The sequence below is a fragment of the Acidovorax sp. 106 genome, assembly GCF_003663825.1.
GTDB lineage: Bacteria > Pseudomonadota > Gammaproteobacteria > Burkholderiales > Burkholderiaceae_C > Acidovorax.
In genome coordinates this window covers 3010867-3238748 of the sequence record NZ_RCCC01000001.1, presented here as the reverse complement: position 1 = coordinate 3238748, position 227882 = coordinate 3010867, and the positions used below count along the sequence as shown (strand labels likewise).

Sequence of the window (227882 nt, the reverse complement as noted above, 5' to 3'; positions counted from 1 at the left end):
GCCGTGGTGCTCAACGGCAAGATCACGGGACTCGGCCTGAACTCCTCCGACCCGGCATCTGGCAGCTTCAGCAACAACCGGCCCCTGCCCGGTGCGCAGCTGGAGGTGTATGCCACCGACCCCGCCACCGGTGCACGCACTGGTACCGCTCTGCTGAAGAAGGCCGTGGGTGCGGATGGCATTTGGGGTCCGCTGACCACCCAGCCCGGCGTGCCGCACGAGTTCGTGATCTCGGCCCTGGGCTACGCCACGACCCACATCTACCGAAGCAGCTTGCCCCGCAGCAGTGACCTGATCCACCTGCGCCCCGAACGCATCGCCGATGCCGACAAGACCGCAGACTCCATCGTCACGCTGACCCGCCCCCGCGGCTACCTGGACCCTGCTCGCGACAAGATGCTGCTGGACGGCGCAGCGCCTGTGGGCGTGCCAGCTGGTGCCGGCGTAGCGTCTGCCAAGATCAAACCATCTGGCGGACAGCGTCCCATCGCGGCCGAGTTCAATGGCGAGCGCGTGGTGGGACAGACTTGGCCTGCGGCCCAGGGACACGTAGTGCTGCTGGAGATCAGCCAGTAAAGCAAACGCTGCTGCGGTAACAGTGCTATCGCAGTAGCTTCAGCAAGGCAGCAACGGCGCTGACCCACCCATAAAAAAACCCCGTCGGTTACCCGGCGGGGTTTTTTGTTGGAGCTGTATCGCCCAGTGCAGCGCAACCCACCTCAGTGCCGATGCCCTTCGTGACTTTCATGCTGTTTGAGGCTGTCGACGATGTTGACCGTGACCCCATTGGGCAGCACCATATCCGATGGCTTCATCCCCGGCTTGCAGTCGCCCAGACGGCGTCCGGTGAACTGGGTCACACCAGGGCTGCTGGTGGTCACAGGTTTGGAGTAAGCCACCTCGAAATCGCCCTGGTAAAACTGTTGAAAGTCGCCTTTCAAGCGGATGCGCGCCTTGACCTGGTTGTCGTGCACAAAGCACACCGTCTGCACCGTGAACTGACCGGCGTCCTTCACTACCGTCGTTTGGTGGCAGTGCTCCTGGCCCGGCACTACCGCGAGCATGGTCAAGGCATCCACTTCGTTCGTAGTGCACTGCAACACCTTTTGCTGGCGCATGACGGACTGGCCTGGACCAACGATCGAGACCTCCCACAAGCCGGGCTTGCGCACAGGCAGGACATCAGCGTGGGCAAGCGGTAGCAGAACGCCGAACGCATGGGACAAAACGGCAAAGACAAGTGGGGAAGTTTTCATGGATAAAAAGATAGAGTGCCAGAGCCCCCTGAGGGGCACTGGCAAGGGCTCTAGGGCAAAGCGCAGTGCTTAGAGGGCGGCAGCAATCGCCTCAGCGGCCAAAACGACGCCGGTGCACCCAAGCCATCAGCGCCAGCAGGGCCGACAGCATGATCATGCCCCACTCGGACAACGTGGGGATGGAGGCAGGGCCCGTAGCCATGGCTGGGGCGAAACTGAACACCGCTGAACAGTCAGCCGCCACAGCAGGCACGGTGTAGGTGGTAAAGCCCGCGTTGAAACTTCCGCCCATGCAGGTGCTGGAGGCATCCAGCGCTGCACGCATCCCCGCACCAGGAACGAGCGTGAACACAACGCTAGCGCCAGGCATCACGGACTGGGAAGCAGGGGACACCGTACCGGTACCTGACAGCACAGACCCAGTCACCACGGGGTTGGGCACGAACGCGAACACGGCGGAGCAAGCGCTAGCCACACCAGGGATGGTGTACACCGTGGTGTCCGCATTGAAGCTACCGCCCGTGCAGGTGCTGCTGGCCGCCAGGGTGGCGCGCTGCCCAGCACCGGGTGTGAGCGTGATCACCGCCGTGCTACCCACCGCCACCGACTGCGAGGCGGGGGTGACCGCACCACTGCCTGAGGCCACGGACGCAGTGACCGCCACAGGGCCGATGAACACGAAGTTCACCGAACAGTCGGCCGCCACCGGGGCGATGGTGTATGTGGTGCCGGACCAGGTGCCTGCAGGACAGGTGCCGGTGGGCGTTCCACGGCTGTAGCCGGTGGTGGGCGTGACCACGTAGGAGGCAGAACCACCGATCACCACCGTCTTGGGCGCGTTGGGCGTGATGGCGCCCCCTGTGCCCACAGCAGGCGTGACCGTGGCGACGCCCGCATTCACAAAGCTGAAGTTGACCGTGCAGTTTTGCGCAATGGCGTTGGTCGTGTAAGTGCTACCCACCAGGGCGCCACCGGCCTGCGTGCCGCCAGCTGCGCAGTTGTCGGTGATGACGGGTGCGTAGCCTGCGTTAGGCGTAACAGTGAACGACGTGGTGCCACCCGGTGCCACTGGCTGCGTGACGGCGGGGCTGACCGATCCGTTGGCGCCGACCACGGGCGTCACGTCCAGGGGCACAGTGAAGTTGGCAGTCACCGCCTTGGACGCATCCATGGACACGGTGCAACTGGTGGCGGTCCCAGAACACCCACCGCCGCTCCAGCCCGAAAAGATCGATCCCGAAGGTGCAGTGGCGTACAAGATGACTTGGGAGCCGCCAGGCGCGTCAGCGGCACAGGTCGCGCCGCAAGTGATGCCCGATGGCACCGAGGTCACGGTCCCCGTGCCAATTTTATTGACCGAGAGGTTGAACAACCCCAGGCCCACCGGGTCGGAGTCCGTGGCGGTGTTGTTGGAGCTCTCGCGGTCCTTCACGCTCACCGGCGCGGTCACGGTGGCCGTGTGCAGGATGGTGCTGGCGCCGCTGCCTGCAGGGTCGGCCTGCGCGGAGATCGTGTATGTGATGATGCCGCCCACCGGAACGGGGTCCGGCAGGATCTGGCTCACCGCGCCGGAGCCCGAAGGCACCGGACAGACGGCGCCTCCGCTGGCGACACAGGTCCAGGTGATGTTGGTCAACGAGGTGGGCGCAGACTCCTGGATGGTCGTGCCGGCCGGCACCGCCGTGGGGCCGAGGTTGGTCACGGACATGGTGTACGTGAGGGCCTGGCCCCAGATCACGGCGCTTTGCCCGTCAGACAGGCTCACGCTCAGATCGACCAGGGGGTCCGTCGTGATCTGGCTTTGCACCAGCGGCCCCAACAGGGGCGAAATGGCATCGCCCACGATGGAATAGTTGCCGTGGTTGATGGGGCCCGTGGTGGTACCCGGCGTGAGGAACGACAGCGGGATGGTGCCGCTGCTGCCTGGGTTGAGAGTTCCGACAGGGCACGATACGGTGTCGATCTCGTTGCCCACGGCCCCAGACGTGCTGACCGTGCAGGAGCCCGGCACGGTGGCCGGGTCCACACGCAGGTTCTTCGGGGTTCCGGCCGTGTTGTCTTGCGGAGATACGATGGTCACCACCGTGCTCGTCAGCGGCACGTCACCCTGGTTGGAATAAGAGTACGTGTAGGCCACGCTGCTGCCGGCGGCAGCGTACTCCGGCGCATCGGCCTTGATGCCCGGTCCGGGTAGGTTGGTGAGCCCCGCTCCAGAGTCTATGTAGATGTGGCCGGAGTGCCCGCTCTGGCTGCAACCTGCAGCGATCACGGTGACCTTGATCTGGTCGCCCACGTCGAGCACACCCGCACCTGGCGCGATGTCGATGGTCTGCCAGTTGGTGTACTGAAAGCCGCCCACCGTCTGCCATGGCACACCCGACTGGCCAGAGAAGTTGAAGGTGTAGAACAGCTGCTTGTTCTTCGTGATGTTGTAGACCTCCACGAAGAAGTACGGCTGCTCTGCCCCGGCATGCCCGGGGTTCTGCAGCACCGGGGCGATGGCGAAGCGCACGTGCGCCTTGCCATCCGCCGGGTCGACGTCGCTCAGCGTCATCATGGCCGTCTGGTCAATGGATGCAGCGCGATTTTGGGCGCCCAAGTAATTGACGCGCGCGCTCTTGGAGCCATACAGCGGAAAACGCACCTGACCGCTGACGTTAGTGTCAGAGCCGTTGCCCACGGCATCGGTGGGGGCAGGTGTGGAAGTGGTATTAAGCGTGAGCCCGAGATCACCTTCGGTGTCCGGCGGGAAGTTAGCCAATGGAATGCCGGCGCTGGGCACGCGCAAATGCCGGATGTTCCAGCTGGCCAGATCGTTCTCGAAGCCCCCGTTCAAGAAAGCCGCACGAGAAGAGCCTGCGGTGGTCACAAAGACCAGCAACCCCAACAGCAACAAACACCAGTGGCGCAGGAACCTGGAAGGTCCCTCGCGCGTTCCAGCAGAAATATTCTCTGTGATCAATTTGCCATCTCCTCTTTGAAGCAGTCTCTGTTGTCAAAACCTGCGAGCCGAATTCGGCCCAGGCTGCGCCCTGCCTTGCGGCATGCACAGCAAAATAAATGGGGTGAATTTCGACCGTTTGCGGCGAGCCAAGGCTCGTCAACCGGTTTGCGGAAGGTGGGTCAACTCATGCAGCGAACACCAGCCCTTTTCCAAAGACCGCACGCACCGGTAGCGCCATGCCTGTGTCACCGAGCGTTTTGCGCCGCAAGCGTGTCAGGGCGGACTCGATGCGATGGAAGTCGTCTTCCAAGTCGCGGGCACCGACCGACTCCGACAAAACCTGCTTACTAATGACTGCTCCGGGGGTTTGCATGAGGCACGAGAGAATCTCCAGCTCACGGGTGGTCAACAACACATTTTTGTGATTCGGGGCCTCCAGCTTGGCTCCCAGTTTGTCCAGGCGCCAAGCGGGTACCACAGTGGTAACGCCCATTTGCAAACGCTTGCTGCGAAGCTGTGACCGGATACCCGCCACCAGCTCCTGCATATCCACAGGTTTGACAAAGTACTGAAGCGCTCCGGCATCCAACCCTTCAATTCGACTGTCCAGATCAGCCCGCGCTGTCATGAGCACAGTGGGGACGCCTTGCGCAGCCAGACGGCGCACCAGGCTGAGTCCATCCTCGCCTGGCAATCCAATATCGATGACCGCGAGGTCCACTCGATCACGCAAAAGCCTGATGTAAAAATCTTCAGCGGATTCAGCGCCCCATGCGTCAAAGCCCACGCGCGCGAGGTACCGACAGACATTGGTCCGAATGTCTTCATCGTCCTCTACGACGGCAATGGTGGCTTTGAAATCCAGGGCAGAGAACACTTTGAAAATGGAAACAGTTTGATACGTACCATTGTCTCAGCGACGTATCAGCCCTGCCATGCACAAAAACTCACGAGAACTCACAACCACACCAGCGCTTATCGCATGCAGACGCCTCATGTCCGGTTTATGGATCTGCCTTGTGTTGGCCCTGTCCATCGCCCGCGCTGCGGCCATGGACCTAGCGACGGAGACGCAATTGCGGTTGGGCTGGGATATTCCCATGGAGCGCATTGACGATGTCGAGGGCGTACTGACCCCTGAGGATGTTGGCAACCCGCAACGCCCACAGCGCGTGACCACCACACTGCATCAATCACTGAATGCGGGGTACTTGAGGCATGTGGTGTGGCTCAGGCTGCATGCGCCAGAGCTGATGGAGCAAACGAACGATCACGTCCTATGGCTGTTGGCGCAACCCACCTATCTCGACCACGTCACGCTGTACCAGCGGAGTGCAGACACTGGCGCGTGGGCACCTCAGCACAGCGGAGACTTGGTTCCTGCCGAGCAAAAATCCCCTGTCCGACAACACTTGTTTCGCCTGTCGCCGGGCCAGCTCACGCTGATACGGATCGAGACCACCAGCGCCATGCAATTCCAAGGCAAGGTGCTTTCCAGTCAGGCATTGGGGCGTGAGCTCACAGCGATAGAACGCTATCAAGGCCTGTATTTCGGAGCAGCCTGCGCGTTGCTGCTGGGCATGGCTGCCGCGGCATTGATCTTCAAAACGTCCGCGCTGCGCGCAATGCTCGGTCTGGGGCTAGTCAGTGCACTGCACCTCGTCAATGTCCGTGGGTACACCAGCCTATGGGCCCCCACGGCCTGGACGGAGTGGGCCAGTCACGCGGTTGGGATAGGTGCCTTCGCCATCGCGGCAGCGGTGGCCTGGCAGATCAAGGTGCAGCTCACTGCACACACGCGCTACAGACAAACGGACCGCCTGCTGGCCGCACTCACCGCCCTCAATTTGCTGGGCACGTTCAGCGTCCCGCTGCATTTCTATGGATCTGTTGCCTGGATCAACTTGGTCTCGCTGCTGGTTTGCAATGTGATTGCCGTCGCACTGTGCTTGGTGGCATTGCGCCAAGGCAGACGCACCGCCCAGCACGCAGTCTTACTATTCGCCTACGGCATGCACGCCCTCAGCGGGGCCCCTCTCACGCTCATCATGGTGGGGCAATCCAGATGGGATATGGATATCACCAACCTGTGGCAGTTGGAATCTCTGGCGTTCATGGTGCTTCTGGGGATGGCCATTTTTATCGGCATGGTGGTGCGCTACCGCAAAGCTATCCAAGCCAAAGACCACGCGATTGATCGTTTGGCGGAATCTGAGCATCGGCTGGAGGACAAGGTGGCGGTGAGAACCGTTGAACTCTCCATCGCGCAGAGTGCGCTGAGCGAAGCGCTGCAAAGCGAACGCACCTTGCGCCATGAGCAGCGCCAGTTTTTCCACATGATCAGCCATGAGTTCCGCACCCCGTTGGCGGTCATCGACAGCGCTGCGGCAGAACAACAGGCATTTCCCTCAACGGCGATGGAAGATCAGACCGAGCGGGCAGCACAGATCCGGCGGGCCTGCAGGCGGCTGACTTCATTGGTCGACAGCTGCCTGATCAATGAACGCATGGACACGGCAGGTTTCACGCTGCACCCCTCGCCCGTACACATCACAGACCTCATGGAGCACGCGGCCCAACTGGTGCGCTGGTCTTCCAAACACCATCTGAGGCTGTTCACCCATGCAGCTCCCCTGGAGTGGATTTGCGACGGCACACTGGTACGCATCGCCCTGTCCAATCTGGTGGACAACGCCGTCAAGTTCGCCAAGGCTGGAGAAATTTTTATTGCCGCCAGGAAGAACGAAGCGGGGCTGTTGGAGTTTTCCGTGGCCGACGAAGGCTCGGGCATGTCACTGGAAGTCATGAACAAGATATTTGCCCAGTTTGAGCGCGGAGACCGCACAGACCAAAGCCGTGGATTTGGCCTGGGGTTGTGGGTGGCACGCCGCGTGGCACTTCTGCACGGAGGAGAGATTGATGTGGAATCGCGGCTGGGCCACGGCACCTGCTTTCGGCTGACGATTGCCGCACAGCGCCTTGCGAAGTGACGGCATGATGAATCCTGGATAATCAGGGTTTCACAGCCAATCCACAGGCGCAGCAAAGCCTGGCAGGCCGCTATCGGTCTGTTTGCAGCGATCCATGCACCCATGAGCGTTAACGCGACCGACCCCAATCTCAAGCACCTGCAAAAAGCCCGCGAGCAAATCGCCAAGGGCGATCTCAAGAATGCGGCACTGACCCTGAACAAGGCCAACAAGCAATGGCCCCAAGACCCACGCGTCTTCATGCTGGGCGGCCTGATGGCAGAGAAATCCGGCAACATCAAGGGAGCATTCGAGGCCCTGCGCAAATCCGTTTCGCTCTCGCCAGAATGGGCACCGGGCCTGTTGGAACTGGCTCTGCTGCATGCCCGCCAGAACCAGTTCAAGGATGCCGTGGAAACGGCAGAAAAAGTGGTGGCCCTGGAGCCTAAGAACCTGACGGTGCTGGCCGGTGTGGTGGACATCGCCCACCGCGCGGGCCACACCGACATGGCCATTCGCCACCTGCGTCGTGGCCTGGAGCTGGTGCCCAACGATGTGATGCTGCGCCGCCTGCTCGCGCGCGATTTGACCGAGCAGAGCCAGTTTGAAGAGGCGCTGGCCCTGTGGGCGGGACTGATTGCCGAAAACCCCAGCGACCATGAATCCCTGGTGGGCCGCGTGCAAACGCTGCTGGTCTGCGGCAAGGCGGCAGACGCGCTGTCGGACACCCAAGCCCTGCTGGCGCTGGCACCGCAAGACGAGGTCTACCAGTATTACGCCCAACTGGCCCAGGGCCAGGTGCCCAGCCAGCAACCTCCTGCACTGATGCGCCACCTGTTTGATGGCATGGCAGATGTGTACGACGGGCACATGGTGCGTGGCCTCAAGTACCAACTGCCCAAGCAAGTGGCAGAAAAGATCGTGGCGCGCTACCCCGACAAGCACCTGAATTTGCTGGACCTGGGCTGCGGCACCGGGCTGCTGGGTGTCTGCCTGGGCCCATTGAATGGCGGCTACATGATCGGGGTGGACCTGTCCACCAAAATGGTGGAACAAGCGGCGCGCCACAAGGTGTACGACCGCTTCCACACCGTGAACCTGCACGATGCACTGCGCGATACCCCCGATGGTTTGTACCAAGTCATCACGGCGCTGGATGTGTTCATCTACGCGGGCGATCTGACCACGGCCATCCCGAACGCGCTGCGGGTGCTGGCAGCCGATGGCCAACTGATCTTCTCGTGCGAAGCAGCCGATGAAAACGGTCCCGATTTGGTGCTGCAGGCCAATGGCCGCTACACCCACAAGCGCAGCCATGTAGAGGCGCTGTGCCGTGCGGCGGGCTTTGACGAGGTGGGCGTGGAAGACACCACCCTGCGCACCGAAGGCGGCACGCCAGTGCAAGGTTTTGTCGTGACGGCGCACAAACCTGCGGCAGCCTGATGCCCTGACCCTGCGCTCCAGCAGGCCCAACAAAAAAGCCCCGGTCTTGCGAACGGGGCTTTTTGCTTTCGCACGGCAACGGGCGAAGGCATGCAGATGCGGGACCCATTCAAGTCAGCAGGTAATCCACCGGCAGCAAAGGCGCGGGCAAGTCGCGCTCGCCCAGCGCTTCGCGCAGGTTGATTTCAATGGCCCGACACAGCGTGTCCAGAGGCAAGTCGTTGCTCTCCAGGCCAAAGGGCTCTTCGATCTCATCGCCCAGTGCATCCAGCCCAAAGAAGGTGTAAGCCACGATGGCCACCACAAACGGCGTCATGAAGCCAGTGGTGTCCACCAAGCCGAAGGGCAGCAAGAAGCAATACAGGTAAGCCGTGCGGTGCAGCAGCAACGTGTACGAGAAAGGGACCGGGGTGTTGCGAATGCGTTCGCAAGAGGCTGCCGATGCCGTCATGGCCGACAGGGTGGCGTCAATGCCCGCGGCAAGGCAGGGGTCGATGCGCCGCTCACGCAGGCACAGCGCCAAGTCCTGCCCCATGCCCTGCATGATGGCATCGGGGCGCTGCGATGACTGCGCCACACGCGGCCAGTCTTCGGCAGGCAACCAACGCTGCAGCAGCGCGTCATCGCTTTGCGCACGCAAATGCAGACGCAACGCATGCACAAAGGCAATGGCGCGGTGCACCATGCGTACGCGCACATCGCCCGCGCGGTCCGACGGGTCCACCGGCTGATTCAGTTCAATCAGGCTCAGGCACTGCCGGGACAGGTTACGCGTGCGCAGCACCAGGTCCCCCCACAGCTTGCGCCCTTCCCAATAGCGATCGTAGGCCGTGGTGTTTCTGAAGCCCAAAAAGATGGCCAGCGGCAAACCCATCAGCGTGAAGGGGATCGGGGTTAGGGTGATCTTGAACGTGAACAGGCTGCCATGGGCCAAGGTGACCACGGTGGCCAACAGGGTGTTGAACAGCAGCGTCCAGCGAATGCGCTGAAGGATCGAGCCCCGCAGCAGCAGAAACAACCGCAGCCCGGAAGGCCGATCGCGAACAATCATGGGATCAAATCAAGGGGAAACCCTTATTTTTTCACAAACCTATTACCCGACCAGACTGCAACCCTGCCCAGGCGCTGTGCCGAACGCGCTAAGCCGACAACCGCGACGACTTGGGCACATGCGCCATCAAAAACTCCATCTGGTCCACCAAGATACGGCGGTTACGCAGGATGAAATCCTCCCACAGGCTGGGCACGTAGGGGGTGTAAAGCAAAGGCATGTGGGCCTGCTCGGGAGTGCGTGGGCCTTTGCGGTGGTTGCAGGCGCGGCAGGCGGTGACCACATTCATCCAGTGGTCCTGCCCATGGTGGGCAAAGGGCACGATGTGCTCACGGGTGAGTTCTTCCTCATGAAAATGCCCGCCGCAGTAGGCACAGACATTCCGATCGCGCGCAAACAGCTTGCTGTTGGTCAGGCCTGGTTTGAGGTCAAACGGATTGATGCGTGGCACGCCCTTGGTACCGATGATGCTGTTCACCGCAATCACCGACTGTTCGCCCGTTACAGCGTTGTGCCCACCTCGAAAACGCGCGATCTGCGCGCCGGACTCCCAGCGCACCTCACCCGCAGCGTAATGAATGACCGCTTGCTCCAGCGTAATCCACGATTGGGGCAGCCCTTGGGCTGACAGCTTCAAGACCTTCAAAACACGCCTCCTGGAACTCTGGGTACACAAGGATTCGGAACTCGGATGTCTCGGGATGGCCCTGGGTCGGCGCCATTCAGGCCCTCTTGCACGCCAGCCCCGCCCAGTTACGCTCGTGCGTGGGGCAAAGTGTCACAAGAAGAAGCCTCGGTCACAATATACTCCGTTTTCATGACAAATTGGCGTCTTGCGCTTGATCTGTGAGCGCTAGCTGCTATCAAAAAGATAACATACCGATGAAGATTTTTCGCGGATTTCACCACCCCGGCATCGCCCGCGCGTGCGCGTTGACCATCGGTAATTTCGACGGCGTGCACCGTGGCCACCAGGCCATGCTGGCGCTGTTGAACAACGAAGCCGCCCACCGAGGGGTGGAGAGTTGCGTGCTGACCTTTGAGCCGCACCCCCGCGACTACTTTGCCGGTGCGCTGCACAAGCCCGAGCTGGCCCCGGCCCGCATCGGCACCCTGCGCGACAAGTTGACCGAGCTGGAGCGCTGTGGCGTGCAGCAGGTGGTGGTGCTGCCGTTCAGCGCACGCCTGGCCGCGCAAACTCCACAGGCGTTCATCGACGAGGTGCTGGTGCAAGGCCTGGGGGTGCGCTATGCGCTGGTGGGCGACGATTTTCGCTTTGGCGCCCAGCGCGCGGGCGACTACGCCATGCTGGATGCGGCAGGCCAGGCCCAGGGCTTTGACGTGGCCCGCATGAACAGCTACGAGGTGCGCGGCCTGCGCGTTTCCAGCTCTGCCGTACGCCATGCCCTGGCGCAGGGCGACATGGAGGCAGCAGCCACCCTGCTGGGGCGCCCCTACACCATCTCAGGCCATGTGGTGCACGGCCGCAAGCTCGGCCGTGAGCTGGGCGCCAGCGCGCAGGGTGCACAGGACGGGTTTCGCACCCTGAACCTGCGCTTTGCCCATTGGAAGCCTGCCGCCAGCGGCATCTTTGCCGTGCTGGTGCACGGCCTGGGCGCAGCGCCCTTGCCCGGCGTGGCCAACCTGGGGGTGCGCCCCTCACTGGACCCGAGCGACGTCAACGGCGGCCGGGTGCTGCTGGAAACCCATTGCCTGGACTGGCCCTCCACCCTGGGGCCCGAGGGGGCGTACGGTAAAATCATCCGGGTGGAACTTCTGCACAAACTGCACGACGAGCTCAAGTACGACGGTCTCGATGCCTTGACGAAGGGCATTGCGAAAGACTGCGCCGATGCGCGAGCGTACTTTGCCTCGGCCCAAGCCCCCTCGCACACCGAAACCCGTCGCCAGACCACGCGCGACCGAATTTAGAGGGCTGCCTGCGCGCAGCGCCTGCGGATTGCAGGCCCACCTCTGTCTTTGCATCCCTCGTTTTTCGCGCCGGGTCTGCCCCGGATTGCACCGTTTTAAGGCTTCTTCATGTCCGATAACGCCAGCCCCACCCCGTCCAGCGGCACTACTGCAGTGGACTACCGCGCCACGCTGAACCTGCCCGACACCAGTTTCCCCATGCGCGGCGACCTGCCCAAGCGCGAGCCAGGCTGGGTCAAGGAGTGGGAAGACCAGGGCATGTACAAGCGCCTGCGCGATGCCCGCCATGGCGCGCCCAAGTTCATCCTGCACGACGGCCCTCCCTACGCCAATGGCCAGATCCACATGGGCCATGCGGTCAACAAGATCCTGAAGGACATGATCACCAAGGCGCGCCAACTCGAAGGCTTTGACGCGCTGTACGTGCCCGGCTGGGACTGCCACGGTCTGCCCATCGAAAACGCCATCGAAAAGCTGCACGGCCGCAACCTGCCGCGTGACGAAATGCAGGCCAAGAGCCGCGCCTTCGCCACCGAGCAGATCGCGCAGCAAATGACCGACTTCAAGCGCCTGGGCGTTTTGGGCGAATGGGACAACCCCTACAAGACCATGAACTTCGCCAACGAAGCGGGCGAAATCCGTGCGTTCAAGCGCGTGATGGAGCGTGGCTTTGTGTACCGTGGCCTCAAGCCCGTGTACTGGTGCTTTGACTGCGGCTCGTCACTGGCCGAGTTCGAGATCGAGTACCAGGACAAGAAGAGCACCACGCTGGATGTGGCCTTCAAGTCACACGACCCGGCCCAGCTGGCCGCAGCCTTCGGCCTGCCCGCGCTAACCAAAGACGCGTTTGTGGTCATCTGGACCACCACCGCCTGGACCATCCCCGCCAACCAGGCACTGAACCTGAACCCCGAAATCACCTACGCGCTGGTCGATGCGGGCGAACGCCTGCTGCTGGTGGCCGAGCCCCTGGTGGCGTCGTGCCTGGAGCGCTATGGCCTCACGGGCAGCGTGCTGGCCACCACCCTGGGCAAGAACCTGGGCGGCCTGGAGTTTGAGCACCCGCTGTACGACGTCGATGCAGGCTACCGCCGCCTCGCCCCGGTGTACCTGGCCGACTACGCCACGGCCGACGACGGCACGGGTATCGTGCACTCGTCGCCCGCCTACGGTCTGGAAGACTTTAACTCCTGCCGCGCGCATGGTATGGCCTTGGACGACATCCTGAACCCCGTGCAAGGCAACGGCACCTACGCGGCTGACTTCCCGCTGTTCGGCGGCCTGCACATCTGGAAGGCCGTGCCCGTCATCATCGAAGCCCTGCGCAACGCGGGCCGCCTGATGACCACCAAGGACATCACGCACAGCTATCCACACTGCTGGCGCCACAAGACGCCGGTGATCTACCGCGCCGCCGCCCAGTGGTTCATCCGCATGGACGAAGGCGAAGGCGTATTCACCAAGGCTGGAGAAAAGCCCGCCAAGACGCTGCGCCAGATTGCCCTGGACGCCGTCGAGCACACCAGCTTCTACCCCGAGAACGGCAAGGCCCGCCTGCACGACATGATCGCCGGGCGGCCCGACTGGTGCATCTCGCGCCAGCGCAGCTGGGGCGTGCCCATCCCGTTCTTTCTGCACAAGGATTCGGGCGAGCTGCACCCGCGCACCATGGAAATCATGGACCAGGCAGCAGCCATCGTCGAAAAGGGCGGCATCGAGGCCTGGAGCCGCGTGACGACCGAAGAAATCCTGGGCGCTGAAGACGCCCCCCACTACACCAAGAGCACCGACATCCTGGAAGTGTGGTTTGACTCCGGATCCACCTTCAGCCACGTGCTGCGTGGCACGCACCCCAACGTGCACCACGACACCGGCCCCGAGGCCGACCTTTACCTGGAAGGCCACGACCAGCACCGGGGCTGGTTCCACAGCTCACTGCTGCTGGCCAGCGCGCTGGAAGGCCGTGCGCCCTACCGTGGCCTGCTCACGCACGGCTTCACCGTGGATGCCAAGGGCATCAAGATGAGCAAATCGCTCAAGAACGGCATCGATCCTCAGGAGATCAGCAACAAGCTGGGCTCAGAAATCATCCGCCTGTGGGTGGCCGCCAGCGACTACTCCGGCGACATCGCGGGCGACGAGAAGATCCTCGCCCGGGTGGTGGACGCGTATCGCCGCATCCGCAACACCCTGCGCTTCTTGCTGGCCAACGTGAGCGACTTTGATCCCACGAAGGACGCCGTGCCATTTGGTGACATGCTGGAGATCGACCGCTACGCCCTCACCCGCGCAGCCGAATTCCAGGCCACGGTGCTGGCCCACTACAAGGTGTATGAATTCCACCCCGTGGTGGCCAAGCTGCAGCTGTACTGCTCGGAAGACTTGGGCGGCTTCTACCTGGACGTGCTCAAGGACCGCCTGTACACCACAGCACCCAAGAGCCTGGCCCGCCGCAGCGCCCAGACCGCGCTGTACCAGATCACCCACGCCATGCTGCGCTGGATGGCGCCATTCCTCTCCTTCACGGCCGAAGAGGCATGGAAGGTGTTTGGCAGCTCCAACTCCATCTTCCTGGAGACCTATGGCTCCATCGCCAGCGCCGACGAAGGCCTGCTGGCCAAGTGGACACGCATCCGCGAGATCCGCGACGTGGTGAACAAGGAGATCGAGACGCTGCGCGCCGCAGGCCAGGTGGGCTCGCCCCTGCAAGCCAACGTGACGCTCACGGCAGCTCCCGAGGACTACGCCTTGCTGAGCAGCCTGGGCGACGACCTGAAGTTCGTGTTCATCATTTCCGCTATCGAATTGGTAGCTGGTAGCGCTTTGCAGATCAGCGTTACGAGCAGTTCCAGCGCCAAGTGCGAACGCTGCTGGCACTACCGCGACGATGTAGGCCAAGACGCAGCCCACCCCACCATTTGCAGCCGTTGCACCAGCAACCTCCATGGCGCCGGTGAAAACCGGGTGTGCGCTTAAATGGCGGGCGCGCAAACCTTCGGCGGGCAGTCTGTGGCCCGCAGCATGGGCTGGTGGCTGCTGTGGGCCGTGGCCATTGTGGTGGCCGACCAATGGACCAAGGACCTGATCCTGCGCAACTACCAATGGGGTGAAGCCACACACATCACAGGCTTCTTCAACATCGTGCGCGCCCACAACACCGGTGCGGCGTTCTCCTTCCTGTCGAATGCGGGGGGATGGCAGCGCTGGCTGTTCACGGGCATTGGGGCCGTGGCCAGTATTTTCATTGTGTGGCAGTTGTACAAGCACCCCACCCAAAAGCTGTTTTGCTTTGCGCTGGCCAGCGTCATGGGTGGCGCCATCGGCAATGTGGTGGACCGCCTCATGCACGGCTACGTGGTGGATTTTCTGGACTTCCACGCCATGGGCACGCACTTCCCCGCATTCAATGTGGCGGACTCCGCCATCACCGTGGGGGCTGTTTGCCTGATTCTGGATGAACTGCTGAGAGCACGGCGCGAGCGCTGAACCGATGCAGCCACACTGTGGCGTCCATCCCCACCCAACGGCCCGCCTTGTGCGGGCCGTTGGCGTTATGGCATGTGCCATATGCGTCATGCACGATGCCTCGCCAGCCTCATGGGCTTCTGCGCGGACGCTATCGATTCAGGAGTATGCTTGTGTGTCAATTTGATGAAAAACAAGGGTGAGCGCGTTTTTTGCATAACCCGTTATGCGATCGCTCAACGGCCCGGCCAGCACCTGCGGTGTTTCGGCCAAAGGTCGGCAAGAGCCACGCGACATGCTGCGGGTGGGTGCTGAACAAGCCCGCCGCAAGCACCACAACAAGAACAACGACGGTATTTCATGAAGCATCTGTTGAACCTACTGGCCGCTGTGGCCCTGCTCATCTGGGGCACCCATCTGGTGCGCACCGGCATCCTGCGTGTGTTTGGCGCCAACCTGCGCCAGCTCATCGCCCGCAGCGTCAGCACGCGGTTCACGGCGGTGCTGTCCGGCATGGGGGTCACGGCGCTGGTGCAGTCCAGCACAGCCACGGCGCTCATCGTGTCATCGTTCGTAGGCCAGGGGCTGGTGGGGCTGCCTGCGGCGCTGGCCGTGATGCTGGGGGCCGACGTGGGCACCAGCGTGATGGCGGTGGTGTTTGCCATGGACCTGTCCTGGCTGTCGCCCCTCTTCATCTTTGTGGGGGTGGTGCTGTTCATCTCGCGCAAAGACACGGCCGTGGGCCGCGTGGGGCGAGTGCTCATTGGCCTGGGCCTGATGCTGCTGGCGCTGCGGCTGATCACCGAATCCACCACCGTCCTCACCCAGTCACCCACCGTGCGCACCCTGCTGGGCGCACTCACCAGCGATTTGCTGCTGGAGATTTTCACGGGCTCGGTGCTGGCCGTGCTGTCTTACTCCAGCCTGGCCACTGTGCTGCTCACGGCCACGCTGGCGGGCTCTGGCGGTATTCCGGTGGACGTGGCCCTGGGCCTGGTGGTGGGGGCCAACCTGGGCAGTGGCCTGCTGGCCGTGCTCACCACACTCAAGGCCAATGTGCAGACCCGGCAGGTGCCAATGGGCAACCTGATGTTCAAAGTCATCGGCGTGGTCATCATGACCCCGCTGATTGGCCTGTGGCTGCGCCACGCACGCCCCTATGTGCCCGACACCGCGAGCCTGGTGGTGCTGTTCCACCTCGCGTTCAACCTGGTGGTGGGCCTGGTGTGCATCGGGCTCACCCGCCCCGTGTCCAGGCTGGTTCAGCGCATTCTGCCCACGGCCGATGCGCAAGCCCCGTCCGCAGGCAGCCGCCCGCAGCACCTGGACCCTTCTGCACTCGCCACCCCCTCACTGGCCATCTCCTGCGCCGCCCGCGAGGCGCTGCACCAGGCCGACGTGGTCGAGTCCATGCTGCTGGGCCTGCACCAGGTGATTCGCAGCGATGACCAGAAGCTGGCAGAAGACCTGCGCAAGCTCGACGACCAAGTCGATGGCCTGTACTCGGCCATCAAGTACTACATGACCAAGATCTCTCGCGAGGCACTGGACGAGCGCGAGGGGCGGCGCTGGGCCGACATCATCAGCTTCACCATCAACATGGAGCAGATTGGCGACATCATCGAGCGCGTGCTGATCGACATCGAGGACAAGAAGATCAAGAAGGGCCGTCAATTCTCTGAGGCAGGCATGGAAGAAATCAATGAGCTGCACACCCGCCTGGTGGCCAACCTGCGCCTGGCCATGAGCGTGTTTCTGAACGGCAACGTGCGCGATGCACAAAAGCTGCTGGAAGAAAAAGCACGCTTTCGCGATCTGGAGCGAGCCTACTCGGCCACCCACCTGGCGCGCCTGTCCGACAACACCGTGCAGAGCATCGAGACCAGCTCCCTGCACATTGACCTGATCAGCGAACTCAAGCGCATCAACTCGCTGCTGTGCTCCATTGCCTACCCCATCCTGGAGTCCGCTGGCGCGCTGGCCCCCAGCCGCCTCAAGCCCACGCCCGATCAGGTGTGACGTTGCGACAACGTCGACTGCATCGGGTAGCAGTCAGCGGGCATTCGGTCAGGCCACGCTGGTGCAGGGGTAGCGCAGGGGCTGGGTGATCTCGGCCGCCAGCGCAGGTGGGTAGATCAGTTCACGCACAAAGTTCGCGTCCTCGCGCACCATCTGCGCAGCCTCTGGCAGGCCAAAGTAGTCCAGGTAAAACGGCATCTGCTGGATGAGCATCTCAAACCCCGGCTGCGCATGCAGCCCACGCGAGCGGGCGGCGCGCACCAGCGGGGTGGGCTGGTTGCGCAGCAAGATGTCAAACAGCGCGGCATGCGGCTCCATACGGCCCACATCGCAGGGCAGCGGGTCGTCCTTGCCCAGCCCCACAGCCGATGCGTTAACCACCAAGTCGTAGCCTGCGGGGTCACTGCTGTCCACCGCGACCACATTGGCGTCAAAAAATCCATCCAGCTCCGTGGCCAGCCCAATCGCTTTACCGGGCACAGGGTCGTAGAAGGCGATGAACTCGGCGCCCTGGGTGGTGCCGCCTTGCGCCAGAGACACCCCAATGGCCGCAGCACTCACCCCTGCACCCAAAATCAGCACACGCTTGCCCCTGTAGGGAATGTTGAACCAATCGAGGGCACCCAAAATACCTTCGCCGTCAAACAAATCACCTTCGAGCTGGCCTTCGCTGGTGCGTCGCACGATGTTGACCGAGCGCGCCACCCGCGCCACCAGCCCGCAGCTGTCCAGCAAATGCACCACCTGCGGCTTGTGGGGCGGCGCAATGATCACACCCTTCACGTTGCGCGCCAAAAACGTCGCCTTGAGCCACACGGCAAAGTCCCGTTCACGCACCTGCACCGGCAACATCACCGCGTCCAGGCCGCAGCGCTCAAACACCTTGTTGAACATGCGCGGTGCCCGCACGTTGGTGATGGGGTCCCCCGGGATCAGATAGATGTCGGTGCCGCCAGAAATCTTGGCCATAGAGGTCTCGCTCAAAAAAGCAGGCCCGGGCTTTGCAGGCCAGGCGGGTGTCATCGGAAGCCAACAACTTTAATCCCAAATGGCCACCGCCCTGCCCTGCATCTCATTCGCCTGCAGGTGCCTGTCCGTCGCGCCGCGCATAGCGCTGCGCCAGCACCGCGCACACCATCAGCTGCATCTGGTGGAACACCATGAGCGGCAGCACGATGGCGCCCACCGCATGCGATGCAAACAGCACCTTGGCCATGGGCACGCCGCTGGCCAGGCTCTTTTTGGAGCCACAGAACACGATGGTGATTTCGTCCTCTTTGGAGAACCCCATGCGCCGCGAGGCCCAGGTGGTGGTGGCCAAGGCCAGGGCTAGCAACACGGCGCACACCACCAACAGGCCCAACAGGGCTGGCAACGGCAGTTGCTGCCACAGCCCTTCCACCACCGCCGCGCTGAACGCCGTGTACACCACCAGCAAGATAGAGCCCTGGTCCACAAACTTGAGCACGGCGGCCCGGCGCTTGACGAAGCCACCGATCCAGGGGCGCAGCAAGTGGCCCGCCACAAAAGGCACCAACAGCTGCAGCATGATGCGGCCGATGTTGGCCAGTGCACCGGGCTGTGCAGAGCCTGCCGTGTGCTGTGCCTCGGGCAACAGCAGGCCCACCAGCACCGGGGTGATCACAATGCCCAGCAGCGTGGAGGCCGATGCACTGCAAATGGCCGCAGGCATGTTGCCGCGCGCCATGGCGGTGAAGGCAATGGCCGATTGCACCGTGGCAGGCAACACGCACAGGTACAGGATGCCGGTGTAAAGCCCCGGAGTGACCAGGCCCTGCAGCACAGGGCGCAGCGCCCAGCCCAGCAGCGGGAACAGCACAAACGTGGCGCCTACCACCACGAGGTGCAGCCGCCAGTGCGACAGCCCCGCCACGATGGCATCGCGCGAGAGCTTGGCCCCGTGCAGGAAGAACAGCAGCGCCACAGCGGCCACCGTCAGCCCCTCCAGCGCCTGGGCAGCAACGCCCGATGCAGGCAGCACGCTGGCCACCGCCACGGTGCCCAGCAAGGCGAGTGTGAAATTGTCAGGAAGAAAGCGGGAACGGGCCATGGGTCAAAACACACGCAAAGTCATGAACAGGGAGCACTGGCAAACCAGGGCCAAGGAGTTGCATTGGACTCCAGCACTATTCCAAAGAGAAATGGATTTCTCTGATGGATTTATGATTTGAGCGCATGAACATCACCCTGCGCCAATTGCACGTGTTCCAGTCGGTCGCTGGTACCCGCAACTTCAGCCGCACCGGCGATGCCGTGGGGCTGACCCAACCGGCCGTGAGCCGCTGCATCACCGAGTTGGAGGCCCAGATGGGCCTGAAGCTGCTCAACCGCACCACGCGGGAGGTGACACTGACCGACGCAGGCCAGCGCCTGGCGGCACGCTTGCCCCGCGTGCTGGAGGAGCTGGAAACCACCCTGCTGGATGTGCGCGAGCTGGCGACTGAGCGGCGTGGCCGCGTGCGCGTGGCCAGCAGCCCCACGCTGTCGGCCAACCTGATGCCCGATTGCATTGCCCAGGCCCACAGCGCCCTGCCAGGGCTGGAGCTGGTGCTGCTGGACCGCATTCAAACCGCCGTGCTGGCCAGCGTGCTCTCGGGCGAAGTCGATTTCGGCGTGGTGATTGACCCCGGCGAACGCGAGGCCCTGGCCTGCGAGACCATCCTGACCGAGCCCTTTTGCCTGGCCTGCCCACCCGGCCACCGGCTGGCCCGCAAGCGCCAAGTGCGCTGGGCTGACCTACAGGGCGAGGCCCTGGTGCTGCTGGACCACGAATCGGGCAGCCGCCGCCTGATCGACCGCGCCCTGGCCGAGCACAGCGTGCAATGCACGGTGGCGCAAGAGGTGGGCCACCCCACCACCATCTTTCGCATGCTCGATGCGGGGCTGGGCATCTCCGTCATTCCCACACTGGCCATACCGCCCGAAGGGTTGCCGCAACTGGCCGTGCGTCCCCTGCTGCCCCGCATCAACCGCGAGATCATGCTGGTGCACCGGCGCAACCGCGCACTGTCGCCAGTGGCGCAGGCGGCATGGGATTTGGTGCGGGATGTGGCGGCGCAACAGGCCAGTTCACCGCCCAGCCCGCGAGCTTAGAACCTGTGGATGATCCAGAAGGAGGGCCGCTACCAGCCGTAAAAGCCAGCCAGCACCAGCGCGGCCTCTGAGGTAAAGGCACCCTGCGCCATGCGCTCATGCACCTGTGCTGGGGCCAGCAGCTCAAACCGCTCCACCTCTCCGTCCTGGTTGTTGGGCTCCAGCGCGTGCGGCACCTGGGCGTGGAACCAGTCGATGCGCTCGACCATGAAGCCCACGCCACCGCCTTCGCGGCTGGGGCGGCTGAAGTCGATATGGCCACCGTGGGTGACGGTCTCCAGCTGGGCGACCTCCAGCCCCGCCTCTTCCCAGGTTTCGCGGGCCAAGGCCTGGGGTAGAGAATCGGCGGCAGACACCATGCCGCCCATCAGCGTGTCCCACATGCCGGGGTTGTTGGGCTTGGTGAGCGAGCGCTTTTGCACCCACATGCGGCCATCGGGCGCCAGGCCCACCAGGTGCACGGCGCGCGTGGTGATGCCCAGCACGCGCACGGCGCCCCGCTCCACCGTGCCGACCACCTCGCCCCGAGGGTTGGTCACGGCCAGTTGCTCATTGCGCCACGGACCGCAGCGGCCTGCGGCATGCAGGACGGCAGCCACCGCATTGAGCGCCAAGCTGATCTCATCGGGCGCCACCTGCAAGTGCCATACGGCCCCTGCACTTCGCTCCTCAATTGATAGCTGGTAGCGCTTATCCATCAGGCGCTGCAGGCCAATTTCATTCAAAAAACCCTTCGCCACCGAACCCACCACCTGCCCCGCTGCCACCAAAGGCATGCGGGGCTGGGCTGCAGGCTGGCGCGCCGCCTCACGGGCGGTGGCCAGCCACTGGGCCAGGGCCGCATGGGGTGGCACGAGTCTGGGTTTCAACGCATTCAACACAGGCACACGCACCATCACAGCGTGAGGATGGTGCAGCCGGTGGTCTTGCGCGCTTCCAGGTCGCGGTGGGCTTGCTGCACGTCGGCCAGTGGGTAGCGCTGGTCGATGTGGATCTTGACCTGGCCGCTGGCGACCACCGCAAACAGATCGTCGGCCATGGCCTGCGTGGCTTCGCGCGTGGCGATGTGGGTGAACAGCGTTTGGCGCGTGACGTACAGCGAGCCCTTGGGGCCCAGCATGCCGGGGGCAAAAGCAGGCGCGGGGCCGGATGCGTTGCCAAAGCTGGCCATCAGGCCAAAGGGGCGCAGGCAATCGAGGGATTTGTCCCAGGTGTCTTTGCCGACCGAGTCGTACACCACCTTGACGCCCTTGCCCCCGGTGATGTCCTTCACGCGGGCGCCAAAATCTTCAGTGCTGTAGTTGATGGCATGGGCGGCGCCGTTGGCCAATGCCAGCTGGCATTTGGCGTCTGACCCAGCCGTGCCGATCAGCTGCAGGCCCAGGGCCTTGGCCCACTGGCAGGCGATGAGCCCCACCCCGCCCGCAGCGGCATGGAACAGCACAAAGTCACCAGGCTGCAGGCCTTCCACCGGCAGTGTTTTCTTGAGCAGGTACTGCGCCGTCAGGCCCTTGAGCATCATGGCAGCGCCGGTCTCAAAGTCGATGGCATCGGGCAGCTTGCACACCGTCTTGGCGGGCATGACGCGCGCCTCGCAGTAACTGCCGGGGGGCGCGCTGGCATACGCTGCGCGGTCGCCGGGTTGCAAGTGCGTGACGCCTTCGCCCACGGCCTCGACCACCCCAGCGCCCTCCATGCCAATGGTGGCGGGCATGCCCAAGGGGTACATGCCTGTGCGGTGGTACACGTCGATGAAATTCAAGCCCACGGCGCGGTGGCGAATACGGATCTCGCCGGGTCCGGGCTCGCCCACCGGCACATCAACAATCTGGAGTTCTTCGGGACCGCCGTGCTGGCGGATCTGGACGGCAAGGCTCATGGCAACAGGCTCCTGTGAAAGATGGAACGCGCCCATGGCGCGTGCAGGACAAACGGCCGCCATCCTGCCATGAATCCGCCGGACTTGCCTGGTAAGACTTCTGTGGAGCCAAGGCGGGATGGTGGGCAGCGGACAGTACCCCTTCCCTGCAGCGCGTACGCCAGGGCCGTTACATTTCTGGGCATGACCCAAAGACTCACGCCCGGCACCGCGGCGCTGCTGGTGACGGCGCCGCTGCTGTGGGCCGGCAACGCCGTAGTAGGCCGGCTGGTGCACACCATGATTGCACCCATCGCCCTGAACTTCATTCGCTGGCTGCTGGCTTTCGCCATCTTGCTGCCCCTGGCGCACGCGGTGCTGCGCAAGGACAGCCCGCTGTGGCCGCACTGGCGGCGTTATGCCGCGCTGGGGCTGCTGGGCATCGGGTTGTACAACGCGCTGCAGTACATGGCGTTGCAAACCTCCACGCCCATCAATGTGACGCTGGTGGGCTCCAGCATGCCGGTGTGGATGCTGGCGGTGGGCACGCTGTTTTTTGGCGCCAAGGTCACGCGCCAGCAGCTGGCCGGTGCGGTGCTGTCCATCGCTGGGGTGCTCATCGTCTTGAGCCGGGGCGAGTGGGGCCAGTTGCTGGCGCTGCGCCTGGTGCCGGGTGACCTCTTCATGCTGCTGGCCACGGGGTCTTGGTCGTTTTACAGCTGGCTGCTGGTGCGCACCAGCGAGCCCGCCAGCCTGCGCGGCGACTGGGCGGCGTTTTTGATGGCGCAGATGGTGTTCGGCCTGGGCTGGTCGGGCGCGTTTGCGGGCGTGGAATGGGGCCTGGGCCGCACACACATTGACTGGAGCTGGCCCCTGGCGGCGGCGCTGGCCTTTATTGCCGTGGGGCCCGCCGTGCTGGCCTACCGCTGCTGGGGCGTGGGCGTGCAGCGGGCGGGGCCCGCCGTGGCGGGTTTCTTCATCAACTTGACGCCGCTGTTTGCCGCGCTGCTGTCGGCCGCGTTTCTGGGCGAGACGCCCCACCTGTTCCACGGCGTGGCGTTCGCGCTGATCGTGGGCGGGATTGTGGTGTCGTCCAGGCGCTGAGGGTCTATCGGCGTCAAAGGGGGTCAAAGGGGTCAACAGACGCGGCTGGAGGCGTTCAGGCCTCCAGGCCTGCGGCAGTCGGATCACGCGCCAGCAGGGCTTCGAGCTCATGCACGGGCATGGGGCGACCCAGCAAATAGCCCTGGAAGTAGTGACAGCCATAGCGTGCCAGGGTGTTGCGCTGCTCAGCGGTTTCCACCCCCTCGGCAATCACATCCAGCTCCAGGTTGCGCGCCATGCCAATGATGGTCTGCACGATCACATCGTCGGTCTGCCTGGCGCCCAGGTTGCGCACAAAGGACTGGTCGATCTTGAGCTGGTCCAGCGGCAGGCGCGTGAGGTAGGCCAGGGATGAATAACCTGTGCCAAAGTCGTCCACCGAAAACCGCACGCCCTTGGTCTTGAGCTGCACCATCTTGGCAATGGTGTCGTCCACATCGTCCAGCACCAGCGATTCCGTCAACTCCAGCTTGAGCAGGTGGGCATGGGCCCCGGTCTCGCGCAGCACCTCGACCACCCTGGCCACAAAGTCGCGCTGGCGAAACTGCCGCGCACTGACGTTGACCGACACCTGCACATGCTGGTAGCGGGCATCGCCCTTCCAGGCGGCGAGTTGCTCGCAAGCGGTGCGCAGCACCCAATGGCCAATGGGCACGATCAACTCGCTCTCTTCAGCCACGGCAATGAACTGCCCTGGCGCCACCAGACCGCGCTCAGGATGGCGCCAGCGGATGAGCCCCTCCACCCCCACGATGCGCCCATCCAGGCGCTGCTGGGGTTGGTAATGCAGCTCAAACTGGCTGCCTGTGATGGCCAGTTGCAAGTCGTTTTCCAGTTGCACCCGCTGGTTGATAGCGATCTGCATCTGCGGGTCGAAAAAGCACAGCGAATTGCGCCCCTGCGACTTCACCTGGTACATGGCAATGTCGGCCTGCTTGAGCAGGTCGGTGGGGGGCTGCATGTCTGGCCCGATGAGGGTGGCGCCAATGCTGGGGGTGCTGTGGTAGGTGTGTGCGCCCAAGGCGTAGGGCATGTTCAGACGGCGCAAGATCTTCTCGCCCACCCGGCGGGCCAGCGACGCGGCCTCTTCGCTGCTGGTGGCGAGGTTCTTGAGCATGATCACAAACTCGTCCCCCCCCAGCCGAGCCACGGTGTCTTCGGTGCGCACACAGGCCTTCAGGCGCTGGGCCACTTGGCGCAGCAGCACGTCACCCACCTCGTGTCCCAAGGTGTCGTTGAGGGTTTTGAAATGGTCCAGATCCAGAAACAGCAAGGCGCCATGCAGGCCGCTGCGGGCGCTGGCGGCCACCGTCTGCTGGATGCGGTCCATCAACAAACGGCGGTTGGGCAAGCCAGTGAGTGGGTCGTAGAAGGCCAGGTTTTCGATCTCGGCGCTCGCGCGGCGCAACTCGGTCACGTCGTGGTACGTGATCACCAGGCCTGCATCGGGGGTGGCGCGCTCGGTGACCTGGATCACGCGCCCATCGGGCAGGCCCTGCTCGTGCGGGCCCTGGGGGTTGCGCTGCACTGCCACGCGGTGCTCCACCCAGCGCAATTGCTCATCGGCACTGGCGTTGTCCAGGTGGTGGCGGGCCTTTTCCATCAGCAGGTCCCGAAAGGGCACCTGCGCTGCCAATTGGCCCTTGAGCCACGGGTATATCTCTTCAAAGCGCCGGTTCCACTGCACCAGGCGCATCTGGCTGTCGAGCAAGACAAAGCCGCTGACCATGGACTCCAGGGCTTCGTCCAGCGTGGCCTTGGAGTGGGCAATGGCCAGGCGCGCCTGCGTCATGCGGTCCAGGTAGCGCATGGACACTGCGCCCACCAGCACCATCATCACCACAAAGCCCAAGGTCGTGAGCATGATGCCGTCGCGGGTAGAACGCCATGCCGCCAACGCATCGTCACGCGGCACGCTCGCGGCTATGCGCAAGTCCTGGTACATCAAAGGCCGATATACCACCAGGGCCAACTCCCCACTCAAGCGCGCACGCGCTTGCCATGCCGGGCCCAGCACATCCAGATCGGCCAGTGGCGGCGCCAGGGAGCGGGCCAGCGCGTCCTCTTGCCGGGGCATGGTAAGCAGCGCCTGGCCCGCAGCGCGTTCCAGCGTCACTTGCAGCCCTGCGATGTCCATGCCCTGGGTGAGCACACCCGCCAGCGCGGTGACCGGCACTTCGGCCACGGCCAACATCTGGGTGCCATCGACCAGCCGCATCTGCCGGGCCAGGTACAGCACACGCTCGGCGCTGACAAAGCTCACGGCCGGTGCGCTGACCATCAGCATCGAGACCGGTTGCTCAAACACCGATGCCGCAAAGCCCGCAGGCAGTGACACCGATAGCGAGGCCCCGGCCGCATCGGACGAAGCGAACACGCGCCCCTGCGTGTCCAGCAGCGCCACATAGCGCACCATCAGGTTCTGGCGGGCAGAGCTGCGCAGGCGTTGGCTGGCCACCTCAGGGTCCAGCCACTCGGGGCGCGCGCCTGACAGCTCCAGCATCTCGTCCATGCTGGCCAACAACACGTCCACCGCCAGCAAGGAGCGGTTGAGCGCCGACTCCGCGCTGGACACAAATCGATTGGCACCGCTGGCACTATCGGCCAGCGCCACCTGCCTGGCGTTCAGGATGAGGGTGACGGCCACGGCCACCACGGCCAGCACGAACGACGCGACACCGCCCCACACGAAAAGTTTGATGCGCCGGGGTACCGCCACGTTCATGGGACTTTGGGGGCCATGATGCCGCGCACCGGCCCGATGGTGGTGTTCCAGACCTGGGCACAGCGGGCGCCACAGCGCTGCAGCCAACGTGGGAGCACGGTCGAGGCGAGGATCTCACTGCGGCGGCGCTCATCCTGCACAGACACAGGCACCACCACCAGGCGCCCCTTGCGTCCGCCGACGCACTCTGCAGCCCCCCGGTTGCAGGCCATGCCATCGGCCGTCTCCCGTTCGGACTCCGCCCAGATAGAGGACTCCAGCTTGGGCAACTCGCGCCGCAGCAACTCGCGCAGGTCTGCAGGCAATGCCGCCCAGGCGGTGCGATTGGCCCCAAACACCGCCAACCCCCAGGTCACAGGCAGGGCGTGCACATGGGTCATCAGGGTGTGCAAGCCCAACGTGTTGCCCGACATGGTGCCGGTGATGGCACAGTCGGTGTTGCCCGCCGTGAAGCTGGGCACGATCTGCGCAAACCCTGTCAGCACGGGCTCTGCGCCCAGGGCACTCATAAAATCGGCCTGGGTAGAGGAAGACACGCGCACCCGCCGCCCCGACAAGTCTGACAGCCCACGCAATGGCTTGCCGCAAAACACCACCTGGGCTGGATATACGTAAATGGCAAGAGGCTCCACCCCATGCTGCTCGCGCAGCGTTTTTTCCAGGTAGGGGCGAAACGCCGCCAACGTGCTGCGCAGGGTGGCAATGTCGGGGTTCAATCCCGCCAGATCGGGGGCGGTGTACTCGGGGTACTGCGCCGTGAAGGAGCTCATCAGCGCCGTGCCAAACGGCACTACCCCCAGCTGCAGCAAGCGCAGCATCTCTGTGCCAGGCACGCCAGCACGGTCAAAAGGAACGATCTCTGCGATGTAGCGCCCGCCACTTAGGCGTGGCAGTTCACGGGTCCAAAAAGGCTCTTCGCGGCGCGTGTACTGGCTCAGGTCCGCCAACCCCCCCACCACACGCAGGTGGTAAGACGCCGCCTGCTGCTTGGCCTGGGGCCATGCCGCCGTAGCCACCAGACCGCCCGCGCAGCAGCACACCAAAGCAGCGCAGTGGAGAAACAATCGCAGCGGACGTGATAGGCGAAACATGGCAGCCGGACAACCCTGGTTCGTGAAGAGTCTCACTTTTCAAGCGGAAAAGCCAAGAAGCACCACCCTGCGGGCCACAGGCGTAGCGGCAACCATTGTGCCTACGCTACGCCCACCCCATCCTCAAAACAACCACGTTTGGACACATTTAATTGACACTGATCAAGAGCAGGTGCCCACCTCGCGCACCGCTCGCCAGCGGTGCGTCGCTTGACCGCGCTCAAGCCCCTGGGTAAGCACCACCGTCGGCCAGCACATTCTGGCCCGTCATGTAGGCAGCGTGCACGCTGCACAAAAACGCGCAAATGGCCCCGAACTCCTCAGGCGTGCCATACCGCCCGGCAGGAATCTGCGCCTGCTGCGATGCTCGGATTTCATCCAGCGCCTTGCCCATCTTGGCCGCAGCCGCGCCAATGGTGGCGGCGAGCCGGTCGGTATCGAACTTGCCGGGCAATAAATTGTTGATGGTGACTCCCTGCGCAGCCAGCTTGCTGCGGGCCACGCCTGCGACAAAACCCGTGAGGCCGCTGCGTGCTCCGTTGGACAAACCCAACACGTCAATCGGCGCCTTCACTGCGCTGGAGGTGATGTTGATCACCCGGCCAAAGCCGCGTGATGCCATGCCATCCACCGTGGCCTTGATCAGCTCAATGGGCGTGAGCATGTTGGCATCCACCGCTTTGATCCAGGCATCCCGATCCCAATCGCGGAAGTCCCCAGGGGGTGGCCCACCCGCATTGGTGACCACGATGTCAAAGTCGCGCCCCGGCCCGCCTGCTGCGGCAAACACCGCCTCGCGGCCCTGCGCCGTGGTGATATCGGCCGCTACGGCGAGCACCACGGGTTGTGGGTGCTTCAGCCCTCCAGCGCTTATCTGAATGGCGCTGTCAGCTATCAATTTTGCAGCAGACTGAGCCAACACATCGGCGTTGCGAGCGTTGATCACCACGTTCACCCCCTCGCTCACCAGCGCTTGCGCGCACCCCAACCCCAAGCCTTTGCTCGCGCCACACACCAGCGCCCATTTGCCCGCAATTCCCAAATCCATAACAATCTCCGGTTTGCATGTTGATGCTCGATTCCAAAGCATCATAAATTGAGGCACCCACCATGAACTGGCTGAACCATCTAGCCCTTGCCAGCGGCTTGGCTTTGACTGTTGCACTCCCCTTTGGCACGGCGCATGCGCAGACTGCCGTGGTCAAACGCTCGACGGAGCTGCGCGAATCCCCCGCAGACAACGCCCCCAGCCTGGGCGCCATCCCCGCCAACACTCAGGTGACGCGAACCTCCGAGCGCAATGGCCCTTGGGTCAAGGTACAAACCCCTGAGGGCGCCAGCGGCTGGGTGCACAACTTGGACATGGGCGCCGCCAACTCAGCGGTCCCATCGGGCAACAACAACGCCAGCACCGGCAGCATGCGCACCCTGGGCGGCGTACTGGGCCGGGGCGGCACCAGCACCACCACACCCACCAGCACTGCCGGCACCCGGGGCTGGGGGAACGGCAAAGGCGCACAGGCCCCCGCAGGAGCCCAGCAGTCGCAGGATGGGGACGATGACGACATGGGCGAAGAGACCCCCGCCCCCACCAAGGGACAGCAAGGCGCACGCAACGCCAATACCGGCAATGGCAACAAGGCATCGGCCTACCAGCGCCCTCCCAGCAACAACCCACAAGCCCCTACGGCCCCGGGTCTGTCGACCTATTCGTCGGGCAACAATAACAACTGGGGCATGGGCAACGGCAACAACAACGGTGGTGCCAACAGCTGGGGCAACAACAAGTAAGGCCGCCACCCCCCAAAAAAAGCAGGGGCCCGCGCTGCGGGCTCATGGCTAGCCTACTGCCGCCTTGCGCGCCAGGCGGGTGAACACAAAAATGCCTGCCACCACTAGGCAGGTGCCTACCGCCAGCCACAGCGTAAAGGGCTCCCCCAAGATCCAGATGCCCATGAAGATGGTGGACAAAGGCCCCACCATGCCCGCCTGCGCTGCCATACCGGCCCCAATGCGCTCAATGGCCATCATCACCATGAGTACTGGCGCGGCCGTGCACAGCGTGGCGTTGAGCACCGACAACCACAACACCTGCGGGGCCACGATGGCGGCACTGAGCGGCCGCAGCACCACAAACTGAACCAGGCAGCAAATGCACGCGACGGTGGTGGCGAGCCCAACCAGGCGCAATGCGCCGATGCGCTGGACCATCTCTCCGCTGTACACAAGGTAAACGGCATAACTCACAGCGCTGAGAAACACCAGCAACGCCCCCCACGCCGCCTGCCCGCCTTGCGACTGGGCTTCCAGTCCGAAGACCAGCACCACCCCGCAGTAGCTGATGAGCATGCCCACCGCCTGCCCCCAATGGATGCGCTTGCCGTACAGCGCCCAGCCCAGCAGCACCACCAAGGTGGGGTTGAGATAAAGAATCAGCCGCTCGAGGCTGGCCGTGATGTAGGCCAGCCCGGCAAAGTCCAGAAAACTGGCCAGGTAGTACCCCGTCACGCCCAGCCCCAACACACCCCACACATCCTTGCGCGACAACGGCGGCTTGCCCCGGCTGGCCCACCAGGCCATGGCGGCAAAGATGGGCAGCGCAAACAGCATGCGGTACATGATGAGCGTGACCGCATCCACCCCATGCCGGTAGGCCAACTTGACGATGATGGCCTTGGCACTGAAGGCGATGGAGCCCAGCAACGCCAGCGCAAGGCCTACCGCCAGGCCAGAGGCGGGAGATGCGGCAGGCACTGCAGGGGAGGACTTAGACACAGGCATTCTTCCGGACAAGGCGACGAGCGACGAGCTGTGGCCCAGCAGGCGCCGAGCGCATCACAGGCCAAAACGACGCACCAGTGTGGCACGGCTTGACCACCCGCAGCCATCGACACTGAGGGAGGCGGGCCACGCCGCCAACGATGCCCACGGCCCCAGCCTCCAACCACTGCCGCGCACACGGCGGTGCCAGGACTGGCCACCCAGCAGAGCGCCTGCCAGCGTTTCAGTGCTTGCGAAACAGCCGGTGGTGCAGGCGCCGCAGCGACCACCACACCCCCAGCGCCACGATCGGAATGGCGATGGCGGCGGTGGACTCAGGCGACAAAGGCCAGCCCAGCGCTTTGCCCCCTTTGGCCAGGTAAGACACCAAGCCCACGATGTAGTACGTGATGGCAGCCACCGACAGGCCCTCCACCGTGGACTGCAGCTTGAGCTGCAAATCCTGCCGCTGGTTCATGGTGGCCAGCAAGGCCTGGCTGCTTTGCTGCTGCTCGATCTCGACCCGGGTGCGCAGCAGATTGCTCATGCGCGAAACCCGCTGCGACAGCGCATCCTGGCGGCGCGCGGCCCACTCACAGGTGCTGCGCGCAGGGGTCAGGCGCCGGTCCATGAACTCACCGATGGTCTGCATGCCGGCCAGGCGCGACTCGGCAATGTCCTGAATGCGCTTGTCCACCAGTTCAAAGTAGGCGCTGCTGGCCGAGAAGCGGGAATGTGTGGCCGCGTACTGGCTCTCCACCTGCCCGGCCAGCCGGGTCAGGCGGTCCAGCAGCGCGGGCTCGTCGTCGCGGTTGGCGGTGCGGATGGCGTTGGCCAACTCGGCCAGCTCGCGCTCGGCAAAGGCCAGTACAGAAGAAGCCTCGCGCGCAGCAGGCAGCCCCAGCAGCGCGGCCATGCGGTAGGTTTCAATTTCCAGCAGGCGCTGCACCAGGCGGCCCAGGCGGCGGGGTGTCATGCCACCGGCCAGCAGCACCATGCGCGAAAAACCATCGGCATGGATGGCAAAGTCGGTGTACACCTCACCGTGCCCATCGGCCACGGTCGATGCCACCAGCGTGTCTTCGTGCAGCACATGCTTGACGAGCGTGCCTGAACCGAACTGGTGCGTGGGCAACGCCCACAGGTTCAGGCTGCAAAGGCACTGCCCTGGCAAAGCAGCCAGCCACTCGCGCGGCACCGCCGTCGTCGCACTCACGGGTTCGCGCTCTCCAAACGCATCCATGGCCGTGGGCACCATGAAGGTCCAGGAGACAAACTCCGTGTGCAGTTCCCAGCGGATGCGAAAGGCGCCCAGGTCCATGCGCAGGTGGGTGGTGTCCGCATCGGGCAGGGCCAGGTGGTGGTCTCTGAGCATCGCGGCCACATGCGCGCGGCTGGCCTCGCGTTCTGCGGCGTCGGCCAGCATCACCACATGGGCGATGGCCAGGGGCGCAGACATGGCCTCGGGCGGGCGGGCGTGGATTTCGTTGTGCAGCAACACCCGGTGCGGGTGCTGCGAGGGGCTGATCGTGGCTGGCATGCAAATCCCTGAAGGCTGGCCACCATTGTGTACCGAGCCCCTCGCACGACCTGGGACCGAACGACAAAAAACAACGGCACCCGAAGGTGCCGTTGTTTTGGTAGTGCGCAAATCCCAAGGTGCGGGGCATGGAGCCCCGCAACCTGAACTCAGTCTTCGACGAAGGCTTCTTCGCGCTTGTTCTTCACAGCAGGCAGCAGCACGATGATCAGCAGCAGCAAAGCTGCCGCCAGCAGACCGGCCGACAGCGGACGCGTGACAAACACGCTCCAGTCGCCACGCGACAGCAGCAGGGCACGGCGCAGGTTTTCTTCCATCATCGGGCCCAGGATGAAGCCCAGCAGCAAAGGCGCAGGTTCTGTGCCCAGCTTGTGGAAGATGTACCCGATCAGGCCGAACGCGCCGACCATCCAGATATCAAAAGTGTTGTTGTTGGTGGAGTACACACCCACCGCGCAGAACAGCACGATCGATGGGAACAACCAGCGATAAGGCACGGTGAGCAGCTTGATCCAGATGCCGATGAGTGGCAGGTTCAAGATCACCAGCATGGCGTTGCCGATCCACATCGAAGCGATCAGGCCCCAGAACAGCTCTGGGTTGCTGGTCATCACCTGGGGGCCAGGCTGGATGTTGTGGATGGTCATCGCGCCCACCATCAGCGCCATCACGGCGTTGGGGGGGATACCCAGGGTCAGCAGCGGGATGAACGAAGTTTGCGAACCCGCGTTATTGGCCGACTCAGGAGCAGCCACACCGCGGATATTGCCTTGGCCGAAAGGCACTTCGCCAGGACGCAGCTTGGTCTTTTTCTCCACCGTGTAAGCGGCAAACGCCGCCAGCAACGCACCGCCACCGGGCAGGATGCCCAGCGCCGAGCCCAGTGCCGTGCCACGCAGCACCGCAGGGATCATGTTCTTGAAGTCTTCCTTGGTGGGGAACAGGCCTTCCACCTTGGCTGTGAACACTTCCCGGTCATCGTCTGGGCGGGCCAGGTTGGCGATGATTTCACCGTAACCGAACACACCCATGGCGATGGTCACGAAGCCAATGCCGTCGGTCAGTTCAGGGATGTCGAAGCTGAAACGGGCCACACCCGAGTTCACGTCGGTACCCACCAAGCCCATCAGCAGACCCAGCACGATCATGGCCACGGCCTTGAGCAGCGAGCCCGAGGCCAGCACCACGGCGCCAATCAGGCCCAACACCATCAGCGAGAAGTATTCGGCAGGGCCGAACTTGAAGGCCACTTCGGTCAGCGGAGGAGCGAAGGCCGCCAGGATCAGCGTGCCCACGCAACCGGCAAAGAACGAGCCCAAGCCCGCAGCCGCCAAGGCAGGACCGGCTCGGCCCTTGCGCGCCATCTGGTAGCCATCGATCACCGTCACCACCGACGAAGACTCGCCAGGCAGGTTCACCAAAATGGCGGTGGTCGAGCCACCGTATTGCGCGCCGTAGTAAATACCGGCCAGCATGATCAGCGCAGCCACTGGAGGCAGCGCGTAAGTGGCGGGCAGCAGCATCGCGATGGTGGCCACGGGGCCAATGCCAGGCAACACGCCGATCAACGTACCCAACAGGCAGCCGACAAAGCAGTAAATGAGGTTTTGAAACGTGAAAGCGACGCCAAAACCCAGAGACAAGTTGTTAATTAAATCCATGGTGGGGTACCTGCATTAACCGGAGATGAAACTGGGCCACACCGGGAACTGCAACTTCAGCGCCCACACGAAAGCCACATAGCTGCCAGCGGCCAAGATGGTGGCCAGCACAAACACGGACTTGGCTTTGAACTCACTGCCCGCCAGACTGGCAATGAACGTCAAGGCGTAAATGCCAACGATCAGGCCCATGGCTGGGACACCGATGCTGGGCAGGCCGCCCAGCAAAATGCCGAAGGTGAAGTTGGCCGCCAGGATGAAGAACAGCGGCTTCCAAGCCCACTTGCCGATCTTGTCACCATCGGCCGTCTGTACGGTCGTTGCCTTGAAGGTGATCACCAAGCCGATGACGGCCAGCAAGATCCCCAGAATCAGCGGAAAGTAACCGGGGCCCATGCGAGCACCTGTGCCAATGTTGTACGTGGTTGCTCCCCACGCAAATGCAGTCCCGATGCCCATAAACATGAGGCCGGAAAAAAAGTCTTTCTGACTCTTGATATTCACGAGTGTGTCCCCTTCAGGAAATTCGGATCGGCCGATTGTGGTGGCCCAGGTCCAGCGACTCGATGTGGATTCCACCTACATTCGGTAACGCCCCTATGAGAGAGGAGACGCACCCCGGGAAAACCCCGATCCTTGCAACGCTCTATTCGAGCGGCGGCGTGGCCGCGATCACCTCGTCCAGCGAAGTCACGCCCTCGGCCACGCGCAGTGCCCCTGCCAGGCGCAGCGGGCGCATGCCGTCTTGCACCGCCTGGCGGCGCAGCGCTTCAATGGACGGCGCCTGGTTGATCTTGTCCTTGAGCGTCTCCGTCACCGTGAGCAGCTCATACAGCCCCATGCGGCCCTGAAAGCCCGTCATGCGGCAGTCCACGCAGCCCACGGCTTTGTAGGGCTGATAGGCACCATTGAGCTTCCAGGGTTTGACCACCTCAGCCAGCGTCTCGCGCTGGGCCGCCTCGTCAGGCTGCTTGCAGTGCTTGCAAAAGGTGCGCACCAACCGCTGGGCCAGCACGCCCAGCAGCGTGGCATTGATGAGGTAGGAGGGCACACCCAGCTCCATCATCCGCGTGATGGCACTCGGAGCGTCGTTGGTGTGCAGGGTCGAGAACACCAAGTGCCCCGTCAGCGCGGCCTGGATCGCCATCTCGGCAGTCTCCAGATCGCGGATTTCGCCCACCATGATGATGTCGGGGTCCTGCCGCATCAGGGCGCGCAGCCCCTCGGCAAAATTGAAGTCGAGCTGGGGCTGTACCTGCGTCTGGTTGAAGCTGGGCTCGATCATTTCGATCGGGTCTTCCACCGTGCTCACATTGACTTCTTCGGTGGCCACGCGCTTGAGCGTGGAGTACAGCGTGGTCGTCTTGCCCGAGCCCGTCGGCCCCGTCACCAAAATGATGCCGTGCGGGCGCTTGACGAGCTGCTCCCAGCGCTGCGCATCGTGCAGCGAAAAGCCCAGCGCATCCAGGTCTTTCACGGCGTTGTCGGGGTCAAAAATCCGCATCACCATCTTCTCGCCAAACGCCGTAGGTAGCGTGGACAAGCGCATTTCCACCTCTTCACCGCGCGGGTTGCGGGTCTTGATGCGGCCGTCCTGTGGGCGGCGCTTTTCCACCACGTCAATACGGCCCAGCAGCTTGATGCGCGAGACCATGGCGTTGTGAACGCCCATGGGCATCTGGTAGACAGGGTGCAGCACGCCGTCAATGCGAAACCGGATCACGCCCTGCTCGCGCCGAGGTTCCAGGTGGATGTCGCTGGCGCGCTGGTCAAAGGCGTACTGCCACAGCCAGTCCACCACCTTGACCACGCCCTGGTCATTGGCATCGAGCTGCTTGTTGGTCTTGCCCAGCTCCACCAACTGCTCAAAGCTGCTGCCCGCATTGGCGCCGCCTGCCTTTTGGGCAGAACGCACGGACTTGGCGAGCGCAAAAAACTCGGCCGTGAAGCGGTGGATGTCTTGCGGGTTGGCCACCACGCGGCGCACCGTGCGGCGCGACTGGCGCTCCACCTCACTCACCCAATCGGTGATGAAGGGCTCGGCAGTGGCCACCACCACCTCCTTGGGGGTCACCTGCACGGGCAGCACCTTGTGGCGCTCGGCGTAAGAGGCACTCATGGTGTCGGCCACGCGGCCCACATCCACCTTCAGCGGGTCAATGCGCAGGTAAGGCAGGCCCGCGCGCTTGGCCAGGTATTCGGTCAGTGCCTCAATATCGAGAGGCCTTCCGTCACTGGCACGGGCCATCGCCACGTTGGCCAGGCGAACCAGCGGGTTTTGCGCACTCTCGGCCTGCGAGCAGCGTGCAATGGTGCGCTGCGCTTCTTCGGCAGAGATCACTCCATCCGCACTCAGCCAGTCCACCACCTTGCGCCAGACCAGCGGGCCTGAAAAAGAAGGGGCAGAGGTACGTGCAGCGGTCGCTGTGTGAGGGGACATGGCAAAAACCTAGAAAAGACCGAAAGGGACCAGAAGAGACCGAAAGAAAATCTGAAAAATCAAAAAGGCCCAGGGACCACCAGCCCCATCCAGCCCGCTATGCCGAAACGGGCTTGAACACCCGCACCCACTTGGTGGCGGGCAGGCCCCAGCGCTCTTGCACCACCTCAGCACGGGCCATGAGATCTGCGCGCTTGGGGCGCGAGGGGGTGCGCTGCGCCAGCACCACGGTGTTGCCCTCTCGGGTGGGCTTGAAGGCCCACAGCGCGTCTTCGCCAAACGCGCTGGCCATGCTTTTAAGGCTGCGCTCATAGCTCGACGAGCGGCCAAACAGGTTCACCGTCATGCAGCCATCGTCGGACAGCAGCGCTCGGCAGTCGGCGTAAAAGTCGGGGCTGTCGAGCACCGGGGCTGCGGCCTCGTGGTCGTACAGGTCCACCGCCAGCGCATCCACCGTGCCCAGCCACATGGGGTTCTTGATTTCCTCGGCCGCATCGGCCAGCACCACGCGCAGCTTGGCGCCATCGGGCGGCAGCTTGAACCACTGGCGGCACACAGCCAGCACCTGCGGGTTCAGCTCGATGGCAGTGGCGCACAGGCGCAACTTTTTGTGGCAGAACTTGGTGATGGCCCCGGCCCCCAGCCCCAGCTGCATAGCGTGGCGCTTGGTGACGGAGGTGGGCTCGACAAACAGCAGCCAGGCCATCATGCGCTGCACGTATTCCAGCTCCAGCACAAAGGGGTCGTCCACGCGCATAGAGCCCTGGATCCAGGGCGTACCCAGGTGCAGGTGGCGCACTTCGCCATCGTCGGAGACGCTGACTTCCGGCAGCTCAGGGAGGGTATTTTTTTTGCGGGTCATGGGTTCAAAGCAATCCGTGCGCGGCCATCAACTGGGCCCACGCGGTCTGTTTACGTTCAAAGCTCCAAGAGGCGTTGGCAGGGCTGGTAGAGGGCAGAAGGGCCGACTGCACCTGGGCATCGGCATGCACACCTGCCCACTGCTGGCGCACCGCCGCACTGTGCTTGAAGCTTTCCCCGCCATTGTGGGCGATGGCGCGCAGCGCGGGGCATTCGCGCAGCAACTGCACAAAATCATTGACCACCGCGCGGCGGATGCTGGTGTCTAGGCTGCCCTCGCGCTCGCAGCTCGCGTACACATCCCACACGCCCAGGCGGCGCTCCAGCAGCCAGGCACAGCGCTGGGCATAGTGCTGCGGCCCTGCAGGCGGCAGCGGGTACTGGGGCCACAGGCTTTGCAAAATGCGCCAAAAGTGGTTTTGCGGGTGGCCGTAATACTGCTGCGCCTTGAGCGACGCCGCCCCCGGAAAACTGCCCAGCACCAGCACCACCGTGCGGGCCGACACCACCGGCGGCAAGCCCACCAGCCGGGTGGGCGCGCCAGGGGCTGCCAACGGTGGGGCGGCGGTGTGGGCGGTCAGGGAATTGGGGGCTGTCACGGGCGCACCGCCCTCCATCGTTTTCATGCTCGGCATTGTGATGCGCTCACGTATCTGGAATGTATCTCGCTGACACCACCCCAAAACGCTATTAAATTCATAGCTTCCAGCGCTTATAGATAAAGCGCTACATCCCATTTTTATTCAAAAGTGGAGAAATGCCCGGCAAAGCCGCACAGGCGTTGGCGGTGGTGGCCTGCGCCAGCTCTGGCAGCGCCATGCCACGCAGCTGGGCCACCACCTGCGCAATGCGGGGCAGCTCGGCGGGGGTGTTGCGCCCTTGGGCCTGGCCCTGCGCGCGCTGCGCAGCGGTGGTGTACAGCCAGTGGGGCGGGATGTCGGGGGCGTCGGTCTCCATCACCAAGCTGTCCAGGGGCAATTCGGCCGCCAAGCGGCGCAGTTGCAGTGCCCGGTCGTACGTCACGGCGCCGCCAAACCCCAGCTTGAAGCCCAGGGCAATGAAAGCCTGCGCCTGCTGCAGACTGCCATTGAAGGCGTGTGCGATGCCGCCGCGCACATTCACCTCGCGCAGCGCCTTGAGCAGCAGGTCTGCCGAGCGGCGCACATGCAAAATCACCGGCAGATCCAGCTGCCGCGCAAGCACCAGCTGCGCGCGGTAAAAGCGCTGCTGGCGCGCGTTGTCCAGCCCCGGCACAAAAAAGTCGAGCCCGATCTCGCCCACCGCCACCAGGCGCGGGTCGCTGCGGTGCTGCTGCAGGGCGTCGGCCAGGTGCTGCAGGTCTTCATCCTGCGCGCGGCCGGTGTACAGGGGGTGGATGCCCAGGGCGTAGCTGTCACCATGCCGGTGGGCCAGCAGGCGCACGGTGTCCCAGTTGCTGCGCTCCACGGAGGGCAGCACGCAGTGCGCCACCCCGGCTTGCGCGGCGTGTTGGCGCACGGCGTCTACATCGTTCGCCAGTTCGGGGGCGTCCAAGTGGGCGTGGGTGTCTATCCAGAAAGTCATGGCGGCATGATGCCCCAAGGGCGCTCATGCCTCCCCAGGCGGCCCCTGGAACCGCCCGCGCCCGTTGCGCTTGGCCAGGTAGAGCTTGGCGTCGGCACGGGCGATCAGGTCTATGGCGCCTTGGGCAGGGTCCACGCCAAAAGCCAGCCCCACACTGGCGCCCACCAAGATGGTGGCGGCCTGCAGCTCGAAAGGCGCCTGGGCCGCTTCCACGATCTTGGCGGCCACGGTGCGGGCGTGGTCCAGCTCGCGCACCTGCTCCAGCACCACGGCAAACTCATCGCCGCCCAGGCGGGCCACCGCATCGCGCGGGCGCACCAGCGAGCGCAGGCGCTGGGCAAACAGCTTGAGCAGCTCATCCCCCACGGGGTGGCCATAGGTGTCGTTCACGGGCTTGAAATGGTCCAGGTCGATGTACAGCAGCGCCATGTTGGCACCGCCCCCATGCGCCAGACTGCGCTGCAGGTAGGCGTCCAGCCCCGCACGGTTGAGCAGCCCCGTAAGGGGGTCGCGCTGCGACAGGGCCAGCAGCCGCCCGGCTTCTTGGCGGTGCTCGGTGATGTCCTGGGCCATCGCCACAAAGCCATCGACCTCGCCCGACTCGGTGCGCAAGGGCATGTAGTGGATGGACAGGTGGCTGGCTGGCGTGCGATGCACATAGTCTTTTTCAAAGGTGACTGTCTCTCCCGCCAGCACGCGCTGCACCATGGGCAGGCTGCGCTGGTGCTCGACCTCACCCAGCACCTCTCGCAGCAAATGGCCCACCACCTCGTCGCGCCGCTTGCCATGCCAGCGCTCAAAGGCGCTGTTGATGAAGCGGTAGCGCAAGTCGGCCCCCACCACGGCCACTTGTGCAGGCACCACCTCGGTCACCGAGCGCAGCGTGTTGGTCTGGCGCAGCAGTTCCTGGCGGGCCTGCTCGGCGTGCGAGATGTCGCGCATCACCCCGGACAAGTGCTCCAGCTTGCCCTGCATATCCCGGTGCCCAATCACCATGTGGCTCACCGGCAGCAAGCGCCCGCCTGCGCCGCACACCATGATCTCGCCCGTCCACAGGCTGTTGCGCTGCACCTCGGGCACCACCACCTCGGCATGCAGTTGCAGCATGTCAGGCGGCAGCAGTTGGGAGAGCTGCACGCTGGACGCTGGTACCTCAGGCGCCAGCCCCAGCAGAGCCCTTGCAGCGGAGTTGAGGTAGGTGATTTCACCCTGCACCGAGGCCTGTACCACAAAGTCGGAGGTGCTCTCGATGATGTCGGACAGCATGCGCCGCGCACGCTCGGCCTGCACCCGCTGGGTGATGTCTTGCACCGCGCCCACCAAGCGCACGGTCACGCCGTCACGCCGCTCAGCCTCGCCAAACGAGCGCAACCACAGGCGCTTGCCCTTGGCCGTGACGGCGGGCAGCTCCAGATCCCACGGCTCGCCGGTCTGGATGGCCCGCTCCACCGCCCTGCGGATCACCGGGCGGGCATGGGGCTCGTAAAAATCCAGGGCATCCCGCAGGGCGGGCACCACGCCCGGCTCGGTTTCGTGGATGCGCTGCATCTGCACCGTCCAGGCCGAATGGCCGGTGACCAAATCGCGCTCCCACCCGCCCACACCCGCCACGTTGCCGATGCGTTCGAGCAGCTGCTCGCTGGCACGCAAAGCACGCGCAGCCTCTTTTTGGGCAGAAATGTCCCGCCCCACCGAGTGCAGATAGGGCCGCCCCTGGGGGTCGTGCAGCAGGCTGTTGATCCAGGAGACCCAGCGCTCCCCACCGTCTTTAGGGGTGTGGGCCATGCGGTCTTCGCCTTCACAGCGCTGGCCGGTACGAAACACATCAACCAAGCTCTGGCGCAAACCCTCGCGGTCTTCGGGCTTCACAAAGTCGTACAGGTTGCGCCCCACCATGCTCTGCCCCTCCATGCCCGCGAGCCTGGCATAGGCCGGGTTGGCATAAAAAATTTCGCCATCGGCCCACGACAGCGCGACCATCTCGCCCTGCCCCTCCACCATGGCGCGGTAACGGGCTTCGCTGTCGGCCAGCGCTTTTTCGTAATCGTCACGCACGCTGAAGGCACGCGTCAACAAGTCACGGCGCATGGCCAGGGCCTGTGCAGCCAGGTGTGAGAGCGATTGCAGTGCCGCACGCTGCTGCGCGCTCAACTGCCGCGCCTGGCGGTCAATCACACACAACGTGCCCACCCGTTCACCGCCAGGCGCATGCAGCGGCGCTCCGGCGTAAAAACGGACATGGGGCTCCGCCGTGACCAGGGGGTTGTTTACAAAGCGGGTGTCCAGGGTGGCATCACCCACCTCCATGACGTCGGGCGTGAGGATGGCGTGCGCACAAAACGCCACATCGCGCGCGGTCTCTGTCACCCCCGGCAACCCCACGTTGGACTTGAACCATTGCCGGTGCTCGTCCAGCAGACTGATCAGCGCAATGGGGGCGCCGCACACCTCGGCGGCCATGCGGGTGATGGAATCAAACAGAGGCTCGGGGGAAGTGTCCAGCACCAGCAGGTCGCGCAAAGCGGCCAGCCGCCGGGCCTCTTCCTGGTCCTGGATCTGGTTTGGCAAGGAACCCTCCATCGATAGCCCTTCCCTCCTGACGGCCCTGGTCGGCGACTGCACTGCGCTGACGGCAGCGCACGGAGAATGCCCCATTCTGCACACGTTCTGTAACAAGACAACCGAAATACGGCCGGGTTGTCTGGTGCAAGCCCAAAATGAGAGACACCCGTGGGCACAAAGCCACGGGCACCTAAACACGAGCGCCTATGGCCAGGAGCCTATTGACGATCTCGCAGAGGATCGTCAACAGCTTTTAGAACCTGTTCAAAGTCTTTTTGGAGTTGCACAAGTGTCTGGCCGGGATGGGTTGCTAGGCGCAGCGCGCAGCCAATAGCCCGTGCTATTGGCAAGCGGTGCAACGACGCAGACCGCCCGGCAAGCCACTTGCCCGAAGGGTTGGAGTGAAATCGGGCGATTGGACGCCCCGGCTGCTTGCATGGGCACGAGCCCATGCGGCGCACCCGAGGCATCCACTCATCCCGATTGCACTCCAATGCAATCTCCAAAAAGACTTTGAACAGGTTCTTAGGCCGAGGGCTCGGACAGCCGCCCTTGCACCAACCGCACCACCCGGTGGCAGCGCGCCGCCAGCGATTCATCGTGCGTCACCATCACAAACGCCGTGCCTTGGTCGCGGGCGAGTTGCAGCATCAGGTCAAATACGCCATCGGCGGTGTTGCGGTCCAGGTTGCCGGTGGGCTCATCGGCCAGCACGCAGGCGGGCCGGGTGACCAAGGCGCGGGCGATGGCCACGCGCTGGCGCTCGCCGCCGGACAGCTCGGCTGGGCGGTGTTGCAGGCGATCCTTCAAGCCCACGGCGGTGAGCACGCGCGCGGCCTCGGCATGGCACTGCGCCAGCGGCAGACGGCGAATGCGCAGCGGCATGGCCACGTTGTCGAGCGCACTGAACTCGGGCAGCAGGTGGTGGAACTGGTAGATAAAACCCAGGTGCTGGTTGCGCAACTGGCCCTGCCGCTCGGGCGAGAGGGTAGACATCTCTGCCCCCTTCAGCCGCACCGTGCCTGCCGTGGGCGCATCCAGCCCGCCCAGCAGGTGCAGCAGCGTGCTTTTGCCCGAGCCAGAGGCGCCGACAATAGCCAGCGTCTCGCCCGCATGGATCTGCAGGTCCACGCCGTGCAGCACCGTGACATCCAGGCGGCCTTCGGTGAAGCGCTTGGTCAGGCCCTTGGCTTCGAGCACCACGTCGTTTTTCAAGGCATTCATCTCAGTGATCCATGGCATGAAACTGGCGCTCACAAGGCCAGGGCAGCCGCGCAAGGGCCGCCCCGCCGCGCTGGCTGCGTCCTCCTCCGGCATCGCGCAGCGAGGCCAGAGAGGGGGAAGGCGTGAAGCGCCTCAGGGGGTGTTTCTCATTCATAGCGAAGAGCCTCTGCGGGATTGACGCGACTGGCGCGCCAGCTGGGGTACAGCGTGGCCACAAAAGCCAGCACCAAAGAAATGACGCCGATGGGCACGATGTCGCTGGCCTGTGGCTCGCTAGGCATCTTGCTAATGAGGTAAATGTCCTTGGGCAAGAAGCTGGCGTTCAGCGCCCGCTCGATGGCCGGGACGATCACATCGATGTTGGCGGCAATCCCCAGGCCCAGCAGCAGGCCCACGCAGGTGCCGATCACGCCCACCATGGCGCCCTGCACCACAAAGATGCCCATGATGCTTTTGGGGCTGGCGCCCAGCGTGCGCAGGATGGCGATGTCCGCGCGCTTGTCCGTCACCGTCATCACCAGCGTGCTCACCAAGTTGAACGCGGCCACCGCCACGATCAGCGTGAGGATGATGAACATCATGCGTTTTTCGAGCTGCACGGCGGCAAACCAGGTGCGGTTTTGCTGCGTCCAGTCGCGGATCAGCAGGTCGCCACTCAGGCTGCCCACCAGCTGCTGCGCCACCTCGCGGGCCTGGTGCAGGTCCTTGAGCTTCAGGCGCACGCCCGTGGGGCCTTCCAGGCGGAAGATGCGCTGGGCATCCTCGTAGTGCAGCATGACCAAGGCCGAGTCGTACTCGTAGTGGCCCGAGTCAAACGTACCCGCCACCGTCATCTGCTTGAGGCGCGGCACCACGCCCGCAGGCGTGACCTGCCCGGCCGGGGCGATCAGCGTGACGGCATCGCCCACGCGCGCGCCCAGCGAACGGGCCAGCTCGCGCCCCAGCACCACGCGAAACTCGCCCGGCACCAGTTGCTTGAGCACATCGGCGTTGGTGGCGGCCAGGTCGGTCACCGCGCCCTCCTTGGCCGGGTCAATGCCACGCACCAGCGTGCCCTTCATGTCCTCGCCCCGCGCCAGCAGGGCCTGGGCGGCCACAAAGGGGGCTGCACCGATGACGGCAGGGTTTTGCTGCGCCTCGGCCAGTGTGCGGGCCGGGTCGGGCAGCGCCGCGCCGTGGGGCGCAAAAATCTCGATGTGCGAGACCACGCTGAGCATGCGGTCGCGCACCTCTTTTTGAAAGCCGTTCATCACGCTCAGCACGATGATGAGCGCCGCCACTCCCAGCGCAATGCCCAGCATGGACACCCCCGAGATGAACGAGATAAAGCCGTTGCGCCGCGTGGCGCGCCCAGCGCGCGTGTAACGCCAGCCCAAGGCCAGTTCGTAAGGAATTTGCATAGATACCCGAATATGACCTGCGCAAAATAAGGTTCAGGCCAGTGGCCCGACGCCGGGCAAATGCCTGTGTTGCACCCTGATTGACGCAAGTTCTACCGAAGAAGCCCAGGCAGCTTGTCCACCCGGGGCGGGGCCGATTGTGGCATCCCGGACAATAGGCGCATGTCAGACATGCACCATTTGCTCATCCCCTACGCCGCCAGCGCCTCCGAGGGAGCCCAGCAAACCCTGGACGGCCTGGCGCTGCCCCACCTGGCCGCCCTGCTCGCCCGCCTCACCCCCGACACATCCCGCGCTCACTGGGGCGACGAAAACAGCTACTCCAGCCCCGCCGAGGTGGCCCTGGCCCACAGCCTGGGCTTGCCCACCCAAGACGGCCGCATCCCCTGGGCCGCCTGGCACCGGGCGCAGCAGGGCCTGAGTGCCGACGGCTCCGCCTGGGCCTTCATCACCCCCTGCCAGTGGCAGGTCAGCACCAACCACGTCACCCTGGGCGACCCCGCCCAGCTGGCGCTGGACGAAGTCGCCTCGCGCGCGCTGCTGGACATCGTCGCGCCCTGGTTTGCCGAAGACGGCATCGCCCTCACCTACGACCAGCCCACCCGCTGGCTGGCGCAGGGCGCGCCCCTGCAGGACCTGGCCACCGCATCGCTGGAGCGCGTTCTGTGCCGCGACGTGCGCACCTGGATGCCCCAGGGCACCGACAAACAAGCCACCCGCACCCTGCAGCGCCTGTTCAGCGAGATGCAGATGCTGCTCTACACCCACGCCTTCAACGACGAGCGCGGCAGCCAGGGCCTGCCCACCGTCAACGCCTTCTGGGTGCACGGCGCGGGCCAGCTGCCCAGCCCCCCCGCCGCGACCACGGGCGTGCCACACATCGAGCCCTCCCTGCAAACCCTGGCCCTGGGCGAAGACTGGCGCGCCTGGGCCGCCGCCTGGCAAGCGCTGGACGCGGGCCCGCTGGCCCAACTGCGCCAGCAGGCAGAGCAAGGCCGCCCTGTGCGCCTGACCCTGTGCGGCGACCGAGGTGTGCAGAGCTTCCACACCGTACCCCGCAGCCTGCTGCAAAAAGTTCAAAGCCTTTTCAGCCCTCAGCGCTTGAAAGACGTGCGCAACAAGCTATGAAAATAATAGCAAGAGACATCCCCCCCCGTGCCGCCTGGGCGCTGGAGCAAGCGGGCGTGCACCCGCTGCTGGCCCGGCTGTACGCGGCACGCGGCGTGCGCACCAAAGACGAGCTGGACGACGGCCTAGCCCGCCTGCTCCCCCCCTCGGGCCTGAAGGGCATTGACGCCGCCGCCCGCCTGCTGGCCGACGCCATGGCGCAAAACCTGCGCCTGGTCATCGTGGCCGACTATGACTGCGACGGCGCCACCGCCTGCGCCGTGGGCGTGCGCGGCCTGCGCCTGCTGGGCGCACAAAACGTGGACTACCTGGTGCCCGACCGCGTGACCGACGGCTACGGCCTCACCGCGTCCATCGCCCGCCGCGTGGCCGAGCGCGGGGCCGACGTGCTCATCACCGTAGACAACGGCATCGCCAGCGTAGAAGGCGTGGCCGAAGCCAAGGCCCTGGGCCTGCAGGTGCTCGTCACCGACCACCACCTGCCCGGCCCCACGCTGCCCGCAGCCGACGCCATCGTCAACCCCAACCAGCCCGGCTGCACCTTCGAGAGCAAGTCCATGGCCGGAGTGGGCGTGATGTTCTACGTGCTGCTGGCCCTGCGCGCCGAGCTGCGTGCGCGCGGCGTGTTCGATGCGGCCAGCCAGCCGAAACTCGACCCGTTGCTCACCCTGGTGGCACTGGGCACCGTGGCCGACGTGGTCAAGCTCGACGCCAACAACCGCCGCCTGGTGGCCCAGGGCCTGCGGCGCATCCGCGCAGGCCAAATGCCCGCCGGGGTGGCGGCGCTGTTCACCGCCGCAGGGCGCAAGGCCCCCGTGGCCACCACGTTCGACTTTGGCTTTGCCCTGGGCCCGCGCATCAACGCCGCAGGCCGCCTGGCCGACATGACGCTGGGCATTGAATGCCTGCTGACCGACGACACCGCCCGCGCCGCCGAGCTGGCCGCCACGCTGGACGGCATCAACCGCGAGCGCCGCGAGATTGAGGGCGGCATGCGCGACCAAGCCATGCTGATGGCCGAGAGTCTGTTCCAGGAAGACGAAGAACCGCCCCCGGCCATCAGCGTGTTCGACCCCGACTTTCACGAAGGCGTGGTCGGCATCGTGGCCAGCCGCATCAAGGACAAGCTGCACCGCCCGACCTTTGTCTTTGCGGCCAGCAGCGCGCCGGGCAAAGAGCATGAACTCAAGGGCTCAGGCCGCTCCATCCCCGGCTTTCACTTGCGCGATGCGCTGGACCTCGTGGCCAAGCGCCACCCTGGCGTGCTCCTCAAATTCGGCGGTCACGCCATGGCGGCGGGCTGCACTGTGGCCGAGGAGCACTTCGAGGTGTTTGAGCAAGGCCTGGCCCAGGTGGCACAAGAATGGCTGGACGCCGCCACCCTCACCCGCAAGATCGAAACCGACGGCCCCCTGGCGCCGGAATACTGCCGCGCCGACGTGGTGGACACCCTGCACCGCGAGGTGTGGGGCCAAGGCTTTTTGCCCCCCACCTTCAGCGAAGAAGTGCAGGTGCTGAGCCAGCGCCTGGTGGGCGAGGGCAAGAACCACCTCTCGCTCAAGCTCATCCACCAGGGCAACCCGGTAGACGCCATCTGGTTCGGCCACACCGAGCAGTTGCCCGCGCGGGTGCTGCTGGCCTTCCGCCTCGACGTGAACGAGTGGAAGGGGGAGCGCAAAGTGCAGTTTCTGGTGGAGGGAGCGCAGCTCTGAGCGGGCGCAGGTTGCCGCTGATGACCGGCTGTGCTCCTCAAAGCAAAAACCCTGGAAAGGCAGCGTTGCCCTTCCAGGGTTTTTTCATTGGCATGCAGAGCGTGGAATGTGATTCAAATCACCCGCCAGCGCTTTATAAATAAGCGCTAGAAGCTATAAATTACATAGCACAAAGCACCCTGGTGACCTAGCACCCTGGCCCTGCCTCAGAAGCTCTCCCACTCATCGTCATTGCCCTTGGCCGCAGGCGCCGGGGCCTTGGCCGGGGCCGGCGCCTTGGCGCTGCTGGTGAGCTTGGGGGCGGGTGCTGGCGCTGCCTTCTTGCCTGCCTGCCCGATCGTTGCCCGGGCCGGGGCCGGGGCAAAGCGCTGGGCCGGGGTCTGGCGCGGGGCGGCGATAGGGGCTGCCGTGCGGGCGGTAGTCTGCGCTGCCGGGGCGCGCGCTGCCGCAGCGCCCACATTGAATACGCTCACTACTTCGGCCAGCCGCTGGGCTTGGTCGCGCATGGAGGCGGCGGCCGCTGTCGACTCTTCCACCAGCGCGGCGTTTTGCTGGGTCATCTGGTCCAGGTTGGCCACGGCCTGGTTGACTTGGCCGATGCCGTCGCGTTGCTCTGTGGAGGAGGCCGTGATCTCTCCAATAAGGTCGCTCACGCGGCGCACGCTCGCGACAATTTCGTCCATGGTCTTGCCGGCCTGGGCGACTTGTTCAGAGCCGCTTTCGACGTTTTCGACCGATTTGCCGATGAGGGTTTTGATTTCCTTGGCAGCTTCGGCGCTGCGCCCGGCCAGGTTGCGCACTTCGCTGGCCACCACGGCAAAGCCCCGGCCTTGCTCACCTGCGCGGGCGGCTTCGACGGCGGCGTTCAGGGCCAGGATGTTGGTTTGGAAGGCGATGGAGTCGATCACGCCGATGATGTCGCTGATCTTGCGGCTGCTTTCGGTGATCTGCTGCATGCTGGCGACCACCTGGCCCACCACTTCACCGCCGCGCGCTGCGGCCTGGGCGGCGGTGCCTGCAAGCTGGTTGGCCTGGCGGGCGGTGTCGGCCGATTGGGTGACGGTGGCGGTCAGCTCTTCCATGCTCGAGGCGGTTTCTTCGAGGTTGGCGGCGGTTTGTTCGGTGCGGGCCGAGAGGTCGTGGTTGCCGTTGGCAATCTGGATAGAGGCGCTGGAGACGGAGTCCACGCCCTGGCGCACTTCGCTCACCACACCGCGCAGGCGGGTGGACATGTCCGAGAGGGCCCGCAGCATTTGGCCCAGTTCATCTTTGCGGGTGGTTTGCAGCTCACGCGTGAGGTCGCCTGCGGCAATCGCGTTGGCGGTTTCCACGGCGCGGTCCAGCGGTTCGGTGATAGAGCGCACCAGCACAGCAGCCAGCACCATTCCAAGCAGGAAGAGTGCAACCGCCACACTCCCCCCTATCCACACGAGGCGCACGCCCGCATCAGCAGCGGCCTTCACGGCATCGTCGCGCTGGCGTTCCTGCAAAGCCACAAACTTGTCAATGGACTCCAGGTACAGCGTGACCTTGGGCCGGTACGCAGTCTCCAGAAACTGCTGCTTCTCACTCGCTTCTGCATCCATCAAGGGGCGAATTTTTTCGGTCAGGCTGCGCACGTCCGCGCGGGCTGCCGCCACGGCAGCGAGTGCCGCTTTGTCGGCCTCAGAGGTGGCTGTCTCGTTGATCTTTTCTTGCACTGGCGTGATGCGTGCGGTCAGGGCCACCACGCGCTTGTCAAAGTCGCCTCGCAACGTGATGTCAGTAGTCACGAAACGGGCCATGGACATGGTAAGCGCCAGTTCAGCTTGACCACGCCAGTTGACGGCTGTGGTGATGGCGTTCTCGCGCTTTTGCACCAGGGCCTCGGTTTGCTCCGTCATGCGCTGGCTGTATAGCTGTGTTCCGATGGCTGCGGCCAGCATCAGCACCAGCAGCCCCAGGATCACACCCCACATTTGATGGGCTACGCGCAGGTCTTTGAATCTCATGGTTTTGCTCGAAGGATGAAGTCAGAAGTAAGAAATGGAAAAAGGCTTGTTGGGCTTTCGCCGCAAATCATATGCACCATATGTGTCATATCTAATATTGAATCGAGGCCGCTTTGTCCGGAGGGTTGTAGGTGTGCCCGTAGAATGGATTCGTGAATACCTACTTCAATGCTGATTTGCACTGCCACTCCGTGGTATCAGACGGGACGCTAACTCCCGAGGAATTGGCCGCACGCGCCAAATCCAACGGAGTAGAGCTTTGGGCCCTGACCGACCACGACGAAATAAGCGGCCAGCACCGCGCAGCCGCTGCTGCGCGCAGTTTAGGGCTAGCCTATCTCACAGGCACAGAAATCTCTGTCACATTTGTTAACAATACAGTACATATTGTGGGGCTGGGTTTTGACCCAGACCACCCGGCCCTGACACAGGGGCTGGCTGCCACGCGCGGCGGGCGCGGCCAGCGCGCGCGCGAAATGGCCGCACAACTGGAACAAGTGGGCATACCCGGCGCCTACGAAGGCGCGCTGCAGTTTGTAGGCAATCCCGAACTCATCTCGCGCACCCACTTTGCGCGCTTTCTGGTCGAAACCAAAGTCTGCCGCGACACGTCCGAGGTGTTTCGCAAGTACCTCGTCGAAGGCAAGCCTGGCTACGTGCCCCACCGCTGGGCCGCCTTGGGCGATGCGGTGCGCTGGATCACCGAGGCCGATGGCGTGGCGGTGATTGCGCACCCCGCGCGCTACAAATTCACAGCCACCGAGGAATACGCGCTGTTTTCCGAATTCAAAGCCCATGGCGGCACCGGGGTGGAAGTGGTCACGGGCAGCCACAGCGCCGCCGAATACGTGACCTACGCCGCCATGGCGCAAGAGTTTGGGCTGGCCGCCTCGCGCGGCAGCGACTTCCACAGCCCCGACGAATCCCACACCGACCTGGGCGCCCTGCCCTTGCTGCCAGGCCACCTCACGCCCATCTGGGAAACGCTGGCCCATCGCGTGCAGCCCGCCGCCTGAACTTTCCACGTCCCTGCCATGGCCCAGTACTTCGAAGTCCACCCCGACAACCCGCAGCCTCGGCTGCTCAAGCAGGCCGCTGCGCTGCTGCAAAAGGGCGGCATTGTGGCCGTGCCCACCGACTCCAGCTACGCCCTGGTCTGCCACCTGGACGACAAGGACGCCGTAGACCGCCTGCGCCGCATTCGGCAAGTGGACGACAAGCACCACCTGACGCTGCTGTGCCGCGATCTGTCCGAACTGGCCAACTATGCGCGGGTAGACAACCGCCAGTACCGGCTGCTCAAACTGGGTACGCCTGGGCCTTACACCTTCATCCTGGAAGCCACCAAGGAAGTGCCCCGCCGGGTGAGCCACCCTTCACGCAAGACGATTGGCTTGCGCGTGCCCGACCGCAAGGGCCTGCAGTTGCTGCTGGAGCTGCATGGCGCGCCGCTGCTGGCCACCACCTTCATCCCAGCGGGCGAGAGCGAGCCCCTCAACGACCCCGAGCAGATCCGCGAGCGCTACGAAAAGGTGCTGGACGCCATCGTGGACGCAGGTGCCTGCCCGCTGGAGCCCACCACCGTGATCGACCTGACGCCCATGGGCGCCGGCGGCGACCCAGAAGTGGTGCGCGAAGGCCGGGGCAGCCTGCAAGCGTTAGGGCTTTAACAGCGCGAGCAACGGCAGGCATCGCACCTGCCGTCCACCCCAACGGATTACAGTTTGAACGCGCCCACCGCGCGCTGCAACGCCTGGGCCCGCCCGGCCAGGCCCGAGGCGGCGCTGGCCGCCTGCTCCACCAAGGCCGCGTTTTGCTGGGTGGCACCATCCATGTGGGCCACGGCCTGGTTCACATGCTCAATGCCCGCCGTCTGCGCATGCAGCGCCCCCGAGATATCGCCCAGCAGCGTGGTGACCTGGCCCACGGCCTGCACGATCTCTTGCATGGTGTCGCCCGCCTTGCCCACCAAGCCTGCGCCGCTTTCCACCTGATCCACCGACTGGCTGATCAGCGTCTTGATCTCGCGCGCGGCCACGGCGCTGCGCTGGGCCAGGCTGCGTACTTCGCTGGCCACCACGGCAAAGCCGCGCCCCTGCTCGCCTGCCCGCGCAGCCTCCACCGCCGCATTCAGCGCCAGGATGTTGGTCTGAAACGCGATGCCCTCGATCACCTGGATGATGTCCACGATCTTGCGCGAGCTGCTGCTGATGGCGTCCATGGTCTGCACCACATCCCCCACCACGGCACCGCCGCGCTCGGCAATGTGCGATGCGTTCACGGCCAGTGTGCTGGCAGAGCGGGCACGGTCTGCGTTTTCGCGCACCGTCACCGTCAGCTGCGACATGCTGGCCGCCGTGTCGGCCAAAGAGGCCACCTGGTCTTGGGTGCGCCGGGCCAGATCGCTATTGCCCGAGTCAATTTCGCCGGTGGCGTCTGAGATGGAATCGGAAGACTGCTTGATGCCCGTGACCAGCTCGGTCAGCGTGTCTTCCATGGTCCCCAAGGCTGTCAGCAAGCGCCCAAAGTCGCCGTGCAGGTCGGACGAAAACTCCTGGCTCAAATCCCCCGCCGCCACGGTCTCGGCAATCAACAGGGCCTGCTGGAGCGGGGACACGATGGCGCTGCGCAGCACGCCAAACGCCACCACAGCGACTGCGCACGCAGCCAAGCCCAGCACCACCAGCCACACCCGCACGTTCTGCAGCACGCTCTGCGCCTGTTCAGCTGCGCGCAGCAGGGGCAGCTTTTGCGCCTGCTCCAGCCCCGACACCGATGCCACTGCCGTGCGGTAGGCGTCCTGCGCCTGCCCCATGCCCAGCCACACCACGCCCACCAACACCGCCACCAGCAAAGCCACTGTGCCAAAACCCAGCAGCAGCAGCGTTCCAATCCGCAGTCGATCCAATCCCATGTCTTTGTCTCCGTCCTTTGGTTTTTTGCGGTGCGCGCGGCTGGCAACCGCCAGCGGTGGCACCGCAGTGTGTTGCGGCATCGTATCCATGAACGCGGTCTGGCGCTGGAGAGCACCGACCGTCGTCGCACATCCGAGACAATCTGCAGCGTGCCACAGCGGCGAGCAAAGCCCCGTGCCCACACAAGCCCGCAGGCCAGGGCACGCCAAAGGCGCGGGCACCTTCTGAGACAATCTTCTCGTGGACACCTCCAATCTCATCCAAACCATCCTGATCTACGCCCTGCCCGTGCTGCTTGCCATCACGGTGCACGAGGCGGCCCACGGCTACGCAGCGCGCCACTTTGGCGACAACACGGCGTATGTGCTGGGGCGTATCACCCTCAACCCCGTCAAGCACATCGACCCGGTCGGCACCATCCTGATGCCGCTGCTGCTGCTCTTCGCAACCTCGGGGGCCTTTGTGTTTGGCTACGCCAAGCCCGTGCCCGTGAATGTGGGCGCCTTGCGCAACCCCAAGCGGGACATGATCTGGGTGGCCCTGGCGGGCCCTGCGTCCAACTTTGTGCAGGCCGTCGCCTGGGCCGCCTTGTGGGCGGTGCTGGCCGGTGTGGGCGTTGAAGAAGAATTTTTCATTGGCATGGCCCGAGCAGGCGTGCTGGTCAACTTGTCGATGTGGGCCTTCAACCTGTTTCCGCTGCCGCCTCTGGATGGCGGGCGCATCCTGGTTGGCCTGCTGCCCTGGAAGGCCGCGCAAGCGGTATCGCGGGTGGAGCCCTACGGCTTTTTCATCGTCATGGCCCTGGTCTATTTCCAGATCGTCTCGCAGTTCTGGATGACCCCCCTCATGACCATGGGCCTGAACCTGATCAAAGCCCTGGTGCTGTCGCCGCTCAACGCGTTGCTGCGCTGAGCGCGCAGACCGCACCGGGCCCCACCGCCAGACCCCATTGTCCTTTTGACCCCGTTTTTCCCTCCATGAGCACTACCCGTTTTCTGACCGGCATCACTACTACAGGCACGCCCCACCTGGGCAACTTTGTGGGCTCCATCCGCCCCTCGGTGCAAGCCAGCCTGCGTCCTGGCGTACAGAGCTTTTACTTTCTGGCCGACTACCACGCGCTCATCAAATGCGAAGACCCCGTGCGCATCCAGCGCTCTACGCTGGAGATTGCAGCCAGCTGGCTGGCCGCAGGCCTGAACCCCGAACACGTCACCTTCTACCGCCAGTCCGACATCCCTGAAATCCCCGAGTTGAACTGGATGCTCAGCTGCGTCACCGGCAAGGGCCTGCTCAACCGGGCGCATGCCTACAAGGCCTCGCAAGACAAGAACACCGAAGCCGGCCGCGAAGCCGACGACGGCGTGACCGCCGGGCTGTTCATGTACCCCGTGCTCATGGGTGCGGACATCCTCATGTTCAAGGCCCACAAGGTGCCCGTGGGGCGCGACCAGGTGCAGCACATCGAGATGGCGCGCGACATGGCCAGCAGCTTCAACCACCTGTATGGCGAGCACTTTGTGCTGCCCGAAGCCGTCATCGACGACAACGTGGCCACCCTGCCCGGGCTAGATGGCCGCAAGATGAGCAAGAGCTACAACAACACCATCCCGCTGTTCTCGTCGCGTGACCAGCTCAAGAAGCTCATCGGCAGCCTGCTGACCGACTCGCGCGCGCCCGGCGAGCCCAAGGACACCGAGGGCTCCGCCCTGTTCCAGATCTACCAGGCCTTTGCCAGCGCCGAAGAAACCGAGGCCCTGCGCCGCGCCTACGCCGACGGCATTGCCTGGGGCGACGCCAAGCAATTGCTGCTGGAGCAGGTAGACCAGGTGATTGCCCCCATGCGCGAGCAGTACGACGCGCTGATCAACGACCCCGCGCGCATCGAGCAAACCCTGCTGGCCGGCGCCGAGCGCGCCCGCGCACTGGCTACGCCGTTCATCAAGGAACTGCGCTCGGCTGTGGGCCTGCGCAGCCTGTCGCAAGCCAGCACGGCCAAAGCCACCAAGGCCGCTAAATTGGCCCTGCCCTCGTTCAAGCAATACCGCGAGGCCGATGGCAAGTTCTACTTCAAGCTGCTGGCCGCCGACGGGCGCCTTCTGCTTCAAAGCACGGGCTTTGATGCCCCCAAGGAAGCAGGCCAGGCGATTGCACAGCTGCAAAGCCAGCCTGACGCGCTGAGCACCCTGGCTGCCAAGCTGCCAGCGGTGGCCGGTGTGGACCCGGCCGACGTGCGCGCCGCGCTGCAAGCCCTGGCAGAGGCCAACGCCGCCTGATGCGCGGCGGTGACAGCACCGCCCATCCAAAATGCTATCAAATCAATAGCTTCTAGCGCTTACCAATCAAGCGCTAGAAGCTATTTTTCATCTAACCCCAACACATCTGCCAGCGCAACCAACGCGCATCGCGCAGCTACACGCCCCAGGGCCAGGTACGCCGCAGACGCCTTGCCTTACACTGGCCTTCACGTCTTGAGGCCCACCATGCAAGCACCCTTTCATGTTGCACCGCTGATTGCCGCACTGGCCCTGCTGGTGGGCTGCAGCACAGCGCCCAGCCGCTCTTCAGGCCCGCCTCCGGCTCCTGACCAGACCTTCACCGTGCCCGTGTACGCCAACGAACCCGGCCGGGCAGACGCCACCGCCAAAGCCGAGTGCCGCAGACAAGGCCTGCACCACAAGCTGCTGCGCAACGACGGCGCCCGCATGACCTACCAGTGCGTGAACGAGGCGCCAACGCGCTGACCATTCCACCCACCCCAGCACACACCATGACCACCCCTCACGCCCTCTGGCAACGCCTCATCGCATGGGGGTTTTACGGTGGGCTGGCCTGGGCCTGTGCCGCCTGCACCACCAGCATCACCACTGACCACAGGCCTGCTGCGACCAGCCTGCCAACGGCCACCGCACTGACCAACTCGCTCGGCATGGAGTTTGTGCCCGTGCCAGCAGGCAGCTTCTGGATGGGCAGCGACGAGGCCCCGGGCGAGCTGGCCCAGGCATTTCCGCTACTGGACGGCGCCCGCTTCACAGCCCTGGCCGACGAGGCCCCGGTGCACCAGGTGCACATCAGCCAGCCGTTTTACCTGGGGCGGCACGAAGTCACGGTGGGGCAGTTCCGCCGGTTTCTGGAGTTGTCGGGCTACCAGCCTGAATCAGTGGCCGACGGCACGGGAGGCTATGGCTACAACGCCCATTACGACCCCGCCAGCACGGCGCGTGGCGATGCCTTTGAGGGGCGCAACCCACGCTACAGCTGGGCCCAGCCCGGCTTTGCGCAAAGCGACGAACACCCCGTGGTCAACGTCACCTGGAACGACGCCCAGGCCCTGGCCCGCTGGCTGACCGAGCGCGAAGGCGTGCGCTACCGCCTGCCCACCGAGGCCGAGTGGGAATACGCCTGCCGCGCCAACACCCGCACCCGCTACCCCCACGGCAACGACCCGGCCCAGCTCACCCAGCACGCCAACGTGTTCGACCAGACGGCCGCCCCCCAGTGGCCGCGCTGGCAGCAGCACGCCCTGCCCGGCAGCGATGGCCATGCATTCACCGCACCGGCGGGCAGCTACCCGCCCAACGCCTTTGGCCTGCATGACATGCTGGGCAACGTGTGGGAATGGGTGGCCGACTGGCACGACGAGGGCTACTACGCCCAATCCCCCGCCACCGACCCGCAGGGCCCGGCCACGGGCTCGGTGCGGGTGCGCCGGGGTGGCTCGTGGCACACCTGGGCGTTTTATGCGCGCTGCAGCTACCGCAACTGGAACAGCCCGGAGACCCGCTACACCCTGGTGGGCATGCGGTTGCTGCGCGAGTCGGCCAAACCCAGCGGCGCAGCCACCAGCCGTTGACCTTGCCCAAGCAGCCACCAAACGTAAACAACCGTCAAACCGCCCTGACTGTTACATAACCTAGGCACCGAAACAACACGGCCCTCGGGAATAATGGGCTATGACATATCCGACAGGCAACCCATGCGCATAGCGGCGCTGGACGACGACGCGCTTCAGCTCGATCTCTTCAAACAAGCCCTGGAAGCGATGGGCCACATCTGTCACACCCACCTGACCGGAGCCGATCTGCTGCGCGAATTGCGCCGAGAGACGTTTGACCTGCTCATCGTGGACTGGCACCTGCCCGACACCACCGGCCCCGAGGTGGTGCGCTGGGTACGCGAGCATGTGGCCGCTAAGCTGCCCATCCTGATGGTGACCCACCGCCAAGAAGAGCGTGACATTGTGGAAGGGCTGGGAAGCGGCGCCGACGACTTCATGACCAAGCCCGTGCGCATTGGCGAGCTGCGGGCGCGCGTAGATGCGCTGCTGCGCCGCGCCTACCCGGTTGCGCGGGACGAAGTGCTGGAGTTTGGCCCCTACCGCTTCTTTCCCGAATCGCGCTCGATTGAAATCAGCGGCAAGCCAGTCGAGCTGAAAAACCGCGAGTACGATCTGGCCCTGTTCCTGTTTCAAAACATGGGGCGGCTGCTCTCGCGCGATCACCTCAAGGAAATCCTCTGGGGCCAGGTGCCCGATGTGATGTCCCGCTCGCTGGACACCCACATCTCCCGCCTGCGCACGCAACTGGATTTGCGCCCCGCCAATGGGTTCATGGTGACGGCGGTGTACGGTGTGGGCTATCGGTTTGAAGCGGTGGAGAAAGAGCGCAGGGGCTGAAAAGCGGGTTTCACAACCTGCGAAGGGCCTGGTCCACAGGGTGTGCCGTCCATGCGCTGCACGCCCGCCTCTCCCGCTATTTGCACCGCAGTCCAGAAGCCCTTGCCGCCAGCCCCCACCAAGGAGTCTCTTTTGCACCCCAGTGCCCCCCTCCAACGCCTGCCCTCTGCCTTGCTGGCGGCCGGCCTTGTTCTCAGCGCCTTTGCCTCGACCCTGACCTTTGCAGCCGACCGGGGCGACGAAATCCCCCACACCGTTCAACCCGGCGACACGCTGGAAGGGCTGGCCCAAAGCTATCTGGCAGCCCCCCAACTGTGGCCGCGCCTGCAGGCACGCAACAAGGTCAAAGACCCCAAGCACCTGCAGCCGGGCTCGGTGGTGTGGATTCCGGTGGACCTGCAGCCGGCCGAATCGGCCAGCGTGGAGTTTGTCCACGGCGACGTCAAAGCGCTGCCCCCCACACCCCACGGAAAGCCTGGCAACGCGGCAACGACCAACGCCCCCCTGGCCGCAGGCAGCACGCTGGCCGAGGGCACCAAGCTGGAAGTCGGCCCCGATGCCTTTATCGCCGTGCGCCTGGCCGATGGCTCCATCGTGCGGGTGAATGCCCAGTCGGACGTGCAACTGCGCCAGTTGCGCCGCCGGGGCCGTGCAGGGTCTGTGCAGTCGGTGCTGGAGGTCCAACGCGGCAGCGTTGAATCCACCGTCACGCCCAGCAGCGACAGGCTGCGACGCTTTGAGGTGCGCACACCGCGCGCCGTCACCAGCGTGCGGGGCACCCGTTTTGGCGTGGCCCTGAGCGAGGAGGGCAAAACCACGGCCGCAGTGCTGCAAGGTGCCGTGGCCGTGCAATCGCGCACTGGCGGAATCCCGGTGCCGGGCAATACACCCGCCGCCCTGCTGCAGCCCGGCCAAGGCCTGGCGGTGCAGGCCGATGGCACCGTGGGCAGCCCCCGCCCCCTGCTTCCCGCCCCCGACCTGCAAACCCTGCCCAAAGCCGTGCACGAACCCGGCCTGCTGGCGCTGGACGTGCCACCCCAGCCCGAATCCGTGGCCTACCAAGCCGTGGTGGCACGCGATGCAGACCTGACCCAGGTGCTGCGCTCAGGCACCTTTGCCAACGGCCGGTTGCGCTGGCCGGGGCTGGAAGATGGGCCGTACTACCTCTCCGTGCGCTCGGTCGATGCGGCAGGCATTGCGGGCCTGCCCGCCACCCAGCCGCTCACCATCAAGACCCAGCCGGTGCCGCCGCTGTACCAGCAACCCGCCGCAGCGGGCGTGGTGTCCAATGCCGGTGGCCAGCTGCTGTGCACCCAGGTGCCCGGCGTGCGCTGGTACCGCATCCAGGTGGCGGCAGACGCGGCCTTCACCCAGCCAGCGCTGGACGAAGCCCGCCTGGACAGCTGCAGGCTCTCGGTCGCATCGCTGCCCGTGGGCAACTACTTCTGGCGTGCAGCCAGCGTGCGTGAGCTGGCCCAGGGCCAGGCCGACCAAGGTCCTTTTGCCGCCGCCCAGAGCTTCGTGCTGGCGCAGCAGCCCCCCACCCTCTCGGCCCAATCCATGCAGGCCAGCGATGGGGATACCACCGTTAACCTGCGCTGGCAAGCCCAGGCCGGGCAACGCTTTCGCCTGCAACTGGCGCGCGACATAGGCTTTGAAAAGCCCACCCTCGACACCACGCTGGACGAGCCCCAATGGACCGCAGCCGACCTGGCGGCGGGCACCTACTTTGTGCGTATCCAGGTGCTGGACCCCTCCGGCCTGCAAAGCGACTTCTCGCCACCACGCTCCATCCGGGTGGGCACGGGCTTCAGCACCAGCTCCGGCCTGCCGGTGTCGGACTCCAGCGGCGAGGCCGTGCGGCGCCCCTGAGGCGCCAGCACCGGCACCGCACCGCCCAAACCGCCCGCACCGACATGCCCAAAGCCGCACGCACGCGCGCCCACCAGCGGCGCTTTGAATGGACCCTGCTGGCGCTGGCGCTGCTGGCCTTGGTGGCCTGGCTGAGCCCTCCGGGGCAGTTGCCAGGCCCCAACCACCTGATCCAGGACCTGGGGCTGCGCGCGCTGGCGCGGCCACCCCACCCCGACATCGTGCTCGTGGCAGTGGACGACCGCAGCATCGCCACCATCGGCCGCTGGCCCTGGCGGCGGGCGCTGCATGCGCAGTTGCTGGAGACCATCAGCGCACAACAACCCCAGGCCATCGGGCTGGACATTTTGTTCAGCGAGGCGGACACCGACTACCCGCTGGACGACGCCCTGCTGGCCCAGGCCATTGCGGCGAGCCAACGGGTGGCACTGCCCGTGCTGCAACGCAACTATGCGGGGCTGCCTGCAGGGGGATCTGAAGGGGTGTCTGAGCTGCCCCTGGACATCTTCACCCAGGCCGCAGCCGCCCTGGGCCATGTGCACGTGGCCCCCGATGGCGACGGCGTGGTGCGCGGCCTGTACCTGCAGGAAGGCCCGGCGGATGCGCCCTGGAGCCACCTGAGCCAGGCGCTGCAATGCATTGCACAGCCCCCCACCCAAGGCTGCAAACCACAGGCTCTGTCAGAACCCAACAACGCCTTGGGCAACAGCCCCCCCGCCCCCTGGGCCGTGCGCCAGCATGAGCTGATTGCCTACGCGGGCGGGCCCGCGCACTACCCCTCCTACTCCTATATCGATGTGCTGCGCGGGCAGGTGCCCAGCAGCGCCTTTCGCGGCAAATATGTGTTGGTGGGCGCGGCGGCATCGGGCCTGGGCGACATGTTCGCCACCCCGGTCAGCAGCGGTGCCCGGCTGATGCCCGGCGTGGAAGTCCTCGCCCATGTGCTCGACAGCCACCTGGCCCAGGTGCGGTTGCAGACCGCCCCCACCGCCGCCAACATCGCCTTCAATTTGGTGCCCGTAGCGGCAGCCCTGCTGGCCCTGCTGGTGGCGGGCCCCTTGGCTGCCTTGCTCACCAGCGCCGGGCTGGCGCTGGCCACGCTGCTGCTGTCCATGTTGTTGCCTGCCTGGACAGGATGGCAGTTTGCCCCCGCCGCCGCGCTGCTGGGCCTGGTGCTGGCCTACCCGCTGTGGAGCTGGCGGCGGCTCAGCGCTGCCACCCAGTTTTTGCGAGCTGAAATCGAACACCTGCAGCGCGAAGGCATGCTGGTGCTGAAGGCCCCCACGGCACGCACCGGAGATTTTCTGGAGCGGCGCATCAACGCGGTGGAGAGCGCATCGCGCCAGCTGCGCGACCTGCACCAGTTTGTGAACACCAGCCTGCAGCAACTGCCCTCACCCAACTTTGTCTGCGATGCGCAAGGGCGCATCCTGCTGGCCAATCTGGCGGCGCAGCGCCACACCGGCCTGGGGCCTTTCGAGCCGCCCTCAGCACTGCAGGGCAAACCCATCACCCAGGTGCTGCACGACCTGCAAGACCCGCGCACCCAAGAGCCCCTGATCACACTGGACAAATTGCGCAGCGGCCAATTGCCCGCGCAAAGCGAGGGGCAAGACGGGCAAAGCCGCAGCCTGCTCATGCTGTGCAAACCGTTCACCGACTTTGCCAACGTGGGCTGGCTCATCACGCTGGTGGACATGACCGACATCCGCCGGGCCTTGCAGCAGCGCGATCAGGCGCTGCACTTCATCTCGCACGACATCCGTGCGCCCAACGCCTCCATCCTGACGCTGCTAGAGATGCAGCGCGCCTACCCCGGCCGCATGCCCGCAGACACGCTGATGCAGCGCATCGAGCGGTACGCGCAGGCATCCCTCGGCATGGCAGAAAACTTTGTGCGCCTGGCCAGTGCGCAAACGCAGGAGTACCGCATGGCCCCCTTGGACCTGGTGGCCGTGCTGAACGAAACCGTGGACGACGCCTGGGCCTTGGCCAGCGAGCGCGATGTGCAAGTCACCCTGGAGTCACTGCCCGACACCGCCCCCTGCCTGGGCGACCGCGCCTTGCTGTGCCGCGCCGTGGCCAACGTGCTGAACAACGCCATCAAATACAGCCCAGAAAACGGCGTGGTGCAGTGCAGCCTGCAAGCACGCGGCACGCACTGGGTGATCGCGGTGCGCGATGAAGGCCCCGGCATTGCCCCAAGCCAGCAAGACCGCCTGTTTGCCCCCTTTGCCCGCCTGCACGACCAAAGCCACCCCCACATCTCTGGCATTGGCCTGGGGTTGGCGCTGGTTCACACCGTGGTGCAACGGCACGGCGGCAGCCTGGAGGTGGAGAGCGAGGAAGGCCGGGGCGCCGAATTCAGGCTGGTGCTCCCGCAGGAGAGCCATAGGGCGTGAACCGGCTCTGGTTCTCATCCACCTGCAGCGCGCGGCCCACGTACGGGAAGGCGCGCTGCGTGCAGTGCACGCGTTCACACACCTTGCACCCCATGCCGATCGGTACCGCCGCCTCAGGGTCTTGCAGGTCCAAACCTTTGGCGTACACCAGGCGCGCGGCATGGCGCACATCGCAGCCCAGGCCGATGGAGAAGGTCTTTTGCGGCGATCCGTACCCGCCCGCGCAGGTCGACACGGTGCGCGCAATCCACAGGTAGCGCCGCCCATCGGGCATGCTGGCCAGCTGGGCCTGCACACGGTCAGGGCGTGCAAAGGCTTCGTACACGTTCCACAGCGGGCAGGTGCCCCCGGCGCGGCTGAAGTGGAAATGCGTGGCCGACTGGCGCTTGGAGATGTTGCCCGCGCGGTCCACCCGGATGAAGAAAAACGGCACCCCCGGCGCGCCCGGGCGCTGCAAGGTGCTCAGCCGGTGGCACACGGTCTCAAAGCCCACGCCAAATTTCTGGTCGAGCAAATCGATGTCGTAGCGCAGCGCCTCTGCGGCGCTGAGAAAGTCCTGGTAAGGCAGCAACAGCGCCCCGGCAAAGTAGTTGGCCAGGCCCACGCGGGCCAGCTTGCGTGAGGCCGGGTCGGCGGTGAATGGCGCCACCTGGATGAGGGCGTTGATGGCCTGCTCGCACTCCAGCAAGGCCAATTGCGTGCCCAGCTGAAAGGCCCGCTGCGAGGCATCGAGCGTGTGCGACAGCCGCAGCAGCCGCGTGTCGGGGTCAAACTGCCGCTTGCCTGCCGCTGGGTCTTGCATCAGCGCCACCCGCACGCCATGGAGCTGCTGCAGCCGCACGGTCAGCCAATCGGCCAGGGGGCCGGGGTGGGCTTGTGCCTGCACGGCCAAGGCTTCTGCCGCACGGTCCAGCCCATCGAAGTAGTTCTGGTGCGCAAAGAAAAAATCGCGCACCACCTCAAACGCCATGGCACGGGGCGCCGATGCGGCCGAGCGGTCGTCCCCCAGCTGCAGCGACAGCGCCTCCAGCCGCTCCATCGCCTCCAGGTTGCGGCGGTGCAAGGCGATGACGGCGCGCCCCACCCCGGGCATCTGCGCGGCGATCTCCTGCAGCTCGGGCAGCCCAATGGGCTCGGCGCTGCCCGCCAGGGCCTCTTTGAGCCCGGCCATCAGCCGCGCCTCTTCGTCTTCAGAAAACTGCTGGATGTCCACGCCCAAAGTGCGGTGCAGCTTGAGCAGCACCGACACCGTCAAGGGCCGCTGGTTTTGCTCCAGCTGGTTGAGGTAGCTGGGGGACAGCCCCAGCGCCTGCGCCAACGCAATTTGGGACAGCCCCTGCTCAGCCCGCAGCTTGCGCAGCTTGACGCCCATGAATGTTTTTTTCAAACCCTGCCCCTTTTTGCGCGCATGGATTGCGCCTTGATCGCGTATTTGCAGCTCACTTTTCGCTTATCGAAATTCGCAAAATTTGCAATTTGAAGATTTATTTTCGCAAAAATTCGCCCTTTTAGCCCTTCTTCGAGGCGTGTATTTTGCGTAAATTGCGAATCATGACAACACCTTTTGGAACGATGGAACTGCACGAACTGGTGCTACCCATGCACAGCAACCACCATGGCCAGCTGTTTGCGGGGCAAGGGCTTCAGTGGCTGGCCAAGGCTGCGTTTCTGACGGCCCGTGGCCTGGCGCAGCGCGAGGTCGTCATGGCGGGTGTGACCCGCGTGGACTTCCTCGCGCCAGTGCCCGTGGGCTGCCAGCTCACGCTGCGCGGCTGGGTGAGCCGAATCGGTCGCAGTTCGATGACCGTGTGCATCCACGGCCTGGCGGTGCGGCCCCACATGCCGGGCGAAGACGTTCTCAAAGGGGTGTTCGAGATGGTGGCGGTGGATGCCACCGGCCGCCCCGTCGCCCTCCCAACTTCCCACCTGAACCAGGAGACAACACCATGAACACCACCCTCGCAGGCACGGCCACCTCCGCCCCTTCGGCCACCCTCCCCAAGCCCAAAAAGTCCGTCGCCCTCTCGGGCGTGACGGCGGGCAACACCGCCCTGTGCACCGTGGGCCGCACCGGCAACGACCTGCATTACCGGGGCTACGACATCCTGGACATTGCCGAGGTGTGCGAGTTTGAAGAGATTGCCCACCTGCTGGTGCATGGCAAGCTACCCACGCGTGCCGAGCTGAAGGCCTACAAGGCCAAGCTGCGCGCCCTGCGTGGCCTGCCGGGCAGCGTAAAGGCCGCGCTGGAGCAACTGCCCGCCGCCAGCCACCCCATGGACGTGATGCGCACCGGCGTCTCGGCCCTGGGCTGTGCCCTGCCCGAGAAGGACGACCACAACCTGCCAGGCAGCAGAGACATTGCCGACCGCCTGATGGCATCGCTGGGCAGCATGCTGCTGTACTGGTACCACTTCAGCAACTCGGGCCGCCGTATCGCGGTGGAGACGGATGACGACTCGATTGGCGGCCACTTTTTGCACCTGCTGCACGGCACCCCGCCGCCCGAGGGCTGGGTGCGCGCCATGCACACCTCGCTCAACCTGTATGCCGAGCACGAGTTCAACGCCAGCACCTTCACCGCCCGGGTGATTGCGGGCACGGGCAGCGACATGTATTCGAGCATTGCCGGCGCGATTGGCGCGCTGCGCGGCCCCAAGCACGGCGGCGCCAACGAGGTGGCGTTCGAGATCCAGAAGCGCTACGACAACCCCACCGAAGCCGAGGCCGACATCCGCCGCCGCGTGGAGGCCAAGGAGGTGGTGATCGGCTTTGGCCACCCGGTCTATACCGTGAGCGACCCACGCAACGTCGTCATCAAGGGCGTGGCACGGCGCCTGTCGCAAGAGGCCGGTTCGACCAAGATGTTTGACATTGCCGAGCGGCTGGAGGCCGTGATGTGGGAGGTGAAGAAGATGTTCCCCAACCTCGACTGGTTCAGCGCCGTGAGCTACCACATGATGCAGGTGCCCACCGCCATGTTCACGCCGCTGTTCGTCATCGCCCGCACCAGCGGCTGGGCGGCGCATGTGATCGAGCAGCGCGTGGACAACAAGATCATCCGCCCCAGCGCCCACTACACCGGGCCGGAGGACCAGGTGTTCGTTCCGATTGAAGAACGCTGCTGACGCAAAACGATAGCAGCCAGCGCTGGCTGGACAATGCTTTCAAGCCATTAATGAAAGAAAATGACGCCAATACAGCGCAGGCAGCTATCAAAAACATAGTGACTATTCCGCCCCATGACGAACACCGCCTACCGCAAGCCTCTCCCCGGCACCCCGCTGCAGTACTTCGACGCCCGCGAGGCGGTCGAACAGCTCCAGCCTGGAGCCTGGGCCGCCCTGCCCTACACCGCCCGCGTGCACGCCGAAAACCTGGTGCGCCGCGCCGACCCTGCCCAGCTCGCCACCTACCTGCGCCAGCTCATCGAGCGCCAGCGCACCATCGACTTCCCTTGGTACCCCGTGCGCGTGGTGTGCCACGACATCCTGGGCCAGACGGCGCTGGTGGACCTGGCGGGCCTGCGCGATGCGATTGCGAAAGAAGGGGGCGACCCGGCAGCGGTGAACCCGGTGGTGCCGGTGCAGCTCATCGTGGACCACTCGCTGGCCGTGGAGTGCGGTGGCTTTGACCCCGATGCCTTTGCCAAGAACCGCGCCATTGAAGACCGCCGCAACGAGGACCGCTTTCACTTCATCGAGTGGACGAAGAAAGCCTTTGCCAACGTGGAGGTGATCCCGGCGGGCAACGGGATCATGCACCAGATCAACCTCGAAAAAATGTCGCCTGTCGTGTACGTGCAAGAGGGCGTTGCGTTCCCCGACACCTGCGTGGGCACCGACAGCCACACGCCCCATGTGGATGCGCTGGGCGTGATCGCCGTGGGCGTGGGCGGGCTCGAAGCCGAGAACGTGATGCTGGGCCGCGCCAGCTGGATGCGCCTGCCCGATATCGTGGGCGTGGAGCTGACGGGCCAGCGCCCAAGCGGCATCACCGCCACCGACATCGTGCTGGCGCTCACCGAATTTTTGCGCCACGAGAAGGTGGTGGGCGCCTACGTGGAGTTCTACGGCGCAGGCGCCGAGAGCCTGTCGATTGGCGACCGCGCCACCATCAGCAACATGTGCCCCGAGTACGGCGCCACCGCAGCGCTCTTTGCCATCGATGCGCAGACGCTGCAGTACCTGCGCCTGACAGGCCGCGAGGAATCCCAGGTGCAGCTGGTGGAGACCTATGCCAAGGCTGCGGGCCTGTGGGCCGACACGCTGCACGAGGTGCAGTACGAGCGCGTGCTGCGCTTTGACCTCAGCAGCGTGGTGCGCAACATGGCGGGCCCCAGCAACCCGCACCGCCGCCTGCCCACCAGCGCGTTGGCCGAGCGCGGCATTGCCGCCCCCTGGGTGCAAGAGCCCGGCCGCATGCCCGATGGCGCCGTGGTCATCGCGGCCATCACCAGCTGCACCAACACCAGCAACCCGCGCAACGTCATCGCCGCCGCCCTGCTGGCGCGCAACGCCCGCCGCCTGGGCCTGGCGCGCAAGCCGTGGGTCAAGACCTCGCTCGCGCCCGGCTCCAAAGCGGTAGAGCTGTATTTGAAAGAGGCCGGTCTGCTGGCCGACCTGGAGGCGCTGGGCTTTGGCATCGTGGCCTTTGCCTGCACCACCTGCAACGGCATGAGCGGCGCGCTCGACCCCGCCATCCAGCAAGAGATCATTGACCGCGACCTGTACGCCACGGCCGTGCTATCGGGCAACCGCAACTTCGATGGGCGCATCCACCCCTACGCCAAGCAGGCCTTCCTGGCCAGCCCGCCGCTGGTGGTGGCCTACGCCCTTGCGGGCACGGTGCGCTTTGACATTGAGAACGATGCGTTCGCCGTGGTGGATGGCCAACCCGTGCGCCTGAAGGACCTGTGGCCCAGCGATGCAGAGATCGACACCATCGTGGCCCAGGCGGTGAAGCCCGCGCAGTTCCGCGCCGTGTACGAGCCCATGTTCGCGATACGGCAGGACGATGGCGAGGCTGTGAGCCCGCAGTACGACTGGCGAGCGCAGTCCACCTACATCCGCCGCCCACCGTACTGGGACACCGAAGGCGTGGGCGCGCTGGCGGCCAGCCCGCGCAGCTTGAAGGGCATGCGCGCACTGGCGCTGCTGGGCGACAACATCACCACCGACCACCTCTCGCCGTCCAACGCCATCTTGGCCGACAGCGCGGCGGGCGAATACTTGGCGAAGATGGGCGTGCCCGAGGAGGACTTCAACTCCTACGCCACGCACCGGGGCGACCACCTGACCGCCATGCGCGCCACGTTTGCCAACCCGCAGCTCGTCAACGAGATGGCGGTGGTGGATGGGCAGGTGAAGAAGGGGTCGCTCGCCCGCATCGAGCCCGAGGGCCGGGTGGTGCGCATGTGGGAGGCCATGGAGACGTACCTGCACCGCCGCCAGCCCCTGCTAATCATCGCGGGGGCCGACTACGGCCAGGGGTCGAGTCGCGACTGGGCCGCCAAGGGCGTGCGACTGGCTGGGGTGGAGACGGTGGTAGCCGAAGGCTTTGAACGCATCCACCGCACCAACCTGATCGGCATGGGCGTGCTGCCGCTGGAGTTCACGCCCGGCGTGACCCGCCTGACGCTGGGGCTGGATGGCACAGAGACCTACGATGTGCTGGGCGAGCGCACGCCGCGCGCCACCCTCACGCTGGTGGTGCACCGGCGCAATCACGAAGTGCTGCGGGTGCCGGTGATCTGCCGCCTCGATACGGCAGAGGAAGTCTCGGTGTACGAAGCGGGCGGCGTGCTGCAGCGCTTTGCGCAGGATTTTCTGGAAGCGAAGGCTGCTGCCCCCTCTCCCCAACCCCTCTCCCACGAGGGGAGAGGGGCTAACGCGCGATGACTAGCGCTGCTGTCCGTCTGGTACCCCTCGCTCATCTCGGCCAAGGGGGGCGCGCGTGATGACAATCGCTACGCTCCGTATTGCCCCCTCGCCCCTTGCGGGAAAGGGGCTGGGGGAGAGGGGGCCCCAGCCATGGACCAACGCCAGTTCACCAAAACCTGCGCTAAAGCACAGGAGCGCGTGCGTGATGACAATCGCTACGTTCCGTCTTGCTCCCCTCGCCCCTTGCGGGAGAGGGGCTGGGGGAGAGGGGGCCCCAGCCATGGACCAACGCCAGTTCACCAAAAACCTGCGCCAAAACATGACCGACGCGGAACAGCTGCTCTGGAAGCACCTGCGCGCTCACCGCATGGACGGTCAAAAATTTCGCAGACAGCAACCCCTCGGCCCCTACATCGTGGACTTCGTGCATTTCGCGCAACGCCTGATCGTCGAGGCCGATGGCGGACAGCACGCTGGCGCAGCGCATGACGCTGCCCGCGATGCCTGGCTGCAAAGCCAGGGTTTTAGCGTACTGCGTTTCTGGAACAACGACATCCTGCTGCGCACGGACGCTGTGCTCGAAGCCATATGGGCGGCCTTGCATGCGCAGTCAGCGACTTCCCCTCTGACTCCCACGCAAGTGGTAACCAAAGATTGAAAACACCCGCCACCTCTTTCTTCCCCCTCGCCCCTTGCGGGAGAGGGGCCGGGGGAGAGGGGGTTTGCAACACCACCCCATGATCCACTCCCCCCAAATCAAAATCCCCGCCACCTACCTGCGCGGCGGCACCAGCAAGGGCGTTTTCTTTCGCCTGCAAGACTTGCCCGAGGCCGCGCGACTGCCAGGCCCCGCGCGCGACGCGTTGCTGCTGCGCGTGGTGGGCAGCCCCGATCCGTATGGCAAGCAGACCGATGGCATGGGCGGCGCCACCTCGTCCACGTCCAAGGTGGTGATCCTCTCGCCCGCCACGCAGCCGGGGCACGATGTGGACTACCTGTTTGGCCAGGTGTCCATCGACCAGCCCTTTGTGGACTGGAGCGGCAACTGCGGCAACCTCTCGGCCGCCGTGGGGCCCTGCGCCATCCACATGGGGCTGATCGACGCGGCGCGCGTCCCGCACAGCGGCGTGTGCATCGTGCGCATCTGGCAGGCCAACATCGGCAAGACCATCGTGGCGCATGTGCCCATCACCGAGGGACAGGTGCAAGAGACGGGCGACTTTGAGCTGGACGGCGTGACCTTCCCGGCCGCCGAGGTGGCGCTGGAGTTTCTCGACCCTGCCGACGAAGGCGAGGGCGATGGTGGTGGCGCGATGTTCCCCACGGGCAACGTGGTCGATGCGCTGGAGGTGCCCGGCGTGGGCCAGTTCCAGGCCACGCTGATCAACGCGGGCATTCCCACCATCTTCCTCAACGCGCGCGACCTAGGCTACACCGGCACCGAGCTGCAGGGCGACATCAACGAAGACAAGGCAGCCCTCGCCCGCCTGGAAACCATTCGCGCCTGGGGCGCCGTAAAGATGGGCTTGATCCAGGACGTGGCCGAAGCCGCCACGCGCCAGCACACACCCAAGATCGCTTTCGTCGCGCCGCCTGCGGCCTACACGGCATCCAGCGGCAAGGCCGTGCAGGCAAGCGATGTGGACCTGCTGGTGCGGGCCCTGTCGATGGGCAAACTGCACCACGCCATGATGGGCACGGCGGCTGTGGCCATTGGCACCGCCGCTGCAGTGCCCGGCACGCTGGTCCACCTGGCAGCGGGCGGCGGCATGCGCAACGCCGTGCCGGGGTCGGTGCGTTTCGGCCATCCCTCCGGCACGCTGCGCGTGGGGGCCGAGGCGGCGCTGGTCAACGGCCAGTGGAAGGTGACCAAGGCCCTGATGAGCCGCAGCGCACGCATCCTGATGGAAGGCTGGGTGAGGGTGCCGGGCGATCTGGCTTAGAGCAGCGCCCCCCTTGGCGTCGTTGTCTCGTCTGGTCGTACCCCTAATGCCTGCGACGCAACGCCTGGCCAGGGCCACTTCGCCGGGAGGTGTGAGCGGTGCCCAAAGCCCCGCAGCACTTACTCCTGATTTGATAGCTGCCTGCGCTTTATTTATAAGTGCTAGCGGCATTTTTCATTCAAAACCACCATGTCTACACGCAAACAACTCAAGCAACTCGTCGAAGCCCGCAACGGCCTGATCGTGCCCGGCGCCTTCAACGCCCTCTCCGCCAAGGTGATTGCCGACCTGGGCTTCCAGGCGATTTACATCACCGGCGCGGGCGTGACCAATATGTGGTTTGGCATGCCCGACCAGGGCTTCATGGGCCTGCACGAGATTGCCGACCACACGGCCCGCATCCGCGATGCCGTCGATGTGCCACTGATCGTGGACGCCGACACCGGCTTTGGCAACGCACTGAACGTGGTGCACACGGTGCGCACGCTGGAGCGCGCTGGGGCCGACTGCATCCAGCTCGAAGACCAGGTCGCGCCCAAACGCTGCGGGCACTTCAGCGGCAAGGAGGTCATCAGCACCGAAGAGGCCGTCAGCAAGATCAAGGCGGCAGTGGACGCGCGGCGCGACCCGGACTTCCTCATCATGGCGCGCACCGACGCGGCAGCAACCCACGGCTTTGAAGCAGCGGTGGAGCGTGCGCAAAAGTTTGCCGAGGCGGGGGCCGACATCTTGTTTGTAGAGGCCGTGACGCAGGCCGAAGAGGTGCGCGCCCTGCCCCAGCGGCTCGCTAAGCCCCAGCTCATGAACATGGTGATTGGCGGCAAGACACCCCTCTTCAACGCCGACCAGTTGGGCGCGCTGGGCTACGGCATCGTGCTGTACGCCAACGCCGCGCTGCAAGGCGCGGTGATGGGCATGCAAAACGCGCTGACCACGCTGCGCGACGCCAAGGAGGTGCGCGAAGACAGCGGCCTCGTCACCCCGTTTGCAGAGCGCCAGCGCCTGGTCGGCAAGCCTGCGTGGGACGCGCTGGAAAAGCGCTACACCTGAGAGCCCGTGGGGTTGGCGTGCCCCCAAAACACCTCACCATCCAACGCTTGCTGGCGCCGTCTCTCACACGCTTTTTGAGCGTCGGCCAGCCACACCGCAGCGCAGCGGTGTAAGCCCACCCCGCAGAGTCCTGTCACACCCAGGTCACACGAGCGCGGCCCAATGTAATCGATTACATCAGGCCAAGGAGCTGCGTGAATATCCAGGATGTTGCCCAAGCTGCGGGCGTCTCAGTCGCCACCGTCTCGCGGGTTTTCAACCTGCCGGACAAGGTCACCCCCGCCACGCGTGCGCATGTGACGCAGGTGGCTCGCACCCTGGGCTACCAGCCCAATGCCAGCGCCCGCACCCTGCGCACGCAGCGCAGCCGCGTGGTGGGCGTGGTGCTGCCCACCCTCACCAACCCGGTCTTTGCCGAATGCCTTGAAGGCATTGCCCGCGCTGCGGCTGCGGCGGGCTACGCCATCTTGCCCTTCACCACCGACTACCGGCTAGACCAGGAAGAGCGGGCAGCGTCCCTGCTCATCGCGGGCAACGTGGACGGGATGATCCTGACCGTGTCCAACCCCGGCACCTCCCTGGCGCTGCGCCGCCTGGCAGACACGGGCCTGCCCTACGTGCTGGCCTACAACCGGCATGCCGAGCACCCTTGCGTGTCGGTGGATGGCGAGCAGGCCGTGGCCGAACTGGTGGCGCGCCTTGCAAGCCTGGGCCACCGGCGCATCGCCATGGTCACAGGCCAGCTCCACGCCTCAGACCGCGCGCAGCAACGCTGCCGGGGCTTTCAGCGCGGTATGGCGCAAGCAGGGCTGGGCGACGGCACCAGTGCCCCGGTGCTGGAGGTGCCCTTTGTGGAAACGGCCATCCAGTCCATCTGCGGCCTGCTGCAAGCCCGCGAGCGCCCCACCGCACTGGTGTGCTCCAACGACCTGCTGGCCATCCGCGCGCTGCGCAGCGCCCACTTGGCGGGCCTGTCGGTGCCGCGCGATGTGAGCGTGGTGGGCTTTGACGGCATTGCGCTGGGCGAAGACCTGGCGCCGCAGCTGAGCACCGTGGCCCAGCCCAATGCCGACCTGGGCCATGCCAGTGTGGAGCTGCTGGTGCAGGCCATGGCCCGCCAGGCACTGCTGCCTGCCCAAGCCAGCCTGACGCTGCCGCATGCCTGGCGTGCAGGCGAATCGTGCGGCCAAGCGCCCAGCGGTTCTTCCTGACACCCGCTATTTCTCCTTCACCTTTTTTCCCTCAACCCACGGAGCTTCTCCCATGCGTTCCATGCTGCCCTCCCTCTTGCGCACCACAGCGCTGGCCATTGGCCTCACCGCCTCCACCCTGGCCATGGCCCAGACGGCCATTTGCTACAACTGCCCGCCCGAATGGGCCGACTGGGGCAGCCAGATCAAGGCCATCAAGGCCAAGACGGGCGTCACCGTGCCGCCTGACAACAAGAACTCGGGCCAGTCGCTGGCGCAGCTGGTGGCCGAGAAGGCCCGCCCCGTGGCCGACGTGACCTACCTCGGCGTCACCTTTGCCATCCAGGCGCAAAAAGACGGCGTGGTGGGCAGCTACAAGCCCGCCGCCTGGGCCGACATCCCTGACGGTCTCAAGGACCCCAACGGCCAGTGGTTCACCATCCACTCGGGCACCCTCGGTTTCATGGTCAATGTCGATGCCCTCAAGGGTAAGCCTGTGCCCAAGTCGTGGGCCGATTTGCTCAAGCCCGACTACAAGGGCCTGATCGGCTACCTCGACCCCGCCTCTGCCTTTGTCGGCTATGTGGGTGCGGTGGCCGTGAACCAGGCACGCGGCGGCACGCTGGACAACTTTGCCCCGGGCATCGACTACTTCAAGGCGCTGCAAAAGAACGAGCCCATCGTGCCCAAGCAGACCTCGTATGCCCGCGTGCTGTCGGGCGAAATCGCCATCTTGCTGGACTACGACTTCAACGCCTACCGCGCCAAGTACAAGGACCAGGCCAACGTGCAGTTTGTGATCCCTGCCGAAGGCACAGTGGTGGTGCCCTACGTGATGAGCCTGGTGGCCAACGCCCCGCACGAAGCCGATGGCAAGAAGGTGCTGGACTTTGTGCTGTCGGACGAAGGCCAGGCCATCTGGGCCAACGCCTACCTGCGCCCGGTGCGTGCGGCGGCCATGCCCAAAGAGGTGCAGGCCCGCTTCCTGCCCGCCAGCGAATACGCCCGCGCCAAGACGGTGGACTACCAAAAAATGGCCACCGTGCAAAAGGCGTTCTCTGAGCGCTACCTGAAGGACGTGCAGTAAGCCGCTGCGGCCACTGCCTCCAGCGACCTCCTCTTGCAATCTGCCACCGCCATGCGCTCCGGCTTTGCTCCTTCCCGCACGCTGCTGCTGGCCTGCGCCGCACCGGCGGCGGCCTTCTTTGCCGCGTTCTGGCTGCTGCCGGTGGCGCGGCTGATTGCGCTGCCCGCCCACCAAGGCTGGGCGACTTACTTTGCCGTGCTCAGCCACGGCCGCTACCTGCAAAGCCTGCTGCAAACGCTGGGGCTGTCCATCGTCGTCACCCTGGCCACGCTGGTGCTGGGGGCCCTGGTGGGCATCACGCTGGCGCGCCAGCGGTTTGCGGGGCGCAGGCTGCTCTTGTCACTGCTCACGCTGCCGCTGTCGTTTCCGGGGGTGATCGTCGGGTTCTTCATGATCTTGCTGGGCGGGCGCCAGGGGTTGGTGGCGGACCTGTCTGCACACCTGGGCGGCGAGCGCATCACCTTTGCCTATGGGCTCACGGGCTTGTTCCTGGCGTACCTGTACTTCTCGCTGCCCCGCGCCATCACCACCTACACCGCCGCCGCCGAGGCCATGGACGCGCAGCTGGAAGAGGCCGCACGCTCGCTGGGCGCATCACGCTGGCGCGTGGCACGCGATGTGTGGATGCCCGAGCTGGCCCCCACCACGCTGGCCTGCGGCGCCATCGTGTTCGCCACGGCCATGGGGGCGTTTGGCACGGCCTTCACGCTGGCCAGCAAATTTGAGGTGCTGCCCATCACCATCTACAACGAGTTCACCAACTACGCCAACTTTTCCTTGGCGGCCAGCCTGTCGATTGCGCTGGGGCTCATCACCTGGCTGGTGCTGTGGCTGGCGCGCCGCGTAGGCGGCAAGGAGGCGTTTTGATGTCCACCCCACGCAACGCGCGCCAGGCCCCCTGGCTGCTCATCGCGCTCACCACGCTGGTGGCTTTTTTCATGCTGGCCCCCATCGCCTTGTCGGTGATGACGGGGCTGGTGGTCAACTACAGCAAGGGCTTGGCCAGCGGGCTCACCACACGCTGGCTCGCCGAGGTCTGGCAGCTTTACGGCGGCACGGTGGCCTCGTCGCTGTGGATTGCACTGCTGTGCGTGGTGGGCAATTTGCTGCTGGGCGTGCCCTGCGCCTACGCACTGGCGCGCAGCCCGTCGCGCGCGGCGCGGTGGTTTGAAGAGCTGCTCACCCTGCCCGTGGCGGTGCCCGGCCTGGCCAGCGCGCTGGCGCTTATCTTGGCCTACGGCACGCTTTCGGGCTTTCGCCAGAGCTTCGCCTTCATCCTCGTGGGCCACATGGTGTTCACGCTGCCCTTCATGGTGCGCACCGTGGGTGCGGCCTTTCGCAAGGGTGAGCTGCGCGCGCTCGAAGAGGCTGCGCGCTCGCTGGGCGCCAGCTTTGCCCAGCGCTTTTTGGGCGTGCTGGTGCCCGCCGTGCTGCCCGCCATCGTGGCCGGCAGCCTGATGGTGTTCACGCTGTCGGTGGGCGAATTCAACCTCACCTGGATGCTGCACACGCCGCTCACCCGCACGCTGCCCGTGGGCCTGGCCGACAGCTATGCCTCCATGCGCATCGAAATCGGATCGGCCTACACGCTGGTCTTCCTCATCGTCATCCTGCCCGTGCTCTGGGGCCTTCAGGCCATCGGCGCCCTCATCGAAAAACACCATGGAACTTGAACGCACGCGCGTGGACATCGTCCAGTGCGCCAAAACCTATGCCGACGGCACACGCGGCCTACAGCCCACCGACTTGGTGGTGGAGCCCGGCGAAGTGCTCGCGCTGCTCGGTCCCTCGGGCTGCGGCAAGACCACGCTGCTGCGCCTGATTGCGGGGCTGGAGGCCCCCGATGCAGGCAGCCGTATCGCCTTTGGTGGCACCGATGTGACGCAGTTGCCCATTGAGCGGCGCGGCGTGGGCATGGTGTTCCAGCACTACGCGCTGTTTCCGCAGATGAGCGTGGAGGCCAACATTGGCTACGGCCTCAAGATTCGCGGAGTGGCCGAAGACGAGCGCCGCCGCACGGTGGGCGAGCTGGTCGACCTGGTGCGCCTGAACGGCCTGGAGAAAAAACGCCCCGCCGAGCTATCGGGCGGCCAACGCCAGCGCGTGGCCCTGGCCCGCGCCGTGGCCGTGCGCCCGCGCGTGCTGCTGCTGGACGAGCCACTCACGGCGCTGGATGCCAAGCTCAAAGAATCGCTGCGCGACGAGCTGGCCGAGCTGCTGCGCCGCCTGCACATCACCGCCATCCACGTCACGCACGACCAGCAAGAAGCCCTGGCCATTGCCGACCGGCTGGCCGTGATGCGTGCGGGCCACATCGTGCAAGTGGGCGATGGCGAGACGCTGTACCGCACCCCGGCGCACCCGTTTGTGGCGGCCTTTCTGGGCAAAGTCAATCGCCTTGAACGCGACGCCGCTGCCCGCGACCGCCAGGTGCTGCCCCTGGGCGGCATCGACCTGCCCTGCCCCGTATCCTGCCAAGGGCTGGACACCTTGCTGGCACGCCCTGAAGACCTGGAAGTGGCCCTGGACACCACAGGCGACGCATTCACCATGGCCTGGGGCCGTGCAGAGGTTATTCAGCGCAGCTTTCTGGGCGACCGCGTGCAGCTCAGCCTGCGCGTGGTCGACCAAAGCAGCCTGCTGCGCGCCGATGTGGCCCGCGACCACCCTGCACGCACGGGCGACACCGTCGGCATCCGCATCCACCCCGAACGCCTGATGCCCTTGGCCGAGGAGACCACGCCATGACCACCACCTTGCTGCTGCAACTGTCTGACCTGCACATCCGCGAGCCAGGCCGCCTGGCCTATGGCCGCATCAACACGGCACCGTACCTGCAGCAGGCGGTGCACAGCATCACCCGCCTGCCCCAGCGCCCCGATGCCGTGGTCATCACCGGCGACCTGACCGACTTTGGCCGCGCAGCCGAGTACGACCACCTGCGCGCCCTGCTGGCCCCGCTGGGGTCCATGCCCATCTACCTGCTGCCGGGCAACCACGACGATCGCAGCCAACTGCGCGCCAGCTTTCCAGAACACGCCCATTACCTGGGCCACGACGGGTTTGTGCAATACAGCGTACCCGTGGGCGAAATGCAGTTGATTGCGCTGGACACCGTGGTGCCCGGGGCCAGCGCAGGCAGCCTGTGCACCCAGCGCCTTGCGTGGCTGGAGGCCGAGCTAGAGCGCCAGAGCCACCGCCCCGTGGTCATCGCCATGCACCACCCGCCGTTTCAAACACTGATCGGCCACATGGACAAGATTGGTCTGCTCGAAGGCGCCCAGGCGCTAGAGGCCATCGTGGCCCGCCACCCCAACGTCGAGCGCGTCATTTGCGGCCACCTGCACCGCAGCATCCAGGTGCGCTTTGGCGGCAGCATCGCCTCCACCGTCCCCGCCCCCGCGCACCAGGTCAGCCTGGACCTGTCGCCGCAAGCGCCATCCACCTGGATGCTGGAGCCCCCAGGCTTCGCCATCCACGCCCTGCCACGCGGGGCGCGCATGGTGTCTCATTTGGCAGCCAGTGGGTCATTTGAAGGGCCGTTCCCATTCCATGAGCCGGATGGGCAACTCATCGATTGATGGGACGGGGGTTTTGATTCACCACCCCAGAGCAGGGTGGAAATGTGGGCAGAAACAAAAAAGCACCCCGAGGGGTGCTTGTCTGTTTGCCTAATGGCGGAGAGGGTGGGATTCGAACCCACGGTAGTGTTGCCACTACGCCTGATTTCGAGTCAGGTACATTCGACCACTCTGCCACCTCTCCAATGTGTCGAAGCCTGCGATTATAGCAAGCTTTTTTGAACAGCACGCACCTGCTCTCGCTTAACGAGCGCGGGTGCACGCTCGGCACTGGGCGCAGTGTTCGCTCAGACCTTGCCCATGTAGTCGCGCTTGCCCACTTCCACCCCGTTGTGGCGTGCCAGCGCATAGGCGGTGGTGGCGTGGAAGAAGAATTGCGGCAAACCGTAGTGCAACAAGTAGGCCTGGCCCACAAACTGCTTTTCACGCGGGGTGCCGGGCTGCAGGGTGATCTGGCGGGTGGCGGCTTCGGCAAAGTTCTCGGCGGGCAGGCCTTCGATGAACGCCAGCACGGTGTCAATGCGTTCATTCAGCTCTGCAAAGCCCGGGCGCTCGCCATCAGGATAAGAGGGCACCTCAACACCAGCCAGACGGGCGCAGACGCCCTTCGCGAAGTCGCAAGCGATCAGCACCTGGCGGGCCATGGGGAACATGTCGGGGTAGAGCCGGGCTTGCAGCAGGGCGTCGGGCTCGATCTTGCGGGCGGTGGCGTGGGCCTCGGTCTTGGCAAGCACGTCCTTCAAAGCGCCCAACATCTGGCGAAACACGGGGACGCTGGAGGTGTGCATGGGATAGGTCATGGAAATCGGTCCTGGTAGGTGGGGGGGTTCGTGACGCTGCGGCACGGCGCCCGCTGCGGCAACGGATTGCACCACAACGCACAGGAAGCTGCTGGCGGCGTCACCCTAATACCTACCGGGCATGAAAAACGGGCCCGAAGGCCCGTTGTGCAAGAAGCTCAGCAGAGGTTTGTGCTCAAGCCTGCGGAGCAAGCTCCGACACTCCACCCATGTAGGGACGGAGAACGGCCGGAACCTCGACGGTTCCATCCGCACGCTGATAGTTTTCCAGCACGGCCACCAGGGTGCGGCCTACGGCCAGGCCCGAGCCGTTCAAGGTGTGCAGCAGCTCGTTCTTGCCCTGGGCGTTCTTGAAGCGGGCTTGCAGGCGGCGGGCCTGGAAGGCTTCGCAGTTGCTCACCGAGCTGATCTCGCGGTAGGTGTTTTGCGCGGGCAGCCACACCTCCAAGTCGTAGGTCTTGGCAGCGCCAAAGCCCATGTCGCCGGTGCACAGGCTCATCACGCGGTAAGGCAAGCCCAGCTTTTGCAGCACGGCTTCGGCGTGCCGGGTCATTTCTTCCAGCGCTTCGTAGCTCTTTTCAGGGTGCACGATCTGCACCATCTCGACCTTGTCGAACTGGTGCTGGCGGATCATGCCACGCGTGTCACGGCCATAGCTGCCCGCTTCAGAGCGAAAGCACGGTGTGTGGGCCGTGAGCTTGATGGGCAGCTGGTCTTCGGCCACCACCACATCGCGCACAAAGTTGGTCAGCGGCACTTCGCTGGTGGGGATGAGGTACAGCGCCGCGTTGTCGGGCACGGGCTCGCCGTCTTGTCCGCCCTTTTTGGCGGCGAACAGGTCGCCTTCAAACTTGGGCAACTGGCCCGTGCCTTTGAGCGAATCGGCATTCACAGCGTAGGGCACATAGCACTCGGTATAGCCGTGCTCTTGCGTCTGCACGTCCAGCATGAACTGGCTGAGCGCGCGGTGCAGGCGGGCGATGGTGCCCTTCATGACAGTGAACCGCGAGCCCGAGAGCTTGACGCCCATGTCAAAGTCCAGGCCCAGTGGGGTGCCCACATCCACGTGGTCCTTCACTTCAAAGTCGAAGCTGGCAGGCGTGCCCCAGCGGCGCACTTCCACGTTGCCATGCTCGTCGCTACCCAAGGGCACGGATTCGTGCGGCAAGTTGGGCACGGCCACCAGCATGGCCAGCAGCTCGGCCTGAATCTGTTCCAGGCGGGCGGCGGACTGCTCCAGCTCCACCTTGCCTGCGGCGACCTGGGCCTTGACGGCCTCGGCACCGTCCTTGTCGCCACGGCTCATCAGCATGCCCACCTGCTTGGACAGCTGATTACGCTGGGCTTGCAGCTCTTCGGTGCGGGTCTGCAGCGTCTTGCGTTCGGATTCCAGTGCCTGGAACGCTTCCACGTTCAGGAAGGCCTGGGGCTTTTTGCGGGTTTCCAGACGCGCGATCGCGGTGTCGAGGTCTTTGCGGAGGAGGAGGATGTCAAGCATGTGAGGATTTTAAAGGGGCGCTCGGCGCTGGGCTCAGGCCAGCGTTGTCGGATCAAAATTCGCACCGCACAGGATCAACGCCACGGTCTCCTGCGGCTGGCTCTTGTAGGCGCCGGTTTGCAGCGCGGCCAGGCCCAGCGCGGCAGCGGGTTCCACGGCCAGTTTCAGCTCTTTCCACAGCCACAACTGGGCGGCGCGGATGGCTTCGTCGGGCAGCAGCAAGGCATCGTGCACGTGGCGCTGGCTCACCTCCCAGCCGATGGCACCGATGCGTTTGGCCCCCAGGGAATCTGCGGCCACGCCACCCACCGCCACGTCCACGGGCTGGCCCGCAGCGCGCGCGGCATGCAGCGTAGGCGCTCCCTCGGGCTCGAGGGCCACCACATGGGCGCGGCTCTCGACCCACGCGGCCACGCCGCCGATCAGGCCACCGCCGCCCACGCTGACCAGTACCGTGTCGGGCAGGCGGCCGGCTTGTTCTTCCAGCTCCAGCGCCAGGGTGCCTGCTCCGGCCACCACCTCGGGCTGGTCGTAGGCATGGGCTTGCAATGCGCCGGTGGCTTGCTGGCGCGCCACGCAGGCCTCAAACGCTTCGGAGTAAGCCGCACCGGTGACCACCACTTCGGCACCCAGCGCACGCAGGCGGGCGCGCTTGGCCTCGGGCGAGACCTCGGGCACAAAGACTTCACAGCGCACACCCAGGGCCTGCGCTGCGGCCGCCACGGCAATGCCTGCGTTGCCGCCTGAGGCAATGATCACGCCGCTGTCGGGCACCGGGTTGGCCAGCAGGCGGTACAGCATGCCGCGGGCCTTGAAGCTGCCGCCCACTTGCAGGTGCTCCAGCTTGAGCCAGACCTCTGCACAGTCCACGCCCAACGCCTGCCCGGGCAGGCGCAACAGGGGCGTGGTGCGCAAAAAATGGGGGTGAAGCGCCAGGCGCTGGCGGGCGGCAGAGATGGCAGCACGGTCAATCATCAAAGAAGGCTCCGGTCATGAAAGGTGGGCAGAGTGTAGAACCCCTCCTTCACACCAAGACCGAGCCCCAAGCCTGCGCCTGAGCGGCGCCGAACCCGCCTTAACGGGCCGCACCCGCATGCCGATACCATGTGTGCAGGGTTGGGCGCGTGCACAGCCCACAGGAGGTGGTGATGTTTTTTGTGTTCGGCCCTTCGGGCCAGATCTACCGGGGCGGCCCTGAAAACCTGAGCCAGATCGCAGCGGTGCGGCCCGTGGGCCGACCGCAGGCGCTGCGTACTCGCAGTATGGACGCCGAGGCCAACGCAGCCCCTGCGCCAGCCCCCTTGGCGCGCGAACACGCGCCCGTGGTGAACCTGCGGCTGCACGACGCCGTGGCCGCTTACATCCAGACCGGGCAGGGGCCCCAGCGGCGGCGCGAGCCGCTGACGCTGGTGAGCGATGTGATGAGCCACGGGGCGTTGAGCGTGGCGCCGTCCATGCGCGTGAACGACGCCTGGCAAACGCTGGCCGAACACCGCGTGGCGCAGGCCCCCGTGGTCGACGAGCTGGGCCGCGTGGTGGGCCTGCTGTTGCGGGCCGACATGGCGCCGCTGGACTTGCTGCCCGAGCCGGGGGCCGTGAAGGAGGCGATTGAGCTGGCGCGCCGCCCGGTCTCCGAAGTCATGCTCACCCCCGTGCCTGCCGTAGCGGCAGACACCGCCTTGCGCCGGGTGGCGGGTGTGTTGCTGTCTACCGGCCTGCCGGGTTTGCCTGTGACCGACGAGGCGGGCGTGCTGGCCGGGTTCATCTCGCGCACCGACATCCTGCGCGCCGTGGCGGCAGACCCGCCGCTGGATTTGTGGAGCGGGCCTGCGCCTGACCACTCCTAAGTCAAAAATGACTCTAGCGCCCTACCAGAAAGCGCTAGCAGCTATTAAATAAATAGCAAACACCTCAATGCGCTGCCGGGCCCGTCTCTGGCATGCGCTGAGTGATCTCCAGCCCCGTGGCCGCGTCGATCTTCAGGCCCTTGGGCAGCGGGAACTTGATGGTTTCTTCAATGCCCGACATGCTGCGCACCGACACCGCGCCCAGCGCCTTGATGCGGTCGATGACCTGTTGCACCAGGATTTCTGGTGCCGACGCCCCTGCCGTCAGGCCCACGCGGGCCGCGCCCGCAAACCACTCGGTGCGCAGTTCTTCGGCGCTGTCGACCATGTAAGCCTGGGTGCCCAGGCGCGCCGCCAGCTCACGCAGGCGGTTGCTGTTGGAGCTGGTGGGGCTGCCCACCACAATCACCACATCCACCTGCGGACTCAGCACCTTCACCGCGTCCTGGCGGTTTTGCGTGGCGTAGCAGATGTCTTGCTGCTTGGGCTCGCGCACGCTCGGAAAGCGCGCGCGCACCGCTGCCGTGATCTCGGCGGCATCGTCCACGCTCAATGTGGTCTGGGTCACCACGGCCAGCTTGGCCGTCTGCGCGGGCTGCACGCGGGCAACGTCTTCCACGTCTTCCACCAAGTGAATGCCGTGGTCCAGCTGGCCCATGGTGCCTTCGACCTCGGGGTGCCCCTTGTGGCCGATCATGATGAACTCGTAGCCCTCTTTGGCGAGCTTGGCCACCTCGACGTGCACCTTGGTCACCAGGGGGCAGGTGGCGTCAAAAATGCTGAAGCCGCGCTGCTCGGCTTCCAATTGCACCGCACGGCTCACACCGTGGGCGCTGAAGACCAGCGTGGCGCCGGGCGGCACGTCCGACAACTCTTCGATGAAGATGGCGCCCTTGGCCTTGAGGTCGTTCACCACATAGGTGTTGTGCACGATTTCGTGGCGCACATAGATGGGCGCGCCAAATTTCTGGATGGCACGCTCAACGATCTCGATGGCGCGGTCCACGCCCGCGCAAAAGCCGCGCGGCTCGGCCAGCAAAATCTCCTGGGGGCTGATCATTACAAAATCCCGATCAATTGCACTTCAAACGTGACCGGCTGGCCTGCCAGCGGGTGGTTGAAGTCAAACAGCACGGCGCCGTCTTCTCGCACTTGCTGCACGGCGCCGGCATAGCTGCCCAGGCCGTCGGGGGTGGGGAACTGCACCACATCGCCCACGTTGTACTTCTCATCCGGGTCGCCCAGCTCGCTCAGCAGCTTGCGCGCCACCCATTGCTGCATGTCGGCATTGCGCTCACCAAAGGCCTCGCCCGCAGGCAGCTCAAACGTGGTGCGCGTGCCTTCGGGCAGGCCCAGCAGGCGCTGCTCCATGGCGGGCGACAGCTCGCCTGTGCCCAGCGACAGCGTGGCGGGCTTGTCGGTGAAGGTGTTGATCACATCACCGGCAGGGCCTGCCAGGCGGTAATGCAAGGTGAGAAAGGAACCGGGCTGAACGGTTGGAACGGCGGGAAGTGGGGCGGCTGTAGTGGTCATGAAAGTCCCGATAAACTGCCCCGATTGTAGAAAACCGGGCAAACCCCTACTGATCTCCGACTGGGCTGTGCGCCCAGCCACCCGACCAGCCCGCCCTCCCCCACCTCAGCAACAGACCCGCGCCATGGCCATCAAAGACCTGCCCACCGACGCCCAGCCGCGCGAAAAACTGCTGGCCCGTGGCCCCGCCGCTCTGGCCGATGCCGAGCTGCTGGCCATCTTGCTGCGCACCGGCATCGTGGGCAAAGGCGTGCTGCAAATGGCGCAGGAGCTGCTGGATCCGCCTGCCCTAGACCCGGATACGGGCCACCTCACCGGCGGCTTTGGCGGTATTGCCGGGCTGCTGAACACCAGCGCGGCCGACCTGGAACGCATCAAGGGCCTGGGCCCTGCCAAGCGCGCCGAGCTGGTCGCCGTGCTCGAACTCGCCCGCCGGGCCCTGGCCCAGCAACTGCGCGAGCGCGAGGTGTTCGACTCGCCCAACGCCGTCAAGCACTACCTGCAACTGCATCTGGCCGCCAAGGGGCACGAGGTGTTTGCGGTGCTGTTTCTGGACGCGCAAAACCGCCTGCTGGCGCTGGAGGAGCTGTTTCGCGGCACGCTCACGCAAACCAGCGTCTACCCCCGCGAAGTGGTGCTGCGCGCCCTGCACCACCAGGCCGCCGCCGTGGTGCTGGCCCACAACCACCCCAGCGGCAGCGTGCAGCCCAGCCGGGCCGACGAGGCGCTGACGCAGACCCTCAAAACCACGCTGGCGCTGGTGGATGTGCGTGTGCTGGACCACGTCATCGTGGCGCCGGGCCAGGCCTTGTCGATGGCAGAACAGGGGCTGGTGTGACGCAGCCCACCCCGCCACGGCAGCCGCCCGCAGCCCCCACGGCGCCAGAGCTGGGTGGCGCCCTGGCCGCCGCTTTGACACGCGCGGCGCAGCCCGCCGGACCTGCCAAAGAACCCACAAAACAAGCCGCGAAGACGCCAGCATCCCCCTCTCGCGCAGCGCGCCGGTCGGCCGCCGCAGCCCGCACGGCGGCGCTGCAAGCCTGGCGCCAAACACCGCCGCGCGCACCGTTGCCTAACACCCCAGGCGCGCAAGGCACAACACAGCCCACCAAGGCCCGGCGCACGCCCGCCGCCCCGCGCCGCCCCAGCGTGCGCCTGCACGATTTGCACGACCTGGCCACCGTGGCCCGACAACTGCGCGAAGAGCAACAGCGCGCTGAAGCCGAGGCGCAGGCCCGCCGCGAAGCTGCGGCCCGACAAGCGGCCGAACGCACCCTGTTCAGCCGCGCCGTAGGGCCCATCACGCCCCTGCCCCAGCCCAACCTGGCGCAACTGGAGCCGCAGCTGCCCCCGCCCCTGCCGGTGCAGCACTGGCTGGACGAAGAACGGGTGCTGATGGAATCCATCAGCGATGACTTTGACGTGAGCACCTTGCTCGACACCGATGACCAGCTGAGCTTTCGCCGCACGGGCATCGGGGTGGAGATCACGCGCCGCCTGCGGTCAGGCCACTGGAGCATTCAGCGCCAGCTGGACCTGCACGGCCTGCGCGTGGATGAGGCCCGCGAGGCCCTGGGCGACTTCATTCGCCATGCCCACAAGCTGGGCGTGCGCTGCGTGCGCGTGGTGCACGGCAAGGGCCTGGGCTCGCCCGGCAAAAGCCCAGTGCTCAAAGGGCGCGTGCAGGGCTGGCTGGTGCAAAAGAAGGAAGTGCTGGCCTTTGTGCAGGCCCGCCCCATGGATGGCGGCGCCGGGGCGCTGCTGGTGCTGCTGCAGCCTGCGGGCGGGCGCAACACCTGAGGCCCTGAATTTTTATTGAAACAGGCTATAGCGCTTTAACCACAAGCGCTAGCAGCTATATATTTAATAGCAAAAGCAAAGCCACCCCATAGATGCCTACGGGGTGGCTCCCATCCGATACCTCAGCAGCCGCCCGCCCATCAGGCGGACGGCCGACCGGCTTACTTGGACAAATCCACGGCGTACTTGGAAGTGCCCTTGCCACTGCCATCGTCCGCCGCCACCAGGCTCACATTGGCCAGGCCTGCAGCCTGCGCCACGGCCAGCCCGTTAGCGCCCGAGCTGAACACCACCGGCCCGGCCACGCTCACCTTGGCAAAGCGCCAGCTCTTGGCGGCGCCGTTGGCGGTGCGCGTCACGGCGGGGTTCTTGCGGATGTACTCGATCACCACGTCGCGGTTGGCATCGGGCGAGGCCCAGATCGTGCCCGAGCCGTCGAGCTTGTCGATGAAGCTCTTGCCGCTGGTGGCGCGGTAGTTGTTGGTGGCGATCACGAACTCCTGCGCGGGGTCCATGGCCTTGCCCAGGTAGGTCAGGTTCTTGATGCGGCTGCCCTTGGCCTGCGTCACGTCAATGGCGTACTGCACATCGGCCGTGGTGAACATGTCGAAGTTGTAGCCGGGGAAGGTGCTGATGAGCGCCTGCTCGGTGGTCTTGGCCGGGTCGATCTGGTTGAAGCGCTGGGCAGCGGCTTCCAGCCAGTTCTTGATGTCGGCGCCGTTCACCTTCACCGCGTACACGGTGTTGGGGTACAGGTACAAGTCGGCCGCGTTGTTGATGGCCAGTGGGCCCACCGCCACGTCGGTGTAGTCCGCCCCGCCCTGGAAGCCGCTCTTGAACGGCGCACTGACCGACAGCACCGGCAATGCGGCGTACTGCGGCAGATTGGCCTTGATGTAGGTGGCCACGTAAGTCTGCTGGGCCTGGTTGACGATCTGGATCGCGCCTGGGTCACCCACATCGGCAAACAGCGTGCTCATGCGGAAGTCGGTCTGACCGATGGGTGTCTTCACATACTTGATCGCAGCCTGGTGCTGCGTCTCGATCAGTGGGGCAATGGTGGCGTCCGCATCCACATAGACCGTGGCGCCTGCGGCGTTCTTGCTCTGGATGTTGCGCAGCTCGCTCTTGCTGGCGGTCTTGTTGACCACCCACTTGCTGCCATCCCATTGCAGCGCCAGTTGCACCACGCCCAGGGCCTTGCCCCACGAGCTGGCCATCACAGCGGGCACGCCATTGATGGTGCCCGCCTTGTGGTCCACGCCTGGCAGGTTGAAGCTGGGGGTGGCTGCCGTGTCAGGGAACACACCGTGCTGGTGGCCCATCACCATCGCATCGATACCCGCAACCTTCGACAGGTGCAGGCCGGGGTTCTCCATGGTGGGCGAGTAGGCCGCGCTATCGAGCCCGCCGTGCAGCAGCGCCACGACGATGTCAGCGCCCTTGGCGCGCAGCTCGGGCACGTACTTGGTGGCCGACTCGACCGCGCCTTCGGTGTAGACCTTGCCTTCGAGGTAGCGCTTGTCCCAGTTCATGATGCCAGGGGTCGTGAAGCCGATCACGCCGATCTTGATGGGCAGCTTCACCTCATTGCCGTCAGTGCCTTTGGCCACCACCGTGCGCTCCAGCAGCGTGTAGGGCTGCACCAGCGGCTTCTTGGTCTTGCTGCTATACACGTTGGCCAGAACAGCGGGGTAGCCCGCGCCTGCGCATTTCTTGGTGGCGTCCACACCGTCCACATCCAGCCCACCGCCCAGCACCTGGTTCAAAAAGGGCAGGCCGTAGTTGAACTCGTGGTTGCCCAGCGTACCCGCGTCAAAGCCCAGGGCGCCCATGGCCTTGTACATCGACAGTTGTTGCGTGCAGGGGATGGGGCTGATGGTGGCCTCGTAGTCGGCCAGCGCGGTGCCCTGGATGGTGTCGCCGTTGTCCACCAGCAAGGTGTTGGCAAACTCTTTGCGCGCGGCACGCACCAGCGTCGCGGTGCGCTCAAAGCCATAGCTCTTGTCCTCGGCCAGCTTGAAGTAGTCGTAGCTGCGCACGTTGAAGTGCAGGTCGGTCGTCTCCAGCACTGCCAGGGTGGCCGTGGCACCGGCGTTGGACGGGCCACCATCGCTGCCACCGCAGGCAGTGAGCAGGGCCGCAGATGTGGCGATGGCCACCACGCCCAGCGCGGCGGTGCGGCGCGACAAGTGCCCAGGGTGCCCGTGCTGGGCGGGGTGAGCAGAGCGGAACACAAAGGTCTTTATCGACATGGGGAACCCAGGAAGAAACAAAACCACGAGTGTGTAAAGACAGTTTGACAGCGCTGTGACGCTGCTGGCACCCAAGCCAGCCAGCGCACAGCCCGTTACGCGCCGACACCGCAGCCCAGTCCAACTGCGCTATGGTGTGGTTCATTTTTCGGCACTAGGAGTATTGGTATGAGACACACCCTCTGGATGGTGGCCTGCAGCACCGTGGCCGCTGGTTTGATGGCAGGCTGCGCAGGCCACGGCGCAGGCGCCAACCCCACCCCGACCGCACCCGGCGCCCCGCCCGTGGGCGGGCAGTGCAATGCAGCGCCCGCGCAGTCGTTTGTGGGCAAGGACAGCACCGCCAGCGTGGTCGAAGCGGCACGCGTGCAATCCGGCGCCCACATGGCGCGGGTGCTGCGGCCCGGCCAGCTGATCACCAAGGAATACAACGAGCAGCGCCTGAACCTGCTGGTGGACGACAGCGGCCGCATCACCGCCGTGCGCTGCGGCTGAGCGGGGTTGCTGCGGGGCAAGGGCTGGCGGGTCAGTGACGGACCTGCGTCGCGCAGATCGCCAGGCCCTGCTCAGTCCGCCAAAAACAATTCCTGCAGGTCGCTCAAAAAGTCAAAGCCCCGCTCGGTGGGGCGTACCTGCACGCCCTCGCGCACGATCAAGCCCTTGCGCTCTGCGGCCTCCAGCCCCTTGGCAATGGCGCTGATCGGCAAGCCAGTGCGTTCGGTGAACTCGGGCAGCGCAAACCCACCACGCAGGCGCAGCGCGTTGAGCATGTATTCAAACGGCAAATCTGCCCGGCGCACATCGTCGTCCTGCGCCACGGCGTGGCCGGCCAGGGCGTTGTCCATGTAGCGGGCCGGGTCACGAAAACGCACCTGCCGCACCACCCGGTGCGCAAAGCTGAGCTTGCTGTGCGCGCCCGCACCAATGCCCAGGTAGTCGCCAAACTGCCAGTAGTTGGTGTTGTGAAAGCACGGGTGGCCCTCACGGGCATAGGCCGAAATCTCGTACCGCGACAGCCCTGCAGCGCCCGTCATCTCGGTGATGCGGTCGAGCATGGCGTAGGCCAGGTCGTCCTCAGGGATGGCGGGCGGGAACTTGGCGAAGTAGGTGTTGGGCTCGATGGTCAGGTGGTAGATGGAGATGTGCGGCGGCGCCAGTTGCAGCGCCTGCTGCATGTCCTGCTCCATCTGCGCCAGAGTCTGGCCCGGCAGCGCGTACATGATGTCGAGATTGAAGGTGTCGAACGCGCTGGCAGCCTCTTGCACCGCCGCCAGGGCTTGCGAGCGGTCGTGCACACGGCCCAGGGCCTTCAGGTGCGCGTCGTTGAAGCTCTGCACCCCGATGGACAGGCGCGTGACGCCCGCGCTGCGGTAGGCACGAAACCGGTCCTTCTCAAACGTGCCGGGGTTGGCCTCCATGGTGATCTCGCAGTCAGCCTCCAGCCGCAAGCGGGCGCGGATGTCGCTGAGCAGGCGATCTATCGCCTGCGGTGCGAAAAGGCTGGGCGTGCCGCCCCCGATAAAGATGCTGTGCACCGAGCGGCCCCAGATCAGCGGCAGCGCGGCCTCCAGGTCGGCCATGAGCGCGTCGATGTAGCGCTGCTCTGGCACCTCACCCGCCGCATGACCACCGCGCGCTTCGTGCGAATTGAAGTCGCAATAAGGGCACTTCTTCAGGCACCAGGGCAGATGCACGTACAGCGACAGCGGCGGCAGGCTGGTCAGCTGCAGCAGGCCGGGGCGCATGTAGTGCTGGATGTCGCGCACCACGGCGGGGGCGTCGTCGGTGTGCGGGGCAATAGGGATATGGGTCACAGGCAGGCTCTTCTCACCACTCAATGTTCAAAACCAGCGCTCACGCATCAAGCTCAGCATCTGCACGGCGGAGCGGCCACGGTGGCTGTTAGCGTTCTTCACCTCCACGGGCAGCTCAGCAAAGGTCTTGCCAAATTCAGGGATGAACATGATCGGGTCGAACCCAAAGCCATTGCTGCCACGCGGTTCGGTGGTGATCTCGCCCACCACGCGGCCCACGGCAATCAGCGGCTCGGGGTCTTGCGGGCTGCGTACGGCCACCAGGGTGCTGACCATGGCGGCGCGGCGGTTGGCCACGCCCTGCAGTTGCTCCAGCAATGCGCGCACGTTGTTGGCATCGCTTTTTTCGTAGCCGAACTGGGTGCAGTAGTAGGCCGTATCGACGCCCGGCAGGCCGCCAAAGGCGTCCACACACATGCCTGCATCGTCGGCCAGCGCGGGCAGGCCTGTGTGCTGCGAGGCGAAGCGCGCCTTGGTCAGCGCGTTCTCGACAAAGGTGCGAAAGGGTTCTTCGGCCTCGCCCACACCCAGGTCGCCCTGGCGCACCAGTTCCACGCCCAGCGGGGCGAACATGGCCTGCAGCTCGGCGAGCTTGCCCTGGTTGTTGGATGCCAATACGAGTTTCATAGTCAAATCAGGCCTTAGCGCTTATTTACCAAGCGCTAGAAGCTATCAAATAAATAGCAAATAAATTAAACGGCCAGTGCTTGCTGCTGCCGTTGGATCAGCTCGGCAATGCCCTTTTCGGCCAGCGCCAGCAGTTGGTCCATTTCCTTGCGGGTAAAGGCCACGCCTTCGGCCGTGCCCTGCACTTCCACGTAGTGGCCCGCACCGGTCATCACCACGTTCATGTCGGTGTCGCAGCCCACGTCTTCCACATACTCCAGATCGAGCAGCGGCGTGCCTTGCACGATGCCCACCGAGATGGCGGCCACGGGCTCGCGCAGGGGTGACTGGGTGATCTTGCCCGCTGCGATCAGCGTGTTCACCGCGTCTTGCGCAGCCACCCACGCGCCGGTGATGGCGGCGGTGCGGGTGCCGCCATCGGCCTGGATCACATCGCAGTCGAGCTGGATGGTGCGCTCGCCCAGCAGCTTCAAGTCAAACACCGCGCGCAGCGAGCGGCCGATGAGGCGCTGGATCTCTTGCGTGCGGCCGTTTTGCTTGCCGCGTGCGGCCTCGCGGTCGCTGCGGGTGTGGGTGGCGCGGGGCAGCATGCCGTATTCGGCCGTCACCCAGCCCTCACCACTGCCGCGCTTGTGCGGGGGCACGCGCTCTTCCACCGAGGCAGTGCACAGCACCTTGGTGTTGCCAAACTCGATGAGCACCGAGCCCTCGGCGTGCATGGTGTAGTGGCGGGTGATGCGCACGGGGCGCAGCTGGTCGGCGGCGCGTTGGCCGGAGCGTTGGAAGGTGGTCATGGCACAAGCGATGGCATCGCAAAAGAAAAGACAGGAAAAGACAGGAGCAGGCAAGGCTGCAATGGAGCGCCAAGGGCGGACCAGGGCCGCCAATAGACACCAGTAGCCACCAATAGCCCCGGTGCAAAAGGGTCAGCGCCCCTCAACCCCTGCGGGCAGCAGAGCGGCGGATGGCTTCGTTGATTTCAGCGATCGAGCGCTCGATGGCGGCGTCGTCCAGGTCATCGACCAAGCCATCCAGCGGCCCTGCCTGGATGGTGGAGGCGAACACATCGTCGCTGATGCTGTCGGTGGACACGCCCTGGGTCGATTCAAACGCATCGGGCGTTTCCCATTCCAGCGCCACCACCGTCACGTTGTCGCTGCTTTCGCCTGCCTTGCGCAGCGCTTCTTCGACCAGGTCGGGCACGGCATGCGACACCGCCTGGCGGGCCATTTGCTTGGCGATTTCTTCGTCGCTCAAGGTTCCCCACAGGCCATCCGAGCACAGCAGAATGCGGTCGCCCTGCTCCAGGTACACCGGGCCGGTGATGTCGTAGATGGGCTTGGTCGGCGAGCCCAGGCAGGTGAACAACACGTTGCGGTTGATGCGGTCCAGCCCAGGGGGCGGCGCGTTGCGCAGCTCCAGGTACGAGTGGTCGCGCGTGCGGGTCAGCAGCTCACCATCGCGCACCATGTACAGGCGCGAGTCGCCGCAATGGATCCACGAGGCAGAGCCGCCCTGCAGCACCGCAGCCACCAGCGTGGTGCGCGGCGTGTCGATCATGCCCTTCTCGGAGGCGTACCGCAGAATCTGGTGGTGGGCCGCCAGCAGTGCGCCCGACAGGAATTCCTGCACATCCTGAATCTGGGGCTTGGCTTGGCGCTGGAACAGGGCCGACACGGTTTGCAGCGCGATTTGCGCAGCCACTTCCCCCTCGGGGTGGCCGCCCATGCCGTCGGCCAAAACAAACAGGCCCGATTCGCGCGTGTAGCAATAGCCCATGCGGTCTTCGTTCTTTTCGCGGCCACCACGGCGGCTGATCTGGAAAACCGAAAATTTCATAGCGACTCACGCAAACAGGGATGCACGCAGGCATCGTCAATGAAGATGTGCCTTGCCCCAACCCGCTTTGCGTGGGTCGCCTTCATTTGGGCTTGGCTCCGATGCCGGTGGCTTCACCCACCTTTTGCACGTTCTTTTTGGTGTCAGACACCAGGGTGTCCAGCTGCAGGCGCATTTTTTCCGCCACCGTGAGCTTGGTGTAACGGCGCTCGCCCTCGCGGCTCAGTTCCTTTTGCAAGGCAAACACAGACTGCGGGCGCGACAAGGGGTCCAGCGCCATGCACCACTCCACCACCTCGATCAGGTTGTCAGAGTACACGCCACGCAGCTTGGTCAATGCCAGAGACAGGCGGTCTTTTTCGATGCGCTGCGGCGCCTCGTTGGGCGGAAAACCTTGCATGCAGGCGTAGATGCAGGCGCCAATGGCGTAGATGTCCGTCCATGGCCCCATGGAGGAGTCACGCCGGTACATCTCGGGGGCCGCAAAGCCGGGGGTGTACATCGGGCGGATGAAGTTGCCCTCTTTGCTCAGCACTTCGCGTGCCGCGCCAAAGTCAATCAACACGGCCTTGTTGTCGTCGGTGATGAAGATATTGGCGGGCTTGATATCGAGGTGCAGCATCTTGTGCTGGTGCACGATGCGCAAGCCGCGCAGCACCTCGTCAAACAGCGAGCGGATGGTGGACTCGCGAAAGACCTTCTGCGTCTTCAAATCGCGTGCGGTGATGATGAAATCCTGCAGGGTCGCGCCCTCCAGATAATTCATCACCATGTAGACGGTTTCGTTTTCTCGAAAGAAGTTGAGCACGCTGACCACCGAGGCGTGCGAGATCTGAGCCAGCGAGCGCCCTTCTTCAAAGAAGCTTTTGAGCCCCAGTCGGTACAGCGAGAGCTTTTCGGAGGGTACCTTGGGCAGCAACTCGCCCGGGCCGCGCGTGGCCAGAGACGATGGCAGGTATTCCTTGATAGCGACCTGTTGGCCCTCAGGGTCCATGGCGAGGTACACCACACCAAAGCCCCCCGAGGAGACCCTGCGAACCACGCGGTACCCACCAAGAACGGTGTCTGGCGGCAATGGAGCCGGCTTGATTTTTGACATATTTTGCGAAGATGACTCGGGGGTAAGGCGGAACCCGGATAATCGCCGGATCGCAAGCAACCATCAAAAAGTCCAATGCCAGTTTACAGCATGACCGGATACGCCAGTGCACAGCAAGGCGCGTCTGCCGCTGGCGCTGAAACCGAGGGCCGCGCCCCCCAAAATCGCAGGCTGGGCCTGGAGATCCGTTCGGTCAACAGCCGCTTTCTGGACCTGTCCTTTCGCCTGCCCGACGACCTGCGCGCGCTGGAGCCCACACTGCGCAGCCTGCTCACAGCCCGCCTCAAGCGCGGCAAGGTCGAAGTGCGCGCGGCCATCGAAAACGAAGACAGCAACACCCTGCAAGACCCGCCAGCGCGCCTGCTGCAGCGCCTCAACACCTTGCAAGATTCCGTCAAGGCCTGGCTGCCAGGCGCCGCGCCGCTGAGCGTGGCAGATGCCCTGCGCCTGTGCGCCAACGCCAACACCGGATCGGAAGACTGGAGCGAAGCCGTGCCAGCGCTGGCCGAAGAAGCCCTCACCGCCCTGTTGTCTGCCCGCGAGCGCGAAGGCAAGCGCCTGGCCGCCATGGTGCTGGACCGCGCCAAACAGCTGCGCGCGCTGGCCCAGCAAGCCGTGCCGCTGGTGCCCCAACTGGTGGAGCAGCAACGCCAGCGCTTCATGGAGCGCTGGAAAGAAGCCATGGCTTTGACCGACGGCTCCACCCTGCCCGAAGCAGCCCGCGACCGTGCGTTGACCGAAGCCACCGCCTTTGCCATCCGCATTGATGTGGCAGAAGAAATCACGCGACTGGAATCGCACCTGGACGAGATCGAGCGCCTCTTGAAAAAGGGCGGAGAAGTCGGCAAGCGCCTGGACTTTCTCATCCAGGAATTGCACCGCGAAGCCAACACCATGGGCTCCAAATCTGCAGCACTGGACCTGACCCGCATCAGCGTGGACATGAAGGTGCTGATCGAGCAGATGCGCGAACAAGTGCAAAATATCGAGTAACACTCATTTTTTGATAGCGCTTAGCGCTTACCAGCTATGGACTATCCCGGAAATTTATTCGTTGTTGCAGCCCCCAGCGGGGCGGGCAAATCCAGCCTTGTCAAAGCCCTTCTGGAGCTAGACTCCCACGTTCACCTATCGATCTCTCATACCACCCGCGCGCCCCGCGGACAGGAAAAGCATGGTCGCAACTACTACTTTGCATCTCAGTCCGAATTTGACGCCATGGTGCAGGGCAACGCTTTCGTAGAGTGGGCGCATGTGCACGGTAACCGCTACGGCACGTCCAAAAAAGCCATCGAAGATCGGATTGCCCAAGGAGCTGACGTGATCCTGGAAATCGACTTTCAAGGCGCACTCCAAGTCAAACAGGCCTTTGCCAATGCGGTACTGGTGTTCATCCTGCCCCCGAGCTGGGAAGAATTGCGCTCCCGCCTGGAACGACGCGGCGAAGACTCGCCAGAAACCATCGAGTTGCGACTGAAAAATGCAGCCACCGAGATGGAACAGGTCAACAAATTCGACTTCGTTATAATCAACGAGTTGTTTGAGCGCGCGCTTTTCGACCTGAAAGCCGTAGTTCACGCCCAGCGACTCAAGTACGCCGCACAGCGCCGCGCCCGTGCTGACACCTTCAAGTCGCTCAATATCACCTGAATCCCCGGAGTAAAACGATGGCACGCATCACCGTAGAAGACTGTCTGGAAAAGATCCCCAACCGCTTCCAGCTTGTGTTGGCCGCCACGTACCGCGCACGCATGCTGAGCCAAGGCCACGCCCCTCGCATCGAAAGCCGCAACAAGCCTGCCGTGACAGCCCTGCGCGAAATCGCCGAAGGCAAAGTCGGCCTGGAAATGCTCAAGAAGGTTCCCGGTTGAGCTTGGTCAGGCAATGCCCTCCGAAAAGCACCGCTCTGCGGTGCTTTTTTTTGCGTCCCCGTCGGCCCTCGCGCTCCCACGCTACATTTAAGGCATGAACGCGGTGCTCAATTCAACTTCTGCAACGCAGACCCGACCTGGCGACAGCCAAACCCCTGCCAGCCAAACCGCTGCAGCCGCTAACGCAGCTGCAGCCAGCTTTGCTGCGCTGACAGAAAACCTGGACTACCTGGATGCCAGCAGCATTGAGCAGGTACGCCAGGCTTATCGCTTTGCAGATGAGGCCCACCTGGGCCAGTTACGCAACAGCGGCGAGCCCTACATCACCCACCCCATCGCAGTGGCCGCCCAATGCGCCACCTGGAAGCTGGATGCCCAAGCCCTGATGGCGGCACTGCTCCACGACGCCATGGAAGATTGCGGCGTGACCAAGGCCGACCTGATCGACCGCTTTGGCGCGCCAGTGGCCGAACTGGTGGACGGGCTGACCAAGCTGGACAAGCTGCAGTTCAACACCCGCGAAGAAAACCAGGCCGAGTCTTTTCGCAAAATGCTGCTGGCCATGGCACGCGACGTACGTGTCATCCTCATCAAGCTGGCCGACCGCACGCACAACATGCGCACGCTATCGGATATGCCGCGCAGCAAATGGGGGCGCATTTCCTCCGAGACCCTCGAAATCTATGCCCCCATCGCGCACCGCCTGGGGCTGAACCAGACTTATCGGGAGTTGCAAGACCTGTCTTTCAGGCACCTGCACCCTTGGCGCTACGCCACGCTGTCCAAAGCCGTGAACAAATCACGCAACCGGCGACGCGATCTGGTGCAAAAAGTGCAAACAGAAGTCGATGCCGCCTTCAATCGCATCGGCATGAAGGTCCGTCTCGCGGGCCGCGAGAAAACGCTGTACGCCATCTACCAAAAGATGGACCTCAAGCACCTGAGCTTTGCGCAGGTCACAGACATCTACGGCTTTCGCGTGATCGTGCCCACGGTGACTGACTGTTATACCGCCCTGGGGGTTTTGCACCAGATGTACAAGCCGGTGCCAGGTAAGTTCAAGGACCACATTGCGATTGCCAAGCTCAATGGCTACCAGTCCTTGCACACCACCCTGGTAGGCCCATCCGGGGTGAACATTGAGTTCCAGATGCGAACCGACGAAATGCATGTGATTGCAGAGGCTGGTGTGGCTGCGCATTGGCTGTACAAGGCACAAGACGCAGAGGGCACATCGGCCGAGCGCCTGGGCACCAAGTGGCTGCAATCGCTGCTGGATATTCAGAATGAAACCCGGGACGCGGCCGAATTCTGGGACCACGTCAAAGTGGATCTGTTCCCAGACGCCGTGTACGTCTTCACCCCCAAGAGCCAAATCATGGCCCTACCCCGTGGCGCGACCTTGGTGGATTTTGCTTACGCCATCCACAGCAACGTGGGCGACCGCACGACAGCAGCCAAGATCAACAATGAGCAGGTTCCCCTGCGCACCGAGCTCAAGAACGGCGACGTGGTGGAAATCATCACAGCCCCCGTGTCCACACCAAACCCCGCTTGGCTGGGGTTTGTGCGCACGGGGCGTGCACGCTCCAAGATTCGCCACTACCTCAAAACCCTGGCCCAAACCGAGTCCGAGGGCCTGGGCGAAAAGCTGCTCACCCAGGCTATTCGGGCAGAGGGCCTGGAGCAACTGCCGCCGGATGAAGGCGACACACATGTCCTATGGGAGAGACTGCTGCGATTCACGGGCAACCGCAATCGCAGTGAGCTGATGACAGACCTGGGACTGGGCAAGCGCATCGCAGGCATCGTGGCCAAACGGCTGGTGGTGCTGCTGAGCGAAACCGGGCATCGCCCTGACGCACTGCTGCTCACCCGAGAACGCTACACCTCGCACGAGACGCTGTCACAGGGGGCCGTCACACTGGATGGCAGTGAAAATGCGTCCGTGCAGTACGCGCCTTGCTGCCGCCCTGTGCCCGGGGATCGCATCGTGGGCTACCTAGGACGCGGCGAAGGGCTGGTTGTACACAACGCCCACTGCAGTGTGGCCAAGCGGCTGCAACACAAAGACAGTGAACGCTTTATCGCAGTGGACTGGGCCGATGAACCAACACGGATGTTTGAAACCGGCGTGGTGGTCACCGTTGCCAATGGCAAGGGCGTGCTGGCTCGCATAGCGCAGGAACTCGCCAACTCCGAAGCGGACATCACCCATGTGGACATGGACGATGAAGTCGCCCTGGACACCACGGACCTGCGCTTCATCGTCGCCGTCAGAGACCAGGCCCACCTGGAAGCCGCCTTGCGCAACCTCCGCCGCACCCAGGCCGTCCTCCGTGCTTCGCGGATCACTCCGCAAGCCACCTGACAACCACAAGCACCTCAAGCCATCCACCAATCCAGGATGGCTTGGGTCTCAACTGGGCAATGCAGGCTTTGGATAAATCACGGACAAAACCTCCAACGACCTCACCCCGCCCGGCGTAGGCAAAGGCACCTCATCGCCCACACGCGCCTTGAGCAGCGCACGCGCTACTGGAGAAATCCAACTGACTTGGCCTGCATGGCTGTCGGCCTCGTCAATCCCCATGATAGTGATGGTGCGATCGATGCCCTCATCGTCGCCATAGGTGACCGTTGCGCCAAAGAAGACTTGGTCACTGCCAGCATGCAAACTGGGATCGACCACCTCGGCAATCTCCAGTCGCTTGGTCAAAAATCGAATGCGCCGGTCTATCTCGCGTAGGCGCTTTTTGCCATACAGGTAGTCCCCATTCTCCGAGCGGTCGCCATTGCTGGCCGCCCAGTGCACCGTCTCAACCATCTTGGGCCGCTCGCTGTCGATGAGGTCCAGTAGCTCAGAACGCAAACGGGCATATCCCGCGGGGGTGATGTAGTTTTTTCCACCGGCTGGGATGGGCGGCAGAGCGACTTCATCACCCTCATCTCCATCAGACTCTTTGGTAAAGGCTTTACTCATAGCGCGCTCATCCCCAAAAAGAATCAAGCGATCAGACAAATGAAAAAGCCTGCAACTTTTCAGTTGCAGGCTTTAAACATTGGTGCGGCTGGCAGGAATCGAACCCACGACCCCTTGGTTCGTAGCCAAGTACTCTATCCAGCTGAGCTACAGCCGCTAAGCTTTGAATTATAGCATAAATTTTTATAACTCTAAAAATTTATGCAACTTGTTTTTGCCAACTTAACGAAGACATCAACTTCATCGCATGCCTCAGATTGTAATGCACTCTGATGGGTATTTTCCCCAAAACCTCAACTTTTCATAAAAAAGTAAGAGAACAAACAACCGCTGGCTTTGGTAGGGCGTGACAGACTTGAACTGTCGACCAAAGGATTATGAGTCCTCTGCTCTAACCAACTGAGCTAACGCCCCGGTACCAACCCGCTCTCGCGGAAGCCCCGGATTGTAAGGTGTTTATTTGCGGTAGCTGAGCGCGTTGGAAACCAACTTGGAGGTGATGTCCACGATCTGAATCATCTTGTCATACGGCATGCGCGTAGGCCCGATCACCCCCAGAGTGCCAACCACTTTGCCATCGACTTCGTAGGGCGCACTTACAACAGACAGCTCTTCAAATGGTACCACTTGGCTCTCACCGCCAATATAGATACGCACACCCTCCGCCTGGCTGGAGATGTCGAGCAACCGCAGTATCTGCGTCTTTTGCTCAAAAAGGTCGAAGGCCCTGCGCAGGTTGCCCATGTCGCTAGAGAAGTCACTGACGGACAGCAGGTTGCGCTCACCAGAAATCACGACTTCATCTTGCGCTTGTGAAAGCACCTCAGAGCTGACAGTCACCGCCGCTTGCATCAATGCGGCGATTTCCCCCCGCAGCAAATCCACCTCTGACTTGAGGCGCTCGCGCACCTGCTCCATTGCAAGCCCCGCATAGTGGGCATTGAGAAAATTGGCGGCCTCTATCAACTGTGACTGGGAATAGTCGGCGTCCGTAAAGATCACGCGGTTCTGAACATCACCTTCAGGGGAGACAATGATGACCAGAAAGCGTCGCTCAGAGAGCCGCAAGAACTCAATGTGCCGAAACACCGAGGTACGGCGCGGAGCCATGACCACGCCTACAAACTGAGACAAGTTTGAGAGCAGATGGGCTGCATTGGCAATGACCTTTTGCGGCTGCTCTGGCCTCAGTTGTGGCGTATCCAGTCCATCGCGCTGAACCGTGAGCATCGTGTCCACAAAAAGCCGATAGCCCCGAGCGGTCGGAATACGCCCGGCGGAGGTGTGCGGGCTGGCGATCAGTCCCAGCTCTTCCAGATCCGACATCACATTGCGGATCGTGGCTGGCGAAAGATCCAGCCCAGACGCACGTGAAAGGGTGCGCGAGCCTACGGGCTGCCCATCAGCGATATAGCGCTCGACAAGCGCTTTGAGCAACAACTTGGCACGGTCATCGAGCATTGTTTGATTTTAATGATGTAATTTCCAAATGACCCCGAAACTCCGTCGCGTCGCCTTGATTGGCAAATACCAAGCCTCTGCAGCGTCCGGCATGACTGACAGCAGCTTGCAGGCTCTGGAAGAAATTGCCAGCTTCATGACCCATATGGGCTGTGAAGTCATGCTGGAGGCTGAGACCGCTGCGAACACAGGTCTGCGGCAATATGCGTCCATAGAGGTTGATGCGATTGCCAACTGTGATGTCGGGCTGGTCGTTGGAGGTGACGGCACCATGCTTGGGATTGCCAGAAGGCTTGCTCGGCACGGTACGCCGCTGATTGGGATTAACCAAGGTCGATTGGGTTTTATCACCGATATCCCTTTCGATGCCTATCAAACCACACTGGGGCCCATGTTGCGAGGTGAATATGAAGAAGATTCCCGGCCATTGATGCACGCCAGAGTCATGCGCAACGATGAAATGGTTTTCGAAGCCTTTGCCATGAACGATGTGGTGGTAAACCGAGGCGGAACCTCTGGCATGGTGGAGTTGCGCGTGGAAGTGGGAGGCAGATTCGTATCCAATCAGCGTGCTGACGGCTTGATCATTGCATCACCTACGGGGTCCACAGCGTACTCTTTGTCTGCTGGCGGCCCCATGCTTCACCCCTCCATTCCGGGCTGGGTGCTGGTTCCTATTGCCCCCCACACATTGTCCAATCGCCCCATTGTTCTATCTGACGCGACCGAGGTGGCGGTGGAAGTGGTGAGCGGACGCGATGTCAGCGCCAATTTTGATATGCAATCGCTGGCCTCGCTTCAGCACGGAGATCGCATCCTTGTGCGCAGGTCGGAACATTGCGTGCGCTTTTTGCATCCGGTCGGCTGGAACTACTTTGCGACATTGAGGAAAAAGCTCCGCTGGAATGAGGGAGGGTCCTGACCATGTCACTCAAGCGGATGGTGCTGCGCGATTTTGTCATCGTGGAATCGCTTGAACTGGAGTTGCAAGAGGGATTTACCGTTCTGACAGGGGAGACCGGTGCAGGCAAATCTATCTTGGTGGATGCTTTGCAAATCGCCCTAGGCTCGCGGGCAGATGCCAGCGTAGTACGAGAGCGCGCTACCAAGGCGGACATCTGTGCTGAGTTTGACGTACCAGACCATTTGCGGCCGTGGCTGGAGCATTTAGGCATTGATGCCGACAGCACCGTTTTATTGCGGCGCACGGTGGATACCCACGGTCGAAGTCGCGCCTGGATGAACGGCACACCCGTCACAGCCACCCAATTGCGGGCTTTGGGGGAGCAGTTGCTGGACATCCACGGGCAGCACGCGTGGCAGAGTTTGACCCGCCCCGAGTCTGTCCGTGGACTGCTGGACGCCTATGCCAACACAGATCCCAGTTTGACGGCAGCGCTCTGGGCACAGTGGCGGCAAGATCAAAAAGCTGCACAACAAGCGCACGAAGCGCAGGCTACGCTGCAACAGGAACGCGACCGCCTTCAGTGGCAAATTTCAGAACTGGACAAGCTCGCCCCGCAGCCCGATGAATGGGATGAGCTGGAGTCAACGCACAAACGCCTGTCCAACGCCCATGCATTGATCGAAGCCGCGCAGTCGGCTATTGACCTCTTGGAAGACGAAGATTCCGGTGTGCTGGCAGCGCTTTCCAGGTCTCATCTTCTGCTACAAAATCAAGAGCATATCGAGGCCGATTTCAGCAGCATGGCCGACATACTGGCATCCAGCTTGGCCCAAGCTAGCGATGTTGCACACTCATTGCAAAGCTATTTACGGCGCACTGAGATTGATCCCACACGATTGGCAGAGCTGGATGCACGGATTTCGCAATGGCTCCAACTGGCCCGCAGGCACAAGCGCCCCCCGCGCGACCTACCGGCTCTGCTCAAGGACTGGAAAACTTCGCTTGCACAGCTGGACGCCTCCAGTGATCTCGCCGCTCTTATGGCCAAAGCGGATGCCAGCAGCAAGGCCTTTCACGCTGCGGCCAGGGCCTTGTCAGGGCAAAGAACCAAGGCGGCACCACGGCTGTCGTTGGCGATCACCAAGGCCATGCAAGGGCTGGGCATGCAAGGCGGCAAATTTGAGGTGGAGTTGCGCAAATTGCACGAGCCGGCATCGCATGGCTTGGACGAAGTGTCCTTTCTCGTCGCAGGTCATCCTGGCATGGCACCCAAACCCATTGGAAAGGTCGCGTCTGGCGGGGAGCTATCGCGCATCTCACTGGCTATTGCCGTGACCACCAGCCAGTTGGGTAAAGCCCCCACTTTGATCTTCGATGAAGTGGATTCCGGAGTGGGCGGCGCCGTCGCCGAGACTGTGGGTCGCCTGATGCAAAAGCTGGGCGCGGATAGGCAGGTCTTGGCAGTCACCCATCTGCCACAAGTGGCCGCATACGCCCACCAGCATTTGCAGGTCTCCAAGCTGCGATCCAGCACAGGCACCACCAGCACGGTGAGGCACGTTACCAAAGCAGCGCGAACTGCTGAGATTGCGCGCATGCTCGGGGGCGAGCGCTCCACGGCAACCAGCTTGGCCCATGCCGCGGAAATGCTGCAAGCGGCCAACAGCGAATGTGGGGAAACCCATGGCGCTTGAAATCGTCTTGATCACCGGAATGTCGGGTTCTGGAAAGTCGGTGGCACTCCATGCCATGGAAGATGCAGGCTACTACTGCGTCGACAATTTGCCTCCCGAACTGCTGACCGCATTTGTTGCTCTGGAGCATCAGCACCACGGCAACAGAGTGGCGATTGCAATGGATGTGCGCAGCGCCACCTCGTTGCCCCAGGTCCCCAAAGAACTCAACCGACTAAAGTCCCAAGGGGTCGTCGTTCAGTCCCTGTTCTTGGATGCAACCACAGGCACTTTGGTACGCCGGTTTTCAGAGACAAGGCGACGGCACCCTCTCTCCCACGACGAAACCCAACAGGGACGCCAAGCACTGGTGCAAATCATTGAGTTGGAGCGGGAGCTGCTGGCCGACCTGCGCGAACAAGCCCATGTCATCGACACCAGCAACATCCGCGCCTCCCAATTGCAAAGCTATGTCAAGGGGCTGTTGTCCGTAGCGCCGGGGGGCATGACGCTGGTGTTCCAGTCATTTGCCTTCAAACGGGGCATTCCGGTGGACGCTGACTATGTGTTTGACGTGCGCATGCTGCCGAACCCCCACTACGAGAATGCATTGCGAGACCTCACCGGGTTGGACGCGCCTGTAGCTGATTTTTTGCAGCAGCAGCCGGACGTATCCACCATGCGCCAACACATCGAGCAATTTTTGACCCACTGGCTGGACGTTTTGGAACAAAACCACAGGAGCTATGTCACTGTGGCCATTGGATGCACCGGAGGCCAACACCGTTCGGTGTACCTGGTAGAGCAACTGGCGCAGATCTTCGAAACACGCTGGAAGGTTCTGCGGCGGCACCGAGAGCTGGATGGACGCTGAAGTGCCGCACGCCGAGAGCAGTTAGACCAAAGCGTCCAACATCTTGCGAATCGGCGCAGGCAAACCGGACTTGGACCACTGCGCCTTCGTCAACCACTGCCCGTCTCCATTGGGGCAGGAGCCTATCGGTACCTGAGCCACAACGGGGTGCAAGTGCAGATCCCTATGCGTCAAAACGTGCAGAAATGCATCCACTTCCCGAGTCCGATCTACAGAGCTCAGTGACGAAGCCAACGCCCACAAAGCATCACAGTCCGAAAATGCAGGCACACATTGCAGGCCTGCCCAGATGCCTTTGGGAGGGCGTGTTTCCAACCAGACGGCACCATCATCCCGTAGCACAACCAAAAGCCACCAAGACTCAGAACGGCGCGAGAGCTTGCGTGTCTTGACAGGGTACTTCTCTGGCTCGCCCGATTTTTGTGCGGCGCACAGGTCCATCAAGGGGCAGATCAGGCACTGAGGATTCTTAGGCACACAGAGGGTGGCACCCAAGTCCATCATTCCCTGCGTGTAGCGCGGCATGCTCACCGAAAGCTCATCCACCGGCAGCAAAGATTCTGCGTGGTCCCATAGAGCCCGCTCGTTTTTGGCAACGGACAAATCCGCATCAAATCCCAGCAGCCGCGTGAGAACCCTGCGGACATTGGCATCCAGAATGGGGGCGCGCTGTGAAAAACAAAAAGCCGCGATGGCACCGGCCGTAGACCGACCAATCCCAGGGAGATCGGCCAGCAATGCAACCGTACCGGGGAAGAGACCGCCGTACTCAGCGACCACCCGTTGGGCACAGCGATGCAGATTGCGTGCGCGGCTGTAGTATCCCAGGCCACTCCACAGGCCCAGAACTTCATCCAGAGAAGCCGACGCCAACGCTCTCACATCTGGAAAACGCGCCAAAAATCGGGCGTAATAGTCGAGGACTGTCACCACCTGGGTTTGCTGCAGCATGATCTCTGAGAGCCAAACCCGGTAAGGATCTCTGGTTTGCTGCCAAGGCAAATGACTGCGCCCGTGCTCAACCTGCCACTGCACAACACGCGTGGCCACTGAATCAGCAACCACGGTCATGCGATCAAGAAGTCCAGTGAAGCGTCTTGATGCTCTTCTTGTGGCAACGAAATCAATTGAGCAGTGAGTTCCTGCAGCCGGTGCTCAAGCTGAATCAACTCATCCTCGCCCGCCTCAATTTCGGCAATGCGCTCAACCAGTCCGCTGGCAGCTTGCTGAATGCGGTCCACCGCCTCAATGCGGCGGGAGAAACTGCGCCGACGCTCCCTTAATTGAGCGTCGAGCTGTGCTGTCGCGGACTTGCTCCACAACTCCAGATCGTTGGCTGCCGATTCGTACACGGTACGCAAACGCGTTCCAAGTGCGCGCACCAAGCGCTCGGAAAACTCTGGTTGGGCCAGCTTCAGCGCATTGCTCACACCAAGGTACTGCAAATGGCTTTGCTCAATTTGGGCCAAGTCGTGCAAAAAGTGCTCAAGCTGAGGTGGCGGTGGCACTTGCAAAGAGAACCCGAACTCCGCATTCAATTGCCTAAATGTGCCGCCCAGCATCGCCTGGATCTCGGTACCGGAAGCCTGGGCTTTGTCCAAGGTGCCGCGCAATCTGTCAAAGGTTTCCAGATAGATCTTGCGCACCCCGAGCTTCAAGCCCTTTTGCTGGAGCAACTGCGACAACTCCGTCAACTCGGTCTTCAGCGCCTTGGATCCGAGCTGATGAAACACCTCACGCAACAGCTTGAGGTGCACGGCACGCACAGCCTGGATCTTCGCAGTGCTGAGATCAAACTCCTGCTGCTCCTGCTCGATGCGATGCCGCATGCTCTCAATGACCGAGATATTCTTGCCGCGCAAGCTACGCAGCTCCGCCATCTGGTCATCCAGATCACGGCGCCGGATGTTGATGACACGCGATGTTTCAGAGCGGAGATTGGCAACGCCCGTGGCCACAGCGGCACGCAAAATGGCTTGCCGTCGCCCCATCACGCCTTGCGCAAGTGCCTCTTCCAATGCAGGAAGTCCACTGGACTCCAGCAACAGGTCGTCACAGGCAATTTTTGCGACCAATCCTTTTTGGGCTGAGACGGGCACCACCTGATCCAACGGAATGCCCAGCATCTCTGCAGAAGTCCGGCATTGGCGATCCAGTTGTGCCTGCACCTGCTCTGGCGAATTCAAGGCATCCCACAAGGTGTCGATCTTGTTCAGAACAACAAGCCGCGCATCCATGCTGTCAGTGGATGTGGCCAGATGCTCTCGCCAAATAGAGAGGTCCGAGCGGGTCACCCCAGTATCCGCACTAAGGATGAACACCACCGCATGCGCCTGCGGAATCAGGTTCACCGTCAGCTCTGGCTCTGCCCCAACCGCATTAAGTCCGGGCGTATCCAGGATAACCAGCCCTTGTTTAAGCAACGGATGCGGAATGTTGATCAACGCATGGCGCCACATGGGCACTTCCACCATGCCTTCAGCGTCTGGCACAGGGTTTTCTTCGGCAAGATCGTCGTGCCAAAAGCCCAAGGCCCTGGCATTGTCGAGACTCACCCGCCGAATTTCCGCGACTTTTTCGAGGGCTTTCGCAATCTGATCCGCGTCATTCACATCCAGCGGAATCTCAACCCAACGATCATGCTTAAGACGCCACTCTGCCAAGCCTTGCATCTGCAGACGCGTCTCAATAGGAAGTAGTCGCAAACTTGGAGCGAATGCGGGGTCGTAACCCAACTCGGTGGGGCACATCGTCGTGCGCCCAGCGCTGGCAGGCATGATGCGCCGACCATAGTCGGCAAAGAAAATGGAGTTGATCAACTCCGACTTGCCACGCGAAAACTCGGCTACGAAGGCCACCATGACTTTGTCAGTCCGGACCTGATTTTCCAAGCGCTGAAGCCGCTCCTGCACAGCAGCATCCATAAGATCATGGCCAGACATCCACTCAGCGAGCTGCTTGAGCTGCTGCGCAAATGCACGTCGCCATGCACCATGCTGGTCGAACTGTTCGTTGAATGAGGGTCCCACTTTGCTCCCGGAATGCGATAGTCGGTCTGCAAGCAGACATGAACAAAATATAGCACCGACCGCTCTGCCTACATAACGCGGCCGATGATCAGCCCATCAAGCTGTTACAACTATCGTTGGCAAACAGGACAATAAAAGCTGCTGCGTTGCCCCTGGCGCACCATTTTAATGGGCGTGGCGCACACATGGCAGGGCGCTTGGGCACGTCCATACACCTGAGCCGCCGTCTGAAAATGGCCACTGGCGCCATCTGCGCTAGAAAAGTCCTTCAGGCTACTTCCTCCCATTTGCACAGCCCTCTCCAGCACATCGCAAATACTCTGGTGCAAGCGCTTGACCCGGGCAATCGTTAACGCAGAAGACCGTACTGTTGGGCGTATGCCTGCCAAAAAAAGGGCTTCTGACGCATAAATATTGCCTACCCCCACCACCAAGCGCCCTGCAAGCAGCAGTTGCTTGATTGGCAAACGGCTCGACCGCACGCCTTGCACAAACGCATCAATGACAAAGGCGCCTCCCAGAGGCTCCATGCCCAAACCTCCGAGCAACTTGACCGCGACAGGATCACCCTCGTCCACTGCGTAAACCACAGCGCCAAAACGCCGTGGGTCATGCAAGCGCAGCGTTCCGCGGGAAGTCACCAAATCCCAGTGGTCATGCTTGCCCGCTTCGGGCAAATACGACGCAAAGCGCAAACTCCCCGACATTCCCAAGTGAACCAGCAGCATCCCCCGATCTAGGTCCAGCAACAGGTACTTGCCACGGCGCCGAACCCCCACCACGAATCGACCAATCACCGCGTGCGGCTCACACCCCAAGGGCCAACGCAAGGGTTTCCCCATTCGCATGGAGAGTACCTGAGCACCCGCAATGGCGTCCGCAAAGCTGCGTCGAGTGACCTCAACCTCTGGCAACTCAGGCATATGCAGTCTCTTCGAGCAAGGGGGCGTACATGTGGATTATTATGATTCGATGGAGCATATTCATCGCTTTCGCTTGATCCCCCTGACCACTGTTTTGGCGCTTGCCGCGACTTGCAGTTGGGCTCAACCAGTACAAACAGCCAAACAAAAAACAGCCACGACCGACGTCGCAGAGGAAGGTATGCCGGCAGACGGTAACCTTTTCTACGAAGTTTTGCTTGGAGAAGTCACCACACGCACGGGCGACCCAGGTGCAGGCTATGCCTTGATGCTGGACGCCGCCCGGCGCAGCCACAGCAGCCAGCTGTATCAACGGGCCGCTGACATTGCCTTGCAATCACGCTCTGGCGAATATGCGTTGGCAGCAGCCAAGGCATGGCAAGAAGACCATCCCCAATCCCGGGAGGCCAATCGCTATGTGCTCCAGATTCTGATTGCCCTCAACAGAGTCAGCGAAACTGCGGCGCCATTGCAGCAACTCATCCAGCACGCGCCTGCACCCAGCAAAGTCGGCATTTTGAGCGCCATCCCACAGATGTATGGGCGCGTGAGCGATAAAGCCGCGGCAGCCAGAGCAGTGCAAGAAGCACTCAAAGCCGAAATAGCCAACCCGTCCACTGGGGCTGCGGCCTGGATTACCGTGGGGCGCATGCGCTTGGCAGCTGGCGACCAAGCCGGATCACTGGAGAGCATCGCGAAGGCGCAGGCCATCGACCCCGCTTATGAGGGTTTGGCCAGACTCGCGTTGGAGCTTCTGGATGAAGGTCGTAACGAAGCAAAGCCTTTTGTTACACACTTTCTACAACAGCAGCCAGCCCCTGAAATCCGGATGCTCTATGCACGGGTTCTGCTTGCCCAATCCCAATTTACAGAAGCATCGGACCAACTGCATCGGGTCACACAGGACAAGCCCGATATGGCCGAGGCATGGCTTGTGCTCGCCAGCCTGCAGGTGCAGGATCAAAAGCTGGCGCTGGCAGCCGAATCCTTGCGCAAGTTCATGGACATCGCCCAAGCTGCGGGTGATACCGAGATCAACCAGCGGATCATGACCCAAGCCTATGTGCTGGCAGCGCAAATTGCAGAAAAGCAAGGCGACCTGAAGGCGGCACAGGGCTGGTTGGATCGCATCGAAAGTCCCAACGATTCTTTCAGCGTGCAACGCCAACGCGCGTCCATTCTGGCCAAGCAAGGGCGCATGAATGAAGCAAGGGCCTTGCTGAAAGAGCTGCCAGGCAGCAACGCAGAAGAGCAACGGATGAAACTGTTGGCCGAAGTGCAATTGCTCAAAGAGCACAACCAAAACGAAGAAGCTTTTCAACTGCAGGGCAAAGCACTGAACGAGTCACCAGAAGACAACGACTTGGCCTATGACCAAGCCATGCTGGCAGAAAAGACGGGGCGACTGGATGTCATGGAAAAGCTGCTGCGCCAAGTCATCGCACGGCAGCCCGACTACCACCATGCCTACAACGCTCTGGGCTATTCGCTTGCAGACCGAGGGGTGCGGTTGAACGAAGCCAAGCAGCTCATTCAAAAAGCCCTTGACCTCGCCCCCGGTGACCCATTCATCACAGACAGCTTGGCGTGGGCGGAATTCCGCTTGGGCAACAAGGCCCAGGCACAGCAACTGCTGCAATCTGCCTTTTCCAAAAAGCCCGATGCTGAAATAGCAGCCCACCTGGGAGAAGTGCTCTGGAGCCAGGGCAATACAGAGAAAGCCAAAGCCATCTGGAAAGAGGGCTTGCGACTGAACCCCGACAACCAGACGCTCAAAGAAACGCTCAAGCGCCTCGGGGTTTCATTTTGATGCGTGGTGCGCGCTATTTGACATGTGATGCACCGCAATCCTCCCTGCGCAGAGGGATGCTTCTGAGTATCTCAAGCACCCTGCTGGGAGGGCTTATGGGCTGCGCACTCCCCCCTCGCCCCAGCAATGCAGAGGCTCCATACTGGTCGGGGCGCATTGCGCTACAGGTAGAAGGCGACACACCCCAATCGTTTGCCGCCTTGTTTGAACTGGAAGGCGAAGAAAGCCAAGGCCAGCTCACGCTGCTCAGCCCCCTGGGCACTACGCTGGGGCAATTGCGCTGGGATGCAGGCACCGCAACCTTGCAAACCGGTCAACAAATTCAGCGCTCCGACTCGCTGGACGCCCTGGTGGTCCAACTGACTGGTGCAGCATTGCCAGTCAAAGCCATTTTTCATTGGCTGAAGGGCTCCCAAGCAGAGGCAGCCGGCTGGACTTCTGACTTGAGTGCGGCCCACCAAGGTCGCATCACGGCGCAGCGGGTCCTCCCCGAGCCCAAGGCGACGCTGCGCATCTCGCTGTCCCACTAAGCCAGACTCATCACCAACGTATGCAAGCGCTTTACGACGTTCCCGCCCCTGCAAAGCTGAATCTGTTTTTGCATATCACCGGCCGCAGAGAGGACGGATATCACCTCCTTCAGTCAGTCTTCATGCTGCTGGACTGGTGCGACACGCTCCACTTTGAACTGCGGCCCGACGGGAGACTCAGCCGCGAGGATCTCGACACCGAGCTGCCTGCCATGGACCTGACCCTGCGAGCAGCCCACGCACTGCAAGAGGCCACGGGCTGCCGCGCAGGCGCGCACATTGGAGTGCAAAAAAGCATTCCAGCGCAAGCAGGCATGGGCGGCGGCTCGTCAGATGCAGCAACCACCCTGATCGCCCTCAACCGCCTCTGGAAGCTGAACCTTCCCCGCCCAGCCCTGGAGCGCATCGGCCTGACATTAGGCGCAGACGTTCCATTTTTTTTGCGCGGGCATAACGCCTGGGTGGAAGGAATTGGTGAGACAATCCAGCCCCTTGAGCTAGGACAACAACCACCACCAACGCAGTTTGTGGTGGTCAAACCTCAGGCTGGATTGGAGACAAAAGCAATTTTTTCTTCACCCTTTCTGAAGCGTGATTCAAGTCATGCTATAATCTTAGGCTTTGCTGCAGCACACTACGATTTTGGTCGTAACGACTTGCAGCCAGTCGCAGAAAGTTTGTGCCCCGATGTGAAAAAAGCCATAAATTGGCTGAAGTCCAAAGGAATGCATGCTAGAATGACGGGCTCGGGTAGTGCAGTGTTTGCACAAATGCCGCGCGATGTCAATTTTCAGGACGCTCCCAGCGAATGGAAAATTAAAACATGCGGCAATCTGATGATTCATCCTCTGGCAGGGTGGGTTTCAGAGTGAAATTAAGGTTGATTGCCTTCGGCAGTTGACCCGTGTAGGGGAGTCGCCAAGCTGGTTAAGGCACCGGATTTTGATTCCGGCATGCGAAGGTTCGAATCCTTCTTCCCCTGCCAAATTCTCGTTTACGCATACAGGCTTTTTTTCAGACTGCTGGGATGCTCATGCAAGCCAACCAACCCGACTTCATGGTTTTCACCGGCAATGCCAATCCTGGCATGGCAGCTGAAATTGCAAAACACCTTGGCACCCAATTGGGCGCAGCCGATGTGGGCCGATTCTCTGACGGTGAAGTCACCGTCGAAATCAAGCAAAACGTTCGTGCACGCGATGTGTTCGTGGTTCAGTCCACTTGCGCGCCAACGAACGACAACCTCATGGAATTGCTGATCATGGTGGATGCGCTCAAGCGCGCATCGGCCGAACGCATCAGTGCCGTGATTCCCTATTTTGGCTACGCCCGCCAAGACCGCCGTCCCCGCTCCACACGCGTGCCCATCACCGCCAAGGTGGTGGCCAACATGTTGCAGGCCGTCGGTGTGGCCCGTGTGCTGACGATGGATCTGCACGCGGACCAGATTCAAGGGTTCTTCGATATTCCCGTAGACAACATCTACGCATCGCCTGTGCTGCTGGGTGACCTGCGCCAAAAGAACTACGAAGACCTGATTGTGGTCTCCCCCGACGTGGGCGGTGTGGTGCGTGCTCGCGCATTGGCCAAGCAACTGGGTTGCGATCTGGCCATCATCGACAAGCGTCGCCCCAAGGCCAACGTTTCGGAAGTGATGCACGTGATCGGTGAGATCGAAGGCCGCAACTGCGTCATCATGGACGACATGATCGACACGGCTGGCACGCTGGTCAAAGCCGCCGAAGTGCTCAAGGAGCGCGGCGCCAAGAAGGTGTACGCCTACTGTACCCACCCCATTTTCTCGGGTCCTGCCATCGAACGCATTTCCAAGGGCTCGGCCCTGGATGAGATCGTGGTGACCAACACCATCCCATTGAGCGAAACCGCCAAGGGATGTTCCAAGATTCGCCAATTGTCCGTGGCACCGCTGATTGCAGAGACGATCCAGCGCATTGCCAAGGGCGAGTCGGTGATGAGCCTGTTCTCGGACCAAGACAACGCCTGATGACCAGCGGGCTTCCCTCAAGGGAAGCCGCTTTTTCATCGACGCTGCAACAAGCCTCCTTCGGGAGGCTTGTCCGTTCGGGAACAACCCAGTAGATCTGCCATACGCAATACGCAGGCAGATCTTTTTTAACAGGGAACGACTGGTCGCGGTCGACCCTTTCCAGGAGCTAACTATGAACTTCGTCGCTTTTGAGCGCGCCAAGCAAGGTACGGGTGCGAGCCGCCGTCTGCGCAATTCGGGCAAGACGCCTGGCATCGTGTACGGCGGTGCTGCGGAACCCCAACTGATCGAGATCGACCACAACGCTCTGTGGCACGCCCTCAAGAAGGAAGCCTTCCACTCCAGCGTGCTGGACATGGAAGTGGCTGGCAAGACTGCCAAGGTGGTGCTGCGCGACGTGCAATACCACCCTTACAAGCAACTGGTTCTGCACATCGACTTCCAGCGCGTGGACGACAAGACCAAGCTGCACCTGAAGGTGCCACTGCACTTCAGCGGTGCAGAAGAGTCCCCTGCCGTCAAGGTGGACAAGTGCATGGTCAACCCCATCGTGAACGAACTCGATGTGACCTGCATGCCTTCGGACCTGCCAGAGTTCATCGCTGTCGATCTGTCCAAGCTGGAAAAGGGCGTGTCCCTGAACCTCAAGGACATCAAGCTGCCCAAGGGCGTGAGCGCTGTGATCCGTGGCAACAAGCAAAACCCTGTGCTCGTGTCGGTAGTGCCTCCAGTGGTGGTGGAAGACACCCCAGCGGAAGCCGCTCCTGCTGCTGACGCCAAGGGCAAGGGCAAGGGCAAGAAGTAAGCTCAGGCTTACATTGACTCCCCTGCCGCCGCCCTCTTATAGAGGATTGGCAGCCCAAACGGCCCACCCATGTGGGCCGTTTTTTTTTTCTGCTCCACAGATAATCGCCGACATGATCAAGCTGTTTGTAGGCCTGGGCAATCCCGGGCCAGACTATGAGGCCACGCGCCACAACGCCGGGTTCTGGTGGATTGATGCACTGGCACGCGAGTTGAAAGTGCACTTGGTGCCTGAGCGCAGCTACTACGGGCTGGCGGGCCGCGCCACGGTGCACGGGCAAAGCGTCTGGCTACTGCAACCGCAGACCTTCATGAACCTCTCCGGCAAATCGGTCGCATCGCTGGCGCGCTTCTTCAAGATCCAGCCGGATGAGATTTTGGTGGTGCACGACGAGCTGGACCTCCCACCAGGCCAGGTCAAGCTCAAGCGCGGCGGCAGCCACGCAGGCCACAACGGATTGAGAGACATCCATGCCCAACTGGGCTCGCCCGACTACTGGCGCTTGCGTATCGGCATCGGCCACCCGGGCGACAAAGCCGAAGTCCCCCATTGGGTGCTCAAAAAACCAGCCCCCGACCAGCGCACGCTGATTGAAGACAGCATTGCTCACTCGCTCAAGGCCCACCCCGCCCTGCTGGCAGGCGACATGGACAAAGCCACCTTGCTGGTGCACACCACCAAGCCCCCGCGCCCCAAACCGCCTCGGCCTGCCGAAACGCTCTGACTCTTCAAAAAACTGCTATGTTTTATATAGCTGCTAGCGCTTGATTGATAAGCGCTAGAGGCCAAATTGGGTCATAAATTCTCCAACAAACGGTGGCATATCCCCAGCCGCCCCGCTGGGATGACGAGCCCAAGCGCACTATCGCCCCAAGCATTGCGGGGCCATGCAGACCCCACCGCCTCAGGATGCAGCAGCCTGCAGGCGCTGAAATTTCTGCCACAAGGTCTCACGGCTTTCCACATGCTGCGGGTTCACCGGGATGCAGGCCACCGGGCAAATCTGCACGCACTGCGGCTCGTCAAAATGCCCCACGCACTCGGTGCATTTGCTGGGCTCGATCTCATAGATCTCCTGGCCCAGGTAAATCGCATCGTTGGGGCATTCGGGCTCACACACATCGCAGTTGATGCATTCGTCGGTGATCATCAGCGCCATGCGAGGCTCCCGCAGGCGCCGAGGGCCGCCTGAATACGAAGGGACAGGGCCATGGATAGGGCCACCGAAGAGGGCAAGGCAAACGTCATGGCCGTGATTATCCCGCGACCATGGCACAAAGCTTGCACGCCTGGGCACAACCCACTGCCCGCAGAAGGGGCGCTTTGCCGCTATGCTTTGTCCGCACATGCATTGATACATCCCCTCTTGCCCCGCCACTGACACCTCCCCATGGGACTGTTTCTCCTCAAACGATTGACCACGTTGCTCGCCACCTTGCTCGGCGCATCTGCGGTGGTGTTCCTGGTGCTGGAAATCCTGCCGGGCAACGCCGCGCAAATGCTGATGGGACCGGATGCGTCACCCGAGGCCGTGGCCACCTTGGCCAGCAAATTGGGGCTGGACCAACCCGCACTGCAGCGCTATGGGCAATGGATTGGCGGCCTGGTGGGGGGCAACATGGGCGAAAGCTATGCCTACAGCTCGCCGGTGCTGGACCTGGTGCTGGAGCGGCTGGCCCTCACCGTGCCGCTCGCCCTCATGGCCATGGTGATCACCACCGTGCTCGCTTTGCTGGCAGGTGTCTATGCCGCCTCGCGCCACAACCGCTGGGGCGATGTAGGCGTGATGGCACTGGCCCAGGTGGGCATCGCCATCCCCAACTTCTGGTTTGCCATCCTGCTGATCCTGCTGTTCTCGGTCAAGCTGCAGTGGTTTGCGGCCGGCGGTTTTCCGGGCTGGACCGAGGACAGCGGCGGCGGTCCGCTGCAGGCGCTTCAGGCGTTGCTGCTGCCAGCCATTGCCCTGGCCGTGGTGCAAGCGGCCATCCTGGCCCGCATCACCCGCTCAGCCGTGCTGGAGGTGCTGCGCGAAGACTTTGTGCGCACCGCCCGCGCCAAGGGCCTGTCGCAACGGGCCGCACTGTGGGGCCATGTGCTGCGCAACGCCATGATCCCGGTGGTCACCGTCATGGGGCTGCAATTTGCCTCGTTGCTGGCGGGCACCATCGTGGTGGAAAACGTGTTCTACCTGCCGGGGCTGGGGCGGTTGATTTTCCAGTCCATCGCCAACCGCGACCTCATCGTGGTGCGCAACTGCGTCATGCTGCTGGCGGCCATGGTGATCGTGGTGAACTTCGTGGTGGACATCCTTTACGCGGTGATCGACCCCCGCGTGAAGGCCAGCGACATCTAAGAGGCTGAGAGTCTTTTGCCTATGCCCGCCTTGCACGTCAAAACACCGCTGCTCGTCGTTGCAAATGCGCGCCATAGCCCGCGCTATGGCTGTGCTTTGCGCCTCGATCAGCGGCGTTTTGACGCACCTTTCGGGCACTGGCAAAAAACTCTCAGCCTCTGAACCTGCCCCATGGCCAAAGACACCTCCACACTCGCTTCGCCGCAGGCCGCAGGCCCACAGCCCGCGCCCGCTGCCTTGCGCCCGCCCACCTGGGCGCAGCGCGCACTGCGCCACCGCAGCTTTGTGCTGGGTGCCGTGCTCACGCTGTTCATGCTCGGCACCGCCGCGCTGTCCCTGGTCTGGACACCCTGGTCGCCCTATGAGGTGGACATGGCCAGCAAGCTGCAGGCCCCTTCGGGCGCGCACTGGCTGGGCACCGATGCATTTGGGCGCGACATCGTCTCGCTCATCATGGTGGGCGCGCGCAACTCCATCCTGGTCGGCGTGATTGCGGTGGGCATCGGCATGGGCATCGGCACCGCGCTGGGCCTGCTGGCCGCTGCACGGCGCGGCTGGGTAGAAGAAGCCATCATGCGCATGGCCGACTTCACCTTCGCCTTCCCTGCCTTGCTCCTGGCCATCATGCTCACAGCCGTGTTTGGCGCGGGCATCGTCAACTCCATCATTGCCATCGGCATCTTCTACATCCCGACCTTCGCGCGGGTCACCCGGGCGTCGGCCAATGCCGTGTGGTCGCGCGAGTACATCCTGGCAGCCCGTGCCTGCGGCAAGGGGCCCTGGCGCATCACGCTCGAGCATGTGCTGCCCAACATCCTGTCGGCACTGATTGTTCAGGCCACCATCCAGTTTGCGCTGGCCATCCTGGCCGAGGCCGCTTTGTCGTACCTGGGCTTGGGCACGCAGCCACCCGAGCCCTCGTGGGGCCGCATGCTGAGCGAGGCCCAGACCCTCATGTTCCAGGCCCCCATGCTGGCCGTCTGGCCCGGCGTGGCCATTGCCTTGGCCGTGCTGGGGCTGAACCTGCTGGGCGACGGCCTGCGCGATCTGATGGACCCACGCCTGGCCAGAAAAAGATGACACCCCCTGAGTCGCTTCGCGCCTTCCCCCTCTCTCTACGCGCTGCGCGCTACGGGTGGGGGACGCAGCCAGCGCACACAAGCCATACGCCGCCTGCGCGGGTTGGCGGCCCTTGCGCGGTTGCCCTGTCTTGGGCCGCGCCAGTTTCATGTATCGGGGTTACTGACATGAAAGCACCGCAACCGATGAAAACCCGCAGCCATGCCTTTGCTTGAAGTCTCCAACCTCCGCGTCCGCCTGCAGACCCACCGGGGTCCGGCCGATGCCGTGCGCGGCGTGAACTTTGCGCTGGGGCGTGGCGAGACGCTGGGGCTGATTGGCGAGTCGGGTTGCGGCAAATCGCTCACCGCCATGGCGCTCATGGGTTTGCTGCCTGACAGCGCAGAAGTCTCGGGCAGCATCCAGTTTGACGGGCAGGAACTGGTGGGCCGCAGCGATGCGCAGATGTGCCAGTTGCGCGGCCACCGCATCGGCATGGTGTTCCAGGAGCCCATGACCGCGCTCAACCCTGTGCACACCATAGGCCGCCAGGTGGCTGAGCCCTTGCGCAGGCACCTGGGCCTGGATGCCAGCACAGCGCGGCAGCAAGCCATTGCCCTGCTCGACCGCGTAGGCATCCCCAGCGCGGCGCAGCGCTTTGACGCCTACCCACACCAGTTCTCTGGCGGCCAGCGCCAGCGCATCACCATCGCCATGGCACTGGCCTGCGGGCCAGACCTGCTGATTGCCGACGAGCCCACCACCGCGCTGGATGTGACCATCCAGCAGCAGATTCTGGACCTCATCAGCGACCTGGTGGCCGAGCGCCACATGGCGCTCATCCTCATCTCGCACGACCTGGGCGTGATCTCGCAGAACGTGGACCGCATGCTGGTGATGTACGGCGGCAGCGTGGTCGAGAGCGGCCCCACCGCCTCGGTGTTTGCGGCCATGGCCCACCCCTACACGCGCGGCCTGCTGGCCGCACGCCCGCAGATGGGCGCGCAGCGGGCACCCATGGCGCGGCTCGCCACCATCGCAGGCACAGTGCCTGAGCTGGTGGATTTGCCTACGGGCTGCACCTTTGCAGGCCGCTGTGCCTTCACTGCGCAGGCCTGCCACAGCACCCGCCCTCAAGCCACCGTGGTCGCCCACGATGCAGAGGGCGTGCACGAGGTGCGCTGCCTGCGCCCCGAAGCCATGCAGGCCCCCACTGCAGCCCAAGCCACCGCCACCTCAGCCGCCGCATGACCACGCCTCAGACCTCCTCGGCCTCACCAGCCCCCGACGCGCCTCTGTTGGAAGTGACCGACCTGGTGCGTGAATACACCCTGCCCCGCGAGCACCTGCTGCGCCCACCGGGCAAGGTACAGGCCCTCAAAGGCGTGAGCTTCTCCATGCCCAGCGGCCGCAGCCTGGGCATCGTGGGCGAGTCAGGGTCGGGCAAATCCACGCTGGCCCGCACGGTGATGGCGCTGGACGCCCCTACCTCCGGCAGCGTGCACCTGCTGGGCCGCAACCTGCACCAGTTGGCCCCGGCAGCGCTGCGCCAGGCCAGGCGGGATTTTCAGATGGTGTTCCAAGACCCCTACGGCTCGCTGGACCCGCGCCAGACGGTAGAGCGCATCGTGAGCGAACCCCTGCAAGCCCAAGGCGAAACCACCCGTGCCATGCAGCGCGAGCAAGCCGCCGAGGTGCTGGCCCAAGTGGGCCTGCGCACCAACGACCTGGACAAGTACCCGCATGAATTCTCAGGCGGGCAGCGCCAGCGCATTGCCATTGCGCGGGCCCTTATCACCCGGCCCCGACTCATCGTGGCAGACGAGCCGGTCAGCGCCCTGGATGTGTCGGTGCAAGCCCAGGTGCTCAACCTGCTGCAGGATTTGCAGCAAACCTTTGGCGTGAGCTACCTGCTCATCAGCCACGACCTGGCCGTGGTCAACCACCTGTGCGATGAGGTCGTGGTGCTCTACCAGGGGCAGATTGTGGAACGCGGTGCACCGGCGCAACTGTTCCACCACGCGCAGCACCCCTACACCCAGGCCCTGGTGGCCGCTGTGCCCCAGGTGCAGCCGGGGCGGGCGCGTGCAAGGCGGCTGGCAGCAGCGGCGGCGCGCGCCAACAGTGCTGTCCCCACGCCTGCGGCGTGATTCGCTCAGACGGTCCCCGCAGGGCAGTCGATGGTGTACAAAGCGCTCTGTCTCCCGCCCCGCTGCCACGCACCGGTGCGCGGGCGGCTGCAGGTTTTTGTCTGGTCTTAGTCTGGAGTTTGCGAACATGCTGAACCGCCGATCCGTTCTCGCCACTGGCGCCTTGGCCGCCATCCCCCTCGCCACCCCCGTGGGTGCACTGGCCCAGGGCCGCAAAGATGCCGTGGTGCTGGCCATGACCCTGGAGCCCCCGGGCTTGGACCCCACGGCCGGTGCAGCGTCCGCCATTGCAGAGATCGTGCAATACAACGTGTTCGAGACGCTCACCAAGATCAACGCTGACGGCACGGTGGCGCCCCTGCTGGCCGAAAGCTGGGAGGTCTCGCCCGACCTCAAGACCTATACCTTCAAGCTGCGCCGTGGCGTGAAGTTCCAAAACGGCGAGCCCTTCAACGCCGCTGCAGTGAAGTTTTCGTACGACCGCGCAGGCGGCGACAAGAGCACCAACAAAGACAAGCGCACCTTTGCCAACCTGACCACCCAAGTGGTGGACGAGCACACCCTGGTCGTACTGAACAAGGACATCGACCCCGACCTGCTGTTTGCGCTGGGCCAGGCCACCTCCATCATCGTGGAGCCCAAAAGCGCCGACACCAACGCCACCAAGCCCGTGGGCACCGGCCCCTACCAGCTGGGGGCCTGGAACAAGGGCTCGTCTGTGGTGCTGACGGCGTGGGATGGCTTTCGCGCCCCGGCCACCATCAAGATCCGCCGCGCCACCTTTCGCTTCATCTCGGACCCCGCCGCCCAGGTGGCCGCACTGCTGGCGGGCGATGTGGACCTGTTCCCCCGCGTCACACCGCGCAGCGTGGCGCAGTTCAAAGCCAACCCGCGCTTTCAGTTGCTGGTCTGTGGCTCGCGGGCCAAGACCATTTTGGCCATCAACAACGCCAAGACGCCGCTTCAGGATGTGCGCGTGCGCCGCGCCATCGCTGCGGCCATTGACCGCAAGGCCGTGATCGAAGGCGCGGGCGATGGCTACGGCGCCCCCATCGGCAGCCACTATGTGCCCGGTGCGTTTGGCTATGTGGACACCACGGGCGTCAACCCGTTCGACATTGAAAAGTCCAAGAAGCTGCTGGCCGAGGCAGGCGTCAAGACCCCGCTGGAGCTGACCCTCACCTTGCCCCCCACGCCCTATGCACGCCAGGGCGGTGAGGTCATCGTGGCCCAGTTGGCCAAAGTGGGCATCGTGGCCAAGACGCAAAACGTGGAATGGGCGCAGTGGCTCAGCGGCACTTACGGCAACAAGAACTACGACCTGACCATCATTTCGCATGTCGAGCCGTTCGACCTGGTCAACTTCACCAAGCCCGACTACTACTGGGGCTACCAGTCGCCCAAGTTCAACGAGCTGTTCAACCAGATCAAAAACGCCGCCCGCCCGCAAGACCGGGCCCGCCTGCTAGGCGACGCGCAAAAGCTGCTGGCCGAGGACGCGGTGCACGCCTTTCTGTACCAGCCGCAGTGGATCACCGTGGCGAACAAAAACCTCAAGGGGTTGTGGAAGGACATGCCGGTGTTTGTGAACGACCTCTCCGCCCTCTCTTGGTCATGATGCCCATGCTGCCTCTGCGGCAGCGGATTACTCCTTAAATGATAGCTTCCAGCGCTTTATTCATAGGCGCTAGCAGCCATTTTCATTGATAGAACCCCACCCCCCGCCATGACCGCACTGCACGACCTGCCCGCCCACGACCTGCTTGCCGCCTACCGCCAGCGCACGCTGTCCCCCGTGGAGGTCACGCAGGCCGTGCTGGCGCACATGGAGCGCTGGGAGCCCCATATCCGCGCCACCTACCTGCTGCGGCCTGAGCACGCGCTGGCGCAGGCCCGCCAAAGCGAAGCCCGGTGGCAGCACGGCGAGCCCCAGGGCCTGCTCGACGGCGTGCCCGTCACCATCAAAGAAAACATCGCAACCCAGGGCGACCCCACGCCGCTGGGCACCGCCGCTGTGCCGCTGGTGCCTGCGCTGGCCGATGCGCCCCCGGCAGCCCGCCTGCGCGAGGCCGGCGCCGTGATGGTGGCCAAGACCACCATGCCCGACTACGGCATGCTGTCCTCAGGGTTGTCCAGCTTTCACCCCCTCTCGCGCAACCCTTGGGACGTGAGCAAGGGCCCCGGCGGCTCCAGCGCCGGGGGCGGCGCTGCCGCAGCGGCGGGCTACGGACCGCTGCACATCGGCACCGACATCGGTGGCTCGCTGCGCTTGCCTGCCAGCTGGTGCGGCATCTTCAGCCTCAAGCCCAGCTTAGGGCGCATTCCCATCGACCCGCCCTACACCGGCCGCGCAGCAGGCCCCATGACCCGCACCGTGCAAGACGCCGCACTGATGATGCGGGTGCTGAGCCAGCCGGATGCACGCGACAGCATGAGCCTGCCTGCGCAGACCATTGCCTGGGACGACTTCGACCAGGGCGTGCAGCGCCTGCGGGGCCTGCACCTGGGCCTGCTGCTGGATGCGGGATGTGGCCTGCCGGTAGAGGACGAAGTGCGCGCCGCGGTGGAGCACGCTGCTCGCCTGTTCGAGCAAGCCGGTGCCCGCGTGACGCTGATGCAACCCTTCATGACCCAGACCATGCTCGACGGCATGGACCACTTCTGGCGCATGCGCTCGCACATGGACCTGCAAGCCCTGCCCGATGCGCAGCGCGCCAAGGTGCTGCCCTACATCCGCGCCTGGGCCGAGAGTGCGGCGGGCATGACGGGCACGCAGGTGTTCCAGGCCAGCCAGCAGTTCCACCAAACGCGCGTAGTCACCGTCAGGGCGTGCAGCGCGTTCGACTATGTCCTCTCACCCGTGGCCCCCATGCCTGCCTTTGCGGCCGAACTGCCCTCGCCCACCAACGACCCGCTGCGCCCGCTGGAGCACATTGGCTTCACGGTGCCGTTCAACATGTCCGAGCAGCCTGCAGCGTCGGTCAACTGCGGCTACACCGCCAGCGGCCTTCCCATCGGGCTGCAAATTGCGGGGGCACGCTTTGACGACCTGGGCGTACTGCAGGTGGCACGGGCCTTTGAGCTGATCCGCGACCGGCAGAGGCCTTGGCCGCAACCCTCACTTCTTGATTGACCGCGCCTCAAACCGCTCACACTGAGCCTGTCGAAGCGCCGCGCACGGTTTCGACAAGCTCAACCCGAACGGATATTTCAAGTTCAAAGCGGCCACAAAAGCCTGCCCACAAAAAAAGCCCCGGCCACCACACAGGTGACCGGGGCTTTTTTATGCCGTGGCGCGGCCCCTGCGGGCACGCTTGGCAGGGTGAGCGCTGCTCTTACTGCATGAAGTTAGGCAAATCCATGACCTTGCCATTGAGCTTGGCCTGACCACCTTCCATCTTCAGCGAGCTGGTCAGGTTGTCGCCCTCTTGGCGCACGTAGCCTGCCGCCTGGGCCATGCCGATCAAGCCGTCCATGTCTTCAGCCTTGAACTCTTCCTGGCCTGCAGCCTTGGCCAACTGGGGCAGCCATGCCTTGGGCAGGCGCACATCGGCGTGCAAGGTCGAGTTCTTGAGCAGCACAGGGCCCCAACCGGCCTGGGTCACTTCATCTGCGCTCGGGGCGCGGGTCACCTCGCCGCCGTACGACAGCTCGCCTTGTTGCCCGCCCAGCGTGGCAAAGAACTTCATCGAATACGCAGGCAACGCGGCCGTGAGGCGCTGGGCGTTGTCGGTCAGCAGCTTCACCAGCTTGCCGCCCTGCTCCTCATTGGCCATGGTCATGGCCTTGAACCCGTCCTTGCTGTAACTCTCGACCATCAGCATCTGCAGGCTCTTGACCACGTCGGCATCGATGCGCTGGAGCTTCTCTTCAAAGCCAATCGACTCAAAGTCCACCGGGCCAATCAGGCCCTTGCCCTTGATCGACGTGCTCACGCTCATCAGTTTGTCAGCACGGTCAATGGTGGTGGTGCCCGTCAGGTCTTTCAGAGACATCAGCGGCTTGGCAGCGCCGTCCTTGGGGGTGCTGGTCGCATCAATTTGCGCAAAGCGCATGTTGCCCTTGCCAGGGGCCAGCATCCACAGGCCATCGATGATCTGGTTCTCGAAGTCGCCCGTCATGCCCTTGATCGACATGGCAAAGCGCTCGCCCGACCCACCCAGGTCTTCGTCCGCAGACTTGTTGATCCCCGAGAACGCCATCTCAGGCCACTGGAGGTTGCCCTTGACGCGGGTGCGGTCGCCATTGATCGAGAACTCGGTCTTCATTTCTTGCCAGCGCAGCGTCACCTCTTCGTCCCCCACCTCGCCCGCAGGCACCAGCAGCGTGGCATCGTGGCCGCCCATCAGGCCGTGCACGGTGGTGAGCGTGGGGGCAGTCACCTTGGCAAAGTCCTTGGTGGCTTTTTCGTCCAGGCCTTCCAGGGCAAAGCGCATGTCCACAACGGCGGCGGCCAGGCGGGCACCGGCCAGCGGGCCATGGCGCACAGCGCTGCTCACGACCACGCGCACAGGCTCGGCGGGCTTGCTGGCGTCTGCATCGGCGGGCGGTGTCCATTGCAGTACCAGCTTGGCCTGCGACGAGAAAAAGCCCTTTTGGTAGTCCTGCGACACCACGGCCTCAGCGCCCAGCACCTTGCGCACTTCCTCCAGCGCCTCGTTGTAGCTGGCCTGTGCACGTTGGCCCATGTACCAAGTGGCGCCACCATAGGCCACCACGGCCAGCGCCACGGCGGCGCCCAAAGCTGTTTTTTTGCTCATTTTGAATCTGTGAATTGGGTTACCCACCCCCTCGGATGGTGCGCGGGAGAATAACAGCGCCCCTGCACTCCCAAGCCAAGCCCCTACGCCCCATATGCAAGCAGATGTGCATTTGTAGGCACACCCGCCTAAAAATTGAGCTGGCACAGCCGCCACAAGGCCCACGCCCGCCACACACCGGCCAGCGCAGCCTTTTTGCGCTGCCGCGTTGACTCTGCGGGAATATCCGCTATCTTTGGGCGAGACCTCCCCGGTGGCCAACCCCCTCCTTTTTCACGTCTTCACTGAACCACTTCATGGACCTTCTCCTCATGGCGATCCTCATCGCCTCCGGCACCTACATGCTCAACGCCAAAGAGCAACGCAAGCGCATCGCCATTTTGGGCATGCACCTGAGCCACTACCAGATTGAAAAGCTCATGGAAGCCCTGACCGAAGGCTACATGCGCGCCCTGGGCGAGAGCAGCGCCGAGCGGCGCGACCAAGTCTGGTCGCTGCTGAGCACCACCGAGCGCCAGCTCAGCGAGCAGTTCAGCCAGTTTGCCGCCGATTTCGCCAAGGTCAGCGAAGAGGATGCACGCGTGAGCCGCTTGCCCATCGCCCTGCCCTTTGCCGACAAGCTGCTGCCTGCCGTCACCTTTGACATGCGCCAGGCCCTGGCCATCCATGCCAAAGGCATCGCCCATGTGGTGCAAGACACCGCGCACCTGGCCACCAAAGACCGCGCCTTCATGATGACGGCCGAGCTGTTTTTGATGCAGCACACCTGCCACTGGTACTGCAAGTCCAAAACCATCGCCTCGGCCCGCATGATGGCGCGCCACCAAACGCCGCACACGCAACTGGTGGACTCGGTCTCTGACACCACCCGGCGCGCCTACCTGGCGCTGATCCAGGGCGCATAACCACACCGCCCAGGCACACCGCCAGGCCCCAACGGATGCAAGCCCCCTCTGCGCCATTGACCGACAGCCTGGGCAACCCACTCACGCTGCAGCGTGCAGACCGCGTGGATGCGGTGAACGACTTTGTCGAAGGCTTCATCGCCTGCGAAGCGCGGGCCGTGAACGTGCTGCAGGCCGCAGACGACCCCAGCGCCATGGTGCAGGCCTGCTGCGCCGCACTGCACATGTTTGCCGAATCGGCCGACGCACCGCGCAACGCCCGCCCCTTCATCACCCAGGCGCTGGCCAGTGCGCCCCAGGCCAGCGAGCGCGAGCAACGCTTTGTGGCCGCAGTCGCAGCCTGGGTAGACGGCGATATGCCCCGCGCCATTGCACTGCACCAAGAGCAAGCCCGCCTGCACCCGCGCGACCTGGCCTCCATCAAGCTAGGCCAGTACCACTTGTTCAACCGGGGCGACTCGCCCGGCGTGCTGCGCCTGGCGCTGCAAGCCCTACCCGCTGCGGCGGAAGTGCCCTACCTGCACGGCATGCTGGCCTTTGGCTGGGAGCAATGCCACCGCCTGCCTGAAGCCGAGGCCGCCGCCCGCCACGCCATCGCCCTGTGCCGCAAAGAGCCCTGGGCTCACCACGCCCTGGCCCATGTGATGCTGACCCAGGGCCGCATCCGCGAAGGTATCGACTTCATGGCCAGCGTGAGCGACACCTGGACGGGGCTGAACTCCTTCATGGTCACGCACAACTGGTGGCACCAGGCGCTGTTTCTGCTGGAGCAAGACCGGCACGCCGAAGTGCTGGCGCTGTACGACAGCCAAGTCTGGGGCGTGGTCAAGGAATACACGCAAGACCAGATTGGCGCCGTGTCACTACTAGCGCGGCTGGAGCTGGCAGGCGTGGACGTGGGCGCCCGCTGGGTCGACGTGGCCGATCACCTCGCACAACGCGTGGCCGACCATGTGCTGCCCTTTCTGGACCTGCAATACCTCTACGGTCTGGCCCGCGCAGGCCGCACCGAGGCCGCACGCACGCTGCAAAACAACATCGCCGCCCACGCCGCCACCCGCACCGAGGCGCACGAACGCACCGTGTGGCAACAGGCTTGTGTGCCCGCCGCGCAGGGCCTGCTGGCCCATGCGCAAGGCGACTGGGCGACGGCGGCACAGCAGCTGGGCGTGGCCCTGCCCCGGCTGGTGGAGATTGGCGGCAGCCATGCGCAGCGGGATTTGTTTCACCAGATTTGGCTGGATGCGCTGCAGCGCAACGGGCAGTGGGCGGCGGTGCAGAACGTGTTGCAGCCGGTGGTGAATGGGCAGCCGGAGTCTGTGAGGCTGGCGCGGCAGGTGGGGGTGGTGAATAGGGTGTTGGGGTTGCCCGAACGCACGCAGTTCAAGAGTGAGAGCAAGTATTCTGTTAGAGGCATGTTTTAGTGATGCAGGTGTCTACGACTTACGATCCAGACTTTGACCCAGATCCCAGCACATGGAGATCTATCGACGCCCACGACCGAGTCCGGCTGGTCATCAGTCACCACGCGCAAAACAGGATCAGTGTTTCCGACAACCGCATGCATGCACTTCTTCATGTGAACATCGAAAACATGCTGCTACAGGGAAAAGGCCCCGTAACGAGGGCGCTTGAAAAGCTTCGGGCAGAAGGCCATCCGAGACACAAAGTAATCCATATCCTTGCAACCGTCTGGCTCGCGTATCCAGTGGGGTCAATTGGTGGATCTGCAAACTTGACTCATCAAGAGCAGCAATTGGCGTTCAACGCAGCCATGGAAACCATCACTGGAGAAGGATGGCTACAACTGCACAAGCATCTACGAAGCAAGCTTAAAAAAGACCTTCAATGAGCGGCGCGGTGCCAGCGGTCCAACATCCCCGACGTCACTGCACAGCTCACCGCACCACCAACTTCCTCTGGTCATACACCGGCTGCTCCGGCAAGTCCGTCAGGTGCCGCACATCCGCCCAGTCCAGCACTTCCACGGCATCACCACTCACCCGCACGCGGTTGAGCCCGGCGTTGGGAATATCGCTCTGGCGCGGGCCGTTCAGACCCGTGCCGCGCGCGGTGCGCCAGATCATGTCCAGCACCCCGCCATGGGTGACCACCATGACCTTTTGGCCCTGGTATTGCTGGGCGATACGGTAGACGGCGCCCATCACGCGGGTGTGGAACTGGCGGGTGGTCTCGCCGCCGGGCATGCCGTAGTCGGCTTCAAAGCGCAGCCACTGGTTCCATGCGTCGGCATGCTCGATCTTGACGTCGTCTACGCGCTTGCCGTCCACCACACCAAAGGCTTGCTCGCGCAAGGCGCTGTCGATCAGGGTGTCGATGCGGGCCTGCGGGAAGAGCACCTGCAGGCTGGGCGTGGCGGTCTGCTGGGTGCGGATGAGGTCGCTGCAGACCAGCCGATCCACCACCAGCTTTTCGGCCGCCAAGCGCTCTGCTAGGCGGCGGGCCTGCGCGTGGCCGGTGGCGTTAAGGGGTACATCCACATGCCCCTGAAAGCGCAGCTCCCGGTTCCAGTCGGTTTCGCCATGGCGGATGAGGATGAGTTCGGTCATGGGGTCATTTTTGAAGATACGGCCCCAAATGACAAGCAAAAACAGGGCCTAGCGCTTTATCAATCAGCGCAAGCAGCTATTCAATTGATAGCAAACCTGCGGTCTCATTCCATTTCTAAATCACCCCTGACGTTGTTGCTTCGCCTTGCCGTGCTTCAGCATTGTCTGCGGCTTCGCGCCTAGTCAGGAATGATTTGGAAATGGAATCAGGCTGCGAGGTGTTCAGCGCTGCGATCTGTTCAACGCTGCGCGGTGGCCAGGCGCACCGCCAGGCCCAAAAACACGATGCCTGCAATGCGGTTGAGCCACTGCTGCGCACGGGGCGAGCGCAGCAGCAGCGCACCAAACACGCCCGAGAAACAGGCGATGGCACCAAACACCAGCAACGCCGCCACGATGAACACCAGACCCAGCACCATGAGCTGGCCGCCCATGGGGCCAAGGGCAGGGTCGGCAAACTGCGGCAAAAAGGCCAAAAAGAACACCAGCACCTTGGGGTTGCTGAGGTTCATGACCACGCCGCGCCCGACCATGCGCCACAGGCTGGGGGCGGCCGCGCTGGCAGATGCCGCCGCAGCACCACCCGAATCACCCGCGTCGCCCGAAGGCGCCGGGGCCCGCAGCGCTTGCCAGGCCAGCCACGCCAGGTAGGCGGCCCCCAGCAGCTTGAGCACCGTGAACGCCATGGCCGACGCGGCAAACACCGCCGCCAGCCCCAGCGCCACAGCCGCCGTGTGCACCACCAGGCCTATGCACAGCCCCACGACCACAGCCATGCCCGCACGCCAGCCACGCTGGGCCGATTGCAGGAGCACAAAGAGGTTGTCTGGCCCAGGGGTCAGGCCCAGAAGAATGGAGACGCCGAAAAAGGCCAGCAAGGTATCGGTAGAAGGCATGAATCCATCGCCACGCAAATGGCGCAAAGGTGCAAAAAAGCCAAGGGCGAAAGTGGCGGGCAACCGAAACAAGTCGGCCGACGTGCCACGCCGGGCAGCAACCCGCCATTGTGCCGCTGCAGCCCCGACACAGCGCCGCAACAAGCGCTATCGCACGGGCACCACGATGACCTTGCGGCGGGGCTGGCAACCGGGGCCGTCGTAGGGCGGGCTGTCGCGCTCCCAGCCGGGGCCGGGCGAGGTCTGGGCGCACACCCGCGCGCCATCGACCTTGCTGCGCCAGTAGTACCAGGGTGCGGGGGCCGCCTGCAACGCGGTGGCGGCCAGGCCCGCGCACAGGGCCAGGGCAAACAGGCGAATGCACCAGTGCAGGGGTTTGGGGTGGTTCATGGTGAGCACAGACTCGAGGCACTAGGGAACAGGAGCGGTCACGATCCAGCCTTCCAGCGCATCAAGCCCCGGTGGCAGGCCATACAGCGGGTCGCCCTGCGCGTGCCGGTGCTGCGCCCAGGCGGCTTGCAGCAGGCACAGCGTGGCGTCCAGGCTGTCGCCGCTGGCGTCTGCCACCAGCGCATCGCGTTGGGCGTGGGTGAGCTTGAGGCGCAGGCCCAGGCGGGTCTGCTCCATCTCCAGCGCGTTGACCAAGTCCTTGCGGGCGATAAGGCGGTCGGGCGTTTGCTTGGCACGGTCGTCGCTCTTGTAGCTGCGCCGCTGCAGCACCTCGCGCGCCAGCAGGCCGGGGTAGGCCTCCAACGCTACGCGTCGGGCATCGCCCGTGCTCTCGGCGCCGGGTGGCATCAGGCCGGGCACCCACACCCCGGCATCGAGCAGCAGCGGCAGGCCCGCATGCAGCATGTACGCCACGGGCGGGTTCACCCATTTCATCGAGGGGCTGGAGCCCGCAGGGCCGTCGGTGGCGCGGTGGGCAAACTTGCCACCCACGGGCCGGGCATTGCAAAAGCCCGCAAAGGCCTCGCGAATCTGCGCGCGCGTGAGGCTGCGGTAGTGCTGCATGCAGGAGCGCCAATCGGTGGGCCAGTGCAGCGTCTCGACCAGCTCGCGCGGCAAGCCAAAGGGCAGATCGAAGCCGCCCACCCAAGGCCTGGGCTGGCCCAGCCACTGGGCAAAGGCGGGCAAGGTCTCGATGCGCTCCAGCGCCAGCAATTGCACACGCACACCATCACTGCGGCCCAAGGCCAGCACGATGGGTTTGCGGCGGCTGGGGCTGCTGGAGAAATCGCAGCCGACTAACATGCCTATTCCTTTCAGACTCTGAACTACCCACGGGACGCAACCTATGCTACTGGCACGACAAACGCCAGCGCCCCCGCGGAAGGGCCGCCCCGCTGGGGGCGTCCCCCACCCAACTCGCGCAGCGAGGCGAGAGAGGGGGAAGGCGCGCAGCGCCTCAGGGGGTGCATCTTGTCATCCTAAAGCCAGCGCCGTGACGCCGGCCGCAATGCACACGGCCCCGCACACCCTCGCCAGCCGGTCGCCCTCGCCCAGCAAATGCCCGCCAATGAGCGCAGCAAACAGCATGGACACCTCGCGCGCCGGGGCCACGTGCGACAGGGGTGCCTGCTGCATGGCATACAGCACCAGCACGTAGGCCACAGGGCTCACCACGGCCACCAGCAGGGCAAAGCGCCATTGCGCAAGCCACAGCGTGCGGGCCGTGGGCAAATCGCGCAGCACCACGGGGGCCAGCAGGCCCACGCGCACAAAGTTGCCCATGTAGTCGATGAGGATGGGCGACATCAGCAGCACCTTGACCGCGTAGCCGTCCACCACCGTGTAGCTGGCGATAAAGGCCCCGGTGAGCAGGCCATAGCGCAGCCCCGTATGCACGCGCTCACGCGCAGCGGGGTCGTGCGCCGCGCGCAGCAGGCCGGGGCCACCGGCAATCAAAAACACCCCGCCCACCACACCGGCAATGCCCAAAGCCCCCAGGGCCGAGATCTGCTCGCCCAGCAGCGTGATGGCCACCAGCGAAGACAAGAGCGGCCCCGAGCCCCGCGCCAGTGGGTACACCACCGTGAGATCGGCCACGCGGTAGCCGCGCAGCAAGATGACGTAATACAGCACATGCAGCACGCCACTGACCACCACAAAGCCCCACTCCACCACACCCCACAGCGGCACAGCATCACGCCCCAGCCACCAGCCCAGCGGCGCCCAGAACAGCATCATCAGCACCGAGGTGAAGAACGCAAACCGCGAATCGCCCCCCGCTTTCTTGGCGGCAATGTTCCAGCAGGCATGGATGAGCCCTGCCAGGATGATGAGGGCGAAGGCGTTGAGGGTCACGGGTGAAAAAAGGACAGGCTTGAATGCAAAAAGCCGCAGCGCCTGGGGGCTGCGGCTGGAGTTGTGTCGGTTAAGCAGTGACGAAAAGTGGGGCGATTTGCGTAGCGAGCGACCTCAGCCCGGGTTGAGGAACGCAGCCGCACTCCCGTGCGGCGAGTACCGCAGGCCCGGGATCAGGCCGCGCAGTAGCAAAGCGCCCCGCTTTTCAGGCCCTTCCGATGATGGAGGCCGTGGCCATCAGCTCTTCGAGCAGCGCAAAAGAGACCTTGCCCGACACCGCATACGGGTCCAGCTCGGGCTTTTCGGAGTACTTGAGCAAGATGGAATGGTTGATCTTGTTCAAATTGACCTGCCCCATGGTCCAGCCACCAAAGCGGCGCTCGGCAATTTCTTCGTAGTGCAGCAGCTCCACGTCTTTGTGGCGCGGGTCGCGCTGGATGTGGCCGTAAAGCTCGCTGACGGCCGAGCGGCCGCCTTCGATGGCTTGCAGGAACACACCACCGCCGTAGCACAGCACGCCGGTGATACCGCTGCCAGGGTTGTGCTGGCGCGACTGGGTGAGGATGGCCTCGATGGCGGCGGGCGATGTATCGACCGCGCGGCTGGCGTAAAGCAGACGTACCAACATGGTCAGTTCTTTCCGGGGATGAGAGAGAGGAATTCACGGCGCAGGGCGCTGTCCTTGAGGAACACGCCGCGCATGACGGAGTTGATCATCTTGCTGTCCATGTCACGCACGCCGCGCCAGGACATGCAGAAATGGCTGGCTTCCATAACGATAGCCAGGCCGTCGGGCTGGGTCTTTTCCATGATGAGGTCTGCCAGTTGCACGACGGCCTCTTCCTGGATTTGGGGGCGGCCCATGATCCAGTCGACCAAGCGCGCGTACTTGGACAGGCCGATCACGTTGGTGTGCTCGTTGGGCATGACGCCGATCCAGATCTTGCCGATGACGGGGCAGAAGTGGTGGCTGCAGGCGCTGCGCACGGTGAGCGGGCCGACGATCATCAGCTCGTTGAGGTGCTCTGCGTTCGGAAACTCGGTGATGGGCGGCTGCGCCACATAGCGGCCCTTGAAGACCTCGTTGAGGTACATCTTGGCTACGCGGCGTGCGGTGTTGTTGGTGTTGTGGTCGCCCACGGTGTCAATCACCATGCTGTCGAGCACGCCCTGCATCTTGACCTCCACCTCGTCCAGCAGCTTTTCCAGCTCGCCGGGTTCGATGAATTCAGCAATGTTGTCGTTGGCATTGAAGCGTTTGCGAGAGGCGTTGATCCGCTCGCGGATCTTCACGGAAACGGGGGTGCCTTCTTCATCCGGCAGGTGGGTCGTCATAGCAGCGGCGGGTTGACTGGACATGGACACATCCTACCAGCGATCCCACGCCCCGCACCATCAAGGGTTTTAACGCCCTAGCGCTTATCAGACAAGCGCCACAAGCTATAAAAATAATAGCAAACCCAATTACCTCTACGGCGTCTGACCGAAGACTGCGTCAGTAGCGATTGCCGGTGATCCACAGCGCCAGCCGCATCAGGCCAAAGGCCACGCGGTCCAACACGCGCTGGCGCAGGGGGCGACCAGCGTAGCGGGCCGGGTCCATGCGCCGCCCGGCGTGCTGCATGGCGTGCACCAATCGCTGGCGCAAGTCGGTGGCAAAGGCGGCGTCTTCCACCACCACGTTGGCCTCGCGGGCCAGCAGCAGGCTCAGGGGGTCGAGGTTGGACGAGCCCACCGTGGCCCAGGGCTTGTCGCCCTGCGCATCGACCACGGCCACCTTGGCGTGCAAGAAGCTGGGTTCGTACTCGTGGATTTCCACGCCCGCCTCCAGCAGCGTGCCGTACACGGGGCGCGCCGCGTGGTACTGCATGAAGTATTCGTAGCGCCCCTGCAGCAGCAGGCGCACACGCACGCCCCGGCGGGCGGCCATCAGCAGGGCCTTGCGCAGCTTGCGCCCCGGCATGAAGTAGGCGTTGGCGATGATGACCTCGTGCCGGGCTGCGCCAATGGCGCGCAGGTAGGCTTTTTCAATGCGGCTGCGGTTGCGCACGTTGTCGCGCAGCACCAGGGCTGCGCGCACGGGGGGCGAGCCCTGCCCTGGCCCGGCAGTTTGCTGCGCATGATGCTGGGCACTGGCCGTGCGCAGCGCCAGCAGGGCTTCGGGCAGGCGGCGTTTGCGCACGTCGCGCACGGCCTGCATGCGCCACCACAGCTGCTCCATGGCGTCGCTGGCCTGCGCCACCAGGCTGCCCGTGGCGCGCACGGCAAAGTCAAAGCGCGGGGCGTCGAGCGTGCCGTGGTTGGGGTCGTGAAAATCGTCCAGCACATTGATGCCGCCACAAAACAGCACCCGCCCATCGACCACACACAGCTTGCGGTGCAGGCGCCGCCAGCGGTGGGGCAGCAGCAGGCCCAAGGTGCCCAGGGGTGAGTACACGCGCCACTGCACCCCGGCGGCGCTCAGGCGCGCCGCCCAGGGCTCGGGCAGGCGCCCAGTGCCCACGCCATCTACCACCAGTTGGGTGCGCACGCCCCGCTGCGCTGCGCGGATCAATGCTTCGCCCACACTGGCGCCTGCGCCGGTGAAGTCGAAGATGTAGGTTTCAAACTGGATGTCGCTGAGCGCGGCGTCCATGGCCTGCTCCAGCGCAGGAAACAACTCCTGCGCCCCCTGGTACAGCTGCACGTCGTGGTCGCGTGCGAACTCTGGCGTCTGGGTCATAGCCTGGGCGGAGATAAAGACAGGGCCACGTGGTCAGAGCTTGAATTCAGCAATCAACGGCAGGTGGTCTGACATGCGCCACCAGATGCGGCCACGCGGCACATGCAGGCCCAGGGGCGTGAGCCCCCGCACATAGACGTGGTCCAGCTGCGCCAGCGGCAACCGCGCCGGATAGGTGTAGGCCCGGGGGGCATCGAACTCGTGCAGCCCGTACCCGGCCAGGATGCGCTTGAGCTGGGGCCCCCAGTCGTTGAAGTCGCCCGCCACCACCACGGGTTCGCTGCGGGGAACCTCGCGCTCGATGAACTGCTGCAGCCGCTCGACCTGCCGCACGCGGCTGCCGGGAATCAGCCCCAGGTGCACCACGATGGCATGCAGCGGCCGACCCTGCACCTGCACCTGCACATGCAGCAGCCCGCGCTGCTCAAAGCGGTGGTCGGAGATGTCTTCATGCTGGTGGCCCACCACGGGCCAGCGCGTCAGCAGCGCGTTGCCGTGCTCGCCATGCTTGGTCACGGCATTGGTGCGGTACACGGCCTCATAGCCCTCAGGGGCGAGAAAGTCGGCCTGCGGCAACTCGGGCCAGTGGTGAAAGTAGGCCTGCTCGCGCCGGTGCAGCTTGCGCACTTCCTGCAGGCAGACCAGGTCGGCGTCCAGTTGCTCCACGGCCAGGCCGAGGTTGTGGATTTCCAGCCTGCGCGCGGGCCCCAGGCCTTGCACGCCTTTGTGAATGTTGTACGTGGCTACGCGCAAGATATCGGTGTGATCCATGGCGCTGATTGTGTCGCAACGGCGCCGCACAGAGCGCATCAACGGGCTTTCCCCCATCCGCAAAGCCTCCAAAGTGGGCATACACTAGCCGCAATTCACCCACAGGCCGTGTGCTTAAACACAACCCAGTGGCTGCGCCATGAGAGAGCGGGGGAAACAAAGCCTTTGGCTCGTGCCCTTCGCAGTCGCAGAGGTGAACGCGCGATTTCAGCGGACCGTTATTTGCGAGACAGCACCCCCGATGGCCACAGGCAAAGATCAGGACCCTCAGGACAGCCAAGCACTGGTGATCGACAGCAATGCCACGTCACGCAGCATCTTGGTAGCCCAGCTGCGCGAGTATGGGGTGACCAAGATCGTGCAATGCAGCCGCGTGCGAGATGCCCGCAACCGACTCGAGCACACCATCTTTGACTACGTGCTGTGCGAGCAATATTTCACTGAATCCAACCATTCGGGCCAGACCCTGCTGGATGACCTGCGCCGTGCGCAGCTACTGCCCTTTTCCACCGTGTTTTTCATGGTGACTGCGGAGGCGTCCTACGCAGCCGTGGCCGAGGCGGCCGAGTCGGCGCTGGACGGCTACCTGCTCAAGCCCTTCACCCCCAGCGCCCTGTTTGAGCGACTGAGCCTGGCGCGGCTGCGCAAAGTTCACCTCAAACCCATCTTCGACGCCATTGAGCAAGACGACTTCAAGCTGGCCGCCAGCCTGTGCGCAGAGCGCTTTGAGGCGCGCCAGCCGTATTGGCTGTATGCCGCGCGCATTGGCACCGAGCTGCTGCTGCGACTGGGCCGCCACGCCGAAGCCCGCACCCTGTTCGAGGCCGTGATAGCAGCGCGTGCCCTGCCCTGGGCCAAGTTGGGGGTGGCGCGTGCACAGATTGAGTCGGGCCAGGCCCAGCGGGCCATCACCACCCTGCAAGGGCTGATTGGCGAAGACGCATCGTTTGCCGATGCCTACGACGTGCTGGGCCGCGCGCAAGTGGAGCTCGGGCACTTCAGCGAGGCCATCGAAACCTACCGCACAGCGAGCGAACTGACCCCAGACTCGGTGGTGCGCCTGCAAAAGTTGGGAATGATGTCGTACTACATGGGCGAGCGGGCCACCGCCACCCGGGTGCTGTCGCGGGCGGCCATTCTGGGGCTGGACTCCAAGCTGTTTGACTGCCAGTCACTGGTGCTGCTCACGTTCGCCTACTTCGCCGACAACGACCGCAAGGGCATTGAGCGCTGCATGGCGGACTTCGCGCGCCTGCTCGAGCGCCACGAAAACACCAACAGCCCGCGCATCCTGCGGTTTGTCGAAATTTCCCGCACCCTGCAGCTCATCCAGCAGCGCCAGTTCTCCCAGGCCGTGGCCTCGGTCAAGCAGATGGCGCTGGAAATCATGGAGAGCAGTTTCGACTTTGAAGCGGCCTGCAACCTGGGCAGCCTGCTGGCCGTGCTGGCCACCACGTCGATTGAGCTGGACGAGGGGCCGATGTGGGTGAATGCCATTGGCATGCGCTACGCCAACACGCGCGGCCTCTGCGAGTTGATGGCCAATGCCTGCAACCTGTATACCCCCTATGCAGACAGCGTGCGCGAGTGTCTGCAGCACATCAACAAAAGGGCCGAAATGGCCATGGCCCGCGCCCTGTCCGGCGATGCAGCAGGAGCGGTTCGCAGCCTGATCCGGCACGGGGGCGAGACGCTGAACTCCAAACTGGTGGACATGTCGCAGCAGGTGTTGCTGCGACACCGCGAGCGCATTGAAGAAAGCGACGCCCTGCAAGCTGACATCGACGCACTGCGAACACGTTGCGGTACCGCACCGACCCGCGCTGCGCTGGGGCAAGACAGCGAACGGCACCCAGGCGGCGTGGTCATCCGCACGCGCTCATCGTCTGGCGATGCCGAAGGCGCGGCGCGGCCACGCACGGACAGCGCGCCCCCCACCCCGGCCCCAGCGGAAGATCCCGCAGCGCAGTGGAGCGAGGCGGACCCGCTGGACAAGCTCAGGCTGCGCCCCGGTTGAAGCGGGGGCCAGGCCGTGTCACCGCACCTGGGCTGCAAAGCGCGGCAGCCACAGGCAAGCCTCTGCGTTGGAGGCTGAAAAACACAAGTCGGCAGCCTCCCGCCAGGGCAGCCACTGCCAACGCACATGTTCACGCGGATTGAGTCGCACCGGCGTTCCGTCCGGCACACACAGGCCAAACACCCGCTCGCGGTTGCGCTGCACTCCAGGCGCATAGCGGTGCAACCACTGGGGCCAGATGTCGTAGTGGTTCTCCAGCTGCCAGTCGGTCAATCTGCAGCCGGGGGCCCCAACCTCCATGCCCGTTTCTTCCAGTACCTCGCGCGCCGCCGTCTCGTGCCAAGGCTCGTCCCAACGGTCTTTGCTGCCGGTGACCGACTGCCAGTGCTCCACACCCACCTCAGTGCCCGTGCGTTGAACCATCAATACGTCCAGCATGGGGGTGTAGATCACCACCAAGACCGATTCAGGGATCTTGAACGAATCCTGGGCGGGCGCAGCGGGCGTGGCGGCCATGGGGGCAGGCAGTTCTCTACAAACCATTGAGGCTACAGCATCAGCGCTGGCTCTTCACCGCCACGGGCGGGGGCAGCTCCTTGGCCTGCAGCATGCGCACCTGGGCCACCAGCTTGTTGTGCGAGTCCAGGAAGGCTGCCGCAATCACCTTGCCTTCGTTGGTGTTGCTCCAGCCCGCGCCAGCCCCACCACCCAGGCGGCCAAACAGAACACCGGCTGCGCCGAGGTCCGTGGTGCGGGCAGAGCCCGTGGCAGCGGCCACTTGTTCGGTGGTCTCGTTGTCGGTCAGCAGCAGCGCCGTCTGCGCCTCCTTGAGCTTGACCTGCTCTGCCAGCCCGATCAGCCCGGCAATGTCGCGCAGCACCGGAATCATGGCGATCACCCCCGCAATGCTGCGACCCGCATCCTGCTCACTGAACGTCAGGCTGGGGATGAGGGTGTACTGGGCCTCGTAACCGCGCCCTTTGGCCACGGTGGACTTTTGCCGCAGGATGCCCGCGTCTTTCAGCTCTTGCTCCTGCACCGTGGCGCGCAGGCCCGCCGAGCGGTCTACCACGCGAAAGCAGCCGCTTTGCTGGGCGATCAGCCGAATCAGCGGAACGGGCGACGCAGGCAGGTGGTAGCTGCTGGAGACGGTGTAGCCGTTAGGGTTCTCTGCCAGGGCCAGCGTCGCCACTGGGGCGTCGCACTGCGTGAGCGACTTGTCTGCCCCCTTGGCGCCGGCAGGGCCTGCAGACCCAGAAACCACCGAGCCGCCCTCGCCCAGCTCGGTTTTTTTCTCGCCACAGCCGCCCAGAGCCAGGGCTGCGGCCAACACCACCAGACTGACACCCACAGGGCGGCGCAGTACGTTTTTTTTCATCTCTTACTCCCTGAATCGAAAAGGTAGGCTCCAACGAAAAAGCGGCCCAGACCAACGCCTGTGCCGCTTGGGTTCCTGCTACTGCATGCAACAGGCCTTGGTTTGTGTCCTATCAGCTGGCTTTGGCAGCGTCCAGGTTACGCAAGCGAATGTGCAGCTCGCGCAACTGCTTTTCATCCACGGGCGAAGGGGCCTGGGTCAGCAAGTCCTGAGCGCGTTGGGTCTTGGGGAAGGCAATCACGTCACGGATCGACTCAGCACCAGTCATCAACGTGATCAGACGGTCCAGGCCAAATGCCAAGCCACCGTGGGGAGGCGCGCCGTACTGCAGCGCATCCAGCAGGTAGCCAAACTTGGCGCGTTGGTCTTCCGGACCGATGTTGAGCGCAGCAAACACCTTGGCCTGCACGTCGGCACGGTGGATACGCACCGAGCCACCGCCGAGCTCCCAGCCGTTGAGCACCATGTCGTACGCCTTGGCAATGCACTTGCCTGGATCGGTGTCCATCAGGTCCTCGTGGCCATCCTTGGGGCTGGTGAAGGGGTGGTGCACGGCTGTCCAGCGGTTTTCTTCCTCGTCATGTTCAAACATCGGGAAGTCCACCACCCACAGCGGCGCCCAGCGGTTTTCGAACAGGCCATTCTTCTTGCCGAATTCGCTGTGGCCGATCTTGATGCGCAGCGCGCCAATGGCGTCGTTGACGATCTTTTCCTTGTCGGCACCGAAGAACAGCAAATCACCGTCTTGTGCGCCCGAGCGCTTGAGCACTTCGGCCAGCGCAGCGTCGTGGATATTTTTGACGATGGGCGACTGCAGGCCATCGCGACCCTTGGCCAGCTCGTTGACGCGGATATAGGCCAAGCCCTTGGCACCGTAGATCTTGACGAATTCGGTGTAGGCATCGATCTCACCACGGCTGATGCCGCCGCCTTCGACCGAGCCACCTGGCACGCGCAGGGCCACCACACGGCCGCCCTTCATGTTGGCGGCCCCCGAGAACACCTTGAAGTCCACGTCCTTCATCACGTCGGTCAGCTCGGTGAATTCGAGCTTCACGCGCAGGTCGGGCTTGTCCGAGCCAAAGCGGTAGGCCGCGTCCTGGTACGTCATGATCGGGAACTCGCCCAGGTCCACGCCCAACTGGGTCTGGAACACCTCGGTGATCATGCGCTGGAAGATGGCGCGGATTTCTTCTTCGTTCAGGAACGAGGTCTCGCAGTCGATCTGGGTGAACTCGGGCTGGCGGTCAGCGCGCAGGTCTTCGTCGCGGAAGCACTTGGTGATCTGGTAGTAGCGGTCATAGCCAGCCACCATCAGCATCTGCTTGTACAGCTGGGGCGACTGGGGCAGCGCAAAGAACTGGCCATCGTGCACGCGGCTGGGCACCAGATAGTCGCGCGCGCCTTCGGGCGTGCTCTTGCCCAGCATGGGCGTTTCGATATCGATGAAACCTTCCTTGTCCAGGAAGTTGCGCACCTGGATCGCGGTCTTGTAGCGCAGCATCATGTTGCGCTGCATGTGCGGGCGGCGCAGGTCCATCACGCGGTGCGTGAGGCGGGTGGTCTCCGACAGGTTCTCGTCATCCATCTGGAACGGAGGCGTGACCGAAGGGTTCAACACATTCAGTTCATGGCACAGCACTTCGATCTTGCCGCTCTTGAGGCTGTCGTTGGTCGTACCTTCTGGGCGGGCGCGCACCAGGCCCTTGACCTGCACGCAAAACTCATTGCGCACGCCTTCGGCGGTCTTGAACATCTCGGCACGGTCAGGGTCGCACACCACCTGCACATAGCCTTCGCGGTCGCGCAGGTCAATGAAGATCACACCACCGTGGTCGCGGCGGCGGTTCACCCAACCCGACAGGGTCACGGTTTCGCCCATCAGGGCTTCGGTCACAAGACCGCAATAGTGGGAGCGCATGGCCATGGCATTACTTCCGGCGCCGCTGTGGCGCAATGAATGAAAAGAAAATTATTTGAGAGGCAACTGATTGGGATCGGCTGGCGCAACGACCCCCATCGAGACGATGTACTTGAGCGCGGCATCCACGCTCATGTCGAGTTCCACACAATCGCTCTTGCGCAGCATGACGAAGTAACCGCCCGTGGGATTGGGGGTGGTGGGCACATACACGCTCACAAACTCGTCGCGCAAATAGGCCGCGACTTCACCATTGGGCGCCCCTGTGATGAACGCAATCGTCCAGACCCCTTCGCGCGGCCACTGCACGAGCACGGCGGTGCGAAAGGCGTTGCCGCTTTCTGAAAACAGGGTGTCAGAAACCTGCTTGACGCTGGAGTAGATGGAGCGCACCACCGGAATGCGGTGCACCAGGGCATCGCCCCATTGCACCAGTTTGCGTCCTGCAAAGTTGCTGGCAACAGCCCCCACCACCAACAGGATCAACAGCGTCAGCAGCACGCCAAACCCAGGGATGTGAATCCCCAGAAGCTTGTCTGGCTGCCACGCACCGGGCAGGATTTGCAGCGTCTGGTCCAGCGTGCTGACGATCCAGTTCAGCACCCACGCGGTGATGACGCCGGGCACGATGACCAGCAATCCGGTGAACAGCCATTTACGCAAGGCGGACATGGTGGCCTGTCAGGTCGAAGAAGAGGAGCCACCGCCGCCCGCCGAAGGGGCAGGAGCAGATGCGGGGGCAGACGCTGGGGCGCTGGCAGCAGGAGCTGCGGCATCGGACTTGGATTCGGTCGCAGGGGCGGGGGCGGAATTGCCACCGCTGCCGCCACGAAAATCCGTCACATACCAGCCTGATCCCTTGAGCTGAAAGCCCGCGGCAGTGACTTGCTTGGAGAAGGCTTCTGCTCCGCAAGCGGGGCAAGTGGTCAACGGCGCATCGGAGATTTTTTGCAGCACATCCTTGGCATGGCCGCAGGAGCCGCATTTGTAGGCGTAGATAGGCATGTCAGAGCGTTGAGGGAAAGTGCAAAACCTTCAATTATAGGCGGCACCTACATGACGCCTATTGCAAGTTTGCCAGCATTCATTCGCCCGGGACGCTGGTGGTGGATGGGAGCGCTGCTCACCCTGCAATGGACTCCATCAGGCGGCGGTGCCTTCGTAGTGGTGCACGTGGCCTTTGTGATCTTTCATCCACTGCGGGGCCAGGGAACCTGCGAACATGCCCAGCAGTGCTGCGAGCAAGCCCGCCAACTGCTGAGGGAACTCGGCCGCGAGTGCAGGGCTTGCCACAAACAATAACCACACACCCAATCCCAGCACCACAGCAGCCAAAGCCCCCTGAGTGGTGGCGCGCTTCCAGTACAGGCCGAACACCAAAGGCACAAACGCCCCCACCAAAGGCACCTGATAGGCGCCAGACACCATTTCATAGATCGAGGTGCCCTGCATGGTGATGGCATAGGCCAGCACGCAAGCTGTAAACACCAGAACAGAGATGCGCATGGCCTTGAGGGTGGCAGCATCGCTCATGCCTGGGCGTATGTTGCGCAGGATGTTTTCCACAAAAGTGGTGGAAGGCGCCAGCAGCGTAGCCGAAGCCGTGGACATGATGGCGGACAGCAGGGCACCGAAAAACGCCACCTGCAAGATCACGGGCATGCGCTCCATCACCAAGGTGGGCAACACCTTTTGAGGATCATCCTTGAGCAACGCAGGCGCCGCGTCGGGCATGATGAGGATGGCTGCCGTCACCACAAACATGGGAATGAAAGCGAACAGCAGGTAAAGCACGCCGCCAATGACCGGGCCTTTGCGAGCGGTGCTGGCGCTGTTGGACGACATCACCCGTTGAAAAACGTCTTGTTGAGGAATGGAGCCCAGCATCATGGTGATCGCTGCAGCGATAAAGAACGTCCACTCTTTCGCCCCTCCGGTGGGAAAGAACTGGAACTTGCCTTCTCGCGCGGCGAAATCGATCACCTTGCCTGCGCCGCCCGCCAGATCGGCCGCATACCACGCAATGGCAATCAAGCCCACAGCAATGACAATCATCTGAACAAAGTCGGTGAGCGCCACAGACCACATGCCGCCATACAGTGTGTAGATGAGCACCACCACGGTGCCAATCACCATGCCCAACGTCAATGACACGGCCCCTTGCGTCAGCAGGTTGAACACCAGCCCCAAAGCCGTGATCTGTGCGGCCACCCAGCCCAGGTAGCTGAACAAAATGATGCCCGAGCACACCACTTCAATCACTCGGCCGTACCGCTGACGGTAGTAGTCACCCAGCGTAATCAGGTTCTTCTGGTACAGCTTGTACGCAAAAAAGAGCCCCACCAGCACCAGGCACATCGACGCGCCAAAGGGGTCTTCGACCACGGCACCCAAACCGCCATCGACAAACCGGGCAGAGACCCCTAGCACCGTCTCGGAGCCAAACCAGGTGGCAAACGTGGTGGCAATCACCACGGCCAGCGGCAAACTTCGCCCGGCCACCGCGTAATCGGCCGTGTTGTGCACACGCGTAGCGGCATACAAACCGATGGCAATCGAGACCAGCAGGTACAGAACAATGAACGTCATCAGCATGGCGCCGCTCCGAAACTCCGAGATGAATAAAAAATGGCGCCATTGCACTGGCGCCGTGCCCAACATGGGCCCCGCAGCGTGTCAGGGCGGGGGACTCAAAAACCCCTAAGGCGCAGCAAAGGCATCAATTGCATGACCAGCAAACCCAAAGCAAAACCCAAGCCTACGCACAGCACGCCCTGCAACAGCCGGTTGGTCTGCCGCTGCGCCTGCAGCAGCTCCCTCAATGCCTCGCCGTCGCCATCGCCACCTTTTCGCAAATACTGGGCCACCAGCCGTGGCAGCTCAGGCAACAGCTTGGCGTAATGCGGGGCCTCGGCACGCACATCGCGCCACAACCTTTGTGGCCCCATTTGCTCCAGCATCCACTTTTCCAGGAAGGGCTTGGCCGTGCTCCACAGGTCTAGTTCAGGGTCCAGCTGGCGCCCCAAGCCTTCGATGTTGAGCAGGGTTTTTTGCAGCAGCACCAGTTGGGGCTGAATTTCAACATGGAACCGGCGTGAAGTCTGGAACAGGCGCATCAGCACCATCCCCAGCGAAATCTCTTTGAGCGGACGATCAAAGTACGGCTCACACACCGCCCGGATGGCGGATTCGAGGTCATTGGCCCGCGTCTCGGGCGGCACCCAGCCGCTTTCAATGTGCAGCTCGGCCACGCGCTTGTAGTCGCGGCGGAAAAACGCCACGAAGTTCTGTGCCAGGTATTCCTTGTCCACCTCAGTGAGCGTGCCAACGATGCCGAAGTCCAGCGAGATGTAGCGCCCGAAGGTTTCAGGCTCCAGGCTGACCTGGATGTTGCCCGGGTGCATGTCGGCGTGGAAGAACCCATCGCGGAACACCTGGGTGAAGAAGATGGTGACGCCATCGCGCGCCAGCTTGGGAATGTCCACCCCTGCATCGCGCAGACGTTCAATCTGGCTGATGGGCACGCCCTTCATGCGCTGCATGACCATCACTTCAGGGTGGCAGAAGTCCCAGAAAATCTCGGGAATCAGCACCAAGTCCAGCCCCTGCATGTTGCGCCGCAGCTGCGCAGCGTTGGCCGCCTCGCGCACCAGGTCCAACTCATCGTGCAGGTAATTGTCAAACTCAGCCACCACCTCACGTGGCTTGAGGCGCTTGCCATCGGCCGACAGGCTTTCGACCCAACCCGCCATCATCCGCATGAGGCTCAGGTCTTTCTCGATCACAGGCAGCATGCCAGGGCGCAGCACCTTGACGGCCACCTCGCGCTGCACGCCATCGCGGTCGATCAGCGTGGCAAAGTGCACCTGCGCAATCGATGCACTGGCCACGGGCACGCGCTCGAACGAGGTAAACACGGTATCGACCGGCTTGCGAAAAGCCCGCTCGATGGTGGCAATGGCCACGTTAGGGTCAAACGGCGGCACCCGGTCTTGCAGCAAGGCCAGTTCGTCGGCGATGTCGGGCGGCAACAGGTCTCGCCGGGTCGAGAGCACCTGGCCAAACTTGACGAAGATGGGGCCTAGCTGCTCCAGCGCCTCACGCAGGCGCTGGCCGCGCGGCGCGTCCAGCTTGCGCCCGAACGACAGCATGCGCGACAACCAGCGCAAGCCGGGCTTTTGAAAGCTGTCCAGAACCAAACCGTCCAGACCGTACCGGAACACCACCCACAAGATGGTGCAGCCGCGCAAAAACCGCTTCATACCGCGGCCCGGTCCACGCCGTCTGGTGCAGATGCGGGCACCACGGCACCCTGGGACACGCGGGCACCTACAAACTGGCGCAGAGCCTGAGCGGCGCGCCGGGCCACATTGCACAGCTGGTGGGCGGGTGCATCGCCCATCAATCGGGCCAGGTCTTCCTCCAGATCCCAGCGCACATGGTCGGCCAGCCAGTTGATCTCAGCCGCCAGTTGCACATCGCCCTCGATGCGAATGGCTGGCTTGTCGCCCCGCAGGGCACCTTGGGCCAAGGCCAGGGGCGACAGCTCGGTCATCTCCAGCCGCAAATCAGGGGTATCGCCCTCGCCTGCCAGGTTGAACAACCCGGCAGGCGTGACCAGCAACGCCATGGAATAGTGGCGCCACTGCACGCGCGCCACGCGGCCCTTTTGGCGGCGCAGGCGCTCCATGGCCTCGGGCTCTTGCATCAGAACGTGGTTGATGAACAGCACGGCGCGCTGATGCACTTCGTGGACCAGCCATTGCGGAGGCTGCGGCCCAGAAGTGACGCGGTCAAAAATGCCATCCAGAAATGAAAAAGGGGACTGTGTTGCCATAGTCCCCGATTATTCCCTGAACTGGGAAGACCCTGCGCGTTTACTGCAGAGCTTGTACGCCAGCCACCAGCCAGCCGCTGTTGCCAGTCTTGCCCTTGGTCATGTTCCAGACTTCACGGAAGGGACTAGGGCCTGCCGACAGTTCTTCACGGATCATGCCGGAGAACTCGACGCTGGCCATGTAGCGGTCGTCCATTTCCTCGATGCCCAGCAACTGCGCTTCGATCATGACCACATCGGTGTGGTTTGGCTCTGCACCGCGCTGCGACTCGCGCTCGGACAGCTGGGTGCGGATTTCTTCGAGCATGCTGTCGGTCATCATCGAGCGCAGCGTAGAAATGTCAGAGCGGTCCCAAGCGGCTTGCAGCGTCACGAAGTTGCGCTTGGCGGCCGACAGAAAACCGTCGGTGTCAAAGCCTTCTGGAACGCCCCAGTTTTGCGTGCCTGCCAGGCCAGAGCCGATCACCACGCCAGCGCCTTGGGCCTGGCGCGAGGCATCAAAGGCCATGCTGCTGCGCTCCCAGGGGCGGGCCGATGCGTCGTTGCCCACATTCTCGGGGCGGTAGGTATTGGGAACCTGGGCCGCTGCCGGTGTGGCAGCCCCAGCGCCCGCGCCTTGGAAGGCGAACGGTGCACCACCTGCTGGGCTGGCAGCACCCGCGCGACGGGAGCGCATGATCATGCCAATCACCGCAAACGCCGCCAAGGCCAGCAGTGCAATCATCAAGAACTGGCCGAACCCGGCACCCAGGCCCAAAGAGCTGGCCAGCCACGCAAGGCCCAAGCCTGCGGCCAAGCCACCCAGCATGGCGCCCCAAGGCTTCTTGGGCGCGGCAGCAGCAGGTGCGGCACCAGCAGGCGCCGCAGGCTTGGCGGCAGCTGCGTTGTTTGTGGCGTTCTGGGCAGGCGCCGCGCCGCCAGACGATTCGCGTTGGGTCACGTTGTTCGATTGCTGTCCAACGGACTTACCGCCCCCCATACGCTTGGCTTCGGCGTCCACATGGACCACCGCCATCAGCGCCACCAAAACCACAGACCACAGTTTCATCATGTCATCTCCGTTGAGTCATTCATCAGCATTAAGCGCACACATTGCGCTCAGCACTTGATTCCAACATGCAAAGCCACTACTCCGCCAGTCATGTTGTGATAGTCCACATGCCCAAAACCGCTTTGCTGCATGAGGGATTTGAGATCTTCCTGGCTTGGGTGCATGCGAATGGACTCGGCCAGGTAGCGGTAGCTGGCGTCGTCGCCCGCCACCAGCTTGCCCAGTTGCGGCAGCACCTTGAAGGAATACCAGTCGTACACCTTCTCCAGCGGCTTGGCGACCTTGGAAAACTCCAGCACCAGCAGCCTGCCGCCGGGCTTGAGCACCCGGCACATTTCCGCCAAGGCACGGTCTTTGTGGGTCATGTTGCGCAGGCCAAAGGCCACGCTCACCACGTCGAAATGCGCATCAGGAAACGGCAGTTGTTCGGCGTCGCACACCAGTGTGGGCAGCACCACGCCTGCATCAATCAGGCGGTTGCGCCCTGTGCGCAGCATGGCCTCGTTGATGTCGGTATGCACCACGCGCCCGGTGCTACCCACCTTTTTGGCAAACGCCAGCGACAGATCGCCCGTGCCCCCGGCAATGTCCAGCACCTGGCTGCCTTCGCGCAGGTTGGCCACCATCACGGTGTAGGCCTTCCAGGCGCGGTGCAGCCCGCCCGACATGAGGTCGTTCATCACGTCGTACTTTGACGCAACCGAATCAAACACACCGCGCACGCGCTGTGCTTTTTCCGTTTCGTCAACCGACTCAAATCCAAAGTGGGTGTTGCTCATGGCGTTCATGCTAGGCGCCTGCGCGCCTGCCGTACAGCGACAACCCCGCACTGATATGGGGCATCTGTCGCAGAGTTAATATCAAAAAGGGGGCTAACGCTTTCAGAATAAGCGCTAGCAGCTACGATTTTTATAGCATTTTGCACGACCGCGTGGGCCCATCCATGAGCGGACGGGCCGCACTTCAGTGGCTACCGCAGGCGTGGCCGTCCCCTTTGGCGGCCATGGGCGCGTCACGCTCCACCCCAGCAGCGGCCAGGCGCTCGGCATATTGGTGCCACAGGGCGTCCTGCTGCTGGCCCAGCTCATAGAGATAGTCCCAGCTGAAAATGCCGCTGTCGTGGCCGTCCGAGAACGTGGGCTTGACGGCGTAGTTGCCCACGGGCTCCAGGTTCACCAGCGTTACCTCGCGCTTGCCGGTTTGCAGCACTTCCTGGCCGGGTCCGTGGCCCTGCACTTCGGCCGAGGGGGAGTAAACACGCATCAGCTCAAACGGAATACGGAACGCGGCACCGTCCGAAAAAGCCACCTCCAGCACGCGAGAGGCCTCGTGGACCGTGAGCGCGGTGGGCGCCGGGGCGCCTGCTTTCAAACCTGCCATGCAATCACCTGTCAAAAAATGGAAGCAGGCCTGCGCCCGCCAAAAACTGTGGGTACCAACATTCAAGCGACGGACAGTGCGGCATCCAGGCGCGCACGCAGTGCAGATTCCAGCGCGGGCAGCAGCGCCCGCACAGCCGCCTCCTGCTGCGCAGGGCCTGGGCGCTGGGCTGCCGCCCAGACCGGCGCAGGGAAATGGCTATCCCAGTCAAAGCGCGCAATCACGTGCCAGTGCAGGTGCGGCACCGTGTTGCCCAAGGCCGCCAGGTTGATTTTGGAGGGCGCCAGATGCTGGCGCAGGCACTGCTCCACCACCGTCACCGCCTCCATGCAGTGGCTGCGATCGGCGGCCGACAGATCAGAAAACTCGGCCACATGCGCCGTCCACACCACGCGGTAGAAGGCCGGAAAACCCGCCTCCTGCGCACGGATCACGCGCAGCTTCTCGCCACGCCAGACCAGCGCACCGCCATCGGCATCGCACAGGGGGCACGGCCGGCCTTCGCTCATACCAGCACCCGCTCAATACCGCCCGCATTGGCACGCTGCACGTACTCGGGCATCCAGTTCTCGCCCAGCATCTCGCGCGCCATTTCAACCACGATGTAGTCGGCTTCGAGCAAACCGTTTTGCAGGTCGTCCTGGTAGCGGTTCAGGCCCTGCAGGCAGCTGGGGCAGCTGGTCAGGATTTTGACGTTGTCCTGCGCGCCCACAGCCCCGCTGGCGCGCAGCTGGGCTTCGCCCTTTTTGATTTCTTCTTCCTTGCGAAAGCGCACCTGGGTCGAAATGTCGGGCCGGGTGACCCCCAACGTGCCCGATTCACCGCAGCAGCGCTCGCTCTTGAGCACCTGCTCGCCCACCAGCGCCTTGACGGTTTTCATGGCGTCTTGCTGCTTCATGGGGTTGTGGCAGGGCTCGTGGTACAGGTAGGCACCCTTGCCCTGCAGGGTGATGCCCTTTTCCAGCAGGTATTCGTGGATGTCGATGATGCGGCTGCCCGGGAAGATCTTGTCAAACTCGTAGCCCTGCAGCTGGTCATAGCAGGTGCCGCAGCTCACCACCACGGTTTTGATGTCCAGGTAGTTCAGCGTGTTGGCCACGCGGTGGAAGAGCACCCGGTTGTCGGTGATCATCTTCTCGGCCTTGTCGAACTGGCCGCTGCCGCGCTGCGGGTAGCCGCAGCACAGATACCCGGGCGGCAGCACCGTCTGCACACCGGCGTGCCACAGCATGGCCTGCGTGGCCAACCCCACCTGGCTGAACAGGCGCTCTGACCCACAGCCCGGGAAGTAAAACACCGCCTCCGTCTCGGCCGTGGTGGCCTGCGGGTTGCGGATGATGGGCACGTAGTCCTTGTCCTCAATGTCGAGCAGCGCGCGCGCCGTCTTCTTGGGCAGACCGCCGGGCAGCTTCTTGTTGATGAAGTGGATGACCTGCTCCTTGATCGGAGCCGTGCCCACGCTGGCGGGCGGCTTGGCCGTTTGCTTGCGGCCCACCTTGCGCAGAATGTCCACCGCCATGCGCTGGGCCTTGAAGCCCACGCCCACCATGGCCGAGCGCATCAGCTTGATGGTGTCGGGGTTGGTGGCGTTGAGCATGGTCATGGCCAGTGCGTTGCCAGGGCGGAAGGTCTTCTTGCCCATCTTGCGCAGCAGGTTGCGCATGTTCATGGTCACATCGCCAAAGTCGATCTTGACCGGGCACGGCGTGTAGCACTTGTGGCACACCGTGCAGTGGTCGGCCACGTCTTCAAACTCTTGCCAGTGCTTGATGGACACACCACGGCGCGTCTGCTCTTCGTACAAGAAGGCTTCGACCAGCAGCGAGGTGGCCAAAATCTTGTTGCGAGGGCTGTACAGCAGGCTGGCGCGCGGCACGTGCGTGGCGCACACGGGCTTGCACTTGCCGCAGCGCAGGCAGTCCTTCACGCTATCGGCAATGGCGCCAATGTCGCTTTGCTGCATGATCAGCGACTCGTGCCCCATCAACCCAAAGCTAGGTGTGTACGCATTGGTCAAATCAGCGTGCATGAGCGGAGCATTTGAGGCGTTTTTGGCCTCCAAGGCTTTTCCCTCTAGCGCAGGCAGCTCCTGATTTCGTAGCAGCTTACCTTTATTAAAGCGGCCCTCTGGGTCCACCTTGCGCTTGTATTCGGCAAACGGACGCAATTCGTCGTCGGTCAAAAACTCCAGCTTGGTGATACCAATGCCATGCTCGCCCGAAATCACGCCGTCCAGGCTGCGCGCCAGCACCATGATGCGCGCCACGGCTTCGTGCGCGGTCTGCAGCATCTCGTAGTCGTCGCTGTTGACTGGCAAGTTGGTGTGCACATTGCCGTCACCCGCGTGCATATGCAGCGCCACCCACACGCGGCCCTTGAGCACGCGCTTGTGAATCGCCACGGCCTCGTCCAGGATGGGCTTGAACGCGGCGCCGGTGAAGATGCCTTGCAGCGGCGTGCGCAGCTGGGTCTTCCAGCTGGCCCGCAGGGTGTGGTCTTGCAACTGCGGGAACAGCGTTTCGACGTTGTTCAGCCAGCCTTGCCACAGGGCGCGCACCTCGGCCACCTGGGCAATGGCTTGGCCCACGCGGTCTTCCAGCAGCTCGGCCGCTGGCACGTCCTCGGCAGCGTCTTGCTTGCCCAGCGGCAGGTTGCCCCGCTCGAAAAAGTCGGTCAGCGCATCGCACAGCTTGAGCTTGTTGCGCAGGCTCAGCTCGATGTTGATGCGCTCGATGCCGTCGGTGTACTCGGCCATGCGCGGCAGCGGGATCACCACGTCTTCGTTGATCTTGAAGGCGTTGGTGTGGCGGCTGATGGCAGCTGTCTTCTTGCGGTCGGCCCAGAACTTCTTGCGCGCATCGGCGCTGATGGCAATGAAGCCCTCGCCACTGCGGGTGTTGGCCAGGCGCACCACCTCGCTGGTCACGCGGGCCACTTCGTCGGCGTCGTCACCGGCAATGTCGCCGATCAGCACCATCTTGGGCAGGCCGCCGTTGCCCTTCTTGCTCTTGGTGGCGTAGCCCACCGCCTTGAGGTAGCGGTCGTCCAGATGCTCCAGCCCGGCCAGCAGCACGCCACTGCGCTTTTGCTCGGCGAACATGAAGTCCTTGATCTCGACGATGCTGGGCACGGCGTCTTTGGCATTGCCAAAGAACTCCAGGCACACAGTGCGCGTGTGCTCGGGCATGCGGTGCACCACCCAGCGAGAGCTGGTGATGAGGCCATCGCAGCCTTCTTTTTGAATGCCAGGCAGGCCCGCCAGGAACTTGTCGGTCACGTCCTTGCCCAGGCCTTCCTTGCGGAAGGTGCGGCCCGGAATGCTCAGGCGCTCGGTGCGCACCGGCGTCTTGCCGTCGGCCTCGAAATACTGCAGCTCAAACGTGGCCACTTCCACGTCATGGATCTTGCCCATGTTGTGGTCCAGGCGCGTCACCTCCAGCCACTGGGCGTCGGGCGTCACCATGCGCCAGCTGGCCAGGTTATCGAGCGCCGTACCCCACAGAACGGCCTTTTTGCCGCCTGCGTTCATGGCAATGTTGCCGCCAATGCACGACGCCTCGGCACTGGTCGGGTCTACCGCAAACACAAAGCCCGCGCGCTCGGCCGCATCGGCCACGCGCTGGGTCACCACACCGGCTTCGGTCCACACCGTGCCCACCTCGCGGTCCATGCCCGGCAGGCGGCGCATCTCCACCTCGGTCATGGCTTCGAGCTTTTCGGTGTTGATGACCACGCTCTTCCACGTCAGCGGAATGGCGCCGCCGGTGTAGCCGGTGCCGCCCCCACGCGGAATGATGGTCAGCCCCAGCTCGATACATCCCTTGACCAGCCCGGCCATCTCGACCTCAGAGTCGGGGGTCAGCACCACGAACGGGTACTCCACGCGCCAGTCGGTGGCGTCGGTCACGTGGCTCACGCGCGAGAGGCCGTCGAACTTGATGTTGTCTTTGGCCGTCAGGCGGCCCAGCGTCTTTTGCACCTGGCGGCGCAACTGCGCAGCGTTCTCAAAGGTGGCGTTGAACTCTTGCACCGCACGGCGCGCGGCCACCACCAGCTCGCCTACCAAGCGGTCGCGCTCGGCGTCGTCAGCGGGGGTACGGCGTTTTTCGACTTCGCCCAGGCGGTGGTTCAGTGCATCGACCAGCAGCTTGCGGCGGTCGGGGTTGTCCAGCAAGTCGTCTTGCAGGTAGGGGTTGCGCTGCACCACCCAGATGTCGCCCAGCACTTCGTACAGCATGCGGGCGGATCGACCGGTGCGGCGCTCTTTGCGCAGTTGGTCCAGCAAGTCCCAGGCAGAAGAGCCCAGTAAGCGGATCACGATCTCCCGGTCAGAGAACGAGGTGTAGTTGTACGGGATTTCACGCAAACGGACAGGCTCGGCAGCCTGCGCCTGCAAGGCGGCCAACGCAATCGGAACATTCATGGGGATCAACCTGGGGTGGGCGCCGCGCGCCCATGAGCCTCGGGGGCGTGATTTTATGTCAGCGGCCCCAGGGGCGCGCAAAGCAGCAGGCAGAGCCCCTTTTCTGCAGAAAGAGAGCCCCCAACCTCAATCAAAACAATAGTTAGCCCCAAACCGCTGCCCCACGCGCAGCACCACACCCGCACCGCCCACCACCACCGCGTTCATGCCAAAGGTGATGGCACCTTGCAGGCGCTTATCGCTGCGGTAGGCACTCAGGGCGTCGCCTACCGCCGGACTGCTTTCCGCCGTAATGGGGTCGATATTGGGGATCGGGCAGCGGGTGCAGGGTTTGACGTGGCGCAGGTGCACCGCCCTGTGCGCTCCTGCGTCAATGCGCAGGTCCTCGATGCGGTCTTCGTCGTGCGCATCCACCCCGCCCAACACCAGGTTGGGGCGAAACCGCTCCACCCCCACCGCGCTATGGCCAGCGGCCGCCAGCCGTTCGTTGAGCCCATCCATGGACCCCTCACTCGTCACCAACAGCGAGAAACCATCGGCAAACTGGGTATGCGCCTCCAAATCGCCCGTCCATTGCTTGCTGGACCAGCGCCGGTGATCGGGGTCAAACCGCACCAAGCGGCAAGGCTGGCCCAAAAAATCACTGAACCACTGCGCCGCCACAGCCCCCATGTCCCAGGCGGGCACGGTGTCGTCCCATACCGTGACGGTGGCGGGCGCCTCCACCACGTCCAGCGCCACATGCAGGGCCAGCATGCCGGGGGCCCGCAGCACCAACTCGTCCGATTTGAGCTGCGGGCGAATGAGCGCCATGCGTGGCAGGCTGCGCTGGGTCACAAACTGGCCTTGGGCATCGACCACCATCCAGGCACGATCCAGGTCCAGGCCGGTTTCGGTCAGCAGGGCTTCTTGCACCTCAATACCTGCACAGGACTTCACGGGGTAGACAAACAACCGGGCAATGGTTCCAGTCACATCGGATTCGGTTTCAAATGACGACACGCTGCAGCGCTCCTGAAAAATGGGAACAAAAGGGGCGCACCAGCTCGGTTGCTTCGGTGGCACAGCCAAAAGCACAACCACGGGCGCCCACGGGGCGATTCTGCACTGCACCTGCGGGCTGCCTGCCCCCTCCTACAATGCCGCCCATGGCGCACACCTTTGATATCTGTATCCGTGGGGCTGGCATTGTCGGCCGCACCCTGGCTTTGCTGCTGGCCCGCGAACGCTTGCGCGTGGCCCTGGTCGCGCCCCCTGCCATCCAGCCCCCAGCCAACGACGTGCGGGCCTATGCCCTCAACACCGCTTCGCGCACGCTGCTGGAGTCGCTGCGCAGCTGGCCCGACCCTGAGCACGCCACGGCCGTCACACGCATGCAGGTGCAGGGAGACCAGGGCAGCGCTGTGCACTTCGACGCCGCCACCCAGGGCGCCGATGCCCTGGCCTGGATTGTGGACGTGCCCGCACTGGAGCAGCGTCTGGCCGAAGCCGTGCGCTACCAACCCCAGGTGGAGGTGGTGCCCGCGCCGGTGGACGCCGCCCTGACCATCGTCTGCGAAGGCCGCGCCAGCAGCACGCGGGCCGAGTTTGGCGTGGAATTTGACGTCACCCCCTACACGCAGCACGCCATTGCCACCCGCCTGGCGTGCGAACACCCCCACGGCCAAATCGCAAGACAGTGGTTTTTGCCGCAGGGCATCCTGGCCTTTTTGCCCCTGGATGGGGCCGATGGGCACACCGTGGCCGTGGTGTGGTCGGTCGAGCGCGAGCAAGTGGCCCCACTGCTGGACATGGCACCCGAGGCCTTTGCCGAAGCACTGCAAGCCGCCAGCCAAGGCGCGCTGGGGCAGCTGGAGCTGGCAGCCCCCCGCGCTGCTTGGCCTTTGCAACAAGCCCAGGCGGCACGTTGGTGCGGGCCCATGGCCGAGTCGGGCAAAACCACACGCAGTTGGGTATTGGCGGGCGATGCAGCCCACAACATCCACCCCCTGGCAGGCCAGGGCCTGAACCTGGGCCTGGCCGATGCCCAGGCGCTGGCCACCGTGCTGCATGGGCGCGACTACTGGCGCAGCGTGGCCGACATGCGCCTGCTGCGCCGGTACGAGCGCGAGCGCAAAGCCGCCATGCTACCCATGAGTCTGGCCACCGACGGCCTGCAGCAGCTGTTCTCGCGCCCCGAAAACCCGCTGCAAGCCCTGCGCAACTGGGGCCTTCGTGGCGTGGAGCGCAGTGGCCCGATCAAAAACTGGATTGCCCGCCAAGCCATGGGAACCCACGGGCTTTGAGCACACTCCCACCGAACTGAGCCCCCCAGACACCCCCCCTTTTTTGATTGATCTGCCCATGAAACTCATCTCCCTCTTGCTGGCTGCTGCGGCCCTCACCCTGGGCCTGTCGGCCCAGGCCCAAGAATCAGCCCTTCGCAAAACACTGGCCGAGCGCATTCCGCAAATGGGCAAAATCGATGAGGTGCGCCCCACAGCCATGCAAGGCCTGTACGAAGTGCGCATTGGCACCGACGTGTTCTATTCAGACGCCAAGGGCAACTACCTCATCCAGGGAGAGCTAATCGACACCAAGGCCCGGCGCAACCTGACCGAAGACCGCATCAACAAGCTCACGGCGGTCGAATTCTCGGAGCTGCCCCTGAAAGATGCCTTCACCATCGTGCGCGGCGACGGCAAGCGCAAGGTGGCCGTGTTTGAAGACCCCAACTGCGGTTACTGCAAGCGCTTTGAGCGGGATTTGCAGAACGTGGACAACGTCACTATCTACCTGTTCCTCTACCCTATCCTGAGCCCGGATTCGGCTGAAAAGTCGCGCAACGTCTGGTGCGCCAAAGACCGCGTGGTGGCCTGGCAGGACATGATGGTGCGCGACAAGAACCCCAGCAACGCCAGCTGCGACACGGCCGCCATCCAGCGCAATCTGGCCTTTGGCCGCAAGCACAAGATCACCGGTACCCCCACCCTGATTTTTGCCAACGGCACCCGCGTCCCCGGTGCCGTGGATGCACAAGAGGTCGAAAAGCGCCTGGCCGAAGCCGCCAGCGACACCACCAGCAAGAACTGACACGACTGACGCAAAACGGGAAGTGGCACCTGCCCCGCCGCAGGGCGAACCACTTGCCTGAGCCCTGTTTTGCGCCAACCCTGACCGAGCAGTGCCCGCCCGGAGGGCTCGAATAGAGCCACCGCCGGCATCCCACACGCCCAGCGCCCATCGCAGCAACGCCATGCCAAAAACCACCGCCCCCCACGCACCGGTTCACTACGAGGTGGCTGCAGCCAACCCGCAAGCCCACCTGTATCAGGTAACACTGACCATTGCGCAGCCCCAGGCGCGGCAGACGGTGTCGCTGCCGGTGTGGATTCCGGGCAGCTACCTGGTGCGCGAGTTTGCAAAAAACCTGCAGAACCTGCGAGCCCGCCAGGGCAAGCGTGCGGTGCCGCTGCACCAGGGCGACAAGCACTCCTGGGTGGCGGAATGCCGCGAAGACGCGCCGCTGGTGCTGACCTACGAGGTCTGCGCCTACGACAACTCGGTGCGCACCGCCTGGCTGGACACCGCACGGGGCTTCTTCAATGGCACCAGCCTGTGCCTGCGCGTGCACGGGCAAGAAGCGGCCCACCACAGCCTGTACGTCGCGCCCACACCTGCCACATCAGCGTGGTCGGTGGCCACGGGCCTTGCGCCGCTGAAAACCGACAAAAAGGGCTTTGGCCTGTATGGCGCAGCCCACTACGACGAACTGGTGGACTGCCCCGTGGAGATGGGGGACTTTTGGCAGGGCCACTTCACAGCCTGCGGCGTGGCCCACCGGTTTGTGGTGGCCGGGGCTGCCCCATCGTTTGACGGCGAGCGCCTGCTGGCCGACACGCAAAAAATCTGCGAAACCGCCATTCGGTTCTGGCACGGCAAAGGCAAGGCGCCATTTGGCAGCTACCTGTTCATGCTCAATGCGGTGCACGATGGCTACGGTGGGCTGGAGCACCGCAACTCCACTGCGCTGATCTGCGGGCGGCGTGACCTGCCCCGCCTGGGCGACAAGCGCCAAAGCGATGGCTACACCACCCTGCTCGGGCTCATCAGCCACGAGTACTTTCACACCTGGAACGTCAAGCGCCTGCGGCCTGCCGAGTTTGCGACGTACGACTACGACCAGGAAAACTACACCCAGCTGCTGTGGTTCTTTGAGGGCTTCACCAGCTACTACGACGACCTGCTGCTGCGCCGCGCTGGACTGATCGACGACGCCACCTACCTCAAGCTCATCACCAAGACCATCAACCAAGTGCTGCAAACCCCGGGGCGCAAGGTGCAAACAGTGGCGCAGGCCAGCTTTGACGCCTGGGTGAAGTACTACCGCCAGGACGAAAACACCCCCAACGCCACCGTGAGCTACTACACCAAAGGCTCGCTGGTGGCCCTGTGCCTGGATTTGAAACTGCGCCAAGAAGGCAAGACCACACTGGACGATGTGATGCGCGGGCTGTGGAGCCGCTGCAAGGCAGGCCCCATGGCCGAAGCCGACTTGCTGGCCGTTTTGGAGAAGTTGGCGGGGCGCTCCTACGCCCGCGACCTCCAGCAATGGGTGCACAGCACCGACGAGCTGCCCCTGGCCGAGCTACTGGCCGCCCATGGCGTAGCAGTGAAAAGCGAACCCGCCCAGCTGGCGCAGCGCCTGGGCCTGCGCGTGGCCGAAAACCACAGCGTGCAGATCAAAACTGTGCTGCGCGGCGGCGCCGCCGAAAAGGCAGGCCTGGCCCCCGGCGATGAATGGCTGGGTGTGCAGGTCAAAGGCCAGGGCTGGCGCATCAGCAAGCTCGACGATGTGGGCTTTTACGCCGGCAGCCAGAAGCAGCTGATCGCCGTGGTGGCCCGCGACGGGCGCCTGCTGGAGTTGCCCTTGCAAATGCCAGGCACCTCACCAGCGCCCGCCAAGGGACGCAGCCGCCCGGCAACACCCGACAACGTGGGCCTGACCTGCACCGACGCCACTGCCACTAGCCGCTGGCTGGCAGGCTCCGCCTGACGGCGGCTTGACGATGGCGCGACAGCCCCGTGCAAGCCGCATGGGTATAGTCATTGGCTACCGTTTTGAACAGGCTTTGGCCACAGGTTCTGAGAATCGGTTTTGACACACCAAACCAGGAGACAACATGGCTTACGAAACCATTGAAGTGCGCACCGAAGGCGAGAAGGTCGGCATCATCACACTCAACCGCCCCAAGCAACTCAACGCGCTCAACGATCAGCTCATGAACGAGCTGGGCGAGGCCCTCAAGGCGTTCGATGCCGATGAAAAAATCGGCTGCATGATCGTGACGGGCAGCGAAAAAGCCTTTGCCGCCGGTGCCGACATTGGCGCCATGGCCAAGTACAGCTTTGCCGATGCCTACAAGGGCGACTACATCACCCGCAACTGGGAGGCCATCCGCAGCATCCGCAAGCCCGTGATCGCCGCCGTGAGCGGCTTTGCCCTGGGTGGCGGCTGCGAGCTGGCCATGATGTGCGACTTCATCATCGCCGCTGACAACGCCAAGTTTGGCCAGCCCGAAATCAAGCTGGGCGTGATTCCCGGCGCGGGCGGCACCCAGCGCCTGCCACGCGCCGTGGGCAAATCCAAGGCCATGGACATGGCGCTGACCGGCCGCATGATGGACGCCACCGAGGCCGAGCGCGCTGGCCTGGTCAGCCGCGTGGTGCCGTTTGACAAGCTGATGGACGAAGCGCTGGGCGCCGCTCTGATCATTGCTGACTTCTCGCGCATCGCCGTGATGGCGGCCAAGGAATCGGTCAACCGCTCGTTTGAAGGCACGCTGGCCGACGGGGTCATGTTTGAGCGCCGCCTGTTCCATGCGCTGTTTGCCACCCAAGACCAAAAAGAAGGCATGGACGCCTTCGTGGCAAAACGCAAAGCCAACTTTACCCACCAATGATTTTTTGGTCTATAATTTGAGGCTTCGGTGGTATAGCTCAGTTGGTTAGAGCGCAGCATTCATAATGCTGATGTCCCAGGTTCAAGTCCCGGTACCACCACCAAATCGAAAACCCTGCCTGGCTTGCCTGGCAGGGTTTTTTGTTGCCTGAGCGAGGATGGTGCGCGCCCCGGCACGCACACCGGGCACCGCAACGCTGCCCAACGCTCCTGCCATCAGCAGCCCATTTTTTGGATGTTTTAGGCCTCCAAGGCAATATCCAAAAGCGCAAGCAGCTATAAATTCAATAGCAATTAAGGCACCCCAACCAAGGCTGCCAGCGCCGCAACACCCACCGGCGGCTGGGCCAGCCAGGGCAACACATAAGTGCGCTGCGCCAGGCCCTGGGCGATGCGCTCACACTGGCGCCGCTCGCCCGCCAGGCGCGCCTGCAGCAAAGGGTCGCTGGTGCCCGTGGCGGCCACGCTTTTGTTGATGACCCAGGCCCAGGGCTCGATGTGGGCGCGGCGAAGGTCGTCCTGAAGCGCGGCGGCCTGGCTGACGGGGGTGACCTCGGGCAGCGTGACGATGACCACATGGGTCATGTCCGCATCTTGCAGGCGCATGAGCGGGGTGATGATGTGCTTCGAGTTCGCACTACCTTCGTAGTGCTGCGTCATCTGCCGGTGGTAGGCACCGGTGGCGTCCATCAGCAGCAGGCTGTGGCCTGTGGGTGCCGTGTCCAGCACCACAAAGGCGCTGCGCGCCTCGTTCACCACGCGGCTGAAGGCGTGGAACACGGCCACCTCTTCGGTGCAAGGTGATTGCAGGTCTTCCAGCAGCAGGGCGCGGCCCGCGTCGTCCAAGGCCTTGCCGCGCGTGGCCATGATCTTGTCGATGTAGGCCTGGGTTTCCGCCTGCGGGTCGATGCGCCCCACTTTCAGCCCCGGCAGGCTGCCGTCCAGCTGGCTTTGCACATGGGCTGCCGGGTCGGTGGTGGTGAGGTGCACGCTGTGCCCGCGCTGCACCAGGCCCACCGCCAGCGCGGCGGCGATGGTGTTCTTGCCCACGCCGCCTTTGCCCATCACCATGATGAGGCCGTGCCCTTTGGCGGCCAAGGCGTCGGCCATAGCCGACAGCGGCTCGGCCTGCAGCGAAACACCCGCAACAGCGGCGGGTGCACCCAATGGCACATCGCCCCCACCCAGCAGGCCCCGCAGCGCCGCCAGGCCCACGGTGTCAAAAGCGCGCAGCGGCACCTCGTCGCACGGCAACTGCGCCAGCGCATCGGGCATCTGGTCCATGGCTTGACGGCCCAGTGCCTCGATGGCATCGGCCACGGCGTCCTGCCCCGGCTGGCTGGCATGGAACACGCCGTTGACGGCCAGGCGCTGGTTGGCAAGACCCAGGGCGCGCAGCTCCAGCGCCGTGCGCGCGGCCTCTTGCATGGGGCGGGGGTCGGGGCGGGTGACCAGCACCACGGTAGTCAGCGCCGGGTCGCTCAGCGCGGTCAGGGCTGCGTTGAATCGCGCCTCCTGCATCTTCAGCCCCGAGTGCGGGCCCAGGCACGAGGCGCCCCGGTCGTTGCCCGCCAGAAACCCGGTCCAGGCCTTGGGCAGGCTCAGCAGACGCAGCGTGTGGCCGGTGGGCGCCGTGTCGAACACCACATGGTCGAACACATGGCCGATGTCACTGCCCTCGCTGGCCAGCAGCGCGGCAAATTCGTCGAACGCAGCGATCTCGGTGGTGCAGGCGCCCGAGAGTTGCTCGCGCACCGTCGCGCGTTCGTCGCTGGTGGCCGTGGCCTCCAGCTGCGCCAGCACCCGCTGGCGGTAGGCCTCGGCAGCGGTGTCGGGGTCGATGTTGAGCATGTGCAGCCCCGGCACTCCGGGCACCGCCACTGGCTGGTTGGACAGCGGGACACCCAGCATCTCGTCCAGGTTGGAGGCCGCGTCGGTGCTGACCAGCAGCACTTGCCTGCCCGCATCTGCCAGGGCAATGGCCGCCGCGGTGGACAGCGAAGTCTTGCCCACCCCGCCCTTACCGGTAAAAAACAGAAACCGCGTGGGTTGCGCCAGCAGGCCCAGACGAACCACGGCGGAAGGGGGCGAGGCAGTTGCAGCAGTGTTCATGCAATCAGCATGGCACATGCACCCACCTTTTGTCTGGTGGCCATCACACCCAGGGCTCCCACACCCACCAGCCCATTGACCTGCATCAAGAACCGGGGTGCACTGCGCCGCACACAAGCGGCCCCCCGCTGGCAAGTCATTCCTTGATATTCGCCGCCTTCACGATGGCTGCATACCGGGCGCTTTCGGCCTGCACAAATCGCCCAAACTCGGCAGCAGAGCCCTTGCCCGCCACAGCGCCTCCATCGGCCAGCTTGGCGCGCACGTCATCCAGGCGCAGCACTTCGCCCAGCTCGCGGTTCAGGCGCTCCACCACGGCGGGAGGCGTCTGCACGGGGGCAAACAGGCCCGTCCACGAGACCATGTCAAACCCTTTGAAGCCAGCGGTCTCGGCCACGGTCGGCACGTCGGGCAGAGAAGGCAGGCGATGGTCGTCCGTCAGGGCAATGGCCTTGAGCTTCTTGCTGTGGATGTGCGGCGCCGCCGTCACGCTGATGAGCACGGCCAGGTCCACCTGGTTGCCGATCACATCGGTCACGATCTGGGCGCCGCCCCGGTACGGCACATGCACCATGAAGGTCTTGCTCTGGTCCTTGACGAGTTCCATGGCCAGGTGCAGCACCGTGCCCACACCCGACGTGGCGTAGCTCAGCTGCCCAGGCTTTTCGCGCGCCAGACGAATCACGTCGGCCAGGTTGTTGGCAGGCAGGCCCGGGCGGGCCACGATCACCATGGGGGCCGTGGTGACCAGGCCCACCGGGGCCAGGTCCTTGAGCGTGTCGTAGCGCACCGCCACCGGGTTCACCAGCCGCGCAATGGCGGCGGGGCTGTCGGCCCCCAATACGATGGTGTAGCCGTCCGGCGCGGCCTTGGCGGCCTTCTCCATGCCGATCACTCCCCCAGCCCCCGCCACGTTCTCAATCACCACGCTTTGCTTGAGGCGCTCGCCCAGCTTTTGGGCAATCAGGCGCGCCGTCACATCCACACTGCCCCCAGCGCTGAACGGCACGATGAGCGTGATGGGCTTGGCGGCAGGCCAGGCGGGCTGCGCCTGCGCGGCCACGCCGCAGCCGCCCGCCAGCAAGGCTGCGGCGAGGTGCACCGCCAGGCGCCGGGTGCGGGAAGGCACGGCAGATTGCGACGAAGACAGTGCCGATGGGGGCGACAAACGGGAAGACATCAAGAAACTCCTTCAGAGCGGTGCGGCAGAAAAAGCAGAGGTCTGCGCCAGTTGCTGGTCAAACGCCGCCAGCCACTGCGCATGCCACGCACGGCGCGTGCCATCGTCGATCCAGGCGGCATCCAGGCCGTTGGCGAGAAAGCTGCGCAGGTCGGCCGCGCCAAAACCAAAGTCGCGCACCATCATGGCCCAGGCCTGTGTGGGGTTCACGTGGTGCAGCGTGGGGTCGTCTGTGTTGGGGTGGATACGCAGGCCCGCCGCAGGCATGTGGCGAATGGGGTGGTCCAGCGCCCAGCGCTCGGGGGCCAGGGTGCGCAGGTAATACGAGTTGGTGGGCACCACGGTAAAGACGATGCCCCGGTCAGCGCATTCACGCACCAGGGCCGGGTTGTCGAGCACTGTGTAGCCGTGATCAATGCGGTCCACCTGCAACACATCGATGGCCGTGCGCACGTTGTTCCAGGGCATGCCGAACTCACCTGCATGGGCCGTGGTCTTGAGCCCGCCCCGGCGCGCCAGTGCATAGGCCGGGGCAAACCACTCTGGCGGGTGGTCTACCTCGCGGTAGTCGATGCCAATGCCAATCACCTCTTCGCGCCGATGGACCAGCACCCATTCAACCATCTCGGTGGCGGCCTCGGGCGGGGCCTCGCGGTCGATGGCCGCGATCAAGCGCCCGGTGATGCCGAAGTCGGTCTGGGCATCGGCAATGGCGCGCACGATGCCGCCCAGCGCCTGCGGATAGGCCAACCCCGACTGCTGGGCGGTGCCCGTGGGGTTCCAGAAGAACTCGGCATAGCGCACATGGTGCGCAGCGGCATCCTGAAGGTATTCGTAGGTCAGGCGGTGCAGGTCGTCGGGGCTGCGGATCAGTTCAGCGTCCAGCGCACGCAGCACCCGCAGCACGCCCACGGGCTTTTCGCCCCGGGTGTAGAAGGCCTCGATCTCGGCATCGCTGATGGCCGCGCCCGCCCGGCGGACCAGGTGGGTGAACGTTTCGCGCCGCACGGTGCCCAGCAAATGGCAGTGCAGCTCGACCTTGGGCAGGGCGTGGAGAAAGGTGTACAGCGGGTCTGCGGGCGCGACAAAGGTGGGCATGGCCGCATGCTATGCAGCGCGGGGTGATAACGGAAGTGATTTAATTTGATGGCGCAATAAAAGCAATTGATGAGCAAGCACCCTTCAACCCCCACCGCAGCCGAGCCCCCACCCGCGCACCGCGCCCCCACGCTGCGCCAGTTGCGCAGCTTTCAGGCGGTGGCGCGGGCCATGAGCTTTCGGCAGGCGGCCGAGGCGCTGTCGCTCACACAACCCGCGCTGTCGGCCTCCATCCGCGAGCTGGAGACCGTGCTGGGCACCCCGGTGCTGGAGCGCAGCACGCACCATGTGCGTCTTACCCCGCAAGGCGCGCTGCTGTTGCCGCAGGTCGAGCGGCTCCTCAATGGCTATGAGCAAGGGGTGGATGGGCTGTTTCGCACGCTGCACGATGGCAAGCGCGTCCTGCGCGTGGCCGCCCTGCCCTCGGCCATGCACCTGCTGGCCGAGCCTCTGCGTCAATGGCTGGCGCAGCACCCAGTTGTGGACCTGCGCCTGTACGACCCGCTCAACGACGACCTTCTGGCCGCGCTGCAGCGCGGTGAAGTGGACCTGGCGCTGGGTGTGGCCCTGGACTTGCCGCCGCAGATCGACGCCATCGCCGTGGCGCAAGACGACCTGGTGGCGGTGCTGCCCGTGGGCCACCGGCTGGCACACCGCGCACGCCTGACTTGGCAAGACCTGGCAGGCGAGCGGCTGGCACTGTTTGCGCGCGGCAGCACCTACGAGCTGGCCATGGCCACCTTGCGCCAGAATGGGGCCGATCTGGCGCGTGCCGACCAACTGCTGTACAGCGAGTCGCTCTACAGCCTGGTGCGTTGCGGGCTGGCGGTGGGCGTGATTTCGCGGCTGTACACCCACAACCTGCACGATGGCGCTGTGAAGGTGTGCCCGCTGCAAGCCCCGGTGATCTCACGCAAAGTGGCGCTCATGGTGCATGCCGCCCAGGACGCGCGAGCACCCCTGGTACAAAGCTGCCTGGAGTTCCTCACCCAGGCTCTGCGCAAAGCTTGAACTGGGTGCTTGAACTGGGTGCCTGCCCAACCCATTCAACAGCCTCAGTGGCTGTGCGCCGCCCCGCTCACCAGCGTGACCACCACCATGCCTGCGATCAGCCAGGCAATCTGCGCAATGGTTTCGCGCGCCGTCAGGCGCTTTTGCAGCTGGGGGATCAAATCAGCCAGCGCCACGTACACAAAGCTGCTCGACGCCACGGCCAGGAAGTACGGCAAAAAGTCTTGCAACTGTCCCACCAGAAAATAGCCCACCACCCCACCCAGCGCCGTCACGGCGCCTGCCAGCGACACCTTGACCAGCGCCATGCGGCGGTTGGGGCTGCTTTGGCGCAGCACGACCAGGTCGCCCATGTGGTGCGGCACCTCGTGCGCCAGCACCGACACGGCGGCGATAGCACCCAGGCGGATGTCGGCCATGAAGGCCGAGGCGATCAGGATGCCGTCGCCAAAGCAGTGCACGCTGTCGCCCGTCAGCACCGCCCAGCCACCTGCGCGCGGCGCATGGTGGTGGGCGTGGCCTTGGTGGTGCCCCTCATGGTTTTCATGGGCATGCGCATGGCCATCACCGTGACCGTGGTGGCTGTGCTCATGCCCGTGGTGCCACAGTTCGGCCTTGTCGAGCAGGAAGAAAAACACCACGCCGACCAGCAGCGTGGCAAACAAGTCGTGGGCCCCAGCCTGGCTTTCAAAAGCCTCGGGCAACAAATGCATGAAGGCCGTGGCCAGCAGGGCCCCGGCCGCCAGGCTCAACAAATGTTGCGGGCCCACACTGTCCTGGCTGCCGCCCAGGCCCAACCGCATCAGCAGTGCAGCCGCCCACACGCTGCCAATACCGGCAGCCAGGGTGGCGATCAAGATTGCTATCAAAGTCATAGCTATTAGCGCTTATTTCATTTGCCTTAGAGGCATTTTTTATCAAACGCTTGTGCTGCACCCGAAAAAAAGCCGCCCCGAAAACTTCAGGGCGGCTTCTGGCGGAACACCGGAGAAGCTCAAACCACTCCGTGGGTCTTGAACCAGGCCAGGGCACGCTTGTAGCCGTCTTCCGCCGCTTCCTTGCGGTAGCTGGGGCGGTAGTCGGCATGGAAGGCGTGCGGGGCTTCGGGGTACACCACAAACTCGGAAACCTTGGCTGCAGCAGAACCGCTGGCTAGGGCTGATTTCATCTTATCAACCGTGTCAAGAGGGATGCCGGTATCTTTTTCACCATACAGGCCCAACACCGGCGCCTTGAGGATAGGCGTCAAATCGACCGGGTGCTTGGGCGTCAGGTCACTGGGCTGCCCCACCAGGCGTCCGTACCAAGCCACACCGGCCTTCACAGGGCCATGGGCGGCATACAACCAGGTGATGCGGCCACCCCAACAAAAGCCCGTCACGCCCACACGGGCTGCATCGCCACCGTTGGCGGCGGCCCACTTCACCGCACCATCCAGGTCTCCCATCACTTGCCCGTCGGGCACCTTCGAGACCACCTCGGCCATGAGCTTGGACACTTCGGTGTAGCTGGCCGGATCGCCCTGGCGGGCGTACAGCTGCGGCGCAATGGCCAGGTAGCCGGCCTTGGCAAAGCGGCGGCACACATCGGCAATGTATTCGTGCACGCCAAAAATCTCCTGGATCACCAGGACCACGGGCAACCCCGTTTTGCCCGCCGGTGCAGCGCGGTAGGCGGGCACCTTGAAGCCGTCCACCTCATAAGTCACCTGGCCCGCCACCAGCCCCTCGGCAGACGTGGCAATGGCGGTTTGCGCCATCAAAGGCGCGGCAGCGGCGGCATACCCCAAGCCCAGCGCGGCCTGCAAGGCGGTGCGCCGGGTGGCGCCCGCTTCGGTCGAGCGCCCGGGCAGCAGGGCTTCGGTGTCCAGTTGGTGGTCACGGTTGAGCATCAGATACCTCCAGAGTGCAATCAGAACAAAGGAAACAAAGGCGCAAGCCCTTGCGGGGAAAACCAACACAGCGGCTGGGCCAACCCAGGGCCCATGGGGATGGGCGCGGACACCACCGCACCAACAAGCAGCTCAGCCCCGGCCTGCGCAGCGTGATGGCGCGCAGGTCGGGCTGCCAGCGTCGGCGGCCCATATTAGCCATTTGTGCTTCAGCGCGCTGGCTGCGCCCCCGTATCTATGAGGAACACGCCGAGGTTTGAACGGTAGCCTTCACATTCTTTTATTTCTCTCTTGACAGAAATTACAGAAGCCATGAGACTGCCCACCATGCAACTCACACCCATCGCCCAACAATTCGTCGTCCACTGGGGAGAAATGGGCAGCGCCTGGGGCGTGAACCGCACGGTGGCCCAGTTGCATGCCCTGCTGTTCTTCCATGGCCGCCCGCTCAACGCCGAAGAGATTGCCGACACCCTGGTGGTGGCGCGCTCCAACGTCAGCAACAGCCTCAAAGAGCTGCTGAACTGGCAGCTGATCCGCGTGACCCATGTGCTGGGCGACCGGCGCGACTATTACGAGACCAGCAGCGATGTGTGGGAGCTGTTTCGCACCGTGGTGCGCGAGCGCAAGACACGCGAGTTTGACCCCACCACCCGCATGCTGCGCGAGCTGGTGCGCAAGCCCGAATTTGCCCAGGAGAGCCCCGACGCCCAAGACCGCGTGCGCGAGACCCTGCACCTGATGGAATCGCTGGGCACCTGGGCGGACGAGATGCTGCGCCTGTCGCCTAGCACGCTGGAGAAGGTGCTGCGCATGGGCGCCACCGTGCAAAAGTTTGTGCGCGGCGGCGATGCGCCTGCAGCCCCTGCGCCATCCAACGCCACTGACCGCACGCCCCCCGCCCCTTAGTCACTTCCTGCAAAATTTTTTGACCTTTAATTTCTCTTTTGACAGAAATTTCAGAAAGGATCGAGACCATGACCGCAGCCACCTATCCCGCCACCCTGTACTACGACAGCGCCTGCCCGCTGTGCGACACCGAGATGCACAACCTCATGCTGCGCAACCAGGCCGGGCAGTTGCACTTTGAAGACGTGCAGGCACCCGGCTTCACCTGCCCCGAGGGCGTGACGCGCGAAGCGCTGCTGACCCTGATGCACGCCCGCACCGCCAGCGGGCAATGGCTCAGCGGCGTGGCCGCGTTTGAGGTGGCCTACGCTGCCGTGGGCCTGGGCTGGGTGATGGCCCCCGCCCGCATTCCGCTGCTGCGCGCGGGCATGGACGCGCTGTACCCCGTGATCGCCCGCAACCGCTACCGCGCACCGGCCTGGGTGATACGCATGTTCTTTGGCAAGGCCCTGCGCCGCGCGGCAGAGCGGGCAGCGGCCCAGCAATGCACGGACCAGTGCATGCTGGACAGACTGCAAGAAGGGCACGAAGGGCAACACGGGCGCGACGGCGGAGGCAGCACAGCCCCTGCCACCCCCGTTCGGGCTGAGCCTGTCGAAGCCTCGCGCCGCGCTTCGACAGGCTCAGCGTGAACGGCTCTGTGAGGTCACCATCACTCCCCATCGGAGCCCCGCCATGCATACGCCCTCCACGACATCGCCCGCCACATCCCTCTCCTTTGACCCCCTGCAGGTGCTGCTGACCGGGGCCACCGGCTTCATCGGCCGGGCCATTGCCGCCGCGCTGCGCCGGGCCGGGCACACCGTGCACATGGGCCATTCGCCCAACTCACCACGGCAGCAACACGCTGGCGGCGTGGCCATGGACTTTGCCCGCGACACCGATGCAGCCACCTGGCTGCCGCACCTGCAAGGCATCGACGCCGTGGTCAACGCCGTGGGTGTGCTGCGCAACACCGCCGCCCGCCCCATCGATGCCGTGCACCACCACACCCCCGTGGCGCTGTTTGAGGCCTGCCGACAAGCGGGTGTGCGGCATGTGGTGCAAATATCGGCCCTGGGCGTGCAAACCGGCAGCACCCGCTACGCCCGCACCAAGCGCGCTGCCGACGAGCACCTGCTGGGCCTGGCAGCGGCCACCAACGATTCCACCAGCCCCCTGCGCGGCGTGGTGCTGCGCCCCAGCGTGGTGTTTGGCCACGGTGGCGCCAGTGCCACCCTGTTCATGCGGCTGGCCCGCCTGCCCGTGCTGGCACTGCCTGGGCCGGTGCTCACCGCACGCGTCCAACCCGTGGCCGTGCACGACCTGGCCGACGCCGTGGTGGCGCTGCTGGGCAGCCACAGCCAAGTGCGCGGCGTGGTGCCCTGCGTGGGGCCAGAAGCGCTGCCCATGGCGGCATTGATTGCCAACCTGCGTGCGCAGTGCGGCCACCCGCCCGCCCATGCGCTGCAGCTGCCTACACCGCTCACCCGCCTGTCGGCCCGGCTGGGCGACTGGGTGCCAGTGTCCCCCTGGTGCAGCGAGACCCTGACCATGCTGGCCACCGACAACGTGGCCGACCCCGCGCCGCTGCAAGCCCTGCTGGGCTACCCCGCCACGCACTACAGCCAACTGGTAGAGCGCGCCTGGGCCCCATCCCCCACCGCCGCAGCGCCTGACGCACTCCATCCCGGAGCCCCCTCATGACCCCATCCGTACACCCCCAAGCCCCACTGCCCACCCCCACAGTCCCCGCTGTCCGGCTGCTGCGTGCCAGCCTGGTGACCGTGTGGCTGGGCACCGCCGTGGTCAGCGCCATCACCCACCGCACGCAAGGCGATGCCCTGCTGCGCCAGGCCGGGCTGAGCGATGACCTGTGGATTCAAGCCCTGATCTGGGGCGGTGCAGCGGCCGACCTGCTGATGGGCCTGGCCCTGTGGCGCTGGCCTGGCCGCTACAGCGCATGGGCAGCCCTCGCGTTGATGGGAGTGATGACCCTCACCGCCACCGTGCTGCTGCCCCACCTGTGGCTCGACCCGCTCGGGTCTCTACTCAAGAACCTGCCGATTGCCGCCATCTTGGTGGTGCTGGCGACACAGCATGAACCCACTCAAACCACTTCAACCGCTTGAACCACTTCAACCGTTCACGCTGAGCTTGTCGAAGCGCAGCGCAGGGCTTCGACAAGCTCAGCCCGAACGGATGTTGTCAATGTCACAGAGACCGATTCAATCAAGCCTTCCCGCACATCGAGAAGAAACCGAACCATGAACACCTACCTCGTTCTCAAGACCCTTCACATCATCTCCAGCGTGTTTCTGGTGGGCACCGGCCTGGGCTCGGCGTTCTACCTGTTCTTTGCCAACCGCAGCGGCAGCGTGGCCGCGCAGGCCGTGGTGGGCCGACTGGTGGTGCGGGCCGACTGGTGGTTTACCACCCCCGCCGTGATCGTGCAGCCGCTCACCGGCATCGCCATGGCCCACATGGCAGGCTGGCCCATCACCACCCCGTGGCTGGCCTTGTCGATTGCGCTGTACCTGCTGGCCGGAGCCTGCTGGCTGCCGGTGGTGGCCCTGCAGATCCGCATGGCCCGCATGGCGCAGGCCGCCCACGCCGCAGGCACCCCGCTGCCCCCGCAATACGTGCGCCTGCAGCGCTGGTGGGAAGGCCTGGGCTACCCCGCCTTCATCGCCATGGCCGTGGTCTTTGCGCTGATGGTGAACAAGCCCGCACTGTGGGGTGGGTGAACGGGATGCCGCTTACCCCAGACACAAGGCACTGAGAGTGGCTAACAAAACCCAGCGAAGCGGTTCTGGCTAGGCGCTGCGTCGCAGGCAGTACGAGCAGTACGACAAGACGCGGCAACAACGCCAGAAGAGTTTTGTTAGCCGCTCTGAATCGGCGTCAACCCACCTGCCACCGTTCACGCTGAGCGTGTCGAAGCGCAGCGCAAGGCTTCGACAAGCTCAGCCCGAACGGATATTGCAGGTTCATACAAGCGACACCGCACCACACATCCAGGGAGGAACCATGTCTGACAGCCCAACCAAGCCCACCGCAAAGCCCATAGCGCCAGCAGAGCCCGACGAGCCTTCGCCGTGGGACTCTGCCGAAGACCCATCGCGCCTGCCATTTGGCAAATTCGGCAAGCTCACTCCCATCGTCTGCGGCATGGTGTTTGGCCTGCTGCTGCGCTTGGCGTTCAGCGGCGCGCCCAGCAGCCGCTGGTCGGCCATGGTGGGGGCCTTCATCTGGCTGGTACCGCTGGCCACCGGGGCCATCACCGTGTACTTGGCAGAACGGCAGCAACGGCGCAGCTGGTCTTACTACGCCTGGGCGCCGGCGCTGGCCACGGCACTGGTCGTGATTGGCTCGTTGCTGATATTGATCGAAGGGCTGATCTGCGCCGTCGTCATCGTGCCGCTGTTCACCTTCATGGGCATGGCGGGCGGGCTGTGCATGGGGCTGGTGTGCCGCCTCACCCGCTGGCCGCGCCACGCGGCTTATGGCTTTGCTGTGCTGCCCCTGGCCGCCGCGCTGGTGCTGCCGCAAGGCGCACCCGCACAGATGGGGCAGGTAGAGCGCAGCCTGTGGATCAACGCCCCCGCCTCGGTGGTGTGGGAGGGCATTACGAACATCCGCAACATCCAGCCGCACGAAGTGAATACCGCCTGGACCTACCGCATCGGCGTGCCCCCACCCGTGGAGGCCGTGACGGTGCAAGAAGGCAGCCAGCGCGTGCGCAAAAGCCGCTGGGCCAAGGGCGTGCACTTTGACGAAATCATCCAGGAATGGGAACCCGGCCGCCACCTGCGCTGGACCTACCGCTTCGGGCCCGACTCCATCCCCGCAGGCGCGCTGGACGACCACGTCGCCATTGGCGGCGCCTACTTTGACCTGAACGACACCGCCTACACCCTGACGCCCGAGGCAGGCGGCACGCGGCTGCACCTGCGCATCAGCTACCGCCTGTCCACCGACTTCAACACCTACGCCAACTGGTGGGCCCAGGCCCTGCTGGACAACTTTGCGCAGACCGTGCTGCAGCTTTACAAGACGCGGCTGGAGGGGTCGGCATAAACGACAAAGCACCTTGGGTTACGGAACACCTTGAGCGGATTTCACTATAAAAAAGATAGCTGCTTGCGCTTATCTTTCAAGCGCTAGCAGCTTTTTCTCCTTCAGCAGCATCAAACCTTGGGGGGCCGCAGTCAACTACTGCTTTTCCTACTGCGGCACGTAGTCCGAAGGGTATTTGAGGGAATCCGCCAGCAGATGCGGCATGCGCATACCCAGATTGATGCCGTGGGGCGGAATCGGCTGGGTGAACCACTTGTCATACAGACGGTGCAGCTCGCGGGTCTGTATCAAGCGGCGCAGTTCGGCATCCACCACCGCCTTGAGTTCGGGGTTATTGCGCTCAAACGCCACCGCGTAAGGTTCGATGTTCATGGGCTTGCCGATGACCTTCAGGTCCTGCGGCTGGGTGTGGCTGGCGCGCAGGCCGTACAGCAACACGTCGTCCATGGCGAAGCCCTCCACCTTGCCGCTCACCACCCAGCCAAAGCCCTCGGCATGGTCCTTGGCGGCCTCAATACGCACACGCACCACTTTCGAGGCCGCCTCACGTGCCAGCGAATCGATGTTGGTGGTGCCCGCCGTGGACGCGACGGTCTTGCCGTCCAGGTCTTCAATGCGCGAATATGGCCTGTCGCTTTGCACCAGGATGCGTGACGAGGCGATGAAATGCGCGATGGTGAATGCAACGCGCTCACGGCGCGCTGCCGTATTGGTGGTCGAGCCACATTCCAGGTCCACCTCGCCCTTTTCAATGGCGTCAAAGCGGCTGCTGGACGTGACCAGACGGTAGGCCACCTTGGTCTCACGCAGCTTGAGATGCCGCCCCAGCGTCTGCGCAATCTGCAAACAAACATCCACGCTGTAACCCATGGGTGTTCCGTTGGCCACATAGGACATCGGTATGGACGATTCCCGGTGGCCGATGACCACCACACCGCTGAGCTGAATGCGTTGAAGCGTTTTACCCGGAAACGATGATGACGCTACCTGTGGTGCCGCTTTTGGTGCGGCCTGTGACAATGCCGCCGACTGGGCAAGCACCTTATCGCAGCCCACTGTGCCGAACGTGAACGCGAGCACGGCCCACCCCACGGTACTGCCCCACTTTTTTCCCAACATCGCAACGGTCATGGTGTTCACCTTCATTCAACACGCTGCACCCCATGCTGGCGAGCAACATGGCAGGAAAGGGAGTCGACCGCCCACCATGCCGACGACAGTGTGGTGGGCTCAGCCCGCAGATTGGAGTTGTCCATACGCATGTCGGGCCAGGGCCGAGGCCAGCACCTCAGAGGGGTTCACCAGCGACACACCTTCCAGCCCTGAGTGCTCAGACAGCGCCAGCGGTATCTCGGTGCATCCCATGATCAGCGTGGATACGCCATGGCGCTCCTGCAGCGCCATCGACACGGCCTCAAAGCGCTGGCGTGCCAAGGGGTAGTTGCCCGCCTTCACCCCGTCGTAGATGCCTTGCATCAGCAGTTCGCGTTCAGCGTCTTCGGGCACAAAGCAGACGATGCGTGCGCGCTCCAGCTCACGCTGGTACAGCCCAGCTTCATAGGCACCGCGTGTCGCCAGCAGCCCCACGCCCTGCACCTGGCGCGCTGCAAGCTCGGCCACCACCTCCTGCACCCCATGCAGTACCACCATCTGCGGAAACCGCTGCTGAAGAATGCCGTGCCACGCATGGGCTGTGTTGCACGCAATCGCCACCACCCGTGCGCCCAGCGCCGCCAACCGGCCCGTGGCCTGCAGCATGGGGTCTGCGGGCTGGTGCGCACCAGGGCGCGTATCGGTGAGCGCAGCCGTGCGGTCGGGGATGGGGACCTGCGCCAGCCAGTGCTCGGGGTAGGCCTGGTCGCGTACCGGAATGCCCAGCGCCTCCATGCGGTCGGTACAGGCCTGCACGAACAGGCGCACAAAGTCAGCCCCGGCGGCAGGTCCCATCCCTCCCAGAATGCCCACCACCTGCGGGGCATGGGAAGGGAGGCTGGGCTGGGGGTGGTTTGCAAACACAAAAGACATGCGCGCTCCGGCTTACTGTGCGGGCTTGTCGCTTTGCGCTACCAGGTTCTCGCGCAACTCCTTGCTCATGGGCAGGTTCAGGTTCTGGCCGCGTGGCGGCACGGGCGACATGAACCACTTGGTGTAGAGCTTTTCAAATTCGCCGGACTTCATCATCCCGCCAATCACGCCGTTGACCAGAGCCTGGAACTGCGGGTCGTCCTTGCGCAGCATGCAGGTGTAAGGCTCGACCTGCAGCGAATCCCCTACCACCGCCCAATCGGCCGGGTTGCGCTGGTTGCCCATCAGGCCAAACAGCAGGATGTCATCCATCGCAAACGCCTCCGCCCGCCCGGTTTCGACCAGCAAAACAGCGTCGTCATGGTCTTTGCCCATCACAAGGTCCATGTCGAGGTTGTTGTCGCGGTTGTATTTGCGGATGACCTGCGCGTTGGTGGTGCCCGAGGTGCTGGCCACCTTCTTCTTAGCCAGGTCGGCGTAGTTCTTGATGCCCGATGCCTTCTTCGTCAGCAGACGCGTACCGGTGTAGAAGTAGTTGATGGCAAATTGCACATCCTTGCCCCGCACCGTGTTGTTGGTGGTCGATCCGCACTCCAGGTCAATGGTGCCGTTGGTGAGCAGCGGAATGCGGTTCTGCGAGGTCACGGCCTGCAACTCCACCTTGATGTTCGGGTTGTTCAGGCGCTTCTTCACCGCGTCCACCACGGCATTGGAGATGTCTACCGCAAAGCCGATGGGTACCCCCGGACCGGACAGGTAGCTGAAGGGCACCGATGACTCACGGTAGGCCAGCGTGATCTTGCCCGAGTCGGCAATCTTCTTGAGGGTGTCGGCATGGGTTGCGGTGCAGGACAGCAGGCCAACCCACACCAGGGCAGCAGACGTGATGGCAGAGAGCTTCATGGGAATCCCTTTGTAAAAATGCAGGCAAACGGGTTGAAGAAAAACAGAACGCAGGGGCACTGTAAAAATTCGCGGTGCCTTTGAACAATTCATTCGCAGGGGTTCGTCATGATCAAAAGTTATGGCACTTTTGCAGTGCACTCCCCGCACCACCGCACACCCACTGCGCACCAATTTGCATCACCACGCACCAACAACGGCACGCCTCCATGCAAGGGGTAGGCCTAGGGCGGCACTGACTTGCGCACATAACTTATTGGCATAGGCGGGTATGGCTTTGGCATTGTTCAAAGCGCGGCCCGCGCCCTACATTGATCCGCAGTCAGTTAACCCCCCACTCCCCCACAAGATGCAGGTATGTGTATTGGGTGCAGGCATCGTCGGCCTGGCCACAGCGTATGAACTCCACCAGCGCGGTTTGCAGGTCACCGTCATCGACCAAGCCCAGCCCGGCACGGGCGCCAGCGGTGGCAATGGCGCGCAGCTGAGCTACAGCTATGTGCAGCCGCTGGCAGACGCCAGCATCTGGCGGCAGTTGCCCCGGCTGCTACTATTGCCCAGTTCTCCGCTCAAGCTGCGCATGCAGTGGGACACCCACCAGTGGCGTTGGGGGCTGGAGTTTCTGCGCGCATGCAACCGGCCAACCTCTGAACGCAGCACTGCGCAGCTACTGGCCTTGGCCGCCCTGAGCCGCCACCATTTCGAGGCCATGATGCGGGCAGAGGCCCTGGACTGCGACTTCTCCCGCACCGGTAAGCTGGTGCTGTACGACACCGCCACCGGCCTGGCCGCTGCGCAACGCCAGATGGACCTGCAGCGCCAGTGGGGCTGCGAACAACAGGCGGTGTCAGCCCAGCGCTGCACAGAGATCGAGCCCGCGCTGCAGCAATACCAGCCGCGCATTGCCGGAGCCATCTACACCCCCAGCGAATGCGCGGCCGACTGCCTTATGGTCTGCCAAGGCTTGCAGGCCGTGCTGGCCGCACGGGGGGTGCGCTTTGTACTGGGTGCCACGGTCCAGGGCTTTGTGCGCCAGGGCACCCGCATTGCTGCGGTGCAGACCAGTGCAGGCGCCATCGAGGCGCAGCAGTTTGTGCTGGCCCTGGGCAGCCGCAGCCACCAGGTGGCGCAGACGCTAGGCTTTCGCCTGCCCGTGTACCCACTCAAGGGCTACAGCATCACACTCGATACCAGCGCTGCACCATCGGCAGTGCCTCGCGTCAATGTGACCGACGCCGCACGCAAGGTGGTATTTGCGCGCATCGGCCAGCGCCTGCGGGTGGCGGGCATGGCCGAACTGGTGGGGCACGATGCGCGCATACCTGCCGCACGCATCCAGAGCCTGCGCGATGCCACACGCGCCGTTTTTCCGGGCTGCCACCAAGGCGGCGACCTGCACGCCTGGACCGGCATGCGCCCCGCCACACCCACCGGGCTGCCGGTGGTGGGCCGTTGGGCGCGGGCGCCCGACAACCTGCTTCTCAACACAGGCCACGGTTCCTTGGGGTTCACGCTGGCGTTTGGCACGGCAGCGCAGGTGGCCGAACTACTGGTGCCCGCCTAAGCCACCCTTCATCACACTCCCGCCCGCTTCAGCTACTACAAGCCCCCACCTCGGCAGGTGGCCCGTTCACTGGTCACTCCACCTCAGGTAGCAGGCCCACCGCTCCCAGCGTCTCGGCCACCGCCTGGCGCATGCACTGCGTCATGGCACTGGCCAGCAGCGAGCTGGGCCGGTTCACGGTGCGCAGCGACTTGATGGGCACGGCAATGTGCGGCGCAAGCGCCAGCACATCCACCTTGCTGCGGTCGGCCGATGCCGCTGTGCACGTGTCGACCACAGCCACCGCATGGCCGTGATGCGCCAATGCCAGCGCTGCGTGATAGGTCTGCACCGTGATCGCCGTCTGCAAGCCCACCCCGGCCTCGCGGCAGGCATGGCTGACCACTGTGCCGATGGGGTCACGCACATCCAGCCGCACCACGGGTGTGTCGGCCAGGTCGGCCAGATGCGCCACCCCGGCCGCCACCAGCGCAGCCCCCAGCATTCCCTTGGGTGCCACACACACCATGCGCCCATCGGCCAGATGCTCTTGCGTCAACGCGGGGTGAGCGATGGCGCTGAACACAAAGCCCACATCCGCCTCCTGCAGCACCAGGGCCGAGACGATCTGGGGCGAGTGCAGCGCGTCGATGGTTACCTGCACATCCGGGTGCTTCTGCCTGAAGAACCGCAATGCACGCGGCAGCACCTCGTAGCTCAGTGCCAGCACGCTCAGAATATGCAGCTCCCCCTCGCGCCGGTCGCTTTTGAGGCTGTTGGCAAGGCGCTGCACATCATCGAGCTGGGTGAACAGGCGCTCAATGTGCGGGTACAGCGTCTGCGCCTCGGTGGTGGGCACCAGCTTGCCCTTGAGCCGGTGGAACAGCGGAAAGCCCAACTGCAGTTCAGCATGCGCCAAGATGCGGCTGACCGCAGGCTGCGTAACGTTGATGAGGCGGGCCGCCGCGCTCACGCTGCCGGTAAGCATCACGGCATTGAAAACTTCTATGTGGCGAAGGCGCATGGGTTGAGAACCAGTTGACTGTCTTTTGGGGGGCGGACAAAGCCCCTTTGGCATGGGATACCAAGCAGAACTTAGAACCAACGATGCAAGGAACAGGCCGGACGTGCAATCCTTGCATCCACCCATTGCGAGACCGCGTAGCTTAGAACCTGTTCAAAGCCGCGCCCGCAACCACCGCAGCAGCAAAAGCCACGCCGCCATGTCCGCACGCCTGCCTGGCAAGCATGCAGGCATCCGGTAGTGCGCTTCGGTACGCGCGGTGATCGCCGCGTTCAAAAATGCTCAGCGTGCGGGTGACGACGATGGGCTGGAGGCTGCCGCTGCGATCTTGTCCTGCGTCTTCGTCTCAAAGTCGCTGGCATCGTGCCGCTCATGCAACTGGCTGGCCAGGTCACCGCGCACCCGGTTCACCATGCGGCCGCGCTGCACGGCGCGGCGCTGGCCCACCTGCTCGGCCCAGCGCAGCACATGGGTGTATTCATGCACCTGCAAAAACTCGCCCGCGTCGTAGGCCTCGCCCTTCACCATCAGCCCATACCAGGGCCAGATCGCCATGTCGGCCACGGTGTACTCATTGCCCGCCACATACTCCGTCACAGCCAGGCGCTGGTTCAGCACATCGAGCTGGCGCTTGGTTTCCATCGCATAGCGGTCAATCGCGTACTCGATCTTGACCGGCGCATAGGCATAAAAATGCCCAAACCCTCCCCCCACAAACGGCGCACTGCCCATCTGCCAGAACAGCCACGACAGGCACTCGGCCCGCGCCGCGCCGTCCTTGGGCAAAAAGGCACCAAACTTCTCAGCCAGATGCATCAGGATGGCCCCGGACTCAAACACCCGCACGGGGTTGGCAGGGTCGGTGCGGTCTTGCAACGCGGGGATCTTGGAGTTGGGGTTGATGCCCACAAACCCGCTGCCAAACTGGTCGCCATCGCCAATGCGGATCAACCACGCGTCGTACTCCGCCCCGCTGTGGCCCAGCGCCAGCAGCTCTTCCAACATGATCGTGACCTTCACGCCATTGGGCGTACCCATCGAATAGAGCTGCAGCGGGTGCTTGCCCACAGGCAGCTCTTTATCGTGCGTAGCCCCGGCAATAGGTCGGTTGATGCTGGCGAACTGACCGCCGTTTTCTTTGTTCCATTGCCAGATGGCTGGGGGGGTGTAGGGGGTGGGGTTGGACATGCAAGGGCTCCGGGCTGAAAGTTGGAGGTTAGCGGGGTAGCGAACAGTTAGCCGGATGAGTCTAGCGACACGTTTGATTTGCTGCTGGGCTGGGGCAAATGATCGACGTTAGCTAGATCTTCAGGAAAGGAATTGCAACGCCCAACTAATTGCAGACTTGGCTTGCCACAGCGTCGTCGATCACCAGCTTTAGCGGGAAGCGGCGAGGGGCATCCACCTACCCAGACAGAAGATGGAGAGCACTATCAAGTACGAATTGCGCCATAAAAAGCAAGGTGCGCAAAGTGCTTGAGAACAGCAAGAAGGGTATCGCTCCGCCAATGCAAGCTGGGCAAAACGAAATGTTAGGCCCCCTTGCGTTGCCGCAGCTTTTCGGCAAATGAAACTCGCGAGAGAGGCATAGTTGGGGGCTGGGGCAATCGCAGCCACCAAACAGGGCCAGTGACTTTTTCAAGGCGCAGTTCCGCTCTGATCGTATCTCGCAGATCTTCGAGCAATTGATCCCAGTTAACCTTGAAATCAGGCTTGAGAAAACTCTCTACCGCCTCATTCATGAGCTTTACTTGGTACGGGGTGCCATACAGCTGGATTTCAGCAACGAAAGTCTCTATCCGCTCTATCGTTTCAATCGTCAAAGGACGATTGCTGGATGAAGAAATACGCATGTATGCAGCTTCAAGGGCACGCAGACGGTCAACACGCCTTTTAGAAAAAAGTTCGCGTCTTGCCGTGAGCCAATGGGCAAAGAACCAACCAGCTACAACCAACACACCTGGTATTCCAAGCGTCACTACCTGACTCCAATTGATCGCATCCATAGGCACGCTCCTTACCAAATCATGATGCCGAAGTTCAGGTGCCAAATCTGGCGCCCTAAGCACTACGAAAACTCCGCATTCCTTCATCATCCAATGCCTGAACGTCCACAGCACTTCAAAGGCGGGACAACAAACCCTAAAACTCAGAATACAGGCTCGGTAGGCTTATGGAACAGGTTACTGCTTCTAATTTCATAGCTGCCAGCGCTTAGTAGACAGGCACTACAGGCCAAAAACACTTAAACATGTTGACCTGCCTCGCTTATCACTGGGCTTCAATGCGCCTTATCCCAATTAGCCCCCACCCCGACCTCTGCCAATAACGGCACCTTCAGCGCCGCCACGTCCGCCATCAGGCGCGGGATATGGGTCTTGAGCCAGTCCACTTCGCTCTCGGGCAGCTCAAACACCAGTTCGTCGTGCACCTGCATGATCATCTTGATATCTGGCTTGTGGGCGTCCAGCTCTTTTTGCACGGCCACCATGGCCAGCTTGATGAGGTCAGCGGCCGTGCCCTGCATGGGCGCATTGATAGCGGCGCGCTCGGCCCCGGCGCGGCGCGGGCCGTTGGGGGAATTGATTTCGGGCAGGTACAGGCGGCGGCCAAACACGGTTTCGACATAGCCCATGGATTTGGCGGCGGCCTTGGTCTCGTCCATGTACTGCTTCACGCCGGGGTAGCGCTGGAAGTATTTGTCGATGTAGGCAGCAGCGGCCTTGGTCTCAATGCCTAAGTTCTTGGCCAGGCCAAAGCTGCTCATGCCGTAGATGAGGCCGAAGTTGATGACCTTGGCGTAGCGGCGTTGCTCGCTGGTGACCTGATCGACCTCCACCCCAAACACCTCGGCGGCGGTGGCGCGGTGCACGTCCAGCCCGGCGTGGAAGGCGTGCAGCAGCGAGTGGTCGCCGCTCAGGTGGGCCATGATGCGCAGCTCGATCTGGGAGTAGTCGGCACTCGCAATCACGCGGCCTGCGGGCGCTACGAAGGCTTCGCGCACGCGGCGGCCTTCGGGGGTGCGGATGGGGATGTTTTGCAGGTTGGGGTCGTTGCTGGACAAACGGCCGGTCACAGCCACAGCCTGCGCGTAGTGCGTGTGCACGCGGCCTGTGCGCGGCAGGGCCAGTTGGGCGAGCTTGTCGGTGTAGGTGCCTTTGAGCTTGACGAGGCTGCGGTGCTCCAGCAGCTTGGCGGGCAGGGGGTAGTCCTCGGCCAACTTTTCCAGCACTTCTTCGTCGGTGCTGCGGGCGCCGGTGGCGGTCTTCTTCACAACCGGCATGCCCAGCTTGTCGAAGAAGATTTCGCCCAGTTGCTTGGGGCTGCTCAGGTTGAAGGGCTGGCCTGCAATCTCGTACGCCTCGGTTTCGAGCTGCAAGATGCGCTGGCCCAGCTCGTGGCTTTGGGCGGCCAGCGTGGGGGCGTCAATGAGCACGCCGTTGCGTTCGATGCGGTACAGGGCCTCGCTGCTGGCAATCTCCAGCTCGTAGATGAAGCGCAGTTTGTCATCCGCCTGCAGCAGGGGCCACAGGGCGTTGTGCACGTCCAGGGTCTGGTCAGAGTCTTCGCACGAATAGGCAGCGGCCTTGTCCACGGGCACTTGCGCAAACGGGATCTGGTGCGCGCCTTTGCCGCACAGGTCTTCGTAGCTGATGCCTTTGCGGCCCGTGTGGCGCTCGGCCAGGCTGGTCAGGTTGTGGGGCTTGTGCACTTCGAGCACGTAGCTTTGCAGCAAGGTGTCGTGCGCGTAGCCCTGCACTTCGATGCCGTGGTTGGCGAACACATGGCGGTCGTATTTGATGTGCTGGCCGAGCTTGTGGTGTTTGGCGTCTTCCAGCCAGGGCTTGAGGCGGGCGAGCACTTCATCCAAAGGCAGTTGCGCGGGCGCGTCGGGGCCTTCGTGGCGCAGGGGGATGTAGGCGGCTTCGCCGGGCTGCACGCTAAAAGAGATGCCGACGATTTGCGCACGCATTTCGTCGAGGGAGTCGGTTTCGGTGTCGATGGCCGTGAGCGGGGCTTTGTGCAGGCGCTCCAGCCACTGGTCAAAGTCGGCCCAGTTGAGGATGGTGTCGTACACCACGGTGCGGTGCTGGGCTTCTTCGGCCACGGTGCTGGCGGAGTGATCGGCAAACAGATCGCCGCTTTGGCCGGGCATGGCGACGGTGGGGGCTACAGCGGCAGAGGCAGCCGCGCCCTTGATGGCGGCAGCCAGGCCCTTGAAGCCGTACTTTTCGTAAAACGGCAGCAGGCCAGCGTTGTCGGGCGCGTCCAGCGTGATGTCGTCAAACGCGGGCAGGCCGGGGATGTAGTCGGCCAGCGCGCAGTCGGTTTTCATGGTGACGAGCTGGCGGCTCAGGGCCAGTTGGCCGCTGGCAATGGCCTCACGCAGGTTGTTGCCCGCCACGCCTTTGATGGCGTCGGCGTTGGCAATCAGGTTGTCGAGCGAGCCGTATTCTTCCAGCCACTTGGCGGCGGTCTTGGGGCCGACCTTGGTCACGCCGGGCACGTTGTCCACGGTGTCGCCCACCAGGGCCTGGTAGTCCACCATCAGCGCGGGGGGCACGCCAAACTCGGCCGTCACGCCCGCCACATCGCGGCGCTTGCCGCTCATGGTGTCGATGATGGTGATGTGCTCGTTGACCAGCTGGCTCAAGTCTTTGTCGCCGCTGGACACGATGACCTCAATGCCCTGTGCGGCTGCTGCGTTGGCCAAGGTGGCGATCACGTCGTCGGCCTCCACGCCGGGCACGGCCACCACCTTCCAGCCCAGCAGGTCCACCACCTCGTGGATGGGCTCGATCTGGCTGCGCAGGTCGTCGGGCATGGGCGAGCGCGTGGCCTTGTATTCGGTGTACAGGGCATCGCGGAAGGTGGGGCCCGAGGCGTCGAACACGCACACGGCGTAGTCGGCCACCACCTCTTTGCGCAGGGCCTGCATCATGTTGATCATGCCGCGAATGGCGCCCGTGGCGGCGCTGCTGGGGTCACCCGGCACGGCCCGCAGGTCGGGCATGGCGTGAAAGGCACGGTAGAGGTAGCTGGAGCCGTCCACCAGCACCAGGGTCTTTTTGTCAGTCATGCACGGATTGTGCACGGGCAAGCGGCCTCTGGACGGCGCTCTACAATCGGCCCCATGCGCGCATTCCACCTCTTTCTTTTGCTGGGCCTGGCGTCCAGCCCCCTGCTGGCCCAAAATACGAACCAAAATGCCCCTCAGGGCACAACGGAAAAGCGCGAGCAGCTATCAAATCCAGAGCAAATGGAAGGCCGCACCAACCAGCGCACCGAGCGCATTCGCGTGGAAGATGGCGGCAGCCGCGTCGATGAGGTGCGCGTGGGTGGCCAGACGCAAAGCATCAACGTGCAGCCCAAGGGCAGCGACATGCCCGCCTATGAAGTGAAATCGCCTGACGGTGCCCGCAGCCGCGCTGGCAGCAACAGCGGTGCGGAGACCAACACCGCCCCGCGTGTGTGGAACGTGATGAAGTTCTGAACCCCTGCGCGGGCCTGCCTTGAGGGCCCGCCGCACTGCACGCCCTGCCCCCGCACCCGCATGGGGGCCATGGCCCCGGCACGGGCTGGGCCCGTGATTCCGCCCCCCTTACTTTCTCCCCTGCTGAGCTGAACGATGGCTGTTTTTACCGAAGTCTCCAAAAAAGATGCACGCGAAGTGCTGCGCCGACTGCAAATTGGCGAGCTGGTGGAACTGCGCGGCATTGAGGGCGGCATTGAAAACACCAACTACTTCCTGACCAGCTCGCAGGGCGAGTTCGTCCTGACGCTGTTCGAGCGCCTGACGGCCGAGCAACTGCCGTTTTACCTGCACCTGATGAAGCACCTGGCGCACGGCGGCATCCCCGTGCCCGAGCCGCGTGGCGACAAGTACGGCGAAATCCTGCACACCGTGGCGGGCAAGCCTGCGGCGGTGGTGAGCAAGCTGCGCGGCAAAAGCCAGCTGGCCCCCGAGCCCGTGCACTGCGCCGCCGTGGGTGCCATGCTGGCGCGCATGCACCTGGTGGGGCGCGACTTTGACCGCCACCAGCCCAACCTGCGCGGCCTGCCCTGGTGGAACGAGACCGTGCCCGTGGTGCTGCCGCACCTGGACGCCGCCCAGGCCGCGCTGCTGCAATCGGAGCTGGCCTACCAGAACCACGTGGCCGCGTCGTCCACCTACGCCGCCCTGCCCCGTGGCCCGGTGCATGCCGACCTGTTCCGCGACAACGTGATGTTTGCCGAAGACACCCTGACGGGCTTCTTCGACTTTTACTTTGCGGGCGTGGACACTTGGCTGTTTGACTTGGCGGTGTGCCTGAACGACTGGTGCATTGACCTGCCCACCGGCACACACCACACCGAGCGCGCCACGGCCATGCTCACCGCCTACCAGGCCGTGCGCCCCCTGACAGCGGCAGAGCGCGAACTGCTGCCCGCCATGCTGCGCGCCGGGGCGCTGCGCTTTTGGATCTCGCGCCTGTGGGACTTTTACCTGCCGCGCGAGGCGTCCATGCTCAAGCCGCACGACCCGACCCACTTCGAGCGCGTGCTGCAGGACCGCATTGCGCACCCAGTGCAAGCCTGACGTCCCGTAGTTCCATCTTGCGGCCCGCCCCTGCAACGCCAGAGCGACAGAGCACTGCCAGGGGCCATCTGCACCGGCGCACGCGGTGGGTTGGCAGGGCCACCCGTGCCACCCAAGCTCTGGCCACACGCCAGCACAACCCCATGCGATAGCCCTTTGCCCAGACCGGCTGCAGCGCGCTGGGGTAAATTCCCCCCTGGCGCGCGATGGGCTAGCAGGCACACACACCGCCCGCCACGGACCACACCACCACCCACCTCATGAAACTCCACATCGTTCCCGCCAAGACTGGCTTCACCTGGGTCAAACTGGGCGTGCAAGCGTTCCGGCGCCAGCCCATGGCGCTGGCAGCGCTGTTTTTCATATCGTATGTTGCAATGAAGCTGCTGACCAGCGTGCCCGTGCTGGGCAGCATTGCCTCGCTGGTGCTGCTGCCGTCCGTCACGCTGGCCATGATGGTGGCCACGGGCGAATCCATCCAGGGCCACCGGCCCACGCCTGCGCTGCTGCTGGTCACCTTCCGCAAAGGCCGCCAGCACCTGCGCCACATGCTGCTGCTGGGCGTGCTGTACGCGCTGGGCTTTCTGGGCATCATGGGTCTGTCGGCACTGGTCGACGGCGGGCGCTTTGTGCAGGTCTACATGGACGGCATGCCGGTCACTGCGCAAATGGCGTCGGACCCCAGCTTTCAGAAAGCCATGTGGCTGGCCACCCTGCTGTCCCTGCCCTTGTCACTGCTGTTCTGGCATGCGCCAGGCTTGGTGCACTGGCATGGCATTCCGCCCATCAAAGCCTTGTTCTTCAGCATGATGGCCTGCGTGCGCAACGCCGGGGCCTGTCTGGTGTTCCTATTCACCTGGCTGGGCATTGGGGTGCTGGGCGCGCTGTTGATCAGCATCATCTCACTTCTGCTAGGCCTGGGACTAGGTGATGAAAGCATTGGCAGCATGCTGCTCATATCGGCTGGCATGATGATGGCCACCATGATCCTGACCTGTGTGGTGTTTATCTTCAGGGACTGCTTTGAGCCGCCCGAGAGCCTGCTGCACGAGGCACCCCATGACACACCACCCTCCGACGCCCCAACTGCTGGGCCGAACTGAAGACGAGCTGCGCTGGCACCGGCGTCGCAGCCTGCTGCAAGCTGCCGCTGCATGGGCCACCACGGGTGGCTGGATGGCAGCGCAGGCGCAGTCCCGCAGCAACATCGTTGAGCTGCGCGGGGACGTGCTGCGCAATGGCCGGGCGCTGACGGCACACGACAGCATTGCCACGGGCGACCGCATTGAGACGGGCCCGGGCTCCACCGCCGTGTTTGCCGTGGGCAGCAGCGCCTTCATGCTGCGGCAAAACACGCGTGTCGCGCTCGAGGGCGACGGCAAGGGCGATGAGTCCACCACCGTCAAGGTGCTGCGTTTGCTGACCGGCGCAGCGGCCAGCGTGTGGGGCAAGGGCACAGACCGGCAAGTGGCCCTGCCCACCCTCACCGCAGGCATCCGGGGCACGGGGGTGTATGCCGAGGTGTTCCCCGAGCAGGCCCTGCGGGGCTATTTCTGCAATTGCTATGGCACGGTGGACCTGGCCGCTGGCAGCGAAAGCCTGCTCAGCCAGTCGGTGTACCACCAGTCGTTCTGGGCCGAGACCGCGCCGCGCAATGGCCGGCTGCTCACGCCTGCAGGCGCCATCAACCACACCGATGAAGAGATGGAGTTTCTGGCCAGCCTGATTGGCCAGCGCACGGCGTGGCAGATTGCCGGGCGCAAAGGCACCAAGGATGGCAGCGGGCAAATGCCCTACTCTGCGCCCGCTGGTGCGGCCAAACCGGGGCGCGCTGCGCCTGCGTACGGCGAAAACAGTCCCTACTGAGCGGATTCCTGAGCGAGCTACTGAGGGTTTCACTGCTCTGCAACGTAGGCCCCCCGCGCTCCCTGCTGATCCAGCATGACCCTACTCAAACCGTTCACGCGGAGCCTGTCGAAGCGCCGCGCAGGGCTTCGACAAGCTCAGCCTGAACGGATTTTTCAAGTTCAGTCCTGCTGAATCCAGCATCTCAGTCCCAAAAGCAAAAAGCCCGCAGGCCAGAGGATTGCCCAGTGAAGGCAACACCCTGGCCTGCGGGCCAGATGGGTCGATACGGTGATCGACCTCAGCGATCGCGTCCCGATCAGGTACCGATCATGCCGCCGTCGTTCTTGGTGATGACGATGGTGGCCGAGCGGGGGCGCTTGCCCGCGCCATAGCCTGCGTTGGCAGGCCACTGGCTTTGGTACTTGGTGGCATCTGCCACGTCGGCCATTTTGGTGGCTTCGCCGGGGTGCTGGATGTTCACAAAGATGGTCTTGCCATCAGGCGTTTCCGTCAAGCCGGTGATTTCACAGCCCTTGGGTCCGACCAGGAAGCGCTTGAGCGTATCGACCGTGGCAGCCTTGCCCACGGGGGTCACGATGTCCAGCTTGGAGCCATCGGCCTTGGTGTAGCTCAGGGTCTTCTTGCTGCCATCGCCCACCGAGCCGGGTACGGCGGCCATCATCATGCAGTTGCTCACGTCGGTGTAAGCGCCGTCATCGGTCTGGATCCAGCAGATGCCGCTGGACTTGCTGAAGGCCAGGCCATCGGGGCTGGAGAAGTCTTGGTCGGCCGTCAGGGCAGACAGGTTCACAAGAGTGGCGTCGGCAGTGGACTCGGCGCCAAACAGGTAGACGTCCCATGCAAAGGCGGTCACGGAGGCGCCTTCCTTCATGCGCACCAGGTGGCCGTTGGGGTTGCCAGTCTGGGCCGTGGTGCCCTTCATGTCTGTGTAGGCGCGTGGGTTGGCCGCATCAGGCAGGTATTGGCTGCTGGAGGGGTTGACGCTGCGGTTGCTGTTGTTGGTCAGCGTGAAATAGATCTCGCCGTTGGCGGGGTTCACAGCGTTCCACTCGGGGCGGTCCATCTTGGTGGCGCCCACGGCGTCGGCGGCCAGGCGGGTGTTGATGGCGATGTCTGCCGCGTCAGCAAACTTGTAGGTTGCGTAGGCGGCGATAGCGGTGTTCGACATCGCCAGCTCTACCCAGGTGCCCGTGCCATCGGCATTGAACTTGGCCACGTACAGCTTGCCGCTGTCCAGGAACTTGTCGCCCACGGCCATGGGGTCGGTGGGGTTGGCATCCGCAGCGGTCCACAGCGCGGTGGATACGAACTTGTAGATGTACTCACCACGCGAGTCGTCGCCCATGTACACCGACACGGGCTGGCCCACCACCACCTTGCCGAAGGCCGCGCTCTCGTGCGCAAAGCGGCCCAGGGCGGTGCGCTTTTTGGCGCTCACGGACTTGTTGTAGGGGTTGATCTCAACGATGTAGCCCATGCCGTTCATCTCGTTGCGATAGTCGTCGCTGCCGTTGGTGGAAGCACCGGTCTTGCTGTTGTTCCAGCGCACATACTTGTCGTCGGTGCCGCCGGTTTCCCAGCCGTGGCGCGATGCAGCGCCCTGGGCACGGCCATAGCGCTTGAGCGATGTCACGCTCTTGTCGTTGCCGCGTGCGGCATCGTCTGCAGCCGCGCGGGTGAAGTAGTTGGCCCAGTTTTCTTCGCCCGTGAGGAACGTGCCCCAAGGCGTCTTACCCGTGCCGCAGTTGTTCAGCGTGCCGCGGGTCATGATGCCTGTGGGGGAGTACTTGGTGATCAGCTGCGCGCTGCCGCGTGCGGGGCCCGACAACTCAATGGGGCTGTGGGGCGTGAGGCGGAAGTTGAACGCAGAGTTTTGCGCATAGGCCCACTTGCCTGCGGTCTTGGCCACTTCGATGACGGCGATGCCGTGCACTGCGGTTTCCTTGTCCACTTCTTCAGCGGGGCGTGGCAGCTTGGAGGTGCCGCCGTTGGCGTGCAGGAAGAAGGAAGACAGAACTTCGTCGGTGGTGGCTTCGTGGTTCAGGGCCAGCAGGCCGCGCTCGGTGGCGCTGTCGCTGCGCTTGCCGCTGGCGTCCAGGCCAAACCACTCCATGCCGTCGTGGTGATCACCAGCACGTTGCTCAAAGTTGGCATCCGTACCATCGTTCTTGTAGGCGGCAACGCCTGCCGCAATGGGGTCGCCCAGTGCAAACAGCACGCTGGCGGTGTAACCCGCTGGAATGCTCACCACATCGGCCAAGCTCTTGGACACGGCATTGAAGCCCAGCAGTTTGGGCGATGCCGCGGCACCGTCATCGTCGCCACCACCGCAGGCAGTCACGCCAAAGCCGGTCAGCAAAGCGGTGCCGACCGAGCCCACACCACCACGCAGCAAACCACGACGGGACAGGCGTGCGCCCAGCACCGATTCAAACGTGGGGTTGGCCGAGGTGTTGGAGTCTTCGTTGTTGAAATCGACGGCCTGTGCGGGCGCGTCCATGCGTTGTGTCATGGGGGTTTCCTTGCGGTAATGGTTTGTTTCACAAAACCTCTGGAGCGTAGAAATCCTTTGTGACACGGCAGTGACTGGTTCGTGACAGTTGGGGGCAGGGTTTGCCAATGCTTCCATGGCCAGGAAAGCATGCAAAACAACGGGCGGTGCCTTATCGAGGTGAAAGACCAACACCCGCTTGCGCCCCTGAATTACCTGAACCCCATGCATCTTTTGCAACAAACAAATACGAATCACTTTCATTTGTATAATCAAAATTCGCTCAGCCACAGGGCGCAACGCCCCCGTTTGCCTTTCAAGCAAAGGCGCTGCAAACCTGTGGCGACCACCCACCCGCCAAGGCCCTACAGCCCCACTGGCGGGCATTCACCTTGTCCGCGCCTGCCTGGGCTTGTGCCAGGCCACGGCCACTCCACCCTCAGGAAATATGCGCATGACTTCTTCCTTTGTGCCCTCTGCCCTTGCTGCTGCCATGATCGCAACGGCCTGCCTCTCATTGACGGCCCATGCACAAACCCCTGCGGCGGCAGTGGCCCCGGTGCAGGCTGCGGCCACCACGGCCCCGCAAGTCGTGGCGCACTACGCACACTTGGTGCACACCAGCTACAGCGACACCCTCACCGCTGCCAAGGCCATGCAAACGGCGGTGACAGCCTTCACCGCACAGCCCTCGGCCGCCACGCTGGCCGAGGCGCGCAAGACCTGGCTGGCGGCGCGTGAGTTTTATGGACAGACCGAAGCCTTCCGCTTTTACGGCGGACCCATCGACAACGACAACGGCCCTGAAGGCCGCATCAATGCCTGGCCCATGGACGAATCGTTTGTGGACAGCGTGCAGGGCAAGCCCAATGCGGGGTTGGTGAACAACCGCAAGTTCGTCATCAACAAAAAGAATCTGTCTGCCCAGAACGAGCGGGGCGGCGAGGAAAACATCGCCACCGGCTGGCACGCCATCGAGTTCTTCTTGTGGGGCCAAGACCTGTCCGAAACCGGCCCTGGCAATCGCAACTTTGAAGACTTTGTGGATGGCAAGGCCCCCAACGCCGACCGCCGCCGCCAGTACCTGAACGTGGTGACTGAGCTGCTCATTGATGACCTGACCACGCTGGTGAAGGCCTGGGCCCCGGACGCCAAGAACAACTACCGCGCGCGCTTCGTCAAAGGCAACCGCGAGTCGGTGCGCAAGATGTTGGTGGGCCTGGGCTCGCTGTCGCGCGGCGAGCTGGCCGGTGAACGGCTGGAGGTGGCCCTCAACAGCCAGGACCAAGAGGACGAGCACTCGTGCTTCTCGGACAACACCCACCGCGACGCGGTGACCAACGCCAAGGGCATTCAAAACGTATGGATCGGCCAGTACCAGCAGGCCGACGGCACGGTGCTCATGGGCCCATCGCTGCGCGACCTGGTGGCCGCCAAGGACGCGGCCCTGGCCGAAAAGACCACCCAACAAATCGCAGCATCGGTCGCTGCGGCCGAGGGTATTCAGGCGCCGTTTGACCGCGAAATCATCGGCGGCAAGGAAGCGCCGGGCCGCCAGCGCATCCAGAAAGCCATCGACAGCCTGACGCAGCAAAGCAAGGACCTGGTTGCTGCAGCCAACGCCATTGGCATCACCAAACTGACGCTGGTTCAGCCTTGAGCATGCAGATTCCGCAAGCCATTCGCCGCCAACGCGCCGTGCGCCTGGCCGCAGCCAGCACCGGGATCGCCGCCCTCGCCTGCCTGAGCGTGGGCCTTTTGACGGCCGCGCCCCAGCCCGACCCCTTGGGTGAAAAAACGGGCGGCGACACCACGGTGTTTGCCACGGGGCGCAATGCGTTCTCGTTCCCCGCCGCCAACTTGAGCGATGAGGAGCGCACACGCTTTGTCATTGGCAACTCGTTCTTTCGCCGCAATTGGGTCGAGGCCCCTGCCTCCACCAAAGCCCGCGACGGGCTGGGCCCGCACTTCATTGCGCGGTCATGCGGTGGCTGCCATGTGCAGGACGGCCGGGGTGCACCACCCGAAATATTCAACCGCCTGGGCGAGACCAAAGACCCGACGGTGGCGCTGCTGATTCGCCTGTCCATCCCCGGTGCGGATGCCCACGGCGGGCCCAAACACGAGCCCACCTACGGCGACCAATTCAACAACGCCGCCATCCAAGGCGTGAAGCCTGAGGGCCGCGTGACGCTGCGCTACGACACCGTCAAAGGCAAGTTTGCGGACGGCACGCCCTACGCGCTGCAAAAGCCCGTGTATGGCTTTGCCGACCTGGGCTACGGCCCCATGCACCCCGACGCGATGCTGAGCCCGCGCATTGCGCCGCAGATCATCGGCGTGGGCTTGCTTGAAGCCATTGCCGAGACAGACATCCTGGCCAACGCAGCCGACCAGGCTGCTGCCGCAGGCCCCATCAAGGGCACACCCAACCAGGTGTGGGACGCACCCTCAGGCCGCATGATGCTGGGCCGCTTTGGCTGGAAGGCCAACGTGGCCACCATTGCGCACCAGACGGGCGGCGCCTTTGTGGGCGACATGGGCATCACCTCGCGCCACTTTGCCACCGAGGCCTGCACCCCCGCGCAAAAAGACTGCCTGGCTGCGCCCAGCGGCCAAAGCGCTGCGGTGCAAGGGCAGCCCGGCGTAGAGATTGACGACAAGACGCTGGCCGACGTGATCTTCTACCAGGCCACGCTGGCACCGCCTGCACGCCGCAGCGTCAACGATGCCCAGGTGCTGCGCGGCCAGGCCTTGTTTGCGCAAGCCCAGTGCGCCACCTGCCACCGGCCGAGTTACGTCACGCAAAGCGGCCCCTTCCCGCACCTGACGAGCAAGGCCCTGAGCGGCCAGCGCATCTGGCCCTACACCGACTTGCTGCTGCACGACATGGGCGAGCGCCTGGCCGATGGCCGCCCCGACTTTGGCGCCAATGGCCGCCAGTGGAAGACCCCGCCGCTGTGGGGCACCGGTCTCATCAAGGACGTGAACGGCCACACCCGCCTGCTGCACGACGGCCGCGCCCGGGGCGTGCTGGAGGCCGTGCTGTGGCACGGTGGCGAGGCCGAGGCAGCCAAGGACCAGGTGCTCAAGATGAAGAAGGCTGACCGCGAAGCGCTCGTGAAATTTGTGGAATCGCTATGACGGATAACCCCCACGCTCCGCCGCTGCGCGGGTCGCTACCCCCCGAGGGGGATGCGTTTTCATCTTGGGGCGGCCCGGCGATGGCAACCCACCCCCACGCTCCACCGCTGCGCGGGTCGCTGCCCCCCGAGGGGGATGCGTTTTCATCTTGGGGCGGCCCGGCGATGAAAACATCCCTCTTTGCAATCGCCCTGCTGGTGGCCGCCGTGTCGCCCTTGGTGGCGCAGGCACAGTCTGGTACACGCACCGCGCCCCCCGCTCCCACATGGCAGCGCGAGGCCGTGCCGTTTTACGACACGGTGCACGCGCTGCAAGGCATCTACGGCCACTGGGCCCTGCCCCGAGCCCAGGCGTTTGACCGCAGCGCGCAGGCACTCACCAACGCGATGGCGGCAATGTGCAGTGGCAACGCGGACAACAACGCATCCAAGGCCGCACTGCAGTCGGCCCGCAACGCGTGGCTGGGCACCACCCGCGCTTGGGAAGAACTCTCGGCCATCGCCATCGGCCCGGTGATTGCGCGCCGCACCCAGCGCGCCATCGACTTCGCCCCCACGCGCCCGGCCCTGATTGAAAAAGCCATCCAGGCGCAACCCCAGGGAGCCACGGCGTTTGAACGCATAGGCACCCCCGCCAAAGGCCTGCCAGCGCTGGAGTGGCTGCTGTGGACGCGCCCTGCCCAGCCCAACACCCCTGCCTGCGGCTATGCGCATGAAGTGGCCTTGGATGTGGCCCGCGAAGCCACCGCTGTGGCTGCCGACTTTGCCCGCACTGCGGCCAGTGACTGGGGTGCCGAGGAACAGCAAGAGCAGTCCACCCAGGCCATGAGCGAATTCGTGAACCAGTGGGTGGGTGGCATTGAGCGCCTGCGCTGGGCGCACATGGAAAAGCCCCTGCGCGCAGCCCAGGGCAGCAAGCCGCCGGAGTACCCACGCAGCGCCAGCCAAGACACGCTGGCCGCCTGGGCCGCCACCTGGAAGGGGCTGAGCACCGTGACGCAGCAAAGCGCCCAGGCGCCCACACCTGCCCCCGGCGAAGCGCTGGTACCGCTGGAGACCTACCTGCGCGGCAAGGGGCTGAACCCGCTGGCCGACAAGCTCCACCAGGCGGCGCAGAAGGTGGATGCCTCGATGGCGCAGGTGCAAAAGGCCGGGGTCAAAGGCAAGCCCGCCATCCAGCAGGCTGCGCGCGATCTGGCGGCGCTCAAGTTCCTGGCCGAGTCGGAAGTGGCGCCTGCGCTGCAGGTGAGCATTGGCTTTTCAGATGCCGATGGGGATTGAGCCCACAGCAACTACGGGCCAGACTGCGCCAGCGGCCCTGCGGCGCCGCACCGCTCTGGCCCTGCTGGCAGGCATTGGGGGGTGGAGCCCCTGGGCGCTGCTGCCCGGCGCAGCGCAGGCTGCAACAGCCAGCACCCGCCCCAACAACGCCACCCACACCAACAGCGCCACCTTGGCCGCGGCGTGGGAGGCGCAGGGCAGTTTTCACATCGGGCTGCTGTCGGTGGCGGGCCTGCAACTGCGCGTGCAAGCGGCGTTGGAAGTGCCCTCGCGCCCCCACGGGGTGGTCGCCTTGCCCGATGGATCGGTGCTGGCCGTGGCCCGCCGCCCTGGTGACTGGATGGTGCGCTGGCACCCGGGCCGCCACACGGCGCCGCTGTGGCGGTGGCAGACCACCGAGGCTGCGTTTCCAGACCGTACCTTCAACGGCCATGTGCTGGCGGGCCCAGACGGCCAAACGCTCTACACCACCGAGACCGACGTGGAAACCGGCGCCAGCCTGGTGGGCGTGCGCGATGCGCGCACGCTGGAGAAAGTGGCCGAATGGCCAACCCATGGCATGGATGCGCACGAGCTGATCTGGGACCGCCACAGCGCCAGCAGCAAAACCGGCGCCCCCACCCTCATCGTGGCCAACGGTGGCGTACCCACCGCCCCCGAAACCGGCCGTGCCAAGCGCGACATGCACCGCATGGATTCATCGCTGGTGCGGCTGGATGGCACCACCGGCGAGTTGCTGGGCCAGTGGCGCCTGGACGACCCGCGCCTGAGCCTGCGCCACCTGGCCTGGAACCCGGCGGGCACGCTGCTGGGCATTGCGCTGCAGGCTGAGCACGATGACCCGGCCCTGCGCCACGCCGCCCCCGTGCACGCCCGCTTTGATGGGCAGGCACTGCATGCACAGCCCCAGGTGGGCCATGCAGCACAGGCTGGAGTCAGTGCGCTGGTGGAGGCGCCCGTGCCCCCTGTGCAAGCGCCGACCAACTTGCAGGGCTATGGCGGCAGCATTGTGGCCACGCCCGAGGGCTGGGCCGTGAGCTGCCCCAAGGCAGGCTGCGCAGTGCTGTTCAATGCCGAAGGGCTGCGCACTGGGCAGATTGCGCTAACGGAAGTGTGCGCGCTGGCATCCGACGGGGCCCGGCTGTGGGCCGGTGGCCTGGGCCAGAGCCTGTTGCACCAGCGGGTGCCTGGCGCATCTGGGGCACGTGAAAGCACGCAGACATACACCCACCCAGGCGCGTTGCACCAGGCCAGGCTGGACAACCATTGGGGACTGGTCCGAGCCGTCTGAAGTCACGCGCCACCTCTCACCCATAACAAAATGGCCTGATTGGCGACCTGCCTCAGACGCCTTCTCGTCCCCACCCGTTCGGGCTGAGCCTGTCGAAGCCTTGCACGCACGCGGCAAGCCCTGGCTTCGACGGGCTCAGCCCGAACGGATGGAGTGGTATCTGAGGCAAGTATCTAATCAGGCAAAATAGGCCTCTAGCGCTTTATCAATAAGCGCTAGCAGCTATTTTTTTAATAGCAAATTCACTGCATGTCGCTGCGACGGGTGCCAGCCGCACAGACTGCACAAGCTCGTGCACAAACCGGAGCTTGCCCATGGCCCCGGCCGATAAGGCAAACGGGTAGGCATCGCTTTGCCCCAGGCTGCGGTTCAGGCTGTTGAGCAGCAGGGTCAGCGGCACCCATTGGCGCACCATGTCGTCAAACCCCGGCGGCGGGGTGCCAAAGGGGTCTTGCATGCTGTGCAGCCAAGAGGCGTGCGGCTCGGGCACCATCACCGTGGTTTGGTAGCTGGCAGCGGTTTCCAGCAAGTCCACCAGGTGCAGGTAGTGCGCCCAGGTCTCGGCCCAATCTTCCCAGGGGTGCGCTGACGCATAAGCGCTCACATGGCGCTGCGCCCAGTCGCCCAGGTCGTTGCCCTTGGCGTAGTGCGCGCTCAGGGCCTGGGCGTAGTCTTGCCGCTCGTCGCCAAACACGCTGCGAAAGGCATCGAGCCTGCCGCCATCGCGTACCAGTTGGTCCCAGTAAAAATGCCCTGATTCGTGCCGCAAGTGGCCAATCAGCGTGCGGTAGGGCTCACCCAATGCAATGCGCCGACGGGCGCGCTCGTCGTCATCGGCCTCGGCCACATTCAGGGTGATGGTGCCACCCAGATGGCCTGTCAGCACCTCTGGGCCGCCGGGCCAGTCGGCCAGAAACTCAAACACGGGGCCCGATCGGCCTGGCACGGGCTCCAGCCCCAGGCGCGCCAGGGTGTAAAAAAGCTGCCTTTTGGCGGCCTCGACCTGCTGCCAACGCCCCAGGTTGGCGGGCTCGGAGAGGTCTGGCAGCACGCGCGTCTGGCGGCACGAGACGCACAGCGGCGAATAGTCATTGGCCGGCACGGCAAAGTTGCAGGCACCGTGGGCCGTGCGGTTGTGGCACATGCGGTAGAGCTTGCCGCTGTGGGCCGAGCCGCCACGCTCGCCCATGCGCCGCCACAGGTCAGGGCCGTCCTGAGGAGCAGGGGTCAGCGCCGCCATGCTGAGCTGGTCGGGCACAAAAGCCAACGTGCTGCCGCAGTGCAGGCATTGCACGCTGTCAAAAAAAACCAGGTGACCGCAGTGGTCGCAATTGAATACGCGCATGGTGCCGAAGCTTACCCCTTGAGCAGGTTCGTCCGCACAACCCCCTGTAGCAAGCATGGGCCCATGCGGCAGGACTCTGGAAAAAACAAGCCCACCCGCTGCATGGCAACGGGTGGGCTTGCGATGAGCGACGGAGACTGCGTGGGCGCATGCGCCCGGTCGCTGATGGCACTGTGTGCCTTCGCAGCCCCTCGATCCGTCAAGGCATTACAACATCAAGGACGCACCACGATGCTGTTGCGCACTTCGCGCACATGCTTGGTGTTGCGGGCGATGTTTTCAGCCTGGTTCTTCTCGGCTTGCGACTTGGCAAAGCCAGACAGCTGGACGGTGCCGTTCAAAGTCTCCACGCTGATGGAGGTGGCGGACACGGTTTTGTCTTCCGCCATCTTGGCCTTCACGGCGGTGGTGATGCCTGCGTCATCGACGTAGGCACCCATGGTCTGCTGGTCTCGGGCCACGGAGCAACCCGTAGCGGCCAGAACGGTGATGCCGGTCACGGCAGCAAAAGCAAGGGCACGTGCGTATTTCATGGAGATTCCTTCGTTTGAGATTGGAGAACGCGGGTGCTGACAACACAATCAACCCACTGGCCTGTTGCACCCTCCGCGGCCAAGGGATTGAGGCTGGCGCAAAGGTACGTGCCATGCATGGCACCCGCCCCTGCGCCCGCAGAGAAAACCGATTCAATGCGCGCTGCTGCGGCGCGACAACCAAAGGGCCAGAGCCCCCAACGCCGCACCAGACGCCACGGCGATGGCCACCGATTTGCCTGGCTGCTGCGACACATAGCGCGAGGTGGCTTCAGAGGCGTGGCGCAGTTGGCGGCGCGCCTGGTCGCTGGTGTGGGCGCAGTAGTCAATGCTGCGCGCCGCCAAGTCCTGGGCACGCGAGGCCAGGTCCTGAATCGCGGGGCTGGCCTCCTCACGCAACTGACGCACCCGCTCTTGCGCCACATCCAAAGACCCATCGGCCAACGTGCGGGTGGCCTTCACGGCCTCTTCGGCGCTTTGCAGCACATCATCGGCCAGGTTGCGGGCGGCGTGGTTCATTTTGTCGGTAGTGGTTTGAAAGCTCATTGAAAACTCCTGAAGAGTGAAAGTGAAATGCGAGCCCCGCCAGGGGCACTAAGAATAGGGGCGCCTGTGCGCCTGAGGCTGTACCCGAATCAGCCCCGCTTGAGCAGGCCGAACACGAACGTCACCACGGCCATGATCACAAACACAAAGAACAAAATCTTTGCGATGCCCACGGCACCCGCGGCAATGCCGCCAAAGCCAAAAATTGCGGCCACCAGCGCGATCACCAGAAAAACAACTGCGTAATGCAACATCACCATCTCCCAAAAAGTGCCAGAGCGTTGCTGGCGGGTTAGGAACCTGACTAAAAGGCGCCTCCAACGCAGCGCCTGGCATGAAGGTCCGCAAGTCATTGCACACGTCCCACCAGCACATTGCGCATGTCTGCAAGCCCGGTTTGGTGTGCATGGAGTTGTGAAACAACACACTGGAGTCCACTGTAGGTCGCGCAGCCAGCGGCCGATGCCGGTAGCCAGCGCAGGCGCTTGTCAGCACGCAGACGGCCGGCTTGTAGGACAGGACCAGCCCAACACCCGCACAGAGCGGAATGGGATGGAGGAATCGCACCGAGAAAGATGCACGCCACAGCAGGCATGCCAGCAAACGCAGAGGGTGGCGCTGCTTGGGAGCGTCAGCAGGGGCTATGTTGGGGTGTGGGATGGACAGGAGGCACGGCCCCAGCGCGCGCTCCATAGCGCCAAGGAAGACGCTCTGCCGCCATCCCCCTCAGAGCACCAAGAACCTGTTCAAAGGTGCAATGCGAGCGCGAGCAAGCTCTGCCCCACCTGCCTCGGGCCAGAAAGAGTTCCGCAGTTCAGCGATGCAACGGCAGCACGGCCGACAGCAGCGTGCCGTTACCAGGGCTGGAATGCACGCTCAAGCGGCCGCCCGCCGCTTCTACCCGGTGGCGCATGCCTGCGAGACCGTGCGAAGAGACGCGCACGCTGGCAGGGTCAAAACCCGTGCCGTTGTCATGCACCTGCACCGCCACATGCTTGGGGTGGGCGTGCACCGACACCAGCACCTTGCTGGCCTGGGCGTACTTTCCAATGTTGGTCAGCGCCTCTTGCACCATGCGATAGACGGTCAACTGCGCGGTCCCTGGCAGCTCCACCTGCTCCAGGTTGGTTTCCACTTCAATGCCAGCGCGCTGCGCGTACTCACGGGTCAAAATTTCCAGCGCTGCCGTCAGCCCCAAGTGCGACAGGGACGACGGGCGGAGGTCTTCAATGATGCGGCGCTTGAGGGCGATGCCGCTGTTGAGCGTTTCGGTCAGATGCTTCAAGCGCTCTGCCACATCAGGCACGGTGGCGTCTATCTTGGACTTCAATCGCGCTACATCGAGCTTGGCAGCCGTAAGCAGTGCACCCAGTTCATCATGCAACTCGCGGGCCAGGTGGCCGCGCTCGTCCTCGCGCACCTGCTGCAAGTGGTTGGCCAGCTCTGACAGCGTGGCCGTGCGTTCGCGCACCAGGCCTTCGAGCCGGTCGCGCTCATGCTCCAGCAGCGCCTGCTCTCGCTGGCTAACCACCAGCAACGCATGGGCTTGGCGCAGGTACATGAAAAACGCCAGCAGGCCAATCGCCGTCACTGTTGCAATACCAATGCGCGAAAGCATCAGCGATTGCAGAATCTGCTCCTGCCCCAGCTTAACCTTGGCGGAACTGCGCTCAATCAGCGCATGGGCGTGTTTGCGGATTTCGTCCATGTTCTCGCGCCCCATGTCGGTATGCAAGACGAACTTCCACGCGTCCTCGTTACCTTGCCTTCGCAGCCGCAGGCTCAGCTCCATCTCGGCCAGCTTGCGCGACACCTGGCGCGACAGGTGGGCTACCTCTTGCAAATCTTCTTTCGAGTCTACAAACTGGTTGCGCAGCGTATCCAGGTGACTTTGCACCGCCGTCATGGCCCTGTCGTAGGGCTGCAGGTAGGTGTCATTGCCGGTGAGCAAATAGCCCCGCTGGCCCGTTTCCGCGTCCAGCATGCTTTGCAGCAAGCTGTTGACGGCAGCGCGCGTCACCTGCCACTGGCTCATTTGGCGCACAGCGTCCTGCGATCGCATGTGCCCCGTTTCATTGATACCCACCAATACCGCTGCGGCGAGCAGGGCCATCGGCAGGCTCAGCGCCATGCGCCGCACCTTGGGAAGCCAGCGCTGAAAGGTTGCTTGCAGTGTCATAGATTGGAATCAGGATAGAGTTTCATGGTCTGCGTGCTGCGCGCTATCGGCCAAGCAGCACCCGCCACAGGGTTTCAACATCTCACCGCAAGCGGCTTGTCCGCCCTTTTGAAAGAACGTTCAATGATCAAAATTGGCATTGTGGATGACCACGCAATTGTTCGCACCGGCTTGCGCCAGTTCCTGTCGGAGCATGTCGATCTGCGGGTGGAAGGCGAGGCATCCAATGGCCGCGAAGCCATCGACCTGGTGCGCAACCACGAGATCGACGTACTGCTGATGGACCTGTCGATGCCCGGCCAGAGTGGGTTGGATGCACTGGCCATGTTGCGCGCCAAGGCGCCAGACATGGGCATCTTGATCCTGAGCGGCTACCCCGAAGAGCACTACGCCATCAACCTCATCCGCCAGGGTGCCAGCGGCTATCTGAACAAGGAATGCGAGCCCTCCGAGATCGTGGAGGCCATTCGCGTCATCTCGCTGGGCAAGCGCTACCTCACGCCCACGGTGGCAGAACTGCTGGCGCAGCAACTCAACCGCAAAGACGATGCGCCACCGCACGAGCAGTTGTCCGAGCGCGAATTCCAAGTGTTTCTGAAGCTTGCCAAAGGCGAAACTGCTGGCGACATTGCCAAGGACCTGTCGCTGAGCGTCAAAACCGTGAGCACCTACCGCACGCGGCTGATGGAGAAAATGGCACTCTCGTCCAACAGCGACCTGACGTACTACGCGCTCAAGAACCAACTGATTGATTGAGAGGGAGGGCAGGATTTGCCTGCCCGATGGGCCATTGCCACTGGGGTCGCGCCGCGCCCAAGGCTTTGCCACAGACACGCAAGCCGCCATACAAGAGTCTCCAGCGCGTGAGGAAAGTAGCCCCCAACGATGGGCCACAGCGCTTGGGCGACAGTGCAAAAACGCAGTCAGCGCCACCGCAAGATCACTGCACAGCGCACCTCAAGAGCGGCTGCGTTCCACACAGTAATCCACCAGCGCGTCGATTTCGTTGGACTTGTCAAACACCGCATCCACGCCCAGTTGGGCGCAGCGCATACGGATGTCGGGGGTGGCGTAGTTGCTCAGCACCACCATTTTTTGATCGGGGTTGCGTGCACGGCAAGCCTCCAGCACCCCCAGGCCGCTGCCCTGGCGTAAGAAAAGATCCACAATTGCCAAGTCCCATTGGGCTGCGCGCTCTGTGAGCCAAGTCTTGCCTTCATCCTCGGTTTCGGCGAAACCTACTGGATCTATCGACGCAAGCTCTTCCAGAGTGCCAATGAGATTCTCTCGGATGGTGGCGTTGTCTTCAACAATGTAGGTACGGAGTTTCACAGGCTGGCCCAATGCTCTGGCCTACCACAAACGAGGTGCGGCCGAGCCCTTACTGTACGTGCATCTTTTTCACAATTTTGCCAGCCAGCACTGGCGCAGACTGTAGGAATATTCCTACTCCCTGGCCAATCGGCAGGCCTGTCGTTACTGGCCGCGATGGCCGCAAACCTTGCAGCTGCTGTCGCGGGGCACTTTCATCGTGCTCCATTCCATGCTGCGTCCTTCCAACATCAAAAGCCGCCCCGTCAACGCTGGCGCAGCCCCCGACACCAGCTTGAGCGCCTCGGCCGCCTGCATGGCACCTATCACCCCCACCAGCGGCGCAAATACGCCCATGGTGGAGCATTGCACCTCTTCAAAATCTGCGTCCGGCGCAAACATGCACGCATAGCAGGGCGACGCCGCATCGCGTGGGTCGAACACCATGATCTGGCCATCAAACCGGATCACCGCCCCCGCCACCAAAGGCACACCATGGCGAATGCAGGCTGCATTGACGGCATGGCGTGTGGTGTAGTTGTCGCTGCAGTCCAGTACCACGCTGGCCTGCGGCACCCAGGTGTCGAGCAGCGCTTCGTCGGCCTTCTGCTGCAGGGTCGTGATGTGCACATAGGGGTTGATGGCGTGCACCGCCTGCGCGGCCGACGCTACCTTGGGCTGCCCCACCCGGTCGGTGGTATGGGCAATCTGCCGCTGCAGGTTGGTCAGGTCGACCACATCGTGGTCTACCAGCGTGATGCGCCCTACCCCAGCAGAGCCCAAGTACAGGGCGGCTGGCGAGCCCAACCCACCGGCACCAATGACCAATGCATGCGCAGCCAGCACCCGCTCCTGTCCTTCAATACCTACCTCGTCGAGCAGGATGTGGCGCGAGTAGCGCAGCAGCTGTTCATCGGTCATTGTTTTCGTCCACCACGTTAAAAAGGCCGGGCTCCTTGCGGGAGCCCGGCCTTGTTCACACAGAAAACCAAGCAGGGCTTAGTTTTCCTTCTTTTCTTCCTTGCGCTCGGTCAGCGTCTTGCTCACCAGCACTTCGCGGCCCTTGAGCTTGTTGAGCGCCTGGGTGAGCTGGAAGTCCTTGTCGGTACCAAACTCGGGCAGCTTGCGCTCCGCCGCTGGCTTTTTGGCTTCTTCTTCCAGACGCTTGCGCGCTTCCTCGCGGGCCTTTTCGCGGGCTTCGTCCTTTTGCTCTTCGCCTTGGCCGCTGCCCAGGTGCTTGTCCAGGTCGGCTTCGCGCATGCGCAGGGCGGCAAACACATTGCCCTCTTCCGACTCATCGATCATGACGTCAGGCACGATGCCCTTGGCCTGAATGGACTTGCCGCTAGGGGTGTAGTAGCGGGCGGTGGTGAGCTTGATGCCCGTGTCCGGCCCCAAAGGCCGCACCGTTTGCACCGAGCCCTTACCGAAGGTCTGGCTGCCCATGATGGTGGCGCGCTTGTGGTCTTGCAACGCACCGGCCACAATTTCGCTGGCAGAGGCGGACCCCTCATTAACCAGCACCACCAGGGGCACCGTCTTGATGCCAGCAGGCAGGCGGCGCAGAGGGTCGCTACCGCTGCGGCGTTGGTAAAACTCGGGCGACGCCTTGTAAGTCGCTTTGCTCTCAGCCAACTGGCCGTTGGTGCTAACCACGGTCACGTTCTCAGGCAAGAAAGCGGCCGAGATCGCCACCGCCGCATCCAGCAAACCGCCGGGGTCGTTGCGCAAGTCCAGCACCAAGCCCTTCAGGTTAGGGTCTTGCTTGTAGACGTCTTCGACCTTGCGCACAAAGTCGTCCACCGTACGTTCCTGGAACTGAGACAAGCGGATCCAGGCGTAACCTGGCTCCATCACCTTGCCTTTGACGGACTGGGTCTTGATTTCTTCACGGATGATGGTCACCGGGAAGGAGCGGTTTTCGTCCTTGCGGAAGATGGTGAGCGTGACCTTGGTGTTGGGCTCGCCCCGCATGCGCTTGACCGAATCGCTGAGCGACAGGCCCTTGACGGCGGTGTCGTCGATCTTGGTGATCAGGTCGTTGGTCTTGAGCCCGGCGCGGAAGGCAGGTGAGCCTTCGATGGGGGACACCACCTTGATGAGGCCCTCTTCCTGCGTGATCTCGATGCCCACGCCCACAAAGCGGCCTGTAGTGCCTTCGCGGAATTCCTTGAACGACTTCTTATCGAAATACTGCGAGTGCGGGTCCAGGCTCGAGACCATGCCCGAGATGGCATCGGTCATGAGCTTTTTGTCATCCACAGGCTCGACATAGTCGGTCCTGACGAGGCCAAACACGGCAGACAGCTGCTGCATTTCTTCCAGCGGAAGCGGCACCATGGCGCCGCGTGCCACGGTCTGCAATGACACGGTGGTCAGCGCACCGGCCACCACACCTACCGACACCCATCCTGCAATTTTGAGTTTCTGGCCCATACAACACCTTTTACCGCTTCAATATACACCTTGGAAGGGCCGCGCCCGTCGCAGTTCCGCGCGGGCGCTCACTTTGGCAGGATCTGGAGGGATTTTCCCGCAGATTTACAGCGTCTTTACGCTTTGCCTTGCGAAGCCACGGCTGCAGCAGCCTTGGCCGCAGCTTCTGCGTCGCCCAGATAGTAGTGGCGGATAGGCTTGAGGTTGTCGTCCAGCTCGTAAACCAGTGGGATACCGTTGGGAATATTCAGGCCCACGATGTCACCATCAGAGATGTTGTCCAGGTACTTGACCAGGGCGCGGATGGAATTGCCGTGCGCAGCCACCACCACACGCTGGCCTGCGCGAATGGCGGGCGCCATGGTGTCGTTCCAAAACGGCAGCACGCGGGCCACGGTGTCCTTGAGGCACTCGGTCAGCGGGATTTGCTCGGGGCTGAGCTGGCTGTAGCGGATGTCGCTGCGCTCGCTGCGGGGGTCGGTGGCTTCCAGCGCTGGCGGGGGAGTGTCGTAGCTGCGGCGCCACACCAGCACCTGCTCGTCGCCATATTGCTTGGCCATGTCGGCCTTGTTCAGGCCCTGCAGGGCGCCATAGTGGCGCTCGTTCAGGCGCCAGCTGTGCACCACGGGCAGCCAGGTGCGGTCCATCTCGTCCAGGGTATGCCACAGGGTGCGTGTGGCGCGCTTGAGCACGCTGGTGTAGGCCACATCAAACTCGTACCCCTCGGCCTTGAGCAGGCGGCCGGCGTTCTTGGCCTGGTCCACGCCCGTGGGGGTCAGGTCCACGTCGGTCCAGCCGGTGAAGCGGTTTTCAAGGTTCCAGGTGGATTCGCCGTGGCGGATCAGAACGAGTTTGTGCATGGTTTCCCTAGAAAGAGCGGGTCAAAACCTTACATTCTAAAATTGCTCTGTTTGCCAACCCAAGGAATCTCCGTGAAATTCTTCATCGACAACTGGTATTTGCTCGTCGTAGCCCTCGCATCGGGCAGCATGCTGCTGTGGCCCACACTGCGCAGCGCAGGCGTCGGCTCGCTTTCCCCGGCCCAGGCCGTGCAACTCATCAACCGGGAAAAAGCCGTCGTGATCGACGTGTGTGAAGCCGAGGAATTTGCTGCAGGCCACGTGGGTGGTGCCAAAAACGTGCCCCTGGGCCAGCTCGAAGAGCGCCTGCCCAGCCTCGTCAAAAACAAAAGCCTGCCCGTGGTGCTGGTGTGCGCCTCTGGCGCCCGCGCCAACCGCGCCGTGGCTGTGGCCAAGAAGTTGGGCTACGAAAAAGCCGAAGCACTGGCTGGCGGCCTGAAAGCCTGGCGCGATGCCAGCATGCCCGTCGAAAAAGCCTGAACGCCCCCTTTACTGCAGGAGAGCCCCATGCAACCCGTCAAGATGTACACCACCGCCGTTTGCCCTTACTGCATTCGCGCCAAGCAGATTCTCAAGTCCAAAGGCGTGGAGCAGATTGAGGAAATCCGCATCGACATGGACCCCGAAGCCCGCAACCACATGATGGAAATCACTGGCCGACGCACCGTGCCTCAAATCTTCATTGGCACCACCCATGTGGGCGGCCACGACGATCTGGTGGCACTGGACGGACGTGGGGGCTTGATGCCGCTGCTGGGCGCTGCCTGATTCTGGCAACCCCACCTACGGGCGCTGCATAATGCAGCCCCATGTGCCCGCTGCGGGAGCTGATCCCCGGCGGGTTTTGTTTTGCAAGCAACTCTGTGTTTAAGCAAACGTAAATCGTAAGTAGAGAGACTTTGACCATGGCCGATCAAGACACCCCCGTTTTCCAGATCCAGCGCGTTTACCTGAAGGACCTGTCGCTCGAGCAGCCCAATTCCCCCGCCATCCTGCTCGAACAAGAGCAACCCAGCGTGGACATCCAACTGGGCGTGGAAGCCGCTCCTGTGGCCGATGGCATCTACGAAATCTGCGTCACGGCCACCGTGCAGACCAAGATCAAGGACAAGACCGTGTTCCTGGTCGAAGCCAAGCAAGCGGGCATCTTTGAAGTGCGCAACATCCCTGAAGACCAAATGGGCGCCATCATGGGCATCGCTTGCCCCCAGATCGTGTACCCCTACCTGCGCGGCAACGTGGCCGACCTGATCAACCGCGCTGGCTTCCCGCCCGTGCACCTGGCCGAAATCAACTTCCAGGCCATGTACGAGCAGCAACAGCAAGCCGCAGCGGCCGACACCGCCGTGGCCCAGTAAGCCACTGCCATCGCTGCATTGGCACCCCATTTGCGATTCGTTTTGCAAATTGGATTTGCAGACCAACAAGGGGCCTTCGGGCCCCTTTTGCTTGATACAAGGGCGTAAGCAGCTATGAAAATCGTAGTACTCGGCGCAGGTGCCTGGGGCACTGCCGTGGCACTGAGCGCAGCGCAGCACCCTGCGGGCCACCAGGTCACGCTGTGGGCCCGCAGCGGGCCGCAGGCCGCCAGCATGCAGGCACTGCATGAAAACCGCCACTACCTGCCCGGCATTGCCTTGCCCCCCTCTTTGCAACTGATCAGTGGCGACGCCCTGGCCGCCTGCACGCAGGCGGACCTCATCATCGTAGCCACCCCCATGGCCGCCCTGCGCGGCATGCTCACGCAATTGCAAGGCTGTGCCGCCCCCGTGGCGTGGCTGTGCAAAGGGTTTGAAGCGGCCCACGGCACGCCCTTGGCCGCAGGCCTGCTGGCGCACGAGGTATGCGCCCAGGTGGCACCTGCACTGCGCGCTGGCGTGCTCAGCGGCCCCAGCTTTGCGCTGGAGGTGGCCCGCAACCAGCCCACCGCGCTGGTCGCCGCCAGCGAGCACGCTGCCGTGCGCGACACGCTGGTGGCCGCCTTCCACAGCCCCAGTGTGCGGGTGTATGCCAACGAAGACATCGTGGGCGTGGAGGTCGGCGGTGCGGTGAAGAACGTGCTGGCCATCGCCACTGGCCTGTGCGATGGGCTGCAACTGGGCCTGAACGCCCGCGCCGCCCTCATCACACGGGGCCTGGCCGAGATGACCCGGCTGGGCGTGGCCCTGGGCGCGCGGCCCGAGACCTTCATGGGCCTGTCTGGCATGGGCGACCTGGTGCTCACGGCCACCGGCGACCTTTCGCGCAACCGGCGCGTGGGCCTGCTGCTGGCCGAGGGCCAAACGCTGCAGCAGGCCGTCGAATCCCTGGGCCATGTGGCCGAGGGTGTCTATTGCGCCCGCACCGTAGCGCAGCGTGCCGCAGGCTTGGGGGTGGACATGCCCATCACGCAGGCCGTGGTGGCGCTGCTGGACGGGGGCATGACCCCAGCCCAGGCCGTGGCACGGCTGATGGGGCGCGGCCCGGCCTCAGAGCAGGTCTAAAAAAACCGCGCCCAGTCACGAAAACAAAAAAAGGGGGCTGCCAAGGCCCCCTTTTTTCTGCCGAGGCAGTTACAGCCCCAACTCCAGCGCCAGCAGCTCGTCCACCGTCTGGCGGCGGCGGATCAGGCGGTGCTCAGCGCCGTCCACCAGCACCTCGGCAATCAGCGGACGGGTGTTGTAGTTGGAGGACATAGACGCGCCATAAGCCCCCGTGTCGTGCAACACCACCAAGTCGCCCACCTGCGCGGCAGGCAGGTCGCGCGGCAGCACCACGCCACCGTCGCCTTGGGTGAACACATCGCCCGACTCGCACAGCGGGCCCGCCACTACGGTGGGCTGGCTGGCGCCCTGGCTGCCATCGCGGCGCAGCACGCTCATGGCGTGGAAGCTGCCGTACATGGAGGGGCGCATCAACTCGTTGAAGCCGGTATCGACCAGCACAAAGTGGTTGTTGCCCGCATTCTTGGTGGCGCGCACCTCGCCCAGCAGCACGCCCGATTCGGCCACCAGGAAGCGACCGGGTTCAATCTCCAGCCCCAGCGGGTGGCCCATGATGGCCTCGGCCTGCTGGCGTGCGGTGTTCCACAGGCCGTAGTAGTGCTGGGTGTCGATGACCGGCTCGCCCGCGCGGTAGGGGATGGACAGGCCGCCACCGGCGGAGATAGCGTGCAGGTCATGCCCGGCTGCGTGCGCGGTGCGCACCAGCTCCACCATGGCACCGCACACCTCGGCCAGGTGGCCATAGTCCACGCCCGAGCCAATGTGCATGTGCAGGCCCGCCAGCGTCAGGCCCTGCTCGCGAATGGTCTGCAGCGCCAGCGGCAAATCGGTGTGCCAAATGCCGTGCTTGCTGTGCTCGCCGCCCGTGTTGGTCTTGTTGCTGTGGCCGTGGCCAAAGCCGGGGTTGATGCGCAGCCACACCGCGTGGCCCTTGGAGCGGGGCCCCAGCTGGCGCAGCATGTCGATGGAGCCTGCATTGACGGGCACGCCATGCTCGACCACGCAGTCGAGCGTGGTGGCGTCGAACAGATCGGCGGTGAACACGATCTCAGAGGGCCCTTCCACGCCTTTACCGGCCTTGAAGCCCGCCGCCAGCGCCCGCAAGATTTCGCCGCGCGAAACGGCGTCCACCTTCACGCCCTGCTCACGCATGAGCTGAAGGATGTGGATGTTGGAACAGGCCTTTTGCGCAAAGCGCACCGTGTCGAAGTTGGACACCTGCGCAATGCGCTGGCGGATGGTGGCCGCGTCATACACCCACAGCGGGGTGCCAAACTGGTCGGCCAGGGACCACAACTGGGCGGGGGTAAAGGGGTTGGACATGCAGGGCTCCAGGAATGCCGATCCACGGCAAGGAAAACGAACAACAAAAGACACCATGGCCCGCCGATAAGGTGAGCAGCCTGCGCATCATGCCGTGGCGCACCCATCCAGTCCAATGGCAATTTATTCACAGTCAATCCATTTTGGATATGCTTTGAACATGGCCACCCACCCCGCCCTAGACACCAGCCCTGCCCGCAGCGCCCTCATCACCCACCGGCACATCGAAGTGTTTCGCGCCGTGATGACGGCCAGCAGCGTGACCCATGCCGCCGCCCTGCTCAGCAGCTCGCAGCCCACCGTCAGCCGCGAGCTGGCACGGCTGGAGCAGTTGCTGGGCTACCCGCTGTTTGAGCGACTGCAGGGCCGCCTGCGGCCCAACGCCCGCGCACTGGCGCTGTGGGACGAGGTGCAACGCTCGTGGCAGGGGCTGGAGCGCGTGGTGGAGCGGGGTGTGGCCCTGGGCCAGTCGCACGAGGCGCAACTGTCGGTGCTGTGCCTGCCCGCCCTCGCCCACGCCCTGCTGCCCGGTGCCATTGCCCGGCTGCTGCAGGCGCAGCCCCAGCTGCGCGTGTCGATCACCCCGCAAGAATCGCCGCTGCTGGAGGAATGGATAAGCGCCCAGCGCTTTGACCTGGGCCTGAGCGAGCAAGCCGCCACGCCCCCCGGCGTGCAGGCCGTGCCGCTTATGACGCTGGACGAAGTGGCCGTGCTGCCCGCCGGGCACGCCCTGGCAAACCAAGCCGTGCTGGGCTTGCAGGACTTTGCAGGCCAGCCGTTTGTGAGCCTGTCTACCGACGACCCTTACCGCCGCCAAATCGACGAACGCTTTGCCCAAGCGGGCGTAGCGCGCCAGTTGCACTTGCAAACCCACAGCGCCGTGGCTGTGTGCGCCATGGTGCAGCAGGGCCTGGGGCTGGCCATCGTCAACCCGCTCACAGCCTTGGCCATGGCGGGGCCCGGGCTGGCGGTGCGCAGGTTGGCGTTTTCGGTGCCGTTCAGCGTCAATGCCTTGCTGCCGCTGTACCGCACTGCGTTGCCCGAAACCCAGCCACTGGTGCAGTCCTTGCAGGCGCAGGCCCAGGAGGCCACCCATCGGCTGCACAGCTTGCTGGACAGCCCTGCTACCTGAAGGCTCTGAAATCCCAAACAAAAAGTAGCTCTATCGCTTATAAATAAAGCGCGAACAGCTATATTTTCAATAGCAAATCCACCCCATTTCGCATGCCTGTGCACAGTGCGGTTCACCCCCCAGCGAAGCTGCCCTGGACAGGCGGGCTTGGCGGGCACTGCAACTAATAAGAACGAAAAAAAACCGGCCCCAGGGCCGGTTTTTTGCTGAAAGCGCAGGCGCGGGCCTAGGCTATCAATAGCGACCGCCGCCGTAGCCGCCGTTGCCATAGCCCACATCCGAGCGCTTGTTCGCGCCGTATTCGGCTGCGTTGTAACCGCCAGCACCGCCGGCGCCGCCACCGGCTTCGCGCGGGCGGGCCAGGTTCACGACAATCGAGCGCCCATCCACGGACATGCCGTGCAGCGCGGAAATGGCCGCCTGCGCGACTTCTGCCGAAGCCATTTCAACGAAGCCAAAACCCTTGGAGCGGCCGGTTTCGCGGTCCATCATGACCTTGGCGGAAGAGACTCCGCCGAACTCGGCAAAGTTGCTTTGCAGGCTGGCATCGGTCACGGAATAAGGCAGGTTGCCCACATAAATTTTGGTGCTCATGGAGAAGTCTTTCTGGTGAGGGGCACGCAGTGAATGGCGCGCAGGGATAAAACGGTGTGCGGACCCGGAAGCCCGTCGCGATGGCAAAGGCTGGTCTGCAGCGAACGGGTGGGTCAGCAAACGGGCGGGTGAGGCATGCACGCTTGCAACCAGCCCTGGGTCACTGCAAACAACCGGGCGGCTTCGGGCGACGCAAAAGCTTTGTCAAAGCGGAACACGCGGCAGTAGCTGCCGTTGCCTTGAGACCGGTGGACCGAGAAGGAGGCGCGAAAGCGGCCACAGTCGGTCGGGTGTGTCGCGGGCGAAACGACGTACTTGCCCATGGAAATGGCTGTCTTGGAAATCTGGTGCATTCAGGGGAAACGCAAGCCCGGACCGGGTTGCGTGAGCTTCAAGGGAACGCAGTTGGCGGTAGCTCTACCGTGCAACTGGGCGACAAGGGTCGCAAAAGGCGGCCAGCACGCTCTGGTGAAAAACCGCCGCGCTAGCGTCGCAAAGACTGCGCGGTTTGCCACGCTATGTCGATACAACGGCGCCCAGTATATGGGCAAACACATAAAAAGACCAAACAATATTCTTCGCGGTTTTATAAAACCACATTTGGCACTTGGTTTCGAGGCAGCCCCTCAACCCGCCACCATCCCCCGCACCTTCGCGGCCAGCCGCTCTTGCACGGCGGGCGACACAAACTTGTCCACCTCGCCACCCAGCACCGCAATCTCGCGCACGAAGGTGCTGCTGATGAACTGGTACTTGTCGCTGGGGGTGAGGAAGACGGTTTCCACCTGCGGCATCAGGCTGCGGTTCATGCCTGCGAGCTGGAACTCGTAGTCAAAGTCGGTCACAGCGCGCAGGCCGCGCACCATGGCCTTGCCGCCGCGCGCCACCACAAAGTCGCGCAGCAGGCCCGAGAAGCTCTCGACCTGCACCTGCGGGTATTGGCGCGTGGCCTCGCGGACCATCTCGATGCGCTCTTCCAGGCTGAACAGGGTTTTTTTGTGGTGCCCTGCAGCCACAGCCACGATGACCTGGCCAAACAGCTGGGTGGCTCTGCGCACCACGTCTTCATGGCCCAGGGTGATGGGGTCAAAGGTTCCGGGGTAAACGGCGAGGACGTTGTGGGCCATGGCGGGCTGTCTCCTGTGCTGACGGAATAGTCATTGGCCCTGTGCCGGGCCGCGTGGGCGCATTATGCAGAGTGCACTGCAACATGGACGGCGGCGGCCCGCCCAGGCCACTTGGCAATTCATATAAAAATAGCTGCCAGCGCTTCATAGATAAGCGCTGGCAGCTATCAACTCAATAGCAACTCAAAAGAAACCCAATCGCAAATCAAGCGCAATTACAGCGCCACGGTGCGGCGCAGCAGGTGCGCATGCACCGCACCGGCCTTGAGGTGGCGGTGCACGGCCAGGCCCCAGGCGGCCAGTTCGTCGTCGGCCCAGGCGCGGGGGGCTTCCAGGTACACAAAGCCCTGGGCGGCCACGGCTTGGGCGGCGGCTTGCAGGGCGGGGGCGAAGAGGTCGCTGTCAAAGGGCGGATCGAGCAGCACCAAGTCCAGGCTGCCCGGCGCGGCTTGCTTGAGGGCGGACACGCCGTCGCCACGCTGCACGCGCATGGCGGTGGCCTGCAGGCGCTGCTGCAGGGTGTGCAGCTGGGCTACCAGGGCGGCGTCGCTTTCCACCAGTTGCACGCTGGCGGCCCCGCGCGAGGCGGCTTCAAACCCCAGCGCGCCGGTGCCTGCAAAGGCGTCCAGGCAGCGCCAGCCGCTCAGGTCCTGGCCCAGCCAGTTGAAGAGGGTTTCGCGCACGCGGTCGGGCGTGGGGCGCAGGCCGGGGCGCTGGGCCACAGGCAGGCGGGTGCGCTTCCAGGCCCCGCCGATGATGCGCACTTCGCCCGCGCCTTTGGGGGCGGCAGCGGCAGCCTTGTCTTTGGCTACGCCTTTTTTGCCCGCCGGGGCGGCGGGCGCTGCGGCAGCGGCCTGGGCCTTGCGGATTTCGGCGTTGATGGCGGTGGTTTTCAGGGTGGAGCGGCTCATGGCTTGCCCCCCACCACCACGGTGACCATGCGCTCGGGCTGCAGCTTTTTGGCCATGGCCGTGCGCACATCCGCCACGGTGAGGGCCTCCACCTTTTGCGTCCAGTGGTCCAAATAGTCGAGCGGCAGGCCGTTCCAGGCGATATTGGCCACGTTGCCCAGCAGCTTTTTGTTGCTGTCGATGCGCAGCGCAAAGCCGCCGATCAGGTTGTCCTTGGCGGCGCGCAGCTCGGCCTCGGTGGGGCCTTCGGCCACAAAGCGCTGCACCACATCGCGCGCCACCTTCACGGCCTGGGCGGCCTGGTCGGGCCGGGTTTGCAGGCCGATGGTGAAGGCGCCAGCATGCAGGCCACCCGCAAAGTAGCTGTAGACGCTGTAGCTCAGGCCGCGCTTTTCGCGCACTTCTTCGGTCAGGCGCGAGACAAAGCCACCGCCGCCCAGGATGTGGTTGCCCACCAGCAGGGCCAGGAAGTCCGGGTCGCGGCGCGGAAAACCAGGCTGACCAATGAGCACGTGGGCCTGCGCCGAGGCGAAGGGGATGGCCTGCTCGGCGGCGGCCTTCAGGGGCTCGACCTCCGGCACCGCAGGCAGGGGCGTACATTCGGCACCCGTGGCAGGCAGGCGGGCGAGCAGCTTGGTCACCAGCTCTTGCGCTTGGCTGCGGCTGACGGCACCCACGATGCTCACGCGGGCGCGGCAGGCAGCCACGGTTTGCGCGTGGAAGGCCTGCAGGTCTTGCACGCTGATGCGGGCCAGCGTTTCAGGCGTGGTGCGCAGGCCGTAGGGGTGGCTGCCGTACACGGCGGTGGCAAATGCTTCGCCTGCCACGTTGGCGGGGCGGGTGGCGGCCTCGCGCAGGCTGGCAGACCAGCGGGCGCGGTCGCGGGCCCAGATGTCAGCGGGCCAGCTGGGCTCGGCCAGTTGGCGGGCAGCCAGGCGGGCGGCGCGGTCGAGCAGCGGTGCGTCCGTCAGGGAGCGCAGCGAGTAGCGCAGCGCGTCGTTGTCGGCCCCGGCTTCAAAGCCAGCGCCCAGGTCGGCCCAGGCCTCGCCCAGGGCGTTTTCGTCCAGTGCAGTTTCGCCGCCCTGCCCTTCTTTGCCGCCCTTGACACCCTTGGCCGCCATCAGCGCTACGGCGCTGGCCAGGCCGGATTTTTCCGCCGGGTCGCGACGGCTGCCTGCGTCAAAGTCAATTTGCACGTCCACCATGGGGATGACGGGGCTTTCGACCAGCCAGACCTTGGCGCCGCTGGGCTCCGTCCAGTGTTGGATGGGCAGCAGCGCCCAGGCAGGTGCAGCATAAAAAACAACGCTAGCGCACACCAGACAAGCGCTGGAAGCTACTTTTTTGATAGCAATCATCTAGAAATTTCCAAGGCAGATTTCAGTGGCGGGCCGCACCAGCGGGCAAGGCGGGGCGTGGGCGGGTGCCCTCCAGGGGCTGGGGCAGCAGGGTGGCCACCGTGAGCTGGTCGTCGCCAAAATACTTGGCAGCCACGGCTTTGACCTCCTCGGGGGTGATGGTGCGCAGCAGCGTGAGCAGCCGCTCTTCCGCATCGAGTGGGAAGCCCTGCACCCAGTTGCCGCCCAACTCCTGCGCCTGGTTGTGCACCGAGTCGCGCTCGTACACCGTGGAGGCAATCCATTGCGTCTTGACACGGGCCAGCTCGGCCTCGCTCACGCCGTCCCGGGCCACGCGGGCCACTTCGGCGCGCAGGGCTTCTTCGACCTGCTGGGCGGTTTTGCCCGCAGCGGGCACGCCGGTGAGCATGAACAGCGACGGCCCCCGGCCTGTGACCATGGCCGAGCTGCCTGCGTTGTCGGCCACGGGCTGCTCGCCCTGGCTCAGGGCGCGCTCCAGCCGTGCGCCGTCGTAGCCGCTGAACACGGCGGACAGCACCAGCAGGGCCAGGGCATCGCGATCAGTGGCCTGCAAGTCCTGCACGCGCGTCAGCGATGGCACCTTGTAGGCCAGCGCCACATAGGCTTGCTCTGCCGGGGCCTTCACGGCCACGCGGCGCAGGCCCTGCTGCACGGGTTCGGTGCGGGGCTTGCGCTCAGGCACAGCGTGCGCGGGCAAGCTGCCATAGTACTTTTCGGCCAGGGCGCGCACCTTGTCCACGTCCACATCACCGGCCACCACCACCACGGCATTGGCGGGCGTGTACCACTGGCGGTAGAAGGCGCGCGCGTCGTTCGGCGTCATGGCGTCCAGGTCGCTCATCCAGCCCACGATGGGGCGGCGGTAGGGCGAGGCGTTGAAGGCGGTGGCAAAGAGCTGCTCGGCCAGCATGGCGCGGGGCTGGTCTTCGGTGCGCAGGCGGCGCTCTTCCTTCACGACTTCCAGCTCTTTCTTGAATTCCTCGTCGGGCCAGTGCATGTTGGCAAAACGGTCGGACTCCAGCCGCATCACGTCTTCGAGCCGCTGGGCCGGGATTTGCTGGTAGTAGCCGGTGTAGTCGCGGCTGGTGAAAGCGTTCTCACGCCCGCCCAGCGCGGCCACGCGGCGCGAAAAATCGCCTGGGGGCACGGTTTTGGAGCCCTTGAACATCATGTGCTCCAGCACATGGGCCACGCCCGAGGTGCCGTCCACCTCGTCCATCGAGCCCACACGCACCCACACCATGTGCACGGCCGTGGGCGCGCGGTGGTCAGGCTGCACGATGAGCTGCATGCCATTGGCCAGCGTGAACAGCTGGGCCCCGGCCGCGTTAGTGGCCTGGGCGACCTTGGCATGTGGGCCAGAGGCCCCTGCCGCTCGCCCCGCAAAGGGCGCAGCCACAGGGGCTGCAGAGGAATCCAAACCCGCAGCCATCACGTGGGTGACGGCTGTGGCACTGAGGCAGGCCAGAAGGCCCAGTAGGGTGAAAGCGCGTTTCATAGAATGCAGTGATTCTAAGAACCCGCCAATGTTCAGTTTTTTCAAGAAAAAGCCCACCCCCTCGCCCGCGACGCCTGATGCCCCGGCACCAGCCCCCGCGCCTGTCGCCACGCCTGAGGCTGCAGCCAGCCCCGCACCTTCGGCGCCCCATGCCCCCGATACGCCCGCGCCAACGGCGCCCGCCCCCGCTGCAGCCCCTGGCTTTGGCTGGCTGCGCAACCCGTTTGCGGCCAAACCGCCGATGCCCCCCCCCGCGCCAGCCACCGCAGCGGCGCCAACACCAACCCCCACGCCAGCGCCTGCCAGCGCCCCTGTAGCCGCACAGCCACCGACTGCGGCACCGGAGACTGTTGCACCAGTGACTGCTGCGCCGGTGGCCGCATCCCCTGATGCCGCCCCCCCCGCCGTGCCTGTGGCGGCCTATGCCCCGGCAGCGCCCGTGCAAGCCGCCCCGCCAGCATCCCCAGCCCCGGCGTTGAAGGCACAACCCCCCGTAACGCAAGCAGCGCACGCAACGCAGACAGCGCCCGTTGCAACGCCGTTTGCGCCAGCGGCAAAAGCACCGCAGGCACCCGTGGTGCACAGCCCACCCGCTGCTGCGCCAGCCGTGGCCTCCGCTCCCGCAGCCCCAGCGCCAGCCCCCGTAGCGGCAGAGCGCAAGGGCTGGCTCGATCGCCTCAAAGCGGGCCTGCGCAAAACGGGCTCCAGCATCGCCACCGTATTCACCGGCACGCAAATCGACGATGCCCTTTACGAAGAGCTGGAAGAGGCCCTGCTGATGGCCGACACCGGCGTCAAGGCCACCCAGCACCTGCTGGACGACCTCAAGCGCCGCGTGAAGGAGACCAAGACCACAGACCCCGCCGCCGTCAAAGGGCTGCTGGCCGATGCCCTGGCAGAGCTGCTGCGCCCCCTGGAAAAGGCCTTGGTGATTGGCGAGCACACCCCCACCGTCATCATGGTGGCGGGCGTCAATGGCGCGGGCAAAACCACCTCCATCGGTAAGCTGACCAAGCACCTGGCCAACGAAGGCGCCAGCGTGCTGCTGGCCGCCGCCGACACCTTCCGCGCTGCTGCGCGCGAACAACTGGGCGTGTGGGCCGACCGGAACACCGTGGAAATCGTGAGCCAGGAAGGCGGCGACCCCGCCGCCGTGAGCTTTGACGCCGTGACGGCAGGCAAGGCCCGGGGCAAAGACGTGGTGCTGGTGGACACCGCAGGCCGCCTGCCCACGCAGTTGCACCTGATGGAAGAGCTCAAAAAGATCAAACGCGTGGTCACCAAGGCCGACGGCACCGCCCCGCACGAGGTGCTGCTGGTGATTGACGGCAACACGGGCCAGAACGCGTTGGCGCAAGTGCGCTCGTTTGACGATGCGCTGCAACTGACCGGGCTGATCGTGACCAAACTGGACGGCACCGCCAAGGGCGGCGTGCTGGCCGCCATTGCGCAAGAGCGCCCCATCCCCGTGTATTTCATCGGCGTGGGCGAGAAGCTGGAAGACCTGGAGACCTTCAACGCGCGCGAGTTTGCGCAAGCGCTACTGTCCTAATCCCTTCCCCCCATTCAGGGTGCCCATGGGGCGCCCTGAAGTGCCCGCCGCCACACCGCCACGGTGCGGGTACAAATCCCGTTTACAAAATGCTGCAACCCCCGGATGATGGGCCTCCACCTACTCCGGCGGAGGCCCATGTTCCTTGAACTGGTCAAAGGCGTTGCACTGCTTCTGGCGCTGTGCTTTTTGCATGGCGTCAACATCCGTGTCTGGCGACAAAAGCCCCTGATCGGGCAAATCGTTTCGGGCGCCCTGTTTGGCGGCATTTGCGTGGTGGGCATGCTGCTGCCCGTGGTGTTGATGCCCGGCGTGATCTTTGATGCACGCTCTGTCGTGCTGTGCATGGCGGGCCTGTTTGGCGGGCCGGTGGTTGCGGTGATTGCGGGCGCCATGACCATGGGCTGGCGCCTGTGGATTGGCGGTGCAGGCATGGGCGTTGGCCTGTTGGTGGTGGTGATTTGTGTATCGCTGGGCCTGCTGTACCGGCATGCGCACCAGCGCGGCAAGCTCGGGCTAGAGCCACGCACGCTGCTGATTTTTGGGTTTCTGGTGCATGTTGCGGTGGTGGGGGCCTTCCAGCTGCTTCCCCCACCCGTAGCGCAGCGCATCAACGACACCATCGCCCTGCCCTTCATCTGCATCTTCACGGTGGCCACCTTGTTGCTGGGCACGCTGCTGAAAGACGTGGAAGAGCGCCTCAACACCGAAAGAGCGCTGAGCGACAGCTCTGCCCGCTTGCGGGCCATCACCCAGGCGATCCCCGATGTGCTGCTGGTACTGGATCGCAGTGGTCGCTACCTGGAGGTTCTGTCCAACGACAAGACCGCACTGGTCGCCAAGGCCAACGACCTGTTGGGCAAAAATTTGAGCGACGTGCTCCCCTCGGACCAGGCTCAGCAGTATTTGCGCCTGATCCACGAAACCCTGCGCACGGGCCACACCCAAACGCTCGAGTACGAAATCAACACACTGGAAGGCATGCGCCAGTTTGAGGGGCGCACCCAGCCGCTGGGCGTGCCGGTGCAAGGCGAAGAGGCCGTAGTGCTGCTGGCACGCGACATCACCGACCGCAAGCAAGCAGAAGCCGCCCTGCGAGAGTCCGAGCTGCGGTTTCGCTCTCTGCTGCTCAACATCCCCTCTATCTCGGTGCAAGGCTATCTGGCCGATGGCACCACCAGCTACTGGAACAAGGCCTCGGAAACCCTGTACGGCTACACCGCACAAGAGGCCATGGGCAGCAACCTGTTTGAGCTCATCATCCCGCCCGTGATGCGCGACACCGTGCGCACCCATGTGGAGCAAATGTTTGCCACCGGAGAGGTGATCCCGGCGGGAGAGTTGCAACTGCAACGCAGAGACGGCAGCTTGGTCGACGTGTTCTCCAGCCATGCCTACATCCAGGTGCCCGGCCAGCCCCCCGAGATGTTCTGCATCGACATCGACATCTCTGGCCGCAAAGCCGCCGAAGACGAAGCCCGTTACCTGGCCTTTTACGACGCCCTGACGGAGCTGCCCAATCGGCGCCTGCTGGTGGACCGGCTGCAGCAAGTGTTGGCAGGCAGCACCCGCAGCGGCATGGCCACGGCCGTGCTGTTTGTAGACCTGGACAACTTTAAAACGCTGAACGACACCCGCGGGCATGAGGTGGGTGACATGCTGCTGACCGAGGTGGCACGCCGCCTGCAAAGCCATGTACGCGAGCTGGACACCGTGGCACGCCTGGGCGGCGATGAATTTGTGGTGGTGCTGCAAAACCTGGGCACGGACCCCACCGAGGCCGCCGACCAGGCCCGTATGCTGGGCGAAACGCTGCGAGCCCGCCTGGCACAGCCTTACGACCTGGCCGGGCATGAGCACCACTGCTCTGCCAGCATCGGCATCACGCTGCTGCACGGACAGCGCACCACGGTGGACGAAATCCTCAAACAGGCCGACATGGCGATGTACCGCGCCAAAGACGCGGGGCGTAACACGCTGCGCTTTTTTGACCCGGACATGCAGCAGGCCGTCAACCGCCGTGCCACGCTGGAAGCCGAGCTGCACAACGGCCTCAAACAAGGGCAGTTTTTGCTGCTGTACCAGCCCCAGGTCGATGAAACCGGCCGCATCCAGGGCGCCGAAGCCCTGGTGCGCTGGCAGCACCCCGAGCACGGTATGGTGCCGCCCGGTGAGTTCATTGCCCTGGCAGAAGACACAGGCCTCATCGTGCCCCTGGGCCTGTGGGTGATGGAAACCGCCCTGCGCCAGCAAGCCCAATGGCGCAACGTCCCGGCCCTTGCACACCTCACCCTGGCCATCAACGTCAGCGCGCGCCAGTTCCACCAGGACGACTTTGTGACCCAGGTGCTGAACCTGCTGCACACCACCGGCGCCGACCCCACCCACATCAAGCTGGAGCTGACCGAGAGCCTGCTGCTCAAAAACGTGGACAGCGTCATCACCACCATGCGCGCACTGCGGGCCTACGGCCTGGGTTTTTCGCTCGACGACTTCGGCACCGGCTATTCGTCGCTCAGCTACCTCAAGCGACTGCCGCTGGACCAAATCAAGATTGACCAGGGCTTTGTGCGCGACGCCCTGGTGGACCCCAACGATGCAGCCATCGCCCGCTCCATCATCGCGCTGGCGGGCAGCCTGGGCCTGTCGGTTATCGCAGAGGGGGTGGAAACCGAGGCACACCATCAGTTTCTGCTGTACCACGGGTGCAAGGCGTTCCAGGGCTACTTCTTTGGCCGCCCGCAGACACAAGCCGCTTTTGAAGGCTTGGTACTGAGTGAGCACTACGGAGAGTATCAGTAGGCGGAGACTGAGTTGCTGCAGGTTTGAAGGACGCTCGATGAGCTTGGGGCGGTGTCAACGGAACCTGCAGCAGCCCAGGTCAGCGCTGCAGCGATTGCTGTCATCCAAACCGTGCCATCTAAGGCGCACCATCGGGCAAGAGCTGCCGCTGGTGGTTTGAGAAAGCACTCGCCGAATGTTTGCATTCACCGGCAGCGGCAGGCCCTGGGTTCGCATGACGAGTCAAGCGCCGTAGGTTTCGCTCCATTTGCCATTCGGTTTACAGCGTCGCATATCTCGTTTGGGCGACAGCGCGGCTCCTCTATCCGCGAGCTTCAGGGTATGTGGTCACAACGATGCTAAGCACTCTGCGATTAGCCCTCTGCACCAAAGCTGGACGGGATGCGAGTCATTGCGCCGATACCAAATCAGGTCCGATACGATTTCAGGCAATGCGATCGGAGGCTGAAAAACGCCAACTGGCGACCAGTCGGATCCGGGCATGCTCGTGCGCCCCTGTCAGCCTGGCCGCCTTGCGGACACCGCTTCAGGACAAGCGCGTCTCGCCGATAACCAGAGGGTGACGATGAAAAGCCTCCTCGCTCTGCTGCTGTTCAGCGCCTGCTTTCAGGCGCAGTCCGCCGACCTGCCTCCCTGCGACAAGGCGGTGCGTTTCAGTGCGGCTTGGTTCGTCGACCCGGAGGTGGACAACACCAAACCGGCCGCCGAACTGACGAAGATCGGCGCGGGCGCCGGCCGCAGGGGTACGCAACTCGGCCACGTCGTTGTCGAGACCAAGCTGGCGGTGATGCCGCAGACCAGTTGCCAGGGCGTCGTCGTGCGGCTGGATTACATCAAACCGGTGCTGCGCGTGGCCAGCGAGATCCCGCCGGGCAGCTGTGCCTATGCGCACGTGATGAAACACGAGCAGACGCATGTGCGCATTTACCGCGACATCGCGCGCCAGTTCCGCGAGCTGGACTATCCCTGGGCCTCGGGCGGCAGCAGCGCGGGCATCCTGGTCTACGCGAAACAGGAACTCGGCCGCCTGATGCAAGCCCAGGTGCAGTTCGATAACCCAGAGGAATACGCCAGCAACTTCAGTGCGTGCGGTGGTGAGATCGGGCGGCTGGTGAAGCCCGCGGCGTCTAGCAAGTCGGCGCAGACACCGGGTTGAGGCAACCGCCTTGCGCGAAGGCTGATTGGCCGTACCTCGGGCTGGACCAGACCTATTCCCACGGTCAGGCTTGCTGCCGCCGAGACCGGTGTGCGCCACCGCGCCGACCTTCAACTGCGCCACTTGTTCCGCCCCCGCAGCTAACAGGGGTGTGGGTATAGAGCTACTCGCTTGGCTCGCGGGGGCGTCGGCACATGAGTCAAAAGTGGCTTACTTCTGCATCGGCGCCAACACAATTGCACGCAGGACGACTGCTACGCAGCGGTTGCTTTCGGTCGCAACTACGTCGTCCAAATTCCGCTATTGGCCCCAAAGATGCCCAACGATTTGAAGCCGTCCGCTCGCCCTTGCCAAAACCACCTCAGAACTCGTACTTCTCTTTGCGCTGAATGAAGGCATCGCGCCCGCCTTCCAGAATGCTGGCCACCTGATCCCGAATCACGGGAACGTCAATCGAGCCTTGCGCTTCCAGCCCGAGACGCCCTTGGTTTTCAGCGGCCGTGAACACGCCAATCCACTCGGCATCGCCGAACACCGGGATGTTCGCGTTGTGTGTGGCGAACAAAAACTGCCGACTGGTCTTTGCCTCCCTCAACTCGGCGACGATCCGATCTGCGATGAAGGCGTTGTCTAGGTTGTCCTCCGGCTGATCCATCAGAAGGGGATCAACGTTCTCAAGCAGCAGCATGTGCAGGATTGCCGTGCACTGCTGGCCCGTGGAGAGCTTGTTGAGTGGCCGGAATACCGGATCGGCATGACCGTGAGCGACATTCAAAAAGATGTCCGCCCGATGCTCCAGCTCCAAGGCCTCCAGCTCCATAAGCTGCGACGACTGGAGCTTGGTGAGTGCATCGGCCACCATCTGCGTGACGCCCCAATCCAGTTGCACGTCGGCCGATCCTTGCTGAATCGACTGGGCCAGCGACAACGGGCTGATCGTCTCGGCGTCCTCAATGAACGCAAGCCGCTTTTCGCCCACACCGTCCAGCTTGCACCCTAGCAGGAACGTCATCAACGGCGTGCGGTCAGCCTCCGGCACGATTTCCACTTTGAGCTTGCCTTCAAGCCGCCTGTTCAGCTTCTTCGCGGCCTTCTGCAACGCTTGTATGCGCTGCCCACGTAAATCGGACAGCTCGGCCAACAAGTTGCGCCGCTCCTGACGCAAGGTGTCGCGCTGGGACTCATGGGTAGTTGCCCGCGACTTCATGGGCTTGATGCGCTCAATTTCCCCCATCAATTTCTGATAGGCAACACCTACCTCCTGCCCGCTCTTTCCAGCAGTGGCGGGCAACGTCCGCAGCGCCTTCTCCAACTCGATATCGTGCGCCTGAATCGCCTGGTGCCATGCGTCATGCTGGGTGGTGAACTGTCCGGCCTTGTCATCAAGCAAGGCCTGCATCGCGGTCAGATGGCCGGCGAACCCCAGCTTGAGCCCATCCAGCGTCGTGCGCATAGCGAGCAACTGGGCGGCGTCAGGCAAGCCCTCAAGCGCCTCATCGTTGATGAAATCAAGGTCAGGCAAGCTGTCACGTAGGTCTGAAAGTGCGTCGCGAAAGCTCTGCACGCCATCAGTAGCGGTCTTGGCAATCTCTCGCTCGCGTGCGAGCAATGAGGTCTTGGCCAGCTTCTCCTTGATCCCCAGCTCATCAAAACCGCGAAGCTGCTCTTCCAGCTTGGGCAAGCGCTCCACCTGTGCATTCAGATCGTCAAGATCGGTCAGGGACTTCGTGAGCTTCTGCTGGTTGTCCTTTAAGCGCCTATGCACATCGGCACTCTTCGCCTCGTACTCCCCGTTTTGAGGAAGAAAGCGATCCAGCAACTGCACTCGGCTGGTTTCATCTTGGGCCAGCTCGTAAATCTCGTTCTGCCCATAGATGTCGATGCCCGGCAGCAAGTCGCGCGGAAGTAGGGTGGAGACATTGCCAGCCATGTCGCGCACCATCGGCGGCCCGCCATGACGGCGCGAGATGGTGTACTGCTTGCCGTTCTGGGCAGAGGACACTACTGCCAGCTCAACCCGTCCGGCCAAGCGACCAAGGTTCTCCTTGATGATCTCTTGGTGGAGCTTCTGGGCCTGCTTGCCTTTGGGCGGCAAGTCCAAGGCGAAGCGTAGGCATTCGAGCAAGGTTGACTTACCCGTTCCACGGCCACCAATCACCGTGTTGAGGTGGTCGGAAAAGTCCACCCTGACGCCATCAAGGTAGCCACCCGCCACGGTCATGCGTACAACCTTGCCAATCGGGCTTTGGGCCTGCTGCGAGTTGAGCCGGATTCGCGATCCCGGATCGAGAAAGGCAACCTTGAACGCGGCGAAGTTCGGCCGCGTCATCTTGATGAAGCAAGTGGCCCCCGGCTGCTCCAAGTCATCAGGCTTGGCAACATCCTTGGCGTTGATAGCCGCCACGGGGCGCTCACGCCGGTAGCTATCGTCCTTGTTCAAGAACACCTTGCGGTAGAAGTCACCCTCGACACTCGTGAGGTCATCTATCGGCCCCGGAATCTGGGCCGCGCGCAGTTTGGGATGCTTCCATACGTGGTTCAGCCGGTTTTTCAGTAGCCCGCTGTCCTGTGTGCAATGTGCAGCGTAGATGAACCCACCGAGTAGATCGACCTCTACGATCAACTCTTCAGAACTCAGGCGAGAAGGCCGGATGCCATCTGCTGGATCGTGCAGCTTGAGGTTTCCAAGGTAGCGATCAAGCTGCTGCACGGTCGTGCCCTCGGGAAAGAGGCAGACGTAGTGCGTCTTGTCGTTCGAGGCGATCTCGAAGCCGGGAAACACCACGATCCCGTGCGGCTCCAGCACCTGGCGCAATGAATCGACGCTCGCCACGCTGCCATGGTCGGCAAGGCCCACAACCTTGATGTCCAGCTCAAGGCACTTCTGAAGCAGAGCCTGGTTGTAGCCGCCTTCGTCCAGCCCGTGGTCAGCGCCCCTGTAAGTGCCGTTGTAGCCGACAGGATTGACCTGTAGTGCGCAGCGCCAGAAACGCGCGAATGTGTATTCATTGCCCATATCTCCTCCCTGATTCATTCGGCAGAGCGAAGTCGCCGGATGCCTAGGCCGATTCACCCGCCGACGTTCCTCAGTGGACAGTCTGGCAGATTCAGCGCCCAGAGGATCTCTACTGGCTAAGACCGCCCGTAAAAGCCAAGGCGGGCGACTGACTGAAACCAGTCTAAAGCACGCATTTAGGCACATGTCTGAGACCAGCCCCTGACGGCCGAAGAGGCGACGCGTCAGTCAAAACCGATACTGCGCCAGTTCAAAGTTCAGTGGAAAAAGTTCAAGATACAGTGAACATCGACAGCATCGACAACAACATCGACACCTTCGCCGCAATCCCATATACCAGCTGCGGGCGGGAACTTTGGCTTTAGCACTCTATCTAGCAGAGTGCTAACATGATGCCATTGAGGAAAGGATTCCCGGCATGACACACTCATCTGGAACCGCAATCACTGCTGTGACACCCACCAGCCCCTGGGCGCTGGTACCGGCCCTGGGCAACTTGGACGCCTACATTTCGGCGGTCAATCGCCTGCCCCTGCTGACGCAGGAAGAAGAGCAGACGTACGCCCGCCAACTCAAAGAAAACAACGATGTGGACGCTGCGGGCCGCCTGGTGATGTCGCACCTGCGCTTGGTAGTTTCCATTTCACGCCAGTACCTGGGGTACGGGTTGCCCCATGGCGATCTGATCCAGGAAGGTAACGTAGGCCTGATGAAGGCCGTCAAGCGTTTTGACCCTGACCAGGGCGTTCGGCTGGTGAGCTACGCTATGCACTGGATCAAGGCGGAGATCCATGAATACATTCTGAAAAACTGGCGCATGGTCAAGGTGGCGACCACCAAGGCCCAACGCAAGCTGTTTTTCAATCTGCGCTCGATGAAGCAGGGCTTCAAGGCCGATGCCAGCGCAGCCGATGCTGCCACGCACCGCGACACGCTGTCTGACCACGAAATCGATGTGGTGGCAGCGCAGTTGAACGTGAAGCGCGAAGAAGTCATTGAAATGGAAACGCGCATGTCGGGTGGCGATGTGCTGCTGGACCCCACCCCTTCGGACGACAGCGAGCAGGCCTTTGGCCCGATTGCGTACTTGGCCGATGCCTCGCATGAGCCCACGGCCATGATTGAGTCGCGCCAGCGCGATGTGCTGGCGTCTGACGGTATTGCCAATGCGCTGGCCAGCTTGGACGAGCGCAGCCGCCGTATTGTGGAAGAGCGCTGGCTGAAGGTGAACGACGATGGCTCAGGCGGGATGACGCTGCACGAACTGGCAGCGGTGTACGGCGTGAGCGCTGAACGCATTCGGCAAATTGAAGTGGCTGCGATGAAGAAAATGAAGAAGGCTTTGACGGAACCCGCCTAAGCCGTTGAAGCAAGGTGCAAATGGGGCGCAACCGGGCGTGCAGCCGCGCTACCATTTGCGAGCCTTGCCGATAAACCCCACACAGGGCCCGCCAGGAACCTGTTGATGCTGAGTGTGATGCCCCTGCGTGGTGGCTTCGCAAGCAAGTCAACAGATTTGGCGGGCTTTTCTTTTTGCGGGGTGAAAGCGCTTTGCCGTGTGCCGCACGTTCATACACCTTTGAAGGAGCCCCATGCATCCCGTGTTCTCTCGCCGCAGTGCCGTTGTCCTGGCGTTGACGGCATTGACTTCGTCTTGGGCTCTGGCCCAAAAGTCCCCTGCCGTTGCGAGCCAGGCCCCCTGGCCTACCAAACCGCTGAAGATTGTGGTCGGCTTCCCGCCGGGCTCTTCGCCCGACCTGACGGCTCGCACTTTTTCTGAGCCTTTGTCCAAGGCATTGGGGCAGCCGGTGCTGGTGGAAAACAAGGTGGGCGCAGGCGGCAACATTGGGGCCGATGCGGTGGCCAAGGCGCGGGATGACCACACGATTGGCTTGATGATCAATGGCAACATGACGATTGCCAAGCTGATCAATGCCGCCGTGCCCTATGACCCGCAAAAGGACTTGGCACCGCTGACGCTGGTGGGCACATCGCCCCTGGTGCTGACCGTACCGCTGAGCCAGCCCGGAGTGTCGGCCACCGCCGACGCCCGCGAGTTCATGGCCGCAGCACGCAGCGCAGGCGACAAATGGAGCTACGGCACGCCGGGCGTGGGCACAGTGGGCCACATTGGCACAGAGCTGCTGAAGGCGCGCAGCGGCATCAACCCGGTGCATGTGCCCTATGCAGGCTACCCACAGGTGGCCACCGCCATGCTGGGCGGGCAACTGCAGATGGCGCTGCTGCCCCCGGCGCTGGCGCAGGCGCAAGTCAAGGCAGGCAAGCTGCGGGCGATTGGGGTGACATCGGCAGGCCGCAGCGCGCTGGCGCCCGATGTACCCAGCCTGAGCGAGGCGGGCATCCAGGGCTTTGAGCTGGAAATTTGGAATGCTTTTGCCGCCCCTGCCACCATGCCCAAGCACCTGCAAGTGCGGCTGGCCACCGTGCTGGCAGAGATTGCACGCACCCCGGATGTGCGGGCCAAGCTGTTCCAGCAAGGCTGGCAAGTGGCCGGCACGTCCCCTGAGGGGCTGGCCAACCGCATCAAAGCGGACACAGCCAGCCTGGGGCAGATCATTGCCCAGCGGGGCATCAAGGCGGATTGAGTGCGGTAGTCCGGTGGGGCCATGCCGATAGGCGGGCCCCGTTACCGACGCTGTACCAACCTACTCCCGCCCTACTTCGACTCTTTGAGCAAAGTGGCCACATCCGCCACCAGGGCGGCTGCGCCGCTGCCGTAGCGGTGGTACACGCGCAGGCGACCTGCCGTGTCATACACGTAGCTGCCGGCCGAGTGGTCCATGGTGTAGCTGGTGGGCGTCTTGCCATCCACCTTCTTGTAGTAGATCTTGAAGTCCTTGGCCACAGCGGCCAGTTCTTGCGCATTGCCGCGCAGCGCCAGGAAGGTGGGGTCAAAGTTGGCCATGTAGGCCTTGAGCACTTCGGCGGTGTCGCGCTCGGGGTCTACGGTCACGAAGATGCCTTGCAGGCGTTCCCCATCTGCACCCAGGGTGCGCTTGACCTCAGCCAGCTCCTGCATCGAGGTGGGGCACACGTCCGGGCACTGGGTGAACCCGAAAAACACCACCACCACCTTGCCTGTGAAGTCTTTGAGGTGGCGCGGCTGGCCGTTGTGGTCGGTCAGGGGCAGGTCACGGGCGTACTCAGCACCGGTGATATCTACCCCCTTGAACTCGGCCTTCTTCTCAGCGCAAGCAGAAAAAAGTGCTGTAGCGCTTACCAATAAAGCGCTAGCAGCTATTACTTTTATAGCATTTCGTTTTTGCATGGGTCACATCACGTAGTGGTCCACCAGCAGAGCGGCAAACAGCACGCTCAGGTGGATCAGGGAAAAGCGGAAGGTCTTGCGGGCCAAGGCATCCGAGTAATTGCGCCACAGCGCAAAGCCGTAGCCACAGAACCCGGCACTCAGCACCACGGCAAAGGCCAGGTAAATCCAGGAACTCATGCCGTACACAAACGGCATGAGGCAGCCAGCAAACAAGATCAGCGTGTACAGAAACACCTGCAGCCGCGTGAACTCGTTGCCATGGGTGACGGGCAGCATGGGCAGGCCAGACTTGCGGTAGTCCTCCACCCGGTACAAGGCCAGCGCCCAGAAGTGCGGGGGTGTCCACAAAAAGATGATGAGAAACAGGATCAAGGCCTCGGGCCCCACATCCCCCGTAAGGGACGACCAACCCAACACCGGCGGCATGGCGCCCGACGCGCCGCCAATCACGATGTTCTGCGGCGTCAGCGGCTTGAGGATCACGGTGTAGATCACGGCATAGCCCACGAAGGTGGCAAAGGTGAGCCACATGGTCAACGGGTTGATCCACACATACAGCAGCACCGAACCCGCAGCGCACAGCACCGCAGAGAACAGCAGGGTTTGCTGATTGGACAACTCGCCCTTGGCGGTGGGGCGCCAGGCGGTGCGCTTCATCTTGGCATCAATGCCTTGCTCCACGATGCAGTTGAACGCTGCGGCGGCCCCGGCCACCAGCCAGATGCCCACACAGGCCAGTGCCATGGTGCCCAATTGCGCGCCACTGGGCAGGCCGGGCACCGCCAGCACCATGCCGATCAGGGCGCAAAACACAATCAACTGCACCACGCGCGGCTTGGTCAGCGCGTAAAACTGCGCGAATCGCGAAGGGGGGGAAACGGCAGCAACACTCATGCAATCACTCTCGGCGCGCGCAATGGCGCAGACATCTCAGGCTGGCCCACTGCAGCACGGCTGGCTGCAAGGGCCCAAGTCAAAACCACCACCAGCGCCGCAGCGCCGCCAGTGTGCAAAACAGCAGCCACCAAAGGCCACCCCAGCACCACGTTAGACAGGCCGGTGGCCAGCTGCAGCGCAGCCAACCCTGCCAGCCAATGCGCCTGGGTCCGCAGCGCAGCAACGCGGCGCAACCGCAAGGCCAGCCACACCAAGGCCGCCAGCACCACGTAGGCCATCAGACGGTGCACATAGTGGATGGCCGTGAGCCCCGCAAAACTGATGTGGGAGCCGTCTTGGAGCAGGCCCAGCTCGCGCCACACCTCAAAGCCCTGCGCAAAATCCATGGCTGGCCACCAACTGCCCTGGCAGGTGGGGAAGGTGGTGCAGGCCAGCACGGCGTAGTTGGTGCTGACCCAGCCCCCGAGCACCACCTGGGCAGACACCAGCGCGGCCGTGGCCCACAGCCCGGCACGCAGCGGCCCGGACAAGTCCACCCTTGCCACGCCCTGCGCTGCACGCGTGTGCTGCACGGCCTGCACACACAGCAAGGCCAGCAGCACCAAGCCACCGACCAGGTGCAAGGTGACGATGGCGGGAAACAACTTCATGGTGACCGTGAGCGCACCAAAAGCCCCTTGCAGGCACACCCACAGCAAAGTGAAGGTAGGCCACCACGGGCTGCCCCCAGGCGCGGGCCCCGCGTGGTCCGTAGATGCCTGGGCACGCCGCCACGCACGGTGCTGCACCCAGGCGGAAGCCGTCATGGCAATGATCAACACGCCCACCCCAGTGGCCAGGTAGCGGTGGATCATCTCAACCCAGGCCTTGCGGTGGGTGACTGGCCCAGTGGGCATGGCATCTTGGGCTGCAGTGATTTCTGCTTGGGCCCCCACCGGGCTGGCGCTGCCGTAGCAGCCAGGCCAGTCAGGACAACCCAGGCCCGAATCGGTGAGGCGCGTGAAGGCACCAAACAACACCAAATCAAAGGTCAAGAACAGGGTGAGCACCGTCAAGGCTTGCAGGCGGCGCATGGGTGATGCGCCACGGTTGCGCCAGCGCACCCAGGCCAGGGGCCCCAGGGCAATCAACAAGCCCAGCAGCATGAGCCTTGTCAGCGGAGCCAGGTCGTACAGCGGTTGGGCATCCATGTCAGGGCTTTCCGGGGCGGCCGGGCTCGTCCCACGAGGCCGATGCACGCAGCAAGCGCTCCAGGTCTTTTTTGGCTTTGGCTGCGCCCGCGGCATCCATGGAGGCGGGGAAGCGCATCATCCAGTTCCCTTGGGGATCGACCACATAGAGGTGCTCAGGCAGCGTATGCCCCGGTGCGGGCGCCAGCCACTGGGCCAGCGCAGTGCCGTCTACACGGCGCACCTGTGCCTGCTGGAGGGCCGGGGCCAGCGCTGTGGGTGGAGCCTGTCCATCTGTGACCAGCCACACCCAGTCCATCCGGTCCTTTTCGCGGCCCAAGCTCTCACGCAACTGGCGCTGCAGGTACAGGTGCTTTTGGCAGTCTGCATCGCATTGGCTGCCTGCCACGCTCACCAGCAGCCACTGGCCCTTGAGGTCTGGCAACGTGCCTGGGCTGCCATCCAGCGCCGTCGTGGGCAATGCGGGCATGGGGCGCTGGGGTTCGATCAGCTCGCCATAGTTCTTGCGCCCCTCCGGTCGAATGACGTAATAGGTGAAGTAAGACGCAATGACCGGAGCCGCGCAAATAAGCATGACCGCCAGCATCTTCCAGCGCCCATGGCGGGTGCGCTGCGCAGCATCCATGGCCCCGCCCGCTTCGGGCAGCGTGTGGATGGTCAGACCCAAAGGGTGCTCAGCCGCCACCGCTGGGGGCACGCTGGCGGCGTGGGCGAAAGAAGCGTCGGACGATTTGGAACCAGACATAAAGGAGTGCAATCAGGCCGCAAAGCCCGAACCATTGAAATGCGTAACCATAGTGTTTATCGACGCCCGACGAGACCACAGGCCAGTCGCGCAACAGGCCCTCGCTGGCATCACCCAACTGAACCACCGAGAGCGTGAGAATGGGCCGCTGCACCTCTGCACCCATGGCCACCAAGTCGAGATTTTGCCGGATGCGGGAAGACCCCTGAGCGCTATCCCCCGCAACGAATTCGTACAAGCGCGAAGGCAAGGCCGCCACACGGCCTTGCACTTGCACCGGCCCTGTTGGAGCGTCTATCCTGGGCACCTGGGTGCGATCTTGGAAATTGCGGGCCACCCAGCCACGCTGTACCAGGACCACGGTTTTTTCATCGGGCAACAACAACGGCGTCACCACATAAAAGCCTGGGCGGCCTTGCATCTGGCGGTTGTCCAGGTACACCGTGTGCTCAGGCAGCCACCGGCCTTGCAGCGTCACCGCGCGGTGCAGCAGTGCCTCTGCGTCTGCAGCCATCGCCCCGCCCTCCCCCAACTTGTCACGCAAGGCCTGGCCGTCCAGCCCGGGCATGGCGGCACGGGCCTCCAAGATGGCCTGGTAGGCAAGCTTCTCAGCCGCACGCCCCAATTGCCAGCGCCCTAGCGACGCAGTGACCCCAATGCCCACCAAGGCAGCCAGGGTGATGAGAACAAAAAGCACACGGTGTGCACGCGGGCGGGGTGTCACGGGATAATGGGCTCCATGAAATATCTTGTCGTGGTGGCGTTTATCGGCATTGTGGCCAGCCTGGGCTCTGCGCTGTTCTTCATGATGCGCAATGGCCAAAGCGATGCATCCAAAGGCAAGCGCATGGCCCGCGCCCTGGCGGTGCGGGTGGGGCTGTCCATTGTGCTGTTTGTCTGCATTTTGGTGGCCTGGCAATTGGGCTACATCCAACCCACTGGGTTGCCAGCCACCCGTTAAGAGCGGCTAACAAACCTCCCCTGGCGTCGTTGTTCCGTCTTGTCGTACCTCGCGTACTGCCTGCGACGCAACGCCTAGCCAGGGCCGCTTCGCTGAGTTTTGTGAGCCGCTCTAAGTGCCCCTCGGGCAGCCCCCGAGGCAACACCGCACTGCCCACAAAAAAAGCGCCTTGCGGCGCTTTTTTTATTTGGCCAGCCAGATTTACATCCAGTACACCAACACGTACAGGCCCAGCCAGACCACGTCCACAAAGTGCCAGTACCAGGCGGCGCCTTCAAAGCCGAAATGCTTTTCGGCAGTGAAATGGCCTTTTTGCAGGCGCAGGGTGATGAACAACAGCATCAACATGCCCACAAACACGTGGAAGCCGTGAAAGCCCGTCAGCATGAAGAAGGTAGAGCCGAAGATGCCGGACGAAAGCTTGAGGTTCAGGTCGGTGTAGAGGTGGTAATACTCGTAGCCCTGCACGATCAGGAAGACGATGCCCAGCAGCACGGTGGCCCACATGAATGCAATGGTCTTGCCACGCTGGTTTTCACGCAATGCGTGGTGGGCGATGGTCAGCGTGACGCCCGAAGTCAGCAGCAACGCGGTGTTGATGGTGGGCAGCCAGAATGGGCCGACGGTCTGGAAGGGCTCGACAATGCCAGCGGGCGACGCAGTCACCCCGGCCGCCAAGCTGGGCCATACCGCCTTGAAGTCGGGCCAGAGCAGTGCGTTGTCCAGACTGCCCAGCGCGGGCACCGAGTGCGAACGCGCCCACCACAGCGCCGTGAAGAAGGCGCCGAAGAACATCACTTCAGAGAAGATAAACCAGCTCATGCTCCAGCGGTAAGACAGGTCGATCTTGTGGCCGTAGAGACCGCCTTCGCTTTCGCGGGCGGCATCGCGGAACCACTGGTACAAGACAAAAAGCCACCACACCATACCCACCGCCAGGGAGTACTTGCCCCAATCATGGCCATTGATCCATTGGCCTGCGCCCAGGATCACAAAAAACAGCCCTGCAGCGGCCATCACAGGGTGACGAGACTCTGCAGGCACGTAGTAGTACGGTGTTGTGCCGTGTGTTGATGCACTCATTTCAGCTCCTGACTCTCTAAATCGTTGTTATCTGTCTCGGGGGGCGAGCCCACTGCGTCACACAATCCAGTTCACCAGCGCAATGAGCGCCAGCACTAGCGAAAAAACGGCCACCAATCCCACCACGATGATGTGGATGGGGTTGAGCTTCTCTACATCCTGCGCGTACTCAGAACCTTTGCGCAGACCGATCAAAGACCAAGCCACTGCACGCACCGTGCGCAAAAACGATCCCTTGCGCTGCATAGGCGACTCCTTGGAGGAAGACTTCGCAACGCTCATGAGCCAGCTCCTTCTTGCCCGACCACGGCTGCAGCAGCGGACTGGGGGGCCGCCGGGGTCTTACCGCCCACCTCAAAGAAGGTGTAGGACAACGTGATGGTGGACACGTCTTTGGACAAGCGTGGATCAATCACAAACGCTACCGGCCATTCCTTCTTTTCGCCGGGCTCCAGGGTGTACTGGTTAAAGCAAAAACACTCCAGCTTGGTGAAGTGCGCTGCAGCCTGGCGAGGGGCATAACTGGGGATGGCCTGCGCGGCCATGCGCCGGTTCTGCACATTCTGAAACTCATACATCACGGTAGTCAATTCACCGGGATGCACTTTCACTGAGCGCTGCGCGGGCTTGAAGTCCCAAGGGCCGCGTGCGTTGGCATCGAACTCGACCGTGATGGTTCGGCTCTTGTCCACCTGGGTATTGGCGGGCAGTTTGGCATCTTTGCCCGCAGACCCGTTGCCGGGCACCTGCCGCTCTGACAGCGACAGGATGTTGATGCCCGTCATCTCGCAAATGTGCTTGTAGATGGGAATCAGCGCGTAGCCAAAGGCAAACATGCCCGCTGCAATCACCAGCAGCTTGCCGACCATCTTGGCGTTTTCGCGGTGCAGGCTCATGGCAAGGGGCTCAGCGTGACAGCAGCACGACTTTGACCATGAAGCCCACAAAGAAAGTGGCTGCTACAGACGCCAGGACCAGCGCCATACGCAGGTTGCTTTTCTTTTGCTCGGGGGTCATGACGACGCTCCTCAGCCAATGACGCGCGTTGCCGTCGCATCCAGCTTAGGTGGAGTTTCATAGGTATGGAACGGCGCTGGCGACGGCACTTCCCACTCCAGCCCCTCCGCGCCCTCCCAAGGCTTTTGCGGAGCCTTGGCACCCTTGCCGCGCATGGCAGGCACCACCACAAACAGGAAGAAATACACCTGCATCAGACCAAAGCCCAACGCGCCGACCGATGCAATGGCGTTGAAGTCAGCAAACTGCATGGGGTAGTCAGCGTAGCGACGGGGCATGCCTGCCAAGCCCAGGAAGTGCATGGGGAAGAACGTGACGTTGAAGGTGATGAGCGAACCCCAGAAGTGGATTTGTCCACGGGTTTCGCTGTACATCACGCCCGTCCATTTGGGGGCCCAGTAGTAGTACGCCGCAAACATGGAGAACAACGACCCGGCCACCAGCACATAGTGGAAGTGGGCCACCACGTAGTACGTGTCTTGCAGCTGGATGTCGATCGGCGCCATGGCCAAAATCAGGCCGGTGAAGCCACCCATGGTGAACACAAAGATGAAGCCCACGGCAAACAGCATCGGGGTCTCGAACGTCATGGAGCCACGCCACATGGTCGCGATCCAGTTAAAGATCTTCACGGCCGTGGGCACCGAGATCAGCATCGTGGCGTACATGAAGAACAGCTGGCCCGTCACAGGCATGCCGGTCGTGAACATGTGGTGGGCCCACACGATGAAGGACAGGATGGCGATGGACGAGGTGGCATACACCATGGAGGCATAGCCAAACAATTTCTTGCGGGCAAAGGCAGGCACGATCTGGCTGATGATGCCGAAGGCCGGCAAGATCATGATGTACACCTCGGGGTGACCGAAGAACCAGAAGATGTGCTGGTACATCACCGGATCACCGCCACCAGCGGGGTTAAAGAAGCTGGTGCCAAAGTGGCGGTCGGTCAGCGTCATGGTGATAGCACCGGCCAGCACGGGCATCACGGCGATCAGCAGGTAGGCGGTGATGAGCCAGGTCCACGCAAACATGGGCATCTTCATCAGCGTCATGCCGGGGGCGCGCATGTTCAGGATGGTCACGATGATGTTGATCGAGCCCATGATGGACGAGGCGCCCAGGATGTGCATGGCAAAGATGCCCGCATCCATGGAGGGCCCCATCTGCAACGTGAGCGGTGCATACAACGTCCAACCCGCAGCGGGAGCACCGCCAGGCATGAAGAACGAGCTCACCAGCATCAGTGCGGCAGGAATCATCAGCCAAAAGCTGAAGTTGTTCATGCGGGCGAACGCCATGTCGGAGGCGCCAATCTGCAGCGGGATCATCCAGTTCGCAAAACCCACGAAGGCCGGCATGATGGCGCCGAACACCATGATCAGACCGTGCATGGTGGTGAGCTGGTTGAACAGCTCGGGGTTCACCAGCTGCAGGCCGGGTTGGAACAGCTCAGCGCGGATCAGCAGTGCCAGGATGCCCCCCACCATCAACATGGTGAAAGAGAACAGCAGGTACAGCGTACCAATGTCTTTGTGGTTGGTGGCGAACACCCAGCGACGCCAGCCTGAGGGTGCATGGTGGTGGTCATGGCCATCGTGTGCGTGATCGCCAGCATGCCCATGGTTGTCGAGAACTGCGCTCATAGTGAATTCCTCAATGCAATAGGGCGATGATTACTTGCCACGCTGGGCCACGATTTCCGCAGGCTGCACCAGTTGGCCGGTTTTGTTAGACCAGCTGTTCTTGGTGTAGCTCACCACTGCCGCAATGTCGGTATCGCTCAATTGTTTCCAGGCGGGCATGGCTCCGTTGGCAGCACCATTGAGCAACACCTGGATCTGCTTGGCATGGTCGGCATCCAGCACGATGGCAGAGCCATCTAGCGGCTTAATGGGGCCTGCGCCCTTGCCATTGGCCTGGTGGCATGCAGCACAGTTGGCGGCATACACCTTCTCGCCGCGCTTGAGAATGTCTGCCAGCGCCCACACCTTGGTGGGGTCGTCCAGCTTGGCTGCCGCCTTTTTCTTTTGCTCTGCGACCCAACCCGAATAATCTTCCGCAGACAGCACCTTCACATGGATGGGCATGTAGGCGTGCTCCTTGCCACACAGCTCAGCACACTGGCCGTAGTAGTCGCCCACTTTCTCTGCCCGGAACCAGGTATCGCGGACAAAGCCGGGGATGGCGTCTTGCTTGATGCCGAAGGCGGGCACCATGAAGGCGTGGATCACATCGTTGGCGGTGGTGATGATGCGGACCTTCTTGCCCACGGGCACCACCATCGGGTTGTCCACCTTGAGCAAGTAATCCGCAGGTGCCTGAGACACATTGCCACTGTCGGACATGACGCGGTGGCTGCTGTCGAGCGTAGAGATGAATGCCAGACCTTCACCTTCGCCAGTGATGTAGTCATAGCCCCACTTCCACTGGTAGCCAGTGGCCTTGATGGTCAGGTCGGCATTGGTGGTGTCCTTTTGTGCGACCAGCACCTTGGTGGCGGGCAAAGCCATCAGGATCACGATGATGAACGGAACAATCGTCCACACGATTTCCACCGTCACCGACTCATGGAAATTGGCAGACTTGGCGCCTTTGGACTTGCGATGCTTCCAGATGGAATAGAACATCACGGAGAAAACGGCTATGAAGATCACCGTGCAGATGATGAGCATCATCCAGTGCAAGAAATGCTGCTCTTCGGCAATTTTGGTGACTGGCGGGGCCAGGTTCAACTGATTGACGGCGGGCCCACCGGGCAGGTCTTGAACGGCGTGGGCAGCGCTGCCCACCCATGCACCGGCCATCAGCAGCAGAGAAGCCAGCTTGTTGGGAATGCTCTTCATAGTTCTCATTTACTTCTATGCCTCAAATTAACCAATCCCCGCAGCGCCTGCGTGGGGTCAGGCGGCCCGCAAGGCCATGCGGATCTCAGACGCCAGAGCGGCACGAAGCTCCGGGCGCACAAAACGCCCCACCTCGACCGACCTGCCTCGTGCAGACAAGGTGATAAGCGATCTGTCACCGGTCTTGGGCTCTACTCGAACCCAGCATCGGTCAAATTCAGCTCGCTCACGCCTGCCCGCTGTCTCCCTCTCCACCACAAGGCGAGACCCTTGCAATGAAATCTTTTCGCCATCCGTCGCGTGACGAACGTACATGGCAAATGCAATTCCGACAACAGCAATTTCCAGGGATATGAAGGTCGACATCGGGTAAGCACCGAGGAACCAGAAGCCTGCGGCGACACCGAGCAACACACAACACAGTGACAAGGGCACCCAACCGAGCGTCACCGGGCTGACCGAGCCATGACGGACGAGACACCAGGCGATGTCCTGATCGGACACCGTGGCAAAACGCAGAACCAAGCCAGCCACCGGAAATACTCACAAAAATTGCCTGCGGCTTCAGCTCGCCCCTGCAGAGCACGCCAGACAAAGTTGCGCGGGAAAATGCCCGAAATTTCACATCCCAACTGCCAAGAATTGTAGCGCGCCTTGTTCTAAATCATTGACACGACGTTACGAGTTACTCATTAACTGGGCCGTTACGCAACATGGCGCGCATGTCACTCAAAGAGACCGAACTGCTGGGGCTCACACGCACGCGCGGCGCGGGTTTGAAGGCATGGCCGTAGATGATTTCAAAGGTCAGCGAAAGTGGCGTACCCACTCCATCACCGGCATCACCCAATCGATCTGACAAGGCCTGAAGCAATTGCTGGCGCCAGCGCTTGCCGCGCAGCGCTCCAAAACGCTCGGGATGCAAATTGCAGCCCAGTTCACGCAACTCTTGCAGCAGGCGCTCGGGGGTCGCAAAGGTCAGGGTGATTCGCTCCATGTCCATCACGGGCTCGGCAAAGCCCGCATGCACCAGCATGTCACCCCAGTCGTGCATATCGGTAAACGCGTGGCCTGCCGGGGGCCAGCCCAGATCAGCATACACAGCGCGCAACTCCTGCGCCGTGTCTGGCCCCAGGCAAGAGAACATCAAATAGCCATCCACGGCCAAAGCGCGGTGCCATTGGGCGATGAGCGCCTGGGGATCGGCCGCCATGTGCAGCGCCATGTTGGCCCAAAGCATCTGCACGCTACCGTCGCCTGGCATCTCCACACGCGTGCCGCCGCCCGTCCAGCGGGTCGGGTTCCACCAAGGCTTGTCCAGCGCTTGGGTTGCTACCTCACGGCTTGTCAACGAGGTCTCTGCCACCACGCAGTCGGCCTTGGGATAGCGCGCACTGACGAGCGCATGCCCCTGCAGCCCC

The 227882-nt window shown here is 63.8% G+C and carries 204 protein-coding genes and 5 tRNA genes (2 of these 209 only partly in view); 95 read left to right on the top strand and 114 right to left on the bottom strand.

The window, feature by feature from the left end; all coding sequences use genetic code 11:
* Positions 1-576 carry the end of an alpha/beta fold hydrolase gene (locus C8C98_RS14430; RefSeq protein ID WP_121456276.1) on the top strand. It extends 804 nt beyond the left edge of the window, so the window shows 576 of its 1380 coding nt (coding positions 805-1380); the start codon falls outside the window, past its left edge; it ends in the stop codon at positions 574-576.
* Between the two features lie 143 nt (positions 577-719).
* Here C8C98_RS14430 and C8C98_RS14425 read toward each other — a convergent pair whose 3' ends face one another.
* The 3 genes from C8C98_RS14425 to C8C98_RS14415 form a co-directional block, all read right to left on the bottom strand.
* Positions 720-1256: a DUF3617 family protein gene (locus tag C8C98_RS14425; RefSeq protein WP_121454843.1), complete on the bottom strand. Its 537-nt coding sequence runs from the start codon at positions 1254-1256 to the stop codon at positions 720-722.
* A gap of 91 nt (positions 1257-1347) precedes the next feature.
* Complete coding sequence (locus C8C98_RS14420; RefSeq protein WP_147436374.1) at positions 1348-4218, bottom strand: IPTL-CTERM sorting domain-containing protein; 2871 nt, start codon at positions 4216-4218, stop codon at positions 1348-1350.
* 166 nt (positions 4219-4384) lie between these two features.
* Complete coding sequence (locus C8C98_RS14415; protein ID WP_199726599.1) at positions 4385-5077, bottom strand: response regulator transcription factor; 693 nt, start codon at positions 5075-5077, stop codon at positions 4385-4387.
* Positions 5078-5195: 118 nt separating this feature from the next.
* Between C8C98_RS14415 and C8C98_RS14410 the strand changes: the two genes are divergently transcribed.
* Together C8C98_RS14410 and C8C98_RS14405 are read left to right on the top strand one after the other, a co-directional pair.
* Positions 5196-7190 carry an ATP-binding protein gene (locus tag C8C98_RS14410; RefSeq protein ID WP_158600172.1) on the top strand — a complete coding sequence of 665 codons (1995 nt, stop codon included), beginning with the start codon at positions 5196-5198 and terminating at the stop codon, positions 7188-7190.
* A 102-nt stretch (positions 7191-7292) separates the two neighbouring features.
* On the top strand, positions 7293-8612 hold the full coding sequence (locus C8C98_RS14405) for a tetratricopeptide repeat protein (RefSeq protein WP_121454839.1): 1320 nt from the start codon (positions 7293-7295) through the stop codon (positions 8610-8612).
* A 109-nt stretch (positions 8613-8721) separates the two neighbouring features.
* Here C8C98_RS14405 and C8C98_RS14400 read toward each other — a convergent pair whose 3' ends face one another.
* Entirely contained in the window at positions 8722-9663 is a 942-nt protein-coding gene (locus C8C98_RS14400) for a bestrophin family protein (RefSeq protein WP_121454838.1), read from the bottom strand.
* Positions 9664-9751: 88 nt separating this feature from the next.
* On the bottom strand, positions 9752-10309 hold the full coding sequence (locus C8C98_RS14395) for an HNH endonuclease (protein ID WP_099658432.1): 558 nt from the start codon (positions 10307-10309) through the stop codon (positions 9752-9754).
* Between the two features lie 236 nt (positions 10310-10545).
* On the opposite strand from C8C98_RS14395, the gene C8C98_RS14390 reads away from it, so the two are divergent.
* The 5 genes from C8C98_RS14390 to C8C98_RS14375 all read left to right on the top strand — a co-directional run bounded on the left by C8C98_RS14390 (position 10546) and on the right by C8C98_RS14375 (position 17079).
* The gene (locus C8C98_RS14390) at positions 10546-11595 is read left to right on the top strand and encodes a bifunctional riboflavin kinase/FAD synthetase (protein WP_121454837.1); all 1050 of its coding nucleotides are present in this window, start codon (positions 10546-10548) and stop codon (positions 11593-11595) included.
* Positions 11596-11703: 108 nt separating this feature from the next.
* Positions 11704-14571, top strand: a complete 2868-nt coding sequence (ileS, locus tag C8C98_RS14385) for an isoleucine--tRNA ligase (protein WP_121454836.1) — start codon at positions 11704-11706, stop codon at positions 14569-14571.
* Complete coding sequence (gene lspA, locus C8C98_RS14380; RefSeq protein WP_099740463.1) at positions 14572-15081, top strand: signal peptidase II; 510 nt, start codon at positions 14572-14574, stop codon at positions 15079-15081. It abuts the gene before it with no gap.
* Positions 15082-15286: 205 nt separating this feature from the next.
* Positions 15287-15424: a hypothetical protein gene (locus C8C98_RS21815; RefSeq protein WP_158600171.1), complete on the top strand. Its 138-nt coding sequence runs from the start codon at positions 15287-15289 to the stop codon at positions 15422-15424.
* On the top strand, positions 15421-17079 hold the full coding sequence (locus C8C98_RS14375) for a Na/Pi cotransporter family protein (protein WP_121454835.1): 1659 nt from the start codon (positions 15421-15423) through the stop codon (positions 17077-17079). Before C8C98_RS21815 ends, C8C98_RS14375 begins: the two co-directional genes overlap by 4 nt.
* A gap of 48 nt (positions 17080-17127) precedes the next feature.
* Here the strand turns inward: C8C98_RS14375 and C8C98_RS14370 are convergent, their stop codons facing one another.
* Together C8C98_RS14370 and C8C98_RS14365 are read right to left on the bottom strand one after the other, a co-directional pair.
* Positions 17128-18048 (bottom strand): shikimate dehydrogenase, encoded by a 921-nt coding sequence (locus C8C98_RS14370; protein WP_121454834.1) that lies wholly within the window; start codon positions 18046-18048, stop codon positions 17128-17130.
* A 103-nt stretch (positions 18049-18151) separates the two neighbouring features.
* Positions 18152-19150, bottom strand: coding sequence for a bile acid:sodium symporter family protein (locus tag C8C98_RS14365; RefSeq protein ID WP_121454833.1), 999 nt, complete (start codon positions 19148-19150; stop codon positions 18152-18154).
* A gap of 125 nt (positions 19151-19275) precedes the next feature.
* On the opposite strand from C8C98_RS14365, the gene C8C98_RS14360 reads away from it, so the two are divergent.
* Positions 19276-20193: a LysR family transcriptional regulator gene (locus C8C98_RS14360; RefSeq protein WP_121454832.1), complete on the top strand. Its 918-nt coding sequence runs from the start codon at positions 19276-19278 to the stop codon at positions 20191-20193.
* A 29-nt stretch (positions 20194-20222) separates the two neighbouring features.
* Here C8C98_RS14360 and C8C98_RS14355 read toward each other — a convergent pair whose 3' ends face one another.
* Both C8C98_RS14355 and C8C98_RS14350 read right to left on the bottom strand, forming a co-directional pair.
* On the bottom strand, positions 20223-21089 hold the full coding sequence (locus C8C98_RS14355; RefSeq protein WP_121454831.1) for an NUDIX hydrolase family protein: 867 nt from the start codon (positions 21087-21089) through the stop codon (positions 20223-20225).
* Positions 21089-22072: a quinone oxidoreductase gene (locus C8C98_RS14350; protein WP_121454830.1), complete on the bottom strand. Its 984-nt coding sequence runs from the start codon at positions 22070-22072 to the stop codon at positions 21089-21091. The genes C8C98_RS14355 and C8C98_RS14350 overlap by 1 nt, the downstream gene beginning before the upstream one ends.
* A gap of 183 nt (positions 22073-22255) precedes the next feature.
* Between C8C98_RS14350 and C8C98_RS14345 the strand changes: the two genes are divergently transcribed.
* Positions 22256-23155 carry a DMT family transporter gene (locus C8C98_RS14345; RefSeq protein ID WP_121454829.1) on the top strand — a complete coding sequence of 300 codons (900 nt, stop codon included), beginning with the start codon at positions 22256-22258 and terminating at the stop codon, positions 23153-23155.
* A 55-nt stretch (positions 23156-23210) separates the two neighbouring features.
* Here the strand turns inward: C8C98_RS14345 and C8C98_RS14340 are convergent, their stop codons facing one another.
* The 3 genes from C8C98_RS14340 to C8C98_RS14330 all read right to left on the bottom strand — a co-directional run bounded on the left by C8C98_RS14340 (position 23211) and on the right by C8C98_RS14330 (position 28019).
* On the bottom strand, positions 23211-25880 hold the full coding sequence (locus tag C8C98_RS14340) for an EAL domain-containing protein (RefSeq protein ID WP_121454828.1): 2670 nt from the start codon (positions 25878-25880) through the stop codon (positions 23211-23213).
* Positions 25877-26971 (bottom strand): TRAP transporter substrate-binding protein, encoded by a 1095-nt coding sequence (locus tag C8C98_RS14335; RefSeq protein ID WP_121454827.1) that lies wholly within the window; start codon positions 26969-26971, stop codon positions 25877-25879. The genes C8C98_RS14340 and C8C98_RS14335 overlap by 4 nt, the downstream gene beginning before the upstream one ends.
* Before the next feature lie 220 nt (positions 26972-27191).
* Positions 27192-28019 carry an SDR family oxidoreductase gene (locus C8C98_RS14330; RefSeq protein WP_121454826.1) on the bottom strand — a complete coding sequence of 276 codons (828 nt, stop codon included), beginning with the start codon at positions 28017-28019 and terminating at the stop codon, positions 27192-27194.
* Positions 28020-28081: 62 nt separating this feature from the next.
* Between C8C98_RS14330 and C8C98_RS14325 the strand changes: the two genes are divergently transcribed.
* Complete coding sequence (locus C8C98_RS14325) at positions 28082-28762, top strand: SH3 domain-containing protein (protein WP_121454825.1); 681 nt, start codon at positions 28082-28084, stop codon at positions 28760-28762.
* A gap of 48 nt (positions 28763-28810) precedes the next feature.
* On the opposite strand, the gene C8C98_RS14320 is transcribed toward C8C98_RS14325, so the two are convergent.
* From C8C98_RS14320 to C8C98_RS14265, 12 genes are all read right to left on the bottom strand, one after another.
* Positions 28811-29752, bottom strand: a complete 942-nt coding sequence (locus C8C98_RS14320; RefSeq protein WP_121454824.1) for a DMT family transporter — start codon at positions 29750-29752, stop codon at positions 28811-28813.
* Positions 29753-29975: 223 nt separating this feature from the next.
* Complete coding sequence (locus tag C8C98_RS14315) at positions 29976-31271, bottom strand: DUF3422 family protein (protein WP_121454823.1); 1296 nt, start codon at positions 31269-31271, stop codon at positions 29976-29978.
* A 149-nt stretch (positions 31272-31420) separates the two neighbouring features.
* The gene (locus C8C98_RS14310; RefSeq protein WP_121454822.1) at positions 31421-32932 is read right to left on the bottom strand and encodes a tripartite tricarboxylate transporter permease; all 1512 of its coding nucleotides are present in this window, start codon (positions 32930-32932) and stop codon (positions 31421-31423) included.
* A 15-nt stretch (positions 32933-32947) separates the two neighbouring features.
* Positions 32948-33436: a tripartite tricarboxylate transporter TctB family protein gene (locus C8C98_RS14305; RefSeq protein WP_121454821.1), complete on the bottom strand. Its 489-nt coding sequence runs from the start codon at positions 33434-33436 to the stop codon at positions 32948-32950.
* A 142-nt stretch (positions 33437-33578) separates the two neighbouring features.
* The gene (locus C8C98_RS14300) at positions 33579-35372 is read right to left on the bottom strand and encodes a GspE/PulE family protein (RefSeq protein WP_121454820.1); all 1794 of its coding nucleotides are present in this window, start codon (positions 35370-35372) and stop codon (positions 33579-33581) included.
* 97 nt (positions 35373-35469) lie between these two features.
* Positions 35470-36234 carry a spermidine synthase gene (locus C8C98_RS14295; RefSeq protein ID WP_121454819.1) on the bottom strand — a complete coding sequence of 255 codons (765 nt, stop codon included), beginning with the start codon at positions 36232-36234 and terminating at the stop codon, positions 35470-35472.
* A 4-nt stretch (positions 36235-36238) separates the two neighbouring features.
* Positions 36239-36850 carry a DNA-deoxyinosine glycosylase gene (locus C8C98_RS14290; protein ID WP_121456275.1) on the bottom strand — a complete coding sequence of 204 codons (612 nt, stop codon included), beginning with the start codon at positions 36848-36850 and terminating at the stop codon, positions 36239-36241.
* A gap of 109 nt (positions 36851-36959) precedes the next feature.
* Positions 36960-37796, bottom strand: a complete 837-nt coding sequence (locus C8C98_RS14285; protein ID WP_121454818.1) for a TatD family hydrolase — start codon at positions 37794-37796, stop codon at positions 36960-36962.
* Between the two features lie 24 nt (positions 37797-37820).
* Positions 37821-40364, bottom strand: coding sequence for a PAS domain S-box protein (locus tag C8C98_RS14280; RefSeq protein WP_158600170.1), 2544 nt, complete (start codon positions 40362-40364; stop codon positions 37821-37823).
* A gap of 519 nt (positions 40365-40883) precedes the next feature.
* Complete coding sequence (lolD, locus tag C8C98_RS14270; RefSeq protein ID WP_121456274.1) at positions 40884-41582, bottom strand: lipoprotein-releasing ABC transporter ATP-binding protein LolD; 699 nt, start codon at positions 41580-41582, stop codon at positions 40884-40886.
* Position 41583: 1 nt separating this feature from the next.
* Positions 41584-41736 carry a hypothetical protein gene (locus C8C98_RS21810; RefSeq protein WP_158600169.1) on the bottom strand — a complete coding sequence of 51 codons (153 nt, stop codon included), beginning with the start codon at positions 41734-41736 and terminating at the stop codon, positions 41584-41586.
* On the bottom strand, positions 41729-42982 hold the full coding sequence (locus C8C98_RS14265) for a lipoprotein-releasing ABC transporter permease subunit (RefSeq protein ID WP_121454816.1): 1254 nt from the start codon (positions 42980-42982) through the stop codon (positions 41729-41731). The genes C8C98_RS21810 and C8C98_RS14265 overlap by 8 nt, the downstream gene beginning before the upstream one ends.
* A gap of 162 nt (positions 42983-43144) precedes the next feature.
* Here C8C98_RS14265 and C8C98_RS14260 point away from each other — a divergent pair, with 162 nt between their 5' ends.
* Positions 43145-44110 carry a phosphoglycerate mutase gene (locus C8C98_RS14260; RefSeq protein WP_121454815.1) on the top strand — a complete coding sequence of 322 codons (966 nt, stop codon included), beginning with the start codon at positions 43145-43147 and terminating at the stop codon, positions 44108-44110.
* Complete coding sequence (gene recJ / locus C8C98_RS14255) at positions 44107-45822, top strand: single-stranded-DNA-specific exonuclease RecJ (protein ID WP_121454814.1); 1716 nt, start codon at positions 44107-44109, stop codon at positions 45820-45822. The genes C8C98_RS14260 and recJ overlap by 4 nt, the downstream gene beginning before the upstream one ends.
* Before the next feature lie 206 nt (positions 45823-46028).
* Here the strand turns inward: recJ and C8C98_RS14250 are convergent, their stop codons facing one another.
* Positions 46029-47813, bottom strand: a complete 1785-nt coding sequence (locus tag C8C98_RS14250; protein ID WP_121454813.1) for a methyl-accepting chemotaxis protein — start codon at positions 47811-47813, stop codon at positions 46029-46031.
* 152 nt (positions 47814-47965) lie between these two features.
* Between C8C98_RS14250 and C8C98_RS14245 the strand changes: the two genes are divergently transcribed.
* Both C8C98_RS14245 and C8C98_RS14240 read left to right on the top strand, forming a co-directional pair.
* Positions 47966-48829, top strand: a complete 864-nt coding sequence (locus tag C8C98_RS14245) for a 3',5'-nucleoside bisphosphate phosphatase (RefSeq protein WP_121454812.1) — start codon at positions 47966-47968, stop codon at positions 48827-48829.
* A gap of 18 nt (positions 48830-48847) precedes the next feature.
* On the top strand, positions 48848-49483 hold the full coding sequence (locus C8C98_RS14240) for an L-threonylcarbamoyladenylate synthase (RefSeq protein WP_121454811.1): 636 nt from the start codon (positions 48848-48850) through the stop codon (positions 49481-49483).
* A gap of 47 nt (positions 49484-49530) precedes the next feature.
* On the opposite strand, the gene C8C98_RS14235 is transcribed toward C8C98_RS14240, so the two are convergent.
* Positions 49531-50727, bottom strand: coding sequence for a methyl-accepting chemotaxis protein (locus C8C98_RS14235; protein WP_121456273.1), 1197 nt, complete (start codon positions 50725-50727; stop codon positions 49531-49533).
* 241 nt (positions 50728-50968) lie between these two features.
* Between C8C98_RS14235 and C8C98_RS14230 the strand changes: the two genes are divergently transcribed.
* The 7 genes from C8C98_RS14230 (at position 50969) to C8C98_RS14200 (ending at position 59677) form a co-directional block, all read left to right on the top strand.
* Positions 50969-51640, top strand: a complete 672-nt coding sequence (locus C8C98_RS14230) for a site-2 protease family protein (protein WP_121454810.1) — start codon at positions 50969-50971, stop codon at positions 51638-51640.
* Positions 51641-51705: 65 nt separating this feature from the next.
* Positions 51706-53004: a tryptophan--tRNA ligase gene (locus C8C98_RS14225; RefSeq protein WP_121454809.1), complete on the top strand. Its 1299-nt coding sequence runs from the start codon at positions 51706-51708 to the stop codon at positions 53002-53004.
* A gap of 207 nt (positions 53005-53211) precedes the next feature.
* Entirely contained in the window at positions 53212-53472 is a 261-nt protein-coding gene (locus tag C8C98_RS14220) for a hypothetical protein (protein ID WP_121454808.1), read from the top strand.
* Between the two features lie 185 nt (positions 53473-53657).
* Positions 53658-54581, top strand: a complete 924-nt coding sequence (locus C8C98_RS14215; RefSeq protein WP_233574690.1) for a formylglycine-generating enzyme family protein — start codon at positions 53658-53660, stop codon at positions 54579-54581.
* A gap of 123 nt (positions 54582-54704) precedes the next feature.
* The gene (locus C8C98_RS14210; RefSeq protein WP_121454806.1) at positions 54705-55403 is read left to right on the top strand and encodes a response regulator transcription factor; all 699 of its coding nucleotides are present in this window, start codon (positions 54705-54707) and stop codon (positions 55401-55403) included.
* 132 nt (positions 55404-55535) lie between these two features.
* Positions 55536-57275, top strand: coding sequence for a FecR domain-containing protein (locus C8C98_RS14205; RefSeq protein ID WP_233574550.1), 1740 nt, complete (start codon positions 55536-55538; stop codon positions 57273-57275).
* Positions 57276-57319: 44 nt separating this feature from the next.
* Positions 57320-59677, top strand: coding sequence for a CHASE2 domain-containing protein (locus C8C98_RS14200; protein WP_121454804.1), 2358 nt, complete (start codon positions 57320-57322; stop codon positions 59675-59677).
* Here C8C98_RS14200 and C8C98_RS14195 read toward each other — a convergent pair.
* Entirely contained in the window at positions 59640-61064 is a 1425-nt protein-coding gene (locus tag C8C98_RS14195; RefSeq protein ID WP_121454803.1) for a short-chain fatty acyl-CoA regulator family protein, read from the bottom strand. The two genes, C8C98_RS14200 and C8C98_RS14195, sit on opposite strands and share 38 nt — an antisense overlap.
* 164 nt (positions 61065-61228) lie before the next feature.
* Between C8C98_RS14195 and C8C98_RS14190 the strand changes: the two genes are divergently transcribed.
* The 12 genes from C8C98_RS14190 (at position 61229) to C8C98_RS14135 (ending at position 74410) form a co-directional block, all read left to right on the top strand.
* The gene (locus C8C98_RS14190) at positions 61229-61627 is read left to right on the top strand and encodes an acyl-CoA thioesterase (RefSeq protein WP_121454802.1); all 399 of its coding nucleotides are present in this window, start codon (positions 61229-61231) and stop codon (positions 61625-61627) included.
* Positions 61624-62805 (top strand): 2-methylcitrate synthase, encoded by a 1182-nt coding sequence (prpC, locus tag C8C98_RS14185; RefSeq protein WP_121454801.1) that lies wholly within the window; start codon positions 61624-61626, stop codon positions 62803-62805. The genes C8C98_RS14190 and prpC overlap by 4 nt, the downstream gene beginning before the upstream one ends.
* Positions 62806-62919: 114 nt before the next feature.
* A complete protein-coding gene (acnD, locus tag C8C98_RS14180; RefSeq protein ID WP_121454800.1) occupies positions 62920-65577 on the top strand; it encodes a Fe/S-dependent 2-methylisocitrate dehydratase AcnD in 2658 nt (885 codons plus the stop codon).
* Between the two features lie 262 nt (positions 65578-65839).
* A complete protein-coding gene (locus tag C8C98_RS14175; RefSeq protein WP_121454799.1) occupies positions 65840-66217 on the top strand; it encodes an endonuclease domain-containing protein in 378 nt (125 codons plus the stop codon).
* Positions 66218-66296: 79 nt separating this feature from the next.
* Positions 66297-67502: a 2-methylaconitate cis-trans isomerase PrpF gene (gene prpF, locus C8C98_RS14170; RefSeq protein WP_121454798.1), complete on the top strand. Its 1206-nt coding sequence runs from the start codon at positions 66297-66299 to the stop codon at positions 67500-67502.
* Positions 67503-67691: 189 nt separating this feature from the next.
* Complete coding sequence (locus C8C98_RS14165; RefSeq protein ID WP_121454797.1) at positions 67692-68552, top strand: oxaloacetate decarboxylase; 861 nt, start codon at positions 67692-67694, stop codon at positions 68550-68552.
* Between the two features lie 194 nt (positions 68553-68746).
* Positions 68747-69763, top strand: coding sequence for a LacI family DNA-binding transcriptional regulator (locus C8C98_RS14160; protein WP_121454796.1), 1017 nt, complete (start codon positions 68747-68749; stop codon positions 69761-69763).
* 61 nt (positions 69764-69824) lie between these two features.
* Complete coding sequence (locus C8C98_RS14155; RefSeq protein WP_370450443.1) at positions 69825-70829, top strand: ABC transporter substrate-binding protein; 1005 nt, start codon at positions 69825-69827, stop codon at positions 70827-70829.
* A 51-nt stretch (positions 70830-70880) separates the two neighbouring features.
* Positions 70881-71696: an iron ABC transporter permease gene (locus tag C8C98_RS14150; protein ID WP_121454794.1), complete on the top strand. Its 816-nt coding sequence runs from the start codon at positions 70881-70883 to the stop codon at positions 71694-71696.
* Positions 71696-72502, top strand: a complete 807-nt coding sequence (locus C8C98_RS14145) for an ABC transporter permease (protein ID WP_121454793.1) — start codon at positions 71696-71698, stop codon at positions 72500-72502. Before C8C98_RS14150 ends, C8C98_RS14145 begins: the two co-directional genes overlap by 1 nt.
* Positions 72492-73577, top strand: a complete 1086-nt coding sequence (locus C8C98_RS14140) for an ABC transporter ATP-binding protein (protein WP_121454792.1) — start codon at positions 72492-72494, stop codon at positions 73575-73577. Before C8C98_RS14145 ends, C8C98_RS14140 begins: the two co-directional genes overlap by 11 nt.
* On the top strand, positions 73574-74410 hold the full coding sequence (locus C8C98_RS14135; protein ID WP_121454791.1) for a phosphodiesterase: 837 nt from the start codon (positions 73574-73576) through the stop codon (positions 74408-74410). Before C8C98_RS14140 ends, C8C98_RS14135 begins: the two co-directional genes overlap by 4 nt.
* Positions 74411-74504: 94 nt before the next feature.
* Here the strand turns inward: C8C98_RS14135 and C8C98_RS14130 are convergent.
* The 4 genes from C8C98_RS14130 to C8C98_RS14115 all read right to left on the bottom strand — a co-directional run bounded on the left by C8C98_RS14130 (position 74505) and on the right by C8C98_RS14115 (position 77683).
* Positions 74505-74594, bottom strand: a tRNA-Ser gene (locus C8C98_RS14130).
* A 103-nt stretch (positions 74595-74697) separates the two neighbouring features.
* Entirely contained in the window at positions 74698-75210 is a 513-nt protein-coding gene (locus C8C98_RS14125) for a DUF1993 family protein (protein WP_121454790.1), read from the bottom strand.
* Positions 75211-75385: 175 nt separating this feature from the next.
* Entirely contained in the window at positions 75386-76708 is a 1323-nt protein-coding gene (serS, locus tag C8C98_RS14120) for a serine--tRNA ligase (protein WP_121454789.1), read from the bottom strand.
* Positions 76709-76741: 33 nt separating this feature from the next.
* Entirely contained in the window at positions 76742-77683 is a 942-nt protein-coding gene (locus tag C8C98_RS14115) for a threonine/serine dehydratase (protein WP_121454788.1), read from the bottom strand.
* A 173-nt stretch (positions 77684-77856) separates the two neighbouring features.
* Between C8C98_RS14115 and C8C98_RS14110 the strand changes: the two genes are divergently transcribed.
* Positions 77857-78555, top strand: a complete 699-nt coding sequence (locus C8C98_RS14110) for an HPP family protein (RefSeq protein ID WP_121456272.1) — start codon at positions 77857-77859, stop codon at positions 78553-78555.
* A gap of 64 nt (positions 78556-78619) precedes the next feature.
* Here C8C98_RS14110 and ispH read toward each other — a convergent pair whose 3' ends face one another.
* Both ispH and C8C98_RS14100 read right to left on the bottom strand, forming a co-directional pair.
* Positions 78620-79615, bottom strand: a complete 996-nt coding sequence (ispH, locus tag C8C98_RS14105; RefSeq protein WP_121454787.1) for a 4-hydroxy-3-methylbut-2-enyl diphosphate reductase — start codon at positions 79613-79615, stop codon at positions 78620-78622.
* Complete coding sequence (locus C8C98_RS14100; RefSeq protein ID WP_121454786.1) at positions 79615-80088, bottom strand: peptidylprolyl isomerase; 474 nt, start codon at positions 80086-80088, stop codon at positions 79615-79617. Before C8C98_RS14100 ends, ispH begins: the two co-directional genes overlap by 1 nt.
* A 124-nt stretch (positions 80089-80212) precedes the next feature.
* Between C8C98_RS14100 and radC the strand changes: the two genes are divergently transcribed.
* Positions 80213-80926: a DNA repair protein RadC gene (radC, locus tag C8C98_RS14095; protein ID WP_121454785.1), complete on the top strand. Its 714-nt coding sequence runs from the start codon at positions 80213-80215 to the stop codon at positions 80924-80926.
* A 311-nt stretch (positions 80927-81237) separates the two neighbouring features.
* Positions 81238-81888 carry a Smr/MutS family protein gene (locus tag C8C98_RS14090; protein ID WP_233574688.1) on the top strand — a complete coding sequence of 217 codons (651 nt, stop codon included), beginning with the start codon at positions 81238-81240 and terminating at the stop codon, positions 81886-81888.
* 161 nt (positions 81889-82049) lie between these two features.
* Here the strand turns inward: C8C98_RS14090 and C8C98_RS14085 are convergent, their stop codons facing one another.
* A complete protein-coding gene (locus C8C98_RS14085) occupies positions 82050-84143 on the bottom strand; it encodes a bifunctional 2',3'-cyclic-nucleotide 2'-phosphodiesterase/3'-nucleotidase (RefSeq protein ID WP_233574549.1) in 2094 nt (697 codons plus the stop codon).
* 168 nt (positions 84144-84311) lie between these two features.
* Between C8C98_RS14085 and C8C98_RS14080 the strand changes: the two genes are divergently transcribed.
* Complete coding sequence (locus C8C98_RS14080; protein WP_121454784.1) at positions 84312-84638, top strand: I78 family peptidase inhibitor; 327 nt, start codon at positions 84312-84314, stop codon at positions 84636-84638.
* A gap of 71 nt (positions 84639-84709) precedes the next feature.
* Here C8C98_RS14080 and hemW read toward each other — a convergent pair whose 3' ends face one another.
* The 5 genes from hemW to C8C98_RS14055 form a co-directional block, all read right to left on the bottom strand.
* Positions 84710-85957: a radical SAM family heme chaperone HemW gene (gene hemW / locus C8C98_RS14075; RefSeq protein ID WP_199726597.1), complete on the bottom strand. Its 1248-nt coding sequence runs from the start codon at positions 85955-85957 to the stop codon at positions 84710-84712.
* Between the two features lie 27 nt (positions 85958-85984).
* Positions 85985-86584 carry an RdgB/HAM1 family non-canonical purine NTP pyrophosphatase gene (rdgB, locus tag C8C98_RS14070; RefSeq protein ID WP_121454783.1) on the bottom strand — a complete coding sequence of 200 codons (600 nt, stop codon included), beginning with the start codon at positions 86582-86584 and terminating at the stop codon, positions 85985-85987.
* A gap of 65 nt (positions 86585-86649) precedes the next feature.
* A complete protein-coding gene (rph, locus tag C8C98_RS14065; protein WP_121454782.1) occupies positions 86650-87378 on the bottom strand; it encodes a ribonuclease PH in 729 nt (242 codons plus the stop codon).
* 142 nt (positions 87379-87520) lie between these two features.
* Positions 87521-88423 carry a PP2C family serine/threonine-protein phosphatase gene (locus C8C98_RS14060; RefSeq protein ID WP_099658374.1) on the bottom strand — a complete coding sequence of 301 codons (903 nt, stop codon included), beginning with the start codon at positions 88421-88423 and terminating at the stop codon, positions 87521-87523.
* 82 nt (positions 88424-88505) lie between these two features.
* Positions 88506-89522, bottom strand: a complete 1017-nt coding sequence (locus C8C98_RS14055) for a serine/threonine-protein kinase (protein WP_099740409.1) — start codon at positions 89520-89522, stop codon at positions 88506-88508.
* A 75-nt stretch (positions 89523-89597) separates the two neighbouring features.
* Here C8C98_RS14055 and C8C98_RS14050 point away from each other — a divergent pair, with 75 nt between their 5' ends.
* From C8C98_RS14050 to C8C98_RS14035, 4 genes are all read left to right on the top strand, one after another.
* Positions 89598-90515 carry a YicC/YloC family endoribonuclease gene (locus C8C98_RS14050; protein ID WP_121454781.1) on the top strand — a complete coding sequence of 306 codons (918 nt, stop codon included), beginning with the start codon at positions 89598-89600 and terminating at the stop codon, positions 90513-90515.
* Positions 90516-90551: 36 nt separating this feature from the next.
* Positions 90552-91172: a guanylate kinase gene (gene gmk / locus C8C98_RS14045; RefSeq protein ID WP_121454780.1), complete on the top strand. Its 621-nt coding sequence runs from the start codon at positions 90552-90554 to the stop codon at positions 91170-91172.
* Positions 91173-91189: 17 nt separating this feature from the next.
* Complete coding sequence (rpoZ, locus tag C8C98_RS14040) at positions 91190-91393, top strand: DNA-directed RNA polymerase subunit omega (RefSeq protein WP_005794722.1); 204 nt, start codon at positions 91190-91192, stop codon at positions 91391-91393.
* A 94-nt stretch (positions 91394-91487) separates the two neighbouring features.
* Positions 91488-93764: a bifunctional (p)ppGpp synthetase/guanosine-3',5'-bis(diphosphate) 3'-pyrophosphohydrolase gene (locus C8C98_RS14035; RefSeq protein WP_121454779.1), complete on the top strand. Its 2277-nt coding sequence runs from the start codon at positions 91488-91490 to the stop codon at positions 93762-93764.
* Between the two features lie 48 nt (positions 93765-93812).
* On the opposite strand, the gene greB is transcribed toward C8C98_RS14035, so the two are convergent.
* From greB to hrcA, 4 genes are all read right to left on the bottom strand, one after another.
* The gene (greB, locus tag C8C98_RS14030; RefSeq protein ID WP_121454778.1) at positions 93813-94376 is read right to left on the bottom strand and encodes a transcription elongation factor GreB; all 564 of its coding nucleotides are present in this window, start codon (positions 94374-94376) and stop codon (positions 93813-93815) included.
* Between the two features lie 80 nt (positions 94377-94456).
* A tRNA-Arg gene (locus C8C98_RS14025) sits at positions 94457-94533 on the bottom strand.
* A gap of 180 nt (positions 94534-94713) precedes the next feature.
* Positions 94714-94790 (bottom strand) — tRNA-Ile (locus C8C98_RS14020).
* A gap of 42 nt (positions 94791-94832) precedes the next feature.
* Complete coding sequence (gene hrcA, locus C8C98_RS14015) at positions 94833-95837, bottom strand: heat-inducible transcriptional repressor HrcA (protein ID WP_121454777.1); 1005 nt, start codon at positions 95835-95837, stop codon at positions 94833-94835.
* A gap of 28 nt (positions 95838-95865) precedes the next feature.
* Between hrcA and C8C98_RS14010 the strand changes: the two genes are divergently transcribed.
* Genes C8C98_RS14010 through rapZ form a run of 3 tightly spaced genes read left to right on the top strand, consistent with a single transcriptional unit; the run spans position 95866 to position 99291 of the window.
* Positions 95866-96759, top strand: coding sequence for an NAD kinase (locus C8C98_RS14010; RefSeq protein WP_099658329.1), 894 nt, complete (start codon positions 95866-95868; stop codon positions 96757-96759).
* Positions 96760-96761: 2 nt separating this feature from the next.
* On the top strand, positions 96762-98438 hold the full coding sequence (gene recN, locus C8C98_RS14005) for a DNA repair protein RecN (protein WP_121454776.1): 1677 nt from the start codon (positions 96762-96764) through the stop codon (positions 98436-98438).
* Positions 98428-99291 (top strand): RNase adapter RapZ, encoded by an 864-nt coding sequence (gene rapZ / locus C8C98_RS14000; RefSeq protein ID WP_121454775.1) that lies wholly within the window; start codon positions 98428-98430, stop codon positions 99289-99291. The genes recN and rapZ overlap by 11 nt, the downstream gene beginning before the upstream one ends.
* Positions 99292-99312: 21 nt before the next feature.
* Here the strand turns inward: rapZ and mutY are convergent, their stop codons facing one another.
* From mutY to mutM, 3 genes are all read right to left on the bottom strand, one after another.
* Positions 99313-100362, bottom strand: coding sequence for an A/G-specific adenine glycosylase (gene mutY, locus C8C98_RS13995; RefSeq protein ID WP_199726596.1), 1050 nt, complete (start codon positions 100360-100362; stop codon positions 99313-99315).
* Positions 100359-102320, bottom strand: coding sequence for a dynamin family protein (locus C8C98_RS13990; protein WP_121454774.1), 1962 nt, complete (start codon positions 102318-102320; stop codon positions 100359-100361). The genes mutY and C8C98_RS13990 overlap by 4 nt, the downstream gene beginning before the upstream one ends.
* 110 nt (positions 102321-102430) lie before the next feature.
* On the bottom strand, positions 102431-103243 hold the full coding sequence (mutM, locus tag C8C98_RS13985) for a bifunctional DNA-formamidopyrimidine glycosylase/DNA-(apurinic or apyrimidinic site) lyase (protein ID WP_121454773.1): 813 nt from the start codon (positions 103241-103243) through the stop codon (positions 102431-102433).
* A gap of 73 nt (positions 103244-103316) precedes the next feature.
* On the opposite strand from mutM, the gene C8C98_RS13980 reads away from it, so the two are divergent.
* The 7 genes from C8C98_RS13980 (at position 103317) to pth (ending at position 109120) form a co-directional block, all read left to right on the top strand.
* A complete protein-coding gene (locus C8C98_RS13980) occupies positions 103317-105053 on the top strand; it encodes a tetratricopeptide repeat protein (RefSeq protein WP_370450404.1) in 1737 nt (578 codons plus the stop codon).
* Between the two features lie 95 nt (positions 105054-105148).
* Positions 105149-105583 (top strand): lipoprotein insertase outer membrane protein LolB, encoded by a 435-nt coding sequence (locus C8C98_RS13975; RefSeq protein ID WP_233574548.1) that lies wholly within the window; start codon positions 105149-105151, stop codon positions 105581-105583.
* A 20-nt stretch (positions 105584-105603) separates the two neighbouring features.
* Positions 105604-106455 (top strand): 4-(cytidine 5'-diphospho)-2-C-methyl-D-erythritol kinase, encoded by an 852-nt coding sequence (gene ispE / locus C8C98_RS13970; RefSeq protein ID WP_121454770.1) that lies wholly within the window; start codon positions 105604-105606, stop codon positions 106453-106455.
* Positions 106456-106491: 36 nt separating this feature from the next.
* Positions 106492-106568 (top strand) — tRNA-Gln (locus tag C8C98_RS13965).
* A gap of 48 nt (positions 106569-106616) precedes the next feature.
* Entirely contained in the window at positions 106617-107588 is a 972-nt protein-coding gene (locus C8C98_RS13960; RefSeq protein ID WP_099659062.1) for a ribose-phosphate pyrophosphokinase, read from the top strand.
* A 175-nt stretch (positions 107589-107763) separates the two neighbouring features.
* On the top strand, positions 107764-108396 hold the full coding sequence (locus C8C98_RS13955) for a 50S ribosomal protein L25/general stress protein Ctc (RefSeq protein WP_099658321.1): 633 nt from the start codon (positions 107764-107766) through the stop codon (positions 108394-108396).
* Positions 108397-108508: 112 nt separating this feature from the next.
* Complete coding sequence (gene pth, locus C8C98_RS13950) at positions 108509-109120, top strand: aminoacyl-tRNA hydrolase (protein WP_121454769.1); 612 nt, start codon at positions 108509-108511, stop codon at positions 109118-109120.
* A gap of 180 nt (positions 109121-109300) precedes the next feature.
* Here pth and C8C98_RS13945 read toward each other — a convergent pair whose 3' ends face one another.
* Positions 109301-109555: a YfhL family 4Fe-4S dicluster ferredoxin gene (locus C8C98_RS13945; protein ID WP_099658319.1), complete on the bottom strand. Its 255-nt coding sequence runs from the start codon at positions 109553-109555 to the stop codon at positions 109301-109303.
* A gap of 231 nt (positions 109556-109786) precedes the next feature.
* On the opposite strand from C8C98_RS13945, the gene C8C98_RS13940 reads away from it, so the two are divergent.
* From C8C98_RS13940 to C8C98_RS13915, 6 genes are all read left to right on the top strand, one after another.
* Complete coding sequence (locus C8C98_RS13940; RefSeq protein WP_121454768.1) at positions 109787-110749, top strand: ABC transporter permease; 963 nt, start codon at positions 109787-109789, stop codon at positions 110747-110749.
* Positions 110750-110920: 171 nt separating this feature from the next.
* On the top strand, positions 110921-111829 hold the full coding sequence (locus tag C8C98_RS13935; RefSeq protein WP_121454767.1) for an ABC transporter permease: 909 nt from the start codon (positions 110921-110923) through the stop codon (positions 111827-111829).
* Positions 111830-112030: 201 nt separating this feature from the next.
* Positions 112031-113059, top strand: a complete 1029-nt coding sequence (locus C8C98_RS13930; protein ID WP_121454766.1) for an ABC transporter ATP-binding protein — start codon at positions 112031-112033, stop codon at positions 113057-113059.
* Positions 113056-113958: an ATP-binding cassette domain-containing protein gene (locus tag C8C98_RS13925; protein ID WP_121454765.1), complete on the top strand. Its 903-nt coding sequence runs from the start codon at positions 113056-113058 to the stop codon at positions 113956-113958. The genes C8C98_RS13930 and C8C98_RS13925 overlap by 4 nt, the downstream gene beginning before the upstream one ends.
* A gap of 127 nt (positions 113959-114085) precedes the next feature.
* Complete coding sequence (locus tag C8C98_RS13920) at positions 114086-115576, top strand: ABC transporter substrate-binding protein (protein WP_121454764.1); 1491 nt, start codon at positions 114086-114088, stop codon at positions 115574-115576.
* Between the two features lie 108 nt (positions 115577-115684).
* Entirely contained in the window at positions 115685-117091 is a 1407-nt protein-coding gene (locus C8C98_RS13915; RefSeq protein ID WP_121454763.1) for an amidase, read from the top strand.
* 202 nt (positions 117092-117293) lie between these two features.
* Here C8C98_RS13915 and C8C98_RS13910 read toward each other — a convergent pair whose 3' ends face one another.
* The gene (locus C8C98_RS13910) at positions 117294-118718 is read right to left on the bottom strand and encodes a YdgA family protein (RefSeq protein ID WP_121454762.1); all 1425 of its coding nucleotides are present in this window, start codon (positions 118716-118718) and stop codon (positions 117294-117296) included.
* A 296-nt stretch (positions 118719-119014) separates the two neighbouring features.
* Here C8C98_RS13910 and C8C98_RS13905 point away from each other — a divergent pair, with 296 nt between their 5' ends.
* The 3 genes from C8C98_RS13905 (at position 119015) to C8C98_RS13895 (ending at position 121475) form a co-directional block, all read left to right on the top strand.
* The gene (locus tag C8C98_RS13905) at positions 119015-119623 is read left to right on the top strand and encodes a hypothetical protein (RefSeq protein WP_121454761.1); all 609 of its coding nucleotides are present in this window, start codon (positions 119015-119017) and stop codon (positions 119621-119623) included.
* Positions 119624-119658: 35 nt separating this feature from the next.
* Positions 119659-121047, top strand: coding sequence for a tetratricopeptide repeat protein (locus tag C8C98_RS13900; RefSeq protein ID WP_121454760.1), 1389 nt, complete (start codon positions 119659-119661; stop codon positions 121045-121047).
* Between the two features lie 137 nt (positions 121048-121184).
* Complete coding sequence (locus tag C8C98_RS13895) at positions 121185-121475, top strand: hypothetical protein (RefSeq protein ID WP_147436373.1); 291 nt, start codon at positions 121185-121187, stop codon at positions 121473-121475.
* A 46-nt stretch (positions 121476-121521) separates the two neighbouring features.
* Here the strand turns inward: C8C98_RS13895 and C8C98_RS13890 are convergent, their stop codons facing one another.
* The 9 genes from C8C98_RS13890 to C8C98_RS13850 all read right to left on the bottom strand — a co-directional run bounded on the left by C8C98_RS13890 (position 121522) and on the right by C8C98_RS13850 (position 128889).
* Positions 121522-122193, bottom strand: coding sequence for a histidine phosphatase family protein (locus tag C8C98_RS13890; RefSeq protein ID WP_121456267.1), 672 nt, complete (start codon positions 122191-122193; stop codon positions 121522-121524).
* Between the two features lie 239 nt (positions 122194-122432).
* Complete coding sequence (locus tag C8C98_RS13885) at positions 122433-123089, bottom strand: LysE family translocator (RefSeq protein ID WP_121456266.1); 657 nt, start codon at positions 123087-123089, stop codon at positions 122433-122435.
* 147 nt (positions 123090-123236) lie between these two features.
* Positions 123237-123479 (bottom strand): hypothetical protein, encoded by a 243-nt coding sequence (locus tag C8C98_RS13880; RefSeq protein ID WP_233574547.1) that lies wholly within the window; start codon positions 123477-123479, stop codon positions 123237-123239.
* Between the two features lie 21 nt (positions 123480-123500).
* Positions 123501-124343 carry a DUF429 domain-containing protein gene (locus C8C98_RS13875; RefSeq protein ID WP_121454758.1) on the bottom strand — a complete coding sequence of 281 codons (843 nt, stop codon included), beginning with the start codon at positions 124341-124343 and terminating at the stop codon, positions 123501-123503.
* Positions 124344-124514: 171 nt separating this feature from the next.
* Positions 124515-125396 (bottom strand): DMT family transporter, encoded by an 882-nt coding sequence (locus tag C8C98_RS13870; RefSeq protein WP_121454757.1) that lies wholly within the window; start codon positions 125394-125396, stop codon positions 124515-124517.
* Between the two features lie 205 nt (positions 125397-125601).
* Positions 125602-126024 (bottom strand): BLUF domain-containing protein, encoded by a 423-nt coding sequence (locus C8C98_RS13865; protein WP_121454756.1) that lies wholly within the window; start codon positions 126022-126024, stop codon positions 125602-125604.
* A 2-nt stretch (positions 126025-126026) separates the two neighbouring features.
* Entirely contained in the window at positions 126027-126755 is a 729-nt protein-coding gene (folE, locus tag C8C98_RS13860; RefSeq protein ID WP_121456264.1) for a GTP cyclohydrolase I, read from the bottom strand.
* Between the two features lie 136 nt (positions 126756-126891).
* Positions 126892-128118, bottom strand: a complete 1227-nt coding sequence (clsB, locus tag C8C98_RS13855) for a cardiolipin synthase ClsB (protein WP_121454755.1) — start codon at positions 128116-128118, stop codon at positions 126892-126894.
* A gap of 33 nt (positions 128119-128151) precedes the next feature.
* Entirely contained in the window at positions 128152-128889 is a 738-nt protein-coding gene (locus tag C8C98_RS13850; RefSeq protein ID WP_099658301.1) for an endonuclease/exonuclease/phosphatase family protein, read from the bottom strand.
* A 241-nt stretch (positions 128890-129130) separates the two neighbouring features.
* On the opposite strand from C8C98_RS13850, the gene C8C98_RS13845 reads away from it, so the two are divergent.
* Positions 129131-130906 (top strand): tetratricopeptide repeat protein, encoded by a 1776-nt coding sequence (locus tag C8C98_RS13845; RefSeq protein ID WP_121454754.1) that lies wholly within the window; start codon positions 129131-129133, stop codon positions 130904-130906.
* Between the two features lie 18 nt (positions 130907-130924).
* Here the strand turns inward: C8C98_RS13845 and nudB are convergent, their stop codons facing one another.
* From nudB to C8C98_RS13775, 14 genes are all read right to left on the bottom strand, one after another.
* The gene (nudB, locus tag C8C98_RS13840) at positions 130925-131422 is read right to left on the bottom strand and encodes a dihydroneopterin triphosphate diphosphatase (protein ID WP_121454753.1); all 498 of its coding nucleotides are present in this window, start codon (positions 131420-131422) and stop codon (positions 130925-130927) included.
* A gap of 40 nt (positions 131423-131462) precedes the next feature.
* On the bottom strand, positions 131463-132284 hold the full coding sequence (locus C8C98_RS13835) for a CsgG/HfaB family protein (RefSeq protein ID WP_121454752.1): 822 nt from the start codon (positions 132282-132284) through the stop codon (positions 131463-131465).
* 112 nt (positions 132285-132396) lie between these two features.
* Positions 132397-134211: an aspartate--tRNA ligase gene (aspS, locus tag C8C98_RS13830; RefSeq protein WP_099658297.1), complete on the bottom strand. Its 1815-nt coding sequence runs from the start codon at positions 134209-134211 to the stop codon at positions 132397-132399.
* 45 nt (positions 134212-134256) lie between these two features.
* The gene (locus C8C98_RS13825) at positions 134257-134877 is read right to left on the bottom strand and encodes a DUF502 domain-containing protein (protein ID WP_099658296.1); all 621 of its coding nucleotides are present in this window, start codon (positions 134875-134877) and stop codon (positions 134257-134259) included.
* Positions 134878-134886: 9 nt separating this feature from the next.
* Positions 134887-135210: an FmdB family zinc ribbon protein gene (locus C8C98_RS13820; protein WP_121454751.1), complete on the bottom strand. Its 324-nt coding sequence runs from the start codon at positions 135208-135210 to the stop codon at positions 134887-134889.
* 138 nt (positions 135211-135348) lie between these two features.
* Positions 135349-136800, bottom strand: coding sequence for a sodium:solute symporter family protein (locus tag C8C98_RS13815; protein WP_121456263.1), 1452 nt, complete (start codon positions 136798-136800; stop codon positions 135349-135351).
* Positions 136801-136895: 95 nt separating this feature from the next.
* On the bottom strand, positions 136896-138467 hold the full coding sequence (gene ubiB, locus C8C98_RS13810) for a ubiquinone biosynthesis regulatory protein kinase UbiB (RefSeq protein ID WP_121454750.1): 1572 nt from the start codon (positions 138465-138467) through the stop codon (positions 136896-136898).
* Entirely contained in the window at positions 138464-139042 is a 579-nt protein-coding gene (locus C8C98_RS13805; RefSeq protein WP_121454749.1) for an SCP2 domain-containing protein, read from the bottom strand. The genes ubiB and C8C98_RS13805 overlap by 4 nt, the downstream gene beginning before the upstream one ends.
* 40 nt (positions 139043-139082) lie before the next feature.
* The gene (locus C8C98_RS13800) at positions 139083-140093 is read right to left on the bottom strand and encodes a Tim44 domain-containing protein (RefSeq protein WP_121454748.1); all 1011 of its coding nucleotides are present in this window, start codon (positions 140091-140093) and stop codon (positions 139083-139085) included.
* Between the two features lie 47 nt (positions 140094-140140).
* A complete protein-coding gene (ubiE, locus tag C8C98_RS13795; protein WP_099658290.1) occupies positions 140141-140872 on the bottom strand; it encodes a bifunctional demethylmenaquinone methyltransferase/2-methoxy-6-polyprenyl-1,4-benzoquinol methylase UbiE in 732 nt (243 codons plus the stop codon).
* A 184-nt stretch (positions 140873-141056) separates the two neighbouring features.
* Positions 141057-141473, bottom strand: a complete 417-nt coding sequence (locus tag C8C98_RS13790) for a gamma-butyrobetaine hydroxylase-like domain-containing protein (RefSeq protein ID WP_121454747.1) — start codon at positions 141471-141473, stop codon at positions 141057-141059.
* Between the two features lie 62 nt (positions 141474-141535).
* Positions 141536-141982 (bottom strand): HIT family protein, encoded by a 447-nt coding sequence (locus C8C98_RS13785; protein ID WP_121454746.1) that lies wholly within the window; start codon positions 141980-141982, stop codon positions 141536-141538.
* Complete coding sequence (locus C8C98_RS13780; RefSeq protein ID WP_121454745.1) at positions 141979-145896, bottom strand: FAD/FMN-binding oxidoreductase; 3918 nt, start codon at positions 145894-145896, stop codon at positions 141979-141981. Before C8C98_RS13780 ends, C8C98_RS13785 begins: the two co-directional genes overlap by 4 nt.
* 126 nt (positions 145897-146022) lie before the next feature.
* On the bottom strand, positions 146023-146898 hold the full coding sequence (locus C8C98_RS13775) for an MOSC domain-containing protein (protein WP_121454744.1): 876 nt from the start codon (positions 146896-146898) through the stop codon (positions 146023-146025).
* A 146-nt stretch (positions 146899-147044) separates the two neighbouring features.
* On the opposite strand from C8C98_RS13775, the gene C8C98_RS13770 reads away from it, so the two are divergent.
* The 5 genes from C8C98_RS13770 to C8C98_RS13750 all read left to right on the top strand — a co-directional run bounded on the left by C8C98_RS13770 (position 147045) and on the right by C8C98_RS13750 (position 151941).
* Positions 147045-148181, top strand: a complete 1137-nt coding sequence (locus C8C98_RS13770) for an FAD-dependent monooxygenase (protein WP_121456262.1) — start codon at positions 147045-147047, stop codon at positions 148179-148181.
* 58 nt (positions 148182-148239) lie between these two features.
* Entirely contained in the window at positions 148240-148968 is a 729-nt protein-coding gene (locus C8C98_RS13765) for a DsbC family protein (RefSeq protein ID WP_121454743.1), read from the top strand.
* Positions 148969-149131: 163 nt separating this feature from the next.
* Entirely contained in the window at positions 149132-150931 is a 1800-nt protein-coding gene (locus tag C8C98_RS13760) for a M61 family metallopeptidase (protein ID WP_121454742.1), read from the top strand.
* Between the two features lie 127 nt (positions 150932-151058).
* Positions 151059-151838 carry an enoyl-CoA hydratase gene (locus C8C98_RS13755; RefSeq protein ID WP_121454741.1) on the top strand — a complete coding sequence of 260 codons (780 nt, stop codon included), beginning with the start codon at positions 151059-151061 and terminating at the stop codon, positions 151836-151838.
* A gap of 26 nt (positions 151839-151864) precedes the next feature.
* Positions 151865-151941, top strand: a tRNA-Met gene (locus C8C98_RS13750).
* Positions 151942-152131: 190 nt separating this feature from the next.
* On the opposite strand, the gene arsA is transcribed toward C8C98_RS13750, so the two are convergent.
* The 3 genes from arsA to add all read right to left on the bottom strand — a co-directional run bounded on the left by arsA (position 152132) and on the right by add (position 156227).
* Positions 152132-153949: an arsenical pump-driving ATPase gene (gene arsA / locus C8C98_RS13745; RefSeq protein ID WP_233574546.1), complete on the bottom strand. Its 1818-nt coding sequence runs from the start codon at positions 153947-153949 to the stop codon at positions 152132-152134.
* Positions 153950-154085: 136 nt separating this feature from the next.
* The gene (locus C8C98_RS13740; protein ID WP_121454740.1) at positions 154086-155129 is read right to left on the bottom strand and encodes a tripartite tricarboxylate transporter substrate binding protein; all 1044 of its coding nucleotides are present in this window, start codon (positions 155127-155129) and stop codon (positions 154086-154088) included.
* Between the two features lie 12 nt (positions 155130-155141).
* Positions 155142-156227, bottom strand: coding sequence for an adenosine deaminase (gene add, locus C8C98_RS13735; RefSeq protein ID WP_121454739.1), 1086 nt, complete (start codon positions 156225-156227; stop codon positions 155142-155144).
* A gap of 69 nt (positions 156228-156296) precedes the next feature.
* On the opposite strand from add, the gene C8C98_RS13730 reads away from it, so the two are divergent.
* A complete protein-coding gene (locus tag C8C98_RS13730) occupies positions 156297-157238 on the top strand; it encodes a LysR family transcriptional regulator (RefSeq protein ID WP_121454738.1) in 942 nt (313 codons plus the stop codon).
* 44 nt (positions 157239-157282) lie between these two features.
* Here C8C98_RS13730 and C8C98_RS13725 read toward each other — a convergent pair whose 3' ends face one another.
* Positions 157283-158113, bottom strand: a complete 831-nt coding sequence (locus C8C98_RS13725; RefSeq protein WP_121454737.1) for a ZIP family metal transporter — start codon at positions 158111-158113, stop codon at positions 157283-157285.
* Between the two features lie 119 nt (positions 158114-158232).
* Positions 158233-159129, bottom strand: a complete 897-nt coding sequence (locus tag C8C98_RS13720) for a dienelactone hydrolase family protein (RefSeq protein WP_121454736.1) — start codon at positions 159127-159129, stop codon at positions 158233-158235.
* A gap of 327 nt (positions 159130-159456) precedes the next feature.
* Here C8C98_RS13720 and C8C98_RS13715 point away from each other — a divergent pair, with 327 nt between their 5' ends.
* From C8C98_RS13715 to C8C98_RS13690, 6 genes are all read left to right on the top strand, one after another.
* Positions 159457-160038, top strand: a complete 582-nt coding sequence (locus C8C98_RS13715; RefSeq protein WP_121456260.1) for a GbsR/MarR family transcriptional regulator — start codon at positions 159457-159459, stop codon at positions 160036-160038.
* Between the two features lie 68 nt (positions 160039-160106).
* On the top strand, positions 160107-160670 hold the full coding sequence (locus C8C98_RS13710) for a thiol-disulfide oxidoreductase DCC family protein (protein ID WP_121454735.1): 564 nt from the start codon (positions 160107-160109) through the stop codon (positions 160668-160670).
* Between the two features lie 94 nt (positions 160671-160764).
* A complete protein-coding gene (locus C8C98_RS13705) occupies positions 160765-161724 on the top strand; it encodes an NAD-dependent epimerase/dehydratase family protein (RefSeq protein WP_121456259.1) in 960 nt (319 codons plus the stop codon).
* On the top strand, positions 161721-162149 hold the full coding sequence (locus tag C8C98_RS13700; protein WP_121454734.1) for a DoxX-like family protein: 429 nt from the start codon (positions 161721-161723) through the stop codon (positions 162147-162149). The genes C8C98_RS13705 and C8C98_RS13700 overlap by 4 nt, the downstream gene beginning before the upstream one ends.
* 135 nt (positions 162150-162284) lie before the next feature.
* A complete protein-coding gene (locus C8C98_RS13695) occupies positions 162285-162764 on the top strand; it encodes a DUF2269 domain-containing protein (protein WP_121454733.1) in 480 nt (159 codons plus the stop codon).
* Between the two features lie 283 nt (positions 162765-163047).
* On the top strand, positions 163048-164097 hold the full coding sequence (locus C8C98_RS13690; RefSeq protein ID WP_233574545.1) for an SRPBCC family protein: 1050 nt from the start codon (positions 163048-163050) through the stop codon (positions 164095-164097).
* Between the two features lie 147 nt (positions 164098-164244).
* Here C8C98_RS13690 and C8C98_RS13685 read toward each other — a convergent pair whose 3' ends face one another.
* From C8C98_RS13685 to C8C98_RS13675, 3 genes are all read right to left on the bottom strand, one after another.
* The gene (locus tag C8C98_RS13685; RefSeq protein ID WP_233574544.1) at positions 164245-165228 is read right to left on the bottom strand and encodes an amino acid ABC transporter substrate-binding protein; all 984 of its coding nucleotides are present in this window, start codon (positions 165226-165228) and stop codon (positions 164245-164247) included.
* 99 nt (positions 165229-165327) lie between these two features.
* Complete coding sequence (locus tag C8C98_RS13680) at positions 165328-166122, bottom strand: aspartate/glutamate racemase family protein (protein ID WP_121454731.1); 795 nt, start codon at positions 166120-166122, stop codon at positions 165328-165330.
* Between the two features lie 12 nt (positions 166123-166134).
* Complete coding sequence (locus tag C8C98_RS13675; RefSeq protein ID WP_121454730.1) at positions 166135-167025, bottom strand: amino acid ABC transporter substrate-binding protein; 891 nt, start codon at positions 167023-167025, stop codon at positions 166135-166137.
* A 349-nt stretch (positions 167026-167374) separates the two neighbouring features.
* Here C8C98_RS13675 and C8C98_RS13670 point away from each other — a divergent pair, with 349 nt between their 5' ends.
* Entirely contained in the window at positions 167375-168589 is a 1215-nt protein-coding gene (locus C8C98_RS13670; protein ID WP_199726595.1) for a D-amino acid dehydrogenase, read from the top strand.
* 73 nt (positions 168590-168662) lie between these two features.
* On the opposite strand, the gene C8C98_RS13665 is transcribed toward C8C98_RS13670, so the two are convergent.
* From C8C98_RS13665 to polA, 4 genes are all read right to left on the bottom strand, one after another.
* A complete protein-coding gene (locus C8C98_RS13665) occupies positions 168663-169592 on the bottom strand; it encodes a LysR family transcriptional regulator (protein ID WP_121454729.1) in 930 nt (309 codons plus the stop codon).
* A 282-nt stretch (positions 169593-169874) separates the two neighbouring features.
* Positions 169875-170780, bottom strand: coding sequence for a glutathione-dependent disulfide-bond oxidoreductase (gene yghU / locus C8C98_RS13660; RefSeq protein WP_121454728.1), 906 nt, complete (start codon positions 170778-170780; stop codon positions 169875-169877).
* 344 nt (positions 170781-171124) lie between these two features.
* Positions 171125-171598, bottom strand: a complete 474-nt coding sequence (locus C8C98_RS21585) for a hypothetical protein (RefSeq protein ID WP_147436372.1) — start codon at positions 171596-171598, stop codon at positions 171125-171127.
* Between the two features lie 275 nt (positions 171599-171873).
* On the bottom strand, positions 171874-174672 hold the full coding sequence (polA, locus tag C8C98_RS13650; RefSeq protein WP_121454726.1) for a DNA polymerase I: 2799 nt from the start codon (positions 174670-174672) through the stop codon (positions 171874-171876).
* A 54-nt stretch (positions 174673-174726) separates the two neighbouring features.
* Here polA and C8C98_RS13645 point away from each other — a divergent pair, with 54 nt between their 5' ends.
* The 4 genes from C8C98_RS13645 to C8C98_RS13630 all read left to right on the top strand — a co-directional run bounded on the left by C8C98_RS13645 (position 174727) and on the right by C8C98_RS13630 (position 178038).
* Positions 174727-175086, top strand: coding sequence for a hypothetical protein (locus tag C8C98_RS13645; RefSeq protein ID WP_121454725.1), 360 nt, complete (start codon positions 174727-174729; stop codon positions 175084-175086).
* Between the two features lie 135 nt (positions 175087-175221).
* Positions 175222-176172: a homoserine kinase gene (locus tag C8C98_RS13640; RefSeq protein ID WP_121454724.1), complete on the top strand. Its 951-nt coding sequence runs from the start codon at positions 175222-175224 to the stop codon at positions 176170-176172.
* 260 nt (positions 176173-176432) lie between these two features.
* A complete protein-coding gene (locus C8C98_RS13635; RefSeq protein ID WP_121454723.1) occupies positions 176433-177275 on the top strand; it encodes a BPSS1780 family membrane protein in 843 nt (280 codons plus the stop codon).
* Entirely contained in the window at positions 177232-178038 is an 807-nt protein-coding gene (locus C8C98_RS13630) for an iron dicitrate transport regulator FecR (RefSeq protein WP_121454722.1), read from the top strand. Before C8C98_RS13635 ends, C8C98_RS13630 begins: the two co-directional genes overlap by 44 nt.
* 298 nt (positions 178039-178336) lie before the next feature.
* On the opposite strand, the gene C8C98_RS13625 is transcribed toward C8C98_RS13630, so the two are convergent.
* On the bottom strand, positions 178337-180553 hold the full coding sequence (locus tag C8C98_RS13625) for a PhoX family phosphatase (protein WP_121454721.1): 2217 nt from the start codon (positions 180551-180553) through the stop codon (positions 178337-178339).
* A gap of 433 nt (positions 180554-180986) precedes the next feature.
* On the opposite strand from C8C98_RS13625, the gene C8C98_RS13620 reads away from it, so the two are divergent.
* The 4 genes from C8C98_RS13620 to C8C98_RS13605 all read left to right on the top strand — a co-directional run bounded on the left by C8C98_RS13620 (position 180987) and on the right by C8C98_RS13605 (position 186247).
* Positions 180987-182192 (top strand): imelysin family protein, encoded by a 1206-nt coding sequence (locus tag C8C98_RS13620; RefSeq protein ID WP_199726594.1) that lies wholly within the window; start codon positions 180987-180989, stop codon positions 182190-182192.
* A 2-nt stretch (positions 182193-182194) separates the two neighbouring features.
* On the top strand, positions 182195-183676 hold the full coding sequence (locus C8C98_RS13615) for a di-heme oxidoredictase family protein (RefSeq protein ID WP_121454719.1): 1482 nt from the start codon (positions 182195-182197) through the stop codon (positions 183674-183676).
* Between the two features lie 164 nt (positions 183677-183840).
* Positions 183841-184956, top strand: coding sequence for an imelysin family protein (locus C8C98_RS13610; protein WP_121456256.1), 1116 nt, complete (start codon positions 183841-183843; stop codon positions 184954-184956).
* Positions 184946-186247: a DUF1513 domain-containing protein gene (locus C8C98_RS13605; protein WP_121454718.1), complete on the top strand. Its 1302-nt coding sequence runs from the start codon at positions 184946-184948 to the stop codon at positions 186245-186247. Before C8C98_RS13610 ends, C8C98_RS13605 begins: the two co-directional genes overlap by 11 nt.
* Positions 186248-186452: 205 nt before the next feature.
* Here the strand turns inward: C8C98_RS13605 and C8C98_RS13600 are convergent, their stop codons facing one another.
* The 5 genes from C8C98_RS13600 to C8C98_RS13580 all read right to left on the bottom strand — a co-directional run bounded on the left by C8C98_RS13600 (position 186453) and on the right by C8C98_RS13580 (position 190850).
* Positions 186453-187592, bottom strand: coding sequence for a putative zinc-binding metallopeptidase (locus C8C98_RS13600; protein WP_121454717.1), 1140 nt, complete (start codon positions 187590-187592; stop codon positions 186453-186455).
* A gap of 215 nt (positions 187593-187807) precedes the next feature.
* Entirely contained in the window at positions 187808-188125 is a 318-nt protein-coding gene (locus C8C98_RS13595) for a BON domain-containing protein (RefSeq protein WP_121454716.1), read from the bottom strand.
* A 153-nt stretch (positions 188126-188278) separates the two neighbouring features.
* Complete coding sequence (locus tag C8C98_RS13590; protein ID WP_370450399.1) at positions 188279-188644, bottom strand: hypothetical protein; 366 nt, start codon at positions 188642-188644, stop codon at positions 188279-188281.
* A 116-nt stretch (positions 188645-188760) separates the two neighbouring features.
* Positions 188761-188925: a DUF1328 domain-containing protein gene (locus C8C98_RS13585; protein ID WP_121456255.1), complete on the bottom strand. Its 165-nt coding sequence runs from the start codon at positions 188923-188925 to the stop codon at positions 188761-188763.
* Between the two features lie 560 nt (positions 188926-189485).
* A complete protein-coding gene (locus tag C8C98_RS13580; protein ID WP_121454714.1) occupies positions 189486-190850 on the bottom strand; it encodes a CHASE3 domain-containing protein in 1365 nt (454 codons plus the stop codon).
* 123 nt (positions 190851-190973) lie between these two features.
* Here C8C98_RS13580 and C8C98_RS13575 point away from each other — a divergent pair, with 123 nt between their 5' ends.
* On the top strand, positions 190974-191606 hold the full coding sequence (locus C8C98_RS13575; protein ID WP_121454713.1) for a response regulator transcription factor: 633 nt from the start codon (positions 190974-190976) through the stop codon (positions 191604-191606).
* 201 nt (positions 191607-191807) lie between these two features.
* On the opposite strand, the gene C8C98_RS13570 is transcribed toward C8C98_RS13575, so the two are convergent.
* From C8C98_RS13570 to gpmA, 4 genes are all read right to left on the bottom strand, one after another.
* Positions 191808-192182: a response regulator gene (locus C8C98_RS13570; protein WP_121456254.1), complete on the bottom strand. Its 375-nt coding sequence runs from the start codon at positions 192180-192182 to the stop codon at positions 191808-191810.
* A 144-nt stretch (positions 192183-192326) separates the two neighbouring features.
* Complete coding sequence (locus C8C98_RS13565; RefSeq protein ID WP_121454712.1) at positions 192327-193082, bottom strand: molybdopterin-synthase adenylyltransferase MoeB; 756 nt, start codon at positions 193080-193082, stop codon at positions 192327-192329.
* Between the two features lie 78 nt (positions 193083-193160).
* Positions 193161-194597, bottom strand: coding sequence for a S41 family peptidase (locus C8C98_RS13560; RefSeq protein ID WP_121454711.1), 1437 nt, complete (start codon positions 194595-194597; stop codon positions 193161-193163).
* A gap of 116 nt (positions 194598-194713) precedes the next feature.
* On the bottom strand, positions 194714-195457 hold the full coding sequence (gene gpmA / locus C8C98_RS13555) for a 2,3-diphosphoglycerate-dependent phosphoglycerate mutase (protein ID WP_121454710.1): 744 nt from the start codon (positions 195455-195457) through the stop codon (positions 194714-194716).
* A 72-nt stretch (positions 195458-195529) separates the two neighbouring features.
* Between gpmA and C8C98_RS13550 the strand changes: the two genes are divergently transcribed.
* From C8C98_RS13550 to C8C98_RS13535, 4 genes are all read left to right on the top strand, one after another.
* Complete coding sequence (locus C8C98_RS13550) at positions 195530-195937, top strand: rhodanese-like domain-containing protein (protein WP_121454709.1); 408 nt, start codon at positions 195530-195532, stop codon at positions 195935-195937.
* 27 nt (positions 195938-195964) lie between these two features.
* The gene (gene grxC, locus C8C98_RS13545) at positions 195965-196225 is read left to right on the top strand and encodes a glutaredoxin 3 (protein ID WP_099658253.1); all 261 of its coding nucleotides are present in this window, start codon (positions 195965-195967) and stop codon (positions 196223-196225) included.
* Positions 196226-196362: 137 nt separating this feature from the next.
* A complete protein-coding gene (gene secB / locus C8C98_RS13540) occupies positions 196363-196815 on the top strand; it encodes a protein-export chaperone SecB (RefSeq protein WP_121454708.1) in 453 nt (150 codons plus the stop codon).
* A 114-nt stretch (positions 196816-196929) separates the two neighbouring features.
* Positions 196930-197940, top strand: coding sequence for an NAD(P)H-dependent glycerol-3-phosphate dehydrogenase (locus C8C98_RS13535; protein ID WP_121454707.1), 1011 nt, complete (start codon positions 196930-196932; stop codon positions 197938-197940).
* A 69-nt stretch (positions 197941-198009) separates the two neighbouring features.
* Here the strand turns inward: C8C98_RS13535 and lysA are convergent, their stop codons facing one another.
* Positions 198010-199263, bottom strand: coding sequence for a diaminopimelate decarboxylase (lysA, locus tag C8C98_RS13530; RefSeq protein ID WP_121454706.1), 1254 nt, complete (start codon positions 199261-199263; stop codon positions 198010-198012).
* A 160-nt stretch (positions 199264-199423) separates the two neighbouring features.
* On the opposite strand from lysA, the gene C8C98_RS13525 reads away from it, so the two are divergent.
* Positions 199424-200395, top strand: a complete 972-nt coding sequence (locus C8C98_RS13525) for a LysR family transcriptional regulator (protein ID WP_121454705.1) — start codon at positions 199424-199426, stop codon at positions 200393-200395.
* A gap of 234 nt (positions 200396-200629) precedes the next feature.
* Here the strand turns inward: C8C98_RS13525 and C8C98_RS13520 are convergent, their stop codons facing one another.
* From C8C98_RS13520 to C8C98_RS13495, 6 genes are all read right to left on the bottom strand, one after another.
* Positions 200630-200989 carry an RNA-binding protein gene (locus C8C98_RS13520; protein ID WP_121454704.1) on the bottom strand — a complete coding sequence of 120 codons (360 nt, stop codon included), beginning with the start codon at positions 200987-200989 and terminating at the stop codon, positions 200630-200632.
* A gap of 113 nt (positions 200990-201102) precedes the next feature.
* Entirely contained in the window at positions 201103-201342 is a 240-nt protein-coding gene (locus C8C98_RS13515; RefSeq protein ID WP_199173484.1) for a hypothetical protein, read from the bottom strand.
* A 273-nt stretch (positions 201343-201615) separates the two neighbouring features.
* Complete coding sequence (gene coaD, locus C8C98_RS13510; RefSeq protein ID WP_121454703.1) at positions 201616-202116, bottom strand: pantetheine-phosphate adenylyltransferase; 501 nt, start codon at positions 202114-202116, stop codon at positions 201616-201618.
* Positions 202117-202331: 215 nt separating this feature from the next.
* Complete coding sequence (rsmD, locus tag C8C98_RS13505) at positions 202332-203027, bottom strand: 16S rRNA (guanine(966)-N(2))-methyltransferase RsmD (protein ID WP_121454702.1); 696 nt, start codon at positions 203025-203027, stop codon at positions 202332-202334.
* Complete coding sequence (locus tag C8C98_RS13500; RefSeq protein WP_121454701.1) at positions 203024-204385, bottom strand: pitrilysin family protein; 1362 nt, start codon at positions 204383-204385, stop codon at positions 203024-203026. Before C8C98_RS13500 ends, rsmD begins: the two co-directional genes overlap by 4 nt.
* A gap of 22 nt (positions 204386-204407) precedes the next feature.
* Positions 204408-205904: a pitrilysin family protein gene (locus C8C98_RS13495; protein WP_121454700.1), complete on the bottom strand. Its 1497-nt coding sequence runs from the start codon at positions 205902-205904 to the stop codon at positions 204408-204410.
* Between the two features lie 241 nt (positions 205905-206145).
* Between C8C98_RS13495 and ftsY the strand changes: the two genes are divergently transcribed.
* The 3 genes from ftsY to C8C98_RS13475 all read left to right on the top strand — a co-directional run bounded on the left by ftsY (position 206146) and on the right by C8C98_RS13475 (position 211414).
* Positions 206146-207456, top strand: a complete 1311-nt coding sequence (ftsY, locus tag C8C98_RS13485) for a signal recognition particle-docking protein FtsY (RefSeq protein WP_233574687.1) — start codon at positions 206146-206148, stop codon at positions 207454-207456.
* A gap of 138 nt (positions 207457-207594) precedes the next feature.
* The gene (locus tag C8C98_RS13480; protein WP_121454699.1) at positions 207595-210258 is read left to right on the top strand and encodes an EAL domain-containing protein; all 2664 of its coding nucleotides are present in this window, start codon (positions 207595-207597) and stop codon (positions 210256-210258) included.
* Positions 210259-210823: 565 nt separating this feature from the next.
* The gene (locus C8C98_RS13475) at positions 210824-211414 is read left to right on the top strand and encodes a hypothetical protein (RefSeq protein WP_121454698.1); all 591 of its coding nucleotides are present in this window, start codon (positions 210824-210826) and stop codon (positions 211412-211414) included.
* A 361-nt stretch (positions 211415-211775) separates the two neighbouring features.
* On the opposite strand, the gene C8C98_RS13470 is transcribed toward C8C98_RS13475, so the two are convergent.
* On the bottom strand, positions 211776-214430 hold the full coding sequence (locus C8C98_RS13470) for a TrlF family AAA-like ATPase (RefSeq protein ID WP_121454697.1): 2655 nt from the start codon (positions 214428-214430) through the stop codon (positions 211776-211778).
* A 418-nt stretch (positions 214431-214848) separates the two neighbouring features.
* Between C8C98_RS13470 and rpoH the strand changes: the two genes are divergently transcribed.
* Complete coding sequence (rpoH, locus tag C8C98_RS13465) at positions 214849-215790, top strand: RNA polymerase sigma factor RpoH (protein WP_121454696.1); 942 nt, start codon at positions 214849-214851, stop codon at positions 215788-215790.
* 232 nt (positions 215791-216022) lie between these two features.
* Positions 216023-217036 (top strand): tripartite tricarboxylate transporter substrate binding protein, encoded by a 1014-nt coding sequence (locus tag C8C98_RS13460; RefSeq protein ID WP_121454695.1) that lies wholly within the window; start codon positions 216023-216025, stop codon positions 217034-217036.
* Positions 217037-217107: 71 nt separating this feature from the next.
* Here the strand turns inward: C8C98_RS13460 and C8C98_RS13455 are convergent, their stop codons facing one another.
* Genes C8C98_RS13455 through C8C98_RS13435 form a run of 5 tightly spaced genes read right to left on the bottom strand, consistent with a single transcriptional unit; the run spans position 217108 to position 221278 of the window.
* Positions 217108-217719 (bottom strand): SCO family protein, encoded by a 612-nt coding sequence (locus C8C98_RS13455; RefSeq protein ID WP_121454694.1) that lies wholly within the window; start codon positions 217717-217719, stop codon positions 217108-217110.
* A gap of 3 nt (positions 217720-217722) precedes the next feature.
* On the bottom strand, positions 217723-218616 hold the full coding sequence (cyoE, locus tag C8C98_RS13450; RefSeq protein ID WP_099740295.1) for a heme o synthase: 894 nt from the start codon (positions 218614-218616) through the stop codon (positions 217723-217725).
* On the bottom strand, positions 218613-219809 hold the full coding sequence (locus tag C8C98_RS13445; RefSeq protein ID WP_121454693.1) for a heme A synthase: 1197 nt from the start codon (positions 219807-219809) through the stop codon (positions 218613-218615). Before C8C98_RS13445 ends, cyoE begins: the two co-directional genes overlap by 4 nt.
* 1 nt (position 219810) lies before the next feature.
* Positions 219811-220554 (bottom strand): hypothetical protein, encoded by a 744-nt coding sequence (locus tag C8C98_RS13440; RefSeq protein ID WP_121454692.1) that lies wholly within the window; start codon positions 220552-220554, stop codon positions 219811-219813.
* Complete coding sequence (locus C8C98_RS13435; RefSeq protein WP_233574542.1) at positions 220484-221278, bottom strand: SURF1 family protein; 795 nt, start codon at positions 221276-221278, stop codon at positions 220484-220486. The genes C8C98_RS13440 and C8C98_RS13435 overlap by 71 nt, the downstream gene beginning before the upstream one ends.
* Before the next feature lie 15 nt (positions 221279-221293).
* Here C8C98_RS13435 and C8C98_RS13430 point away from each other — a divergent pair, with 15 nt between their 5' ends.
* Complete coding sequence (locus C8C98_RS13430; RefSeq protein ID WP_121454691.1) at positions 221294-221515, top strand: twin transmembrane helix small protein; 222 nt, start codon at positions 221294-221296, stop codon at positions 221513-221515.
* A 201-nt stretch (positions 221516-221716) separates the two neighbouring features.
* Here the strand turns inward: C8C98_RS13430 and C8C98_RS13425 are convergent, their stop codons facing one another.
* From C8C98_RS13425 to C8C98_RS13395, 8 genes are all read right to left on the bottom strand, one after another.
* Complete coding sequence (locus tag C8C98_RS13425; protein WP_121454690.1) at positions 221717-222598, bottom strand: cytochrome c oxidase subunit 3; 882 nt, start codon at positions 222596-222598, stop codon at positions 221717-221719.
* 57 nt (positions 222599-222655) lie between these two features.
* Positions 222656-222880, bottom strand: a complete 225-nt coding sequence (locus tag C8C98_RS13420; protein WP_121454689.1) for a DUF2970 domain-containing protein — start codon at positions 222878-222880, stop codon at positions 222656-222658.
* On the bottom strand, positions 222877-223494 hold the full coding sequence (locus tag C8C98_RS13415; protein WP_121454688.1) for a cytochrome c oxidase assembly protein: 618 nt from the start codon (positions 223492-223494) through the stop codon (positions 222877-222879). Before C8C98_RS13415 ends, C8C98_RS13420 begins: the two co-directional genes overlap by 4 nt.
* Before the next feature lie 10 nt (positions 223495-223504).
* On the bottom strand, positions 223505-223615 hold the full coding sequence (locus C8C98_RS22075) for a cytochrome oxidase small assembly protein (protein WP_233194722.1): 111 nt from the start codon (positions 223613-223615) through the stop codon (positions 223505-223507).
* Between the two features lie 11 nt (positions 223616-223626).
* Positions 223627-225261: a cytochrome c oxidase subunit I gene (gene ctaD / locus C8C98_RS13410; RefSeq protein WP_121454687.1), complete on the bottom strand. Its 1635-nt coding sequence runs from the start codon at positions 225259-225261 to the stop codon at positions 223627-223629.
* 30 nt (positions 225262-225291) lie between these two features.
* Entirely contained in the window at positions 225292-226461 is a 1170-nt protein-coding gene (coxB, locus tag C8C98_RS13405) for a cytochrome c oxidase subunit II (protein WP_121454686.1), read from the bottom strand.
* Positions 226462-226518: 57 nt separating this feature from the next.
* A complete protein-coding gene (locus C8C98_RS13400; protein WP_121454685.1) occupies positions 226519-226995 on the bottom strand; it encodes a DUF2244 domain-containing protein in 477 nt (158 codons plus the stop codon).
* Between the two features lie 151 nt (positions 226996-227146).
* On the bottom strand, positions 227147-227882 hold the 3' portion of the coding sequence (locus C8C98_RS13395; protein ID WP_121454684.1) for a biotin synthase. The gene runs 173 nt beyond the window's last position; 736 of the gene's 909 nt are visible here — the last part of the coding sequence; its start codon lies beyond the right edge, outside the window — the gene reads right to left on this strand; the stop codon is at positions 227147-227149.

Bases quoted from the DNA above. Each gene is read 5' to 3' on its own strand.
- C8C98_RS14350 (WP_121454830.1), bottom strand. From the start codon at position 22,072: ATGAGCCTTGCCGTCCAGATCCGCCAGCACGGCGGTCCCGAAGAACTC.
- C8C98_RS13835 (WP_121454752.1), bottom strand. From the start codon at position 132,284: ATGAAAAAAAACGTACTGCGCCGCCCTGTGGGTGTCAGTCTGGTGGTG.
- gpmA (WP_121454710.1), bottom strand. From the start codon at position 195,457: ATGCACAAACTCGTTCTGATCCGCCACGGCGAATCCACCTGGAACCTT.
- C8C98_RS14135 (WP_121454791.1), top strand. From the start codon at position 73,574: ATGACCACCACCTTGCTGCTGCAACTGTCTGACCTGCACATCCGCGAG.
- C8C98_RS13875 (WP_121454758.1), bottom strand. From the start codon at position 124,343: ATGTTAGTCGGCTGCGATTTCTCCAGCAGCCCCAGCCGCCGCAAACCC.
- gmk (WP_121454780.1), top strand. From the start codon at position 90,552: ATGGACTATCCCGGAAATTTATTCGTTGTTGCAGCCCCCAGCGGGGCG.
- C8C98_RS14390 (WP_121454837.1), top strand. From the start codon at position 10,546: ATGAAGATTTTTCGCGGATTTCACCACCCCGGCATCGCCCGCGCGTGC.
- C8C98_RS14055 (WP_099740409.1), bottom strand. From the start codon at position 89,522: ATGTCAAAAATCAAGCCGGCTCCATTGCCGCCAGACACCGTTCTTGGT.
- C8C98_RS13585 (WP_121456255.1), bottom strand. From the start codon at position 188,925: ATGTTGCATTACGCAGTTGTTTTTCTGGTGATCGCGCTGGTGGCCGCA.
- grxC (WP_099658253.1), top strand. From the start codon at position 195,965: ATGCAACCCGTCAAGATGTACACCACCGCCGTTTGCCCTTACTGCATT.
- lysA (WP_121454706.1), bottom strand. From the start codon at position 199,263: ATGTCCAACCCCTTTACCCCCGCCCAGTTGTGGTCCCTGGCCGACCAG.
- pth (WP_121454769.1), top strand. From the start codon at position 108,509: ATGATCAAGCTGTTTGTAGGCCTGGGCAATCCCGGGCCAGACTATGAG.
- C8C98_RS13755 (WP_121454741.1), top strand. From the start codon at position 151,059: ATGGCTTACGAAACCATTGAAGTGCGCACCGAAGGCGAGAAGGTCGGC.
- C8C98_RS13815 (WP_121456263.1), bottom strand. From the start codon at position 136,800: ATGCTGATGACGTTCATTGTTCTGTACCTGCTGGTCTCGATTGCCATC.
- C8C98_RS13440 (WP_121454692.1), bottom strand. From the start codon at position 220,554: ATGTCTGGTTCCAAATCGTCCGACGCTTCTTTCGCCCACGCCGCCAGC.
- C8C98_RS13625 (WP_121454721.1), bottom strand. From the start codon at position 180,553: ATGACACAACGCATGGACGCGCCCGCACAGGCCGTCGATTTCAACAAC.
- ubiE (WP_099658290.1), bottom strand. From the start codon at position 140,872: ATGAGCAACACCCACTTTGGATTTGAGTCGGTTGACGAAACGGAAAAA.
- C8C98_RS21815 (WP_158600171.1), top strand. From the start codon at position 15,287: ATGCGATCGCTCAACGGCCCGGCCAGCACCTGCGGTGTTTCGGCCAAA.
- C8C98_RS13910 (WP_121454762.1), bottom strand. From the start codon at position 118,718: ATGAGCAAAAAAACAGCTTTGGGCGCCGCCGTGGCGCTGGCCGTGGTG.
- C8C98_RS14425 (WP_121454843.1), bottom strand. From the start codon at position 1,256: ATGAAAACTTCCCCACTTGTCTTTGCCGTTTTGTCCCATGCGTTCGGC.
- arsA (WP_233574546.1), bottom strand. From the start codon at position 153,949: ATGAACACTGCTGCAACTGCCTCGCCCCCTTCCGCCGTGGTTCGTCTG.
- C8C98_RS13960 (WP_099659062.1), top strand. From the start codon at position 106,617: ATGCAAGCCAACCAACCCGACTTCATGGTTTTCACCGGCAATGCCAAT.
- C8C98_RS13895 (WP_147436373.1), top strand. From the start codon at position 121,185: ATGCATGCACTTCTTCATGTGAACATCGAAAACATGCTGCTACAGGGA.
- C8C98_RS21585 (WP_147436372.1), bottom strand. From the start codon at position 171,598: ATGGATGCGATCAATTGGAGTCAGGTAGTGACGCTTGGAATACCAGGT.
- polA (WP_121454726.1), bottom strand. From the start codon at position 174,672: ATGACTGACAAAAAGACCCTGGTGCTGGTGGACGGCTCCAGCTACCTC.
- C8C98_RS13945 (WP_099658319.1), bottom strand. From the start codon at position 109,555: ATGGCGCTGATGATCACCGACGAATGCATCAACTGCGATGTGTGTGAG.
- C8C98_RS13525 (WP_121454705.1), top strand. From the start codon at position 199,424: ATGGCCACCCACCCCGCCCTAGACACCAGCCCTGCCCGCAGCGCCCTC.
- C8C98_RS13925 (WP_121454765.1), top strand. From the start codon at position 113,056: ATGACCACGCCTCAGACCTCCTCGGCCTCACCAGCCCCCGACGCGCCT.
- C8C98_RS14100 (WP_121454786.1), bottom strand. From the start codon at position 80,088: ATGACCACTACAGCCGCCCCACTTCCCGCCGTTCCAACCGTTCAGCCC.
- C8C98_RS14125 (WP_121454790.1), bottom strand. From the start codon at position 75,210: ATGACCTATCCCATGCACACCTCCAGCGTCCCCGTGTTTCGCCAGATG.
- C8C98_RS14010 (WP_099658329.1), top strand. From the start codon at position 95,866: ATGACCCCGAAACTCCGTCGCGTCGCCTTGATTGGCAAATACCAAGCC.
- C8C98_RS13670 (WP_199726595.1), top strand. From the start codon at position 167,375: ATGCAGGTATGTGTATTGGGTGCAGGCATCGTCGGCCTGGCCACAGCG.
- C8C98_RS13605 (WP_121454718.1), top strand. From the start codon at position 184,946: ATGGGGATTGAGCCCACAGCAACTACGGGCCAGACTGCGCCAGCGGCC.
- C8C98_RS13420 (WP_121454689.1), bottom strand. From the start codon at position 222,880: ATGAGCGTTGCGAAGTCTTCCTCCAAGGAGTCGCCTATGCAGCGCAAG.
- C8C98_RS13935 (WP_121454767.1), top strand. From the start codon at position 110,921: ATGGCCAAAGACACCTCCACACTCGCTTCGCCGCAGGCCGCAGGCCCA.
- rpoZ (WP_005794722.1), top strand. From the start codon at position 91,190: ATGGCACGCATCACCGTAGAAGACTGTCTGGAAAAGATCCCCAACCGC.
- C8C98_RS13825 (WP_099658296.1), bottom strand. From the start codon at position 134,877: ATGTCCGCCTTGCGTAAATGGCTGTTCACCGGATTGCTGGTCATCGTG.
- C8C98_RS13740 (WP_121454740.1), bottom strand. From the start codon at position 155,129: ATGTCTTCCCGTTTGTCGCCCCCATCGGCACTGTCTTCGTCGCAATCT.
- C8C98_RS13900 (WP_121454760.1), top strand. From the start codon at position 119,659: ATGCAAGCCCCCTCTGCGCCATTGACCGACAGCCTGGGCAACCCACTC.
- C8C98_RS13595 (WP_121454716.1), bottom strand. From the start codon at position 188,125: ATGAAATACGCACGTGCCCTTGCTTTTGCTGCCGTGACCGGCATCACC.
- C8C98_RS13600 (WP_121454717.1), bottom strand. From the start codon at position 187,592: ATGCGCGTATTCAATTGCGACCACTGCGGTCACCTGGTTTTTTTTGAC.
- C8C98_RS13730 (WP_121454738.1), top strand. From the start codon at position 156,297: ATGAGCAAGCACCCTTCAACCCCCACCGCAGCCGAGCCCCCACCCGCG.
- C8C98_RS14325 (WP_121454825.1), top strand. From the start codon at position 28,082: ATGAACTGGCTGAACCATCTAGCCCTTGCCAGCGGCTTGGCTTTGACT.
- C8C98_RS13500 (WP_121454701.1), bottom strand. From the start codon at position 204,385: ATGATTGCTATCAAAAAAGTAGCTTCCAGCGCTTGTCTGGTGTGCGCT.
- C8C98_RS13700 (WP_121454734.1), top strand. From the start codon at position 161,721: ATGACCCCATCCGTACACCCCCAAGCCCCACTGCCCACCCCCACAGTC.
- C8C98_RS14265 (WP_121454816.1), bottom strand. From the start codon at position 42,982: ATGCAAATTCCTTACGAACTGGCCTTGGGCTGGCGTTACACGCGCGCT.
- C8C98_RS13785 (WP_121454746.1), bottom strand. From the start codon at position 141,982: ATGAGCGAAGGCCGGCCGTGCCCCCTGTGCGATGCCGATGGCGGTGCG.
- C8C98_RS14410 (WP_158600172.1), top strand. From the start codon at position 5,196: ATGTCCGGTTTATGGATCTGCCTTGTGTTGGCCCTGTCCATCGCCCGC.
- C8C98_RS14300 (WP_121454820.1), bottom strand. From the start codon at position 35,372: ATGTCCCCTCACACAGCGACCGCTGCACGTACCTCTGCCCCTTCTTTT.
- C8C98_RS13535 (WP_121454707.1), top strand. From the start codon at position 196,930: ATGAAAATCGTAGTACTCGGCGCAGGTGCCTGGGGCACTGCCGTGGCA.
- radC (WP_121454785.1), top strand. From the start codon at position 80,213: ATGGCCATCAAAGACCTGCCCACCGACGCCCAGCCGCGCGAAAAACTG.
- rph (WP_121454782.1), bottom strand. From the start codon at position 87,378: ATGACCACCTTCCAACGCTCCGGCCAACGCGCCGCCGACCAGCTGCGC.
- C8C98_RS13845 (WP_121454754.1), top strand. From the start codon at position 129,131: ATGGCCACAGGCAAAGATCAGGACCCTCAGGACAGCCAAGCACTGGTG.
- prpF (WP_121454798.1), top strand. From the start codon at position 66,297: ATGATCCACTCCCCCCAAATCAAAATCCCCGCCACCTACCTGCGCGGC.
- C8C98_RS14320 (WP_121454824.1), bottom strand. From the start codon at position 29,752: ATGCCTGTGTCTAAGTCCTCCCCTGCAGTGCCTGCCGCATCTCCCGCC.
- prpC (WP_121454801.1), top strand. From the start codon at position 61,624: ATGAACACCACCCTCGCAGGCACGGCCACCTCCGCCCCTTCGGCCACC.
- C8C98_RS14240 (WP_121454811.1), top strand. From the start codon at position 48,848: ATGGCCCAGTACTTCGAAGTCCACCCCGACAACCCGCAGCCTCGGCTG.
- C8C98_RS14175 (WP_121454799.1), top strand. From the start codon at position 65,840: ATGGACCAACGCCAGTTCACCAAAAACCTGCGCCAAAACATGACCGAC.
- hrcA (WP_121454777.1), bottom strand. From the start codon at position 95,837: ATGCTCGATGACCGTGCCAAGTTGTTGCTCAAAGCGCTTGTCGAGCGC.
- C8C98_RS13890 (WP_121456267.1), bottom strand. From the start codon at position 122,193: ATGACCGAACTCATCCTCATCCGCCATGGCGAAACCGACTGGAACCGG.
- C8C98_RS13675 (WP_121454730.1), bottom strand. From the start codon at position 167,025: ATGAAGCTCTCTGCCATCACGTCTGCTGCCCTGGTGTGGGTTGGCCTG.
- rdgB (WP_121454783.1), bottom strand. From the start codon at position 86,584: ATGAAACTCGTATTGGCATCCAACAACCAGGGCAAGCTCGCCGAGCTG.
- rpoH (WP_121454696.1), top strand. From the start codon at position 214,849: ATGACACACTCATCTGGAACCGCAATCACTGCTGTGACACCCACCAGC.
- C8C98_RS13610 (WP_121456256.1), top strand. From the start codon at position 183,841: ATGAAAACATCCCTCTTTGCAATCGCCCTGCTGGTGGCCGCCGTGTCG.
- C8C98_RS13470 (WP_121454697.1), bottom strand. From the start codon at position 214,430: ATGGGCAATGAATACACATTCGCGCGTTTCTGGCGCTGCGCACTACAG.
- acnD (WP_121454800.1), top strand. From the start codon at position 62,920: ATGACGAACACCGCCTACCGCAAGCCTCTCCCCGGCACCCCGCTGCAG.
- C8C98_RS13765 (WP_121454743.1), top strand. From the start codon at position 148,240: ATGAAACTCATCTCCCTCTTGCTGGCTGCTGCGGCCCTCACCCTGGGC.
- C8C98_RS14220 (WP_121454808.1), top strand. From the start codon at position 53,212: ATGCAAGCACCCTTTCATGTTGCACCGCTGATTGCCGCACTGGCCCTG.
- ispE (WP_121454770.1), top strand. From the start codon at position 105,604: ATGCAAGCGCTTTACGACGTTCCCGCCCCTGCAAAGCTGAATCTGTTT.
- C8C98_RS13690 (WP_233574545.1), top strand. From the start codon at position 163,048: ATGTCTGACAGCCCAACCAAGCCCACCGCAAAGCCCATAGCGCCAGCA.
- C8C98_RS13575 (WP_121454713.1), top strand. From the start codon at position 190,974: ATGATCAAAATTGGCATTGTGGATGACCACGCAATTGTTCGCACCGGC.
- C8C98_RS13475 (WP_121454698.1), top strand. From the start codon at position 210,824: ATGAAAAGCCTCCTCGCTCTGCTGCTGTTCAGCGCCTGCTTTCAGGCG.
- C8C98_RS13415 (WP_121454688.1), bottom strand. From the start codon at position 223,494: ATGAGCCTGCACCGCGAAAACGCCAAGATGGTCGGCAAGCTGCTGGTG.
- C8C98_RS14215 (WP_233574690.1), top strand. From the start codon at position 53,658: ATGGAGTTTGTGCCCGTGCCAGCAGGCAGCTTCTGGATGGGCAGCGAC.
- C8C98_RS13635 (WP_121454723.1), top strand. From the start codon at position 176,433: ATGAAACTCCACATCGTTCCCGCCAAGACTGGCTTCACCTGGGTCAAA.
- C8C98_RS13695 (WP_121454733.1), top strand. From the start codon at position 162,285: ATGAACACCTACCTCGTTCTCAAGACCCTTCACATCATCTCCAGCGTG.
- C8C98_RS13930 (WP_121454766.1), top strand. From the start codon at position 112,031: ATGCCTTTGCTTGAAGTCTCCAACCTCCGCGTCCGCCTGCAGACCCAC.
- C8C98_RS14370 (WP_121454834.1), bottom strand. From the start codon at position 18,048: ATGGCCAAGATTTCTGGCGGCACCGACATCTATCTGATCCCGGGGGAC.
- C8C98_RS13640 (WP_121454724.1), top strand. From the start codon at position 175,222: ATGGCTGTTTTTACCGAAGTCTCCAAAAAAGATGCACGCGAAGTGCTG.
- rapZ (WP_121454775.1), top strand. From the start codon at position 98,428: ATGGCGCTTGAAATCGTCTTGATCACCGGAATGTCGGGTTCTGGAAAG.
- ispH (WP_121454787.1), bottom strand. From the start codon at position 79,615: ATGATCAGCCCCCAGGAGATTTTGCTGGCCGAGCCGCGCGGCTTTTGC.
- C8C98_RS13975 (WP_233574548.1), top strand. From the start codon at position 105,149: ATGGGCTGCGCACTCCCCCCTCGCCCCAGCAATGCAGAGGCTCCATAC.
- coaD (WP_121454703.1), bottom strand. From the start codon at position 202,116: ATGGCCCACAACGTCCTCGCCGTTTACCCCGGAACCTTTGACCCCATC.
- C8C98_RS13725 (WP_121454737.1), bottom strand. From the start codon at position 158,113: ATGACTTTGATAGCAATCTTGATCGCCACCCTGGCTGCCGGTATTGGC.
- rsmD (WP_121454702.1), bottom strand. From the start codon at position 203,027: ATGAGCCGCTCCACCCTGAAAACCACCGCCATCAACGCCGAAATCCGC.
- C8C98_RS13920 (WP_121454764.1), top strand. From the start codon at position 114,086: ATGCTGAACCGCCGATCCGTTCTCGCCACTGGCGCCTTGGCCGCCATC.
- ctaD (WP_121454687.1), bottom strand. From the start codon at position 225,261: ATGAGCGCAGTTCTCGACAACCATGGGCATGCTGGCGATCACGCACAC.
- C8C98_RS14290 (WP_121456275.1), bottom strand. From the start codon at position 36,850: ATGGAGGGCGGTGCGCCCGTGACAGCCCCCAATTCCCTGACCGCCCAC.
- C8C98_RS13800 (WP_121454748.1), bottom strand. From the start codon at position 140,093: ATGATGAAACTGTGGTCTGTGGTTTTGGTGGCGCTGATGGCGGTGGTC.
- mutY (WP_199726596.1), bottom strand. From the start codon at position 100,362: ATGACCGTGGTTGCTGATTCAGTGGCCACGCGTGTTGTGCAGTGGCAG.
- ftsY (WP_233574687.1), top strand. From the start codon at position 206,146: ATGCCCCCCCCCGCGCCAGCCACCGCAGCGGCGCCAACACCAACCCCC.
- C8C98_RS14310 (WP_121454822.1), bottom strand. From the start codon at position 32,932: ATGGATTTAATTAACAACTTGTCTCTGGGTTTTGGCGTCGCTTTCACG.
- C8C98_RS13880 (WP_233574547.1), bottom strand. From the start codon at position 123,479: ATGAACCACCCCAAACCCCTGCACTGGTGCATTCGCCTGTTTGCCCTG.
- folE (WP_121456264.1), bottom strand. From the start codon at position 126,755: ATGTCCAGTCAACCCGCCGCTGCTATGACGACCCACCTGCCGGATGAA.
- C8C98_RS21810 (WP_158600169.1), bottom strand. From the start codon at position 41,736: ATGAATGAGAAACACCCCCTGAGGCGCTTCACGCCTTCCCCCTCTCTG.
- C8C98_RS13665 (WP_121454729.1), bottom strand. From the start codon at position 169,592: ATGCGCCTTCGCCACATAGAAGTTTTCAATGCCGTGATGCTTACCGGC.
- C8C98_RS13790 (WP_121454747.1), bottom strand. From the start codon at position 141,473: ATGGCAGGTTTGAAAGCAGGCGCCCCGGCGCCCACCGCGCTCACGGTC.
- lspA (WP_099740463.1), top strand. From the start codon at position 14,572: ATGGCGGGCGCGCAAACCTTCGGCGGGCAGTCTGTGGCCCGCAGCATG.
- C8C98_RS13850 (WP_099658301.1), bottom strand. From the start codon at position 128,889: ATGGATCACACCGATATCTTGCGCGTAGCCACGTACAACATTCACAAA.
- C8C98_RS13590 (WP_370450399.1), bottom strand. From the start codon at position 188,644: ATGAACCACGCCGCCCGCAACCTGGCCGATGATGTGCTGCAAAGCGCC.
- C8C98_RS13445 (WP_121454693.1), bottom strand. From the start codon at position 219,809: ATGGATGCCCAACCGCTGTACGACCTGGCTCCGCTGACAAGGCTCATG.
- ileS (WP_121454836.1), top strand. From the start codon at position 11,704: ATGTCCGATAACGCCAGCCCCACCCCGTCCAGCGGCACTACTGCAGTG.
- C8C98_RS14035 (WP_121454779.1), top strand. From the start codon at position 91,488: ATGAACGCGGTGCTCAATTCAACTTCTGCAACGCAGACCCGACCTGGC.
- C8C98_RS14050 (WP_121454781.1), top strand. From the start codon at position 89,598: ATGCCAGTTTACAGCATGACCGGATACGCCAGTGCACAGCAAGGCGCG.
- C8C98_RS13720 (WP_121454736.1), bottom strand. From the start codon at position 159,129: ATGCTCAACCGTGACCACCAACTGGACACCGAAGCCCTGCTGCCCGGG.
- C8C98_RS14110 (WP_121456272.1), top strand. From the start codon at position 77,857: ATGTTTTTTGTGTTCGGCCCTTCGGGCCAGATCTACCGGGGCGGCCCT.
- C8C98_RS13805 (WP_121454749.1), bottom strand. From the start codon at position 139,042: ATGGCAACACAGTCCCCTTTTTCATTTCTGGATGGCATTTTTGACCGC.
- C8C98_RS14345 (WP_121454829.1), top strand. From the start codon at position 22,256: ATGACCCAAAGACTCACGCCCGGCACCGCGGCGCTGCTGGTGACGGCG.
- recJ (WP_121454814.1), top strand. From the start codon at position 44,107: ATGAAAATAATAGCAAGAGACATCCCCCCCCGTGCCGCCTGGGCGCTG.
- C8C98_RS14140 (WP_121454792.1), top strand. From the start codon at position 72,492: ATGGAACTTGAACGCACGCGCGTGGACATCGTCCAGTGCGCCAAAACC.
- aspS (WP_099658297.1), bottom strand. From the start codon at position 134,211: ATGGCCATGCGCTCCCACTATTGCGGTCTTGTGACCGAAGCCCTGATG.
- C8C98_RS14060 (WP_099658374.1), bottom strand. From the start codon at position 88,423: ATGAAATTTTCGGTTTTCCAGATCAGCCGCCGTGGTGGCCGCGAAAAG.
- serS (WP_121454789.1), bottom strand. From the start codon at position 76,708: ATGCTTGACATCCTCCTCCTCCGCAAAGACCTCGACACCGCGATCGCG.
- C8C98_RS13955 (WP_099658321.1), top strand. From the start codon at position 107,764: ATGAACTTCGTCGCTTTTGAGCGCGCCAAGCAAGGTACGGGTGCGAGC.
- lolD (WP_121456274.1), bottom strand. From the start codon at position 41,582: ATGAATGCCTTGAAAAACGACGTGGTGCTCGAAGCCAAGGGCCTGACC.
- C8C98_RS14200 (WP_121454804.1), top strand. From the start codon at position 57,320: ATGCCCAAAGCCGCACGCACGCGCGCCCACCAGCGGCGCTTTGAATGG.
- C8C98_RS14225 (WP_121454809.1), top strand. From the start codon at position 51,706: ATGAGCACTACCCGTTTTCTGACCGGCATCACTACTACAGGCACGCCC.
- secB (WP_121454708.1), top strand. From the start codon at position 196,363: ATGGCCGATCAAGACACCCCCGTTTTCCAGATCCAGCGCGTTTACCTG.
- C8C98_RS14250 (WP_121454813.1), bottom strand. From the start codon at position 47,813: ATGAGATTCAAAGACCTGCGCGTAGCCCATCAAATGTGGGGTGTGATC.
- C8C98_RS14340 (WP_121454828.1), bottom strand. From the start codon at position 25,880: ATGAACGTGGCGGTACCCCGGCGCATCAAACTTTTCGTGTGGGGCGGT.
- C8C98_RS13905 (WP_121454761.1), top strand. From the start codon at position 119,015: ATGGACCTTCTCCTCATGGCGATCCTCATCGCCTCCGGCACCTACATG.
- C8C98_RS14355 (WP_121454831.1), bottom strand. From the start codon at position 21,089: ATGGTGCGTGTGCCTGTGTTGAATGCGTTGAAACCCAGACTCGTGCCA.
- C8C98_RS13760 (WP_121454742.1), top strand. From the start codon at position 149,132: ATGCCAAAAACCACCGCCCCCCACGCACCGGTTCACTACGAGGTGGCT.
- C8C98_RS14115 (WP_121454788.1), bottom strand. From the start codon at position 77,683: ATGATTGACCGTGCTGCCATCTCTGCCGCCCGCCAGCGCCTGGCGCTT.
- C8C98_RS13430 (WP_121454691.1), top strand. From the start codon at position 221,294: ATGAAATATCTTGTCGTGGTGGCGTTTATCGGCATTGTGGCCAGCCTG.
- C8C98_RS14085 (WP_233574549.1), bottom strand. From the start codon at position 84,143: ATGTCGATAAAGACCTTTGTGTTCCGCTCTGCTCACCCCGCCCAGCAC.
- C8C98_RS14155 (WP_370450443.1), top strand. From the start codon at position 69,825: ATGCTGCCCTCCCTCTTGCGCACCACAGCGCTGGCCATTGGCCTCACC.
- C8C98_RS13560 (WP_121454711.1), bottom strand. From the start codon at position 194,597: ATGGGCCAGAAACTCAAAATTGCAGGATGGGTGTCGGTAGGTGTGGTG.
- C8C98_RS14235 (WP_121456273.1), bottom strand. From the start codon at position 50,727: ATGGGATTGGATCGACTGCGGATTGGAACGCTGCTGCTGCTGGGTTTT.
- C8C98_RS14080 (WP_121454784.1), top strand. From the start codon at position 84,312: ATGAGACACACCCTCTGGATGGTGGCCTGCAGCACCGTGGCCGCTGGT.
- C8C98_RS13630 (WP_121454722.1), top strand. From the start codon at position 177,232: ATGACACACCACCCTCCGACGCCCCAACTGCTGGGCCGAACTGAAGAC.
- C8C98_RS13685 (WP_233574544.1), bottom strand. From the start codon at position 165,228: ATGACCGTTGCGATGTTGGGAAAAAAGTGGGGCAGTACCGTGGGGTGG.
- C8C98_RS13715 (WP_121456260.1), top strand. From the start codon at position 159,457: ATGCAACTCACACCCATCGCCCAACAATTCGTCGTCCACTGGGGAGAA.
- C8C98_RS14165 (WP_121454797.1), top strand. From the start codon at position 67,692: ATGTCTACACGCAAACAACTCAAGCAACTCGTCGAAGCCCGCAACGGC.
- cyoE (WP_099740295.1), bottom strand. From the start codon at position 218,616: ATGAGTGTTGCTGCCGTTTCCCCCCCTTCGCGATTCGCGCAGTTTTAC.
- C8C98_RS13460 (WP_121454695.1), top strand. From the start codon at position 216,023: ATGCATCCCGTGTTCTCTCGCCGCAGTGCCGTTGTCCTGGCGTTGACG.
- C8C98_RS13915 (WP_121454763.1), top strand. From the start codon at position 115,685: ATGACCGCACTGCACGACCTGCCCGCCCACGACCTGCTTGCCGCCTAC.
- C8C98_RS14145 (WP_121454793.1), top strand. From the start codon at position 71,696: ATGTCCACCCCACGCAACGCGCGCCAGGCCCCCTGGCTGCTCATCGCG.
- C8C98_RS13515 (WP_199173484.1), bottom strand. From the start codon at position 201,342: ATGCACCAGATTTCCAAGACAGCCATTTCCATGGGCAAGTACGTCGTT.
- mutM (WP_121454773.1), bottom strand. From the start codon at position 103,243: ATGCCTGAGTTGCCAGAGGTTGAGGTCACTCGACGCAGCTTTGCGGAC.
- clsB (WP_121454755.1), bottom strand. From the start codon at position 128,118: ATGACCCAGACGCCAGAGTTCGCACGCGACCACGACGTGCAGCTGTAC.
- C8C98_RS13455 (WP_121454694.1), bottom strand. From the start codon at position 217,719: ATGCAAAAACGAAATGCTATAAAAGTAATAGCTGCTAGCGCTTTATTG.
- C8C98_RS13885 (WP_121456266.1), bottom strand. From the start codon at position 123,089: ATGCCTTCTACCGATACCTTGCTGGCCTTTTTCGGCGTCTCCATTCTT.
- C8C98_RS14365 (WP_121454833.1), bottom strand. From the start codon at position 19,150: ATGGCCCGTTCCCGCTTTCTTCCTGACAATTTCACACTCGCCTTGCTG.
- C8C98_RS14210 (WP_121454806.1), top strand. From the start codon at position 54,705: ATGCGCATAGCGGCGCTGGACGACGACGCGCTTCAGCTCGATCTCTTC.
- recN (WP_121454776.1), top strand. From the start codon at position 96,762: ATGTCACTCAAGCGGATGGTGCTGCGCGATTTTGTCATCGTGGAATCG.
- nudB (WP_121454753.1), bottom strand. From the start codon at position 131,422: ATGGCCGCCACGCCCGCTGCGCCCGCCCAGGATTCGTTCAAGATCCCT.
- C8C98_RS13495 (WP_121454700.1), bottom strand. From the start codon at position 205,904: ATGAAACGCGCTTTCACCCTACTGGGCCTTCTGGCCTGCCTCAGTGCC.
- C8C98_RS13645 (WP_121454725.1), top strand. From the start codon at position 174,727: ATGCGCGCATTCCACCTCTTTCTTTTGCTGGGCCTGGCGTCCAGCCCC.
- C8C98_RS13425 (WP_121454690.1), bottom strand. From the start codon at position 222,598: ATGAGTGCATCAACACACGGCACAACACCGTACTACTACGTGCCTGCA.
- greB (WP_121454778.1), bottom strand. From the start codon at position 94,376: ATGAGTAAAGCCTTTACCAAAGAGTCTGATGGAGATGAGGGTGATGAA.
- ubiB (WP_121454750.1), bottom strand. From the start codon at position 138,467: ATGAAGCGGTTTTTGCGCGGCTGCACCATCTTGTGGGTGGTGTTCCGG.
- C8C98_RS13940 (WP_121454768.1), top strand. From the start codon at position 109,787: ATGGGACTGTTTCTCCTCAAACGATTGACCACGTTGCTCGCCACCTTG.
- C8C98_RS14360 (WP_121454832.1), top strand. From the start codon at position 19,276: ATGAACATCACCCTGCGCCAATTGCACGTGTTCCAGTCGGTCGCTGGT.
- yghU (WP_121454728.1), bottom strand. From the start codon at position 170,780: ATGTCCAACCCCACCCCCTACACCCCCCCAGCCATCTGGCAATGGAAC.
- C8C98_RS14375 (WP_121454835.1), top strand. From the start codon at position 15,421: ATGAAGCATCTGTTGAACCTACTGGCCGCTGTGGCCCTGCTCATCTGG.
- C8C98_RS13865 (WP_121454756.1), bottom strand. From the start codon at position 126,024: ATGTTGGTACGTCTGCTTTACGCCAGCCGCGCGGTCGATACATCGCCC.
- C8C98_RS13680 (WP_121454731.1), bottom strand. From the start codon at position 166,122: ATGTCTTTTGTGTTTGCAAACCACCCCCAGCCCAGCCTCCCTTCCCAT.
- add (WP_121454739.1), bottom strand. From the start codon at position 156,227: ATGCCCACCTTTGTCGCGCCCGCAGACCCGCTGTACACCTTTCTCCAC.
- C8C98_RS13770 (WP_121456262.1), top strand. From the start codon at position 147,045: ATGGCGCACACCTTTGATATCTGTATCCGTGGGGCTGGCATTGTCGGC.
- C8C98_RS14285 (WP_121454818.1), bottom strand. From the start codon at position 37,796: ATGACTTTCTGGATAGACACCCACGCCCACTTGGACGCCCCCGAACTG.
- C8C98_RS22075 (WP_233194722.1), bottom strand. From the start codon at position 223,615: ATGACCCCCGAGCAAAAGAAAAGCAACCTGCGTATGGCGCTGGTCCTG.
- C8C98_RS13780 (WP_121454745.1), bottom strand. From the start codon at position 145,896: ATGAATGTTCCGATTGCGTTGGCCGCCTTGCAGGCGCAGGCTGCCGAG.
- coxB (WP_121454686.1), bottom strand. From the start codon at position 226,461: ATGAAGAGCATTCCCAACAAGCTGGCTTCTCTGCTGCTGATGGCCGGT.
- C8C98_RS14405 (WP_121454839.1), top strand. From the start codon at position 7,293: ATGAGCGTTAACGCGACCGACCCCAATCTCAAGCACCTGCAAAAAGCC.
- C8C98_RS14295 (WP_121454819.1), bottom strand. From the start codon at position 36,234: ATGACCCGCAAAAAAAATACCCTCCCTGAGCTGCCGGAAGTCAGCGTC.
- C8C98_RS13480 (WP_121454699.1), top strand. From the start codon at position 207,595: ATGTTCCTTGAACTGGTCAAAGGCGTTGCACTGCTTCTGGCGCTGTGC.
- C8C98_RS13620 (WP_199726594.1), top strand. From the start codon at position 180,987: ATGACTTCTTCCTTTGTGCCCTCTGCCCTTGCTGCTGCCATGATCGCA.
- C8C98_RS13565 (WP_121454712.1), bottom strand. From the start codon at position 193,082: ATGACCGATGAACAGCTGCTGCGCTACTCGCGCCACATCCTGCTCGAC.
- C8C98_RS14150 (WP_121454794.1), top strand. From the start codon at position 70,881: ATGCGCTCCGGCTTTGCTCCTTCCCGCACGCTGCTGCTGGCCTGCGCC.
- C8C98_RS13820 (WP_121454751.1), bottom strand. From the start codon at position 135,210: ATGCCTATCTACGCCTACAAATGCGGCTCCTGCGGCCATGCCAAGGAT.
- C8C98_RS13580 (WP_121454714.1), bottom strand. From the start codon at position 190,850: ATGACACTGCAAGCAACCTTTCAGCGCTGGCTTCCCAAGGTGCGGCGC.
- C8C98_RS14190 (WP_121454802.1), top strand. From the start codon at position 61,229: ATGACAACACCTTTTGGAACGATGGAACTGCACGAACTGGTGCTACCC.
- C8C98_RS14335 (WP_121454827.1), bottom strand. From the start codon at position 26,971: ATGTTTCGCCTATCACGTCCGCTGCGATTGTTTCTCCACTGCGCTGCT.
- C8C98_RS14260 (WP_121454815.1), top strand. From the start codon at position 43,145: ATGTCAGACATGCACCATTTGCTCATCCCCTACGCCGCCAGCGCCTCC.
- C8C98_RS14400 (WP_121454838.1), bottom strand. From the start codon at position 9,663: ATGATTGTTCGCGATCGGCCTTCCGGGCTGCGGTTGTTTCTGCTGCTG.
- C8C98_RS13615 (WP_121454719.1), top strand. From the start codon at position 182,195: ATGCAGATTCCGCAAGCCATTCGCCGCCAACGCGCCGTGCGCCTGGCC.
- C8C98_RS13710 (WP_121454735.1), top strand. From the start codon at position 160,107: ATGACCGCAGCCACCTATCCCGCCACCCTGTACTACGACAGCGCCTGC.
- C8C98_RS13520 (WP_121454704.1), bottom strand. From the start codon at position 200,989: ATGAGCACCAAAATTTATGTGGGCAACCTGCCTTATTCCGTGACCGAT.
- C8C98_RS14330 (WP_121454826.1), bottom strand. From the start codon at position 28,019: ATGGATTTGGGAATTGCGGGCAAATGGGCGCTGGTGTGTGGCGCGAGC.
- C8C98_RS14315 (WP_121454823.1), bottom strand. From the start codon at position 31,271: ATGCCAGCCACGATCAGCCCCTCGCAGCACCCGCACCGGGTGTTGCTG.